The sequence below is a fragment of the Streptomyces platensis genome, assembly GCF_008704855.1.
In the GTDB taxonomy this organism is placed as follows: domain Bacteria; phylum Actinomycetota; class Actinomycetes; order Streptomycetales; family Streptomycetaceae; genus Streptomyces; species Streptomyces platensis.
This window is the reverse complement of record NZ_CP023691.1, coordinates 1-229908: the sequence shown is the minus strand read 5'-3', so window position 1 is coordinate 229908 and position 229908 is coordinate 1. Positions and strand designations below refer to the sequence as shown.

The 229908-nt window shown below is 70.5% G+C and carries 194 protein-coding genes and 9 pseudogenes; 126 read left to right on the top strand and 77 right to left on the bottom strand.

All coding sequences use genetic code 11. The annotated features are described in order from the left end of the window. Nucleotides 1-585: 585 nt before the first annotated feature. The 3 genes and pseudogenes from CP981_RS01015 to CP981_RS01005 form a co-directional block, all read left to right on the top strand. Nucleotides 586-1452, top strand: a complete 867-nt coding sequence (locus CP981_RS01015) for a hypothetical protein (RefSeq protein ID WP_143658998.1) — start codon at nt 586-588, stop codon at nt 1450-1452. Between the two features lie 124 nt (nt 1453-1576). Then, nucleotides 1577-2275: a class F sortase gene (locus CP981_RS01010; protein ID WP_085926857.1), complete on the top strand. Its 699-nt coding sequence runs from the start codon at nt 1577-1579 to the stop codon at nt 2273-2275. Between the two features lie 120 nt (nt 2276-2395). After that, a pseudogene (locus tag CP981_RS01005) lies at nt 2396-2740 on the top strand (MFS transporter); the annotation flags it as partial. 230 nt (nt 2741-2970) lie between these two features. On the opposite strand, the gene CP981_RS01000 reads toward CP981_RS01005, so the two are convergent. Continuing rightward, a complete protein-coding gene (locus tag CP981_RS01000) occupies nt 2971-3639 on the bottom strand; it encodes a hypothetical protein (RefSeq protein ID WP_085926858.1) in 669 nt (222 codons plus the stop codon). Nucleotides 3640-3728: 89 nt separating this feature from the next. On the opposite strand from CP981_RS01000, the gene hemC reads away from it, so the two are divergent. Further along, a complete protein-coding gene (gene hemC, locus CP981_RS00995; protein WP_085926859.1) occupies nt 3729-4664 on the top strand; it encodes a hydroxymethylbilane synthase in 936 nt (311 codons plus the stop codon). 125 nt (nt 4665-4789) lie between these two features. Here the strand turns inward: hemC and CP981_RS00990 are convergent. After that, nucleotides 4790-4963, bottom strand: a pseudogene (locus CP981_RS00990) (helix-turn-helix domain-containing protein); the annotation flags it as partial. Nucleotides 4964-5061: 98 nt separating this feature from the next. On the opposite strand from CP981_RS00990, the gene CP981_RS00985 reads away from it, so the two are divergent. Next, nucleotides 5062-6201, top strand: a complete 1140-nt coding sequence (locus CP981_RS00985) for a diaminopropionate ammonia-lyase (protein ID WP_167536037.1) — start codon at nt 5062-5064, stop codon at nt 6199-6201. Between the two features lie 256 nt (nt 6202-6457). Here the strand turns inward: CP981_RS00985 and CP981_RS00980 are convergent, their stop codons facing one another. Then, nucleotides 6458-6853: a nitroreductase/quinone reductase family protein gene (locus CP981_RS00980; protein ID WP_085926861.1), complete on the bottom strand. Its 396-nt coding sequence runs from the start codon at nt 6851-6853 to the stop codon at nt 6458-6460. 776 nt (nt 6854-7629) lie between these two features. Between CP981_RS00980 and CP981_RS37525 the strand changes: the two genes are divergently transcribed. After that, the gene (locus tag CP981_RS37525) at nt 7630-7785 is read left to right on the top strand and encodes a hypothetical protein (RefSeq protein WP_167536036.1); all 156 of its coding nucleotides are present in this window, start codon (nt 7630-7632) and stop codon (nt 7783-7785) included. 90 nt (nt 7786-7875) lie between these two features. Here CP981_RS37525 and CP981_RS00970 read toward each other — a convergent pair whose 3' ends face one another. The 4 genes from CP981_RS00970 to CP981_RS00955 all read right to left on the bottom strand — a co-directional run bounded on the left by CP981_RS00970 (nt 7876) and on the right by CP981_RS00955 (nt 11505). After that, the gene (locus CP981_RS00970; protein WP_085926862.1) at nt 7876-8220 is read right to left on the bottom strand and encodes an MmcQ/YjbR family DNA-binding protein; all 345 of its coding nucleotides are present in this window, start codon (nt 8218-8220) and stop codon (nt 7876-7878) included. A gap of 113 nt (nt 8221-8333) precedes the next feature. Continuing rightward, a complete protein-coding gene (locus CP981_RS00965) occupies nt 8334-8813 on the bottom strand; it encodes a potassium channel family protein (RefSeq protein ID WP_425282103.1) in 480 nt (159 codons plus the stop codon). Nucleotides 8814-8914: 101 nt separating this feature from the next. Continuing rightward, complete coding sequence (locus CP981_RS00960) at nt 8915-9895, bottom strand: trypsin-like serine peptidase (protein WP_085926864.1); 981 nt, start codon at nt 9893-9895, stop codon at nt 8915-8917. Between the two features lie 287 nt (nt 9896-10182). After that, nucleotides 10183-11505, bottom strand: a complete 1323-nt coding sequence (locus CP981_RS00955) for an alpha/beta hydrolase (RefSeq protein WP_244329470.1) — start codon at nt 11503-11505, stop codon at nt 10183-10185. 158 nt (nt 11506-11663) lie between these two features. Between CP981_RS00955 and CP981_RS00950 the strand changes: the two genes are divergently transcribed. From CP981_RS00950 to tpg, 3 genes are all read left to right on the top strand, one after another. Beyond that, nucleotides 11664-12719: an ArsR/SmtB family transcription factor gene (locus CP981_RS00950; protein WP_085926865.1), complete on the top strand. Its 1056-nt coding sequence runs from the start codon at nt 11664-11666 to the stop codon at nt 12717-12719. A gap of 87 nt (nt 12720-12806) precedes the next feature. Further along, entirely contained in the window at nt 12807-14999 is a 2193-nt protein-coding gene (gene tap / locus CP981_RS00945) for a telomere-associated protein Tap (RefSeq protein WP_085926866.1), read from the top strand. Between the two features lie 9 nt (nt 15000-15008). Continuing rightward, a complete protein-coding gene (tpg, locus tag CP981_RS00940) occupies nt 15009-15566 on the top strand; it encodes a telomere-protecting terminal protein Tpg (RefSeq protein WP_085926867.1) in 558 nt (185 codons plus the stop codon). Nucleotides 15567-15572: 6 nt separating this feature from the next. Here the strand turns inward: tpg and CP981_RS38325 are convergent, their stop codons facing one another. Then, entirely contained in the window at nt 15573-15902 is a 330-nt protein-coding gene (locus CP981_RS38325) for a deoxyxylulose-5-phosphate synthase (protein WP_085926868.1), read from the bottom strand. Between the two features lie 245 nt (nt 15903-16147). Here CP981_RS38325 and CP981_RS00930 point away from each other — a divergent pair, with 245 nt between their 5' ends. The 4 genes from CP981_RS00930 to CP981_RS00915 all read left to right on the top strand — a co-directional run bounded on the left by CP981_RS00930 (nt 16148) and on the right by CP981_RS00915 (nt 22799). Beyond that, complete coding sequence (locus CP981_RS00930) at nt 16148-17983, top strand: glycoside hydrolase family 15 protein (protein WP_085926869.1); 1836 nt, start codon at nt 16148-16150, stop codon at nt 17981-17983. Nucleotides 17984-18466: 483 nt separating this feature from the next. After that, a complete protein-coding gene (locus tag CP981_RS00925) occupies nt 18467-20275 on the top strand; it encodes a coagulation factor 5/8 type domain-containing protein (RefSeq protein ID WP_085926870.1) in 1809 nt (602 codons plus the stop codon). Between the two features lie 153 nt (nt 20276-20428). After that, the gene (locus CP981_RS00920) at nt 20429-21847 is read left to right on the top strand and encodes a purine-cytosine permease family protein (protein WP_085926871.1); all 1419 of its coding nucleotides are present in this window, start codon (nt 20429-20431) and stop codon (nt 21845-21847) included. Between the two features lie 508 nt (nt 21848-22355). Beyond that, complete coding sequence (locus tag CP981_RS00915; RefSeq protein WP_085926872.1) at nt 22356-22799, top strand: ATP-binding protein; 444 nt, start codon at nt 22356-22358, stop codon at nt 22797-22799. A 352-nt stretch (nt 22800-23151) separates the two neighbouring features. On the opposite strand, the gene fabV is transcribed toward CP981_RS00915, so the two are convergent. Together fabV and CP981_RS00905 are read right to left on the bottom strand one after the other, a co-directional pair. Next, complete coding sequence (fabV, locus tag CP981_RS00910) at nt 23152-24360, bottom strand: enoyl-[acyl-carrier-protein] reductase FabV (RefSeq protein WP_085926873.1); 1209 nt, start codon at nt 24358-24360, stop codon at nt 23152-23154. Between the two features lie 323 nt (nt 24361-24683). Next, nucleotides 24684-25685: pseudogene (locus tag CP981_RS00905) on the bottom strand (hypothetical protein); the annotation flags it as partial. Between the two features lie 46 nt (nt 25686-25731). On the opposite strand from CP981_RS00905, the gene CP981_RS00900 reads away from it, so the two are divergent. The 9 genes from CP981_RS00900 to CP981_RS00860 all read left to right on the top strand — a co-directional run bounded on the left by CP981_RS00900 (nt 25732) and on the right by CP981_RS00860 (nt 37711). Continuing rightward, a complete protein-coding gene (locus tag CP981_RS00900) occupies nt 25732-26358 on the top strand; it encodes a hypothetical protein (protein ID WP_143659000.1) in 627 nt (208 codons plus the stop codon). Nucleotides 26359-26428: 70 nt separating this feature from the next. After that, a complete protein-coding gene (locus tag CP981_RS00895; RefSeq protein WP_143659002.1) occupies nt 26429-28696 on the top strand; it encodes a DUF4132 domain-containing protein in 2268 nt (755 codons plus the stop codon). A gap of 201 nt (nt 28697-28897) precedes the next feature. Beyond that, nucleotides 28898-30259 (top strand): helix-turn-helix domain-containing protein, encoded by a 1362-nt coding sequence (locus CP981_RS00890; RefSeq protein WP_085926876.1) that lies wholly within the window; start codon nt 28898-28900, stop codon nt 30257-30259. Nucleotides 30260-30491: 232 nt separating this feature from the next. Then, the gene (locus tag CP981_RS00885) at nt 30492-31115 is read left to right on the top strand and encodes a toll/interleukin-1 receptor domain-containing protein (protein ID WP_158092679.1); all 624 of its coding nucleotides are present in this window, start codon (nt 30492-30494) and stop codon (nt 31113-31115) included. Then, entirely contained in the window at nt 31112-33415 is a 2304-nt protein-coding gene (locus tag CP981_RS00880; protein ID WP_085926878.1) for a hypothetical protein, read from the top strand. The genes CP981_RS00885 and CP981_RS00880 overlap by 4 nt, the downstream gene beginning before the upstream one ends. A gap of 29 nt (nt 33416-33444) precedes the next feature. Next, complete coding sequence (locus CP981_RS00875) at nt 33445-34347, top strand: hypothetical protein (RefSeq protein ID WP_085926879.1); 903 nt, start codon at nt 33445-33447, stop codon at nt 34345-34347. Then, complete coding sequence (locus CP981_RS00870) at nt 34344-35609, top strand: OmpA family protein (protein WP_085926880.1); 1266 nt, start codon at nt 34344-34346, stop codon at nt 35607-35609. The genes CP981_RS00875 and CP981_RS00870 overlap by 4 nt, the downstream gene beginning before the upstream one ends. 15 nt (nt 35610-35624) lie before the next feature. Beyond that, on the top strand, nt 35625-37295 hold the full coding sequence (locus tag CP981_RS00865) for a hypothetical protein (RefSeq protein ID WP_085926881.1): 1671 nt from the start codon (nt 35625-35627) through the stop codon (nt 37293-37295). Further along, a complete protein-coding gene (locus CP981_RS00860; RefSeq protein ID WP_143659004.1) occupies nt 37292-37711 on the top strand; it encodes a hypothetical protein in 420 nt (139 codons plus the stop codon). The genes CP981_RS00865 and CP981_RS00860 overlap by 4 nt, the downstream gene beginning before the upstream one ends. Before the next feature lie 34 nt (nt 37712-37745). On the opposite strand, the gene CP981_RS00855 is transcribed toward CP981_RS00860, so the two are convergent. Then, a complete protein-coding gene (locus CP981_RS00855) occupies nt 37746-38177 on the bottom strand; it encodes an HIT family protein (protein ID WP_085926883.1) in 432 nt (143 codons plus the stop codon). 163 nt (nt 38178-38340) lie between these two features. Then, nucleotides 38341-38907 carry a GNAT family N-acetyltransferase gene (locus tag CP981_RS00850; RefSeq protein ID WP_244329987.1) on the bottom strand — a complete coding sequence of 189 codons (567 nt, stop codon included), beginning with the start codon at nt 38905-38907 and terminating at the stop codon, nt 38341-38343. A 140-nt stretch (nt 38908-39047) separates the two neighbouring features. Between CP981_RS00850 and CP981_RS00845 the strand changes: the two genes are divergently transcribed. Beyond that, a complete protein-coding gene (locus CP981_RS00845) occupies nt 39048-39455 on the top strand; it encodes a DUF3662 domain-containing protein (protein ID WP_341873663.1) in 408 nt (135 codons plus the stop codon). Nucleotides 39456-39640: 185 nt separating this feature from the next. Here the strand turns inward: CP981_RS00845 and CP981_RS00840 are convergent, their stop codons facing one another. Beyond that, nucleotides 39641-39946, bottom strand: coding sequence for a hypothetical protein (locus tag CP981_RS00840; protein ID WP_085926885.1), 306 nt, complete (start codon nt 39944-39946; stop codon nt 39641-39643). 499 nt (nt 39947-40445) lie between these two features. On the opposite strand from CP981_RS00840, the gene CP981_RS00835 reads away from it, so the two are divergent. The 8 genes from CP981_RS00835 (at nt 40446) to CP981_RS00805 (ending at nt 48661) form a co-directional block, all read left to right on the top strand. Continuing rightward, a complete protein-coding gene (locus tag CP981_RS00835; RefSeq protein WP_085926886.1) occupies nt 40446-41057 on the top strand; it encodes a flavodoxin family protein in 612 nt (203 codons plus the stop codon). Nucleotides 41058-41943: 886 nt separating this feature from the next. Continuing rightward, nucleotides 41944-42948 (top strand): methyltransferase, encoded by a 1005-nt coding sequence (locus CP981_RS00830; protein ID WP_085926887.1) that lies wholly within the window; start codon nt 41944-41946, stop codon nt 42946-42948. Nucleotides 42949-42977: 29 nt separating this feature from the next. Further along, nucleotides 42978-43628 carry a thermostable hemolysin gene (locus CP981_RS00825; RefSeq protein WP_085926888.1) on the top strand — a complete coding sequence of 217 codons (651 nt, stop codon included), beginning with the start codon at nt 42978-42980 and terminating at the stop codon, nt 43626-43628. Further along, nucleotides 43615-45186, top strand: a complete 1572-nt coding sequence (locus CP981_RS37520) for an AMP-binding protein (RefSeq protein ID WP_167536035.1) — start codon at nt 43615-43617, stop codon at nt 45184-45186. Before CP981_RS00825 ends, CP981_RS37520 begins: the two co-directional genes overlap by 14 nt. Continuing rightward, nucleotides 45183-46124 (top strand): TauD/TfdA family dioxygenase, encoded by a 942-nt coding sequence (locus tag CP981_RS37515; RefSeq protein ID WP_167536034.1) that lies wholly within the window; start codon nt 45183-45185, stop codon nt 46122-46124. The genes CP981_RS37520 and CP981_RS37515 overlap by 4 nt, the downstream gene beginning before the upstream one ends. Next, the gene (locus tag CP981_RS00815; RefSeq protein ID WP_085926889.1) at nt 46121-46798 is read left to right on the top strand and encodes an O-methyltransferase; all 678 of its coding nucleotides are present in this window, start codon (nt 46121-46123) and stop codon (nt 46796-46798) included. The genes CP981_RS37515 and CP981_RS00815 overlap by 4 nt, the downstream gene beginning before the upstream one ends. 76 nt (nt 46799-46874) lie before the next feature. Beyond that, nucleotides 46875-47402 carry a nuclear transport factor 2 family protein gene (locus CP981_RS00810; RefSeq protein WP_085926890.1) on the top strand — a complete coding sequence of 176 codons (528 nt, stop codon included), beginning with the start codon at nt 46875-46877 and terminating at the stop codon, nt 47400-47402. Continuing rightward, nucleotides 47399-48661 carry an amidohydrolase family protein gene (locus CP981_RS00805; protein WP_143659006.1) on the top strand — a complete coding sequence of 421 codons (1263 nt, stop codon included), beginning with the start codon at nt 47399-47401 and terminating at the stop codon, nt 48659-48661. Before CP981_RS00810 ends, CP981_RS00805 begins: the two co-directional genes overlap by 4 nt. Nucleotides 48662-48668: 7 nt before the next feature. Here the strand turns inward: CP981_RS00805 and CP981_RS00800 are convergent, their stop codons facing one another. After that, nucleotides 48669-49178 carry a MarR family winged helix-turn-helix transcriptional regulator gene (locus CP981_RS00800; RefSeq protein WP_085926892.1) on the bottom strand — a complete coding sequence of 170 codons (510 nt, stop codon included), beginning with the start codon at nt 49176-49178 and terminating at the stop codon, nt 48669-48671. 204 nt (nt 49179-49382) lie between these two features. Between CP981_RS00800 and CP981_RS00795 the strand changes: the two genes are divergently transcribed. Then, nucleotides 49383-50174 carry an alpha/beta hydrolase gene (locus CP981_RS00795; protein WP_085926893.1) on the top strand — a complete coding sequence of 264 codons (792 nt, stop codon included), beginning with the start codon at nt 49383-49385 and terminating at the stop codon, nt 50172-50174. Between the two features lie 69 nt (nt 50175-50243). Here the strand turns inward: CP981_RS00795 and CP981_RS00790 are convergent, their stop codons facing one another. Beyond that, nucleotides 50244-51158, bottom strand: a complete 915-nt coding sequence (locus tag CP981_RS00790; protein WP_244329468.1) for a CAP domain-containing protein — start codon at nt 51156-51158, stop codon at nt 50244-50246. Nucleotides 51159-51476: 318 nt separating this feature from the next. On the opposite strand from CP981_RS00790, the gene CP981_RS00785 reads away from it, so the two are divergent. Continuing rightward, a complete protein-coding gene (locus tag CP981_RS00785) occupies nt 51477-52982 on the top strand; it encodes a sigma-70 family RNA polymerase sigma factor (protein WP_150522303.1) in 1506 nt (501 codons plus the stop codon). Between the two features lie 165 nt (nt 52983-53147). Next, a complete protein-coding gene (locus CP981_RS00780) occupies nt 53148-54155 on the top strand; it encodes an NADP-dependent oxidoreductase (RefSeq protein ID WP_085924080.1) in 1008 nt (335 codons plus the stop codon). Between the two features lie 145 nt (nt 54156-54300). On the opposite strand, the gene CP981_RS00775 is transcribed toward CP981_RS00780, so the two are convergent. Then, complete coding sequence (locus CP981_RS00775) at nt 54301-55602, bottom strand: M64 family metallopeptidase (RefSeq protein WP_244329467.1); 1302 nt, start codon at nt 55600-55602, stop codon at nt 54301-54303. Nucleotides 55603-56151: 549 nt separating this feature from the next. Between CP981_RS00775 and CP981_RS00770 the strand changes: the two genes are divergently transcribed. Then, on the top strand, nt 56152-56625 hold the full coding sequence (locus CP981_RS00770; protein WP_085924082.1) for a lamin tail domain-containing protein: 474 nt from the start codon (nt 56152-56154) through the stop codon (nt 56623-56625). A gap of 147 nt (nt 56626-56772) precedes the next feature. Here the strand turns inward: CP981_RS00770 and CP981_RS00765 are convergent, their stop codons facing one another. The 3 genes from CP981_RS00765 to CP981_RS00755 all read right to left on the bottom strand — a co-directional run bounded on the left by CP981_RS00765 (nt 56773) and on the right by CP981_RS00755 (nt 61535). Continuing rightward, nucleotides 56773-58134, bottom strand: a complete 1362-nt coding sequence (locus CP981_RS00765) for an amino acid permease (RefSeq protein WP_244329466.1) — start codon at nt 58132-58134, stop codon at nt 56773-56775. A gap of 181 nt (nt 58135-58315) precedes the next feature. After that, nucleotides 58316-59674, bottom strand: coding sequence for an alanine racemase (gene alr, locus CP981_RS00760; protein WP_244329465.1), 1359 nt, complete (start codon nt 59672-59674; stop codon nt 58316-58318). A gap of 244 nt (nt 59675-59918) precedes the next feature. Further along, nucleotides 59919-61535 carry a PucR family transcriptional regulator gene (locus tag CP981_RS00755; RefSeq protein WP_208852872.1) on the bottom strand — a complete coding sequence of 539 codons (1617 nt, stop codon included), beginning with the start codon at nt 61533-61535 and terminating at the stop codon, nt 59919-59921. Nucleotides 61536-61719: 184 nt separating this feature from the next. On the opposite strand from CP981_RS00755, the gene CP981_RS00750 reads away from it, so the two are divergent. Then, complete coding sequence (locus CP981_RS00750) at nt 61720-62058, top strand: hypothetical protein (RefSeq protein ID WP_085924085.1); 339 nt, start codon at nt 61720-61722, stop codon at nt 62056-62058. Between the two features lie 185 nt (nt 62059-62243). Here the strand turns inward: CP981_RS00750 and CP981_RS00745 are convergent, their stop codons facing one another. Then, on the bottom strand, nt 62244-63095 hold the full coding sequence (locus CP981_RS00745; protein WP_085924086.1) for an oxidoreductase: 852 nt from the start codon (nt 63093-63095) through the stop codon (nt 62244-62246). A 204-nt stretch (nt 63096-63299) separates the two neighbouring features. On the opposite strand from CP981_RS00745, the gene CP981_RS00740 reads away from it, so the two are divergent. Further along, the gene (locus CP981_RS00740) at nt 63300-64172 is read left to right on the top strand and encodes a helix-turn-helix transcriptional regulator (RefSeq protein ID WP_085924087.1); all 873 of its coding nucleotides are present in this window, start codon (nt 63300-63302) and stop codon (nt 64170-64172) included. Between the two features lie 120 nt (nt 64173-64292). On the opposite strand, the gene CP981_RS00735 is transcribed toward CP981_RS00740, so the two are convergent. Continuing rightward, nucleotides 64293-65120, bottom strand: coding sequence for an SCO6745 family protein (locus CP981_RS00735; RefSeq protein WP_085924088.1), 828 nt, complete (start codon nt 65118-65120; stop codon nt 64293-64295). 392 nt (nt 65121-65512) lie between these two features. Between CP981_RS00735 and CP981_RS00730 the strand changes: the two genes are divergently transcribed. After that, the gene (locus CP981_RS00730) at nt 65513-66997 is read left to right on the top strand and encodes a cytochrome ubiquinol oxidase subunit I (protein ID WP_085924089.1); all 1485 of its coding nucleotides are present in this window, start codon (nt 65513-65515) and stop codon (nt 66995-66997) included. Beyond that, nucleotides 66994-68049 (top strand): cytochrome d ubiquinol oxidase subunit II, encoded by a 1056-nt coding sequence (locus CP981_RS00725; protein WP_085924090.1) that lies wholly within the window; start codon nt 66994-66996, stop codon nt 68047-68049. Before CP981_RS00730 ends, CP981_RS00725 begins: the two co-directional genes overlap by 4 nt. Nucleotides 68050-68137: 88 nt before the next feature. Here CP981_RS00725 and CP981_RS00720 read toward each other — a convergent pair whose 3' ends face one another. From CP981_RS00720 to CP981_RS00710, 3 genes are all read right to left on the bottom strand, one after another. Next, complete coding sequence (locus CP981_RS00720) at nt 68138-68941, bottom strand: endo alpha-1,4 polygalactosaminidase (protein WP_085924188.1); 804 nt, start codon at nt 68939-68941, stop codon at nt 68138-68140. A gap of 219 nt (nt 68942-69160) precedes the next feature. Continuing rightward, nucleotides 69161-69835, bottom strand: a complete 675-nt coding sequence (locus CP981_RS00715) for a hypothetical protein (protein WP_167536033.1) — start codon at nt 69833-69835, stop codon at nt 69161-69163. A gap of 168 nt (nt 69836-70003) precedes the next feature. Continuing rightward, nucleotides 70004-70594, bottom strand: a complete 591-nt coding sequence (locus tag CP981_RS00710) for a TetR/AcrR family transcriptional regulator (protein ID WP_085924092.1) — start codon at nt 70592-70594, stop codon at nt 70004-70006. Between the two features lie 62 nt (nt 70595-70656). Between CP981_RS00710 and CP981_RS00705 the strand changes: the two genes are divergently transcribed. From CP981_RS00705 to CP981_RS00695, 3 genes are all read left to right on the top strand, one after another. Next, complete coding sequence (locus tag CP981_RS00705) at nt 70657-71412, top strand: alpha/beta fold hydrolase (RefSeq protein WP_085924093.1); 756 nt, start codon at nt 70657-70659, stop codon at nt 71410-71412. Then, nucleotides 71409-71879 (top strand): SRPBCC family protein, encoded by a 471-nt coding sequence (locus CP981_RS00700; RefSeq protein WP_085924094.1) that lies wholly within the window; start codon nt 71409-71411, stop codon nt 71877-71879. The genes CP981_RS00705 and CP981_RS00700 overlap by 4 nt, the downstream gene beginning before the upstream one ends. A gap of 262 nt (nt 71880-72141) precedes the next feature. After that, a complete protein-coding gene (locus CP981_RS00695) occupies nt 72142-73056 on the top strand; it encodes an MBL fold metallo-hydrolase (protein ID WP_085924095.1) in 915 nt (304 codons plus the stop codon). Nucleotides 73057-73144: 88 nt separating this feature from the next. On the opposite strand, the gene CP981_RS00690 is transcribed toward CP981_RS00695, so the two are convergent. Next, complete coding sequence (locus CP981_RS00690; RefSeq protein WP_085924189.1) at nt 73145-73876, bottom strand: class I SAM-dependent methyltransferase; 732 nt, start codon at nt 73874-73876, stop codon at nt 73145-73147. 299 nt (nt 73877-74175) lie between these two features. Between CP981_RS00690 and rho the strand changes: the two genes are divergently transcribed. After that, on the top strand, nt 74176-75423 hold the full coding sequence (gene rho / locus CP981_RS00685; RefSeq protein ID WP_085924096.1) for a transcription termination factor Rho: 1248 nt from the start codon (nt 74176-74178) through the stop codon (nt 75421-75423). Between the two features lie 130 nt (nt 75424-75553). On the opposite strand, the gene CP981_RS00680 is transcribed toward rho, so the two are convergent. Both CP981_RS00680 and CP981_RS00675 read right to left on the bottom strand, forming a co-directional pair. Beyond that, nucleotides 75554-75784 (bottom strand): chaplin, encoded by a 231-nt coding sequence (locus tag CP981_RS00680; protein WP_085924097.1) that lies wholly within the window; start codon nt 75782-75784, stop codon nt 75554-75556. Between the two features lie 205 nt (nt 75785-75989). Further along, nucleotides 75990-77711, bottom strand: coding sequence for a purine-cytosine permease family protein (locus tag CP981_RS00675; RefSeq protein ID WP_167536032.1), 1722 nt, complete (start codon nt 77709-77711; stop codon nt 75990-75992). A gap of 245 nt (nt 77712-77956) precedes the next feature. On the opposite strand from CP981_RS00675, the gene CP981_RS00670 reads away from it, so the two are divergent. After that, entirely contained in the window at nt 77957-79351 is a 1395-nt protein-coding gene (locus CP981_RS00670) for a tetratricopeptide repeat protein (RefSeq protein WP_085924098.1), read from the top strand. Between the two features lie 161 nt (nt 79352-79512). Continuing rightward, entirely contained in the window at nt 79513-80874 is a 1362-nt protein-coding gene (locus tag CP981_RS00665; protein WP_085924099.1) for a vanadium-dependent haloperoxidase, read from the top strand. Nucleotides 80875-80971: 97 nt separating this feature from the next. On the opposite strand, the gene CP981_RS00660 is transcribed toward CP981_RS00665, so the two are convergent. Beyond that, on the bottom strand, nt 80972-82333 hold the full coding sequence (locus CP981_RS00660) for an MFS transporter (RefSeq protein WP_085924100.1): 1362 nt from the start codon (nt 82331-82333) through the stop codon (nt 80972-80974). Nucleotides 82334-82571: 238 nt separating this feature from the next. Here CP981_RS00660 and CP981_RS00655 point away from each other — a divergent pair, with 238 nt between their 5' ends. The 4 genes from CP981_RS00655 (at nt 82572) to CP981_RS00640 (ending at nt 87735) form a co-directional block, all read left to right on the top strand. Beyond that, nucleotides 82572-83612 (top strand): NAD(P)-dependent alcohol dehydrogenase, encoded by a 1041-nt coding sequence (locus CP981_RS00655; RefSeq protein ID WP_208852871.1) that lies wholly within the window; start codon nt 82572-82574, stop codon nt 83610-83612. Between the two features lie 36 nt (nt 83613-83648). Continuing rightward, nucleotides 83649-84437 (top strand): DeoR/GlpR family DNA-binding transcription regulator, encoded by a 789-nt coding sequence (locus tag CP981_RS00650; protein ID WP_085924101.1) that lies wholly within the window; start codon nt 83649-83651, stop codon nt 84435-84437. A gap of 242 nt (nt 84438-84679) precedes the next feature. Then, nucleotides 84680-85255 carry an AMIN-like domain-containing (lipo)protein gene (locus tag CP981_RS00645; protein ID WP_085924102.1) on the top strand — a complete coding sequence of 192 codons (576 nt, stop codon included), beginning with the start codon at nt 84680-84682 and terminating at the stop codon, nt 85253-85255. A gap of 218 nt (nt 85256-85473) precedes the next feature. Further along, nucleotides 85474-87735 (top strand): HelD family protein, encoded by a 2262-nt coding sequence (locus CP981_RS00640; protein ID WP_085924103.1) that lies wholly within the window; start codon nt 85474-85476, stop codon nt 87733-87735. 191 nt (nt 87736-87926) lie between these two features. On the opposite strand, the gene CP981_RS00635 is transcribed toward CP981_RS00640, so the two are convergent. The 5 genes from CP981_RS00635 to CP981_RS00615 all read right to left on the bottom strand — a co-directional run bounded on the left by CP981_RS00635 (nt 87927) and on the right by CP981_RS00615 (nt 94844). After that, nucleotides 87927-88808 carry a carbohydrate ABC transporter permease gene (locus CP981_RS00635; protein ID WP_244329463.1) on the bottom strand — a complete coding sequence of 294 codons (882 nt, stop codon included), beginning with the start codon at nt 88806-88808 and terminating at the stop codon, nt 87927-87929. Continuing rightward, nucleotides 88805-90208: an ABC transporter permease gene (locus CP981_RS00630; protein WP_085924104.1), complete on the bottom strand. Its 1404-nt coding sequence runs from the start codon at nt 90206-90208 to the stop codon at nt 88805-88807. The genes CP981_RS00635 and CP981_RS00630 overlap by 4 nt, the downstream gene beginning before the upstream one ends. A 19-nt stretch (nt 90209-90227) precedes the next feature. Further along, a complete protein-coding gene (locus tag CP981_RS00625) occupies nt 90228-91562 on the bottom strand; it encodes an ABC transporter substrate-binding protein (protein ID WP_085924105.1) in 1335 nt (444 codons plus the stop codon). A 68-nt stretch (nt 91563-91630) separates the two neighbouring features. Next, nucleotides 91631-93370, bottom strand: a complete 1740-nt coding sequence (locus CP981_RS00620; protein ID WP_085924106.1) for a glycoside hydrolase family 13 protein — start codon at nt 93368-93370, stop codon at nt 91631-91633. A gap of 202 nt (nt 93371-93572) precedes the next feature. Beyond that, nucleotides 93573-94844, bottom strand: coding sequence for an ABC transporter substrate-binding protein (locus CP981_RS00615; RefSeq protein WP_085924107.1), 1272 nt, complete (start codon nt 94842-94844; stop codon nt 93573-93575). A gap of 195 nt (nt 94845-95039) precedes the next feature. Between CP981_RS00615 and CP981_RS00610 the strand changes: the two genes are divergently transcribed. The 3 genes from CP981_RS00610 to CP981_RS00600 are packed head-to-tail and all read left to right on the top strand — an operon-like array spanning nt 95040 to nt 98659. Continuing rightward, nucleotides 95040-95546, top strand: coding sequence for a PadR family transcriptional regulator (locus CP981_RS00610; protein WP_042153336.1), 507 nt, complete (start codon nt 95040-95042; stop codon nt 95544-95546). Further along, on the top strand, nt 95543-96304 hold the full coding sequence (locus CP981_RS00605) for an ABC transporter ATP-binding protein (RefSeq protein ID WP_085924108.1): 762 nt from the start codon (nt 95543-95545) through the stop codon (nt 96302-96304). The genes CP981_RS00610 and CP981_RS00605 overlap by 4 nt, the downstream gene beginning before the upstream one ends. Before the next feature lie 3 nt (nt 96305-96307). After that, entirely contained in the window at nt 96308-98659 is a 2352-nt protein-coding gene (locus CP981_RS00600; RefSeq protein WP_085924109.1) for an ABC transporter permease, read from the top strand. A 97-nt stretch (nt 98660-98756) separates the two neighbouring features. Here CP981_RS00600 and CP981_RS00595 read toward each other — a convergent pair whose 3' ends face one another. Continuing rightward, nucleotides 98757-99392, bottom strand: a complete 636-nt coding sequence (locus CP981_RS00595) for a CAP domain-containing protein (RefSeq protein ID WP_085924110.1) — start codon at nt 99390-99392, stop codon at nt 98757-98759. A gap of 846 nt (nt 99393-100238) precedes the next feature. On the opposite strand from CP981_RS00595, the gene CP981_RS00585 reads away from it, so the two are divergent. The 3 genes from CP981_RS00585 (at nt 100239) to CP981_RS00575 (ending at nt 101840) form a co-directional block, all read left to right on the top strand. Then, nucleotides 100239-100481 (top strand): hypothetical protein, encoded by a 243-nt coding sequence (locus CP981_RS00585; protein ID WP_085924193.1) that lies wholly within the window; start codon nt 100239-100241, stop codon nt 100479-100481. A gap of 262 nt (nt 100482-100743) precedes the next feature. Then, on the top strand, nt 100744-100947 hold the full coding sequence (locus CP981_RS00580; RefSeq protein WP_085924112.1) for a DUF2180 family protein: 204 nt from the start codon (nt 100744-100746) through the stop codon (nt 100945-100947). 164 nt (nt 100948-101111) lie between these two features. Next, a complete protein-coding gene (locus CP981_RS00575) occupies nt 101112-101840 on the top strand; it encodes an alpha/beta hydrolase (protein WP_085924194.1) in 729 nt (242 codons plus the stop codon). Nucleotides 101841-102070: 230 nt separating this feature from the next. Here the strand turns inward: CP981_RS00575 and CP981_RS00565 are convergent, their stop codons facing one another. Then, nucleotides 102071-102739, bottom strand: coding sequence for a hypothetical protein (locus CP981_RS00565; protein ID WP_244329462.1), 669 nt, complete (start codon nt 102737-102739; stop codon nt 102071-102073). Between the two features lie 235 nt (nt 102740-102974). Between CP981_RS00565 and CP981_RS00560 the strand changes: the two genes are divergently transcribed. Together CP981_RS00560 and CP981_RS00555 are read left to right on the top strand one after the other, a co-directional pair. Beyond that, nucleotides 102975-104240: an MFS transporter gene (locus CP981_RS00560; protein WP_244329461.1), complete on the top strand. Its 1266-nt coding sequence runs from the start codon at nt 102975-102977 to the stop codon at nt 104238-104240. Nucleotides 104241-104634: 394 nt separating this feature from the next. Then, a complete protein-coding gene (locus CP981_RS00555; protein ID WP_085924114.1) occupies nt 104635-105276 on the top strand; it encodes a DUF2238 domain-containing protein in 642 nt (213 codons plus the stop codon). A gap of 159 nt (nt 105277-105435) precedes the next feature. On the opposite strand, the gene gntA is transcribed toward CP981_RS00555, so the two are convergent. Next, a complete protein-coding gene (gene gntA / locus CP981_RS00550; RefSeq protein ID WP_085924115.1) occupies nt 105436-106095 on the bottom strand; it encodes a guanitoxin biosynthesis heme-dependent pre-guanitoxin N-hydroxylase GntA in 660 nt (219 codons plus the stop codon). Nucleotides 106096-106576: 481 nt separating this feature from the next. Further along, nucleotides 106577-107182, bottom strand: a complete 606-nt coding sequence (locus tag CP981_RS00545; RefSeq protein ID WP_143658855.1) for a hypothetical protein — start codon at nt 107180-107182, stop codon at nt 106577-106579. Between the two features lie 653 nt (nt 107183-107835). On the opposite strand from CP981_RS00545, the gene CP981_RS00540 reads away from it, so the two are divergent. The 3 genes from CP981_RS00540 to CP981_RS00530 are packed head-to-tail and all read left to right on the top strand — an operon-like array spanning nt 107836 to nt 110654. Next, complete coding sequence (locus CP981_RS00540) at nt 107836-108045, top strand: ferredoxin (protein ID WP_085924196.1); 210 nt, start codon at nt 107836-107838, stop codon at nt 108043-108045. Then, complete coding sequence (locus CP981_RS00535; RefSeq protein ID WP_085924117.1) at nt 108035-109399, top strand: NAD(P)/FAD-dependent oxidoreductase; 1365 nt, start codon at nt 108035-108037, stop codon at nt 109397-109399. Before CP981_RS00540 ends, CP981_RS00535 begins: the two co-directional genes overlap by 11 nt. 43 nt (nt 109400-109442) lie before the next feature. Further along, nucleotides 109443-110654, top strand: a complete 1212-nt coding sequence (locus CP981_RS00530; RefSeq protein WP_085924118.1) for a cytochrome P450 — start codon at nt 109443-109445, stop codon at nt 110652-110654. Nucleotides 110655-110756: 102 nt separating this feature from the next. Here the strand turns inward: CP981_RS00530 and CP981_RS00525 are convergent, their stop codons facing one another. Next, nucleotides 110757-111353, bottom strand: a complete 597-nt coding sequence (locus tag CP981_RS00525; protein ID WP_085924119.1) for a hypothetical protein — start codon at nt 111351-111353, stop codon at nt 110757-110759. Nucleotides 111354-111464: 111 nt separating this feature from the next. Next, nucleotides 111465-112511: an LPXTG cell wall anchor domain-containing protein gene (locus tag CP981_RS00520; protein WP_085924120.1), complete on the bottom strand. Its 1047-nt coding sequence runs from the start codon at nt 112509-112511 to the stop codon at nt 111465-111467. A gap of 388 nt (nt 112512-112899) precedes the next feature. Here CP981_RS00520 and CP981_RS00515 point away from each other — a divergent pair, with 388 nt between their 5' ends. Both CP981_RS00515 and CP981_RS00510 read left to right on the top strand, forming a co-directional pair. Next, complete coding sequence (locus CP981_RS00515; protein ID WP_085924121.1) at nt 112900-113817, top strand: aminoglycoside phosphotransferase family protein; 918 nt, start codon at nt 112900-112902, stop codon at nt 113815-113817. A 104-nt stretch (nt 113818-113921) separates the two neighbouring features. Next, nucleotides 113922-114542 (top strand): L-threonylcarbamoyladenylate synthase, encoded by a 621-nt coding sequence (locus CP981_RS00510; RefSeq protein WP_085924122.1) that lies wholly within the window; start codon nt 113922-113924, stop codon nt 114540-114542. 126 nt (nt 114543-114668) lie between these two features. On the opposite strand, the gene CP981_RS00505 is transcribed toward CP981_RS00510, so the two are convergent. Then, a complete protein-coding gene (locus CP981_RS00505) occupies nt 114669-115073 on the bottom strand; it encodes a DUF5997 family protein (RefSeq protein ID WP_085924197.1) in 405 nt (134 codons plus the stop codon). Between the two features lie 58 nt (nt 115074-115131). On the opposite strand from CP981_RS00505, the gene CP981_RS00500 reads away from it, so the two are divergent. Continuing rightward, entirely contained in the window at nt 115132-115956 is an 825-nt protein-coding gene (locus CP981_RS00500; protein WP_085924123.1) for a LysR family substrate-binding domain-containing protein, read from the top strand. Between the two features lie 171 nt (nt 115957-116127). After that, nucleotides 116128-116895 carry a GNAT family N-acetyltransferase gene (locus CP981_RS00495; protein WP_085924124.1) on the top strand — a complete coding sequence of 256 codons (768 nt, stop codon included), beginning with the start codon at nt 116128-116130 and terminating at the stop codon, nt 116893-116895. A gap of 431 nt (nt 116896-117326) precedes the next feature. Here CP981_RS00495 and CP981_RS00490 read toward each other — a convergent pair whose 3' ends face one another. Further along, complete coding sequence (locus CP981_RS00490; protein WP_244329459.1) at nt 117327-118814, bottom strand: alpha/beta hydrolase; 1488 nt, start codon at nt 118812-118814, stop codon at nt 117327-117329. A 167-nt stretch (nt 118815-118981) separates the two neighbouring features. Between CP981_RS00490 and CP981_RS00485 the strand changes: the two genes are divergently transcribed. From CP981_RS00485 to CP981_RS00440, 10 genes are read left to right on the top strand one after another with little or no spacing between them, the layout of a single operon-like run. Beyond that, complete coding sequence (locus CP981_RS00485; RefSeq protein WP_208852870.1) at nt 118982-120238, top strand: ATP-grasp domain-containing protein; 1257 nt, start codon at nt 118982-118984, stop codon at nt 120236-120238. After that, nucleotides 120235-121083, top strand: coding sequence for a Rossmann-like domain-containing protein (locus tag CP981_RS00480; RefSeq protein WP_085924125.1), 849 nt, complete (start codon nt 120235-120237; stop codon nt 121081-121083). Before CP981_RS00485 ends, CP981_RS00480 begins: the two co-directional genes overlap by 4 nt. Beyond that, nucleotides 121080-122234, top strand: a complete 1155-nt coding sequence (locus CP981_RS00475; protein WP_280116686.1) for a PLP-dependent cysteine synthase family protein — start codon at nt 121080-121082, stop codon at nt 122232-122234. The genes CP981_RS00480 and CP981_RS00475 overlap by 4 nt, the downstream gene beginning before the upstream one ends. Beyond that, nucleotides 122231-123361, top strand: a complete 1131-nt coding sequence (locus tag CP981_RS00470; protein WP_085924126.1) for a mandelate racemase/muconate lactonizing enzyme family protein — start codon at nt 122231-122233, stop codon at nt 123359-123361. The genes CP981_RS00475 and CP981_RS00470 overlap by 4 nt, the downstream gene beginning before the upstream one ends. Continuing rightward, nucleotides 123358-124644 carry an MFS transporter gene (locus CP981_RS00465; protein ID WP_085924127.1) on the top strand — a complete coding sequence of 429 codons (1287 nt, stop codon included), beginning with the start codon at nt 123358-123360 and terminating at the stop codon, nt 124642-124644. Before CP981_RS00470 ends, CP981_RS00465 begins: the two co-directional genes overlap by 4 nt. A 20-nt stretch (nt 124645-124664) precedes the next feature. After that, nucleotides 124665-125456 carry a class I SAM-dependent DNA methyltransferase gene (locus tag CP981_RS00460; protein ID WP_085924128.1) on the top strand — a complete coding sequence of 264 codons (792 nt, stop codon included), beginning with the start codon at nt 124665-124667 and terminating at the stop codon, nt 125454-125456. Nucleotides 125457-125505: 49 nt separating this feature from the next. Next, nucleotides 125506-127092, top strand: coding sequence for an ABC transporter substrate-binding protein (locus tag CP981_RS00455; RefSeq protein ID WP_085924129.1), 1587 nt, complete (start codon nt 125506-125508; stop codon nt 127090-127092). Beyond that, nucleotides 127089-128042 (top strand): ABC transporter permease, encoded by a 954-nt coding sequence (locus tag CP981_RS00450; RefSeq protein WP_085924130.1) that lies wholly within the window; start codon nt 127089-127091, stop codon nt 128040-128042. The genes CP981_RS00455 and CP981_RS00450 overlap by 4 nt, the downstream gene beginning before the upstream one ends. Then, the gene (locus tag CP981_RS00445) at nt 128039-129007 is read left to right on the top strand and encodes an ABC transporter permease subunit (RefSeq protein WP_085924131.1); all 969 of its coding nucleotides are present in this window, start codon (nt 128039-128041) and stop codon (nt 129005-129007) included. The genes CP981_RS00450 and CP981_RS00445 overlap by 4 nt, the downstream gene beginning before the upstream one ends. Beyond that, on the top strand, nt 129004-130593 hold the full coding sequence (locus tag CP981_RS00440; RefSeq protein ID WP_425282200.1) for an ABC transporter ATP-binding protein: 1590 nt from the start codon (nt 129004-129006) through the stop codon (nt 130591-130593). Before CP981_RS00445 ends, CP981_RS00440 begins: the two co-directional genes overlap by 4 nt. Nucleotides 130594-130667: 74 nt before the next feature. Here the strand turns inward: CP981_RS00440 and CP981_RS00435 are convergent, their stop codons facing one another. Further along, nucleotides 130668-131960 (bottom strand): cytochrome P450, encoded by a 1293-nt coding sequence (locus CP981_RS00435; RefSeq protein WP_085924133.1) that lies wholly within the window; start codon nt 131958-131960, stop codon nt 130668-130670. Continuing rightward, nucleotides 131957-132745, bottom strand: coding sequence for an alpha/beta fold hydrolase (locus CP981_RS00430; protein WP_085924134.1), 789 nt, complete (start codon nt 132743-132745; stop codon nt 131957-131959). The genes CP981_RS00435 and CP981_RS00430 overlap by 4 nt, the downstream gene beginning before the upstream one ends. Before the next feature lie 272 nt (nt 132746-133017). Here CP981_RS00430 and CP981_RS00425 point away from each other — a divergent pair, with 272 nt between their 5' ends. After that, complete coding sequence (locus CP981_RS00425; RefSeq protein ID WP_085924135.1) at nt 133018-133755, top strand: hypothetical protein; 738 nt, start codon at nt 133018-133020, stop codon at nt 133753-133755. Between the two features lie 41 nt (nt 133756-133796). Here the strand turns inward: CP981_RS00425 and CP981_RS00420 are convergent, their stop codons facing one another. Both CP981_RS00420 and CP981_RS00415 read right to left on the bottom strand, forming a co-directional pair. After that, nucleotides 133797-135035: an RNA polymerase sigma factor gene (locus CP981_RS00420; RefSeq protein ID WP_085924136.1), complete on the bottom strand. Its 1239-nt coding sequence runs from the start codon at nt 135033-135035 to the stop codon at nt 133797-133799. 8 nt (nt 135036-135043) lie between these two features. Continuing rightward, nucleotides 135044-135397, bottom strand: coding sequence for a YciI family protein (locus CP981_RS00415; protein ID WP_085924137.1), 354 nt, complete (start codon nt 135395-135397; stop codon nt 135044-135046). Nucleotides 135398-135886: 489 nt separating this feature from the next. On the opposite strand from CP981_RS00415, the gene CP981_RS00410 reads away from it, so the two are divergent. Further along, nucleotides 135887-136957 (top strand): AI-2E family transporter, encoded by a 1071-nt coding sequence (locus CP981_RS00410; RefSeq protein WP_244329458.1) that lies wholly within the window; start codon nt 135887-135889, stop codon nt 136955-136957. A 19-nt stretch (nt 136958-136976) separates the two neighbouring features. Here CP981_RS00410 and CP981_RS00405 read toward each other — a convergent pair whose 3' ends face one another. The 3 genes from CP981_RS00405 to CP981_RS00395 all read right to left on the bottom strand — a co-directional run bounded on the left by CP981_RS00405 (nt 136977) and on the right by CP981_RS00395 (nt 139320). Further along, nucleotides 136977-138215, bottom strand: coding sequence for an MAB_1171c family putative transporter (locus CP981_RS00405; RefSeq protein WP_085924139.1), 1239 nt, complete (start codon nt 138213-138215; stop codon nt 136977-136979). A 3-nt stretch (nt 138216-138218) separates the two neighbouring features. Then, nucleotides 138219-138791: an ImmA/IrrE family metallo-endopeptidase gene (locus CP981_RS00400; RefSeq protein ID WP_107429523.1), complete on the bottom strand. Its 573-nt coding sequence runs from the start codon at nt 138789-138791 to the stop codon at nt 138219-138221. Nucleotides 138792-138855: 64 nt separating this feature from the next. Next, nucleotides 138856-139320 carry a helix-turn-helix domain-containing protein gene (locus CP981_RS00395; RefSeq protein WP_085924140.1) on the bottom strand — a complete coding sequence of 155 codons (465 nt, stop codon included), beginning with the start codon at nt 139318-139320 and terminating at the stop codon, nt 138856-138858. Nucleotides 139321-139733: 413 nt separating this feature from the next. Here CP981_RS00395 and CP981_RS00390 point away from each other — a divergent pair, with 413 nt between their 5' ends. From CP981_RS00390 to CP981_RS00355, 8 genes are all read left to right on the top strand, one after another. Then, a complete protein-coding gene (locus tag CP981_RS00390; protein WP_244329457.1) occupies nt 139734-140750 on the top strand; it encodes a ParB/RepB/Spo0J family partition protein in 1017 nt (338 codons plus the stop codon). A 61-nt stretch (nt 140751-140811) separates the two neighbouring features. Further along, on the top strand, nt 140812-142833 hold the full coding sequence (locus CP981_RS00385) for a PhoX family protein (RefSeq protein WP_085924141.1): 2022 nt from the start codon (nt 140812-140814) through the stop codon (nt 142831-142833). A 152-nt stretch (nt 142834-142985) separates the two neighbouring features. Beyond that, complete coding sequence (locus tag CP981_RS00380; RefSeq protein ID WP_085924142.1) at nt 142986-143738, top strand: class I SAM-dependent methyltransferase; 753 nt, start codon at nt 142986-142988, stop codon at nt 143736-143738. 2 nt (nt 143739-143740) lie between these two features. Then, nucleotides 143741-144385, top strand: coding sequence for a bifunctional 4-hydroxy-2-oxoglutarate aldolase/2-dehydro-3-deoxy-phosphogluconate aldolase (locus CP981_RS00375; protein ID WP_085924143.1), 645 nt, complete (start codon nt 143741-143743; stop codon nt 144383-144385). 97 nt (nt 144386-144482) lie between these two features. After that, on the top strand, nt 144483-145733 hold the full coding sequence (locus CP981_RS00370; protein ID WP_169838815.1) for an aspartate aminotransferase family protein: 1251 nt from the start codon (nt 144483-144485) through the stop codon (nt 145731-145733). Beyond that, nucleotides 145730-147061, top strand: coding sequence for an aspartate aminotransferase family protein (locus CP981_RS00365; protein WP_085924144.1), 1332 nt, complete (start codon nt 145730-145732; stop codon nt 147059-147061). The genes CP981_RS00370 and CP981_RS00365 overlap by 4 nt, the downstream gene beginning before the upstream one ends. Continuing rightward, on the top strand, nt 147058-147879 hold the full coding sequence (locus CP981_RS00360) for an inositol monophosphatase family protein (RefSeq protein ID WP_085924145.1): 822 nt from the start codon (nt 147058-147060) through the stop codon (nt 147877-147879). The genes CP981_RS00365 and CP981_RS00360 overlap by 4 nt, the downstream gene beginning before the upstream one ends. Further along, nucleotides 147876-148919, top strand: coding sequence for a Gfo/Idh/MocA family protein (locus CP981_RS00355; protein WP_085924146.1), 1044 nt, complete (start codon nt 147876-147878; stop codon nt 148917-148919). Before CP981_RS00360 ends, CP981_RS00355 begins: the two co-directional genes overlap by 4 nt. A 71-nt stretch (nt 148920-148990) precedes the next feature. On the opposite strand, the gene CP981_RS37510 is transcribed toward CP981_RS00355, so the two are convergent. Beyond that, on the bottom strand, nt 148991-149929 hold the full coding sequence (locus CP981_RS37510; RefSeq protein WP_158092632.1) for a hypothetical protein: 939 nt from the start codon (nt 149927-149929) through the stop codon (nt 148991-148993). A 30-nt stretch (nt 149930-149959) separates the two neighbouring features. On the opposite strand from CP981_RS37510, the gene CP981_RS37505 reads away from it, so the two are divergent. The 15 genes from CP981_RS37505 to CP981_RS00280 all read left to right on the top strand — a co-directional run bounded on the left by CP981_RS37505 (nt 149960) and on the right by CP981_RS00280 (nt 165978). Further along, entirely contained in the window at nt 149960-150601 is a 642-nt protein-coding gene (locus CP981_RS37505; protein WP_158092633.1) for a gluconate 2-dehydrogenase subunit 3 family protein, read from the top strand. Further along, nucleotides 150594-152294, top strand: coding sequence for a GMC oxidoreductase (locus tag CP981_RS00345; protein ID WP_085924148.1), 1701 nt, complete (start codon nt 150594-150596; stop codon nt 152292-152294). The genes CP981_RS37505 and CP981_RS00345 overlap by 8 nt, the downstream gene beginning before the upstream one ends. After that, nucleotides 152294-153364 carry a hypothetical protein gene (locus CP981_RS00340; protein ID WP_085924149.1) on the top strand — a complete coding sequence of 357 codons (1071 nt, stop codon included), beginning with the start codon at nt 152294-152296 and terminating at the stop codon, nt 153362-153364. The genes CP981_RS00345 and CP981_RS00340 overlap by 1 nt, the downstream gene beginning before the upstream one ends. Nucleotides 153365-153547: 183 nt before the next feature. Beyond that, a complete protein-coding gene (locus tag CP981_RS00335; RefSeq protein ID WP_085924150.1) occupies nt 153548-153850 on the top strand; it encodes an acyl carrier protein in 303 nt (100 codons plus the stop codon). Continuing rightward, a complete protein-coding gene (locus tag CP981_RS00330; protein WP_085924151.1) occupies nt 153850-154890 on the top strand; it encodes a methyltransferase in 1041 nt (346 codons plus the stop codon). The genes CP981_RS00335 and CP981_RS00330 overlap by 1 nt, the downstream gene beginning before the upstream one ends. A gap of 45 nt (nt 154891-154935) precedes the next feature. Beyond that, on the top strand, nt 154936-155982 hold the full coding sequence (locus tag CP981_RS00325) for a glycosyltransferase family 2 protein (protein WP_085924152.1): 1047 nt from the start codon (nt 154936-154938) through the stop codon (nt 155980-155982). Next, nucleotides 155979-156542: an AAA family ATPase gene (locus CP981_RS00320; protein WP_167536031.1), complete on the top strand. Its 564-nt coding sequence runs from the start codon at nt 155979-155981 to the stop codon at nt 156540-156542. Before CP981_RS00325 ends, CP981_RS00320 begins: the two co-directional genes overlap by 4 nt. Nucleotides 156543-156678: 136 nt before the next feature. Next, on the top strand, nt 156679-156978 hold the full coding sequence (locus tag CP981_RS00315; RefSeq protein WP_158092634.1) for an acyl carrier protein: 300 nt from the start codon (nt 156679-156681) through the stop codon (nt 156976-156978). Next, the gene (locus CP981_RS00310; RefSeq protein WP_158092635.1) at nt 156975-158159 is read left to right on the top strand and encodes a beta-ketoacyl synthase N-terminal-like domain-containing protein; all 1185 of its coding nucleotides are present in this window, start codon (nt 156975-156977) and stop codon (nt 158157-158159) included. The genes CP981_RS00315 and CP981_RS00310 overlap by 4 nt, the downstream gene beginning before the upstream one ends. After that, entirely contained in the window at nt 158146-158913 is a 768-nt protein-coding gene (locus tag CP981_RS00305; protein WP_158092636.1) for a beta-ketoacyl synthase N-terminal-like domain-containing protein, read from the top strand. The genes CP981_RS00310 and CP981_RS00305 overlap by 14 nt, the downstream gene beginning before the upstream one ends. Next, nucleotides 158910-160322, top strand: coding sequence for a class I adenylate-forming enzyme family protein (locus CP981_RS00300; RefSeq protein WP_085924156.1), 1413 nt, complete (start codon nt 158910-158912; stop codon nt 160320-160322). Before CP981_RS00305 ends, CP981_RS00300 begins: the two co-directional genes overlap by 4 nt. Further along, the gene (locus CP981_RS00295; RefSeq protein WP_085924157.1) at nt 160319-161281 is read left to right on the top strand and encodes an ACP S-malonyltransferase; all 963 of its coding nucleotides are present in this window, start codon (nt 160319-160321) and stop codon (nt 161279-161281) included. The genes CP981_RS00300 and CP981_RS00295 overlap by 4 nt, the downstream gene beginning before the upstream one ends. Next, on the top strand, nt 161274-162026 hold the full coding sequence (gene fabG, locus CP981_RS00290) for a 3-oxoacyl-ACP reductase FabG (protein WP_085924158.1): 753 nt from the start codon (nt 161274-161276) through the stop codon (nt 162024-162026). Before CP981_RS00295 ends, fabG begins: the two co-directional genes overlap by 8 nt. An 80-nt stretch (nt 162027-162106) precedes the next feature. Continuing rightward, nucleotides 162107-164458, top strand: a complete 2352-nt coding sequence (gene pabB, locus CP981_RS00285) for an aminodeoxychorismate synthase component I (RefSeq protein WP_085924159.1) — start codon at nt 162107-162109, stop codon at nt 164456-164458. Nucleotides 164459-164481: 23 nt separating this feature from the next. Next, nucleotides 164482-165978: a peptide MFS transporter gene (locus CP981_RS00280; protein ID WP_167536030.1), complete on the top strand. Its 1497-nt coding sequence runs from the start codon at nt 164482-164484 to the stop codon at nt 165976-165978. A gap of 21 nt (nt 165979-165999) precedes the next feature. Here the strand turns inward: CP981_RS00280 and CP981_RS00275 are convergent, their stop codons facing one another. From CP981_RS00275 to CP981_RS00255, 5 genes are all read right to left on the bottom strand, one after another. After that, nucleotides 166000-167799: an ABC transporter ATP-binding protein gene (locus tag CP981_RS00275; protein WP_085924160.1), complete on the bottom strand. Its 1800-nt coding sequence runs from the start codon at nt 167797-167799 to the stop codon at nt 166000-166002. Beyond that, nucleotides 167796-169640 (bottom strand): ABC transporter ATP-binding protein, encoded by a 1845-nt coding sequence (locus CP981_RS00270; RefSeq protein WP_085924161.1) that lies wholly within the window; start codon nt 169638-169640, stop codon nt 167796-167798. The genes CP981_RS00275 and CP981_RS00270 overlap by 4 nt, the downstream gene beginning before the upstream one ends. A 72-nt stretch (nt 169641-169712) precedes the next feature. Beyond that, nucleotides 169713-170660, bottom strand: coding sequence for an aldo/keto reductase (locus tag CP981_RS00265; RefSeq protein ID WP_208853040.1), 948 nt, complete (start codon nt 170658-170660; stop codon nt 169713-169715). 141 nt (nt 170661-170801) lie between these two features. Further along, nucleotides 170802-171386 carry an AAA family ATPase gene (locus CP981_RS00260; protein ID WP_085924162.1) on the bottom strand — a complete coding sequence of 195 codons (585 nt, stop codon included), beginning with the start codon at nt 171384-171386 and terminating at the stop codon, nt 170802-170804. A gap of 52 nt (nt 171387-171438) precedes the next feature. After that, on the bottom strand, nt 171439-172320 hold the full coding sequence (locus CP981_RS00255; protein ID WP_158092638.1) for a class I SAM-dependent methyltransferase: 882 nt from the start codon (nt 172318-172320) through the stop codon (nt 171439-171441). 580 nt (nt 172321-172900) lie between these two features. Here CP981_RS00255 and CP981_RS00250 point away from each other — a divergent pair. Both CP981_RS00250 and CP981_RS00245 read left to right on the top strand, forming a co-directional pair. After that, on the top strand, nt 172901-173725 hold the full coding sequence (locus CP981_RS00250; protein ID WP_085924164.1) for an LLM class F420-dependent oxidoreductase: 825 nt from the start codon (nt 172901-172903) through the stop codon (nt 173723-173725). Between the two features lie 49 nt (nt 173726-173774). Beyond that, nucleotides 173775-174194: a TIGR03668 family PPOX class F420-dependent oxidoreductase gene (locus CP981_RS00245; protein ID WP_425282199.1), complete on the top strand. Its 420-nt coding sequence runs from the start codon at nt 173775-173777 to the stop codon at nt 174192-174194. 65 nt (nt 174195-174259) lie between these two features. Here CP981_RS00245 and CP981_RS00240 read toward each other — a convergent pair whose 3' ends face one another. Together CP981_RS00240 and yczE are read right to left on the bottom strand one after the other, a co-directional pair. Next, the gene (locus tag CP981_RS00240; protein ID WP_085924166.1) at nt 174260-174760 is read right to left on the bottom strand and encodes a peptidylprolyl isomerase; all 501 of its coding nucleotides are present in this window, start codon (nt 174758-174760) and stop codon (nt 174260-174262) included. A 90-nt stretch (nt 174761-174850) separates the two neighbouring features. Then, nucleotides 174851-175549 carry a membrane protein YczE gene (gene yczE / locus CP981_RS00235; RefSeq protein WP_085924206.1) on the bottom strand — a complete coding sequence of 233 codons (699 nt, stop codon included), beginning with the start codon at nt 175547-175549 and terminating at the stop codon, nt 174851-174853. 226 nt (nt 175550-175775) lie between these two features. Here yczE and yczR point away from each other — a divergent pair, with 226 nt between their 5' ends. The 4 genes from yczR to CP981_RS00215 all read left to right on the top strand — a co-directional run bounded on the left by yczR (nt 175776) and on the right by CP981_RS00215 (nt 181797). After that, nucleotides 175776-177266, top strand: a complete 1491-nt coding sequence (gene yczR, locus CP981_RS00230; protein ID WP_085924167.1) for a MocR-like transcription factor YczR — start codon at nt 175776-175778, stop codon at nt 177264-177266. A 55-nt stretch (nt 177267-177321) separates the two neighbouring features. Further along, a complete protein-coding gene (locus tag CP981_RS00225) occupies nt 177322-178212 on the top strand; it encodes a DUF2268 domain-containing putative Zn-dependent protease (protein WP_085924168.1) in 891 nt (296 codons plus the stop codon). A 221-nt stretch (nt 178213-178433) separates the two neighbouring features. Next, entirely contained in the window at nt 178434-180278 is a 1845-nt protein-coding gene (gene ggt, locus CP981_RS00220) for a gamma-glutamyltransferase (RefSeq protein ID WP_085924169.1), read from the top strand. 220 nt (nt 180279-180498) lie between these two features. Next, the gene (locus CP981_RS00215) at nt 180499-181797 is read left to right on the top strand and encodes an APC family permease (protein ID WP_085924170.1); all 1299 of its coding nucleotides are present in this window, start codon (nt 180499-180501) and stop codon (nt 181795-181797) included. Between the two features lie 107 nt (nt 181798-181904). Here CP981_RS00215 and CP981_RS00210 read toward each other — a convergent pair whose 3' ends face one another. Next, a complete protein-coding gene (locus CP981_RS00210) occupies nt 181905-182360 on the bottom strand; it encodes a GNAT family N-acetyltransferase (protein ID WP_085924207.1) in 456 nt (151 codons plus the stop codon). Between the two features lie 223 nt (nt 182361-182583). Here CP981_RS00210 and CP981_RS00205 point away from each other — a divergent pair, with 223 nt between their 5' ends. Both CP981_RS00205 and CP981_RS00200 read left to right on the top strand, forming a co-directional pair. Further along, on the top strand, nt 182584-183384 hold the full coding sequence (locus CP981_RS00205; protein ID WP_143658857.1) for a hypothetical protein: 801 nt from the start codon (nt 182584-182586) through the stop codon (nt 183382-183384). 233 nt (nt 183385-183617) lie between these two features. Then, complete coding sequence (locus tag CP981_RS00200; protein WP_167536029.1) at nt 183618-184616, top strand: DUF1259 domain-containing protein; 999 nt, start codon at nt 183618-183620, stop codon at nt 184614-184616. A gap of 132 nt (nt 184617-184748) precedes the next feature. On the opposite strand, the gene CP981_RS00195 is transcribed toward CP981_RS00200, so the two are convergent. From CP981_RS00195 to CP981_RS00180, 4 genes are all read right to left on the bottom strand, one after another. Continuing rightward, entirely contained in the window at nt 184749-185372 is a 624-nt protein-coding gene (locus tag CP981_RS00195; RefSeq protein ID WP_085924208.1) for an SUKH-4 family immunity protein, read from the bottom strand. A 239-nt stretch (nt 185373-185611) separates the two neighbouring features. Further along, nucleotides 185612-186166, bottom strand: a complete 555-nt coding sequence (locus tag CP981_RS00190) for a GNAT family N-acetyltransferase (RefSeq protein ID WP_085924173.1) — start codon at nt 186164-186166, stop codon at nt 185612-185614. Nucleotides 186167-186246: 80 nt separating this feature from the next. Then, nucleotides 186247-186798 carry a GNAT family N-acetyltransferase gene (locus CP981_RS00185; RefSeq protein WP_085924174.1) on the bottom strand — a complete coding sequence of 184 codons (552 nt, stop codon included), beginning with the start codon at nt 186796-186798 and terminating at the stop codon, nt 186247-186249. Nucleotides 186799-187045: 247 nt separating this feature from the next. Next, nucleotides 187046-187987: an alpha/beta fold hydrolase gene (locus tag CP981_RS00180; protein WP_085924175.1), complete on the bottom strand. Its 942-nt coding sequence runs from the start codon at nt 187985-187987 to the stop codon at nt 187046-187048. A gap of 98 nt (nt 187988-188085) precedes the next feature. Between CP981_RS00180 and CP981_RS00175 the strand changes: the two genes are divergently transcribed. The 4 genes from CP981_RS00175 to CP981_RS00155 all read left to right on the top strand — a co-directional run bounded on the left by CP981_RS00175 (nt 188086) and on the right by CP981_RS00155 (nt 192486). Beyond that, nucleotides 188086-188859, top strand: a complete 774-nt coding sequence (locus CP981_RS00175; RefSeq protein ID WP_085924176.1) for a TetR/AcrR family transcriptional regulator — start codon at nt 188086-188088, stop codon at nt 188857-188859. Nucleotides 188860-189255: 396 nt separating this feature from the next. Further along, entirely contained in the window at nt 189256-190368 is a 1113-nt protein-coding gene (locus CP981_RS00170; protein ID WP_341873705.1) for a PP2C family protein-serine/threonine phosphatase, read from the top strand. Between the two features lie 621 nt (nt 190369-190989). Next, nucleotides 190990-191976, top strand: coding sequence for an MsnO8 family LLM class oxidoreductase (locus CP981_RS00160; RefSeq protein ID WP_085924178.1), 987 nt, complete (start codon nt 190990-190992; stop codon nt 191974-191976). 216 nt (nt 191977-192192) lie between these two features. Further along, entirely contained in the window at nt 192193-192486 is a 294-nt protein-coding gene (locus CP981_RS00155; protein WP_085924179.1) for a hypothetical protein, read from the top strand. Between the two features lie 539 nt (nt 192487-193025). Here the strand turns inward: CP981_RS00155 and CP981_RS38315 are convergent. Further along, the gene (locus CP981_RS38315; RefSeq protein ID WP_244329455.1) at nt 193026-194003 is read right to left on the bottom strand and encodes a class I SAM-dependent methyltransferase; all 978 of its coding nucleotides are present in this window, start codon (nt 194001-194003) and stop codon (nt 193026-193028) included. A gap of 131 nt (nt 194004-194134) precedes the next feature. Between CP981_RS38315 and CP981_RS00145 the strand changes: the two genes are divergently transcribed. Both CP981_RS00145 and CP981_RS00140 read left to right on the top strand, forming a co-directional pair. Further along, entirely contained in the window at nt 194135-195271 is a 1137-nt protein-coding gene (locus tag CP981_RS00145; protein WP_244329454.1) for a sensor histidine kinase, read from the top strand. Further along, nucleotides 195268-195918, top strand: a complete 651-nt coding sequence (locus CP981_RS00140; protein WP_085924181.1) for a response regulator transcription factor — start codon at nt 195268-195270, stop codon at nt 195916-195918. The genes CP981_RS00145 and CP981_RS00140 overlap by 4 nt, the downstream gene beginning before the upstream one ends. A gap of 51 nt (nt 195919-195969) precedes the next feature. On the opposite strand, the gene CP981_RS00135 is transcribed toward CP981_RS00140, so the two are convergent. The 3 genes and pseudogenes from CP981_RS00135 to CP981_RS38310 all read right to left on the bottom strand — a co-directional run. Continuing rightward, nucleotides 195970-197010, bottom strand: coding sequence for a vWA domain-containing protein (locus CP981_RS00135; protein WP_085924182.1), 1041 nt, complete (start codon nt 197008-197010; stop codon nt 195970-195972). A gap of 1333 nt (nt 197011-198343) precedes the next feature. Next, entirely contained in the window at nt 198344-198562 is a 219-nt protein-coding gene (locus CP981_RS00130) for an EF-hand domain-containing protein (protein WP_085924210.1), read from the bottom strand. Nucleotides 198563-199297: 735 nt separating this feature from the next. After that, nucleotides 199298-199416, bottom strand: a pseudogene (locus tag CP981_RS38310) (DNA cytosine methyltransferase); the annotation flags it as partial. Nucleotides 199417-199418: 2 nt separating this feature from the next. On the opposite strand from CP981_RS38310, the pseudogene CP981_RS00120 reads away from it, so the two are divergent. The 5 genes and pseudogenes from CP981_RS00120 to CP981_RS00100 form a co-directional block, all read left to right on the top strand. Beyond that, nucleotides 199419-199553, top strand: a pseudogene (locus CP981_RS00120) (IS5/IS1182 family transposase); the annotation flags it as partial. A 328-nt stretch (nt 199554-199881) separates the two neighbouring features. Beyond that, nucleotides 199882-201240, top strand: coding sequence for a cytochrome P450 (locus tag CP981_RS00115; protein ID WP_158092639.1), 1359 nt, complete (start codon nt 199882-199884; stop codon nt 201238-201240). A 356-nt stretch (nt 201241-201596) separates the two neighbouring features. Beyond that, nucleotides 201597-202550, top strand: coding sequence for a terpene synthase family protein (locus tag CP981_RS00110; RefSeq protein WP_085924184.1), 954 nt, complete (start codon nt 201597-201599; stop codon nt 202548-202550). Between the two features lie 262 nt (nt 202551-202812). Then, on the top strand, nt 202813-203955 hold the full coding sequence (locus CP981_RS00105) for a cytochrome P450 (RefSeq protein ID WP_244329453.1): 1143 nt from the start codon (nt 202813-202815) through the stop codon (nt 203953-203955). Nucleotides 203956-203957: 2 nt separating this feature from the next. Next, nucleotides 203958-204392 carry a hypothetical protein gene (locus CP981_RS00100; RefSeq protein WP_085924186.1) on the top strand — a complete coding sequence of 145 codons (435 nt, stop codon included), beginning with the start codon at nt 203958-203960 and terminating at the stop codon, nt 204390-204392. A 490-nt stretch (nt 204393-204882) separates the two neighbouring features. Here the strand turns inward: CP981_RS00100 and CP981_RS00095 are convergent, their stop codons facing one another. The 4 genes and pseudogenes from CP981_RS00095 to CP981_RS37495 form a co-directional block, all read right to left on the bottom strand. After that, complete coding sequence (locus CP981_RS00095) at nt 204883-205710, bottom strand: phosphotransferase (protein ID WP_150522302.1); 828 nt, start codon at nt 205708-205710, stop codon at nt 204883-204885. Nucleotides 205711-205812: 102 nt separating this feature from the next. Beyond that, a pseudogene (locus CP981_RS39445) lies at nt 205813-206499 on the bottom strand (aldo/keto reductase); the annotation flags it as partial. Between the two features lie 89 nt (nt 206500-206588). Continuing rightward, nucleotides 206589-207783: pseudogene (locus CP981_RS39440) on the bottom strand (cupin domain-containing protein). Nucleotides 207784-207804: 21 nt separating this feature from the next. Next, entirely contained in the window at nt 207805-207942 is a 138-nt protein-coding gene (locus CP981_RS37495; RefSeq protein ID WP_158092710.1) for a hypothetical protein, read from the bottom strand. A gap of 212 nt (nt 207943-208154) precedes the next feature. Between CP981_RS37495 and CP981_RS00080 the strand changes: the two genes are divergently transcribed. After that, nucleotides 208155-209588: an NsdA family TPR-like regulatory protein gene (locus CP981_RS00080; protein ID WP_244329451.1), complete on the top strand. Its 1434-nt coding sequence runs from the start codon at nt 208155-208157 to the stop codon at nt 209586-209588. 210 nt (nt 209589-209798) lie between these two features. Here the strand turns inward: CP981_RS00080 and CP981_RS00075 are convergent, their stop codons facing one another. Next, nucleotides 209799-210527, bottom strand: a complete 729-nt coding sequence (locus tag CP981_RS00075; protein ID WP_244329450.1) for a CGNR zinc finger domain-containing protein — start codon at nt 210525-210527, stop codon at nt 209799-209801. A gap of 230 nt (nt 210528-210757) precedes the next feature. Between CP981_RS00075 and CP981_RS00070 the strand changes: the two genes are divergently transcribed. Beyond that, nucleotides 210758-211234 carry a hypothetical protein gene (locus CP981_RS00070; RefSeq protein WP_085928449.1) on the top strand — a complete coding sequence of 159 codons (477 nt, stop codon included), beginning with the start codon at nt 210758-210760 and terminating at the stop codon, nt 211232-211234. A gap of 8 nt (nt 211235-211242) precedes the next feature. On the opposite strand, the gene CP981_RS00065 is transcribed toward CP981_RS00070, so the two are convergent. The 4 genes from CP981_RS00065 to CP981_RS00050 form a co-directional block, all read right to left on the bottom strand. Next, on the bottom strand, nt 211243-211530 hold the full coding sequence (locus CP981_RS00065) for a hypothetical protein (protein WP_150522301.1): 288 nt from the start codon (nt 211528-211530) through the stop codon (nt 211243-211245). A 551-nt stretch (nt 211531-212081) separates the two neighbouring features. Next, nucleotides 212082-213761, bottom strand: coding sequence for a UvrD-helicase domain-containing protein (locus CP981_RS00060; RefSeq protein ID WP_158092711.1), 1680 nt, complete (start codon nt 213759-213761; stop codon nt 212082-212084). Between the two features lie 65 nt (nt 213762-213826). After that, nucleotides 213827-215704, bottom strand: coding sequence for an ATP-dependent nuclease (locus CP981_RS00055; protein ID WP_158092712.1), 1878 nt, complete (start codon nt 215702-215704; stop codon nt 213827-213829). Nucleotides 215705-215841: 137 nt separating this feature from the next. Beyond that, nucleotides 215842-216588 carry a hypothetical protein gene (locus tag CP981_RS00050; protein ID WP_085928453.1) on the bottom strand — a complete coding sequence of 249 codons (747 nt, stop codon included), beginning with the start codon at nt 216586-216588 and terminating at the stop codon, nt 215842-215844. 337 nt (nt 216589-216925) lie between these two features. On the opposite strand from CP981_RS00050, the gene CP981_RS00045 reads away from it, so the two are divergent. From CP981_RS00045 to CP981_RS00035, 3 genes are all read left to right on the top strand, one after another. Next, nucleotides 216926-218149, top strand: a complete 1224-nt coding sequence (locus CP981_RS00045; protein WP_085928461.1) for a VWA domain-containing protein — start codon at nt 216926-216928, stop codon at nt 218147-218149. A gap of 131 nt (nt 218150-218280) precedes the next feature. Then, complete coding sequence (locus tag CP981_RS00040) at nt 218281-220719, top strand: DEAD/DEAH box helicase (RefSeq protein ID WP_085928454.1); 2439 nt, start codon at nt 218281-218283, stop codon at nt 220717-220719. Between the two features lie 292 nt (nt 220720-221011). Then, nucleotides 221012-225109, top strand: a complete 4098-nt coding sequence (locus tag CP981_RS00035) for a hypothetical protein (RefSeq protein ID WP_143659083.1) — start codon at nt 221012-221014, stop codon at nt 225107-225109. 410 nt (nt 225110-225519) lie between these two features. Here the strand turns inward: CP981_RS00035 and CP981_RS00030 are convergent. The 3 genes and pseudogenes from CP981_RS00030 to CP981_RS00020 all read right to left on the bottom strand — a co-directional run. Continuing rightward, nucleotides 225520-225714, bottom strand: a pseudogene (locus CP981_RS00030) (transcriptional regulator); the annotation flags it as partial. 50 nt (nt 225715-225764) lie between these two features. Then, nucleotides 225765-227090: a HEPN/Toprim-associated domain-containing protein gene (locus CP981_RS00025; protein ID WP_085928456.1), complete on the bottom strand. Its 1326-nt coding sequence runs from the start codon at nt 227088-227090 to the stop codon at nt 225765-225767. A 62-nt stretch (nt 227091-227152) separates the two neighbouring features. Next, nucleotides 227153-227563 (bottom strand): LexA family transcriptional regulator, encoded by a 411-nt coding sequence (locus CP981_RS00020; RefSeq protein WP_143659085.1) that lies wholly within the window; start codon nt 227561-227563, stop codon nt 227153-227155. A 169-nt stretch (nt 227564-227732) separates the two neighbouring features. Here CP981_RS00020 and CP981_RS00015 point away from each other — a divergent pair. The 3 genes and pseudogenes from CP981_RS00015 to CP981_RS00005 all read left to right on the top strand — a co-directional run bounded on the left by CP981_RS00015 (nt 227733) and on the right by CP981_RS00005 (nt 229461). Next, nucleotides 227733-228054 (top strand): annotated as a pseudogene (locus CP981_RS00015) (glycine-rich domain-containing protein). Nucleotides 228055-228192: 138 nt separating this feature from the next. Next, nucleotides 228193-228894, top strand: coding sequence for a class I SAM-dependent methyltransferase (locus CP981_RS00010; RefSeq protein WP_085928458.1), 702 nt, complete (start codon nt 228193-228195; stop codon nt 228892-228894). A gap of 111 nt (nt 228895-229005) precedes the next feature. Beyond that, nucleotides 229006-229461, top strand: coding sequence for a hypothetical protein (locus CP981_RS00005; protein ID WP_143659086.1), 456 nt, complete (start codon nt 229006-229008; stop codon nt 229459-229461). Nucleotides 229462-229908: the final 447 nt, after the last annotated feature.

Sequence of the window (229908 nt, the reverse complement as noted above, 5' to 3'; positions counted from 1 at the left end):
CCGAGCTGATTCCGTGGCGGCGTTTCACCACCGCAGCCCTTCGCGGCAGCCCCGATGACGACCTGCTTGTCAGTTCCTCGAATGGGCGGCCACAAAAGGCGAGTTGACGAATTCACTGTCGGTCCCCCGGCGTCCCCTAGGCCGCCAACAGGTACTCCCGTGCGCCCACGCCGTCGTACCCCCGTCGAGCCGGCTGTCGGCTGCCCTCCGCCCGCCCCTCCAGGGGAGGTGGACTTCCCCGCTGCGTCGCCCCACGCGGCGAAGCTGTTCAGACCGTCAAGAGCCGTCGGCGTGTCGCCGGAAGGGGTTCCGTTCGCGGTGCTCGTTGCGCGAGGAATGAGGTGCCTCGGAGGGCCTGTCGGAGCCCTCTAGCCCACTCGTTACGCGACACGCCGACGACGCGCGCCGTCCAATGGGTGAATCCGCTGCCTTCCGCCACCCGAAGAGCCCACGGCGTACCTCGAATGCGACGTTCTCCGGTGGTGCGCGGCCGCAATCCGGCTGACGGTGATCACGTCGCCACTGCGATCCGATGAGCCGACAAAGAGTCAGCCTTCGCAGTTGCGCCGAAAGGAACATGTCCCCATGCGCACTGCTCGCACCCTGTTCGCTTCAGCCGCCATCACGGCGGTGCTTGCAATCTCTGCTCCGGCTGCGAACGCCATGATCACGGAGGACATTGCGTCGGACAGCGCTTCCTCCAGCAACCACAACCAGGCCACGAACGGCGACCGCGACCGTGACCGTGACCACGGTCGGGACCGGGACCGTGACCGTGACCGCCGGCGGGACAACTGCCGCGACGGCCGGGATGGCCGTGACGGCCGTGACGGCCGTGGTGGCCGCGACGGCCGGGGCGACGGTCGTGATGGCCGCGGTGGCCGCGATGGCCGCGGCGATGGCCGTGACGGCCGCGACGGCCGGGACAACGGCCGCGACAACGGCCGGGACAACGGCCGGGACCGTGACAACGGGCGTGACTACGGACGCGACGGCCGGGACCACGGACGTGGCAACGGACGTGACCACTGCCGTGACAACCGCAGGCCGAGCGGTGGCATGCACACCGGTGGCGGTGCCATGGCCAAGGCCGTGCTCGGTGACTGGGACCAGGGCGGCGGCTACGGCGACGACCACGACAAGGGCGGCCGTGGCGGACGTGGCGACCGTGACCACGGCCGCGGTGGCTACGGCGACCGCGACCACGGCCGTGACCACGGCCGTGACCACGGCCGTGGTGGCTACGGCGACCGTGACAACGGTGGCTACGGCGACCGTGACAACGGTGGCTACGGCGACCACCGCAGGCCGCACGGCGGCATCCACACCGGCGGTGGCGGCCTGGCGACCGGCGGCGGGATGGCCGCGGGTTCCGTGCTGATGCTCGGCGGTCTCGGCGCCGGTGCGTACATGCTGCGTCGTCGCAATGCCTCGGGTACCGCGGCTGCCTGATCAGGCACCGCACGGAGACCGAAGCGCTGTCGCGGCCACCGTTCCACGTGGACGGTGGCCGCGGCGATTGCGTACCGATGCCCCCCTCACGCCCCACCGCCTCGTTCACGAAAGGCACCCTGACATGACCGCCCCGCAGTCGCCTCAGCCGAATTCGCATCCCTCCCGGACCGCCTCCGCGTCGCGCCCCATCGGCCGCGGTCTGCTGTGGTCTGCGGGAGCGTTTCTGCTGGGCTCACTCCTCGTCTACAACTCCGTGGACACCTCGGCGGACCCCAAGCCGCAGTCCCACTCCGCCGTGGCCGAGTCCGCCAACCCGCACGGCTCCGCCTCCCCGGCGGTCCCCGACCTGGCCCTGCCCCGTTCCGCACCGAAGCGGGTGTCGATTCCGCAGATCGCCGTCGATGCGCCTTTCACCCAGCTGGCTATCGGCCCGACCGGGCAGCTCGACGCGCCGCCCGCGGGCGACAAGAATCTCGTCGGCTGGTACAAGGACGGTGCCGCGCCCGGCGAGCGCGGATCGGCGATCATCGCCGGTCACGTGGACACCAAGACCGGACCGGCGGTGTTCCTGCAACTCGAATCGCTCAAGCCCGGCGCCACGATCAACATCACCCGTGAAGACGGCATCATCGCCAGCTTCAAGGTCGATTCCGTCGAGACCTTCAACAAGGCGCGCTTCCCCAACGAGCGGGTCTACTCCGACGCCCCCACCGCGCAGCTTCGCGTGATCACCTGTGGTGGCGCATACGACCGGAAGGTCAAGGACTACGTCGACAATGTGGTGGTGTTCGCCCACCTCGCGTCGTTCAGAAACGCCTGAGTGGGCTCGCTGCGCATCGCAGAGGCCCGCACCGGCATCTCAGGACAAGCCCAGGCCGCCGCTCCACCGACCGGCCTGGGCTTTGTCATGGGCCGGGCCGGGGCCGGGGCCATGGGCCGGAGGGGGTTCTCCACCGGCGGGGAATACGCGGGAGCGACCACCTACATCGCCGAATACGCACCGGACACCCGGCGCGGATTTCTCGGCAGCTGGCTCGACTTCGGCACCTTCGTCGGCTACGCGCTCGGCTCCGGCCTGGTCACCCTGCTCACTGCCGCGCTCGGGGACGACGGCCTGGTGGACTGGGGCTGGCGGCTGCCGTTCCTCGTCGCCGGCTCGTTGGGGCTGATCGGTCTGTACACGCGACTACGGCTGGAAGAGACCCCGGCCTTCCAGCGCGAGGCCGAACAGGCGCACCGCGACGCGGAGGATGCCCGTGCCGCGGGCGGCGCGGACCCGGTGGAGTACCGAAGCGGGGCGCCGGGCCCGGGACATCTGGATCCGGCCGCGGCACCCTTGGGCGCGGCATTGAGGCCGGCCGAAGGGCGCTCCACGGAACGCCCGCGCGCCCGCTCCGGCTCGCCCGGGCCGTGGTGTCCGCGCCCGCCCCGGCTCACCGATGCCGGTGCCCGTTCCGACTCGCCCGGGCCGCCATGCCCACTCCCGCCCCGGCTCACCCGGGCGGCGCAAGCGCCCTAGCCCCGTACCCTCGCGTCCCAGCGCCACGTGGTGCGCCGAGGCTGACCCGGCAGCTCGGCGCGCCCGGTGGCCCACAGGAGGGCGCGCCAGGGATCGTCGGCCGCCGGGACGTCCGGAAACAGCCGGGCGAGCACCCGGGCACACACATCGGCGGGCGGGTTCCAGGCGAGCCCGAGGCCCTCCGCCAGGTCATGTGTGTGCACCAGGGTTTCCACGGCGCCCATCGCGGCGAAGCCCTCCGGGTCCGACACCCCGAACACATGGTGCGCCCGCACCTTGGGGGCCGTCGTACGCACCATGGCCACCAGCAGCGCGCCACTCGCCTCCAGCACCTGAAGCAGCCCCGCGGGCCCCGCCGCGCGGTCGGCATGCACGGCGTTCGCGGGACCGCCGACTCGCCGGCTCTCCCAAACGAAGGGCACATTGCCCTCCAACGGTGGCCTCCGGGGGCCCAGCTGCACGGCGTAGGCGAAGAGATCGTCGCTGAGGTGTTCGGCGGTCTCCCAGCAGTCCCACTCCAGTGAACCGGCCTTGGCGTCCCAGGCCGTCGGCGGCGCCTGGCGCAGTACGGACACGGCGAGCTGCACGGCACGGTCCAGGTCGTTCGCGGTGACGGCGGACGGCGGGAGCGTGGCTTCGGTGGTGCGGGACGTTGACCGGGACATGGGGGGACCGTACCGCGTACGAGCGAGCGTGGGTCGAGCCGGGACCTGCGCGTGGCAGGCAACGGGATCTGACGGTCTATCGTGGGCCCATGTCCGCCCCAGAACTGATCCGTATCGTCTCCCGCGACTCGCCCATGGCGCTGGCCCAGGTGGAGCGCGTCCGCGCCGAACTCGGCGCGCTGCATCCCGGCATCGCCACGGAGGTCATCCCGGTCAAGACCACCGGCGACCGCTGGATGGGCGCCCTGTCCCAGGTCGAGGGGAAGGGGGCGTTCACCAAGGAGGTCGACGCCGCCCTCCTGGCGGGCGATGCGGACCTCGCGGTGCACTGCGTCAAGGACATCCCCGGCGACCGTCCGCTGCCGGCCGGCACGACCTTCGCCGCCTTCCTGGAGCGCGATGACGTCCGTGACGCGCTGATCCACCCGGGCGGGCTCACCCTCGACGAACTCCCCGCAGGCACCCGGATCGGCACCTCGTCGGTCCGCCGCATCGCCCAGCTCGCCGGATCCCATCCGCAGCTCCAGTGTGTGCCGATGCGCGGCAACGCCAACCGCCGGATGGAGAAGCTGGCAGCCGGTGAGGCGGACGCCCTGCTGCTGGCCGTCTCCGGCCTCGAGCGCATCGGCCGCACGGACGTGATCACCCAGATCCTGTCGGTGGACGAGATGTGCCCACCCGTCGGCGCGGGCGTGCTGGCCCTCCAGTGCCGCGAGGACGACACCGAGACCATCGACGCCGTGAGCGGCCTCGGGCACCCCCAGACGTTCCAGGAGACGGCCGCCGAACGCATGCTGCTGCACGTCCTCCAGGGCCACTGCAACAGCCCGATCGCCGGCTACGCCAAGACGGACCGTCGCGGTGAACTGTCCCTGCGGGCCTGCGTCTTCACCCCGGACGGCAAGACGGTCCTCAACGCACACGAATGGGCCGGCCCGCTCACCCCGGAGACCCTCGGCACGTCCGTGGCCGTCGCCCTGCTGCGCCAGGGTGCGCGCGAACTGATCGACAGCATCGCGCACTGAGGGCCGCGTCCCCGGAGGGCCGGTCACTACGGCCGGCGGCGGTCACCCTGCTCACCGGGCCGGGAACAATCTGCGGGCCCGCCGGCATCCGTCGCGCCACCGGTTCCCGCCCGATGCGGGTGAGCCAGCCGCACCCGCCGTCCCACCGGTTCCAACAGTGGTACCCCGACCTCCGTTTCCAGCTGCGACGGCTGCTGTGAGACGGCGGACGGGCTGTACGAGAGAGCGGCCGCGACGGCGGCGAGCGTGCCGCGGTGCTTGAGTTCGCGCAGCAGCCGGAGACGGTGGAGGTCGAACATCGGCGGGCCTGACTTTCCGAATCAGTCAGCTTTCCTGAGGAATATAGAGGGGAAACATTCGCTGGACCGAGCAATGGGAGAGACGGCAGGCTGCGCAAGTGTCTGAAATTCTTTCCTCCCTCACCGCACCCTCCTGGTTCGCGCACCCCGGCGCTCGTACCTGGACCTGCCCGCCCGCCCCTGCCGACGTGCAGGGCTTCCACGCTGCGCTGCCCGGTTACACCCCCACGCCGCTCACCGAACTTCCTTCCCTCGCAGTCGAATTGAACGTCGGCCGGGTCTTCGTGAAGGACGAGTCGTGCCGGCTGGGCCTGCCCGCGTTCAAGGCGCTGGGGGCGTCCTGGGCCGTCCACCGGACCCTCGCCGAACGGGCGGGCACTCAGGAAGCCGGCAGTCAGGAAGCCGACGGCCAGGTCACGCTCGTCACCGCCACCGACGGCAACCACGGCCGAGCCGTGGCCCGTATGGCCCGCATGCTCGGGCAGCGCGCCCATGTCTTCGTCCCGCATGGGGTCCACCCGGCCGCCGCGGCAGCCATCGCCGCCGAGGAGGCGCGGGTCACCGAAGTCGCCGGCAGCTACGACGAGGCGGTGCGGCGAGCGGCCGCCGCGGTCGACGCCACCCCGGGCGCGGTCCTCATTCAGGACACCGCCTGGCCCGGCTATGAGCGGATTCCCGGCTGGATCGTGGAGGGCTACGCGACCCTGTTCGCCGAAATCGACGCCCAACTGGCCGCGGTGGAGGCCGGATCGCCCGATCTCGTCGCCATACCGGTGGGCGTGGGCTCACTCGCCCAGGCCGCCGTCACCCATTACCGGAGCGGCGGGGACGGCGCGGCCCCGGCCCTGCTGTCGGTCGAGCCCGACAGCGCAGCCGGCGTCCTGACGAGCCTCACCCGGCAGGCACCGGTCACCGTCACGACCGGCGAGACCACCATGGCCGGTTTGAACTGCGGCACCCCCTCCACCCTCGCCTGGCCCTACCTCCGCGACGGCCTCGACGCCGCCATCGCCGTCACCGATGCCGACAGCGCATGCGCCGCCGACGACCTCGCCGCCCTCGGCGTCCCCTCCGGCCCGTGCGGCGCCGCCTCGCTCGCCGGTGTCCGCGCCGCTCTCACCGGCGACGGCGCCCCCACCCGCCGCGCCGCCCTGTCCCTCAGCCCCGCCTCAACCCTCGTCCTGCTCAGCACCGAGGGCACCGCCGCCAACCCGCACCATCGCGAGAACCCGTCATGACCGCTCCGCTCTGATCACCGTCGATCAGTTGGGGCGGACCGTGGCAGACCTCACTGAGACCGGTGCGTACGAGGACCAGCGCACCGGTCTGTGCGGCGTGAACAGCCTGCACGTGCCGGCGACCGTCCGTTGCCGGCCCACGAGTTGACGGGGGCAGCCCCAACCCCCACGGGAGGGCGCTGGCCCGGCCCTGCCGCCCGTCCCGGCGTTGCTCCGGAGCCTTGGCCCGAGGTGCGGTGCCCGGCAGCCGGCTCGGTCAGTCGTTGAGATCGACCCGGAACGTCAGCAGGTTCGTCCCGACCGCCCGGACCGCCGTGCTGTTCAGCCGGGGCAGGGCTTTGAGCCGCGCGCGGGCGTCGTCCTCCGGGAGCGGATGGGCGGTGCCGGCATGCCACCGCCCCTTGATACGGACCCGGACCTGCGGATGTGCCTGAATGTTCCGTACGTACTGAGACTTCTCGCCGTACTCGGAGACGAACCAGAAGGCATGCCCGATACGGCGGCCACCGATGGGCGTCCGCCGGGGCAATCCGGACTTCCGCCCGGTCGTCTCCAGAAGGGTCTGCTGCGGAAGCCGGGAGAGAATCGGATTGCCGATTCTCCTCTGGAATGACGTAACAGCCCGGAACTTGATCTCGCGATAGCGCGACATCGACGGCCTTCCCGTTGGCGGTGCTTCGTTGCTGCTGATGAGCCGCAAGGATCTCCAGGCAGCTGTCCACCCGACATCTGCCCTCATCTGCCCTGCCACTGGCGCCGGCTACACCGTTCTCCCCGAGGGTGACGGTCCTGATGCCGTCGGGCACCTGCTCGGGCACCACACCGTTGCCGACCACCACGATTTCCAGCTCGACGTCCTGCTGGGCCAGCAGCGAGTCCAGGGCGCGGGGGAAGTCCTCCGGCCGGTCATTCATGGTCAGCAGAATCGCGCCGAAGCGAGGCAGCGGCAGGGGCATCAGGAGTACCTCGTCGATCTGCGTCGGTCAGGCGGTGGCTCCCGCGGTGCAGAGCGGCCCGCCGTAGTTGTCGGCCGGGGGGCCCGTGGCCAGCCGTAGGACGCCACTCATGATGGAGACCTTTGGCCGTCGCTCGGAGTTCACCCACTGGTCGGCTCACCCTAGCGGGCGACCGGATCATCGTCGGCGGACACGGCCACGGCGTCGGACTCGAACACGCTCAACCGAGAGGCAGTGCGCTTGGCGTGGTGGCATCGGGGGGCTCAGGCTGCGGTCTCAGGGGCTGGGATGATCTTTTGCGTGCTCGCCGCGCACATGACACGATGTCCAGCGCCGCACGGGGGAGCGGCGCATGTGTGGGGACAACCTCCCTTTGCGCACCACGTCTACCACCGTGGTGCTCCCTTCTTTCCAGGGCGGCGAGAACCTACCAAGCCGCAGTACAAGGAATCACCAGGGAAAGGGACGAGACATGACGACCTCCACACACACCTCCAGCCCCACGCCGATTTACGAAGAGCTCGTCGAGGAGCACGGAGATATCCTCGCCGAAGCCCGCGAGGCCGCCGAGCGTTCGCAGTTGACGGCGTCCCAAGCGCTGGACTGGAGTGATCTGCGCCGTCGCTGATTGCGGTCTGCGCGCATATCAACGGCAGCAGAGACAGTGGACGGCAGCAAGCGAGGAATCAGTTGCCGGACGGATCAGTTACTGGATGGTTCAGTCGCTGCCGGGGAAAGCGTCCACCAGCCGCGGTGGTGCCGCTTGTTTCCAGGAATCCACGAGGATGTCCCGCAGCTCGGTCAGGTCCTCGAGCGCGGCCAGACGCACTCTCACCCAGTGGGAGCTCGCCTCGTGCGGCGGTACCCAGAACTTTTCCGGCTCCGCTGCGATCAGCTCCTTGCGCTCATGAATGGGGCATCGCACGGCGAATGACGTCTCATCGTCGGGGATCGTGATGAACATCTTCCCGGCGACCCGGAAGGTGGGCATCTCCCAGGCTTCTTTCTCCACTGTCTCGGGCAGGGAGAGGGCGATACGGCGGACGTCAGCGGAATCGATCACGTGAGTACTTTAGACGTGCGGCGAAGTGCACGAACAGGGATGTGCCGGGCTCCCCGCATACGCGAAGCTACGCCGAGCTCCGCGCCCGCCCTTGCTCAGCGGGCGGAGTGCGCTCACTTGTCCCGGATCAGATTCTCGACGTGATCGAAGCGCTCGTGCAGCGTGTGCAGCTCCGAACGCAGCGCCTCCGCGTCCTCGCGCGCATGGTTCCCCACCGCTTTGCCCAGGCGGACCATGTCCTGCTCCGCGTGGCCGACGAACCAGGTGGCGAGGGCCGCGGTGATGACGCCGAATGCCGTAATGGCGCTGAGCATCAACAGGGATGCGATGACGCGGCCCCACAGTGTGACGGGATAGAAGTCCCCGTAACCCACGGTGGTCGCCGTCTCGATCGACCACCACAACGCCTTCGGATAAGACGTGATATTGGCGTGTGGCGCACTGGATTCGGCGACCACGACGAGAGCGGCACCCGCAAGGAGTACCGCGGTCATGACCACGGTGACCCAGATCGCCGCTTGTGCGTGCAGCCGGCGCCAGGCCTCATTACGGAAGAGGCGATTCAGTACGGACACGAGAAACGACGGCACCAAGGGGCGTCACCTTCCACTGCGGCCGGGCGGATAACCGGCCTTCCGCCGCTGCTGACATTAACAGGACCAAGGCGATGCCCGGGATATGCCCGCGTCCGCGATCAGTGCGAGGAGACGTTCTGGCGTGGTGTGGCCGGGGGATCGCCATGGACGGCGTGCAGGTAGAGCGCCAGGGTGTCGAGCGTGAAGTACGAGCTGTACGAGACGTCCGGGAAATCACCGCCCGTGTGGTAGCCGCCGATGACGCCGATCAGGGCGTAACCGGTGAAATCCCGCACCAGGAATGGACCGCCGGAGGTGCCGCCGATATAGCCGGCACAGGCGATTTCCAGGAAATGGCCGGGAGCGGCCGGGTCGGTGCTGGTGTATCGGTGTGTGGAGGAGGTGCAGTCGAGCGGTTTGGGGTGGGTGGTGTCCTTGTTGCCGGGGTAGCCGATGAGCCGTACGGTCCGGTGGTCATAGCCCGGGTACGGCAGGAGGTCGAAGCCGCCGGTCACCTCCTCCACCTCGGCGCCGTCCTCCCGCGCGCCGAGCCGCACGACCGCGTAGTCCCAGCGGGCGCCCGCGTTCGTGCCGAGGTCGTAGTAGCGCTGGTCGAGGTAGATGCGCTCGATGGGGTAGATCCCGTGCGGCTTCAGCCCGTCGTGGTACTGCGGGACGAACGACAGATGCCGTTTCGGGTCGGGGGAGCGCAGACAGTGGGCGGCAGTGACCACCAGGTCGCGGTGCGGACTGCGGACGACCGTGCCGCCGCAGAACCGGCCGGTGTTGCTGCCGTCCGTCCAGAAGAACGTCCCCACCTGGGGGAGGCCGTCGAAGGGGTGGCTCGGCGGGGTCGGATCCGTCGCCGGGCGCGGCGCACCTGTGGCCTTTCTCGCGGCGGCGGGGCGCGCTGCCCGCATCCGCTGCGGAGTCCAGTACGTGTCGGCCGACTCGGCGGCGAGGCGTGACCCGTGCCCGTGGCCGTCCGGAGCGTGCGCGGCGTGCGCCGGCGGGGCCGGGGCGAGGGTGAACGTCAGCCCGAGCAGCAGCGGGGTGAGCAGCAGGGCGAGGCGGCCGCGTACAGCAATCGGTCTACTCATGATCCGGGTCCTCCCGAGGGCCGGCGTACGGAACGAGAGACGTGCGCGAGGCGAGCGTGCCATGGTCCTACGGCCGGGGAGCGGATGGCGAGAGTCCGGGCCGGAATGCCTGGCATACCGTCAAAAGGACGTGCGGTGACGGCTGGGCGCGGAACTCATGGTTCCGCGTAGCTGAACCGGGGCCGGGGCTGTGGCCAGGGCCAGAGCCGGGGCCCGTCCGATAGGGCCGCCGGGCTCGGCAGCCCGACGAGCCCCCGAGCGTGCGGGCCGCCGCCACGCCCCGCCACTCAGCATGTCGGCAGGTGCCGGGTGAAGAACGAGACCACGTGGTGGCGGACCAGGGGGACCGACACCGCCGGGTCGATCGCGCCGACCAGCTCGATCCGGTGGGCGGCGGACATCAGCCCGGCGGCCTGCAACTGGGGCGCTATGACGGCGTAGTCGTTGAACACGGCGTGCGCGGCGTGGTCGAGCTGCCGACGGGTGGTGCAGCCGTGCCGATGGGCGAGCATCGCCGACCAGGAACGTTCCAGCTCCCTCTTGTAGGGGAAGCCATCGGATCCCAGGAGGAGCAGCGGCCGGTCCGTGCCGTATTGGGCGATCGGGAAGAGCTTTCCTTCCTGGCCGGGGGAGGCCGGGGGATGGTCCAGGAAGCCTTCCAGGTTGATCGCGGCCTGGATGCGCCGGTCCTCGTACATCGCCTCGGCCGCGGTGGTGCCACCGGCCGAATGCCCGTAGATGCCCACCCGCCGCAGGTCGAGCGCACGACCGAGGTGCTCCGGCAGCGGGCGGCCCGCCGCGTCCGGATTCCGTCCGGCGGCCAGCGCCTCCAGCTGGTCCAGCACGAACCGGGTGTCGGCGATCCGGGTGTCGATCGCCGTACGGAACGTCTTCGGGTCCGTCCGCGGGTTCCCCCTGAAAACCGTTTCGCGGACCTTCTTCCTCCCCGCCCGCGCGTGGGGAAATTCGACCTCACTGCCGTCGCCGGGGTGGTCGATGGTCACCACCACGTAGCCGCGGCCGGCCAGTTCTTCGGCGATACCGGTGCCGAGGGTGCGCGGGTCGCCGCCTCCCGGGCTGTACAGCAGCACCGGCCGTCGCGCGTCCTGCGTCGGCGCGCCCGTATGCGCATGGGTCTTGGTGCCCGCCCAGTTCACGCCCTTCGCCGGCAGCCCCTCATGGAAGAGCGGGTCGATGAACGGCAGGCGCTCCGCGGCGCCCCTGGACATCTGCGGTGCCACCGGATAGCCGCGGACGGTGCGGGCCGGATAGAACACCGTCGCCATCACTTCCCGGACGGGAAGCGGCTCCCATGGGTCGCGCCTGGTGCGATCGACCAGATACAGCGTGGTGACCCCGATCCGGTGCGGCCCGGTCGGCGCCGGCAACCGCAGGGTGAGGTCCTTCGCGCCGCGGGCCTTCCCGGGGCCCGCCTGCGCGGTCCCGCCGCCCGCGAGCAGCATCGTGGCGGTCAGCGCGGCTGATGTGGTGAGGGTCCGACGGCTCACTCCTGCCTTCTCCTCGCCACCGGGCACGGCACCCTCATGGCCGTGCTCCAGTACAGACCTGCCGCCCGCTCGCTCCCCATCGTTGACGTTCTTGCGGAACATGGCTCTCCCCTTGTACCTCTGTGATCTCGGTCCTTGTGCCTTTCGGCAGCCCCTGAGTGAATGAAGGGGCGTGGCCTGGATGTTGGCAGCGAGCGGGGAGGACGGACCATCGTTCAGGCCCTGCCCTAAACGATGGCGATCCGCCGCCAGGGAGAGTAGTGATCCGGATCCATTTCACGGCGGTCGACTTCGCCCAGGTCCGGTTCGCACCCCGGCCGGCCCCGCTGCAAGAGCTGAACGTGGCGCTCATGAAGATGTGCACGCCGGGCGACGAGTTGCTGTTCGGCCGCTGGCGACGGCGGTTGCTCCGGTCCCTGCCGCCCGCCGTCCAGCCGTTCGGTGACCTCGTCCCTGCCGCGGTGGCCCCCGCCTTCCTCGACGTCTTCAGCGACACCCTGAAGGACGGACTGGACACCGTCCGAGCGTCACCCCCGGAGCTGGTCCGCGCCGAAATCGAGCGGGTCCACGCCCGGCAGCCGTCCCCGGCTCCGTTGTGGCTCCGCGATCTGCACCGGGGCGACGGCTCCGCCTGGCACCTCCTCCGCCGGGCGCAGCATGCGGCGTTCGATACGGCTCTGCGCCCCGTATGGCCGGTGGTGCAGGACCTCCACCAGGCGGAGTTCACCCGCCATGCGCTGGCGGTCGCCGAGCACGGCATCGGCGCGGCACTCACCGAACTCGTCCCGGGCTCCCGGCTGCACGAGAACGTCTGGCACTGCGCGGCGCCCCACGAGCACGACATCACGCTGCGCGGTCGCGGCCTCCTCCTGCTGCCCACCTTCCACTGGACCGGCCAGCCGCTCATCTCCGACCTGCCCGGCCGCCCCGTGGCCGTGACCTATCCGGCCGGCCCGGGGCTGCCGCTCTCGCCGGCCGGGGCGGTCGGCACGGACGAGGCGCTCGCCGGCGTGCTGGGACGCACCCGCTTCGACATCCTGCTGCTCCTCGCGGACGAGCACACCACCAGCGAACTCGCCCGGCAGCTGAACGTCAGCAACGCCACCGTTTCCGCCCACACCGCCGCCCTGCGCGGCGCGGGCCTGATCACCACGGCCCGCGCGGGTCGGGCGGTCCTGCACCGGCGCACCGCGCTGGGGAGTCTGCTGGTGCAGCGCCGCGCCCGATCGGGGAGCGCGAGCGGCGGAGAATACCGCGCGATATTCCATCGTCGCGGAGATCGCGGCGAGGCAGAGACTCGGTGTAGGGAGACGTGAGGAAGATGCGCCCGCGTGCGATCCGCCGTGCGTTTGATCATCGTTCGGGGGTGCGTTTCAGATAGGGTGGGGGCGGAGGTGTTCTCTGTGCCCAACGATCAGGACGAGCTGTTCGCATCGGTCGATGCACTGCTCGAGCAGGCTGCCACGCAGGACGCATTGCCCGAGCCGGCCGAGCGCAAGCGGCTTCGGGAGGCCGGTGGCCTGAGCCAGGATCAGGTCGCCAAGGCCCTTTCGGTACGGCGCGAGACCATCACCAGCTGGGAGTTGGGCCGGACCGAACCGCGGCCACCGAAGCGCGCCGCCTACATCCGGCTCCTGGAGGGCCTGGCCGAACGCTTCCCGACCCAGGGAAGCCAGGGCAGCAAGCCCTCCTCTGCCGTGCCGGAAGCGGGCGACGGCCCCGCCGTCACACCGCCACCGGCCCCGGCCGTGGCCCCGCCCACGGCGCCCAGCCCTGCTGCCGATTCTGCGCGCGCGCCCGTCCCCGCCCCCACGCGGACGGCGCGCACCGCACCCTCCTCTGCCTCCTCATCCACGTCCCGTCGCCCGCCCACAAAGAAGGCCGCGCCGAGCAAGCGGGCCACCACTTCGGCCACGCCCCCGCCCGCCGCCGATCCCCGGTTCGTCCACGGCCCGCTCGCCGTGCTGGATGGCGACGGCTCGGCGTACTGCGTCGACGGTCTGGTCCTCGACTGCCCTGCCACGACCTTTCCGGCCCTGGTCGAATGGACGCTGAGCGAGGCAAAGCTCGGTGCGCCGCGTCTCCACCGCCACGGCAAGGACGCCGATCCGCTCGTCGTCGTCACCGCCGAAGCTGCCGAACGCCTGGGCCTGCCACGCGAGTTGGAGGACCGCCGCGGTCTGCGGCTGCCCGAGGACCACCCGGTTGTCAGGCACCTCCTCCGTGCGAAGTGGCGGCTCACGCGCCGTGGTTTCGGGCCCTGGCCGCGCATCTACCGCCCGGCGCAAGGTGGGGAGCGGCAGTGTGTGCAGTTCGCGATCCTGCCCTGGGGCGCGCTGGATGCCCGCTCCTGGGGGGATTCGGATCAGCTGCCGCCGGCGGAACTCGCGCGGGTACTCGGCTCGTACGCGACCCGGGTCATCACCCCGCGCGGCTCGACCGCCGTCTGCGGTCTGGAGCTGATGACGGCTCTGCGCCCACCGACCCGCGCGGTCAGGGACGAGGCCACCGGCTCATGGGTGTCCGGCCCGAACCCCGGCGCCCTGACCGAGCCGGTCGACCCCGCGCCCCCCGAGGCGCCCGGCGAGCATCCGGTCGTCGCCTCCCTTTACCCCCGCCACCACGAACGCACCCCGGACCAGGTCCTGGACGAGGAGGCGTACGACTGGTTCCGGCCGCTCACCGACGAGGAGTGCGCCCAGGGCTACTCCCACGGGGTCGGCATCGACGTCAATATGGCCTTCGCCGCCGCTGCGAACCGCCTCAATGTCGGGACCGGCCCTGCCACCCACGTCAGCTCCCCGGCATTCGACGCCAAGCTGCCCGGCTCCTGGCTGGTGGACCTCTCCCGCCTCGACCTCGATCCACGGCTCCCATCGCCCTTCACCCCCAAGGGCACCCGCCCCACCGGCCCGGCCTGGTACGCGACCTCGACCGTTGCCTACGCGGTGGAACTCGGTGCGCCGGTGCGGCCGATCGAGGCTTACGTCCGGTACGAGCACGGCGCCTACCTGGACGCCTGGTACACCCGGCTGCGCGACGCGTACATGGCCACCATGGAGGACCTCGGCGTCACCGCCGGTATGCCGGATGACGAGTTCCTCGCCGCCATGGCCCGCCACAAGGACCTCGATCCAGGACAGGCCGCCGTGTTGTCGGCCATCAAGTCGTCCGTCAAGGGCGGCATCGGCAAGCTCCGTGAGCGGCCGCAGGGCGTCGGCTACAAATACGGCGAGCGGTGGCCTGCTCTGGAGCGGCCGACCTGGAGCCCGCACATCCGGGCGGAGCTCATCGGCAAGGCCCGCACCAACATGCACCGCAAAATGCGCAAGCTCGCGTCGGCCGGCGTCTTCCCGGTCGCCGTACTGTCGGATTGCGCCGTCTACCTCTCACACGGCGCCGGCCCGCTCGACTTCCTCCCCCGTACGGAAGAGGGCAAGCCGCTGCCGGGCGGGTTCCGGCTCGGCGTCTCCCCGGGCATGGTCAAGCACGAAGGCACCCAGGACTTCCTGTGGGTGGCCTCGATGATCGAGGACGAGCAGATCAACCCGGCCCGGCACATCAAAGGCAGCGACGCCGCCGCAGGCGGAGAGTAGGCAGACGCGATGGGCATCCTCGGCGACAGCCTCGACAAGGCCGCGGCGAATACCGCCACACGCCCGATTCCGAAATCCGCCGGTGCGCAGATGAGGTTCCTGGTGAAGCGCGAGAAGGGCTCCACCAAGGTGGTGGCGCAACGACTGGGCATCTCCCAACGCACGGTGGAGCGTTACCTGAAGGACCAGATCAAGCGGCCCCGCCCGGAACTGGCTGCGCGACTTGTCGCCGAGGTCACCAAGGACTGGCAGCCCAGGGTCCGCGACCGGGCCAAAAAGCAGGCGGCCAGCACAGGCGGCATCGTCATCGAAACCCGGGCCCGCTTCGGATTCACCGCCGCACCGGGCACCACCGACGACGGCCGTATCCGTCTCATCACCCAGCATCTGCCACCGGCGTACGCGGCCCGCCTCTTCGACGCCCAAGCCGCCGGAGCATCGGAACAACAGCTCCAGAACATCGCCGCGGAAGGCCTGCAGGAGATCTATTTCAAGGACCGCGGCCGACGGGCGGATGGGCTCCAGGTGGAGTTCACCGATATCGACTATGTCGAGATGGATTTCTAGCAGGGGTCATGGCACGTCACGACGTACTAGCGCCCCGGCAACCGGCGTATCGCTGCGCTGAGCGAATGTCATCCGTTCCCGCACGTCGCGCAGCGTTCGGGGCCGATAGCCGGGTCCGCCGCAGCAGCTCTTGTGGAAGCCAACGCCAGCGTTCAACAACACGGTGAGAGTTCGCCATGCTGCGACGTCTCGCTGCCGAGGCGCCGCGAAGGCCGATCCCGCGTGGATCATCGGTCCCGCACAGCGCGGACAGATACGTTGCCTCGCCCTGTCGTAGGACTGCTTGTACGAGACCCGGCAGGGGAGGCAGACGTACGAGGTTTTCCCATTGGACACCTGCTCAGCCTAAAGATCCTTCGGGGAGCTGACGAGCAGGATTTCGTGCGCCGAGAGCTCGGTGGCTTCCTGCCAGTCGGGGCAGGTCCCAGCATCTCGATTTCGGTCACGATGAGTGACCAATCGCATCCGTGTGGAGATGAGGGTCGGTGGCGGTCGTGTCCCGGCCGCCACGACGGGGACGTAGTGGCTCCGGGAGGTAATCTGAAGGCACTGCACCTGCTCCCCAATGCCGGGGAGGGCATATGACAGCCGGTGTGAGTCTTCGTCCGAGCAAGGCGGATGAACTCCGTTATACGCCCATCGCCGAGCACGGCATGATCGGCGATATGCGTACCGCTGCGCTCGTCGGTACCAATGGCACCATCGACTGGTATTGCTGTGCACGATTCGACGCACCCAGTGTGTTCGGGGCGCTCCTGGATGCCGATCGCGGTGGGGCCTTTCAGCTGGCCGCGGATGTGCCCGCGCGGACGAAGCAGTTCTATTTTCCCGACACCAACATCCTGATCACGCGGTTCTTCGCGGACAACGGGGTCGGTGAGGTGCAGGACTTCATGCCGATCGTCGATGACTCCCGCGAGGCGGACCGGCACCGGCTGATTCGGCGGGTGCTCTGTGTGCGCGGGTCGCTGCCGTTCATCGCCCGGGTGGCTCCGCGCTTCGATTACGGGCGGAGTGTGCACACCGTGAGTTCCCAGCAGGGCCAGATCGTGTTTGATTCGCCGGGGCTCTCGCTGGCGCTGTCGTCCAGTGTTCCGGTCGAGATCGATGGTCCGGACGCCTGCTGCGCCTTCACGCTGGAGGAGGGGAAGGCCGCGGTGTTCGCCCTGGACCGGATCGGTGACGGGGTGGAGCCACGGGCCTGTCCGCTGACGGAGGCGGAGGATTTGTTCGGCGCCACGGTGCGGTATTGGCGCGGCTGGCTGTCGCACTCCCGCTATCGAGGGCGCTGGCGGGAAATGGTGCACCGCTCCGCGCTCACCCTCAAGCTCCTCACCTACGCGCCGACCGGCGCCATCGTGGCCGCTCCCACGACCAGCCTGCCCGAACAGATCGGTGGCGAGCGGAATTGGGACTATCGCTATGCGTGGGTGAGAGACGCCGCGTTCTGCATCTACGCGCTGCTCAGACTGGGCTTCACCGACGAGGCCAAGGCCTTTGTGCACTTCCTGTCCCAGAACGTCTGCCTCACGGAATGCGCCGAGGGCCCATTGCAGATCATGTATGGCATCGATGGGCGCAGCGAACTTCCCGAGGAAGAACTCCTCCACCTGGAGGGTCACTTGGGCTCAAGCCCCGTCCGGATCGGCAATGATGCCGTCAATCAGCTCCAACTGGACATCTATGGAGCACTTATCGACTCCCTCTACCTCTACGACAAGTGGGGGGAGCCGCTGTCCAGCGAGCACTGGGACACCGTCGGTAAATTGGTGGACTGGGTCTGTGACAACTGGGACCAGCCGGACGAAGGCATTTGGGAGACCCGCGGCAAGACCCAGAACTTTCTGTACTCGCAGTTGATGTGCTGGGTGGCGGTGGAGCGTGCGATGCGGATCGCCGCCCACCGGGGGCTTCCCGCGGACATGGTTCGCTGGGGAAAGGCCAGGGACACCATCTATCGGCGGATCATGGACCGTGGCTGGTCCAGCAAGCGGCAGGCGTTCGTTCAGCACGAGGGCGATGACGTTCTCGACGCCTCCGTTCTGATGATGCCGCTGGCCAAGTTCATCTCGCCCACGGACCCGAAATGGCTTTCCACTCTTGATGCATTGGGCGAGGAGCTGGTGTCCGACTCCCTGCTCTACCGCTATGACCCCCGCAGCAGTCCGGACGGGCTGCGCGGCGAGGAAGGCACCTTCTCGATCTGCTCGTTCTGGTATGTCGAGGCGCTGTCCCGCGCCGGCCGGGTGGACGAGGCCCGGCTCGCCTTCGAGAAGATGCTGACCTACGGAAATCACCTCGGCCTGTACGCGGAAGAAATCGGCCGCACCGGCGAACAGACGGGCAACTTCCCCCAAGCCTTCACCCATTTGGCGCTCATCAGCGCCGCATTCAACCTCGACCGGGCGTTGGGCTGAGGCCGGAGCGGGCGGGACCGTTCAGGAGCGGGCTGACTTTGGTTTCTCCCCGCGGGCTTCTCCCCGGCGCGCCCGTACGGCGTCCCCGCATGGCGCGGTGCTGCGGGCGGCCCTACCGTCGGCGGAGAACCCGTCCCGATGGCAGGAAAAGGCTGCGGCGCACTGCCTTTCGCACGTCGGTGCGCCCCCCGTGCTGACCCTCGGCGGACTGGCTCTCTTGAGGCCGCGCCCTTCCGCTCGGACGATCAGTGGCATCTCCCGAACACGGAGACTTCAACAGGTGAACCTCCGGCCCGGGGGCGGGGCAAGGCTCATCGCGGACTCAACTGCATTGCAGCAACGATGAGTTGAAGTTCAGTCAGTTCAAGGTTCGAACTTCCGACAGAACCCTTGACGGACCGTCCACACCTGGTGAACATGCATCGGGCAAGAGAGCGCTCCCATGAACTTCCCTCGTTCACTTCCTGAATCAGGAGAGCCGCTATGCCCACACCCCCCACCGGCGACTCGGCGCCCCGTATACCGAGGCCCTCCCGCCGTAGCGTCCTGGCCGCGATGGCGGCTGCCGTGCCCGCCGCCAGTCTGTCAGCCCTTCCCGCCCGGGCGTCCGCGGCGCCCGCTGCCGCTGCGCCCGCTGCCGCTGCGCTGCCGGGCGGCGGCGACCTGGGCCCGAATGTGCTGGTCTTCGATCCCGCCACGCCGGATATCCAGGGCACGCTCGACGAGATCTTCCAGCGGCAGGAGTCGGCGCAGTTCGGCGAGGGGCGGTTCGCTCTCCTCTTCAAGCCGGGCACGTACCGCGGGCTGAACGCGCAGATCGGCTTCTACACCTCGATCGCGGGGCTCGGGCTGTCGCCCGGTGACACGACGTTCCACGGCGATGTCACCGTGGACGCCGGCTGGTTCAACGGCAACGCGACACAGAACTTCTGGCGCTCGGCGGAGAACCTGACGCTCCATCCGGTCAGCGGCACCAACCGCTGGGCCGTGGCGCAGGCGGCTCCGTTCCGGCGGATGCACATCAAGGGCGGACTGAATCTGGCGCCGGACGGCTACGGCTGGGCCAGCGGCGGCTATATCGCCGACTGCCGCATCGACGGCACCGTGGGCCCCTACTCGCAGCAGCAGTGGTACACCCGTGACAGCTCGGTGGGCGGCTGGAACAACGCCGTGTGGAACATGGTGTTCTCCGGCGTCGAGGGAGCCCCGGCACAGAGCTTTCCCGACCCGCCGTACACCACTCTCGACACCACGCCGGTCTCCCGCGAGAAGCCCTTCCTCTACCTCGACGGGGCCGACTACAAGGTCTTTCTCCCGGAGAAGCGCGTCAACGCCCGCGGCACCACCTGGGGGAGTGGCACACCAAGGGGCGAGTCCCTTCCGCTCGACCGGTTCTTTGTGGCCAGGCCCGGAGTCGACGCGGCAACTCTCAACGCGGCGCTGGCCCAGGGCCTCAACCTGCTGCTCACGCCCGGGATTTACCATCTCGACCGGCCGGTCGAGGTGCGGCGCGCGAATACCGTGGTGCTGGGGCTGGGATACCCGACTCTCGTTCCGGACAACGGTGCGACGGCCATGAAGGTCGCTGACGTCGACGGTGTGCGGCTTGCCGGGTTCCTGGTCGATGCCGGTCCGGTCAACTCCGTGACGCTGCTGGAGGTCGGCCCCGAGGGCGCGTCCGCCGATCACGCCGCCAATCCGACCACGGTGCAGGACGTGTTCATACGGATCGGTGGGGCGGGCCCGGGCAAGGCCACCACCAGCATGGTGATCAACAGCAACCACACCCTCATCGACCACACCTGGGTCTGGCGGGCCGACCACGGGGACGGAGTGGGCTGGGAGACGAACCGGGCCGACTACGGGGTCCGCGTCAACGGGGACGACGTCCTAATAACCGGGCTCTTCGTCGAGCACTTCAACAAGTACGACGTGGAGTGGCGCGGCGAACGGGGACGGACGGTCTTCTTCCAGAACGAGAAGGCCTACGACGCGCCCAATCAGGCCGCGATACAGAACGGCGACATCAAGGGGTACGCCGCGTACAAGATCGCTGATGGTGTGACCACCCACGAAGGGTGGGGCCTGGGCAGCTACTGCTACTACAACGTGGACCCCACCATCCGTCAGGACCACGGCTTCCAGGCTCCCGGCAAACCAGGCGTGCAGCTCCACCACCTGCTGGTGGTCTCCCTGGGCGGCAAGGGGCAGTACGAGCACGTGATCAACAGCATCGGCGCTCCCACCTCGGGTACGTCGACGGTGCCGTCCACGGTGGTTTCCTATCCGTGACCCGCCTGCGCGGCCCCCTGCGATCCCGGTATGGCCGCCGTGTGGGCCCCCGTACGGTAGCGGCAACGGTGGCGGTGCCGTGCCAGGGGGCCCTGACGGGCGGGCCGGCGCTCCGGCCTACCGTAGGGCGCGTCTGTTGAAGCCTGGAGAGTCATGACCATCGAAGAATCCGCCTTCCGAGGGCGGATGCCTGCCCGGCCCGGCGACCTGGCGGTCGAGCGGCACGGAATCGGGCCGGTGCCCGAAAGTAACCGTTACGGGAAGGCTGCCCGGCTTTTCACCGTGTGGTTCGCCCCCAACCTCACCATGACCGGAGTGTTCTCCGGCACGGTGGGCGTCTCGCTGGGGCTGGACTTCTGGACGGCCCTCACCGCCATGGTGCTCGGCACGGTTGTCGGTGCGGTCCCGGCCGCATATCTGGGCACCTGGGGCAGCCGGACCGGAACCGGTCAGCTACCGCTCGCCCGGCTCGCCTTCGGGCGCGGGGTGGCCCTGCCCGGCATCATGCAGTGGCTTTCCTCTGTGGCCTGGGATGCGCTCATCGGCCTCTTCGGCGGTGAGGCGCTGGCCCAGCTGCTCGGCTGGCCGTTCTGGCTGGGGGCGCTGGTGGTCCTGCTGCTCCAAGGGGTCGTCGGTGTCTTCGGCTACGAGGCCCTCCACCAGCTCCAGACGGTGATGACGTTCGTGCTGGGCGGCGCGTTCGTGGTCCTCAGCGTGCAGCTGCTGTCCGGGGTGCCGCTCCCCGATTCCGGTTCCGCACACGGCGCCGACCGCTTCGGCGCCTTCGTCCTGACCAGCACCGTCGCGCTCAGTCTGGCCATCTCGTGGGCGCCCTACGCCTCGGACTTCAGCCGCTACCTGCCCCGGGCGACCTCCCGGCGCCGGATGTTCTGGTACTCCCTGCTCGGCATGGTGCTCTCCTTCGCCTGGGTCCAGGCGCTGGGGCTGTGGGGAGCCGGGCTGTTCACCGACCAGACCGCCGCCGGGGTACACGGGCTGCTGGGCGGCGGGGTCCTCGGCGTCTTCGGGCTGCTGGCCATCGCGGCCGCGGCGGTGTGCAGCAACGCCATGAACGACTACAGCGGCTCGCTGGCCCTTCAGGCGGCCGGTATACGGGTTCCCAGGCCGCTCGCCGCGGCGGCGGCCGCTGTGCTCGGCTTCCTGCTCGTCCTCTGGCTGCACGCCGCCGACACCACGCTCCGGTTCCAGAACCTGCTGCTGTTCGTCGGCTACTGGATCCCCGGGTTCGTGGGCATCGTGCTGGTCGACGCGCGGCTGCGGGCCAAGGCGCGGCGCGGTGCGCCGATCGACGTCGAGACCGAGTTCGGCCGCCCCCAGCCCTGGTGGCCCGCGTGTGTCGCTTTCGTCGTCGCCTTCGCCGCGGCCGTGCCCTTCATGGACACCACCCTGTTCGTCGGCCCGGTCGCGGCCGCACTGCATGGCGCCGATTTTGCGTACTACGTCGCGTTCCTGGCCTCTGTGGCGGTCTATGCGCCTTTGCGGCTTTTGGTGCGCGCCGGTAGGGCCGAGAGGGAGGAGCCGGTCGCGGCTGCGCCGGGAACGAGTGGGTGAGCCGGGCGCTCACCAGGGCAGGTGCCCGGGGGCCGCGCTCGTTGCACGGGCGGCGGGTCCGGTGCCGCTGGCCGTCATGAGTCCTGCCGCGCCGCGGGCCGTGCGGCGCAAGGAACGCAGTGCCTTTTACCCGCCGGATCGGGCAGCAAACCGGGGGCGATTTCCGATTGCCGGCAGCGGATACGGGCACGCGATTGTCTTGAGGTTGACAACTGTGGTGCCCCTTCTTCTGATGCTGCCGCACTGATCATTTCCGGTGCCGGAATCGTAGGGAAGACCTGATGGCCGTGACGGTCACCGAGCTCACCGTGCGACTTCCGGTCCGGTGAGGTGTTCCGCGGCGCTCCGCTTGCCCGGGTCGGTTCGGGCAGGACGGGGTTCGATCATTCTGAGGTTGCGAAGAGTAAACATTTTCGTCCGAACTCGGAAATGTGTGGTTGACACCTCGGGAAGGGGGCACGCTTTCCGGCCTGAAGGCAAGTCGATGCGATACGAGGTGAGCTTTATCATGAGCACCGCCGAGGCTCCGCGCACGGTCACGGCGTCGCCGGTGCTGGAGCTTGAACTGGACTGCTATTCCGAAGTTGTCGGTCCCGCCCGGCATATCGCGGCCACGTTCCTGGAGCGCCTGGAACCCTCCCTGGAGAAGGACACCAGGGACGCGGTGATCCTGGTCGTCTCCGAACTGGTCACCAACGCCGTACGTCATGCGGGCGGCAAGCTCTGCACCTTGCGACTGACGGCCGACCCGGAGTCGGTCGTGATCACCGTGGGCGACTCCAGCCCCGTTCTGCCGCGCCCCCGTACGCCGGATGTCACCGGAGAGGGCGGCGGCTTCGGGTGGTCGATGGTGTGCCGCCTCGCGGCATCCGTAGAGGTCCACAGCGAGGCGGCCGGTAAAACCGTGACGGCGGTCATCTCCCGTCAGGGTGCCCCGGACAGTGCCCGCTGAGGCCGTGACTCAAGAGCCACGGCGTGAAAGCGAACCGTCCGCCGCAATTCTCGTGAGCCCTGTCGGTGAGGGTGCCATGCTCGGCGCGATCGGAATGTGGTGGGGACGGTGTCGAGCCGTCGTTCGTATTCCTTGACGTGTAATTGACAGCTAAATGCGCTGGGTCGCAGTCAGCAGAATCCATCACACCGTCAACAGCCCCGCAGAATCGCCGAGTTACTCGGCAATCCGGCGAGACGGAAGCGTGCGATCACGCCCGGTGATGTGGACTCACTGCCCTTGCCCTTTCGCAGCTCCCGGCGTTCGAGCGGCCTTCTTTCCGGAGTCACGGGAGTGACCGGAGTCACCGGAGTCAGGAGACGGCATCCGGCCAGGGGACCTGGGTGGCGGTCGGGGCCGAGTAGTCGATTCCCGGTACCGCGAAGCCGTAGAGCCGCTGGACCTCGGCGTGGAACCAGTCGAGGTCGGCGAGCCGGGTGATGCTGTCGGTGGTGGCCGTGTCCCACCGCTCGGTGACGGCGGCCTGGACCGCGCTGTTGAGCTCCCAGGAGTCGAGACGGACCCGGCCGTCGTCGTCGACATCGAGCGGCCGGGCATCGGTGAGCTGGTCCCACAGGCTGGTCAGCTGCGCGATCGGCGGCACCATGGCATCGCCGAGGACACCGCGCAGCAGGCCCACATAGAGCGCGATCCCGGGGATGGCGGTAGAGGACTGGGTGACCGCGGCCCCGTTCACGGAGGTCACCGCGCGGCCGCCGACCAGCTTCTCCAGGCGCTCGTTGAGCGTACGGGCGGTCGCTTCGAGGTGGCACTTCGCGGCGCCGATGGTGCCCTGCCGGTAGATCCCGTCCGTCAGCGGCGAGCCGATGTACGACAGGGCCGCGGTGCTGAATCCGTCGGCGAGCAGCTCGCGTTCGGCGAGATGGTCGATCCAGCGCTCCCAGTCCACGCCGCCCATCACGGCGACGGTCTGCTCGATGTCGTCATCCGTGGCCGGCGCCGTCTCCACCTCCTTGACCTCCGGCGTCCCCTCGCCGTCGAAGACGAGGGTCTTGGTGCGGTACGCCTCGCCGATGGGCTTGAGGGCGGAGGCGTAGGTGGCACCGGTGTCCGGGTCGGTGCGGCGCGGTGCGGCGACCGAGTAGATCAGATGGTCCAGGCGGCCGAAACGCTCCCGGAGCAGCTGCGCGACCTGGTCCTTCATCGCGTCGGAGAAGGCGTCGCCGTTGAGGAAGACCATCTCGTGGCCGTGTTGGCGGGCGAGTTCGGCGGTGGCGGCGGTGCGGTACCAGCCGGCCGAGGCGGTACGCCGTTCGGTGGGGGCCTTCTCGAAGCAGACGCTGATGCCGCGGATGCCCACCCGGGCGAGGCCGGCGATCGTCGCGGCCAGCCCGTACCCCGCCGAGGAGCCGACGACGAGCGCCACCGGCGCGTCGCTCGGAACCTCGCCGGGCGCGGGGACGGCCTGCCACATCTCCTGCACCAGGCGGGCGCAGCCGGCCGGATGGGAGTCGAGGAAGAGGAAACCGCGGCTGCGCGGGGTGATGACTCGTTCGCTCATGAGGCACGTCCTTCGGGTCGTCGCGGAGGCGGCGGCCCGCACCGGAGCACGCACCGCACCCTGCAAGTCTGCGACCACGCACCATTTCATGATCAGTTGGGCGGTCACAGTAATGAGAGGGCGGTGTTGGAGGATTTCGCTCAGTTCGGGCAGTGAGTGCGGCCGGCCGATGTGCTTGAGGAGGCTCCGGGGTGCGCATGCCGGGGGCAACCGATGGCTGCGGCCCCGTACTCGCTGACTCCTGCGGGTACGCTCACCCCTCCCTACGAGTACCCGAACCCGGCCCCCTACGGGTACGCGTCCCGGCCCGGCAAGCCGACCCCTCAGCCCGTCGCCTGATCCCTCGTCGGCGGAAGCCGGCGCAGCCAGTGCTCCCCGGTGGTCCAACCGAGGAAACGGCGGGCCCGGCCGCCGAGCGCCGTCCCGTCTGCGGGGAAGCTTCCGCCGGCCGCCACCAGGTGCAGCCCCGCCAGGGCCGGGGCGAGCCGGGCAGCGACATGCGCCGGGTGACGGGCCGTCTCCTCGCCCAGCCGGCTGAGCAACCGGGACTGCTCGGCGGGTGTGCACAGTGCGAGGAAGAAGATCAGCTGGCGCCAGGCGTACGCCGCGTCCTTGATCGTCGCCAAGGGTCGTGGGTTGTGGTGCACCCGGGCCGTCAGCCGGCAGACCGTACGGAAGCAGCGACGGGCCAGATCCTCCCAGCCGGGCTCCGGGGCGATGCCCACCTGGCGCACCAGTGTTGCCAGATTGTGCGTGGTGAGGATCTGCGCCTGCTCGATCATCTTGCCGTTCGCCGCCACCGAGCCCTGCCCGGACGACCCGGCCCGCGCGGCGCACAGCCGCGCGAACTGCGGGGAGGTGCGCGGCCGGTAGGAGCGGGTCAGTGCCTCGGCCGTCTCGGCGATTGCCCGATGCGCAGCGTCGCGTAGTCGATCCCGTAGTAGCGCTCGTAAAGCGTGCCGCGCAGCAGGTCGCCCGCGATCCTCGCGGCCGTGAGGAACTTCGGGGCGAAGGTGCCCATGAAGATGTCCGCCGCCGGCTCCTCGACCATCGGAGCACCGAGGTCGGCCTGACGGGCCAGCACGCCGAGTTCGCGGACCAGAGGGTTGGGAAGAAGCGTGCCGGGAAACCCCTGCACGGCCAGCTCACCCAGCTGCCGCAGCGCGGGATGCGCACCCTCCTGCGCCGCCTCGTCGCCCGGCTGCCCGGACACCGCCCGTACCCAGGGCAGTTCCTCGATCCGTACCTGCCGCTCCAGATGGAGCAGCAGCAGCGAACGGCGGTTACGGAAGGGCCCGGTAGTTCGCGGCCATCAGGGTGCGCAGCGGGGCCGCTGTCCAGTGGGGCGCCGACGTTTCGTAGGCTGCCTGCATGTTTCCCGGACGTACCCCTGCCCCTGACGCCACCATGTTCCGCTTCGGCAAGCAGCGGATGCGCCGGACCATGCCCGGTGCCGTTGCCGGTCTCGCCCTCGGACTGTCGATGCCGGTCGCCTGCCTGGTCCACGGATACGGCGTCGGCACCTGGGTCTTCGCGGTGATCTGGTTCCTGGTGTGCGGCACGGTCGCGGTGTTCATGGCGTGGGCCGTGTGGGGCGACCGTGACGCCTACCTGGCATTCGACACGACCGGCGTGTGGTGGTGGCGCAACAAGGCCTCGCATGCGGTCATTCCGTGGGACTCGCTGGATGCCGTCGGCCTGTTCTGGTGCCCCCAAGGGACCGGCAACTCGGGGCACCGGCTGGTGAGCCTTGAGCTGTGCCCCACCGGCGGTGTGCAGGAACCGCAGGATCCGGCGCTGGCTCCGCTGTTCATCGAGGAACAGTCCGGCGTGGCGGGCGTACCCGACCGGCGCTACCGCATCGGCCTGCCGGTCTTCGTCATCCGCCACTACGGCGGCGCGCTGATCGAGGCGGCCCGCTCCCGCGCCGCCCACCGTTGGGTCGGCGAGCACGAGCGGCCCGCCGGGTACCTGCGCGCCCAGGACCTCATCAGCTAGGACGCGCACCGGCCCGCGCGGTCCGGCGGGCCGGTGGCGTTGTCAGACCCTGCGGCTACGGTCTGGAGGCATGGACGAACTGTCACCGCACGCCGCGCGGTTGAGGGCCGCGATGGCGGGACCGCAGCCCGACGCCGACTGGTCCGGCGGTCTCTGGTCCGCCTGCGCACAACTGACGTCGGAGGAACTGGGCGCGCTGCTCCCCGCGGCCTTCCGTACCCTCAGGGACGAGCAGGCCCCGGAGTACGCCCGCCGCGTCGCCCGCGAAGTGACCTGGGCCAAGGTGCAGCCGTCCTTCACCGCCGCCGCTCTCACGGAGCTCCATGCGGCGCTGGCCGCATCACCGCGGCCCACCGATGTGCGCTATGCGGCCGGGGCATTGCTGCGCTGCGCGGAGCCATGGGACCGGGAAGTGCTGGCGGAGCAGGCCGCCCTCCTCGTCCGCGTGACCGGGCCGGGGGCCGAGCAGGCCGACGACGCCGCGCTGGCCGTGGCCGCGGTGGCCGGCCCGGCGGTGGAGGAGGAACTCGCCGCGCGTCTGCGGGTGCTGTACGCCGACAGCCCGTTGCGGCTGGCCGAGTTGGAGGTGATGCTCACGACCGGCGTCCGGGACCGGGCGCTGCTGGCCGAGGCCCGGCGGTACGGGCCGATGACGGGGGAGTGGCCACTACTGCCGGACGCCGACGCGGGGCCGTCCGACGCACGGTATGCCGAACTCGCCCACCGCACCCTGCGCACCGCGGCCGACCATCTCGCCGCCCTCCACGCCGGGAGGATTCCCTACGCCGCCGACAAGGCCTTCACCCCGGCCGACACGGAGACCCTCCGCCGTGCCGCCCGGCTGGCGCTGCGGCGCGATGAACCCTGGGCCGAAGACGTCTTCGCCACCCTGTTGCCGCAGCTCGCGGTGGCGCCCACGAGCGCCAAGACCCTTCCCTCGCAGAGTGCCTGTATCGCCCTCGCGCAGGCCGTCGAGACCTACCCGACCCCTGAAGCGGTCGCCGCCCTGCGCGAAGCCCGCAGGGTCGTACGGCATGCCGGCGTCAGCAAGAAGCTCGACCGCCTCCTGCGCCGTGCCGAGCGTCATCTCGGACGGCGGACGGAGATCGCGCTCCGGCTCCCCGACCTCGGTTACGGCCCCGACGGCATCCGGCGCATCCCCTGCGGCACCTCCACCGCCGTGCTCACCGTCACCGACGAGGCCGCGCTGACCTGGGAAGGCGCCGACGGACGCGTCGCGAAGTCGCCACCGGCGCCGGTCCGGCGGGAGTATCCCGATGAAGTCGCCTACGCACGCGGCCTGTTGGGGAAGACGAGAGCCCAAGTGCGCATTCTGACCAAGGCGCTGGAGGGCGGTTACGCCGAGGGGACCGTCTATCGCTATGACCGCTGGCGCGCCGCGCTCGCCGGGCATCCCGTGGCCCGGGGAACGGCCCGCCGCCTGATCTGGGAGATCGAGTGCGCCCCCGGGGCATGGCGGGCGGTGCTGCCCGCGGCCGGGCCGCTGGACCTGCCCGAGCACGAGCCCGCGCCCTCCGCAGGCGTCCGGCTCTGGCACCCCGCCCGGGCCACGCACGACGAACGCCGCACCTGGCGCGACCGGATCGCGGCGCTCAAACTGCGCCAGCCCTTCCGGCAGGCCTACCGGGAGCACTACCTGCCCGCGGAGACCGGTCCGGTCACCGCGATGTTCCATGGTCACCTCGTCCGCGTCGAAGCCGTCCTCGGACTCGCCGTACGCCAGGGGTGGAACATCGAGCACGATGAACTCACCCTCACCGTGGGGGAGATGACGGCCCGGTTCGGGATCGCCGGGAGCCTCTACCCCGGTGCGACGGGCTGGGCGGAGGCGCAGGAGGTCTTCCTCCAGCGTGCCGACGGCAGCCCGCAGCCCCTGTCCGGGGTCGACGCCGTCCGGCTGTCGGAAGTCCTGCGCTCCGTCGACCTCCTCGTCAGCGCCGGCAGCTTCGCCTGGTGTGCCGGCCACGCCCATGACCACGACAGCCGGCAGGTGCTGAACCGCCTCTACGATCAGCCGCTCGGCCGGACCGGACGTCTTCGCCGGGCGGCACTGCGCCGTGTCCTCGCCACGCACATAGCCTCCGGTCGTGTCGAGCTGGGCGACCGGCACCTCCGTCTGGACGGCTACGACATCCACCTGGCCACCGGCCGGGTGACCCGGGAAGGCGACCCGGTCGACCTCGCTCTGCCCACCGGAAGGGGTGCTGTGCCGCTGCCGTTCCTGCCGTACGACGAAGCGCTGCTGGAGCGTGTCGTCCACACCGTCAGCCACCTTCTGGAGAACGGCCCCGTTCCCCACCGGGTGGGGAGTGGCTGAGCCGGACCGTCGACCGATCCGGGGCGCGGAGGGCCGCTCGCCGGGCGGAGATTCGGCGTTGCGGAACCGGCGGCAGCCTTGAAGTGACCGTTGCACAAGGGGTCCTTCCTGCGGGGAAGGCGATTTACCTCGCCAGAAGCGGAGCGTGATGAAACCGATAGCAAGCAATTCGTGAAGGGGATGTGAGAGTTGGTGTGAGGCGTGGCACACTCCCTTCACCGGTCGCGAACGACGAGGGGGGCGAGCGGGGTGCAGCGGATTCCTGTGCGGTTCGGGGCGGAGTTACGCCGGCGAAGGATTGAAGCGGGGCTGTCGCTGGGAGAACTGGCGAGCCTGATCTGTTTTTCCAAAGGGCACTTGAGCAAGATCGAGCGTGGCGTGAAGGCGCCCAGTCATGATCTTGCACAGTTATGCGACAGCGCTCTCCATGCCGACGGACAACTCAGCACCCTGATTTCCGCACCCGAGCACAGTTCGCCTGCCGCGCCGCCGACCGAGGCGGATGTCGGTACTCCCTGGACATTACGGATGCAGGCCGGCGGGGCGAGCGACTTCGTGGCATTCGACCCCGCGTCGTCCGGCGGCGGGGTCATGCCCACCACCATTGTGAGTTGGTCTCTCGCACCGCCTCTCCTTGAAAGCGGGGAGACGAATTCGGCATTGCCGTACTTCCGCAATGTCTTCGACGAGTTCCGCCGGCTGGGACAGCTCTTCGGGCCGTCGGTGGTCGCCCAGCTCTGTATCGCGGCCACCAGTGCGCTGCGGGGCATGGCGCACCAGGCGCAGCCCGCGCACCGCGATCTGGTGCTCCGGCTCGCCTCCCGCTTCGCCGAGTACACCGGCTGGATGGCGCAGGAGGCAGGCAGCGACGCGGCCTCGCTGTGGTGGACCGAACAGGCGGTCCAGCTGGCCGCGGACGGCGGTGACGACGAACTGGCCGCCTACGCCCTGATCCGGCGCGCGGAACTGGCCCTGTACACCGGCGATTCGGTGGCCACCGTCCAGCTGGCGCGGCGGGCGGCACAGCAGGCCCGCAGCGTACGCATCCGCGGACTCGCGGCGCAGCGCGAGGCGCAGGGGCACGCGCTGGTGGGGGACCGTGACGCCTGCCGGCGGGCGCTCGACCGCGGCGCGGAGCTGACGGCCGGTGCGGTGGCGCCGGACGGTACGGACCCGGTCCTCGGCAGTATCCATCTGCCGGATCTGACCGCCTTCGTCGCCGGCTGGTGTATGCACGATCTCGGTTCCCCGGCGGAAGCCGTTACTTTGCTCGGCGACGGTCTGGAGGCCATTCCGCCGGAATCCCGCCGTGCCAGAGCCCGATATGGCGCCCGGCTGGCGCTTGCACTGGCGAACGTCGGGGAAATCGAGCAGGCCTGTGCGATCGCGGAATTGGTCGCCTCTCATGTTGCCCTCATCGACTCGGCGACCATCCGTGCCGATCTTCTGCGGCTGAGCCGCGCACTGAATCGTTGGCCAAAGAATCCCACCGTCCGCCGGACCCTTCCGCACCTCGCGATCGGACTGCACACCCACCGGACCGGTCCGGGAACTCCGGTCTGACTTCTCACCCACCGGCCCGCACCGCGGAGAAGGCCGCCCGAAGAACCGCACTCACGCTGCATCCATGGTGTTCCGTTGCCCGGCCAAAAGGCCGAGGGCAACGCGTTGACCACGCCTGAAACCCCTGTGAATCTCGGCTTCATCCCCCTGTGCCCGCGACAGCCCGAGTAACCGACACAGCACCCGGCTGCCGCAATCCACCGCTGTCCGCATGAGGAAAGGCAGAACAATCATGGCCGGAGTATTCATCAACTACCGGACCGGCGACGGCGCCACTGCGGCTGTCCTGCTCGACGAGCAATTGAAGGAGGTATTCGGGCCGGAGAACGTCTTTCGCGACCGCCGCACCACGCAGCCGGGAGCGCACTTTCCGCCCGAGCTGTGGCGCCACCTCGAAAGCTGTGCGGTCCTCCTCGTGCTGATCGGCCCGAACTGGCTCTCGCTGTGCGACATCGACGGCCGGCGCCGGATCGACGTACCGGGCGACTACGTCCACGACGAGATCCAGCGCGCCCTCAGCTGGCGCAAGACCGTCATCCCCGTGCTGATCGACTCGGCCGAGCTCCCGAAGAAGGAGCAACTGCCCGCTGACATCGCCGAACTGACGGAACGACAGTTCATGCAGCTCCGGGTGCCGTACGCGCATCTCGACCTCCCCGTCATCACGGAAGCCCTGCGCAGCCACGTCCCGGTCCGCAGGACGGAGCCGCTGCCGGACCCGCGTCCGGCGCCGCCCGCGCCCGGCGCCCCGCAGCCCGGCGCGCACTCCACCTATCACGACTGCGCCGTGACCAACGGGTCCGGCAACGCCACCGTGAACCAGAACCGCGACGCGCAGAGCGGAGACCGACAGTGAGCGAGACCGAACACGCCGGGCCGGAGGACGCGGCGGCGGAGGTGCCGGATGAGGAGCCTGCTGCCGCCGCGGAGGAGCCGGCACCGCCCGAAGCGGTGGAGCCGAGCCCGGCCGCAGCGTCGGACGGTACCGAGGCCACCGGTGCGAGCGCCCCGAACGACCTCGCAGCACCCCGGCACGGCGACAGCCGGCCGTCGGCCCAGGACACCGTCCGGGCCGCTGCCCGCCGGGAAGCCGGCGACGGCGGCGACTTCACCCGCTACCAGCAGGCCCGCCAGCAGAACGCCCTGAACAAGCTCAAGCGCAGCGCGGTCGCCAACGGCAGCGGCTCCGCCTTCTACGCCGAGCAGCTGACCATCGGCGGCGACAACGGCGTCGAGATCCAGGTGCTGGGCGTCACCTCGCTGACCGTCGCCCAACAGCTGGACTCCCACCAGGACGTCGAGCAGCAGACCCAGATGGCCGCCCGGCTCGCCGCACAGCACGTGGTGGTGCTCGCCGGGCAGCCGGGCAGCGGCCGGCAGTCCACGGCACTGACCCTGCTCGCCGGCTGCTGCCCCGACGACCGGATCAAGATCCTGCACAGCGAGGCCCCGGGGATCCTCCAGGCGCTGTGCCAACGCGCCGATGACCTGCTCACGCCCGGTGGCTTCGTGGTGGACCTGGAGGACCAGCCGCTGAAGCTGTCGACACTGGAGACCCTCGGCCATCTCGCCCGCAAACACCGCGCCTTCCTCGTCATCCTCGGTGAGCTGGGCCGGGTGGACCCCGACCTGCTGCGGCCGCACGCCTTCGAGCACCGGCGCCCGGCCCTCGGCCAGGTCCTCGCCGTACATCTGCGCCGGCTGCTCGCGGGACACCCCGGAGCGTGCCCCGAGCAGGACTGCACCACCGAGCACAGCACGGCGTTCACCGAACGAATGCTGGAGTCCCAGGAGGTGCAGCGCACCCTCGACGGGGCCCCGTCCGTACGCAGTGTCGTGGAGTTCGCCGAGCTACTGGCACAGCACATCCACTCGGCGGACACCAGCCTCGGCGACGTCATCGGCCAGTGGCGCGACCGGCTGCGCCGGCTCGCCAAACAACTGCTCCGGGTCCCCGCCGAGACCTTGCACGGCCCGGTGCTCGACCCGCACCGCCAGGCGTTCCGGATCGCCTACGCGTTCTTCCACGGCCTGCCGCTCTCCGACGTCTTCGAGGCCGGCGCAGTCCTCAGCGCGACCGTGCTGCCGCGCTACGAGACCCGTGAACCGGCCCCCACCAACCATGTCTTCGAGCGGGAACTGGACCAGCTGATCCCGCAGGAGATGCGCGCCCCCGGGGACGCGTTGTCCGGCGGCCGCACCGACGACAACCCCCGGTGCGCCCGGCTGGTGAACGAAGATCTGATGCACGCCGTCATCGAGGTCGTCTGGCACGACTACGACAGTCTGCGCGACCCGTTGCGCGAGTGGCTGACGGCGCTGGTCGCCGGGCCGCTGGAGCGGATCCGGGTACGGGCCGCGCATATCGCCGGGATCCTGCTCAGCCACGACTTCGACAGCGTCTACCGGGACTTGATCCGGCACTGGGCCCGGAAGTCCACGGCCTACCGGCAGTCCGCCGCGCTCGCCCTGGAGATGGCCGCCCACGACCCCCGGGTGGTGGGCCGGGTGCGGGCCCAGATCCGCAGCTGGCTGAGCAGCCCCCGGTGGGAGTACCAGGACAGCGCGGCACGGGCGTACGGAACCCTGGTCGGCGCCCAGGACGTCCCGGACACCCTCTGGGCGCTGCGTGAACTGGGCACCCGGCCGGAGCTGGCGTTCAGCAGCTCGGTGGCCTTCTCGATGTCCTGGCTCTATCTCGCCCGCGCCCCGGGCCCGACCGCGGACGCCCTGGACCGCTGGATCGCCTCGGACAACGACCATCTGGCCAAGCACGCGATCCGCACCCTGCTGATCCTCAGCCGCTACGGCGTCGGCCCGGACCGGCGCGACCGGCCCGTCCTGGCCGATACCGCGATGACCGACCCGGACCGTGCCGAGGCCCTGGTCCGCCTGTGGCGCCACGCACTGATGGGGCAGGACAGCTCGACGCGCGCCTGGGACCTGCTGCGGCGCTGGCTGCTGGCCGGGGACGCCGACAAAGAGCTGGCCGCCTTCCTGGAGGTCCTCGTCCCGCGGATCTGGGCCCGGCCGCTCTCCCTCCGTGCCGGGTTCTACCTCGGCATGTGGGCCGGCCGGCACCCGGACTCGCGCACCATTCGCCAGCTCCGGGACCAGCCCCCCGAAGAGGGGCCCATTCCCGGCCCCGCGTCCTGACGACATCCCGTACGAAGAGGAGACAGACCATGACAGAGCGCAAAGGACTCCGCACCAGGCTGCGCAACTGGTGGCGCCGGGTGACGCGTAAGGACGAGACCGGGCCGGCCGGCGCCCCGGAGGCCGCCGACGACCCGGAGAGCCCGGACAGCCCGGCGCTCGGGCAGGCGGCCCAGGGCGAGGTGGCCGTGGAGCTGCCGCCGGTCGAGGAGACGCTGTCGGTGGCGGCCGACGGCGATGTGTTCGCCTTCGAACTCGTCCCGCACTTCCGCTGGAGCAGCCAGGAGATGACGCTGGACGTCCTGCGGGAGCGCGCGGCGCTGCACGAGGAGGCGGCCCGCGGCAAGCTGCTGCGACGCGCCTGGGCTGTCGCCCGCGCCTGCGATCCCAGTGATCCGGTGGCCGCGGAGAAGGCCGTCAACAAGGAACTGCGCGGCGGCTGGTGCTACCACGACGAGAAGGGCCTCATCCGCTGCCGCCCCTCGGTCCGCATGCGGATGGACCCGGCGCTGCGCGAACACGTGCTGCCCTTCCACCTCGCCGAAGTACGGATGGACAAGGAGCACCGCCTCGGCAAGCTCAAGGCGGACCAGGTGCAGGAGCTGACCGAGCGCTGGCTCCGGGTGATGAGCGAACTGGAGCTCCTCGGCACCCTCGGCGCGGCCGAACGGCGGCTCCTGGTGCCCTTCGCCGCGGCCCTCGCCGACGAGGACTTCTTCAAGGTCATGCAGGCGCTCAAGAACACCCGCCGCAACGGCGCCGAGGCGCTCGCCGAGGTCCTCACGGCGGCGACCAAGCACCACGAGCAGGTGGGCCTGTTCGAGTACGCCAACGCCTACGACAAGGCCTTGAGCGAATTCTGCCGCCAGATGGGGCTCAGCCCCTTCTCCTGGGTGGACACCGTGGGCGACGTCGGGGAGCTGGCGCCGTGAACACCACTGACAGCGTCGCGGTCCGGATACCCGGGCGCCGCCGGGGCACCTCCACGCTCGCCGGCGCCCTGGGAGCGGCACTGATGGCCGGCCTCCTGGGCGCCTGCGCCGAGGAGCCCCGCCTGGACCCCTGCGCCTGGATGAAGCAGCCCGCCGACACCACCGGCCGTACGGTCGTCCTCGTCGACAACTCCTCCTCCGTACGCGGTTCGGACGCCGGGCGCGACTACGCGCACAGCATCGCCGCTCTGCTCAGGTCGGTGGTCGACCGCAAGGACACCGTCTCGGTCGGCAGCTTCAGCGGCGACTCGGCGCAGATCAGCTGGATCGCCAAGGACCGCTCGGCCGACTGGGTCAGGGACAACAACAACGAGATCAACCGGAAGACGCGGAAACAGCAGGCGGTCAGCTGCCTGACCGGCCTGGTCGGCAAGGCCGAGCGCGCCGTTCCCCGCAGCGGCGGCAGCAACGTCCTCGCGGCCCTCGGGGCCGGAGCGTCCTCACTGGAGGGCGCATCCGGCAGCCGCAGCCTGCTCGTCCTGACCGACGGGCTGTCCACCACGGGCTGCGCCGATCTGCGCGGGGCCGCCTTCCGGGACCGGAGCGAGATCAAGGCCATCACCCGGGTCTGCGCCGCCCGGGACGAGACACCGTCCCTGACCGGAGTGCGACTCACACTCGCCGGGCTGGGCCAGCCGGCCACCGGACAGCCCGCACCCACGCCGGCCCAGCGGACCTGGCTGAGCAACCTGTGGCGCGCGCTGTGCGGCGCCGGCCGCAAGGCCGCGCACGGCACCTCCTGCACCCTCGCCCCGACCGCCATCGGCACGGCCGAGGGGCGCAAACCGGGGAAGAAGACACCCCAGGACCCGGCCGTCGAATACGCGCAGGACCGCCCGCAGACCTACGAACTCCCGGGCGCGGCGCTCTTCGACACCAACTCGTCCACCGTCCGTCCGCAGGCCCTGCCGCTGCTCAACGATGTCGCGGTCAGCGCCCGTACCACCCCCGGCAGCAGCGTCGTCGTCTCCGGCTATGTCGACCCGCGCGGCCGGCCGGACAACAACCACCGGCTGTCGCAGGCGCGCGCGGACGCGGTGAAGGGGGTGCTGACCGGACTCGGGGTCGAGCGGGTGACCGCCCACGGACGCGGCCTGCCCACGGGCTGCACGAAGCCGGACCACGCCGCGGGCGGCCGGATGACCGCCGAGGACAAGTTTCAGTGCGACCGGCGCGTCGACATCGAAATCACCAGGAAGTGAGGGCGGCGGGCAGCGATGAACACCACCAACGGAAAGAACCGGGCGGGGCCTGCCGCCCGCTATCAGTCGGCGGTCGACTGCCCCGGCAGGGACCCCGCCTTCATCGGACCGGACCTCAGGAAGCGGCCCGCCGCCCGGCCCGTGGACCAGACCGACAGCCGGGAACAGGCCGCCCTCATGCGGGCCTTCACCGACGCCAACACCGCGCTGACCGCGGCGCAGCCCGGCCTCGGCACCGCGGTCACCGCGGTCACCGACACCTTCCAGCAGGCCCGGACGACCATCGAAGCGGCCGAGCGGTTCGTCGTCGCCCGGTCGTCCCAGCAGGCCCAGGAGCGCGTCGGAGAACTGCGCGTCCGCCATGCCGAGGACGGACCGGAGAGCCTGCGCCGTCGGCCGGTGCTCTGGCGACGACTGCTGTGGCCCACCCTGGTCGGCTGCGTGGCCTTCGACACGATGTTCATCGGCACCCTGATGCAGCGGTTCTTCGGACTGGGCGAGACCGAACCCGGCTACTACCTCGCCTACTTGCCCGGCTTCGGCGTCGCCGTCTGTCTGCTGGCCGCGGGCAGTCTCCTGGCCGAGTCCGTCTTCCGGCGGCGGACCCGCACCGCCCGCACGCTGGAGCGGACCCGCCGCGGTCCGGTCGCGGCGCTGCGTGAGGCGCTCTGGCCCAGGAGCCCGCGTACGGAACGGCGCAAGGCCGGCGAACTGCCCTGGCCCAACGCGGCCGGGCCGGTCCTCTTCACTCTGGCCATCCTCACCATGGTCGGTATATGGGCGCGGATGCGCGCGGCCGGTGCGGTGCGTGAGCATGTGGATCTGGCGCCGGACCAGAGCGCCGTCGTCATCCTCACCCTGGTGCTCAGCACCGCCGCGATCGTGGTCAAGGTGCTCGCCCACAACCCCTGCGCCGACAGCGACCAGGAGGCCCGGCGGGACGTCACCGACGCGGAGCAGCAGGGCAGAAAGCTGCTGGGCGCGGCCCGGCGCAGCCTGGTGGCGCACACCGGGACCTGGTGGCGGCTGCGGTCCACGGTCGAGGCGGCGGCGAGCGACGCCCACCGTACGCTCGACGAGGCCTGCATCCGCATCGTCGAGGAACGCGCCCGCACCGGCGTGGCCGGCAGCTACGACCTTCCCCTCACCGCACCCGCCTGGCCCTACCCCGCCTCCGCACGCAACGGCACCCGCCTGCCCACCGGAGACCGGGCACCCGCCCACCCCACACCACCCCGGGCCCGCCTCGAACTCCTCGACCACGTCTACACGGTGCTCGTACGCTACGGCCCCGATCAGCTCGAAGACCGCCTCAACGGCATCGCCGGCGACCTGAACGCACAGTTCCGCGCCTCGCCGGGGCAGCCGGTGGGGCAAGCGGGGGAGCAAACAGGGCCGACGCGTGCCGACGAGGCGGACGAGGCAGACGAGGCAGACGAGGGTCAGGCGCCCGAGGGGGCCCCGGCGGCAGCGGAGGACGTCCGGGCACCCGAGGAGGACCGGTCTGAGGAGAACCGGGCACCGGAGGAGGGGCGCCGAACAGCTGAGGAGCCCGCCGCCCCCGGTCAGGCGGCCGATCCGCGTCAACCGTCCGGAGAGGGCCAGGCCACCGCCGCACCCACGGCGGAGCCCCGCGCCGCCGATACGGACACCCGGCCGTCCGAGGACGAAGGCTCGGCCTCATGACTGCCCAACCCAGCCTCGGCCCGGAGGAAGTGAAGCATCTGGAGCTCCTCCAGGCGGTGATCGCCCGGCACGCCAACACCTCGTTCCTGGTGAAGAGTTGGGCCATGACCGTCAGCGGCGCCTTCATCGCGGTCGCCACCCGCGGGCCGAGCTGGAAGACGGCCGCGGTCGCCGTGGCACTGGCGACGGGATTCTGGCTGCTCGACAGCTACTACCTCCGCCAGGAACGGAGATTCCGCAGCCTCTACGAGAAGGTCGCCGGGCGCGTGAGCCCGGTGGTGCCGCCGTTCAGCATGGACGCCGAGCAGCACGGCGGCCCCGTGCCCTGGCGGGCGGTCGCGCTGTCCCGGACGATGCTGCTCTCCTATGGCGTCCTGGTCGCCATCGACACCATGACGGTCCTCTTCCTCGCCTGACCGCCCCAGATGGTCCGCCCAGGGGAGGCGCGGTTCACGTCTCCGCGGGCCGGGCGGCGGTCCATGGCAGCAGCAGGCCGTCGCCCTCGGCGCGCGGGACGACGTGGAGATGGAGATGGCGGACGGTCTGGGTGGCCGCGGGACCGCGTGAGGTGATCACATTGCAGTCCCCGGCCTCCGCCGCGAGTTCGGCGGCCCGCAGCATGGTGGCCGCCGACACCACCGGGTCCTCGGCGACATCGGCGACATGCACCCGGGGGATGACCAGCACATGCCCGGCGGTGACACCGCCATGGCGGGGCCGGATGGCGAGGGCGTCCGGCCACTCGCGCAGCACCGTGGCCGGCGCCCGGCCGCACACGATGAGGCAGAAGGGGCAGCCGGGCCGCCGGGGAGTACGGGGAGGCTGCGGGCGGGCGTCCGGAGCCTCTTCGGTCACCTCGCGGAACTCCCCATAACTGACCATCGATCCTCCGCAGGGGCCCGTCGGATGGGTCGGATCGTCACCGGGCCGGGCCGACGCGCACATCCGCTGCCCCCATCATCGCCCCTTCGCTCCACTGATACGGCACTTGGCCTTGTTCCAGCCGTTTTGCACACTATCGGCCGCCCTGCCCGGGCAGCCGTCGTCACCAGAGTCTGTCGATCTCGCCCGGATACAACTCGATCCGGGAGTGCGGGAACGAGGAGCGATGGTCCCGGCCCAGGGGCGAGAAGAAGCCGGCCATGGTGACCTTGTCGAAGCCCGGCCGGTCGCTGGGGAGCGGAGCCCGGGGCGTACCGCCGATGAGCACCGCGCCGGGCAGCCACTGCCAGCCCGCGCCCTCGTAGAACGGCTGAAGCGGCCGGTCACAGGTGAACAGGCCGATATCCAGACCCATGGTGGCCATCGCCGCGCGGGCGGCCGTCACCAGCCGGTGGCCATGGCCCTTTCCGCGGGCGGTGCCACGGGTCACGACCGTGCTCAGCCCCGCGGCCCGGTACCGCTGTCCGGCGTGCACGATCTCCTTGGAGAGGATGTCCAGCGCGGCGAGCACCGTGGCACCGTCGACGAGCAGCATCGACACCGGTCGCAAGGCCGGGTCATGGGCGAATGTGCCGGGCGCCGACGCGGAGTCCGGCGGCCACGCCTCGTCCCGGAGCTCCGACACCTGCGTCCGAAGCGCGGGCGGGGTCTCGGGCTCCGGGAATGTCATGATCGGCACGCGCCCATTGTGACGGCCCCGTACGACGGAGGCCAGCGGATTCACCTCGCCCGGCCGGGCCCGCACGGCGCCGCGCCCGCGGCGCTCGCGGAGCCGCATCGTGTCTGCATGCGGCGGTGGCTCCGGGGCAGATGAACCTCATGGGAATATTGAGGCGTTGGGAGCGCGTGGTGGAGGACTGCGAGAGCGCACTGGTGGCCAAGATCTTCCGCACCGACCCGGTCCAGTTGCTCGATGCCCTCCGGCACGAATGCGACCGCCACGCGATCGTGTGCAGCCAGAGCCGCGTCCTGGTACCCAATGACTACACCGTCGAACTCGCGCAGCACGTACACGATGAACTGGCCGCCCGCGGCGGAGAGGTGGGCCGGCAACTGACCGATGTACTTGCCGGGCACGCCGTCGACCGCGGCTACGAATGGGCGGGCCCGCTCACCGTCCATGTCACCACAGCCGAGGTGCCGAACGGCCGGTACCGCATTTCGAGCGCGGCCCTCGCCCACATTCCCGCCGCTGCCGCCGGTCCCCGGGGAGCCTGATCGGGAAGCCCGCCGAGCCCACCGAGCCCGCCGGCCGGCGCCGGGCTCTCGGCCCGCCGCCGTTTTGCTCGTCATGACCGAGGGGACGGCCGTCCCCGCGTGACCGCGGATGTGCGCGGGGACGGGCCGCTTACTCGGGTTTGCTGCCGACGGCTACCGGTGAACTGCCGGAAGCCGTAAGGGGTTTACAGCGGCCGGGCCCACAGGTCGTACTGGAGGCCCGAGCCGTCGCAGAAGGGGTCGGCCCACTTGCCGCTGCTGACCAGGTCGGTGCCGGCCGCCTGGCAGCCGCTGAGGGTCCAGAACTTCTTGCCGGTCCACTCCGTTCCGGGCGGGCCGTCCATCGGCTTGACCTGGTGCTGTACGGAGGCGGCGGCCGGCGCTGCGGCCTCGGCCCCGGTGGCGGCGTGAGCTTGGGCGGCACCGCCCAGTCCGATGACCGTGAGGGCAGCGGCGGCGACCGCGGTGCTGAGGATTCGCCTGTTACGCATGTGTTGTCCTTCCCCGTAGTCAGGGCCCCTTGCGGGCCCGTCACCCTGCACACGGATGCCGCCCCCTCGACGTATGACACCCCCTCATGTGACGTGCGTCACATTGCCGTCGGGGCCTGGTGAAGGGCGCCCTCCCCATCTCGGATTCCGCGAAGTTCCATGGCCGAAAAGAGATTTGACGGCAAGTCGGCGCTCTGGGATCGGGTCCTGTGCGTCTGGTAGGGAAGTGTGCCGTGGCGCCCGATTCGCCCGTCGTCTCGAAGTTGGCGCCGTCGGGGCGTCATGGCGGGGTGTCCGGCGTGGTGTGCAGGTTTCGGGAGGTGCGGGTGTGATTGGGCGAGATGCCCCTACCTGCGGATTTACCTGTTCTTTTCAGGGTGTTGGCCGGAGACGCTTGCCTTGGAAGTGCGGGCATGGATAGCGTAACCAGCACCTAAAGCTTTCTGGACAGCTTTAGTGAAAGCTAAAACATCGTTCCGTTCCCGGGTGGGGGAGAAGTATGCAGATCAAGGTTGCGGTGGCGTATCACAGTGGATACGGCCACACCGCAAAGCAGGCGGCGGCCGTCGCGGCCGGCGCGGAGAAGGTCCCCGACACCCAGGTAAGCCTGGTCTCCCTCGCCGAGCTGAACGACGAGCTGTGGGAGGTGCTACAGGAGTCCGACGCCCTGATCTTCGGCACGCCGACCTACATGGGCGGCAGCAGCGCCGTGTTCCGCGCGTTCGTCGAGGCCACCAGCCAGGTCTGGGGCGACAACATGCGCTGGAAGAACAAGATCGCGGGCGGCTTCACCAACAGTGGCAACATGGCGGGCGACAAGCTCAACGCGCTGATCGACATCGCGCTGTTCGCCGCCCAGCACGGCATGGTCTGGGTCGGCCTCGCCGAGTACGGCGGCTGGAACACCTCCTCCGGCAGCCCCGAGGACCTCAACCGGCTCGGCAGCTGGCTGGGCGCCATGTCCCAGTCGAACAACGACGAGGGTGCGGACGTCACCCCGTGCGCCAGCGACCTGCGCACCGCCGAGGCACTCGGCCGCCGGATCGCCGAGACCGCCCACATCCACAAGGCGGGACGCGCGGCCGTCGGGTTCGACGAGGTGTCCGCCTGACCCGGTGAGCCGCACTGAGGCAGCTGCGACCGGGGGACCCGATGAAAGCCGTCAGGAGTCTGCGGTGTCTCCTGTGGACGCACAGTCCGGGGTGGTGCACCGCGGCATGACCAGCCGTCATGAACTCATCGGGACGATGGTGGCCGGGGCCGAACCGGCCCGCGTCGTGGGGGCGCGGGCACCATGGCCGGGCTCACTCCCGGCGCCCCCAGGGGCGACCCGGTCCGCCTCTTCCGTATCGCAGCCCTCCACCGCGGGGTCTTCGGGCTCCAGCCCGCCAGGGGCAGCTCGCCCTCCGGCGGCCCTGGAGCCCCACAGCCCGGCCCGGGGAGTGAACAGGCCGTCAGCAGCGTGCCGCCGGGGAGAGCGGCGGCCCTCGCTGCCCTCCCCGGGCCGCCCCAGGAGGCCCGCCCGGCGTCCTCCGCGTCCGGCAGCACGTCCCGAGACACCGTGACGTCGCCGCACGGGCTCCGCGAGTCCTTCCTCATCCGGCCATCGACCGTCCGCTTCCCGCTCCGCCGCACACCGGCCGGGGCCTGACAGAGCCCCACGGTGCCGTGAGGTCCGGGCGGCCGGTGCCGACCTGGCGCCGTGCGGCGCCGGCGGGCCTCGCTCGCGGCCCGAAGCAACGCCACTCCGGAGGCCCGTCCCCCGGAGTGAGGTACCACGGCCGCCATGGCGTGGCACACCTCCCGCTCGCCCTCGCGGCGCAGCCGGAGCCGGCGCGCCCCGGGCGTACCGGCTCCCACCGGTCCCGGCCGGCTGAAGCTCGTCCCCGTTCGGCAGTCCCACCACCTTCACCGTGCCCGCGGCCGTCGCGCGCACGGCGTGTCCTGGCCGCGCACCCGCTGTGCGGCCGTTCCCTGCCATCCCGAGGAGATCAGCCATGTTCAAGACCACCACTGACGCCGAACTGGCGGGCAACCCGATCGATGAGGTGATCGGCTCCACCATCCGCTACGCGGCGCTCACTTCCGCCGCCAAGCTCGGCATCTTCCGCACCCTGGAGGAGGACGGCCCCAAGACCCTCGACGAGCTGGCCGCCGCGATCGGCGCGAGCACGGACGGCACCCGCGCGGTCGCCGACGTCGCCGCCGTCCTCGGCTGGCTGACCCTGGAGGACGGGCGCTACCGCAACGGCCCGATCGCCGAACGCTGGCTGGGCAAGAACGCCGAGTACGACTTCACCCCGGCGCTGCTGTGGGCGTACGAACTCATCAACGTGATGTGGGAACTTCCGCAGGCCGTACGGGACGGCAAGCCCGCCCAGTCCCTCTGGGACCGCTGGGCCGACAACCCCGAGGCCGGGCGGGACTTCTCCGCGTACATGCGGGTCAAGTCGCGGCTGACCGTGCAGCCCATCGTCGACGCCGTCCCGCTGCCCGAAGGGGCGCGGCGCCTCCTCGACCTGGGCGGCTCGCACGGCCTGCACTCCATGGCCATGTGCGAGCGGCACCCCGAGCTCTCCGCCACCATCCTCGACCTGCCCGAGGCGCTCGCCGACACCGGCGCCGCGATCGAGAAGGCCGGGCTGTCCGACCGGATCACCCTCCAGCGCGGCAGCTTCCTCAGCGGCGACCTCGGCACCGGCTACGACGTGGTCTTCCTCTTCGAGATCGTGCACAACCACACCGACGAGGAGAACCGGGACCTGGTCGCCCGTGCCGCCAAGGCGCTGCGCCCCGGCGGCCGGATCGTGGTGCTCGAAGATGTCCGCGGCGAGCAGCTCGAGGAGCACAACGCGGCGTTCTCGCTGGCCATGTACGCCTGCTCGGGCGACCGCACCTACAGCGAGCCGGAGATCTCCGGCTGGCTGACCGACGCGGGTCTGTCGGGCGTCGAGCGGATCACGCTCCCGTCTTCCGTGTCTCTGGTCGTCGGCACCAAGTAAAGCCGGCAGCCGGGGAAGGGGGGAGCACCGTGCAGATCGATCTGGCACACCGGTCGACCAGCTCATGGCTGGACGCCGCAGACCTCGCTCGTGAGGTGTACGCCCAGGCATACGGCGCCGATGTGGCGCCCCGGCCCGACTCGTTCATCGTCGCCCGGCCGGCCTGCGGCGCGGCGGAGGAGCCCTGCGCGCCACTGGCCTGCGCGGGGCTCACCTTCGGGAGCGACCAGGAGCTGTTCTCCGAGCGGTACCTCGAAACCGGCGTCGAGGACGCCGCACTGGCCCGTCTCGGAGCCTCGGTCGACCGCAGGCGGGTGGTGGAGGTGGGGGCACTGGCCACCCGCCGCGCCTCGGTCGGCCGCGAACTGATCAGAGCCACCCCGATCATCGCCTGGTGCCTGGGCATGGAGTACATCCTGTGCACGGTCACCCGGAGCCTCATCACGACGCTGGACCGTACCGGCATCTCCTTCGTGCCGTTCGGCCCCGCCGACCCGCGCCGGCTGTCGCCCGACGAGGCGGCGCGCTGGGGCACGTACTACGACCAGGAGCCTCAGGTCGGCGTCATCCCGTTGAACGCCCTGGACCGGCTGTTCTCCGACGCCACCGGGCGCTACTCCGTCACCGATCTCCAACTGAGTATCAGCGCCATGGAGGTGGCCGGCCATGCTGGGCATTGAGCAGAGTCTGGTCCGCTTCGGAGAATCGGAGCATCCGCTGGTCGAGGTGCTGGGGGAGGACGGCACGCCGGCCCGGACCCTCAGCTACCAGGAGGTGACGCGCCGGGCCGCGGAGCTCGCCGAGCGGATCGGTCCGCACGACGGCCGGCCGCTGCGCATCGGCGTGGTCTGCGGCAACACCCCGGAATACGTGGTCGCGGATCTCGCACTGATCGCCGCGCGCGCCACCGAGGTGCCGGTCCCGCTGGCCTTCTCCGCCGAGCAGGCCGCCGGTCTGCTGGCGGAGACCGATCTGTGTGTGGTGGACGCCGCCGGGCAGGAGCGGCTGACCCAGTGGGGCAGGGACCGGGTCCTGCGCCCGGACTGCACGGTGCTGCCGCTGTCCACGGACGGGCCCGTGCCGTCCGCGCCCCTGGTGCTGCCGCCGGCCGCCGACGGGGGAGCGGACTGGGAATGCAAGATCATCCACACCTCCGGAACGACCTCGCGTCCCAAGGGGGTACGGATCCGGGCGGCGGCCCTGAACGAACTGCTGACCTCACTGCGGTCGGTGATGCCCGACGGGGCCTTCTCCCGCTATCTCTCCGTCGTCCCGTTCAGCCTGCTCATCGAGCAGGTCACCGGCCTCTACATGGTCCTGCTCGACGGCGGGACCGTGGTCCTGATGCCGCCCGGCAAGGCCCTGGTCGGCACCGCGGCGGCGGCCCCGGCCGACGTCCTGCCGTATGTGACGGCCGCCCGCCCGACCGCGATGGTCGCCACGCCCGCGCTCGTCGACGCCTTCGCCACCGCCGCGGACGAGGCCGTGGCGAGCGGAGCCGCGGTCGCCCCGGCCCTGTTCGGCACTCCCGGCGCACCGCTCATCTGCTGCGGCGGGGCGCCCGTGCACCCCGAACTGCTGCGGCGGCTGGAGGACCACGGGCTCCCCGTGCACGAGGGGTACGGACTGTCCGAGAACAGCTCCGTGGTCAGCTGGAACACCCCGGACGCGCGCCGGCCGGGCACCGTCGGCCGGCCGCTGCCACATGTCCGTGTCCGGACCGCGGACGACGGTGAACTCCTGGTCAGCAGCACCTCGTTGTTCGCCGGCTACACCCGCGACGACCCCTCCAGCCTGGTCCTCGACGCCGACGGCTGGCTTCGTACCGGCGATCTGGCCCGGATCGACGAGGACGGCTTCATCAGCATCACCGGACGCAAGAAGAACGTCATCATCACCGCGGCCGGCCGCAATGTGGCACCCGAGTGGGTCGAGGCGCAGTATGCCCAACTCCCGTTCGTCCGCGCCGTCGCCGTGATCGGTGACGGGCTCACCGTCCTCCACGGACTCTTCCTCGTCAAGGAGTCCACCGACCTCGCGGCGGCCGAAACGGCCGTCCGGGAGTTCGGCGAAGCGCACCTCTCCGAGGTGGAGCGGATCGCCGTGCCGCACCTCACCGTCGCCGACGAGCGCCTCTACCGCCGGTTCTTCACCGTCACCGGACGGCCCATGCGCGCAGCCATCCGTACCGCCCTGTCCAACGGAACGCTGTACGACCACCAAGGAGCAGACGCATGACCACCATCGCTGACGTCGAGCCCTACGGGGCCGCCACCGGCCGGCTCGTCCTGCCCACCGGGGACCGGTCGCTCGGTGCACTGGACCCCGCATGGGTCACCGGGCTGCTCGCCGACGCCGGCTTTCTGCTGTTCCGGGGCTTCCGCACGGACCTGGAGGAGTTCACCTCCTTCGTGAAGGCGCACTCCAGCCGGATCACCCTCGACCCGGCGCGCTCCTTCCACGGCGGCGAGGTCGCCCAGAAGGTGGACGCGGGCACCGTCGCCGTCGGCCTCCATCTGGAGAACGGCAACAGCCCGTTCGGCCCCGACCTGACGTGGTTCCTGTGCGAGAATGCCGCCGCCAGCGGCTCCCAGACCACCGTCTGTGACGGCTACCGGGTCTGGGACGCGGCGAGTGACACCGCCCGCGAGGTCTTCGGCGTCAAGGACATCATGTACAGCCGCCGGGTGGAGGAGCCCAAGTGGAAGGCCTTCGTCTGTCACCAGACGGAAGGCCGCAAAGCGCTCGACGACGTCACCTTCGCCGATATGAAGGACCTGGTGGGCGGCAGCGTCTCCACCACCCTCCAGCTCAACGACGACGGCTCCATCCACTATGCCTACCGCGTCGGCGCCGTCCACCCCACGCTCTTCGGCAGCCGGCTCTCCTGGGCCAACAGCGTCTTCGGCCCCTCGTACAACTACGAGGCCCCACGCATCACCTTCGCCGACGGCACGGAGATCCCCGAGGAGCTGCTCGCCGAATTCCGCCGCCTGACCGAGGAGCTGACCGAGGAGCTGGACTGGCAGGACGGCGACGTGGCGCTGATCGACAATACCCGGGTGATGCACGGCCGGCGCGAGATACTCGACACCGACCGGACCATCTACAACGCGCAGAGCTACCTCGACCCCGCGCTGCTGGCCGCCGTGCGGGACGGGAGGGCACAGGCATGACCACCGCCACCACCGGACTCGCCGACCCGCGCGTGGGGGCCGTCCTGGACGAGATCGCCCGGACCGCCGAGCGCAACGACCCGGACGTCATGAAGCGGGCCTACGCCACCGCCGCCGACTGGCCGCAGCCGCCCACCGCGCAGGAGGCGGCCGAGCTCTGCGCCCAGGCCGCGCTGCCCGTACACCCGCAGGTCGGCACCTTCCTCTACCAGCTCGTACGGAGCCTGCGCCCGGCCCTCGTCGTGGAGTTCGGCACCTCCTTCGGTGCCTCGACGATCTATGCGGCGGCCGCCCTGCGCGACAACGGCAGCGGCCGCATCATCGGCTCGGAGCTGCACCCGGGCAAGGCCGACCGGGCCCGCAGCCACCTGGAGCGCGCCGGGCTCGCCGACTTCGCCGAAATCAGGACCGGCGACGCCCGGGAGCAGCTCGGCACCCTCCCCGGGCCGGTCGATCTGCTGCTGCTGGACGGCTGGAAGGAGCTCTACCTCCCGGTCCTCAAGCTGCTCGAACCGCAACTGCGCGCCGGTGGCCTGGTCGTCTCCGACAACCTGCCGATGCTGCCGCCGGAGTTCACCGACCATGTCCGCACCGCCGGCAACGGCTATCTCTCCCAGCAGCTGCCGCTGGGCGACGGCATCGAATTCTCCGTCCGCCTCCAGGAAGCCGCCTGACACCGGCTCCGCCCGGCTGCGCGAAGCCGTCGCCGGCCGGGTCACCCCGTCCGTACGGAAAGGGCACCGAACACCCGTGAACCCCCTTACCCACCGCCGCACTCTGCTCCGCGCCGGCGCCGCCGCGCTGCCCCTGGCGGCCCTGGCACCGGCCGCACAGGCCGACGAACGATCCGACCGGCTCACCGCCGACCAGGTGTCGAGCTGGACCGACGCCTATCTGGAGACCTGGCGGACCAAGAACGACAAGGCCGCGGTCCGGCTGTTCACCCCGGACGCCGTGTACGAGGCGGTGCCCGGCGTGGCCGCGCAGACCTTCCGCGGACGCGACGCCATCGGCCGCTACTGGCGCGACATCACCGCCGGCCAGAGCGACATGACCGGCCGGCACGGCACCCCGGTCGTCACCGGCAACCGGGCGGCGGTCGAACTCTGGGTCACCCTGCGGGCCCCCGCCCTCAACCCCGACGGCGAGCACTGGGTCACCTTCCTGGAGACCAACTTCCTGACCTTCGCCCCCGACGGCCGCTGCCGGCGCAACACCGAATACTGGAACCTCCAGATGGGCCGCCTGGCACCGCCCCAGGGGTGGGGCACTGCATGACCCCCGCACGCCTGCTCGTCACCGGTGGCCGGGTCCTCAGCATGGACCCGGCCACCGGTGAACTGCCGTCCGCCGACATCCTGGTGGCGGACGGCCGGATCATCGAGGTACGCCCGGACATCGACCCCGCCGCGGCGGACGAGCGGATCGACGCCCGGGGGTGCCTCGTGCTCCCCGGCTTCGTCGACACCCACCGGCACATGTGGCAGGCGGCGCTCCGCGGCAGCGGCGCCGACCAAACCCTCGACCAGTACTTCGCGACCGTCCTGCACACCCTGGCGCCCCGGCTCAGCGCCGACGATCTCCACCTGGGCAATCTGCTGAGTGCACTGGGTGCCCTGGACGCGGGGGTGACCACCGTCCAGGACATCTCCAATGTCGACAAGCCGACCGAGGAGCACACCGACGCCCTGCTCGACGCGCTCACCGCATCCGGGCTGCGCAGCGTCTTCGCCTACGGCCAGGGCACCGCGCAGGACGCCCGCCGCATCCGCAGCGGCCGACTGCATGCCGGGGACGGCCTGGTGACCATGGCGCTGAACGCCGAGTTCGGCAGCGACGAGAGCACCCGGAACAGCTGGGCGCTGGCCCGTGAACTGGAGGTGCCGACCGCACTGCACGTCCGGGGCGGCAGGCCCGTCTCCCGACTGCGCCGCCTCGGTGTACTGCGCCCCGGAACGGTGTTCATCCACGGCACCGGTTTGGACGCCGGCGAGCTGGAGCTGATCCGCGACAGCGGTGGGGCACTGTCCGTCGCGCCCGCCATCGAGATGACCATGGGCCACGGGCTGCCGCCGTTCGCCGCGGCGGCCGCCGCCGGTCTGCGTCCCAGCCTCAGCGTCGATGTCGAAGTCGCCGCACCGAGCGATATGTTCACGCAGATGCGGACCGCCTTCCAGGTCGGCCGCTTCGCCGCGCTCCAGGGGCACGCGGGCTCCGACGCGCCGTTGCTCACCACCCGGGACGTGCTGGAGTTCGCGACGCTCGGCGGCGCCGAGGCGCTCGGGATGGCGGACCGGATCGGCTCCCTCACCCCGGGCAAGCAGGCGGATCTGCTCGTGCTGCGGACCGACCGCCCCGGAGTGGCGCCGGTGCACGACGCCACCGCGGCCGTCGTGTCGTCGATGGACCGCGCCGATGTCGACACCGTGGTGGTCGGCGGGCGGATCGTCAAGCGCGCCGGGCGGCTGGAGTACGCCGGGCTGCCGCGGCTGCTGGACCGGGCGGAGGAGGTGCGCGACCGGCTGACCGGCCGCTGACCTCGCGTCAGCGCCGGATCAGCACGCCCTCTTCGATGGCGGCCAGCGCGATGCGCAGCTGCTCGCTGAGGGCCTTCGCCGTGCGCTCCGGAATCCGGTCGACGAGCCGGGCGTGCACGGCGGTGGTGGCGCGCACCGCCGCCTCGGCGGTCTCCACCCCGCTCGGGGTGAGCTGCACCCAGCTGCTGCGCGCATCGTCCTCGGCTGCCGCGCGGGTGACATAGCCGGCGGCCACGAGACGCTTGATGACATTGCTGGTCCCGCCGGAGGACAGCAGGAGAGCGTGCGTGAGGTCGGTCGGCTTGAGGCGGTAGGGGGCGCCGATCCGGCGGAGGGTGGCGAGGACCCCGTACTCGGCCTGTGTGAGCCCGAGTTTCTCCAGCTCGGCGGCCGCGGCGATATCAAAGGCCGAAACCAACAGGGCGGTCCTTTTGGCCAGTTCCAGGGGAAGGCCGGCGATTTCGGGCAGCTCGTGTCCCCATGCCGAGATGATCTCGTCTACGTGGTCAGGCTCCACTGTGAACCGCCTTCCCTCTACCCGATGCTCAGTACAAAGATATCCCACCCTCCGTACAGGCACGTTCTGACCTGGGGAGACTGTGTGGTTGCCAGATGTGGACACTGTGAAAAGCTTTCCATCTACCTTTCAATATAGCTTTTCCCAATGCTTTCTCTCTATGCTTCTCTCATGTTCACATGTGCGCCGAGACGTGCCCTGGCCATGACAGCGGTCCTGTTTCTGACCCTGACCAGCGCCACCGCCTGCGCCGGCCGTGACGAGGAAACGGCCCCACAGGGGAGCGCGATGGCGGAAAACCGTCGCTCCGCCGAGGGAGGAACCACCGAGAAGGGAACCATCGCCGTGGGAGAGTTCAGCGCCACACCGGACCGGCTGCCGTCGTGCTTCCACGGCGTGAAAGGCGCCACCGCCTACCGCCCGCCCGGCTCCTCGCGGGACGGCCGACTGGTCACCCTGGGCACCGGCCCGCGCGGGGTGGTCTTCGCCCCCATCTCCTGGGGCGACGCCTGCGAATGGGCGGCCGAGGCCAAGCGGCTCGCCGCCGACGGCTATCACGTGGTCACCCTCGACTGGGGTGTGGACCGTCGCCGGACCATCTCCGACGCGACCCGCCTGCTGCGCTCGCGCGGCGCCAAGGAGGTGGCGTGGGTGGGCGGTTGTATGGGCGGCACGCTGATGCTCGGCATGCTCACGGACCGCACCGACCGCCCGGCCGGCGTCGCCGGTATCAGCCCCCTGGCCTCGCTGGGCGGCTACTCCGCCGGGAACGGCACCTCGTACGACGGGGAACTGCTGCTTCTGGGTACCGCCGACGACCCGCTCTCCGACGAGAAGCGGCTGCGCGAGGTCGCCGGCAGCTTCCCCGAGGCCGAGGTCACGGTCCTGCCCGGCAGGCGCCACGCCGCCGAGATCTTCGCCGGTCCGCACGGTACGGCGGCCCGCCGCAGCCTCGACGGCTTCCTCGGCCGGACCTTCGCCCCGGCGGACAGCTGAGCCGGCGGTGCCGCAGGGCACCGGCGGTGCGAGCCGGCTCCGGCCCGCACCGCCGGGAAAGCCGCCGGATCAGCGGTGGGTGGCGAAGTCCTGCGTCCACCAAGGGCCGTTGCTGCTGAGATTGACGCCCACACCGGTGGTCTTGTAGGAGCAGTTGAGGATGTTGTCCCGGTGGCCCGGGCTCTTCATCCAGCCCTCCATCGCCGTGGCCGGGTCCTTGGGGCTCTTGAAGATGTTCTCCGCCCAACTGCCCCACGGGTACCCGGCCTTGGTCATCCGGGTGCCGGGGTCGACGCCTTCCGGGGTGTTGTGGTCGTAGAAGTTGCGGGCGGCCATGTCGTCCGAGTGGGCCTGCGCCGCGCGCTGTATTCGGGCATCGACGGTGAGCGGACCACAACCGTGCTGCGCCCGCTGCGCGTTGACCAGCTCGACGATCTTCTGCGCGAACCGCGCGGCGGTGCCCGACGCGGCCTGCGCTCCGTTCGGCGTGGTGGCTCCCGCGCCGGAATCGACGTGCGGCGTACGGGGCGTCGTGCGCTGGGCGTTCCCGGAGCCGCTGCTGGGACGGCTGGCCTTCGGCCGGGGGGAAGTGTGCTTCTTGGCGTGCTTCTTGGCCTTGGACGGGGAGGCCGAGGGCTTGTGCGGCTTGGGCGAGGGCGAGGTGTCCGGTGTCGAGGAAGCGGAGACCTCCGCGGTGGGCGCCGACGGCTCGGACGCGTCCGCCGCGAGCGCCCGGTCGGCACCGGAGTCGGGACGCAACAGCACCGCGGACGCGCCGCCCACGGTGACCACGGCCGCCACCGCCAGCAGGGTGGCCTTGCGCCGGGGAGTGCTGCCGGCGCGGTGCGAACCACCGGTCCGCCCGTGCCGGCCGCCCGTCCCGGCTCCGCCGGAACGCCGGTGCATACCGGACTCGCTCGTCCCGCGGCCGCTCCCGGCCGGAGTCTCGTCGTGGCGCTCCGTCTGAAGGTGGTCGTAGTTCATGGTTCCGTTTCCTGTGGGGGACAGCGATCCGTCGGCCCGCGGAGCCCGGGGGGACCCGTTGGCTTCGCGGGCCGACACAAGGGAGACCACGCGGCGGGCGCCCGATAACGAAAAGCGCGAAAACTTTTTTCGCGGGCCGTCGGCAGGCCGGAATCCACGCGGCGTGAACGGGCCGGGGCACCGGAAGCGCGCCACGCGCGCGAGCCGGGGAAGGGGTCTCTTCCGGACCCACGTAGGTTTTCGTTATCGCGGCCGGCGCGCGGGATCTCCGGTGTATGGGGGCCACGGGTACGCACGAAGGAACAGGAACGAGTGGGCGTGAAGCAGGAAAACGGGACGGCGGCCGTCGAGGCGGCCAAGGCCGGGGATGAAGAGGCCCAGGAGCAGTTGGTCGCCGCCTACCTGCCACTGATCTACAACGTCGTGGGACGGGCGCTGGACGGCCATGCGGACGTCGACGACGTGGTGCAGGAGACCATGCTGCGCGTCCTGGAGTCGCTGGCCGATCTGCGGGAGCCGGCGTCCTTCCGCTCCTGGCTGGTGGCGATCGCCATGAACCAGGTACGCCGCCGGTGGGCCACCGCCCGGAAGACCCCCGTCGTCGGACTGGACCAGGCGCCGGAACGGGCCGACCGCTCGGCCGATTTCGTGGACCTGACCATTCTGAAGCTGGGACTGTCCGGCCAGCGCCGGGAGGTGGCCGCGGCCACCCGCTGGCTGGACGAGCGGGACCGGTCGCTGCTCTCTCTGTGGTGGCTGGAGGCCGCCGGCGAGATCACCAGGCCGGAGCTGGTCGCCGCCGTCGGGATCGACTCCCGCCAGACGGCGGTCCGGGTGCAGCGCATGAAGGAGCAGCTGGAGGCCGGCCGCGTCGTGGTCCGCGCGCTCTCCGCGACGCCGCTGTGCCCCGAACTGTCCCAGCTCACGGCAGCCTGGGACCAGGAGCCCTGCGCCCTGTGGCGCAAGCGAATAGCCCGCCATGCGCGGCAGTGCACGGACTGCTCCGGGCACTGGGACGGCCTGCTGCCCGCCGAAGGCCTGCTGGCCGGTCTCGCCCTGCTGCCGCTGCCCTCGCACCTCACTCCGCCGCACGTCCTGCCGGCCCCGGCCGCCGCGACCGTACAGGCGACCTCGGCACCCACGCACCATGCCTCCGGCACGTCGGGCGCACACCCCGTGCCGCCGCGGCCGCCCCGGGGGAAGACCGGCCCGGTCGTCGCGGGCACCGCCACCCTCGTGGTCGCCGTCAGCGCCGCCGTGTGGTGGGCTCCCGGCACACCCCCGGAGAAGCAGAAGGCCGAGCCGAAGGCGACCCACACCGTGGCCTCGCGCACCCCGTCGCCGACCCCCACCCCCACGCCCACCCCGTCCCCGTCGCGCTCCAAGACCGCACCCCCCACCCGGTCGGCCACACCGACCCCCACCCCCTCGGCCACCCCGCCCGACCTCGAAGAGCAGGCCACCGCACTCATCAACCAGCGGCGGGCGCAGGCCGGCTGCGGGCCGCTGCGTATCGACCGGCGACTGCACACCGCGGCACAGCGTCACTCCGCCGATATGGCGGCCCGCCAGTACTACGAGCACCAGGCCCCGGACGGCACCGGCCCCGACGACCGGATCACCGCCACCGGCTACCGGTGGAGCAGCTGGGGCGAGAACCTCGACCGCGGCCCGCGGACCGCCGCCGGGGCGGTGAACGACTGGATGGGCGACCGTATGCACCGCGACAACCTGCTCAACTGCGCCTACACGGACGTCGGCATCGGCGTCGTCCAGGGCGCGGGCGGTCCCTGGTGGACCCAGGACATGGCGGCACCGCGCTGAACTACGCGGCCGGGAGGGCAACGGCCGCCCGGAGTCCGTCAGATGGCGCCCGACGAACCGCGGGCACCTGGCGCCGGACGAACCGTCGGCACCGGAATGCCATGTGGGCCGGCAGCGCTGCACCTTCACGGAGAAGCATTCCGTCGCACACAAGGAGAGCAGCGCATGACCGACACCGTGCAGGAGTGGCAGCTGGCCGCACGTCCCGTGGGGCGTCCGGTGCCGGGGGACTTCCGGCTCGTGGAGCGGGAGTTGCCGGCACCGGCCGACGGGGAGGTGTGGGTCCGCAACACCTTTCTGTCGGTGGACCCGTATATGCGGGCCCTGATGAGCGCCGAGGACACGGGAAGCCTGGCCTACGCATTAGACCGGCCGATGACGGGCGGAGCGGTCGGCGAAGTGGTCGTCTCGCGGGCGGCCGGTCTGTCGCCGGGGGACCTGGTCCTCAGCGACCTCGGATGGCGCACCGCCGCGGTCGCGCCGGCGGGGCGGTTCACCAGGCTGCGGCGCGTCGAGGGGGTACCGGACTCCGCGTTCCTCGGCGTACTGGGGATGCCCGGACTGAGCGCCTACGTCGGGCTGACCGGGATCGCGGGAATGCGTCCGGGGGACACGGTGTTCGTTTCCGGCGCGGCCGGGGCGGTGGGAAGCCTGGCCGGGCAGATCGCACGGCTGCGCGGGGCGAAGGCGGTGATCGGCAGCGCCGGTTCCGCGGCGAAGGTGGAGTATCTGACCGGCGAACTCGGCTTCACCACCGCCTTCAACTACAAGACCGGCCCGGTGCGCGAACTCCTCGCCGAGGCCGCCCCGGACGGTATCGATGTGTACTTCGACAACGTCGGAGGTGACCACTTGGAGGCCGCCATCGACGTCCTGAAGCCGAACGGCCGGGCCGCGCTGTGCGGAGCGATTTCCGGGTACCACGACACCGAGCCCGCACCGGGGCCGCGCAACATGATCGAGCTGGTGAAGAAGCGGATCACGCTGCGCGGCTTCGAGGTCGGGGACCATGCGCACCTCCAGCCGCGCTTCGCCGAGGAGATGGGCGGCTGGCTGGCCGAACGCAAGATCGCCTTCCGTGAAACGGTCGAGGACGGTATCGGCCACGCGGTGGAGGCCTTCCTCGGGCTGATGAACGGCCGGAACACCGGGAAGATGGTGGTGCGCATCTGACGGCGAAGAGACCGTCGATACGGTCTTCCTCCCCCTGGTGCGCTGACCACGCCACCGCACAATGAGCCGGCCCCGGCCGCCGGGCGGGCGCGTGGACCGGCCCGCCCGGCGACCGGGGCGATGTGCGAGGAGCTGGAGGGGCGTACTAGGGCGCGATGTGCCAGCTCAGGGAGCGGGAGAGCAGCTTGCGCAGCGCCGGGTCACGGACGGCCTTCGTACGGTCGGTGGCCCGTGCCGTGACCGTGTGGGGGCGGCCGTCGGCGGGGATACCGAGGGTGCGCGGGATGACCGATGACTTGCCGCGCGCGGCCTTGCGTTCACGGCCGTCGACGGACCACGTCAGCTGCGCGGAGGCGGGTGCGGTGACCCGGATACGGGTCCCGCGGGACACCGCATGGTGGGTGGACAGGGGGCTGCTCAGCACGCTCGCATAGCGGTAGAAGCCCGCGATCATCCCCTCACGGCCGGGGAGGTTGAACTCCCGGCCCAGGGTGCGCATGATCGAGTTCTCGGTGGGGCGGTTGAGCCCGTACTGGTAGTAGCCGCCGCCCTCGAACGCGCCCACCGCGCCGCCGTCCGGCGACTGCTGGCCGATCCAGCGGTACCACTTCTGCTGCTGGGCGGTCATCTGATCGGCGGAGAGCTTGCTGAGGTTGGCCTGGGCGGGCTCGGGTCCGGAGTAGGTCCCGGACTGGCCGTAGTCGTACTCGTCGGCGAGCTTGCCCAGTGAATGGCCGGTTTCGTGCACCGCTATCTGGTCCGACTGGTCGTTGTCGGAGGAGGCGGTGGCGATCCCGTCGTAACCGACCTGCGAGGAGACGTCGTTGTAGCCCGCACCGCCGTACTTGGTGGAGTTGGAGAGGACCACGACGAGGTCGGCGGCCGGTGCCTTGGAGGCGTACGACTCGACCTTGCCGGTGTCGACGCACAGCAGCCGCTCGGTGCCGTCGCAGAAGAACGCGGAGTCCAGGGCGGTGTCGCGGACCACGTCCTTGGTCGGGTCCCCGGAGACGCCGGACTCGTTGGAGACGGCGTCGACGGCCCAGACGTTGAACAGGCCGCGGTATGCGGCGTACGGCTCCACGGCGGAGATCTTGGCCCACTTGGCGCGGACGTCGGCGTGGAAGTCCTCCTGCTGGGCGGCGGTGTAGCCGTCACCGATGAAGACGACATCGAGCTTGCTGCCGACCGGGCCGCTCTGCACGATCGAGGTGACGTCGCCGTCGCCGGCGGCGATCGCGGCTTTCTCGGACGGTGCGAGCGGCTTCGAGGCCGGGACGCTGGTCTGCCGTGGGTGGCCGTCCGCGCCGCTGAAGTACTCGACGTGTTGGGTGCGTGCGGTGGACGGGGGCGGGGTGGCGGTCTCCGCGGTGGCCGCGGCGGCCGTCGCGGCCACCGCCACCGCGGCGATGCCGACGGACACCGCGGTGCGTATGCGTGGCGACATGCGTCTGCGGTGATGTCCGGAAGTGCTTGTGCGCATGGGGGGTTCCTCCCGAAGCCCGCCGCAACGCGGCGGGTTGAGCCGAAATCAGGCGCGCTCAAACTAGAGGCTCCAGAGGCTCCAGGCAACGGATGGTGCGTAAGTGGCGCACCCGGACAGTTGAGTTCGGGTTGGGCGAGGGGGCGCGAGCAGGTGTCCGGCAGAGCAATGTCCGTTCCCGGCAGGCGACTTGTGTGACCGGCGCCGGCGCCCGCCAACCACCCCGCCCGACCCGTTCCCGGCACCCGCCCGCCGTCCCGTCCGCTCCCGATGACCCGCGCCCCGCAAGGGATGCACGGCGATACGTGTAAGGGGCGTCGCGGGGGGTGGGGCGAGCGCGGGGGCGTACGCGCCTGGCGTGGTGCGGTTGTGTATATGTCCGTGTTTTGTAACACCAACTTGGATTTCTTCCGCCAAGGCATGACGGGCCGTCACTCTGTGGGAGCCCGGTCAAACCGGCCGGGTGTCCGGTTTTTGGGCGCCCTGAACGTGGCGCCTTTCACAGGAGGTTCGATGTTCCGTAACGCTTCGCGTGTCGCCATGGTGGTGCTGGGCTCCGCCGCCCTGGCAGCCACCGCCGCCATCCCGGCCGGCGCGGATGGCCACCACCGCCACACTCCGCAGCGCTGGCGGTCCGCTGTGGTCCTGGGACCGATCCAGTACGACAGCCCGGGACGCGACGACCGCTCGAACCGCAGCCTCAACGCGGAGTGGGTGACGGTGCGGAACACCGGCCGCACACCCATCAACCTCAAGGGCTGGAGCCTGTCCGACAAGAGTGGACACGCTTACCGCTTCGGCAACCTGCGACTGGCCGGCCGCAGCCAGGTCCGTGTCCACACCGGCCACGGCCAGGACAACCGTTGGGATGTCTACCAGGACCGGCGCAACTACGTCTGGGACAACGACCACGACCACGCGACCCTGCGCAACGACCACCGCCGGGTCGTCGACGAGGTGCGCTGGGGGCACGGTCACCGTCGCTGACCCCGTGCGGCGCTGACCGGTGGGGGAGGGAGCGCCCGACTCTCCCGCACCGGCCGCCGCTCCGATACCGGTGCGCCACAGGCAGCCAGCCTGTGGCGCACCGCCATTTTCTGACCCGGGGCCCGGGCCCCGGGCCCCGGGCCCCGGCTACCTGCTCCGCGACGCCTCCGGAGTCTCCTCGTCGGGCGGAGTCCCCTGGGGGCCGGCGGTCCGGCTGCGACGGGCGAAGAAGTAGCCCGCCACCAGGATCGCCGCCCACACCGGAGCCACGTACAGCGCGATGCGGGTCTCGGCGTCAAAGGCCAGCAGGACGACCACCAGGCAGAGAAAGGCGAGGACGAAGTAGTTCGACACCGGCGCCAGCGGCATACGGAAGGCGACCGGCCGGAGCCGCCCGGCGCGGACCGCCGCCCGGAAGCGCAGATGTGCCGAGGAGATGATGCCCCAGGTGAACACCGCGGCGACGGTCGCCACGCTCGTGACATACGCGAAGGCCTTCTCCGGGACGAAGTAGTTCGCGGCCACCCCCAGCAGCATGACGGCCATGGACGCGAGGATGCCCGCGGCGGGCACGCCCTGCCGGCTGACCTTCCCGAACGCGGCCGGTGCGTGCCGGTCCCTGGCCAGGGTGTGCAGCATCCGGCCGGTGGAGAACACCCCGCTGTTGCAGGACGACAGGGCCGCGGTGAGCACGACCATGTTCACCACAGCGGCCGCCGCGGGGATCCCGACCTTCGCGAAGACCAGCACGAACGGGCTGACGTGCGGATCGAGTTGGTTCCACGGGACCAGTGCCATGACCGCGGTGAGGGCGCCCAGGTAGAACAGCCCGATCCGCCAGATCACCCGGCGTACGGCGGTGGGCAGGGTCTTCTCGGGGTCCTTGCTCTCACCGGCGGTCACCCCGAGCAGTTCGACTCCGACGAAGGCGAACACCACCACTTGGAGGGCGAACAGCGGCCCGGCCATACCGTGCGGGAAGACGCCACCGTGCGACCAGATATTGCTCAGTGACGCGGTCTCCCCCAGGGGACCGAAGCCGAAGATCAGGATCGCGGCGGCCATCACCAGCAGGACGACGATGGTCAGCACCTTGATGATGGCGAACCAGAACTCGAACTCGCCGAACAGCCGGACCGCCGCGAGATTGACCACACCGAGGATCGCCAGGGCGATGAGACCGGGCAGCCACTGGGGCACCGCGGGCCACCAGTAGCGGACGTAGATCCCGGCCGCGGTCAGCTCGGCGGTGCCGGTGACGACCCACATCAGCCAGTAGCTCCAGCCGGTGGCGAACCCGGCCCAGTGGCCGATGAACTCCTCCGCGTACGTGGCGAACGAACCGGACACCGGCCGGTACACCAGGAGTTCGCCCAGGGCACGCATCACGAAGAAGATGGCCACGCCGGCGACCGCATAGCTGAGCAACAGGCCCGGACCGGCGTTGTGCAGGGCCTCGGCGGAACCGAGGAACAGCCCCACACCGATGGTTCCGCCGATCGCGATCATCTGAATGTGGCGGGAGTGCAGGCCCCGGTGGAGATGCTCAGGACCGGGGTCGCCGGAGCGGGATTCCTGATTCCCGGCAGGACGCGGTGTGGACGGTGGAAGCCGGTGCGTCATGTGAAGGCTCTCTTCGTCAGGGGGCGGTCTTCGTCGGGGCTGATCCAAGGGGATGGGGGAGTGGGCGTCAGTGGTCGCCGGGGGCCGAGCCGCCCGTGTAGGTGCGCGGTACGCGGGTGCCGATGCGGGCGACGATCTCGTGGGAGATGGTGTGGGCGGCCCGCGCCCAGTCCGCCGCACCGGGCTCTCCGCGGTCGCCGGGCCCGAAGAGCACCACCTCGTCCCCGGGCGCGGCGGAGGCGTCGCCGAGATCGACGACGAACTGGTCCATGCACACGGTGCCCGCCACCGTGTGCTGCCGGCCGGCGACGAGGACGGGGCCGGCCTGCGACGCATGCCGGGGAACGCCGTCGGCATAGCCGAGGGGCACCAGTCCGAGAGTCGTCTCACGGGCGGTGCGATAGCGGTGGCCGTACGAGACGCCCTGTCCGGCGGGGACCCGCTTGACGGAGGCGAGGCGGGCGGTGAGGGTCATCGCCGGCCGCAGCCCCAGCTCCGAAGGCCCGGCCAGGTCCGGCACCGGGCTCAGTCCGTAGACGGCGAGCCCGGGACGGACGAGGTCGAAGTGCGCCTCCGGAAGCGTCAGGGTGGCGGCCGAGTTGGACAGATGCAGGACATCGGGAGCGAGGCCGGCCCGACGGGCGATCCCGGCCGCGTTGCGAAAAGTCTCCAACTGCCGTGCACAGGAGGGGTGTCCGGGCTCATCGGCCCGCGCCAGATGCGACCACACGCCGACCACCCGGAGATACCCGGCCGCTTCGGCGGACGCCGCGCTGTCCACCAACGTCTGCCAGTCGCCCGCGGCGGCGCCGCCGCGCCCGAGCCCGGTCTCCGCTTCCAGGTGGAGCAGCGCGGGACGGTCCACGGCCTGCGCCGCCCGGACCGCTGCCCGCACCGCCCACGGGGCACCGGCCGACAGCTCGACGCCCGCGGCCACCGCGGCACTCCAGTCGTCACCGGGGGTCAGCAGCCACGCCAGCAGCCGGCCGGGGACACCGGCCGCGCGCAGTGCCAGCGCCTCCCGCATCCCGGCGACGCCGAGCCAGGTGGCACCGCCCGCGAGCGCCGCACGGGCGACGGGGACCGCGCCGTGCCCGTAGGCGTCGGCCTTGACCACGGCCATCACCTCGGCGGACCCCGCCGTGTCACACAACCGGCTGACATTGGCGCGGATCGCCGCGAGGTCAATACGGGCCTGGGCGTGCGGTGTTCCGGCCTGCTGCCCGTCCTGGCCGTACTGCCCGTCCTGGCTGTGCGGTCCGGCCACAGCTCCGGCCGCCGGGACCGATACGGCGGAGGACGCCGGACCCGCGCCCGGGACCGGCCTCGCGGAGACCCCCGGAGGATGCCCGTCCACGACCGCGGTCACCGCCGCTCCGTATCCGGCTTCGACGTTCTCGGCCTCGCGGGCCATGCCGAACGACATGCCACCGTCCTTCCATGAAATCCATTGCTGCCCGGTGAGCTGCGGGTGGAGCCATGGTTTCGGCGGGAGGACGGCCCGTCATCGTTCGCTCGGCACTGTCCCGGGCCGCTCGGCAGTGGGGCCGGAACAACGGGAGGGGGCGGCGGGGCAGAAGGCTGCGTACGGGAGGACGGCATACGGAAATCCCGCCATACGGAGACGCCGGACCGTCACAGCGACATACCGGGCAGCGGCCCGGGTTCCCTCACCCGGAAGTACCCACGGCGTCGTCCGGTCCGCCTTCCGCGCCGCCGTATTGGCGGGCGGTGAGCTGGAGCAGCAGAGCGGTACGGACCTCCGGGTCGTCCAGCGGCAGCGCCACGACCTCCTGGAGGCGGCGTATCCGGTGTCGGAGCGTGTTGGGGTGGATGTGCAGCCGGGCGGCGGCGGCCCGTGGATCGCCCCGCTCCTGGAGCCAGGCGTACAACGTCGGCACACAGTTCGTACCGTGCGCCCGGTCGTGGTCCACCAGCTGCTGGAGCGGCCCGACGCCCGCAATCCGTGCCGCCGCGGCGGACCGCGCGACATGGCGCAGCACGACCGTCGCCCACACCTCGTCGTGCACCGCCTGCTCGCGCGCGATCAGGCCGGTCCGGAGCAGATCGAGCGTGTCGTCGGCCTGCTCGCGCGAGCGCGCCAGCCCGGGGACCGACGCCGCGAGCCCACCGATCGCGATCAGCGGAGCGGGCTTCCCGGTGGTGCCCCGAAGCGTCTCCACCCATCCGGGCCCGTCGTCGGCGTCGGGGCCGACCCTTTCCGCCGGGACGATCCCGTAGACCACCCCGCCGACGATCGCCGCGGGTGACCGCAGACGGCTGCCGCGGAAGCGGGACATACGCTCCCATACAGTCAGCCGCTGTCGCTCCGCCTCCTCGTCGTCCGGACAGCGCACCCCCACGGCGATCACCCGCCAGGGACCGGTGGTGAGCCCCAGCCGTCGCGCCGCGTCCGCCGCTCCCTCCTGGCCGTGCAGCACCGTGGCGACCAAGTCGGTCAGCACCAGGCGCTCCACATCCGCACCCGCGCGCCGGCGCAGCAGATGCAGCGCCGCCGTCGCGGCCGTGTCCGCGAACGCCGCGGCCCGCTCGGGGGGCACCGGCCCCGGGACGATGGCCCAGATCGAGCCGAGCACATCCCCGCCGGCATGCACCGGCACGACCAGCCGCGGCTTGGTGCCCTCGACCACCGCGGGGACGTAGATGGGTCCGGTGTCCTGGGCGATCCGGTGAAAGACGCCGTACTGCCGGAATTGGGCGTTGACCTCGTCGGGGACGTGCCGGCCCATGATCGTGGCGACCCGTGCCTCGTCACCGCGCTCCTGCCGCGCCGAGTAGGCAAGGACCCGGGAGCTGCGGTCCTCGATGGTGACCGGCGCATCGATCACGGCGGCGATCGCATCGGCCAGACCGAAGAGGTCCCCCGCCTCGGCACCGGCCGTCCCGCTGCCGGAGTCCGCGTATCCCTCGCTGTCGAGCACCGCCCGCAGCAGCGAGACGACCTGCGCCCAGCCCGCCTGCTGCTCGACCTGCACCAGCGGGATTCCGGCCGCGCTCGCGGCCGTGACCACCGTTTCGTCGACCGCGACCGGGGCCTTGAGCAGCAGAGCGCCCGCCGACCGCTCGGCGCACCACGACAGCAGCCGCAGGGCCGGTTCCCGGTCCGTGAGATTCACTCCGAGGACGACATCGCCCGGACGCAGATCGAAGCCACCGTCCGGCTCGGCGATCACCACATCTCCCACCGGGACCGCGGTGCCTCCGGGGGCGCACACGCCCGACAGCACGGCCGGCCCGACGGAGCTGAGAAGCCGCTGAAGGCTCATCACTGGCATCACCCGTTTCACCGTTCCACCCACCATCGTGCCGTACGGAAGGCGCACCTCCGCCGGCCGGGCCCACCCCGGTTCCCCTTTCCGGCCGGCGGGAGGTGAACGGTCGCGGGAGTCCGTGCGTATCTCTCCATATCCGTGTCCCCTGAGGCACCGGTCCACGATGTGAGGAGGCAGCATGACTGACCCGGGTATCCCGCAGCTTCAGGCATTGCCGGACGGAGACGCCGAACTCTCGCTGGTGGTGCGCTTGCAGTGGGAGGACGTCGCCGCCCTCGGCCAGGACGCCGCCCGGCTGGCTGCCCGGTTCAAACGCCCGGTGTCCCTGGACGAGGCCGCCGGCCATCGCCTGCGTATCCGGTCGCCCGCGGCCCACGCCAAGGCCATGCCACAGGAGCGGGCGCAGCCCGCCGTGGCCTCCACGACGGTGTCGCCGCTGCCCGCCCGCTCCCCCCAGGAACAGGCCCGGCAGGCGATCGAGAAGATCAACGGTTCCAACGGCCATGAGACGGCGTAGCGCGACGTCGGGCTGAGAGCACGAGGGGGACCGGCGGGTCCCCCTCGCGGAGGGGTTCGGCGGTTGTGGGGCCGCCGGGCCCCTCAAGCGCGCTCGGATCCGGAGGTCCGGCCGCCGGGCCGCTCCTGAGCTTGAATGACGGCCGCCGTCGAAGCCCCTCGCCGGGAGCCCGACAGCGAGTGACGTCAGGCGGACCGGCTGACGTCACCGAAGTCGGTGGAGGCCGACAGCTCGGCCCATGCCAGCATGTCGCGCTCGAAGGCGTCGCGTCCGGCCTGGACGAGCTGAAGCGCGTCGGTGCCGAGCAGCAGGCGCGTCGGCGGCTGGTCGGCCGCCACGATGCGCAGCACCGCGGCCGCGGCCTTGTCCGGGTCGCCCGGCTGGTGCCCGCTGCCGCGGATGCGCCGGGCGCGCAGCGGCTCGAACAGCTCGTCGTAGTCGGCGATCACACGGGGTGCGCGGATCATCGAGCGGCCGGCCCAGTCGGTCCGGAAACTGCCCGGCTCGACGGCGGTGACATGGATGCCGAAATCGGCGACTTCCTTGCCGAGCGTTTCGAGGATGCCCTCCACCGCGAACTTGCTGCCGTGGTAGAAGCTGAGGCCCGGCATGGTGATCAGCCCGCCCATCGAGGTGACGGCGATGAGGTGGCCCGCACGGCGCTCCCGCATGTGCGGCAGCACGGCCTTGATCACCGCCACGGTTCCATAGACGTTCACCTCGAACTGACGGCGGAGGTCCTCCATCGACGACTCCTCGAAGAGGCCGTCATGGCCGTACCCGGCGTTGGCGACGAGTACGTCGACCGGGCCCAGGTCGCGCTCGGTCTCGTCCACGACCGTGTCCACCGCGTCATGGTCGGTCACGTCCAGGATGCGGGCGTGCGCGTCGCCGGCGAGCGCCTCAAAGGCCCGTGCGTCGGCGGGCGTGCGCACCGTGCCCACCACCCGGTGGCCCGCGGCCAACGCCGCGCGGGCGAGTGCGCGGCCCAGGCCGGTGCTGACGCCGGTGATCAGGAATGTCTTGGTGTCCGACACAGGAGTTCCCTTCGTGGCATACGAACAGAGGCCGACCAGGGCGGTGAGGCCCGGTCGGTCTCGACACGTTCCACTTCAGCACCGGAATCGGCCGCTGATCGGCTTCCGGGGGGCCCGCTTCGCCCCGGGGACAGCCGGACCGGGGGACTGCCAGTCCCCCTTTCGCCGGCCGTCGGGGTGATCTTGGGCCCTATCGTGAACGGCATGGACCGCAACACAGCTCTCGGTGAGTTCCTCCGCTCTCGGCGGGCACGCATCACCCCGCGCCAGGCGGGCCTGTCCGACGACGGCGGCTCTCGGCGAGTGCCAGGACTGCGCCGCGAAGAGATCGCGCAACTGGCGGGCGTGAGCGTCGACTACTACGTACGCCTGGAACGCGGACGCCGGCTGAACGTCTCCGAAACCGTGCTGGACGCCATCTCCCGCGCGCTACGCCTCGATCCCGTCGAACGCACCCATCTGTTCCAGCTCGCCAAGCCCGCCGCAGGCAGGCCCCGCCGCACGGCGACGCGTCCGCAGCCGGTCCGCCCGGGGCTGCGCGACCTGCTCCGGATCCTCGACCACACCCCCGCCCTCGTGCTGGGGCGGCGACTGGACGTCCTTGCGTCCAACCAGATGGCACGTGCGCTGCTCACCGACTTCGACGCGCTGCCGCACCGCGAGCGGAACCTGGTGCGGTTCATGTTCTGCGACGAGAACGCCCGCTCGCTGTATACCCACTGGGACACCCACGCCCAGGACATTGTCTCCTCGCTCCGCCGAGACGCCGGACGCCATCCCCACGATCCACTGCTGGCCGAACTCGTCGGCGAACTCTCGATCACAGATGAGGACTTCCGCCGCTGGTGGGCCGACCAGAACGTGTATCGGCACACGCATGGCAGCAAACACTTCCACCACCCGATCGTCGGCCCGCTCACCCTCAATTACGAGTCCCTCACCCTGCCCGCCGACCCGGACCAGAGGCTGAGTGTCTACACCGCCGAGGCAGGCTCCAGCTCCGAAGAGGCGCTTCGGCTACTGGCCGCGTGGATACGGCAGCCCGAGACCTCGCACGGCCGGCCCGCAGATCATTAGACGTCCGCCGGTCCGCGAGGAGCGGCCGGCCACAGCGGCTGCGTCCCATGAGCCGGGATGGGCCTCATGGAACACCGGCGTACCGGACGGCGGACTCCTCGTCCCGTCAGTCGCTTCTCGTCACCGCGACCCCGCGGCCACCAGCGTCGCGGCGAGGGGTTCGAGCTCGGCGACCAGCTCGTCGAGCTCGGCGGAAGAGAGGGCGTCGTACGGCGGGGCGGCGAGCTCGTCGGTGAGGGCTTCGATGCGTTGCTTGGTCTCACGGCCGGCGTCGGTGAACCGGCCGTCGGTGTCGACGAGCCCGCGCTCGCGCAAGCCGTCCATGACCGCGGCCAGCCGCTCCTTCGGCAGGTGATGGATCCGCCCGAACGACTCCGGCGGGTGGATGCCCATCTCCAGCGCGGAGAGCACGTGGGCCTCCGTACCGCCGATGCGCGCGCCGACGAGAGCGGCGACATGCCCGTCAGCGCGATGCTCGCGCAGCATGGTCGCGGAATGCCACAGCCGGGCGACCGGGTCGCTCGGCACCGGAAGGGTGCGCATCCCGGCGTACATCACCCGGCCTTCTGTGGGCGCGTGCGTCGCGGCCTTGGTGGTCAGGTCGGCGGCGCGCACCAGGCCCGGGGAGCCGGCCAGGTCGGCGCCGAGGATGCGCCGTACGGAGGCCGCGCTGCCCCGCTCCCGCGCGGCGACGGACGCCTCGGGCGGGATCGTCTCCCACGCGCTCGGGATGTGCCGCGCGGCCTCCCCGTCGGCGAAGCTGTAGAAGGCCGCGTGCACGACCTGCGCCGGCACCCGCCCCAGCGGCGCGGCGCGGCTGGCGAAGTAGCCGTCCCAGTAGGTGCGGTGGCCGAGCGCGGCCAGCTCCTCGTTGCACTCGTCGGCGAAGTAGGTGACCAGGCAGATCGGCTCCAGGAGCTCGAACATGCGACGGGCGGTGAGGGTCATGGCCGCCATCATGCCAGCGGGCACGCCCCCGCCCGGAGCAGTACGGGCCGTCAGATCAGCTCCTGGGTACGGCAGTCGCACGTCCGGCCTCCGGCAGCTCGACCAGATCTTGATCGAACGGCGGGGCGGCGTAGCGATACGCCCAGCCGGAGTGAGGAGAGCAGGTCTCAGCGCGCCGGGCCATCAGCTGGGCCGACCGGGCGAAGTACGTCGGCCCAACGGCTCAACCCGGGCGCACAGTGCGTGCTGCCCCGCGCCCACCGGTGATTGTGTGGCGAGCCGGCGCGACCGTCGCTGGGCCCGCAGGGCCGGGCCGTGCACCGAGGAGGCAGGCAAGCGTGGACGCCGAGGCCGGCGCTCTGAACGTCCCGAGCAGCGAAGGCACGTAAGGCATGCACACCACGGTCACCCTGCTGGCGGGCGCCCCGGCCCAACTGCTCCCGGCCCGGGAGCTGATGGCCTTCACCCTGGCCTCGCACATCATTCTGGTACCGCTCGGGGTGGCGCTCCCGCTGATCACCCTGGTGATGCACTACCGCGGTCTGCGCCGGAACGATCCCGTCGCCCTGCTCCTCGCCCGCCGCTGGTCGGCGGTGATGGCGGTGCAGTTCGCGGTCGGTGTGGTCACCGGCACCGTGCTGTCCTTCGAGTTCGGACTGCTCTGGCCGGGCCTGATGGGCAAGTGGGGCGGCGTCTTCGGTATCGGTTTCGGGGTGGAGGCCTGGGCCTTCTTCCTCGAAGCGGTCCTGATCGCCATCTACCTCTACGGCTGGCGGAGGCTGAAGCCCCGCACCCACTTCCTGCTCGGCCTGCCGCTGCCGGCCGCCGCCCTGCTCGGCGCGTTCGGCATCCTGGCGGCCAACGCATGGATGAACACACCCCAAGGATTCACCCTCGACGCCGGCGGCAAGCCCGTGGACGTCCACATCTGGTCGGCGATCTTCACCCCCATGTTCGGCCCCCAGTACTGGCACTTCGTGGTGGCGATGCTGATCACCGCGGGCTACACCGTCGCCGGGGTCTACGCCGTCGGCTGGCTGCGGGGCCGCCGCGACCGCTACCACCGCCTCGGCTTCACCGTGCCGTTCACCCTCGCCGCGGTGTTCACCCCGGTGCAGTTCCTGCTGGGCGACTCGATCGCCCGGTCGGTCTTCCACAAGCAGGCGGTGAAGTTCGCCGCGACGGAACTCGTCTGGCGGACCGACACCCACGTACCCGAGTACGTCTTCGGCCGACTGCACCCCGACGGCAGCATCTCCGGCGGCATCAAGATCCCCCAATTCGACTCCATCCTGGCCGGGTTCACCCCCGGGACCAAGGTGACCGGACTGACCTCCGTGCCGGCGGACGACCGGCCGACGGCCACCCAGGCCACCATTGCCCACTGGGCCTTCGACACCATGGTGGTGATCGGCTCCCTGCTGATCCTTCTCGCCCTCTGGTACGGCTGGTGCCGGCTGCGGCAACACCGGCTGCCCACCTCACCATGGTTCTTCCGCGGCGCGGCCTGCGCGGGCGTCGCCTCCGTCGTCGCCGTCGAATGCGGGTGGATCACCGCCGAAGTGGGACGCCAGCCCTGGATCGTCTACCGGCACATGCGCATCGCCGAGGCGGTGACCGCGACCCGGTCCACCAGCCTCTGGATCATGCTGGGCCTGGTCGTCGTGGTGTATGTGTTCATCTTCGGCTCGCTGCTCGCCGTGCTGCTCAAGATGCGTACGAACTGGCGGCTCGACGACGCGCGCCGGGCGGTGGGGGAGCGGACCGGGGAACCGGAGGCCGACACCCCGTACGGGCCCCGCGCGCGGGTACCGGCCGGCGACCCGCCACCCGACGGCGGCACCGGGCCCGGACCGGCCAAGGACGGCCGGCCGTGATCGCCGATGTCATCGCCGTGGTGCTGCTGCTCGCCGTCGCCGCCTACGCCTGCGCCGGCGGCACCGACTACGGAGCGGGGTTCTGGGACCTGACGGCTGGTGGCGCCAGGCGCGGCGCGCGCCCGAGGTGGCTGATCGACCACGCCATGGCCCCCGTATGGGAGGTCAACAACGTCTGGCTCGTCTTCGTCTTCGTCATCATGTGGACCGGCTTTCCGGCCCTGTTCCAGACGGTGTTCTCCGCCATGTGGCTGCCGCTGGCCCTGGCCGCCATCGGCCTCGTGCTGCGCGGCGCCGGCTTCGCGCTGCGCAAACCCATCCGCCGGATCGCCGGGCGACGCCTCTACGGCGCCGTCTTCGCCCTCTCCTCGCTGCTCACCCCGTTCTTCCTCGGCGCAGCCGTCGGCGGGATCGCCTCGGGCCGGGCGGTACCGGGCACGGAGGCCTCGGCCCACGCCTGGGCCAATCCGACCTCCATCCTCTTCGGGCTGATCGCCATCGTGGCGACGGCCTTCCTCGGCGCCGTGTTCCTCGCCGGCGACGCCGCCCGTTACGGCGCGCCCGATCTGGTCGGCTACTTCAGGCGGCGGGCTCTGGGCAGTGTCGTCGCCCTCGCCGTCCTTGCGGCCGTCATGCTGACCGTCACCCGGAGCGATGCCCCGCATGTCTGGCACGGGCTCACTCATGGCGTCGGCCTCGGCCTCGTCATCCTGGCCGGAGTCTGTTCCCTCGCCACCGGATGGCTGCTGCTGCGCCGGTCCGGTGTCTGGTCCCGGGTCACCGCCGTCGGCGTGGTCGCGGCGGCGGTCATCGCCTGGGGGGCCGCCCAACGCCCCTACCTCATCCCCACGTCCCTGACCGTGGCCGAGGGGGCCGGCGACCCCGGCAGCCTGCGCTGGACCGGACTGGTCACCCTCGTCGCCGTAGTGCTCGTCTGCCCGGCCGTGGCCTTCCTGTACTGGCTGGACACCCACGGCGAACTCGAACCGCTCTCCGACACCGACCTGCGCCGCACCGAACCGGCTCGCGACGATCCGACCGAGCTGAACTGACCACGACGGGAAGGCTTCCGGCCGGTGGCACCCGGGCTCCCCGGAATGCTGCCACCGCCGCTCCGCTCCGGGCGGCTCTGGGCAGGCCTCAGCAGTACCGGCGGAGCGATCCCTTGGCACCGGCGGGGCGGACCTCGCGGTCGCGCAGGGTGAGGGAGAGCTTCTTGCCCCAGGCGCGGCAGGCGGCCGTGAAATCCTGCTTCCGGTATTCGATGACGAAGACCCGGTTGGCGTAGGCCGCCGCGAAGTCGGTGCACTCCTTGTAGCGGGTGCACTCCTCGACGACGGCGAAGTCGAAGCCGATACGGCCGTGTTGCGGCAGCAGGTCGGTGGTGTTCTTCTGCGCGATGGCGAGATGCCGCTGGTGGGCGCGGCGGGCCAGGAGCCGGGCGAAGGCCGCGGCGTGCCCGGCGGTGAGCGTGCCGTCGGAGCGTTCGTACGAGTCGAGGTTGTCCGGCTCCACGGCGTCGTAACCGGCCTTGGCGCAGCCGTCGATCCACGGGCCGACGATCTCCATGAGGGCTGCCCGCTTGGCGCTGGTGGAGATGTCGAGCAGCGGCTCGTCCCAGTCCTCGTCGATGACCGGTTCTCCGTGCTCGTCCCGCAGCAGCAGTTCGGGGTGGTCGTCCTCCCAGGAGCCGTCGCCGGGCTGTGCCTGGAAGGCATTCACGTAGCAGACGTTGTAGCGGCCGGGCGCCGGCTCGGCCGTACGGTCGCGGGAGACGGCCCGGACGCCGGCGGGCGGCGGATACGCACCGCCGAGCTGATAGTCGAAGACCGCGTTCGCCGTCGGTGGCCGCACCGCGGTGGGCGCGGCGGGGGAGGGCGCCGAGGTCCCGGATCCGGCGGCGTGCGGGGGACGTTCAGCGGAGCATGCCGTGCCGAGCGCCATGATCAGGACGAGGGCGCCGGCGGCGCGGGAGCGTGGAGAGTGCACGGGCGGAGCTTATGCGCGCACGCGCGTACAGCCGGCGGCGAGGCCGCCGGCAGGGCCCGAAGGTGCCTCCCGGTCCGTAGGAGCCGAGAGGCACTGTGGTCGGCGGCCGTTATGCGGTTCCGTGCCCGAAGGCGGGGACCGCGCCCCCGTTCAGCTGCGCGACATCGCCCGTGGTCAGCGCTTGACCACGAACGCCTGGCCCTTCTTCGCCTCGGACGAGCAGGAGCTCTTCTCCGCCGCGGTCATCTTGCGGGTCTTGACGGTCACCGCGTTGCTCTGGCCGTCCGTCCCGTTGGGCGCCGGCCCGGTGACGGTGTCGGGCACGAACCAGTAGTAGTGCCCCCACTTCGGGCTGTCGTAGTGGGTCTGCCAGGTGCCGGTGACGGTCTGCATCACCTGTGCGCGGGAGATCCAGCCCACCTCGCCGGGCTTCACCGTCATGTTCAGCGAGCTGTTCTCGGTGTGCGAGCTCGACCAGGTGTGGCTGTAGGTCGCGGTCACACTGAGGTCGATCAGATCGGCGATCTTGCCGCCGGCCGTGACGGAGACCCCCGCCGAGTCCGTGGAGCCCACGGTGTCGGCCCAGCCCATCGACTGGGTGGCGTCCGAGGTGCTGCAGTTGTACAGCGAGTTGGAGACCTGACGGAAGTCGCCGAGGTACGCCTTGCCGAGGGTCGGCTCGTTGAAGCTGCACTTCCCTTCACCGGAAGCGCAGTCGGCTATGAGCTGGTCCCGGGTGGGCTGGTCCTCCGCGGCGGCCGGCATGGTCATCGCGGCGACCAGACCAAGTGACACCGTGGACAGCGCCATCAGCCGGCTGCCGTGGCGGGTCATTCTGCTTTTACTCATCGTGCTGTTACCTCTCGCCCAGCTTTGTGAAAGCGACGTGTCTGTGTGTGACGTTCGTCGCGTTACGTTTGAGACTGGAGTGAAATCTGTTCCAACTACACCAAGAATTAGTAAAGTTGTAGTTGATGCCGAAACAGACTCTCTAAAGGGGTTTAAACGGAGGCAGCGTCAGGTCTGCACGCGTGCTCCGTTGAGGACGGTGGCGACGGTGCGCGACACAAAACCCTTCTCCAGCGGGAGTTGGCGCAGGACGACCCGGACCCAGGCGGCCCCGGCCAGCAGATCCATCAGCAATGTGGTGTCGGTGTCCACTGCGAGTTCACCGCGGGCGATGGCGCGGTCGAAGACGGGTTGCTCCAGCGCGATCCGGTCGGCGAAGAAATCCCTTACATGCACGGCCAGTTCGGGGCTCTGGGTGGCGGCGCCCAGCACGGAAACGGCGATGTCGGAGGCCGGCCGTGTGGTGAGGAGGGTCACCACCGTGTGCAGCAGGACCTCCAGGTCTCCGGCGAGACTCCCGGTGTCGGGCGGCGTGAAGTCGAGTTGGCGCGCGCCGATGAGTGCGGCACCCAGGAGTGCTCCCTTGGACGGCCACCAGCGGTAAATCGTGGTCTTGTTGACGCCGGACCGCTGGGCGACCCCCTCGATGGTCAGCCCCTCGTAGCCCTTCTCCGCCAGCAGGTCCAGCGTGGCATCGAAGATCTCCTGCGCCTTCCGTGGGCCGCTGCTGCGCCGTGTTCCGTGCCGCTCCTCGCTCATGAGGGGAGGTTAGCATCAAGAACAACGCAACGTTGCGTTGCATTTGAGGTACGGTGCCGGACATGAAGTCCAATGAAGCCGGGCTGCCCATCGTCTTCGTGCACGGCATGCGCGTGAGCGGCACGATGTGGCGACCCGTGATCCAAGCCCTCGGAGAGCGTCATCCCATAGCGGCGCCCGACCTGCCCGGCCACGGCGCCCGGCGCGGGGAACCGTTCACCATGCCCGGCGCGGTGGCGGCGGTCATCGACGCCGTGGACCAACTCGGCGGCCGCGCACTGGTGGTGGGGCTGTCCCTGGGCGGCTATGTCGCTGTTGCCACCGCCGCCGCCCACCCGGATCGTGTCCTCGGCCTGATGGCCATGGGGTGTACGGCGTTGCCACGCGGGGTGTTCGGCGCCGTCTACCGGGGAGCGGGACGGCTGGCGGCCGGCCACCCCGAGGAGTTCAACCGGCTCAGCGCGTTCGCGTTCCGCCGTGCACTGCCCCGGCCCCAGGCGGACGCCATGGTCGCGGGCGGGCTGAGCTCCGAGGCCGTGCCGAGCATCGTCGAGGAGGTGCGGGAGATGAACCCCCTGGCCTCGCTCGCCGCGTATCCGGGCCCGGTCTGGCTGGTGAACGGCGAACGCGACCACTTCCGCCGCCATGAACGCCGCTTCCTCGATGCCTGTCGCGACGGCCGCCTCACCATCCGCCCGAGGTGCGGACACATCACCAGCCTCACCGATACGGCGGACCTCACTCGGCAGGTGCGGGATGCCGCCGCGGTCGTCACGGCCCGGACGTACGGGGTGGCGCACCAGGGGAGGGCGCGATGACCGGCCGGGTGTGGAGTGTGGAGGAATCCCTGCAGATTCCGGCGCCGCCGCAGGCCGTCTACGCGGCGCTCGCCGACGTGCGGCGGATGGCGGAGTGGAGCCCGGAAGTCATCTGGGTGTGGCCCCGCGGACACCGCTTCGTGGGGGTCAACCGCAAGGCCTGCTGGGTCTGGTTCGCCACCTGCCGGATCGTCACCGCCGACCCCGGCCGCGAATTCGCCTTCGACAACACCACGTTCGGGCTGCCCGTGGCGCGCTGGGGCTACCGGCTGACCCCGACCGAGCGGGGCACCCTGGTCACCGAGTACTGGATCGACCGCCGCCGCCACGGTTGGCGTCGCCGGCTCGCCGAGCTGCTGGGCCTGGTCTTCACCGGCACCCCGGCCGCCCGGCGCGCCGCCCAGAACAGCGCCGGCATGCGCATGACGCTCCGTCGGCTGAGTGCCGCGTGTGAACGGGCCGATTGAATCGGCGGGCCTCCCCGGCGCGTTGGAGGGGCGGGGGCAGGTCCCCCGCCCCGTCCGGGTAGGGAGCCGCCGGCGGATAGGGTAAATGGGTACATATCACCCATCCTCCGACGTCTGTTTCCCCACCGGAAGAGACGTTCCAGCCGCAAAGCGCAAGGTCTGTCCCCTCTTCCGCTTTTGCTGCACGGCGGGGTACTTCTGGGGCAGTGCGCACTGACCGCTCATTCCGACACCTACCCTGACCAGGAAGGACGGACCTGTCATGAGTAACGACCCGGGACCCGCGGCGGCACCGGAGGAGGGGGTCGGCGGAGGCTGGTACGTCGATGCGCGCTGCACCAACTGTGACGTGGCCCGGCAACTGGCCCCCGACGTCATCCGGGAACAGGACGGACGGGCGGAAGTGATCCGGCAGCCCCGAAACGAGGCCGAGCAACAGCAGCTGTACGCGGCCGCCTTCGCCTGCCACACCCGGTCCATCCGCCACCCCGCGCACCGCCTCACCCCCGATCTCGACCCCTTCCCCCTCGCCCTCGACGACACCGTCCATCTCTGCGGCCACAACTCCCCTCACACGGCAGGAGCGAACGCCTACCTGCTGCGCCGGTCCAACGGCAGCACGATGATGATCGACACCCCGCGATGGAGCGACGAACTCGCGTCCCGCTACGAGGCGTTGGGGCCGGTCACCGATGTACTGCTCACCCACCGGGACCATGCCGCGCACGGCCGCCGCTACGCCGACCGGTTCGGGGCCCGGCTCTGGATCCACGAGGGCGATCTCGACGCCGCTCCGGACGCGGACCACGTCATCGGGGGCACCGACCCGGTCGAGATCGGCGCGGGCGTCACCGCCTATCCGCTCTCCGGCCACACCCGTGGCAGCGTGCTCTACCTCGCCGATGGGAGGTACTGCTTCAGCGGCGACAGTTTCTACTGGTCGCGCACCACATCCGACCTGGAGGTGGCCGCCAGCGTCACCTGGTACTCGATCACGGAGCTGGCCGCTTCCCTGGCCCGGACGGCGCCGCGGCTGCGCTTCGAGTGGGTGCTGCCCGGCCACGGCGACCGCAAGCGGCTCCCGACGGAGGAGATGACCCGCCGCCTGGAGCAGCTGACGGCCCGCACCCGCACGCTTCAGCCGCAGCCCATCGACTTCACCGCTGTGCGCTGGTGACGGGCCCCGGGGCCGGGGGAATCCGGTGTGGGCGGGCCGCCGAGGCGTACGCACCAGGCGAGGCGAGCCGCCCGTACGGCGCCCCCGTTCACCAGGCCCGGGTGGCCACCACCAACCGGCACCGGGGGCTGCCGTCGGGGCGGCTGCCGAGCTCCGGGAGAGCCTGAAGCTGCACATCGAAACCGGCCTGGGCCAGCTCCGCACGCACCTCGGCGAGCCGGAACGTCCGGTAGTACATGACGAATTCCGGGCGCCAGAGGGCGTTGCGCACCCGCATCACCGAGTCGAAGGCCAGCAGCGTCCAGTAGCCGGCCGACCCGGGCCGGGCAGGGGCCCCGATCGGGAAGACGAACTGGCCGCCGGGGCGCAGCACGGCGTGGACCTGCGCGAACAGCTCCGGCCGCTCCCGGGGCAGGAAGTGCCCGAACGCGCCGAAGCTCACCGCGAGGTCGAAGACCGGCTCGAAGGGGAGGGCCCGGGCGTCCGCACGCACCCACTCGACCCGGGGTGCGGTCGCGGTCACCCGTTCACGGGTCCGGGCCACGGAGAGCATCCCCGCGCTGATGTCGACCCCGGTGACCCGCTCCCGGCAGACCTGCCGCAGGACATCCATGCCCGCGCCCGTTCCGCAGCACAGATCGAGACCGCTGTCGAACGGTCCGAGCCGGTGCAGCGCCCGTGACACCGGCGTCAGCACCCGGTCCGGGGTCCGGAACGGGGTGTGGTCGAATTTCGGGGCGAGCAGGTCATAGCCGCGCTCGACGGAGGACAGCGCCTGGACGGCGAGTTCACGGAAAGTGGGTCCCTGGGGTGCGAACATCGTCCCCAGCATAGATCCGGTGCGCACTGCACCGCATCGGCCGCGCCCCGCGGTGGTACTGTGCCGGAGAGGCGCACTTGTGCTCGCCGTCTTTCCGGCGCCGGTGCCTCTTCCTTCTCCCTTGCGGAGTGCCTTTCCCTCGCCTTCGCGCCCGTCGTTTACGGGCCGGCGAATCCAGCAGCACTGTGCGGCACGCAGTCCAGCGATGCCGCAGCTTCTCTCTCCGGCCGCGGGCCGTCCGGCCCGCCCGTGAGGCGTGATCTCACCGCCCTCCCTTTGCCGGTTCCCTCCCTTCTGCCGTGTACCGACGTCCCGAGAGGACCACCGTGACCAGGAGCACCCAACTCCGCACCCCCACCACTGCCCCGTCTCCCGCCACTGCCTTGTCCCGCACCACGGCCCCGTCCCGCACCGCCGCACAGTCTGCTGCCGCGCCCACGCAACCCGTGGTCACGGCGACCGGAATCCTGGACGTGGGCAACGAACGCCAGGACGGCTTTCTCCGCGCGGAGGGCTACCGTGCCTCGTCCCACGATGTCCGGGTGCCCGCCGCGCTGATCCGTGCGGCGGGCCTGCGCACCGGCGACTTCGTCGTCGGGGTCTGTGACCGGCCACGCTTGCTCGCCCGGGTCGAAACGGTCAACGGGCACCGGCCGGGCGCCGTGCGCGGCCGGCCGCACTTCCGTGACCTCACACCGCTGCACCCCCGGCACCGCATCCGCCTGGAAAGCCCCACCGGCGGACCGGCCCCGCGCATCGTCGACCTGCTGACGCCGATCGGGAAGGGGCAGCGCGGGCTGATCGTGGCACCACCGAAGACCGGGAAAACCGTGCTGCTGCAACAGCTCGCGGCCGCCGTCGCCGAGAACCACCCGGAGTGCCGGCTGATGGTCGTGCTGATCGACGAACGGCCGGAAGAAGTCACCGAGATGCGTCGCTCCGTACGCGGCGAGGTGCTCGCCTCCACCTTCGACCGCCCGGCCAAGGAACATATCGCCCTCGCCGAACTGGCCGTGGAACGGGCCAAACGACTCGTCGAGCACGGCCAGGACGTGGTCATCCTGCTCGACTCCCTCACCCGGCTGTGCCGGGCCCACAACAACGCCGCCGCGTCCGGTGGCCGCACGCTGAGCGGAGGCGTCGACGCCGCCGCGCTGCACGGCCCCAAGCGGCTCTTCGGTGCGGCGCGGCTCGCCGAGGAGGGCGGTTCGCTGACCCTGCTCGCCACGGCCCTGGTGGAGACCGGATCCCGCGCCGACGACTACTTCTTCGAGGAGTTGAAGAGCACCGGAAACATGGAGCTGCGGCTGGACCGGGTGCTCGCGGGCAAGCGGGTCTATCCAGCGGTCAATGCCGTCGCCTCCGGCACCCGTCGGGAGGAACTGCTCCTCACCCCGGCCGAATTGGCGGCGACCCGCCGCCTGCGCCGCGCCCTGCGGACCGGCGACGGACCGGCACATCTGCAGTCCCTGCTGGAGAAGGTCCGGCGTACGCCCGACAACGCGACGCTCCTGCGGCAGCTACAGCACACCGCCCCCGGTGTCTGACCGCCTTCTCTCCGCTCCGTCCGTCCATGGGAAGTGGCCCCCGGAGATATCCGAGGGCCACTTCGGGGCCGGCGCCGGCCGAGCCGGTTGCGCGTCCGGAACGGCCGGGTGCCGACCCGGCGTCAGCCGGTCAGCAGGGGGTGCCGAAGGCGGGGTTGAACGCCCCGATGACGGTGATGGTGTTGCCGCAGACCTGGACCGGAATCTGTACGGGGATCTGGATGTTGTTGCCGGACACCACTCCTGGTGAGTCGAGAGCGGCACCCCCGGCGCCACTGTCGGCGCCGGCGACACCCGCCCCGCCGAGAACGACGGCGCAGGCGCCCGCGGTGACCAGAGCACTCTTGATCCGGTGAGCCATCGGTCGGTCTCCTAACTGGTGGAGGAACTGCGGCTCATGGCGGTGCGGTCCCGTTGACCGCACTGCGCCACGGCTGTGAGCCGCCCGTACACAAGGCTGTCGTTCCCCACCGGCTCCCGCTCCAGAGACACCGGGCCTGAAGAGCAGACTTTTAGGTGATATGGCTTCCCGTGTTGACGTGCCCGACGGCCGGCCCGTCGCTGTGTCAGACGCGGTCCGCGGGCAGCAGATGGACGCCGGTCCGGTCGGTGCTCAGGCATAGGGAGCAGACCATCGCCCCATGGCGGTCGCAGGCGGCGAGATCCGGGCGTTCGAAGTCCTGGCGGCACACATGGCACGGGAACGTCGCCGAGCTGGGGTTGCCGTCCTGGTCCAGCAGCGGCTCGTCGATCCCGTCGGAAGTGCGCCGCAGGTAGAACCTGCCCCGGGTCAGGACCGCCATCAGCGGAGTGACGACGAAGGCGATCACCGCGGCCGCGACAGGGGAGTACGGCTGAAGCGTGTCTCCCAGGGCATGGAAGTACAGGGCGATGGAGATCCCCGACGCGGCGATGAAGGCCACCACGCCCACGGGGTTGACCGCGTAGAGCATGCCGCGGCGGAACTCGGGGGCGTGCGGGGAGAGTTTCAGCAGGTACTTGTTGACGATGATGTCGGTGGCCACGGTCACGATCCAGGCGATGGCGCAGTTGGCATAGAACCCGAGAACGGTGTTGAGGAAGCTGAACATGTCCGCTTCCATCAGGATCAGTGCGAAGGCCAGATTGGCGAGCACGAACACCATCCGGCCGGGGTAGCGCTTGGTGACCCGGGTGAACGAGTTCGTCCAGGCCAGTGAACCGGAGTAGGCGTTGGTCACGTTGATTTTGATCTGGCTGATCACGACCAGCACCACGGCCAGCGGGATGACCAGCCAGGACGGCATCATTGCCGCGAAGGCGCCGGTGAACTGCTGAATGGGTTCGGTGGCCGAGGCCGCGCCCACCTCGGCGAGGATGTAGACGGCGAGGAAGACCCCGATCGCCTGCTTGAGGGCGCCGAGCACCACCCACCCGGGGCCGGCCATCACCACGGCCGTCCACCAGGCGCGCTTGTTCCGCTCGGTCTTGGGCGGCATGAAGCGCAGATAGTCGACCTGCTCACCGATCTGTGCGATCAGCGACAGACACACGCCCGCGCCCAGCAGCACCGAGGCCGCATTGACGCCACCGCCGCCGTGCGCGCCCGTATACGCGAGGAAGGTGTGCACGGTACCGGGGTCGGTGACGACCAGGTAGACCAGCGGGCCCACCATCAGCAGCAGCCAGATCGGGGTCGTCCAGACCTGAAGCTTGCTGAGTGCCTTCATCCCGTAGATGACCAGCGGGATCACCATGAACGTCGAGATCACATAGCCCAGCCACAGGGGCAGACCGAAGCCCAGCTTCAGGCCCTGGGCCATGATCGAGCCTTCGAGGGCGAAGAAGATGAAGGTGAAACTGGCGAAGATGACGCTCGTCAGCACCGACCCGTAGTAGCCGAAGCCGGAGCCCCTGGTGATCAGGTCCAGGTCGATGTTGTAGCGCGCCCCGTAGTAGGCGAGCGGGAAGCCGGTGACGAAGATGACCACCGCGGCAACGAGGATCGCCGCCAGCGCGTTCCCGGTGCCATGAGTGAGCCCGATGCCGGCACCGATCGAGAAGTCGGCCATATACGCGATACCGCCGAGCGCCGTCGTCGCCACCACCATCGGCGTCCAGCGGCGGTAACTGCGCGGGGCGAACCGGAGGGTGTAGTCCTCCAGGGTCTCGTTCGCCGCTCCGTCGGCGGGGGCAGCCACCTCGGCAGACGCGGCGGTCTCGGCGGACGCGGTGGCCTCGTCGGGCGCCTCCGCGTGCGGCGAGTGCCGACCGCGGTCAGGGACTGTCACACGTGGCTCGGCACTCATGCCGGACCTCCTGAAGGTGCGGGGGGATTGCGGTGCCCTGCCTGGGAGCGTGGTGCGGCGTGGGAACGCGCGCCGACGGGCTCAGGGCAGCCGTGCACGGCGCGTCCGGCCGGTGCCCATGGCAGGGAGATTAGGCAGCACGTGTTTCCCGCAGCGACTTCCCAGATGAACCGGAAGTTTCCGCCGTGGCTCCGGTCGCGAAGCGGGTAAGGATGAAGACCCGCACTCAGCCCGCAGGAGCCACCATGACAGCGGACCGCCACGGACATCTGATGAGTGACACCGGCCCCGAGGCCCTGGCGCCTTACGAACAGGCCCTGGACGACCTGCTGTTCTTCCGGCCGCGCGTCGCGGAGTCCGCGCAGTCGGTACTGGCCGCCGCGCCGCGGTCGGTGATGGGGCAGACGCTGGCCGCGTATCTGGGCGTGCTGGGCACCGAGGAGAAGGACGTGGCCGCGGCACGCGACAGCTTCACCCGCTTCCGCTCCGGTCTGGACACGGCGCGTGTGACGCCTCGGGAGCGGATGCATCTCGCGGCCGCGACGGCCTGGCTGGACGGCGATCTGCACGGCGCCGGCCGGATCCTCGGCGACCTCACCATCGCCTACCCGCGCGATGCGCTGGCCCTGTTCGCCGGCCATCAGCACGACTTCCTCACCGGGGACGCCGCGCGCCTGCGGGACCGTGTCGGCGGCGCCCTGGACGCCTGGGACGAGGACGACCCCCACCATGGGCCGCTGCTCGGCATGTACGCGTTCGGCCTGGAGGAGTCGGGCCATTACGAACGCGCCGAGGAGGTCGGCCTGGCGGCCCTGGAGCGGCATCCGGGCGATGTGTGGGGCATTCACGGTGTGGTGCACACCTACGAGATGCGCGGGCGCTTCACCGACGGCATCCGCTTTCTCGACGCCCGGACCGACGACTGGTCACAGGGCAGCCTGCTCACGGTCCACAACTGGTGGCACTACGCCCTCTTCACACTGGAGGCCGGCGACACCGCCCGGGTACTGGAGATCTATGACTCCGCGCTGCACCACGACGGGTCGGCGGGGGTGGCGATGGAACTGCTCGACGCCGCCGCCCTGTTGTGGCGGCTGTACCTGGCAGAGGCCGAACAGAGCGCGCGGTGGGCCCGGCTCGCCGACGCCTGGGAGAGCCGCCACGACGGCCCGCACTACGCCTTCAACGACGCACACGCGGTGATGGCCTATGTGGGAGCGGGACGCATCGCCCAGGCGCAGCGCCTCGTCCAGGACCGGGAACACTGGGTGGCGGCGGAGCCCGGCGGGTCGAACCGCGCCATGACGGCCGAGATCGGACTGCCCGTCTGCTGCGCCCTGATCGCCTACGGGCAGCACGACTACGGCCGGGCCACCGATCTGCTGCTGCCCGTCCGCCACCGGCTGCACCGGTTCGGCGGCAGCCACGCCCAGCGGGACGCGATCCAGCGGACCCTCGTCGAGGCGGCCCTCCGTGCCCGCCGTACCGATCTGGCCCGGACGCTGCTCAGCGAACGTATCCAACTGCGCCCGGTCTGCCCGTACAGCTGGTCGGCCAAGGCCCGGCTGGAGGAGCAGCTCGGCGACCCGGCACGCACCGCGGCCGCCCGCGAGCGCGCCGCCGCACAGGCGGCGACCTGAGCTGCGGCGGACGACCGCGGGCGCATCGCGCGCAGCGATGCGCCCTGGACGATCCGGGCCTGCGCCGCCTGTGCCCAGGAGCGGTGCGACCGTGCGCGGGCGTACGCGCGCCCGGCGCTGCCGGGGCGTGACCCGCCACCCGTTCGGCTGTTAAGTCGGGTATGGATACTTCTCGTTCGGTCAGACGAGCAGTCATCGGCGCGGTCACCGCACTGCTGGTCCTCGCCCTCACGGCCCTGACGGGCCCTACCGCCACCACCGACAACCACCGGACGCCCGCCGCGGACCCCGCTGCGATCCGCGACTGGAACGTCATCGCCGCCGACACCATCAGCGCCAACCTCGGCCCCACCCGCCCCTCCGGACAGGTCGTCATCTGGCACGGGTTCGTCTCGGCCGCCGTCTACAACGCCGTGGTCGGCATCCAGCGCACCTACGCCCCGTACAAGTGGCGGGCGCGCGGACCCGTCACGGCCTCGCCCGAGGCGGCGGCGGTGACCGCCGCACACCGCGTACTGGTCACCTACTTCCCGGCCTCCCGGGCCTCGCTCGATGCCGCGTATGCCGGCTCGCTCGCGAAGATCCCCGACGGCCGGGCGAAGCGGCAGGGCGTGGCCTTCGGGGAGCGTGCCGCCGACCACCTCATCGCGCTGCGGGAGGACGACGGCCGGTTCGCACCGGTGGAGTTCACCGCGGCGCCCGCGCCCGGTGTCTGGCGGCCCACCCCGCCGGCCCACCAGCCCTTCATCGACCCCTGGCTCGCCGTATTGCGCCCCCTGCTGCTCACTTCCCCGGCCCAGTTCCGTCCGGGCGGGCCGCCCGCGCTGTCCTCGGCCCGCTACGCCCAGGACGTGAACGAGGTGAAGACGATGGGGGCGAAGACCGGTTCGGCGCGCACCCCGCAGCAGACCGACACCGCCCTGTTCTTCGGGGGCAATCTGGCGGTGCAGTTCCAGGCGGCGTTCCGGGACCACACGGCCCGGCACCACCTGGACATCGCGGACACGGCACGGCTGTTCGCCGCGGCGAACGCGTCGGCAACCGACGCCGTCGTCACCGCATGGGACGCCAAACTCCACTACGGATTCTGGCGCCCGATCACCGCCATCCAGCTGGCCGACACCGACGGCAACCCCGCGACCGACGCCGACCCGCAGTGGCAGCCGCTGCTCGTCACCCCTCCGCACCCCGACTACCTCAGCGGCCACACCACGGTCGCCGGCGCCGTGACCCGGACCCTGACCGGAATCCTCGGCACCACCCACCTCGACCTCAACGTCCCCTCCGAGATCACCGGCACCACCCGCCACTACGACGAGGCCGCCCAGCTCAACCAGGACATGATCAACGCCCGTGTCTGGGCCGGGATCCACTTCCGCACCGCGGACGTCGTCGGATGCCGCGCCGGCAGCCGCATCGGCGTCTGGGCCCTCACCCACTACTTCCGCCCGCTGCGCGCGGCGGGTCCGCATGCCACGCCCCCGGCCATCCAGCCGAACTGCCCCGGCAGCAGCGCGAGTTGAACACGTAGTCATCGCTCGCCGATCTCCGGCCGTACGGGCCGGGGCCGACCCGCCCGTACGTGCCCGGCCGGTCGGCGAGCGATGCGAGGGAGGCCCGTCAGCTACGGCCCGCAGGAACCCCCGTGCCATCGACTGCCGCCACGGTGGACGATTCGGCGGCAGGCGCGGTGAACTCCGGGTCGGGTTCGAGGAAGCGGATCGCGACCGCGGTGGCGAGATGCAGCAGGGCGAAGATCCAGGCGATGCCCTGCACGCCGACCGGGCCCAGGGCGACGGCGACGACGGCCGGTCCGGCGAAGGTGCTCGCGCCGGCCCCCAGATTGAGCGCCGACATGGCCTGGCCCTTGTGGCGTGGCGCCAGCGCGGGGACCAGTGCCGAGATCGGGACGTAGCCGGCGAGGGCGATGCCGTAGAGGGCGGCGGCGACCGCGCAGGCGAGGAAGTGCGGGCCGGCCAGGACCGGGACGTAGTACAGCCCCAGGCAGGTCACCGCGCAGGCCACGGCGCCGAACCAGGTCATGGTGCGCTGCCAGCCGAGCCGGTCGCCGACGGCTCCGAAGAACAGGTTGGCGAAGATGTTCGCGGCGAACATCACGCTGAGCAGACGCAGCCAGGCCGAGGTGCTGAAGCCGACCGTTTCGGTGAAGAAGAACGGCAGACAGACCAGGAAGCCGAACTGTGAGCCGGTGCTGAAGACGCGCACCGCGGCGCCGACGGCCACCCGCGGGCGGCGCCGCATGATCGAGACGCTGCCCGCCAGCGTCCGCAGCGGATTCCCGCCGTCCGGGGCGAGACCGGACCGGCCGGTGGGCTCCCGCACCAGCAGCAGGGCGAGCAGACCGCCGAGCACCACCAGGCCGAGCGCGAGCCACAGCGTCCGGTAGGAGCCGGTCAGCGGGATCGTGGCGCTGGCGACCAGCGAGCCGAGGGTGGGCAGCCCGCCGGTGAAGGCGAACCAGTACCAGCCGACCGCCGTTCCCAGCCGCTGCGGTGGGGTCGCCGCGGTGACCCAGACCAGGAAGCCGTAGGCGAACAAGGGGTATCCGAAGCCGCGCAGCCCGTACAGGAGCAGCAGCAGCGGATAGTTCATCGTCGGCAGCGCCACCGTCAGCAGGAGCACCTGGAAGACGAGCCAGATGGCGAAGCCGGCGGTCATCACCCGCCGTGGTCCCCACAGGTCGGACAGTGCTCCCGAGAGCCAGGCGCCGATGGCGACCGTGATCCCGTAAACGGCGATGACCACCGCCGCATCGGCCTTGGCCAGACCCTGGTCGGCCAGGTACTTCGAGAAGAAGCCGGTCTCCACTCCGTCACCGGTCATGAACAGCAGGACTCCGACGAAACCCCAGGTCAGGGCGGGAGGTATGCCCAGGCGGGCGGAGAGCGAGCGACTGCGGCCGGCCGGCGGGGGGCCGGTGTGCGGTGTCCGTATCGGCTGGCGGCGGACGGAGCTGCTCATGGGCTCTCCAAGGGGGCGGATCTTTACCGGGGGACGGGGGAGGGCGCACCGATGCGCCGTGCAGACGGTGGGCCGGCGCCAGTCTTCTCGCATTTTGTGAGAAGTCAAGGCTGCTCTGATAGAAAAAGAAGCGGTACCGTGCTGAAGCCAAGGGGCGACGTGGCACCCGCCGGCCCGGCGCCGGATCGCACGACGTCCCCTCCACATCGCCACACCCCGAGGGAGCCGTGAGCCCGTCATGACCGCCACATCCGGGATTCCCGCCACCATGCGCGCCGCCGTCCTGCACGGACCCGGGCAGCTGAGTCTCGCCGAACGCCCCGTCCCCGAGCCCGGCCCGGGAGAGGTCCTGGTCCGTGTCGAGGCGGTCGGCACCTGCGGCTCGGATGTGCACTACTACCGGCACGGACGCATCGGCGGCTTCGTCGTACGGGAGCCGCTGGTACTCGGACACGAGGCGGCCGGCACGGTCGTCGCCTGCGGTCCGGGCGCCGACACCCGCCGGATGGGCCGACGCGTCTCCATCGAGCCCGGCACCCCCTGCGGCCGCTGCGGTGAATGCCGTCCGGGCCGCTACAACCTCTGCCCGGACATGCGCTTCCTCGCCACCCCGCCGGTCGACGGCGCCTTCTGCGAATACCTGGTCGTCCACCAGGACTTCGCGCACGAGGTCCCCGACTGCCTGACCATCGAGGACGCCGCACTGCTGGAGCCGCTGTCGGTGGCGGTATGGGCCTGCCGCAAGGCCCGCGTCGCCCCCGGCGACCGCGTGCTGATCACCGGTGCGGGACCCATCGGCCTGGTGACCGCCCAGACGGCACGGGCCTTCGGCGCGCGGGAGGTCATGGTCACCGACGTCCTCCCGCGCCGCCTCGCCCTCGCCTGCGCCGCCGGCGCCACCGCCCTGGACGTCTCGGTCACCCCGCTGCGCGAAGCCGGCTACACCCCCACCGTCCTCCTGGAGTGTTCCGGCGTCCCCGCGGTGAGCGGCGAGGCGATCCGTACGGTGGGCCGGGCCGGCCGGGTGGTCCTCGTCGGCATGGGCGGGGACGAGATCCCGCTCCCGCTGAGCCGGGTGCAGAGCCACGAACTCGAACTGACCGGCACCTTCCGCTACGCCCACACCTGGCCCACCGCAACGGCCCTGGTGGAGTCGGGTGCGGTCCGGCTCGACTCGCTGGTCTCGCACGGTTACGGTCTTGCCGAGGCCGAGAGCGCACTGACCGTCGCCACCCACGACGCGAGCGCCGTGAAGGCCGTCATCTACCCGCAGCGGTAGCCGCTGCCGCTGTCCGACCGGAAAGGGGCGGCCCCGATGGCTTCCACACGGTCGTCGCTGGCCGAGGTCGACCGGCGACGGCAGGACGTACTGGCCCATGTCGTCGAGCACGGCGAAGTCCGCATCGACGAACTGGCCAGGCACTTCGGGGTCAGTCTCGCGACCATGCACCGCGATCTGGACCAGCTCGCCGAACGCCGGCTGCTGCGCAAGGAACGCGGCCGGGCCGCGCCGTTTCCGAGCCTCACCATGGAGACCGCCACCCGCTTCCGCGTCGGCGTCAATCACCCGGTGAAGGAGGCGCTGTGCGCCGCCGTCGCCGACGAGATCCGGCCCGGCAGCACCGTCGTGCTGGACGACTCGACCACGGTCTTCCCGCTCGCGGCCCGGATCGCCCGGACCGAAGCGGTCACCGTGGTCACCAACTCCCTCGGTGTGGCCCGGCTGTTCGACGAGACGCCGGGCACCGATGTGACGCTCCTGGGCGGTCGCTACCGCGGCGAATTCGGCTCCTGTGTCGGCCCCGACGTCCTGCGCGGCCTCGACCGGATCCGCGCCGACCTCGCGGTGATGTCGGCGGTGTCCGTGCTCGGCGGCCGCCTCTTCCACCCGATCCGCGAGTACGCCGAGATCAAGGAGGCCATGCTGGAGTGCGCACAGCGGTCGCTGCTCCTGGTGGACCACAGCAAGTTCGGCAAGACCGCGACGCACGCGTATGGCGACATCGGCGCCTACGACCGGGTCGTCACCGATCGCGGCACCCCGGCCGAGGAGTTGACCGCACTGCACGGCGGCGGGGTGGCCGTGGACGTGGTCGACGTCTGACGCAGCTGCGGGGCGGGTCGGCATCTCAGCGGCGGCCGGCCCCCGTGGCCGACGGGCACCTCCGTAGCGGCCGGCGCCGCAGACCAGCCGACGGGCCCCGGTGCCCTTACCCTCCGCTACCTCAGCTTTCGCGACAACATGGCTCTTTCGTCGGCCAAAAGCGGACCGGCGCACAACGCTGTCGCCCTCACGCCCGTCCTACCGCACGCATCTGTACACAGGCTCTTCTCAGGAGGTAAGTGATGCGACGGTTGGGGACAGTGGCCGCGGCGTTCGTGCTGGCGGGCGTCGGGGTGGCGGGCACGGCCGGGGTGGCCGGGGCCGCGACCGGCCCGGTGGGTGAAGCCGCCCCGGCCACGGCCTGTTCGACCGTCTGGGGCAGTGGCAACAAGTCGGCCACGGACGCGAACGCGACGCCGCTGAAGAACGTCAAGACCAGCCGGAACGCGTGCTACGACCGCATGGTCTTCGACATCGGCGGAGCGGGCGGCAAGGTCGGCTACCACGTCGGGTATGTCGACGCGTTCCACCAGGACGGCTCGGGCGAGAAGATACCGGTCAACGGCGGCGCGATCCTTGAGATCTTTGTGTCCGCGCCCAGCCACGACCCGGCGACCGGCAAGCAGACCTACGCCGGGACGGCCGGCAAGCCGCTGCCGGGGGTGAACCTCGCCGGATACCGCACGTTCAAGGACACCAAGTTCGGGGCGAGCTTCGAGGGGCAGACCCAGGTCGGTCTGGGCGTGCGCGCCAAGCTGCCGTTCCGGGTGCAGCAGTCCGGTCACGACCTGATCGTGGATGTCGCACACACCTGGTGATCCGGCGCACCACGAAGGGCCGTCCGGTGTCGCTGCGCTGAAAAGCGTGAGCTGACACCGGCGGCTCCCGTGGGAAGCTTCCGCCGGACAAAAAGAAATACCCCGGACCGAGTTGACGGCCGGGGTATTTCTCTGGGTATATTGAGGGCTTCTGTGTTTTGAGAAATTCAAACCACAAACTCACCCTACATACCGAACTGTATCCGAGCGGAGTTGAATTGTCAAACGAGGAATGGCAGCACGAGCAGGAATTCATCGATCTGCTCTATGACCGCCTCACCGAACTACGGGACCTGGCCGAGACGGCGGTGCACACCGCCGTTCAGTCGCCGGCGGGCAACCACGCCCAGATGCGGCTGGAGCGCAATGTCCTGGTGGCCGAACAGTCCGGTCTGCTGGCCGCCTTCAACGCCGGGGAAAACGGCCTGTGTTTCGGTCGGCTGGCATTCCGCGACGGCCGCGATCACCACATCGGCCGGATCGGTATCCGGCGCGACGACCCGGACCGTACCCCGCTAGTCATCGACTGGCGGGCCGACGTCGCCCGCCCGTTCTACCTCGCCACCGGGCACACCCCGATGGGGTTGCGCCGCCGGCGGCACATCACGACCGACCGCCGGCGGGTCACCGGGCTGCACGACGAGATCCTGGACCTCGCCGACGCCGTACGGACCGGGCACGAGGGCACCGACGGGGACACGGTCCTGCTGGCCGCACTGGACGCGGCGCGCACCGGACGGATGCACGACATCGTGCAGACCATCCAGGCAGAGCAGGACGCCATCATCCGCGCCCCGCACCACGGCATCCTCGTCGTGGAGGGCGGCCCCGGCACCGGCAAGACCGTCGTCGCCCTGCACCGCGCCGCCTATCTGCTCTACGCGCACCGGGAACAGCTGGCCCGGCGTGCCGTGCTGATCGTCGGGCCGAATCCGGCGTTCCTCAGCTATATCGCGGAGGTGCTGCCCTCGCTCGGCGAGACCGGAGTGCTGCTCGCCACGCCCGGCGAACTCTTCCCGGGTGTCACCGCGACCGGAACCGACACCCCGGAAGCCGCCGAGGTCAAGGGCCGTGCGGTGATGGCCGACGCGCTCGCCGCGGCCGTCCGCGACCGGCAGGCCCTGCCCGACTCCGTGATCGTGATCGACCATGAGGACGGCGAACTGCGGCTGGACGCGGACCTGGCACAGGAGGCGCGGCGCCGGGCACGGGAGACCAGGCTGCCGCACAACCTCGCCCGCCCGCACTTCGCCTTCCGCGTCATCGACGCGCTCACCGGGCAACTGGTCGACCGGATCGGCGCGGACCCCTTCGGCGGGCCGAATTTCCTCGGTCCGGACGACATCGCCCAGCTGGGCAAGGCCATCGCCACCAGCGCCGAAGTGCACAGCGCCATCGACGAGTTGTGGCCGGAGCTCACCCCTGAAGAGCTGGTCACCGACTTCCTCGCCGAGCCCGTTCATCTCCCGGACGCCGATGCGGACGCCATCCGACGGGTGGACGGGGAGTGGACCCCGGCGGACGTGCCACTGCTGGACGAGGCGGCCGAACTTCTCGGCGAGGACTCCTCGGCGGCCCGCGCCGCCGCGGAGGCGGAGCGCCAGGAGCTGATCGACTACGCCCAGGGCGTGCTCGACCTCTCCTACGGCTCCCGCACCCAGGAGTTCGAGGACCGCGACGACGAGGAGTCGGAGGTGCTCGCCGCGCACGACCTGGTGGACGCGGAGTTGCTCGCCGACCGGCACGAAGAGGCCGACCACCGCAGCGCCGCCGAACGCGCCGCGGCCGACCGGACCTGGGCGTTCGGCCACATCATCGTGGACGAGGCCCAGGAGCTGTCGGTGATGATGTGGCGGCTGCTGATGCGCCGTTGCCCGACCCGTTCGATGACGCTGGTCGGCGATCCGGCGCAGACCGCCGAGCCCGGTGGCTGCGGCTCCTGGGAGGCGATCCTCGCGCCGTACGCGGGCGACCGCTGGGAGCACGTCCGGCTCGGCGTCAACTACCGCACGCCGACCGAGATCATGGAGGTCGCCGCGCAGGTGCCGCGGTCCGCCGATCCGTCCTTCGCGCCGCCCCGCTCGATCCGCTCCACCGGGGTACGCCCATGGGCGCACCATACGGACGACCTCGCGCGCATGGTTGCCGAGGCGGTCGCACGGGAGAGCCACCAGGGCGGCCGACTCGCGGTGATTGCCCCGCTCACCCACCACAAGGCGCTGGCCGCCGCCCTCCCCGACGCCTCCGCCGGACCCTCCCCGGACCTCACCCGACCGGTGGTGCTGCTCGGACCCCGGCAGGCCAAGGGCCTGGAATTCGACTCCGTGATCGTGGTCGAACCGGCGGAACTGGGTGCGAGCGATCTGTACGTCGCGCTCACCCGGGCGACCCAGCGACTGGGCGTGATCCACACCGGGGCACTGCCGGCCGGGCTGGACACACTGGCCGCACCCGGCTCCCCGACCCCGTCGCTTCCCTGACGGCGCGGGCCGGCCGGTCTCACCCCGCCACCCTCGGACGGCACAGCCAGGTCGGGCCCGCCACTGGCCGGTTCGCCGTGGGCCCCGCCACAAAATGGCCCGGCGCGCGACACGATGCTGATACGTGTCGCGCGCCGTCCCCTCCTGGACCGGTCCACCGACTCTCCGGACCGGCTGGGTAACCGGACCGGTTATTTGACCGAGCCGGCCATGATGCCCTGAACGAAATGCCGTTGGAACACGAAGAACACGATCAGCGGCACGATCAAGGACAGAAATGCACCGGGCGCCAGGACCCCGATGTTGCTGCCGAACTGCCTCATCTGCGACTGGAGGGCCACGGTCAGCGGCTGTGACTCGTTGTCGGCGAAGAGCAGGGCGACCAGCATGTCGTTCCAGACCCACAGGAACTGGAAGATGGCGAGGCTGGCGATGGCGGGCCGGCCCAGGGGCAGTACCAGCTGGGAGAAGATCCGCCATTCCCCGCCGCCGTCCATCCGGGCGGCCTCCAGCATCTCCTTGGGGATTTCCGCGAAGTAATTTCGCAGCAGGAAGATGGCGAACGGCAGACCGTAGGCGGTATGGAAGAGCACCACGCCGGGAATCGAGCCGAACAGCCCCAGCGCACCGAACAACTTGGCCACCGGCAGCAGTCCGATCTGGACCGGCACCACCAGCATGGCGACGACAACCAGGAAGATCCAGTCCCGGCCGGGGAAGTCCATCCAGGCGAAGGCGTATCCGGCCAGCGCGGCGATCGCCACGACGGCCAGGGTGGTGGGCACCGAGATCAGCACCGTGTTCCAGAAGGCCTGGACGATGCCGGAATCCTTCAGCAGCGACGTGTAGTTGTCGAGCGACAGCTGACCGGGTGTGGTGAGCGCCGTCCACCAGCCGCTGCTCGCGTTCGCCTCCTCCGTACGCAGCGAGGAGAGGAAGAGTCCGGCGGCGGGGGTGAGCCAGATCAGACCGACGAGGAGCAGGAACACCTGGATCACGCCGCGGCTGAGCCACTTCGCCGGCCGGGCGGCCGCCTTCCTGCGGGGGGCCGCGGTTCCTTGAGCGGTGGTCATGACTGGCTCCTGCGGAAACGTCGGATGTTGAGGGCCATGGCCGGGACCACCAGGAGGAGCAGCAGCACGCCGAGGGCGCTGCCGAGTCCCTGGTTGTTGCCGCCGCCGAAGGAGACCAGCCACATCTGTAGGGCCAGGACATTGGCGTCCTGCTGTACGGGACCGGGGGCGATGATGTAGACGAGGTCGAAGACCTTCATCACATTGATCACCATCGTCACGAACACCACACCCAGGACCGGCCCGAGCAACGGCACGGTGATCCGGCGGAAGACCTGCCATTCATTGGCGCCGTCCATCCGGGCGGCCTCCAGCACGTCGCGCGGCATCGAGGAGAGCCCGGCGCCGATGAGGACGAGCGCGAAGCCGGTCCAGATCCACATGTAGGCGCCGATGATGGCGGGGGTGATGAGGGCCGGACCGAGCCAGGAGATGCCCTCGTACGGCGGGGCGAAATCCTTCGCGGGGAGCTGAACGGCGTAGGAACCCGGGGCCAGATGGGCCAGGCGGTAGGAGCCGTCCGGTGCGGTGGTCGCCGTGGCCACCACCTTGCCGTGGGAGTCGACCGCCTCGACCGAGAGCGCGGGCAGTCCGCGTTCGCCGCGGTCCACCGTGCCGGGCTTGCCGCCACCGCCGGGGGTGAAGTCGAGGTAGACCACACCGCGCAGTTCGCCGTCGGCGGCATGTGACGTGGCGGCCGGTGCGGCGGGCCGCGCCCGGGACGGCATGTCCTTCGGCGCGACGCCGACCAGACCGAGGTTGACGGTGTTTCCGGGGCCGGTGCGGTGTGCCGTCCGGTAGGAGCCGTCATGGCCCTTGGTCAGCTGCTTGTCGCCGAGACGCACCTTGGCGGTCGGGAAGGAGGTGGACTTCCCCTGGGTGCTGTCGTGGATGCCGACGGTGACCGCGTTGAGCACACCGCGCTGCGGATCCTGCTCGTAGGCGAGCCGGAAGATGATGCCGGCGGCGAGGAAGGAGATCGCCATGGGCATGAACATCAGCAGCTTGAACGCCGTCTTCCAGCGGATCTTCTCGGTCAGGACGGCGAGGACCAGACCGAGGCCGGTCAGCAGGGCGGGGGCGAAGACCACCCAGATCGCACTGTTGCGGATGGCCCGGAGCGTGGCGGGGTCCTGGAACATCGCGGTGTAGTTGTCGGCGCCGACGAAGTTGTCGCCCGAGGCGTCGTACATGCTGCGGATGACCGAGAACACGATGGGGTACGCGACGAGGGCGCCCAGCAGCAACAGCGCGGGAAACAGGAACACCGCGGCGATCCGCCGGCGGCGCCGGACCGCACGCCGTGCGGGGGAGCTCGCCCCGCCCGGCGTGTCGCCCGTGGGGTGGGACGCGGTGGCGCGCGACGAAGCGGGCGCCACCGCGGGAGTCGTGACAGGCATGGGATCGGGCCCTCGGTCCTTACTTTCCGTACGCCTTGGCAGCTGCGGCCTCAAGCTTGTGCGCCGTGGCCTCGGGGTCCGAGGGGTCGCGCAGGAAGTCCTGGAGCAGCTTCCACTCGCCCGCGCCCTGGGTGCCGCCGAAGGCCGCGGGGGCCTGGTCGGACATGTCGAAGCGCACGGAGTTCCCGGCGTCGGTCAGCGACTGGGCGGCCTTGCGGGTGACCTCGTCGTGGTAAGCGCCCGCGGGCACCTTCTTGTTGGGCGAGATATAGCCGCCGGCCTTGGCCCACACACCGGACGCCTCCGGCGTGGCCAGGTACTTCACCAGTTCCATGGCGGCCTTCTTGTGCTTCCCGGCCTTGAGCACCACGGCGGCGTCACCGCCGCTGACCACCGGCGCCTTGCCCTTGTCGACCGCGGGGAAGGGGAAGAACTTGGCGTCCTTGCCGACCTGCTTGTGCAGCTCATCGGTGACCAGGGCGCTGACGAAGTCGCCCTCGTAGACCATGGCCGCCCCCGGCTCCGGGCCGAAGACCTGCTGGACGGACTCGGGGAAGTCGGTGCGCAGCGCGCCCGAACCGCCGCCGGCCACCAGGTTCTTGTCGCCGAAGAGCTTGCCCAGCGTGGTGAGCGCCTTGACCACGGTGGGGTCGGTCCACGGGATCTTGTGGGCGGCGAGCTTGTCGTAGTTCTCCTGCCCGGCCTGCGAGAGGTAGATGTTCTCGAACCAGTCGGTGAGCGGCCAGCCGGCCTCGCCCGCGACGGAGAAGCCCGGCACACCCGAGTCGGAGAGCGTACGGCCGGTCTTCAGCAGCTCCTGGTACGTCTTCGCGGGCTTCACCCCGGCCTGCGCGAACGCCTCCGGGCTGTACCAGACCGTCGACTTGTGCGAGGCCTTGAAGTACAGGCCGTAGTAGGTCTTGTCGACCGTGCCGTAGTCCTTCCACACCTGCGCGAAGTTCTTCTTGGCCTCGGCGGAGACTTCTGAGGAGAGCGGAGCCAGCCAGCCCTTCTTGGCGAACTGCTGGAGCACACCGACCTGAGGCACCATCACCACATCGGGGGCGTTGCCGCCCTCGACCTGGCTGCCGATCACCGTGGAGACATTGTCGCCGGTGGAGGAGAAGGTGACCTTCGCGCCGGTCTTCTCGGAGAACGCGTCCAGGACCTTCTTGAAGTTCTGCTGTTCCACACCGGTCCAGACACCGGCGACGGTGATGTTCTCACCGCTCAGTTCCTGCTTGCCGCCCCCGGCGGAGGCCCCGCCGCCGCAGGCGGTGGCGGAGAGCGCCAGGCCGAGCACGGCCGCGCCGGACAGGGCGGCTCGGGTGTGTCGTACTGCGGGTCGTCTCATCGTGGAATTCCCTTCGGGAGAACTGCGGAAGAGTGGGGAGGCGTGCGGAGGTCGGGCTGTCGGGGGGGCTATCGGGATTCGGGGGTGCCCATCCACCAGGCGGCGGTGGAGCCGGGGAGCGTTCCCGCGGGGCAGTCGCCGCTCGCCAGCAGGGGGAGGCCCGGTACGGGAGCCGGCACCGGCTCGGTGCCGAAGTTGACGGCGCAGACCAGGCCGTCGCCCCGGACGAACGCCAGGACCTGGGGCGGGGAGTCCAGCCAGCGCAGGGTGCCCTCGCCGAGCTGCGGAAGGCTGCGGCGCAGCGCCAGCCCCTCGCGGTACAGGTGCCAGAAGGAGCGGGTGTCGGCCAGTGCCCGGTCCGTCGCGTGCTCGGCGAACCACTCGGGCTGCGGCAGCCAGGGCCGGGCCGCGTCGGTACCGCTGGTGAAGCCGAACGGCGAGGCATGCCCGGACCAGGGCAGCGGCACCCGGCAGCCGTCGCGGATCTTCTCGCGGCTGCCCGTACGGTGGAAGATCGGGTCGGTGAGGACCTCGTCGGGCAGGTCGACGACCTCCGGCAGGCCCAGTTCCTCGCCCTGGTAGATGTACGCCGCGCCGGGCAGCGCCAGCATCAGCAGCGCGGCGGCACGGGCCCGCGCCGGTCCCAGCCCGCCCGCGGACTCGGCCGGGCCGGCGCCCCCGGGCTCGGCCGCGTACCGGGTGACGGTCCGGACCTGGTCGTGGTTGTTGAGCACCCAGGTGACCGTGGAGCCGGTGCCCGCGATATCGGTGAGCGCCTCGGAGATGACCTTGCGGAAGGTGTCGACGTCCCAGCGGGCGGTCAGCAGATGGAAGAAGAACGCCTGGTGCAGCTCGTCGGGCCTCACGTAGGCGGCCTGCTCGCTCGGCGTGCGCACGGAGACCTCGCCGACCAGCAGCCGGTCGCGGCCGTCGTGCGCCGTGTACTCCTCGCACAGTGCGCGCCACTCGCGCCACACCTGGTGCACCTCGGGCTGGTTCCAGGCCAACGGGTTGACCGAGTCGCGGGTCCGCTCGTCGGCCGCCGGGTCGGGGGAGTCGGGCAGTTCGGGGTGCTTGAACAGCCCGGCGGCCACGTCGATGCGGAAGCCGTCGACCCCGCGGTCCAGCCAGAAGCGCAGCACGCTGTCGAAGTCGGCGCGCACGGCGGGGTTGCGCCAGTTCAGATCGGGCTGCTCGGGCGTGAACATGTGCAGGTACCACTGGCCCGCACCGCCCTCCGTCTCCTCGACCCGGGACCAGGCGGGGCCACCGAACATCGCCCGCCAGTTGTTGGGCGGCAGCTCACCGTGCTCCCCGCGCCCATCGGCGAAGTGGAAGAGCGACCGTGCCGCGCTGTCCGGTCCGTCCGCCAGGGCGGCGCGGAACCACGGGTGCTCGCTGGAGCAGTGGTTGGGGACGATGTCCAGGAGCACCTTCAGGCCCAGCCGGTGGGCATCGGCCACCAGGCGGTCGAACTCGGCGAGATCGCCGTACACGGGGTCGACCTCGCGGTAGTCCGCGACGTCGTAGCCGTGGTCGTGCTGGGGGGAGGGGTAGAAGGGGCTGAGCCAGATGCCGTCCACCCCGAGCTTCTTGAGATACGGCAACCCCGTCCGCACACCGGCCAGATCGCCGATGCCGTCGCCGGTGCTGTCGAGGAAGCTGCGGACGTAGACCTGGTAGATCACCGCATCGCGCCACCAGCGCTGTGCCGGGTTCCGGGACGCGGCCCCGGTGGCCGGACCGGGGAGGGAGGGGGAGGGCGCGGGGTCGGTGGAGGAACCGTTCCCTGCCGTGGCTATGAGCATCTGCCGTGATCCCGTTCTTGCCTGGGCATGCCGTGCGGCTGCAATCGCTGTTATGCATGCATGTTAAGTAGGCATGTCTTTTCGGTGTCAACGAAATGGTCGAAAGTCGCTGTGAGATGCCCGAAATTGCGGGGAATTGTCTATCCAGCCTGTACTTAACAAGTAAGTAGAGCAGGGGGGGAGGTGCGGAGAGGCTCCGAGGTCAGCCGCGGCCGACGAGGGCCGTCAGCTCGCGCTTCAGCCGCGCGACGGTGGCATCCGTGCTCCGACGGTGGAGCAGCGCGTCATGCATGACCGCCTGCACCGCCAGGCTCACCTGGTCGTACTGCGGGCTCTTGATCCGCGGCTTGGCCGCCAGCACGGCCCGTTGGAGCGTCGGAAGGTACGGGAATCGCCGCACCAGCTCCGGGTCCCGGTACAGATCGGCCCAGACCGGTGGCAGCGCGCCCTTGGTCAGCACCCGGCGCTGGACCGACTCGGTCGTCAGATAGGAGATCAGCTCGGTGGCCGTCTTCTGGTGCCGCGACTGGGTGTTGACCGCCAGATTGGAGCCGCCCAGCGCGCTGGAGCCCGGCCCGTCGGGACCCGGCAGCGGCACCGCACCGACCTTCCCCGCCACCTCGGAAGGCCGGGCATTGGCCAGCGCGTACGCATACGGCCAGTTCCGCAGGAACAGCAGCCGGCCCTCCTGGAAGTCCTTGCGGGACTCCTCTTCCTTGTACGTCAGGGCCCGCCGCGGGATCCAGCCCTCGCGCACCCCGTCGAGCAGAAACGACAGCCCGCGCCGGGCCGCGGGGGAGTCCACGGTCACCCGTGAGCCCTCGCCCGCGAGCACCGTGCCGCCGGCCGACTGAACGGCCTCGACGACATTGGCGGTCAGCCCCTCGTACGGCAGGAACTGGCCCGCGTAACCATCGAGCCCGTACTTGGGCGCGACCGTCTTCGCCAGCCGCGCCAACTCGGCCCAGGTGCGCGGCGGCCGCGCACCCTCCCGCGCGAGCACGTCCTTGCGGTAGTAGAGCAGCCCGGCATTGGTCACATAGGGGACCGCGTAGAGCCGCCCCCGGAAGGTGGCGGTGTCCACCACGGGAGGAAGGAAGCGCTTCAGCGGGAACTGCGCACCGTCCACGGGCTTGATCCAGCCCGCGGCCGCGAACTCCGACGTCCACGCCACATCGATGTTCAGCACATCGAAGCGGTCGCTGTGCGCACGCAGCTCGGTGACCATCTGCGCCCGCACCTCGTCGGCCGCGTCCGGCAGCTCGACCAGGGTCACCTTCTCGCGCGGATGCCGGTCGTTCCACCCGTCGAGGACACCCCGCAGATAGCCCGTGAGGTCTCCGCCCGTCACCAGAGTGATCGGGCCCCGCCCGTCCGAACCGCCCGCCGGCTCCCCGGCCCGGGCGCCCGCATTGCCCGCGAACAGCAGCGCGCAGACCAGCAGAGCCCGGCTTGCGGCACGCTTCCACCGCATGGGCTCCTCCTTGAACCAGGCGTCGACGGGACACTGGACCGACAGCCCGCCCCATGTATACCTGTTAGCCATGCGGGATACTAGATCCCGCAGGAAGATGTGACAGCGACCCGGCTCACAGCCGTATGGGGTCAGATGACCGGCAACTAGGGCGGTCCGAAAGAGCGCCCCGGCGCGGGGAGGGAGAGGGAGAGCGTGCGGCTGCCACTCCTGGCGTTGTTGGTCAGCGGCCCCGCGCACGGTTACGAACTCAAACAGGGCCTTGAGAACCTCCTGGGCGCCGCATACCCTCAGCCGAACGTCGGCCAGATCTACGTCACCCTGGGCAGGCTGGAGAAGGCGGGCCTGATCGAGGGAGAGGACGTCGAGCAGTCGGACCGCCCGAACAAGCGCATCTACCGGATCACCGCGGCGGGCCGCGAGACGGTGGACGCCTGGTTCGAGGAACCGACTGCCGAACCACGGGTCCGGGACGAATTCTTCATGAAGCTCGCCCTGGCCCCCCACACCGGGACCGCAGACCAGATCGCCCTGATCAACAAGCAACGCCGCCACTACCTCAACACCATGCGTGACCTGTCGAAACTCGCGGCGGGTGAGGACCGGGAGAACCGGGTGGCACAGCTGCTGATAGAGGGCGCGATGCTGCATCTCCAGGCGGATCTGGACTGGCTGGAGCGCTGTCAAGAGGAGTTGGAATGAACCGGGACGAGCCGTCCGGCCCGATAGTCCGGGCAGCCGGCCTGGTGAAGACCCACCGGCCGGAAGGCGCTGCCCCGGTCCACGCGGTACGTGGCGTCGACCTCAGCATCGAACGCGGAGAGTTCGTCGCCCTCACCGGCCCCTCGGGAGCCGGCAAATCCACCCTGCTGCATCTCCTCGGCGGCCTCGACCGCCCCGACAGCGGCTCCCTCTGGCTCGACGGCCGCCAGGTCGACGCCTACAGCGAGGCACGCTGGGCGATGCTGCGCCGCAACCACATCGGCGTCGTCTTCCAGTTCTTCAACCTCGTCTCCAACCTCACCGTCGCCGACAACGTCGAGCTCCCCGCCCTGCTGGCCGGGCGCTCCCCGCGGCAGGCCCGCACCGATCGCGCAGAGCTGCTCGACGAGCTGGGTCTGACCGGCAAGGAGAACAGCACTCCGGGCGAGCTGTCCGGCGGCGAACAGCAGCGCGTCGCCCTGGCCCGCGCCCTGGTCAACACCCCCAGCCTGCTGCTCGCCGACGAACCCGCCGGCAGCCTCGACAGCAAGGGCACCAAGGAGGTGCTGCGGCTGCTCGCCCGCTTCCACCAGCGCGGCCAGACGATCCTGCTGGTCACCCATGACGCCAGGATGGCCAGCGCCGCGGACCGGGTGATCAGCTTCTTCGACGGCCAGGTCGTCGACGACGCACACCTCGGCGACGCCCCGAAGCGCCCCGCGGCCGGTGTGGCCGACGTACTCAAGCTCAAGGGCTGACCCGTGCGAGCAGCGGCGCGCTGGACACAGGCGCATCTGACGGCACACCGCCCCGCGGCGGTGCTCACCGCGCTGGCCACCGCCGGGATCACCATCTCGCTGCTGCTGGCCACCGCGCTGTTCGCCTATGCGGCCGACCCCTGGCAGCGGGCCTTCACCCAGTCCTCCGGCGCCCACGTCTGGATCCACACCCAGGGCGGCGCCCCCGCCGGATCGCTCGCCGGCCTGGACGAGGTACGGGCCACCTCCGGGCCCTTCCGTACGGTCCGCACCACCGCGAGCCTCCAGCCCGGCGACACCCGGGCGACCCTGGAACTGCGCGGCGCGGCGAAGCGCCCCGCCACCGCCGCACCCCAGATCGTCGCCGGCCGCTGGCTGGACGCGAACACCGACGCGGGCACTGACGCGGCCGCCACCAAGGGCATCGTCCTGGAGAGTTCGGTGGCCCGCGCCATGTGGGCCAAACCGGGCGACACCATCGTGCTGAGCGGCTTCGCCGCACATCTGCGCGTGGTGGGCGTCGCGGACACCGCCGAGGTCACCTTCCGCGCGGGCGAGACGCCGGGCGTGGCCTGGGTGCTCCCGTCCACCCTCGACGCCTCCGACGCCGGCCGCGACCAGCGCGGACGCACCATCGGCCTCCAGCTCGGCGACGCCGCGGACACCGACTATGTCGTCCAGCGGGCGGTCACCCGGCTCGGCGCCGACCAGATCACCGATGTCTCCACCTGGCGGCAGGCCAAGGCCGCGGCCGAAGGCGACAACCAGCTGCTCGGGCGGCTGCTCGGACTGTTCGGACTCGGCGCGCTGCTCGCCGCCGCCCTGGCGGTGGGCGGCGCCATCAGCACCAGGATCCGCGGACATCTGCGGGACATCTCCATCCTCAAGGCCATCGGCTTCACGCCCGGCCAGGTGGTCCGGATGTTCGTCGCCCTCCACCTCGGCCTGGCGCTGCTCGGCGTCGCGCTCGGGGCGCTGCTCACGCAGGTGGTCGGCACGCTGGTCCCCGGGCGGATCGGGGAGGCGATGGCCCTGTGGCGGCAGCTTCCGGGGCACGCCTGGCTGACGTTGGTGATCTCCGGCGGTGTGGTGGCCTTCATCGGCGCGGCGACCTGCCTGGCGGCGTGGCGGGCCGGGCGGGTACCGCCGGTGCCCGTCGCCCGCGCCGCCACGGCCGCCGGTGGCCGGGCCTCCGCGCTCACCCGCCGGGCCCTTGGCCTCAGGGTCCCGCCGGCGCTGGTCCTCGGCTGGCGGGGTGCCTTCCACCGTCCGCTGCGCTCCTCGGCGGCCGTCGCACGGCTTGCCGTCCCGCTGCTGCTGATCACCATCGCGCTCGGCGCCTGGACCACCCTGGACCGCTTCACCTCGCACCCCGAGAACGTCGGGCTGCCCGCGGCCCTCACCGCCCGCTCCGACACCCTGGGCGACCGGGAACTACGCCAACTCCTCGACTCCCAGCGGGAGATGACCGCCTACCCGGGCGCCGAGGTCCAGGCACTCGTACCGGGCCAGACCGGGACCATCACCCTGCGCGGGCTCGGCACCGACGCCCGGCCGTACCCCGGCGCCGTGGTGGAAGGACGCGCCGCCCACGGTCCCGACGAAGCGGTCGCCGGACAGGGCCTGCTCGATCTCCTGGACGCGCGGGTCGGCGACTGGGTCCGGATGACCGTCGCCGGCCGCCCGCACGTCCTCCATATCGTGGGCCGCAGCATCGAGACCACCGACGGCGGCCGGGTCGTCTCCACCACCCTGGACACACTGCGCGAAGGCGACAGCGACGACGCGGCGCCCCGGGCCGACGCCCCACCTCGCCCGGATTTCTACCAGTTGGTCCTGCGCCCCGGCGCCGACCCGGACTCCGCGCGGGAGGCCCTGTCCAAGGCGTCGGCCGGCCGTCTTGAGGTACGCGAGACCCCCAACCCCGCCGACCAATTGTCCGCGGTCCGCGCCGTCAGCGTCGGGCTGATCGCCGTACTGACCCTCATCGGGCTGGTGGAACTGGCGACGACGGTCGGCGCCGGTGTCCGTGACCGCAGCCGCGACCTGCTCGCCCTCCGGGCCGTCGGCCTCACGCCACGTCAGATCACCGCCGTCATCGTCTCGGCCACCGCCTTCATCACGCTGGCCGCCGCGCTGGCCGGCACGACCCTGGGCGTCCTCGCCTCCCAGTGGCTGATCAACCTCCAGGGCCGCGCCAGCGGCTGGGGGGCCGGTATCGCCCAGTGCCCCGCTCCGGGCATCCTGCTGCTGGTCATCGTCGTCGCCGAGCTCATCGCCGCGACGGCCGCGGTCCTCCCCGCCGCCCGCGCGGCACGACGCCGGCTCGCGGACTCGGCCACGGATCTGCTCTAGGCGCACGTTCGGGGGCCGCAGCGCCCCCGGCCGGACAGCGCGAGGTCCCCGACCGCAACCCGGTCGGGGACCCTCATACGCGCTGAGTCGATGCCGGCTAGCGCGCCGTACCGAAGTCCTGCGTCCAGTAGTCGTCGGGCTGGGCGTGGCCGACGCCGATCTCCTTGAAGGAGCAGTCGAGGATGTTGCGCTTGTGGCCGGGGCTGGACATCCAGCCCTTCATCACGCTCTCCGGCGAGGAGTAACCGTAGGCGACGTTCTCGCCGTAGGAGCTCCAGTTGTAGCCGGCCCGGGTGATCCGGTCCTCCGGGGACGAGCCATCGGAGCCCGTGTGCGACATATTCCGATGGTCCGCCATGTCCTTGCTGTGGTCCTGAGCGGCCTTTGTCAGCTTTGCGTTCACGGTCAGCGGCGAGCACCCGGCCTTGCGGCGCTCGCTGTTGACGAGGTCCACCACCTGGGCCGTGGCGCCGGATGCCGTGGTGGCGGCCTTCGAAGCGCTCGGGGACGCGGCGGGTGCCGGGGAGGTCTTCGCGGCCGGCTTCGATCCCTCATGGGATTTCGGCCACCGGTGTTCGAAGGAGGCGTTCTTCCACTGTTCGTGGTGCCGGCCGCCGGTATTCCCCGGTTCATTCAGACAAGCCATGGCGGCAGAGGGCACGCCCACGGCGCCTATGGCGAGAGCAGCAATGGTTATCTGCCGGTAGCGCCGCGTCCTGCGATGTTTCCTCATGCGTGACCTCACTCGGTAATAGCGGAGCGTCCACGGCGCGGCCGGCTCTGTGCAATACCCGCGCCTGAGCTGCGAAGACGCCTTGCGATTCGTCATTCTTGGGGCCGCTGTAGGACAAGGCAACGCACCTCACTACTACTGCGCTTCGTAGCAATGGAAAGCCCTTGCCATGGATGGCCGGGCGTGCTGGTCCGCATTTCGGCGCATGCCAAATCGCTGTTGCCCCGTCAGGTGGACTTATGTGCTCACGGCGTGAGTAAAAGCGCCGAGCGGGCCGTATGGCGACCGGACCGGTGCGAGAAATTCCCCGCTCAAGACGGACAAATCTCCTATGTCGCCAGGACGTTTTCTACTATTGGCAATAGTAGATGCCGGGGATTGCTATGACGGATGTCACGATGCCGTGAAATCCGATGGTGGTAGGCGCCGCGGGGGAACCGGGCGGCGCCGGCCGGCGTCCTTCCGGCCGTCCGAAGATCACGAATGCCGGCGGAGGATCTCGCACATGACCGGTACGGCTGCCCGCCACCTCTATCTCGCGCGGCACGGTGAGGCGTCACCGAACGAGACCGCACTGACTGAGAACGGCCGCCGCCATGCCACCGGACCTTCGCTGGACCGGATTCCCGCCCGAGCTGCACGCCTGAGGGCCGCCCATTCCGCGAATTCTCCGCCGCGACGCATGGCATTCCGAGTGGTAGTTGGGGGTGGTGCCGCCGGCTTGCCGTCACGTGCCTGATGGGGAGGCCGGGTGGGATGGCTCTCATTCGGCGTCGAGCATGGCGGAGCGGAACCCGGGTACCGGGCCAGGACGTCACCGTACCCATGGAGGAGGCACGTCAACTGATGACCCGTCATGATGCGACCGGCGAGGACCGCACTCCACTGCCCCATGACCTGCCGAGCCACCAGGCCGACGTTTCCAGCCCGGTCCCCGACCCGTGGGACCCGGAGCTGTCGGAGGACGAGAGCGACGGGCCCGACGAGACGGTTCCCGACACCGACCAGGCCGGCACCGGGCGGACCGGCGGGCAGAAGGCCGCGGGGTTCCGCACCGACCAGCCCGTTCCGCACGAGCCGGTCGACTGAGCCTGCCGGACTGCCCGGCGGGCCGGGCCGGTCGGTCGGCCAGGCCGGCCGGCCGGAGACGCAAGCAAGCGAGGGGCGGCACTCGTCCGTGGCGGTCGGACGGGTGCCGCCCCCTCCGTCGTCCGGTGGGGAGGCGTCTTCCTTGGGGCGGCCAGGTGAGCCCACCACGACCCGGCATGTGCTTCCGGCTTCCGTCACGCACCGCGACGTACATTGCCGTGGGGGCCCGCGCCGGACCGCCTCACGAGATCGGAATGTGCCAATGAACTGCTACGACTGCGCGCCGGACCACGCCACCACCGCCGCGGTGGCCATCTGCCGGAACTGCGGGGCCGCACTGTGCCACCAGCACGCCCAGTCCGCCCCGCAGACGGTGGTCCGCGTACAGGGCGTCGGCCAGAGCACGCTGCCGGAGATGGCCCGCCGCATCATGTGCACGATCTGCCGAGGCGCGCAGCCGGCCTGAGCCGTTGCCGCGCAGGACGTCATCCGATTCCGTACCCGGTGATGGCGAGTTCTGGAGCGAACCGGACCTGACTCCGGAGCGAAACTGACCTGACAGCAACGCGGGCCACAACAGGCATGGCCACCTGTACCCGGCCGGTGCCGGTGGCCGACGGGAGGCGGACCATGACGACGACCTTTGTGCTGATTCCCGGTGCCGCGTGCGACTCCTGGCACTGGCATCTGCTGGCAGCGGAGCTGCGGGCCCGGGGCCGTGCGGTGGTGAGCGTGGATCTGCCGTGCGAGGACGACGCGGCGGGTCTGGAGGAGTACGCGGACGCCGTTGCCGCCGCTGTTGCGGGGCGTGGCCGGCTGACGCTCGTGGCGCATTCGTTCGCCGGGTTCACGGCGCCGCTGGTCTGTGCGCGGGTGCCGGTGGATCTGCTGGTGCTGCTGGCGGCGATGGTGCCGTTGCCGGGGGAGGCGCCGAAGGAGTGGTGGGCGGCGACGAAGCACCCGGACGCTCAGGTCAGACGGGCCGGGCGGGCGGCTCAGCGGGCGGGCGCCGGCACGGGTGCGGAGGGGGTGCCGGAGGCCGCTGTGCCGGGGTCCGCCGCGGACCCGTTCTTCCAGGATCTGCCGCCGGACCTGGCCGCCGAGGCGGGGGTCCGGTGGCGGCGGCAGTCCGAGACCCCTGCCGCGCGGCCCTGGCCGATGGCGGCCTGGCCTCCGGTGGACACCCGGTTTCTGTTGTGCCGTCAGGACCGGCTCTTCCCCGCACCGTTTCTGCGCACGGTGGCGACGGAGCGCCTGGGACTGGTGCCCGACGAGATGGAGGGCGGGCATTTCCCGATGCTCTCCCGCCCGGCTGAGCTGGCGGACCGGCTGGAGGGCTACAGCACGACGACAGGGTGACCGCCGGACCGCCGACCTGGCCCGGCGATGCGTACCAGGCGAAGCCGACGGCCGTTAGCTGTGGCCGTTGCCGTTGCCGTTGCCGTTGCCGTTGCCGTTGCCGTTGCCGTAGCCGTAGCCGTAGCCGTAGCCGTGGTCAGGGAAGGCGACCGGGGCGCCGAGTCGGGGACGGAGAGCAGCGGGATGACGCGCCCGTCTCCGTCCCCGTCGCCCTCACCCAGGCTCCCCGCTCAACGCCCCTGAGAAAGAGCGGTGTTCGCCCCCGCACTTCCGTACGGCAGTTGAGAGAGGCCGGCAATCAGCCGCACCGGCAGATACGCGGGCCACCCTGGCCGGGCCACCTGGTAGGAGAAGTATCCGAGGGAGCGGCCCACCTGGACCTCGTCCGGCGTCTCCGCCTCGTAGACCACTCGGCAGGAACCCGCGGCCTTTTTGGCGCGTTTCCAGAGGGCGGTGGCGGGCTTCCGCTCCGCCTCGGTGCGCGGGGTGAAGATCCGGTCACCGAAGTCCGACCAGGCGAACGGGCGGCTGCCCACCCAGTCCTTGTCGATCACCTTCTTCAGCTCCGCCGCACGCTCCGCGTCGGTGGAGCCCCAGGAGGGCGGCACGTTGGTGATCAGGCCGACGGGAATGTGGCGGGCGCGCAGCGCGCGCAGATATGCGGCGGCTCCCGGCGAGTAACGCACGCTCTTGTCCTCGGCCGTGTGCACCAAGGTCTCACCGAGGTCGAAATACACCACGACACAGCGGCCCGCACGGCCGCCGTCCCCTGCGGTGTGCGGTGCGGCCTCGGCGAAGCCCGCGCCCGGCACGGCTAACGCCGCCATACCGCCCAGCGCGATCAGCATGCGCCAGGTGACTTTGCGGGCGGAGGCGTCTTTCGCGGATGGCTTTTTCATGGGGGGTGTCCTTCGCGTAGGGGGCAGTCGATCGTATACGCGCCATGTGCACGTCACTAGCGTGTTCGGCCCACCCGGGCTGGAAGCGGGGGGTGTTGGGCCGCCAGGAGGCCGAATTGGCCCACTCCGACGGCACGTAAGTGGACCTGCCCCCCGAACCCGCTGCTGTCTAACGTCATTGCGTCCACGCGTCATGGAAGAGGCCGGCCGTCCGGCCGTCGTACTCGGGAGACCTGTGTCCCTTCGGATCCTGCCGCCGGCCGGCGCACCACGCGTCCTCGCCGCGGCGCAGCTCAGCAACTCGGTCGGCGACGGCGCCTTTTACGTCTGCTCGGCGCTCTACTTCACCCGGGTCATCGGCCTCTCGCCCACCCAGATCGGCCTGGGGCTGACCCTGGCGTGGGCCGTCGGTTCGGTCGCGGGAGTGCCGCTGGGCGCGCTCGCCGACCGCCGGGGGCCGCGCGGCACCGCGGTACTGCTCGCCCTCGCCACCAGCATCGCCGTCGCCTCGTTCCTGTTCATCCGCTCCTTCGTGCCGTTCCTCCTCGTCATGTGTCTCTACGCCACCGCGCAGTGCGGACTGGCCGCGGCCCGACAGGCGCTGCTCGCGGGTCTCGTGGACCGCGCGGCCCGGACGGGCGTCCTGGCTCACCTCCAGTCGACGCTCAACGCCGGGCTGGCCCTCGGCGCGGCCCTCGGCGGACTGGCCCTCCAGTACGACACCCGCAAGGCCTACCTCGCGGTCTTCGCCCTGGACGCGGTGGGCTTCCTGATCTGCACGGCGGTGCTGCTCCTGCTGCCCGCGGTGACCCCGGTCCCGGGCCGCACGGGCGGTGAGCCGCGGCTCACGGTGCTACGGGACCGCCCGTACGCCGTGGTGACCTTCCTCAACGCGGTCCTGCTGCTGCGGATGCCGCTGCTCAGCCTCGCCCTCCCGCTCTGGATCGTGGCCCGTACGGACGCACCGAGCTGGCTGGTCTCGGCACTGTTCGTCCTCAACACCCTTGGCGTCATGGCCTTCCAGGTCCGCACGGCCCGGTCGGTGACGGGCCTGCGCACCGCCACCCGGGCCGTGCGGCACTCCGGCCTGATCATGCTGGCCTCGTGTCTGGCGTTCGCCCTGTCGGCCGCGGGCATGGCGCCGTGGGGAGCCGGTGTGGTGCTCGTCGTCGGCGCGGTGCTCCAGCTCATCGGTGAGATGCTTCAGTCGGCCGGATCCTGGCAGATCAGCTTCGACCTCGCGCCGGCTCATCACGTCGGCCAGTACCAGGGCTTCTTTGGCACAGGCGTCCCCTTGGCACGCACGCTGGGCCCCCTGCTGCTCACCTCGCTGCTGGTCACCTGGGGGGTGCCGGGCTGGCTCCTGCTGGGGGCGCTGTTCCTGGTGACCGCGCTGGGGATGGGCGCGGTGGTGCGCTGGGCGGAACGGGACCGGGCACGGCGGCCCGGCCCGTCGGTGAACGGGGCGGAGACGGCACCGCTGACCGCCCAGGCGTCCTGACCACCAGCCCGTCGTCTCCTGCTCCCGAGCCGCGTCCCGCCCGTCCTCAGGCCGGCCGGCTGACAACGGGGCCGAGCCGGGACAGCTGACAACGGTGTGGGCCGGGCAGAGCAGAAGCCCGGACCACACCGTGCTGTTCTTCGGAGGACGACCGGTGCGACGGCACCTGCCTCGCCGTCGCACCGGACCGGATCTGAGTAGAGCTACTCATGACAGCGCCCCGCGGCCGCCGCGACGCTGAAGCGGATGAATGAGCGCGGCGGAACACTCGTCCCGATACCCGGTCGTGCGCCGGCGTCCGCCGACGTCGGCCAGGCGCTGTACGCGGCGACCGTCCGACCGCCGCGTGACGGTGCCGCGCCGAACCCGTACCCGACGTCTCCGAGGCTGATCCATGAAGGCCACGACCGCTCCCCGCATCCTGCCGCCGGTGCTGCTCGCCGCGGTGCTTCTCGCCCTGGCTCTCTCGGGTCTCCAGCCGCACGATCGCGCCACCTGGCTCATGGAGACCTGCTGGGTGATCGTCGGCCTGCCCGTGCTGGTCGTGACGCGGAAGCGCTTTCCGCTCAGCCCGCTCCTGTGCTGTCTGCTCGCCGCGCACGCCCTGGTCCTGATCGTCGGCGGCCATTACACCTACGCCGAGGTCCCGGTGGGGCACTGGCTTCAGGACGCGCTGGACCTCTCCCGTAATCCCTACGACCGCTTCGGCCACCTCATGCAGGGCTTTGTGCCGGCCATCCTGGTCCGCGAACTCCTGGTCCGGACCTCCCCCTTGCGTGGCAGCGCCTGGCTGGCCCCGCTGACCGTGTGCGCCTGCCTGGCTTTCAGTGCCTTCTTCGAAATGATCGAGTGGTGGGCGGCGCTGGCCGGCGGCCACGCGGCCGATGCGTTCCTCGCCACCCAGGGGGACCAGTGGGACACGCAGTGGGACATGGCCTGCGCCCTCCTCGGAGCGGTCGTCTCGCTGCTGCTCCTGAGCCGGCTCCACGACCGCCAGCTTGCCCGGCTGGGCACCGGGGAGGCCCGGACCGCCTGACGGCCTCCGGGCCACTGGTGAGGGTGCTCAGCCCCCCGCCGAGGGGGGCGCGAGGGCGATGCGGCCCGTCTTCGCGGCACCGCCCGCCCGGTGCCAAGGACCGGGCGGGCGGCGGATACCCGCCTCAGCCGCGCCGCTCCCGGCTGAGGGCGACGGGGCTCAGCCCCGGGCGGAGAAGGGGCAGGCCCAGTCGGCCGGCTTGGGGCGGCCCGAGTAGCGCCGGGCCTCGGAGAGCTTCTCGTACTCCAGGAGATTGGGATTGATGGTGCCCTGAAGCTCGATGTCCTGCTTGCGGATCTTCTCGGCCAGCCGGTCCCAGAGCCCGGCGGCCTTTATCCGGTCGAACTGGTGGTGAGAGTTGAACGCGAGCATCGGGAACGGCGGGCGGCGGCCGACGCGGCTGTGCGTTTCGTGCAGCCCGATCACGAAGAACGGGTGCCCGGCGACGCTGTACGCGAAGGCGCCCGACGACGGGTCGGGGTCATAGCCCTCGGCCCAGGAGTGCTTACGGCTGTCGTGGTCGTGCACCGCCTGGAGCTGCCGCCACAGCAGCTGCTCGAACTCGATCTCCGACACGTTCAGCGGGCCCGAGAAGGTCGCCACGAAGCTCGTGAAGGGTTTCGCGGCCCAGTCCACCGACGCCACATAGGACTCCAGATCCGCCGCCATCTGCTCAGCCGCGGTGTCATCGCCGAACCAGGTGTAATGGCGATGGGTGATGCCACCCTGGCGCCATGCTGAACGGCCGGCCAGGCAAGCAAAGGAGTCGCCGAGCAGGAACTGCCCGACTTCAGTGGCGGCGGAGACATCAACCGTCATGTTGGTGACCTTCGGTGAGTGGGCCAATACCCCTGGTGGGGGCCCTGGCGGGTGGGACCCTGGCAGTCAAGATCGGGCGAGGCCGGTTCGTCAAGACTGAACCGATTCACCCGCTGCGACTGCCCTCACCGACAGCGTCCGTACTGCGGCTGCGATGACCCGCGGCCTCTCGGGACACGACCACGCACGGGCCCGCCGGACGGCTCGTTCCGGCTCGGCGAGTGCGGGTCGATCCGCCGCGTTTCCGCAGCTCGGGACCTTGATCGCCATGGTGGACCAGGGCGCCCCGACTCTACAGGCGGGGGGGCCGATCGCAAGACTGCGGTGTGGTTCCGCCTGCGGTGACCGCCCCCCGCGGCACGGCTGGCCCGCTCCCGCCGGGGACCTCGTCGGGGGGCGGGGTCCGGCCCGGCGTACCGTCGGCGAGGCCCACCACGGGGCAGGGGCCGACGGTGTCGCCGAGCACCGGACGACCTGCCCGTCAGGCAGGGGTGGACGCGGCCTCCTTCTTGGGGGCGGCCGCATCGGCTCCCTGAGCTTCGGCGCCGGCCGCGGGGCGCGAGTAGAAGACGGTCCTGCCCTGCTTGCTGCGGTGTGCGAGGCCCTTGGCGACGAGCGAGGTCTCCAGGGTGTTGCGTACGGCGGTCTCCGGTGCGGCGTGCTCCGGGTGCTCCTGCGCCAGCAGCTTCGTCATCTCCGCGACCGTGCGCGGCTGCTCGTCAAGGAGTCCGAGGACGCGGTCGGCGCGGGTGGAACTCCGCCGTCCCGTGGTGGACCGGGCCGCCTTGGCCTTCCGCGGCTTCTTCTTCGCGTTCGTGCTCTTTGCCGCCTTGGCCGGGGGCTTCGCCGCGGGCTTGGCCTTCGGTGCGGTGGCCTGCGCCCGCCGCGCCGGGGGGACCGTCGCCGGTTTCGTCACCGCGGGTTCGGGCTCTGCCGCCTGCGGTGCGACGGCCGCCTTCTTGGCACCGGTTCCGAGGTGCTTCTGGAGGTCCTCCAGCTTCGCCTTGAGCTTCTGGAGCTCGTCCATCTCCTTCGCGATGCTCTCCAGTTTGGCAGCTACCTGCGCAGCGAATTGCGAGTCTGACATGACACAGCCTGCTCTCTATCGCCTGGTCGATCTACGGTTGGCTGGATGTTACTCATGTCTCTTGGAAATTAACCCAGAGTTGGGCTTCCTTTATCGTCGGGAACATGGCACACAGGACGGGTTTCACCGTTCAACCCGCCCACTCTTATGGGGAGTTCGGGGCCCGGGCAAGGGTCCTGCGTCAGTCAAGAAATGAGCCGTGAATGAGCCATACGGGACTCGCCCGCGGCCCCGCGGACCGTGCACGGGTGCGCTGAACTCTGTCCGCATGTCACTCCTTTGAGGCTTTCCAGCGGTCAACTCATTGGGCTCCCGGGAGCCGTCCGCCGGGGGAGGGGACCGCGTATCGGATACCTGGTGACATACGGCTGTGACGACAGACAACTTGTGTGTATGAAGTGAACTCTTCATGGCGGGCCATTGCTTTTGCCGGCTCCGGAGGGACCCGGCTCGGCCGCACTTGATGTCGTGATCGTGCCTTGAAAACGGCAGTTCCAGGGGCTGCGTGGGCCGCCCAGTGCCCGGACCGGCCCCGCGCTTTCGCTCACCCCGCGTGAACCCTCGAACGGCCGAGCATGATCTGCGCCGCACCGCCACCGGTAGTAGGACGGAGACGACCGATGTGGCGCTGGGCGGTGGAGGAGTGGCTCGGGTTGAACGTCGTCGTGGATCTCAATCGCTGTCAGGGCTATGCGCAGTGCGCGTTCCTCGCTCCCGAGGTGTTCACGATGCATGGCGAGGAGTCCCTGCTGTACCACCCGGTCGTGCCGGACGGGCAACTGGAACAGGTGCGCCGGGCGGCCGTGGCGTGCCCGGTGCAGGCCATCGTCATGGGTGAGGAGGCGGGCGCCGGTGCACGGTGAACCGCGCGACGGCCGGATCGTCATCGTCGGTGCGTCGCTCACAGGGCTGAGGGCTGCCGAGAAGCTGCGCGAGGAGGGCTTCACCGGCTCGCTGACTCTGGTGGGGGAGGAACCGCAGCCCCCTTACGACCGGCCTCCGCTGTCCAAGCAGGTGCTGCTCGGGAAGGTTCCCGCGGGTCACACCGGGCTGCCGCAGCGCCGAGAGCTGGACGCGCAGTGGAAACTCGGGGTGCGTGCCACCGGACTCGACCCGATCGAGAAGCGGGTCCTGCTCGCCGATGGCGCGGAAGTGCCCTTCGACCGGCTGCTGATCGCCACCGGAACCCGCGCCCGGCGCTGGCCCCACCCGGCAGAGGGCGCCTTGGACGGGGTCTTCACTCTGCGCACCAGCGACGAGGCGCGCCGCCTCGCGGAACGCCTGGACGCCGGACCACGGCGGGTCCTGGTCATCGGTGCCGGCTTCACCGGTTCGGAAATCGCCTCCGCCTGCCGGGAACGCGGCCTGGCGGTGACGGTCGCGGAGCGCGGACCGGCACCACTCGTCGGCGCGCTCGGCGGCACACTGGGCGCGCTCGCCGCGAAATTGCAGCGCGCGCACGGTGTCGACCTGCGCTGCGGAGTGACGGTCACCGCCCTGGAGGGCGACGGCCGGCTCACCGGCGCGCAGTTCTCCGACGGCACCCGGATCGACGCCGATATCGCCGTGGTCGCCCTGGGCGCGGTCCGCAACACCGAATGGCTGGTCGAATCGGGACTCGCCGCGGGCCCGCGAGGAGTGACCTGCGACGCCGGGTGCCGCGCCTTCGACATGTACGGGATCGTGACCGACGACATCTTCGCCGCCGGTGACGTCGCCCGGTTCCCGCACCCGCTCTTCGAGTACCAGCTGCTCTCCCTGGAGCACTGGGGCAACGCGGTCGCGCAGGCGGAGGTGGCGGCCCACAACATGGTCAATCCGGGGCCGCGCAGACGCCCGCATCTGACCGTGCCGGCCTTCTGGTCCAGCCAGTTCGGCCTCAACATCAAGTCGGTGGGGGTGCCCACCTTCTCCGACCAGGTGGTCATCGCCCAGGGCTCGCTGAAGGACGCCCGGCTGGTCGCCGTCTACGGCTACCGGGGGCGGGTCACCGCGGCCGTGAGCGTGAATCAGGCCAGGTCACTGGAGTACTACCAGCGGCTGATCGAGACGGCCGCGCCGTTCCCGCCCGCACCGGGAGCCGCCGACCAGATCGAGTCCCCGGACCCCGTCCCCTCCGACGTACCGGACCCGAAGCTGCTCTCGCACGGTCCGACCGTCGCCCTCACCGGTCATCTGCCGGACCGACGCCTGACGGTGGTGCAGCCGGCCCGCTGAGACCACCGCCACTCCACAGCGACAGTGATGAGGAGCCCCGCGCATGGCTGCGGACACCTTGTTCCAACGGATCACCGACTACGCCCACCGCGCCGACCCCTATCCGCTCTTCGCCGAACTCCGTGAGCACCGGGTCGCGCGGCAGGAGGACGGCAGCTACCTGGTCGGGACCTACCACGAGATCGAAGCGCTGCTCCACGATCCACGGGTCAGTTCGGACCGCCGCAACCGCACCGCACCGGACGAGACCGAGGCCGGCGACGCAGGACTCCCGCCGGCCTTCATCGGGCTCGACGACCCCGAACACCACCGGCTGCGGAACCTGGCGATGCGGTCCTTCGGCCCGCCCCACACGCCCGGCCGGATCAATGCCATGCACGGCGAAATCAGCCGCATCGTCAAGGACCTCCTCGCCGGCCTGGAGGGCAAGAAACGGATCGACATCGTCGACGACTTCGCCTACCCGCTCCCCGTCACCGTGATCTGCCGTCTGCTGGGCGTACCGATCGAGGACGAGCCGCGGTTCCGCCAGTGGTCGGACGCGATCGTCACCGGCATCGACCCCAACCCCAAGGAGGACCCCGCCGAGCGCCAACGCGCCGCCGCGGAGGCCCGGAAGACGATGGCGCTGTATCTGGGAGACCTCGCCGAGAAGCGCCGCGAGCATCCGTCCGACGACATGCTCTCCGCGTTCGCCGCAGGAGACGACACCGATGGCCGGCTCACCCCGCTCGAAATCATGGCCACCTCCGTGCTGCTGCTGATCGCCGGCCATGAGACCACGGTCAACCTGATCACCAACGGGATGCTCACCCTGCTGCGCCACCCCGACCAGCTGGCACGTCTGCGCAGCGACCCCACACTGATGCCCCGGGCCGTGGAGGAACTGCTGCGCTACGAGCCGCCCGTCCAGATGCTCCCGCAGCGCACCCCGCTGGCCGACATCGAGGTCGCGGGAGTCACCATCCCCAAGGGCGCCCCGCTCATCCTGATGCTCGCCTCCGGCAATCGTGACCCCGAACGGTTCCACGACCCCGACCGCTTCGACCCGCTCCGCGAGGACATCCAGCACCTCGGCTTCGGCAGCGGCATTCACAGCTGCTTCGGCGCCCCGCTCGCCCGTCTGGAGGCCCAGATCGCCCTGAACGCACTCCTCCAGCACCTCGACACACCCCGCCTGCCCGAGGACCCGCCACCGTACCGGCGCAGCCCGGTACTGCGCGGCCCCCGGCACCTCCTCGTCGAGCGCGGCTGAGGGGCGCCGGGGGCGCTGGAAGCGGCATGGGGCGGAGGCCGGAGCCAGTCCGGGAAGGGCTGCCGCCGTCGGGCCGCGACGGCGGCAGCCCCCCCGCAGGTTTCAGCCCGCGGGCGGGTAGAAACTGCCGCTGGCGTCGCCGTCGGACGTGCACTCCGTGTCGTGGTAGCGGTCGATGAAGGTGCCGGTGAGGCCGGTGTACGCGTCGTACGTCTGGTCCAGGGGCAGGTCCTTGCTCACCCTGAACCGCAGCTGCATGTGGACGGACTCGCGGGGCTTCAGCGTCTTCGGGCCGGGGACGGTGCCGCCGGCGTTCCCATTGGCCTGGCGCAGCGTCTTCCAGGCGTGCTGCGAGGTGTCCCAGTACTGCAGATCGCCGTACGGGCTCAGGTCACGCTCGCCCTCGTTGTAGATGTAGCTGCCCAGCTTGGCGCTGAGTTCGAACGACTTCAGCTCCTTCGCCGAGGTGTTGGTGAGCGTGGCGGTGTAGGTCATCCAGTGAGTGCCGAGAGTGATCGCCTTGGGTATGCCGAACGTGCGGCCCACTAAGGCGTTGTTGTGGTGCTGCCCGTTGCTGACATCGGAGCACGACGGGATATCCGCGGCAGGCGCCGCCTGGGAGGCGGGCGCGGCGGCCACCACCACGGGAAGCAGGGCGGCCGTCGCGGCTGAGAGCGACAGGGCACGGCGCAGTTTCATGAAGATCTCTTTCCTGGTTCTTGGGACCTTGGAGCCTTTGTTTCCTGTGTCATTGAGTTCCAAGGCCGTGGGTTCTTGGGTTGTCAGGTTCTTGGAGAAATGGTTGCGGGCTTACGCGGTGACGTCCGTGGCGCCCGGACCGGCCACGCCCCGCCTGCGGCGCACGCCGATGACCGCACCCGCGCCGACCACCATCGCGGCTCCGCCGATGAGAGCGATCGCCGGGAGCGCGGACGAGGAGCCGGTCGCGGCGAGGTGGGCGCCGCCCTGCGGGCTGAGGCCGCCGGCGGAATCGGAGCCACCCGTATCGCCGCCGGACGCGGCGCTCTGGCCGGTCTCGGCCGTGCCACCCGGCTTGGCCGACTCGCCCGGCTTGGTGGTCGGGGACTGCGTCGGCTTCGTGCCCGCGGGGAGGATGGTGAAGTCGGACCAGGCTTCCCTGGCCGAACCGCAGGAACCGTCGCGGTTGCGGTAGTCGCCGGCGGCGAGCGCGTACCCGGCGCCGGGCTTGGCGTTTTTGACCACGCGGGTGCGCAGTTGGAGCGTGACGGTGCTGCGCGGACGGACGGCAAGGAAGCCGAACACGTCCTCGGGCTCCGCGTCATGGAAGGTCTTCCACCGCCCCGTCTTGGCGTCGCGGTACTCGGTCTCCAGCTCCCAGTACGGCCGGTCGACATCTTCGGCGGAGGACACGAGCAGGTACGGCTGGACCTCCGCCAGCGGCTTGTCGGTGGTGTTGGCGAGCGTCACGGAGAAGGAGCTCCAGGCGCCTCCCGCAGCCAGCCGGCGCGGCAGCCCGTGGACGGCCACCTGCAACTGCTCGGACTCGAACGCACATGACTGACCCGCACCATCGGCATCACCGGCGTTCTTGCCTCCACCGGTGGCGCCACCCGCGCGGGTGGTTCCCTCAGTGGTCCGTTCGGCGGTCCCGGCAGCTTTCGGCGGCTTCCCTGAGGTGGGACGGGCGGCCCCGTCACGGACCTGGGATGCCGAGCCATTGGCGGCGGGTTCGGATAAGTCGGGAGAGGCGGGCGTGCGGGGACCGGCCTCGGACACCGGCTCCGTTGCGAACGCGGCGGCAGGCGCGGCCATTACGGCGGCGGGTGCTATCACGGCAGCCGCTGCGGCGGCCGTCAGGGCGCGGCGAATCTTCATCCAGCAGACCTTTCGTATCCCAAGTGCCGCCTGAGCGGCACAGGTTGACGTGCGTCATGTTCAGGCCGTGCGTGACTCATGGTGTGCGTGAGCGCGCTTGCAGAGATGCGTACATGCGCACACCTACGCCTCATATAGGAGGATTCGCGCCGCGAGAAGGTTCCACATGCACGTCACTGAAGTGGCGCATGGGTGGGAAATATCCTGGGATTTCCCTTGAGGTCCGTCCTCAAATGAAGATCACGGGTGGTGGCTCACAGTGGGGGTGGCACGTCGCCATGAACTCACCGACCGTGAGGGGGAGTTGCTCGCCCCGCTGAGGGGCGTCCTGCACGGCCCGCCGACGCTCTCGCCCTCGGGTCGGCAAGCAGCGGCAGCGATATTCGATATGAGCCGACGCGGGTACGCCCCTAGGCTTGATGGCGTGATGGACATCCCGGAAGAGCTCGTTGCCACGCAGACCAGGTTCAACGGTGCGGCGGGGCGTGACTTCATTGCTGCGTTGCCGGGGCGGGCCGCGGAGTTTCTGGATCGTTGGGGGCTGAAGCTGACCGGGCCCTCGCTGTATGGGATGGCGGCACTCGTGCTGCCGGTGGAGCGGAGTGACGGGACGCCTGCGGCGCTGAAGATGCAGTTGCTTGACGAGGAGAGTGCGGGGGAGCCGGTCGCCCTGCGTGTCTGGGACGGTGACGGCGTCGTACGGCTGCTTGAACACGATCCGGCCACCAATACGCTGCTGCTCGAACGCCTCGATGAGAAGCGCCACTTGTCGACACTCGATGACTCCCGCGAGGCCATCCGGATCCTCGCCGAACTGCTTGCCAGGCTCTGTGCCGTGCCCGCGCCCGCCGGTCTGCGTCAGCTGGGCGACGTCGCGCAGCAGATGCTCGACACGGTGCCGGAGGCCGTGCGTGCGGTCGCGGACCCGGCCGAACGGGAGCTGCTGAAGAGCTGTGCGGCGGCCGTGCGCGAGGTCGTGGGCGAAGCCGGTGACCGGCTGCTCCACTGGGATCTGCACTACGACAACATCCTCGCCGCGGACCGGGAGCCCTGGCTCGCCATCGACCCCAAGCCGCTGGCCGGCGACCCGGGCTTCGAGCTGATGCCCGCGCTCGCCGATGACTTCGCTCCGTCCGAGGTGCGCTACCGCTTCGACCTGATGACCGAGGTGCTGGGCCTCGACCGGCAGCGGGCGGTCGCATGGACGCTGGGGCGGGCCTTGCAGAACCTGCTGTGGAACATCGAGGACGGGGACGAGCTGGAACACGAGCAGCTCGCGATCGCGCAGCTGCTGCTCGGGCGGTAGGTGGGCTGACGTCGAGCCGCGGGGACGCTCTCCGAGCACCCTCCGTCCGGCGTCGTCGTCCTGGCCGTCCGGGTGCGGGAGTCCTGATCACGTAGGCTCGATGGATGGCGAAGTATTTCGACGTACACCCCGAGAATCCTCAGCGGCGCACCATCGGCAATGTGGCCGACAGCATCCGCTCCGGCGCGCTCATCGCATACCCGACGGACTCCTGCTTCGCGCTGGGCTGCCAGCTGGGCAGTCGCAGCGGTATCGAGCGGATCAAGTCGATCCGGAACCTCGACGACCGGCACCACTTCACCCTCGTGTGCGAGAACTTCTCGCAGCTGGGGCGGTTCGTGCACATCGACAATGATGTGTTCCGCGCGATCAAGGCAGCCACCCCCGGCAGTTACACCTTTATCCTTCCCGCCACGAAGGAGGTGCCGCGCCAGCTGCTGCATCCCAAGAAGAAGACGGTCGGCGTCCGCATCCCGGACCATGTCGTCACTCAGGCACTGCTCGCCGACCTCGGTGAGCCGCTGCTCTCCAGCACCCTGCTCCTGCCCGACGAGGAGGAGCCGATGACGCAGGGGTGGGAGATCAAGGAACGGCTCGACCACGTCGTGGACGCCGTGATCGACTCGGGCGACTGCGGCACCGAGCCGACCACGGTCATCGACTTCTCCGGCGGCGGGGCCGAGATCGTCCGCCGAGGCGCGGGCGACGTCTCGCGGTTCGAGTAGCCGGTCTCTCTCAGGGTGTCGCGCTCGTGACGGCCGGCTACCGGTGGAGTTCGCCGCCCACCGGGCCGGGCCGGGCGCACGGATACGTACCCGTCCGCCCGCGGCCGGCCTCGTTGCGGGCAGCGCTCAGGAGCGCGGGGGGCGGGGCTGCTCGTCCCGCTCCGCGTTCTTCTCCTTGATCCGGACCGCTTCCTTACGGACCTCCGCCTGGGTGGCGCGCTCCCGCTCCAGCCACTCGGGGCCTTCCTTCTTCAGCGCCTCGATCTGCTCGGTGGTGAGAGCTTCGGTGACACCGCCACGGGCGAGACCGGAGATGGAGACGCCGAGCTTGGCCGCGACGACCGGCCGGGGGTGCGGGCCGTTGCGGCGCAGTTCCACCAGCCACTCGGGCGGATCGGTCTGGAGTGCGTTCAGCTCGGTGCGCGAGACGACACCCTCCTGGAATTCGGCGGGGGTGGCCTCGAGGTACACCCCCAGCTTCTTCGCCGCGGTCGCGGGCTTCATCGTCTGGGGGGTCTGGTGCGACTTCATGCTGTCAAGGGTATCGAGCATGTGCGCTACCTCCGACCACGACCGGTAACCTGGCGGCGTGACAAGCTCGGAAGCATCCCCGTCGTTCCGGCTCGCGTATGTCCCGGGAGTGACGCCCACGAAATGGGTGCGGATCTGGAACGAGCGGCTGCCCGACGTCCCCCTGACCCTGATCCCGGTGTCCGCCGCCGAAGCCTGCGCGGTGCTGCGGGACGGTGGCGCCGACGCCGGTTTCCTGCGGCTGCCGGTCGACCGGACGGATCTCGCCGCGATTCCCCTCTACACCGAAACGACCGTCGTCGTGGTCCCGAAGGATCACCTCATCACGGCGTTCGACGAGGTGACCGCCGAGGACCTGGCCGACGAGATCGTGCTGCACCCGCTCGACGAGACCCTGGAGTGGGAGCACCGGCCGGGACTGCCCGCGCTTGAGCGTCCTGCCACGACGGCGGACGCCATCGAGCTGGTGGCGGCAGGTGTGGGACTCCTCGTGGTCCCGCAGTCACTGGCCCGGCTGCACCACCGCAAGGACCTCACCTACCGGCCCGTCTCGGACGCCCCCGCGTCGCGCGTCGCGCTGTCGTGGCCGCAGGAGGAGACCACCGACCTGGTCGAGGACTTCATCGGCATCGTCCGCGGCCGGACCGTGAACAGCACCCGGGGACGCTCGCAGGCCCCCGCCCCGGCACAGCCGAAGGTCAAGCGCCCCGAGGCACCCGCCACCCGGCGGAAGCCCGCGGGAGGCAAGCCAGGGGGCAAGACAGCAGGCAAGCCGGTGGGCAAGTCGGGTGGCAAGAGTCCTCGGAGCGGTTCCGGTGGTTCGGGCGGTTCCGGCGGCTCCAAGGGCAGCGGCAGGCGGGGCAAACCTCGCCGACGGTCGTAGGCCCGGCGCCGCGCGGCGGATGCGGGCTCGGGCGAGTGCGGGTCGTAGGGCTCTCGGCGGGCGGGGGAAAAGTCATCGCAGGGTGATCAACGGCATTCTCTTCCGGCAGCGGACCGGTGTCCCGTTCATATTTTCGTTGCCTCTTGCGCTTGGTGATGCTGGAGTGAGCGGATGGATCAGGACACAGTGCTGGCGGTCTTCGATCGCGAGATGCGGCAGGGCATCCGGGCCGATGGGCCCGGAGCCCGGGTGGAGCGGGTGGGCGGCGTCGTACGCCATGTCGGCGCAGACGCTGACGGCTGGAACGGAATCGTCTGGTCGGACCTGGACGAAGCCACTGCAGACGCCGCGGTCGCGGAACAGGTGGAGTACTTCACCTCACTCGGGCGCGGGTTCGAGTGGAAGCTGTACGGGCACGACCGGCCGGCCGACCTCCCCGGACGGCTGCGGGCAGCGGGTTTCGTACCCGAGCCCGAGGAGACGCTGATGGTCGCCGACATCAAAGACCTGCCCACGAGCATCGAGCTACCCGAGGGTGTTCGCCTGCTCCCGGTGACCGATGCTGCCGGGGTCGAGCTCGCGGTGGCCGCGCAGGAGCGGGCGTTCGGCGAAGCGCGGCCGTACCACCGGCAGCTGCTGCTCGGCCAGTTGGCCGCCGGCTTGCCTCCCGCGGTCGTCGCCATGGCCGGTGACGTGCCGGTGAGCGCCGCACGGATGGAGCTGCATCCGGGTACGTCCTTCGCGAGCCTGTGGGGCGGGGGCACAGTGCCGGAGTGGCGCGGCCGGGGCGTCTACCGGGCCTTGGTCGCCTTCCGCACCCGCATCGCAGCCGAACACGGCTACCGCTACCTCCAGGTCGACGCGTCCGACCAGAGCCGTCCGATCCTGCGACGCCTCGGGTTCGTACCGCTGGCCACCACCACCCCGTACGTACGCTGACCTCACCCGGAACGCGGCATCGACCGACCGGGCTCAGCGCCGCGAGGACGACGAGGCCGCCGGTGACCGCGAGACCGGTCAGCACCGCCGGGAAAGCAGCCCATGGCCTGCCTGGCGCGGCCTGATAGGACCCGTCGGACACGCCGTAGCCTGTGCTGCTGTGACTGACTCTGAGCGGCTTCCGCTGCTGTTCCTTGGAGTGGTAGCGCCACGGGCTCGGGCCGCGCGGGAACCTTGCGGTATGACGGCCGGGTGCGGGGGCCAACTCTCCGCGGAGGGGCGGAACTTGTTCCGCCGACGGGCGCGCGGGTAGCGTCCCGACGGCGAAATGACGGGGACGGTGTGCCGGCCCGGACCCCGTCGTACGGGCCGGGCCGGCCGGCCTCATATGGCAGGGCTCAGGGCGAGGGCATCCCGGCGTGCAACTCCGTTCAGGGTGTCGGCAGTCCGGGCCCCGTGCAGTGCACGTCGGCGCGGGGCACGGTGCCGTCGGTCAGGTAGGCCGCGGCCGTGTCGTCCACACAGGCGTTGGCCCGGCTGGCGAACACCCCGTGGGAGTAGTCGTCGTGGAGGGAGACCAGACGGGAGCCGGGCAGTCGCCGTTGTAGGGCCCGGGCGCCTTCGATGGGGGTGACGGGGTCGTGGTCGGAAGCGATCAGCAGGACCGGTGGCGCGTCGGGGCTGCCGAGCGGCGTAGTGTGCGCGGGCCGGTGGTGCCAGTACGCGCACACCGAGGCCTCCATTCCGGTCAGCACCGGCTGGGGGTCGAGGCGTCGCATCCGCCGGATGTCGGTGAGGACGCGGGCAGGTGAGGGCGCCGGTCCGTCCGCGCACTTGACCGTGCGGTTGGCGGCTTCGTACGTGCGTGACGCGGGGCCGTCGAAGGGTTCTGCCGGGCGCAGCGGGCCGGTGGTGCCGTCGCGCAGGTAGGTGCGCAGGCCGTCGGCGAGGCCCGCCCAGCGTTCGGTGCGGCCCAGTGCCCGGTAGACGGTGCGGTCGAACTCCGCCGCCCCGAAGCCGTCCACGGGGCGCTCGGCGAGACCGTCTCGCACCCGCTGGTACGCGGTCCGTACCGCCGTTGCGTCGGCGCCGAGCCTGAAGCGTTCCTGGTGCCGGGCCGCCCAGGCGAAGAACACCGCCCGCTGGCGCACCATGGCCCTGCTCTGGAGAAGGTCGAAGTCGTACCACTCCTCCGGGCCGACGACACTGTCCAGCACCATCCGGCCCACCCGCTGCGGGAATTGAGCGGCATAGGCGGCCCCGAGGTAGCTGCCGTAGGAGACGCCGAGGTAGCCGATCCGGGGCTCGCCGAGTGCCGCGCGCAGGGCGTCCATGTCCCGGGCGGTCTCGGTGGTCGACAGATGCGGCAGGGCGTCCCTGAGGTGCCGGGCGCAGTCGTCGGCGGTCCGTCGCAGTCCGTCGAGGTAGGCCTGCTCGGCGGTTCGTCCCGTCGGCACCGGGTCCTGCCCCGGGCTGTCGAAGAGGCCGCCCATCGGACCGCAGTCCGCGGGTGCGCTCGCGCCGGTGCCGCGCGGGTCGAAGCCGATCACGTCGTAGGAACGCCGCACCTGTTCCGGCAGTTTGGCGCGCTTGGTCACGGCGTAGGGGAGGCCCGATCCGCCGGGGCCGCCCGGGTTGACCAGCAGGACGCCCCGCCGCTCGGCGGCCGGGCCGGAGGCGTGGACACGGGATATGGCGATGTCGAGCTGCTTGCCGTGCGGGTGGCGGTGGTCCAGGGGGACGCGCAGCCGGCCGCACTCGACGCGCTCGGGTGCGGGCGGCGTCGGTACGGAGTCCGGGCAGGCGCCGAAGTGGAGGGCCGGTGGTGGGGGAGCGGCGGGGGCGGGGGCGGCCGGGAGCAGGGCGGCGGTGGCTGTGAGGGCGCAGAGCAGGCCGGTGCGGCGTACGGCAGGAATCACTGGTCTCGCATTCGGGAGTGCGGCGGAGGGTGCCGCAGGACTTGGTGATGAAAATGATTATCGTTTACAGTGTGGCCCGGTCAAGCGAACTGCCCTCACCAGGGGGCCGCCGCTTCGCCAAGTACCGCCGCACCAACGCCCGAACAACGCTGCGAAGAAGGGACACCGTGGCTCATCTGCTGATGGTCGAGAGCTGGGTCGGAGCGATGAGCAGGCTGCTCCCACGTGCGATCCGGGAGGGCGGACACGAGTTCAGCTTTCTCACCCGCGACCTGCACCACTACCTGCGCTCCGCGCCCGAGGGCGCCGCTCACCCGCTGCTCGGTGCCCGCAATGTGCTGACCGCCGACACCAACGACCCCGAAACGCTGCTGCCGTACGCCGAGCGGCTGCACACCGCGCTCGGCTTCGACGGTGTGATCACCTCCTGCGACTACTACCTCCCGGCCGTCGCGCGCATCGCCGGCCGGCTCGGGCTGCCCGGCCCGGCGCCCGAAGCGGTCGAGAACGCCTGCCGCAAGGACGCGACCCGGATGACCCTCGCCGCCGCCGGGCTCCCCGGGCCGCGCTTCGCGGTCTGCGCGGACCGGTCCGAGGCTGCCGCCGCCGCGGCGGAGATCGGCTATCCGCTGGTGCTCAAGCCCGTCGACCTGTGCGCGGGGATGTTCGTACGGCGCGTCGACGACGAGGCGGAACTGGCCCGCGCCTACCGCGCCGTCGAGGGCTTTCCCGTCAACGCCCGCGGCCAGCGCCGGGCGCCCGTGGTCCTGCTCGAAGAGCTGCTCCACGGTCCCGAAGTCAGCGTCGAGACCGTGACGTTCGACGGAAGCACCCAGGTGGTCGGGGTAACCGACAAGAGCGTCGGTGGGGCACCGGCCTTCATCGAGACCGGCCATATGTTCCCCGCCGCGCTCCCGGAGGCCGATACGGCCGCGGCCGGGGAGACGGCCCGGCAGGCCATCGCGGCACTCGGACTCGACGGCGTCGTGGCGCACACGGAGATCAAACTGACGCCCGACGGACCGCGTCTGATCGAGGTCAACCCCCGGCCCGCGGGCAACCGCATCACCGAACTGATCCGCCATGTCACCGGCGTCGACATCGCCGCCGCCGCGGTGGACCTCGCAATAGGGAAGCGGCCCGACCTGCGCATACGCGACACCGGGCTGCGCAGTGCCGCCATCGGCTTCCTCGTTCCGGAGGCCACGGGGGTACTGGAGGAGATCGACGGCGCGGACCTCGCGCGGAAGGCGCCCGGAGTGCTCGAACTCCGGCTCGCCGAGCCCGGTACGGCGGTCAGGGCCGCCGGCAGCAACAACGAGTACCTGGGGCATGTCATGGCGGGCGACGCCGAGGGCCCGGACGCGCGCCGGTGCGTCGAAGCGTTGCTGTCCGAGCTGCGCCCGCGGGTGGTGAACCGATGACCACGCCCACCACTCATCTCCCTGCCGCCGCTTCGTACGACGACCTCGTGGACCGTGTCCTCGGCGGTGACTTCGGGCCCGACCCGCGCACCCAGCGGGTCGCCGTCGCCTTCAGCACCCGGCAGGCCGTACGCCATGAGAGCCGCAGCGCCGGCTACCGCAACGAAGTGCTGAGTCTGCGGCTGGCCGCCGCGGTCGGCTCGTGCGCGGTGGAGCCCGGTGAGCTGCCGGACGCCGCGATCGAGGACTGCGTCGGCGCGGATCTGGCCCGGCTGATGGCGCATGAACTGCGCCCGGTGCGGGTGGCCGCCCTCGACACCTATCTGATGCACGTACTCCCGCACACCCCGGCGAACGGGGCCCGGTCCTGGTCGCTGCCGGCCGGATCGTCCCTGCGGAAGTCCCGGGCCAGGGCACGGGCCGTCGCCGGACTGGTCGATGCCGCGCCGGGCGCCCGGGTGCTCGTCGTCGGCGTGGTCAACTCGCTGCTGGAAGCGCTCCGTGCGCGCGGCCTGTCGTATGTGCCCTGCGACCTCAAGGGGGGCACGACGGAATGGGGTGAACCGGTCCGCACCGACGCGCTCGCCGAGTTGGCGCACTGCGACGCGGTGCTCGCCTCCGGGATGACGCTCGGCAACGGCAGCTTCGAACCACTGCGGGAACACGCCCTGCGCCACGGCAAGCCGCTGGTGATGTTCGCCCAGACGGGCAGTGCGGTGCTGCCGCGGTTCCTCGGCTCCGGGGTGAGCGCGGTGTGCGCCGAGCCGTACCCGTTCTTCTGGCTCGACGGCGGTCCTGGCACCGTCCACCGCTACCGCGCCGACGCACCCGGAGCCGCCCGGTGACCACGGCCGTCCGGCACCCCACCGGTAACCGCGAGCTCCTCGGCCTGCTCGGCCGCACACCGCTCGCCCGGGTCACCACCGACCTCCCCTGCCCGCACCCCGGCTTCTGGGCCAAGCTCGAAGGGCTCGGCGCGGGCGGTATGAAGGCACGCGCCGCGGTGTCCATGCTGCTCGGCGCCCGCGAGCGTGGCCAACTACGGCCCGGCGCCCCCGTCGTGGAGTCCACCTCCGGCACCCTCGGCATCGGTCTGGCCTTCGCGGGCCAGGCGCTGGGCCATCCGGTCGTGCTGGTCGGCGACACCGAGCTGGAGCCGGCCATGCGGCGGTTGCTGCGGACCCACGGGGCCCGGCTCGAACTCGTCGACCGGCCGGCCGCCGAGGGCGGCTGGCAGGCGGCCCGGCTCGCCCGGCTGCGGCAGCTGCTCGCCGAGCTGCCCGGCGCGTACTGGCCCGACCAGTACAACAACCCCGACAATGTCGCCGGTTACGCCTCCCTCGCCGCCGAAATGGCGGCCGCACTCGACCATCTCGACGTCCTGGTGTGCAGCGTCGGCACCGGAGGCCACAGCGCGGGCGTCGTCGGCCCGCTGCGCCGGCACTGGCCGCGGCTGCGCCTGATCGGGGTGGACGCCACCGGCTCGACGATCTTCGGCCAGCCCGCCCGGCCCCGGCTGATGCGCGGCCTCGGCAGCAGCATCCATCCCCGCAATGTCGCCTACGACGCCTTCGACGAGGTGCACTGGGTCGGCCCGGCCGAGTCCGCCGACGCCTGCCGCAGGCTCGCCACCGGCAACTTCGTCAGCGGCGGCTGGAGCACCGGAGCGGTCGCCCTGGTGTCCGCATGGGCCGCGCGGGTCCACCCCGGAGCCGTCGTCGCCACCGTCTTCCCCGACGGTCCCCAGCGCTACCTCAACAGCGTCTACGACGACGACTTCGCCACCGCCCACGGCCTGGACCTGACCACCGCCGCCACCCGCCCGGTCGAGATCCCGCATCCGACGGCCGCGGAGGCGACCGGATGGACCCGGTGCGGGACGGTCACCGACCCGCTCGTACCCCCGGGCACGACCGGCGACCACCCGACCGCCCCGCTCCCCGGCACGACCCCGCACCACCCCGCCCGCCCCACCACCTGGGAAGAAGCCCCGTGAAGGTCAGCCAGCGCACCGTGCGACTCGAACTCACCGAGCCGCTGCGGATCTCCCGCTCCACGATGGCGGCCCGCGACGCCGTATGGCTCGCTGTCGAGCACCAAGGCACCCGCGGCTACGGAGAAGCCGTCACCAGCACGTACTACGGCCTGGACGCCGCCCGCCTCGGCCGGCTGCTGCACGAGGCCGGGCGGGAACTCGCCCGCTGCGCCACCCCCGAAGGCGCCCTCGACGCCCTGCGCGCGGGCGAACTGCCCGCGCCCGGCACGCCCCCGGCGGTGACCGCGGCCGTGGAGTCCGCACTGCTCGATCTCGCCGGGAAGCGGGCCGGCGTCCCCGTGCACCGGCTGCTCGGCGCCGCGGAAGCGCCGCACGCCGCCACCGCCCGCACCATCGGCATCACCTCGTACCGGGCGGCCGCGGAACAGGCACGCCTCCTGACCCGCCGCGGCTTCTCCGTCCTCAAGATCAAGGCCGGTGCCCCGGACCCCGAGGACGACCTCGACCGCGTCCTGGCGGTACGCAACGCCGCACCGCACGCCCGGCTGCTGCTCGACCCCAACGGCGCCTGGAGCCCCGCCCTGGCCGACACCCTGCTGCCCCGCTACGCCGCCCTCGGCGTCGAGGCGGTCGAGCAGCCGCTCGCCCCCGGCGACCCCGAGGCGCTCGCCGCACTCGCCGCCCGCTCACCGCTGCCCGTCATCGCCGACGAGGACGCGGTCGGCTTCGAGGACGCCCGGCGGCTGGCCGGGCGGGTGCACGGCATCAACGTCAAGCTCGCAAAGTGCGGAGGCGTCACCGCGGCGCTGCGCATCGCCGGCCTGCTCGCCGGCAGCGGCACCGCGCTGATGCTGGGCTGCCTCACCGCCAGCACCCTCGGTCTCGCCCCGGCCGTCCACCTCGCCGACCGCGCCCGGTGGACGGACCTGGACGGCCACTTGCTGCTCGCCCACGACCCCTGGACCGGCATCGGCGGCACGGACGGCACCGTACGCGCCGGACGGGAACCGGGCCTCGGCGTACGGCCGGTCCACGGCGCACCACCACCGGACGAGGAGCCGGCCGGCGGGGAGACGGCGGGCCGGCAGACGCCGGAGCCGGCCCGCGACGGGGAGGCGGCACAGTGAAGACCTGGCACGAGATGCGCCGCTTCCCGCTCGCCATCCGCCTGCTGCTGATCAACCAGCTCGGCGTCAACACCGGCTTCTACCTGCTCATTCCGTATCTCGCCGTGCACCTCGGCGAGGACCTGGGAATGTCCGCCGCGGTCGTCGGGATCATCCTCGGCGTCCGCAACCTGAGCCAGCAGGGCCTGTTCCTCATCGGCGGCTCGGCCTCCGACCGGCTGGGCGCACGCCGCGTCATCATCGCCGGCTGTGCGCTGCGGACCGTCGGCTTCGGCCTCTTCGCGCTCGGCGACGGTCTGACCGTGCTCATCGCGGCATCCGTGCTCAGCGGACTGGCCGGGGCCCTGTTCAACCCCGCCGTACGGGCCTATCTCGCACAGGAGGCGGGCACCCGCAAGGCCGAGGCGTTCGCCCTCTTCAATGTCTTCGCGACCACCGGCGCCCTGATCGGGCCGCTGCTCGGCAGCGTCCTGCTGCTGGTCGACTTCCGGGTCTCCGCGCTCACCGCCGCCGCGATCTTCGCCCTGCTCACCGTCGCCCAGGCCGTCGTCCTGCCCGCCTCCGAGGTCGCCCCCGCCACCAACAGCGTCCTCGGCGACTGGCGCGAAGTCCTCGGCAACCGCGTCTTCCTGGCCTTCGCACTGGCCATGGTCGGCATGTTCACCATGCAGAACCAGCTGTATCTGCTGCTGCCCGACGGCGCCCGGCGGGCCACCGGCTGGGACGGCGCGGCCGGTCTGGTCTTCCTCATCGGCACCGTCGCCAACCTCTCGCTCCAGATGCGGATCACCCGCACCCTCAAGGAGCGCGGGAACCGGGCACGGTGGATCAGTGCCGGACTCGGCCTGATGGGGCTCGCCTTCGTCCCGCCGATGGCCGTCGCAGGGCTGGGTGAGCCATCCGGCGGCCTCGGCGACGCCGCGCTGCGCGCACTGCCTGTACTGGCCGGGGCACTGCTGCTCTACCTCGGCGTCATGGTTGCCCAGCCGTTCGTGCTGGAGCTGATCCCCGCCTTCGGCCGCGCCGAACTCACCGGCACCTACTTCGGACTGTTCTACGTGGTCTCCGGTATCGCCGCGGCGGCGGGCAACACCGTCGTCGGCTGGGCCATGGACACCGGCGAGCACACCCGCACCCAGTGGCTGCCGTGGGCGTGCTGCCTGGGCTTCGGCCTCGTCTCCGCGGCCGGCGTCGTCTGGCTGCACCGGCTGCGCGGTCTGCCGGGGGACACCACCGACCCGGCACCGGCCACCGCGGCGCCCACGACGACAGCGAAGGCCTGACCACACCCATGGAAACGGACATGCACCGCGAAAACCTGCTGACCGACAACCCTGAGCTCTACGAGGCCCGCTTCCCCGACACCGAACGGCTCGCCGGCCGCTGGGCCGAGGACTGCCTGCGCCGGCACCGCTCGGGCAGCCGCGTGCTGGACCTCGGCTGCGGCACCGGACGCGACGCCGCGTATCTGCACCGGGCGGGCCGCACCGTGGTCGGGGCGGACCTCTCCGCCGCGATGCTGGCGCACGCCCGCACCCATCACCCCGGACCGGACTACGTCCACGCCGACCTGCGCGACTTCGACCTCCCCCAAGGCCCCTTCGACGCCGTCGTCTGCCTGGACAGCGCCCTGCTCTACTGCCACACCAACGCCGAACTCGACGGCTTTCTCGCCTCCTGCCGGCGCGGCCTCACCCCCGGCGGGCTGCTCGTGGCCGAGATGCGCAACGGCGCCTTCTTCCTCGGCCGTACGGAACTGCTCGACGCCCCGGCCGTCCACGACTTCACCTGGCACGGCACCACCTACACCTCCACCACCACGCTGTTCGTCGACCGCGCCGCCCAACTCCTGCGCCGCACCCGCATCTGGACCGCCGACGACGGCTCCCCGCCGCACGCGCAGCGTTCCGCATGGCGGCTGCTCTTCCCCCAGGAGCTGCGGCACGCCCTGGCCGCGTACGGCTTCGAGGTCCTCGACCTGCACGACGGGCCGGGGCCGCGCACCGACCCGGCCTGGCACGAGGGCGCAGCGCCCAGCGCCTCCGCCGACGGGGACCGGCTGCACCTCGTCGCCCGGCTGACCCGGCACGACTGACGCCCGCCCGACCTCCCGCCACCCACCCGCGCACAGCAAGGAATCCGCCATGTACGAAGGTCCCGTCCCCGACCCACGCTTCCCCGGCCTGCGCCGCCGCGGCTTCCTCGCCGCGGCCGGCGGGGTGGCCGGCCTCGGCGCGCTCGCCCTCGCCGGCTGTACGGGCCCCGCGGGGGACGCCGCTGAGGGTGGCGGCAAGCCCCGGCGCGGCGGGAAGCTGCGCGCCGCCTTCGCGGGCGGCGGCGCGAGCGAGACCCTCGACCCGCATCTGGCCAACCTCTTCGCCGACGCCGCCCGCGCCAAGGCCCTCTTCGACAAGCTCGCCGACTTCGGCGCCGACCTCGCCGCCGAGCCGCGGCTGGCCGCGTCCTGGGAGCCGAACGCCGCCCTGGACCGCTGGACGGTGCGACTGCGCAAGGCGACCTTCCACAACGGCAAACCGGTCACCGCCCGCGATGTCCTCTACAGCTTCCGCCGCATCGCCGACCCCAAGAAGGCGTTCCGGGCCAAGGCCTCACTGGAGCCCCTCGACCTCAAGGCGAGCCGGGCCGCCGACGAGCACACCGTCGAGTTCGCGCTGAAGCGCCCGACCGCCGAATTCCCCAACATCCTGGCCGCGTTCGGCGCCTATATCGTCCCCGACGGCGCCACGGACTTCGACACGAAGCCGGTCGGCAGCGGCCCGTTCCGCTTCGTCTCCTTCACGCCCGGACGCTCCGCCGTCTTCCGGCGCAACGACGACTACTGGGACGGCGCGCCCTACCTGGAGCAGCTGGAATTCCTGGTCGCCAACGAGGAGTCCGCGCGCCTCAACTCCCTGCTGGGCGGCCAGGTCGAATACGCCCACGAGCTGACACCGACGACCGCCCGCGCCCACGAGGGCAGGGGACAGATCGAGATCGTCCGGCTGCGCAACAGCGCGATGCAGGCCTTTGCCATGAAGACCGACCGGCCGCCGTTCGACGACAAGCGGGTGCGTGAGGCGTTCTTCCTCCTCACCGACCGCAAGGAACTGGTCGACGGCGCGCTTTCCGGCGCCGGAGAGATCGGCAACGACCTGTTCGGCAAGGGATACGAGTACTACGCCGACGGTCTGCCGCAGCGCGAGCAGGACCTCGACCGGGCCCGCCACCTGCTGAAGAAGGCCGGCGCCGACGGGCTGCGGGTCACCCTCGACACCTCGGCCGTGGCCGCCGGGTTCACCGAGTCCGCCGCCATCTTCCGCGACCAGGCCGCCAAGGCCGGAGTGCGGGTGAAGGTGGCGATGGGCAGCAAGGACAGCTACTGGCAGGACACCCTCGACTCCGGAACGCTGTGCTGTTACCGCTCCGGCGCGATGCCCATCGAATCGCACTTCTCCCAGCGCCTGCTGTCCGGCTCCACCACCAACGCCACCAAGTGGCACCACAAGGACTTCGACGCGCTCTACCAGCAGGCCCAGTCCACCAGGAACAAGGAGGACCGGGCCGCCGTCTACGCCCGTATGCAGCGCCGCCTGTACACCGAGGGCGGCTTCCTGGTCTGGGGCTTCGCCGACTGGATCCTGGGCACCGCCCGCACGGTCCGCGGCGTCGCGCACCGGGCCCCCGCCAACACGCTGGACTGGGCCCGCTTCGACAAGGTGTGGCTCGCGTGACCGGACTGCGATCGTGGCTGGTCCGGCGGGTGCTGCTCGGCGCCGGACAGACCGTCGCCGTCGTGCTGCTCGTCTTCGCCCTCACCGAGGCGCTGCCCGGCGACGCCGCGGTGGCGCTCGCCGGTGACCAGCCCGACCCCGGGCGGATCGCGGCCATCCGGGAGACCCTGCACCTCGACCGGCCCGCCCACGAACGCCTCGCGGCCTGGGCGGCCGGTCTGCTGCACGGCGACCTCGGCACCTCGCTGACCTCGGGCCGGCCGGTCAGCTCCTACCTCGCCGACGGCTTCGGACCGACCCTGCTGCTCGCCGCGCTCACCCTGCTCCTGCTGGTGCCGCCGGCCGTCGGCCTCGGCGTCCTGGCCGCCCGCCACGAAGGACGGCTCCTGGACCGCCTCATCAGCTCGGTGACCCTGGCGGTGTACGCGGTACCGGAGTTCGCCTTCGGAGTGCTGCTGCTGACGGTCTTCGCGCTGCGCCTGGGCTGGCTGCCGCCGACCGCCGTCGGCTACGGCGACGATCTGCTCGCCCATCCCGCGGCGCTGGTGCTGCCCGTAGTGGTGCTGCTGTCCCGGCCGGTGTGCTCGCTGGCGCGGCTGGTCCGCGCCGGCATGATCGAGGCACTGGCCTCACCGTACGTCGCACAGGCCCGCCGCTACGGCATCCCCGGCGCGCGCCTGCGCTATGCGCACGCCCTCCCCAACGCCCTTGCGCCCGCCGCCCAGCAGCTCGCCCGCACGGTCGACTGGCTGCTGTGCGGAGTCATCGTCGTGGAGGCCCTGTTCGTGATCCCCGGACTCGGCACGGTCCTGATGAATGCCGTCGCGGAACGCGATGTCCCCGTCATCCAGGGCCTGGCGGTCGTCTTCGGCTGCACCGCCGTCGTCCTCAACCTCGGCGCGGACCTGGGCACATACCGTCTGGTGCCCCGAACGGCGGTGGCGGCATGAGCCCCCGTACTGCCCCCGGCCCGCGTCGCTTCACCCTCTCCCTGCTGATCCTCACCGTCCCGCTGCTGCTCGCCCTGCTCGGGCCGCTGTTCGCCGGGGATCCCGGACCACGGGCCGCCTCCTTCACCCTCGGCGGTGGGCACTGGGCCGGCACCGACTTCGTCGGCCGGGACGTCTGGCGGCAGGTGCTGCTCGGCGGCCGCCCGGTGGTCCTGACCGCCCTCGCGGCGACGGCACTGGCCTACGCGGTGGCGCTGCCGCTGGGCCTCATCGCCGCGCTGACCCACCGCCGTTGGCTGGAAGAGCTGGTGATGCGGCCGTTGGACGTACTGCTCGCCGTGCCGTCGCTGCTGTTCCTGCTGCTGGTGGCGGCGGTCCTGACGCCCGATGCCGGCGGCCTGGCGCTGCTGGTGGCACTGGTCAACATCCCGGACGCGGTGCGAGCGGTCCGGGCCGCCACCGCCGAAGCGGCCGCCCGGCCCGCGGTCGAGGCACTGCGGATGCAGGGCGAGACCTGGTGGCGGACGGCCATCGGCTACGTCGGCCGGTCGGCCCTGCGCACCCTCGCCGCCGACGCCGGGGTCCGGCTGACCGGCGTGCTGTACCTGGTCGCCACGGCCGCCTTCCTCGGCGTCGGCGCCGAACCGGACGCCGCCGACTGGGCGGTGATGGTCGACCGCAACCGGACGGGCATGTTCCTCCAGCCCTGGGCCGTCGTGCTCCCCGCTGTGCTGATCATGGCGTTGACCATGGGCACCAACCTGCTCTTCGACGCCGCCCTCACCCGGCCCGACCGCGGGCCGGGACGGGACCGTCGTGGCCGGAGGCCCGCACCGGACCGTGGCGACCAAGGGCCCGCACAGGACCGAGTACCGCAACCCGGCCGCACCCCCGCACCACCTTCGCCCACCGACGGCCCGCCCCGCGCGCCCGGACGAGACGAGAAGAGCAACCCGTGCATCTGAACGAGTCCGAGGCCGCCGGGGTCCAGGACCTACGCGTCGAAATCGACGGCCGGGCCCTCGTCGACGGAGTGAGTCTGCGGGTGCCACCCGGCCGGATCACCGCCCTGATCGGTGCCTCCGGCAGCGGTAAGACCACCACCGGACTCGCCCTGCTCCACGAGCATCCGCCCGGCGCCAGGGTGACCGGCGAGGTCCGCGTCCCCGACGGCCTCGTCGGCTACGTACCGCAGCACCCCGCCGCCGTCCTCAACCCCGCCCGCCCGATAGCCGCCCTCCTCCAGGACATCGCCCGCACCCAGGTACGCCACCTGCCCCGCCGCGACCGCCGGACCGCGATCCGGGACCGCATCCTGCGCGCGCTCGCACAGGCCCGGCTCCACGACGGCGAAACCCTGCTGCACCGCTACCCCCACCAGCTCTCCGGCGGCCAACAACAGCGCGTCGTCCTGGCCCAGGCCCTGCTGACCGGCGCCGGCATCCTCGTCGCGGACGAACCGACCACCGGCCAGGACGCGGTGACGAAGCAGCAGATCGCCGACCAGCTGGCCGCCGTCGCCCGGGAGGGCATCGCCGTACTGCTCCTGAGCCACGACCTGGAGGTCGTCCGGGCCCTGGCCGACCATGTCCATGTCCTGCGCGCCGGCCGCATCGTCGAATCCGGCACCCCGGAACAGCTCTGGAACCGCCCTCAGCACTCCTGGACCCGGACACTCCTCACCTCCGTTGCCCCCACCGAGCCGCCGGAGGGCCCGCCCGTACAGAGCACGGACACCGAGACGCAGGTCGGCGACACCGCCTCCGGCCCGGCCGCCGCCACGGCGGTGCTCCGGGTGCGCAGCCTCATCGCCCGCCACGGCAGAGCCACCGTCCTGCGCACCCCCGAACTGCTGCTCCCGCCCGGCTGTTCGGCGATCATGGGCCGCTCCGGCAGCGGCAAGACCACCCTCGCCCGCTGTCTCGCCGGTCTGCACCGGAGCTACGACGGCGAGATACTCCTGGACGGTGTCGCGCTGCCCCGCAGCCTCCGCGACCGCACCCGCGAGCAGCTGGCCGCGGTCCAGTACGTCTTCCAGGACTCCCGCGCCGCCTTCGACGAACACCGCCCGGTCCTCGACCAGGTGGCACGCAGCGCCGTCCGGCTGCGCGCGGCCCCGCGCACCGAAGCCCTGGCCGAGGCCGAGCGCACCTTGCACACCCTCGGGCTGCCCGGTGACCTCGTACGCCGCCGGCCCACGGAGCTCTCCGGCGGTGAACTCCAGCGCGCCGCCCTGGCCCGCGCCCTGCTCGCCCGCCCCCGGGTCCTGATCTGCGATGAGATCACCTCCGGACAGGACGCCGTCACCCGCCGCAGCCTCCGCACACTCCTCGCCGGCCTCGTACGCACCCACCCGGACCTGTCCCTGGTCCTCATCACCCATGACCGCGACACCGCGACCCTGGCCACCCGTATCGCCGTGCTCGACGACGGCCACGTCGTCGAACAGGGCCCGGCCGGCCAACTGCTCACCGCCCCCCAGCACCCCCTCACCGCCGCCCTGCTGCAACCGGCACCCGACGTCGGGGTCATGTCCGGGATGAGGGACTGACGGAGCGCGCCATCAAAGCCCGGGGAGCCGCCGAGGGGAGCCGCACCACCGGCTCCCCTCCCGGCCCGCGCGGCCTACCCCCCGCCGGGAACGTCCACCAGCCGCAGCGGCAGCGACTTCAGTCCGTGAATGAAGTTCGATACCAGCCGCTGCGGCGGACCGGCGACCGCCAGGGCGGGCAGCAGACGGCAGGTCTCCTCGTACAGCACCCGCAGTTGCAGCCGGGCGAGATGGGCGCCCAGGCAGACATGCGGCCCGTCGCCGAAGGAGACATGGGGATTGGCGGAGCGGGCCAGGTCCAGGCGGTGCGGGTCGGCGAAGACCCGTTCGTCGTAATTCGCCGAACCGTGGAAGACCACCACCTTGTCGCCGGCGTGAAGGGTGCGGCCGGCCAGTTCGGTGTCGTATGCCGCGGTACGGCGGAAGCTGAGCACCGGCGGATGCCAGCGCAGCAGTTCCTCGACGGCCGTCGCCGTCCCCACGGCGCCCGCGCGCAGCCGGCGGTACGCGTCCGGGTGCCGGGCCAGCGCCAGCAGTCCGCCGGGGGCCGCACTGCGCACGGTGTCATTGCCCGCGATGGTCAGCAGAAAGAAGAACATCTCCAGCTCGGGCGTGGCCAGTTCCGGGTCCGAGGCGAGCACCGTCATCACATCGTCGCCCGGACACCGGCGCTTGTGGGCGGCCAGTTCCCGTGCGAAGCCGAACATGTCCTGGAGCAGCGCCGGGGAGCGCGGGTTGGCGGGCCGCCCGTCCGGGCCGGAGGCGGGCGGGCCGGCCTCGTCCGGGTCCTGGTAGCCGATGACGCGCCGGGTCCAGTCCAGGAGCAGCCCGCGCTCAGCGGCCGGCACCCCGAGCAGATCCGCGAGGTTGAGCAGCGCGAAGTCGTCGGTGACCGCGGGGACGAGGTCACCCACCCCGTCCCCGGCGCGCGCCGTGCCGACCGCCGCCGTCAGCAGCGCACGGGCCCGCTCGCGTATGACGGTGCCGAAGCGGTCGATCCGGCGAGGGGTGAACGCGCGGCTGACCGCACGGCGCAGCCGCCCGTGGTCGGGGGGATCCTGATTGAGCATCATGCGGCGGATGAACGGCAGATCGGCGGGGTCGGGATCGCGGATCTGGGTGGCGCCCAGGTGCGAGGAGAAGGTCCGGGCGTCCTTCAGGACCCGTACGACGTCCTGGTGGCGGGTGACCGCCCAGAAGCCCGGCCCGGCCGGCCAGCCGAGCACCTCGGGCTCCTCCTGCCAGGCCACCGGATACCGGTCGCGCAAGAGCCGGTACGCCGCGTGCGGCAGCCCGTCGGCGTAGCCGCGCGGGTCGAAGACGTCCGGCACCTCCCGGTCCGCGGCGTCGGCTGCGGATACGGTCATCCCGCCGCCGCTCCGTCATCGTCGGCGCGCAGGAAGTCCTCCACCGCCCGGATCAGTTCGAGCGGGGTCTCGTCCATGGCGTAGTGCCCTGCCGAGGGCAGCTCGACCAGCTCACTGCGGGTGTACCACCGCAGCCAGGTCTGCCGGGTCAGCTCCGCGTTGAGCGCGGGATCCAGCGTGCCGGTCACCGCCAGCGCGGGCACCGCCGACCCCTCGACCTCCGCGGCGAATCCCTCCCCGGACCAGGAATCCAGCCAGGAACGGAACGCCTTCGGGTCGCTGCACTCCAGCGACCGCCGCACCATCCGGTCCAGCCAGGCGGCGGGCCGCTGCCCGCCCGTGGTGAGGTCGAGGATGGCGCGCCGGTTCCCGGGGGTGTGGGCAGCGGAGGAGAACAGCTCCCACTGCTCCGGCGGCAGCGGCAGACCCGAGGCGGGGACCGGAGAGATGCCGACCATCCGGCGCACCCGGCGCGGCGCCGCGGCCAGCACCCGCTGGACGACGCTTGCACCCATCGAATGGCCGATCACCGAGAACCGCTCCCAGCCCAGCCGGTTGGCGAGCGCCAGCACATCCGCCGCCCCCTCACCGGTGGTGTACGCGCCGTCCGCGTCCTTCGCCTCGCCGTAGCCACGGAGATCGACCAGCGCGTACTGGAACGCGTCCTGGTCCAGATCGGGCCGGACCGGATCGAAGGCGGACCGGTCGGCGAACCACCCGTGCACGGCGATGACCTTGTGCGAACCCGTGCCGTGCAAGGCATGGGGCAGTACGAAGGAAGCCACGCTCACTCCAACCGTGTGACGGAACCTGCCGTGAAATACGGCCAAGGGGCCTTGGTGCGACCACAGTGGCCGTAACCTCCCCGCCCTGCAAGGGCGCCACGGCGCCGCTGATCCGGGGGAGCGCGCGCCGCGCGTATGTATCGGATGATCGACCGGGTATGCCACCGGCGCATTCAGGCCGCAGCGGCGCGCGCCCGGCCGGAGGGAGGAATCTGCGCCGTAAACCTCCGGTTCGCCTGTCGCGTTTTCCGTCACGGCTCGTTGTCGCTCACGTGATTCCCTGCAACAGCCCGACCTCGGGCATCAACAGCACCAAGAGGCCGCAGAGCGTCAGCTGGGCCGGACGTATCGCCCTGATCGAACCCGCCCCCAGGTCGGCCCGCTACGCCCGCTATCTCGCCCCCCATTGGAAGGGCATGGCGCGCCTCGACAGCGCCAACGGCATCGGCGCCCTCCCGGCCGCGCTCCTGCTGCTGCTCACCGCGGCCCTGCTGTTCGGCGCCGGGGGAGCGGGCGCGGCCCTGGCGGTGCGAGCCGTCTGCGGCGAGCCCCATCTGCTCGGATTCTGGCTGGCCTTCGACGCCGCCACCGCTTTCGTCCTGGCCACCTCCTATTGGCTGGTGAGCCGCTACGGCCTGCGGTTCTACGACACCGACCCCGTCGACAACGAGATCTGGCGCCTGGTCACCGTCGCCAACACGGCCTGGCGCGCCCTTCCCCGCCCCCATCGCCGTATCCACCAGCCCCGACTGCGTGCCGCCAACACGGCCGCCCGTCTGCTGCTCACCGACCACACCGACACCCGCACCCGCCAGGCCCTGGCCGCCCACACCGAACTGCTGCGACAGCTGTCCGTCGCCGTGCTGCCGGACACTCCGCCGCACGACCAGGCGGAGGAAGCCCTCACCGCCGCCCTCGCGCATCTGACGGACGAATGCCAGAGCCTCCGGGACAGCGCCACCCCCACCTCACCCACGCCCCTCCCGTCGCTCACCGCCGCCCCGGCCTGACGGGCCCGCACCACCGGCCTCGCCCGGTGTCCCCGGTCTCGTCACTCCCGGCCTCGTTCCTCCCGGGAAAGCGCCTCAAGACCGCGCTGGAGAAAGTGGCGTTCCGCTGTGTTGTCCGTGCGGGCGAGGGCCTTCTCGTACGCCTGGGCCGCCTCGGCGTCGCGGCCGAGGCGGCGGAGCAGATCGGCGCGGATGGCGTGGAAGACGTGATAGCGGTCGAGCGGGAGGCTGTCGACGAGGGTGAGCGCCGCCGCCGGTCCCTCGACCTCGGCCACCGCGACGGCGCGGTTCAGCGCCACGACCGGACTCGGGTCGAGGGTGAGCAACTGGTCGTACAGCGCACGGATCTGCCACCAGTCGGTGGCGGCCGCGGTCGGTGCGTCGCTGTGGACCGCGTTGATGGCCGCCTGAATTTGATAGGGGCCGGGCTGATTGCGGCGCAGACACTGCCGGACCAGGGCCTGGCCTTCGGCGACCAGGGCGTGGTCCCAGCGGCTGCGGTCCTGGTCGGCCAGCAGTACCAGATCGCCGTCCGGGCCGGTACGGGCGGTCCGCCGCGATTCGGTCAGCAGCATGAGGGCGAGCAGCCCCACCGCCTCCGGCTCGTCGGGCAGCAGCTCGGTGAGGAGCCTTCCGAGCCGGATCGCCTCCCGGCAGAGGTCCTCGCGGACCAGCGACGCACCCGAGCTGGCCGTGTAGCCCTCGTTGAAGATGAGGTACACCACGGCCAAGACGGCCCGCAGGCGGTCCGGGAGGTCGGCGTCGGTCGGGATGCGGAAGGGAATCCGTGCGGCGCGGATCTTGCCCTTGGCCCGGACGAGCCGTTGCGCCATGGTCGGCTCGGTGACCAGGAAGGCGCGGGCGATCTCCGCGGTGGTGAGCCCGCCGAGAAGCCGGAGCGTCAGCGCGACCCGGGCGGCGGGGGCGAGCGCCGGATGGCAGCAGGTGAAGATCAGACGTAGCCGGTCGTCGCGCACGGGTCCCTCCTCGGCCGGCTCGTCACCGGCGTGCAGCAGCGCGGCCTGTGCGTGCCGGTCGTCGCGGGACGCCTCCCGGCGCAGCCGGTCGACCGCACGGTTACGGGCGGTGGTGATGATCCATCCCGCCGGGCTCGGGGGCAGCCCCGCGGCCGGCCACCGCTCGACCGCCGTGGTGAAGGCGTCCTGGACCGCCTCCTCGGCGACGTCGATGTCACCGAAGACGCGGACCAGGACGGCGACCGCGCGCCCGTACTCCTCGCGGAACACCCGCCCGACCTCGGCCACGGTCGCCTCCGGCATGCCGGACGTCACCCGCAGGAGCCGTGTTGAAGCGGCCTGACCTCGATGGGGAGGGTGGTGGCACGGGCGAGCTTGCGCCCCCATTCGAGCGCGGCGTCGAGGTCGGGCGCCTGGATGACGGTGAACCCGCCGATGTGCTCCTTGCCCTCGACGTAGGGGCCGTCGGTCGTGAGCACCTCGTTGTCCTTCTGCCGCACCACGGTCGCCGTGCTCGGCGGGTGCAGCCCCCCGGCGAACACCCAGGCGCCGGCCGCTCTGAGCTCGGCGTTCAGGGCCTCGACCTCCCGCATGATCGGCTCCAGGACCTCCGGCCCCGGCGGCGGCCCGTCCGGCTGGTAGATGCTGAGCAGGTAGTGCGTCATGGTGGGCCTCCTCGGCCGTCGTTCCGCCGGCGCTGCGCCGGCCTCTCACCCTCTATACGAACGGCCCCGTCCCGAATCGACACCGTGACACGACCGTCGCAGATTTCCTGGCCCGGACGGGCGGACTGGCCTGGCCCGGACGGTTTCGCGGCGGGGCAGGGCGACGGAGGCCGCCCGGCACACATGCGCCGGCAGCCTGCTCCATTGGGGGAATGCACGCCCGCACACGTTCGAAGACCGCTCCGCGGTGATACCACCTCTGGGTATGCGCCGAGCGTGCGCACCAGCTCGCGCGCGGCAGTCGTCCCCCTTCCGGCGCTGGTCACGGGAGGGGCGGGAGGCGGTGACGGCCCAGTGCGGAACCGATCCGGCGGGGAGCGCGAGCGTTCCCCCGACGTCCACGGGAACGGGCCCCGGCGGCCCCGGGGCACCACGCGGCGCACCGCCCGCGGGGTCCGGGCCCCGAGCGTGCGCCGGGCAAGGGGCCGGGTGCCGGACCGCAGCCCGGGGAAGGGCGCCGAGGTCTCTCCGATACTGCGGGTCGTGGCCGGATACGCCTGGCGCCTGATCATCGTGGGCGCGGCCGCCTACGCGATCTTCGCGGCGCTGGGCCGCTTCCATCTGGTGACGCTGGCTGTCTTCCTGGCCCTGGTGCTGACCGCCCTCCTGGAGCCGGCGGTCAGTCTGCTGAGCCGCTGGATGCCACGGTCGGCGGCGGTCGCGATCGGCCTCGTGGTCGGCATCCTGCTCCTCTTCAGCATCCTCAGCCTGATCGGCGCGACCGTCGCCGGTGAGTGGGACGGACTGCGCCGGGAGTTCGTCGGCGGCGTGCAGCGCATCGAGCGCTGGTTCGAAGGGCCGCCGGTCCATCTGCGTCCGGGGACGCTCTCCGATCTCCAGTCCCGGCTCTCGCGCTTCGTGACCAGCCATCGCGCCACCCTGATCAGCACCGCACTCAGCGGCGTGGGCCAGGCAGTGGCCGTCCTGACCGTGGGGGTACTGGCACTCTTCTGCTCCATTTTCTTTCTGCATTCGGGCGACCGGATGTGGGAGTGGTTCGGCGGCCAGCTACCGGTGGGCGGGCGCCAACCCGTGCATGCCGCCGGGTGTGCCGCATGGTTCACCTTCACGGGCTACACCCGCGGCATCGTGGTGGTGGCCGCCATCAACGCCGTTCTCGTAGGAGCCGGACTCTTCGCGCTGGGGATCCCCCTGGCCCTTCCCCTGGCGGTGCTGGAATTCTTCGCCGCATTCATCCCGCTGGTGGGCTCGCCCGTGGCGCTGGCCATCGCCGCCGTGGTGGCGCTGGCCGCGAAGGGACCGGTGGTGGCCGCCGTCGTCGTGCTGCTGATCGTGGTCATCGGGCAGATCGAAGGCCATGTACTGCACCCCCTCGTGATGAGCAGGGCGGTCCGGCTGCACCCGGTGGTGGTGGCCCTCACCGTCATCTGCGGCAGCGTCACAGCGGGCGTACTCGGCGCGGTCGTCGCCGTACCGATGGTGTCGGTGGCCTGGTCCGTGTATGGCGTACTGCGGGTGCCGGCCGAGCCGGCTTCATAGGAGGCTGAAGGGGCCCTTCTCACCGGGCGAGACGGGCGCCGCGACCTGAGGCGGTCCCCTGGCGGGTGGGGCCGTACCGCCGCGCGCGGGCCTCCACATGGACGAAGGCGCGGGCGACCGCGGAGAGCCGGGCCACTTCCTTCGCGAAGTCGTCGTGCGGCGTGTGGGGGAACGATGCCGATGACGTGGGCGGTGCCGGCGGGCCGGTCCGCCGTGCCTGTAAGGCGGTGTGCAGCAACAGCGCCTCGCCCGTCGGCGAGCCGGGCTCGACGGTCAGGTGCAGGGCCTCGGCCCGGCGGCGCACGGCGCCGGTGTCGGCATACGGAAGCAGGGCGAGTTGTCCGTCGCGGATCTCGATGACGGCGCGGTAGAGGCAGTAGCCGATGTCACGCGGTGGCAGGGGGCCGCGGCGGCGGAACGGCGGCGGGTCCAGTGTGATGGCGGGTACTGCTTCCGACACGGCGTGCCACAGCGGACGCAGGCGCCGGTGGTCGCGGTACTGCGCCGGCCACTGGTGCGCGGCGGACAGATGGACGCCCCAGGCCGGCAAGGTCCAGCCGACGATCTGGAGGAGCGAGCCGAGATCGCCGGAGACCCAGCCGATGGGGTCGAATGCGTCCATGTCCAGGCCGATGCCGCGGCCGGCAAGGGTGGCGAGGCGACAGCCACAGTAGAGGAGGACCAGCGAGGCGCCGATGCTCATCACGATCATCCCGCGGCGCAGCCAGGAACGCTGGGCCAGTCCCACGAAGCGCAGGGAGAGCCGTAGGGCCTCGATCTGACCGGCAGCGCAGAGGGAGACGTACAGGCCCATGTGGACGGCGTAATGCGGTTCCGTCTGGTACATGACGGAGACGGTCCGGGCGCTCTCGTAGTGCTTGAGGGGGGCGAGCAGGAAGAAGAGTGTGACCACCACGATCAGTGCGGCACTGCACACGTGGATCCGGCGCCGGGACTCGGCGTGCGCCTTGTCCGGCGGTCCTGCCCAGTGGACCAGGGCCACCTGCTGGGCCGCGGTCAGCACGATCACCGCGGCCTGGGACAGGACGGTGGTGATGTTCGGGTAGTGCAGAAGGCCCGAGAGAACGGTGCGGAAGGGCTCGAGGTCGACGAGGAAGCTCAGGCCGGACGCGAGGAAGTAGATGCAGAGAGCCACCAGTGCGGGGTCGTTGCCGCTGCGCCGTGCGGCCGGAAGCTTGTAGCAGAACGCCATCAGCGCACTGACACCGGTGATCCAGGCGATAACGGTGAAGAGCATGCGTCAGCCCGGCCCCCGGCCGGTCCGGCCGAGGGAGTGTTCCAGGCGCGCGAGGAGCCCGGCGGCCTCCGGGGCCGTACGCTCCGGCTGCGCCGGTGGTCTGCGCGAGGCGGCCATCAACAGGAGCGAGGCCATGGTTTCCGCCTCCCGCTCCTGATGGTCGGCATAGGTGGAGCGCGCGAGCGCGCCACGGACCAGCGCCGGGTCGAGGTCCGGGAAGAGCCGGTACAGATCGGAGCTGTCGCCGTCCAGATGTGAGCCGTGGTGGCCGTGGATGATATGGGCGAGTTCGTGAGCGATGATGTGGTGCTGATGAAGGCGGGTGGTGCGGCTCTCGTAGGCGATGACGTCCGCCGTGGCGGTGGCGAGCCAGAGCCCGTAGAGACTGCCTGCGCCGAGCTCCAGCGGGGCGAGCACGATCGGGCGGCCACGGCGCTCGCCCAGTCGTTCCGCCACCAGGGGAACGGTGAATTCCGGCGGCAGGCCCAAGTCGTCGATGAGGTCCTGGCAGGCGTGGCGCAGGTGTTTGACGTGCCGTGTTGAAAGGGCGCCGACGCGCTTGGCTGAAAGGCGCATGCTCACCATTCCTCGCGCTGTCCGGGGTCGCTCTGGCGGCTTGTGCAAAGTTGAGCACGGAGGTCTAAGGAGCGCTGCTGCCCGACCGGCGGTCGCGCGCCTCGTCCGGGTCCCGGGGCAGGCCCTCCAGTTCACGTACCCGCTCGATCACCTCACGGATGGACTCCAGGCTCTCCGCGGAGAGGCCGGCCGCGCGCAGCGCCACGGAGTGCACCCCGCTGTCGTGCAGTGCGGTCAACAGCCCGAGTTGCGCGTCGACTTCCGCGGTGACCCGGTCGTCGAAGAAATAGGCCGGTGGCACACCGAAGAGCTTTGCGAGCGCTTCGAGGTGCCGGAGTGTGGGATTGTCCCGCTGCCCTCTGCGCAGCAGCCAGATATAGCTGCCGGAGATCGGTACGCCTGATGCGGTCAGGAGCCGCGCCGCTTCCTCGCTGTTGTAGGGGCCGCGCCCGGCCGGCGAGACCGTCTCGAAGAGGTGGTTGAGCTTGTCGGCGAGCGAGCGGTCGCCCGGCGTACTCGACTTGTCCACGTGTGGCCTCCCGTTCCGGCCGTCAATCTAACCTCATCGCGGACTCCGGTCGAACACCGCCTTGGCTGAACACGCAGGCACAGAAGGCGCGTTGACACGTCGTACACCTCTGCCTAGCGTGGCATCCTTGTGTGATCTCGACTCATGTTGGATCGACTTCCCCTGGCAATCCCTCACCAGTCGGCCGCCGGGGCCGCCCACGGGCCCGGCGTCCGAGCTCTGTTCTCCGTCGCCGTGGTCCCGGTCGGACCGCGCTGCCGACCTGGCGTGGAACGGCGCGGCAGGAAGCGGGATCAGCCCGGGTGGCAGGACAAACCGGAAGGGTGTGACGGCAGTTGGAGCGGTTACCAGTCGCGGCGGACGGTGCCGGGCACGAAGCGGGCGGCAGTGGCCGCGACGGGGGAGCGGTCGGCTTGCCGGGCCCACGGCCATGGGAAGGGCAGAAGCCCACTCTGGTCGCCCTCGCGCTGCTGCGGCCGTCCGACTCGCCCAGGACGGCAGGCGAGGACTCCCGGCATGTGCAGGTGCTGGCCGAGTCCGAGACGCCCCTGCCGCCGATCCTCGTCCACCGCCATACGATGCGAGTGATCGACGGGATGCACCGGCTACGGGCCGCCGAGCTGCGCGGCGAGACGCACGCCAAGGTCGTGTTCTTCGACGGAAGTGAGCCGGACGCCTTCGTCCTCGCCGTACGGCTCAACGCCACCCACGGCCTCCCGCTCTCGCGCGCCGACCGGGCGCAGGCTGCCGACCGGGTGATCCGCAGCCACCCCCAGTGGTCGGACCGGCTCATCGCCGCGGCCACCGGACTGGCCGCGCGCACGGTCAGCGCGATCAGGAAGCGTTCAACTGAGAACGGGCGGCAGTTGAACACCCGTATCGGACGCGATGGGCGTTCCCGGCCGCTGAGCGCGGCCGAGGGGCGGCGGCGGGCGGGCGAACTGATGGCACGTCGTCCGGAGGCATCGCTGCGCGAGATCTCCGAGGCGGCCGGTATCGCCCTGGCCACCACCCGCGACGTCCGCGAACGACTCCGTCTCGGCCAGGATCCCGTCCCGCCCAAGCTGCGGGCGGCGGAACTGAAACAGACGGGTCCGAACGGCCCCGGAGCGGGCGGGGGCAGGAAGGCCGGAGCGGTCACCGTGCGCACCATGGGGCCGGCGGCGGAGCCGGCGACAGTGCCCCGGTTCGAGACGCAGCCCGCCCTCGAGATTCTGCGCCGCGACCCCTCACTGCGGTTCACGGAGGTGGGCCGGCGGCTGATGTTCCTGCTGAGCCTCCACTCCATCAACGCCCCGGAGTGGCAGCGGTTGGTGGAGGCCGTCCCTGCCCACTGCTCGCGTTCAGTGGCGCAGGTGGCCCGCCAGTGCGCGGAAGAGTGGCTGTGGTTCGCGGACCGGATCGAGAGCAACGGGCGGATGGCGGGCTGACCCGGGCGGCGGGCCGGCCGGCCCGTGAGCGGCGCGGAAACAGGGACGAGGAGGAGCTTCGGTGGACAGCAGGGTGGGGAAGTCGGCGGCGACCTGCCGCTTCAAGTGCGGGCAGGCGTGTGCGGGCCAGGCACCGAACACGTCGGGCAATGTCTACTTCGGGGAGGTGCTGCGGCAGGTGGTGTCCCGCCGGTGGTCGCTGAAGGCGGGCGCCGTGACGGCCGGGGCGCTGGCCGCCGCGCCGCTGACCGGGTCACCGCGCGCGGCCGCCGCCGGCCCGACGGCCCCGGGCACGGCCTTCACCCCGGTGCCGACCGGCACCGGGGACCGTGTGGTCGTCCCCGAGGAGTACCGGCACGAGGTCCTCATCCGCTGGGGCGACCCCGTCCTGCCGGACGCCCCGCCCTTCGACTTCGACCGGCAGACCGCGGTCGCCCAGGCCCGCCAGTTCGGTGTCAACAACGACTATTGCGCATTGCTGCCGCTGCGCGGACGCGACCGGTGGCTGATGGTCAGCAACCACGAGTACGCCACCGAGCCACTGATGTTCGGCCACTGGGACCCGGACCGGCCCACCGAGGAGCAGGTCCGCACAGCCTGGGAGGCACACGGGCTCTCGGTGGTCCTGCTGGAGCGGGCGCCCGGTGAGGGGTTGCCACGGGTGCGGACCGACGCGCGCTGGAACCGCCGGATCACTCTCACCACCCCGTGTGAGGTGCGCGGTCCCGCTGCGGGCTCCCGCTATCTGCGCACCTCCGCCGATCCGGGGGGCGTCCGGGTCCTGGGCACGATGGCCAACTGCTCGGGGGGAAAGACCCCATGGGGCACGGTGCTGTCGGGCGAGGAGAACGTCCATGTGCCGTTCGCCCACGCCGATGCCGCCCCCACCGCGCAGCAGCGGGCGGCGCTGCGACGCTACGGCTTCGCGCCGGGGCCGTCGCTGCGTAAATGGGAGCGCTACGACCGGCGGTTCGACCTCGGGCGGGAGCCCAACGAGGCCAATCGCTTCGGCTGGATCGTGGAGATCGACCCCTACGACCCGCACTCCACACCCGTCAAACGCACCGCGCTGGGACGCTTCAAGCATGAGGCGGCCAATGTCGTCGTGGCGCCCGACGGCCGGGTCACGGCCTACATGGGGGACGACGAGCGCTTCGAGTACCTGTACAAGTTCGTCTCCGACCGCCGGATGCGGACGGGCGGTTCGGCGACGGACCGGGAGTACAACCAGACCCTGCTGGACTCCGGCACGCTCTACGCGGCACGGTTCACCGGCGACGGCCCGGCGGAAGAGATCGACGGCTCCGGACGGCTGCCCGCGGACGGCGAGTTCGACGGATCGGGGCGCTGGCTGCCGCTCGCGCACAACGGCCACAGCTTCGTCGACGGAATGACCGCCGAAGAGGTGTATGTCTTCACCCGGCAGGCCGCGGACCGGGCCGGTGCCACCGCCATGGACCGCCCGGAGGACGTCGAGCCGCACCCGTATACCGGCCGGGTCTACGCCGCACTCACCAACAACGACTACCGGGGCGCGGCCGGTGCGCCCGCCGCGGACGAGGCCAACCCGCGCGCCGCCAATCGCGACGGGCACGTCCTGGAGCTGGAGGAACACGGTGGTGACGCCACCGCCGAGCGATTCCGCTGGCGGCTGATGCTGGTGTGCGGCGACCCGGCCGCTCCCGGCACCTACTACGCCGGGTACGACAAGAGCCGGGTCAGCGCCCTCTCCTGCCCGGACAACATCGCCTTCGACCGGCACGGCAACCTCTGGCTGACGACGGACAACTCCGGACGCCTGGGCAACGACGGGCTCTACGTGGTGCCCACCGAGGGGCCGGAACGCGGCAGGGTGAAGCGCTTCATGACGATCCCGGTCGGGGCCGAGGCCTGTGGACCGGTGGTCGAGGACGACTTCGTGCTGCTGTCCGTGCAGCACCCCGGCGAGGTGGCGGGTGCCGATGCGCAGCACCCCGCCTCGCACTGGCCGGACGGCGGAGCCAGCCGGCCGCGGGCAGCGGTCGTGGCCGTATGGCGCCCGGACGGCGGCGGCATAGGAATGGCCGGTCCTTCCGGGGCGTAACACATACGGTTCAGGAATCCTGGCCTGCGGTTTTCGGGGTGCATTCTTTCTTCCTTCCCCTGGGTGAAGTGCGGCGCATATAGTCGCCCTCGTGCAATATCCGGTCCCCTTGGGGCGGTACGGAGTATTCGCCCCGGACGTAGGCAGGTGGCGTGCAGCAATCCGTCAATTTCTCTCCGGCAGCGGATTTCTACGACAAGACGCGAGGAGGTGAACAGCGTGGGCGCCGTATCGCTCCGGCAATTGCGGAGCGCACCGATCCGGACAAGCTCCTCCTCGATGCGGGGATGGGCACCGGCGTGGTGGCCCTCGCACTGAAGGAAAGTGGCCGCTCCGTGGTGGGGATCGATCTCTCCCATGCGATGCTCACCAAAGCGGTCGCCCGGATCGGGCCCGCGGTGGCCAATGCCTCGCTCACCCAACTTCCCTTCGGTGACGCGACCTTCGACCAGGCATACAGCGTCTGGGTGCTGCATGTCGTCGGGGACCAGCGCCGGGGTCTCGCCGAGGTCGCCCGGGTACTCCGGCCGGGCGGGCGTTATGTCGTCGTCCCCGGCATGATCCTCTTCGACGACCAGCCGGTCAGCCGCATCATGGAGGAGATCCAGCGGCGCACCTCCGAGGCCGACGACCGGGCCGGGAAGATCGTCCCGATCGCCGAACAGGTCGGCCTGAAGGCGGTGGAGGTCGGCGAGCTGGAGGCGGCGGTGCACGAGCACACCCCTGCCCAGATCGCCGACGGTCTCGAACAGCGCATGCTCTTCCACCTCTGGGCGGTCGACGACGCCGTCTTCGACGAGAAGGTGGCCCCCCTGGTGCAGGAGCTGCGGGCGCTGCCCGAGCCGGATGCCCCGGTCGTCCGCCGCACCCGCCGGCAGGTCGTCGTCTTCGAGAAGCAGGGGTGACCATGGTGGACGAACCCCTCGACCTCGCAGCCGAGTTGGCCGGCACCCGCCTGATCGCGATGATCACTGAACCGGACGCGCCCGGTGTTCCGGACGTGGTACGGGAGTTGGGCGCGGCCGGACTGCGCGCGGTGGAGCTCACCCTCACCACCCCCACGGCGTTGGATGCCGTGGCCCGCGTCGTCGCCACCGGTGCCACCCTCGTGGGGGCCGGCACCGTGCGGGACCGCGCCACCGCCCGCGCGGCGGTGGAGGCCGGCGCCCACTACCTGCTGACCCCGGGGGTCCTCCCCGAAGTCCTCGACGAGGCCGGGCGGCTGGGCGTGCCCGTGGTCTGCGGAGCCTTCACCACCACCGAGGTCATGGACGCGTGGCGGCTGGGCGCCGCGCTGGTCAAGCTCTTTCCGGCCCGGCTGGGCGGCCCCGAGTACACCGCCTCGCTGTGCATGGCCTTCCCTGACATTCCGATCGTGCCCACGGGCGGGATCACCGCGGCGGACCTGCCCGAGCACTTCCGGGCGGGCGCCCACGCGGCTGCGCTGGGCCGGCCGCTGATCGGCGACGCCCTGCACAGCGGGGACCTGGCCGAGGTGCGGACCCGCACCGCCGAACTGCTGGACGCCGTCAGGGCGGTACGCGCCCGCTGAGGCCGTCGGACGCGCCCGAGGCCGTGCGACGGGCTTGCCCGAGGGTGCCCGCCCGTCGTCACCGCCGGCTCTCAATTTCTCCGAGAGAGGAATTCTCGTGTTACTGGACCGCTCGTTCGAGCTTGCCCGGAAAGCTGAAGAAATCGATGCGCTGGCCGCCAAGCGAAAGAATGTCATCGCCTCCGACCAGATGATCGAGGGGGAGTACCCCATATTCGTCGACCGGACCAGCGGCGCATACTTCTGGGACGTTGACGGAAACCGCTATCTCGATTTTTTCCTGTCGTATGGGACCGTCGTACTGGGTCATGCCGACCGGGATGTCGACGACCAGGTCATCGCCGAGATCCGGAAAGGATTCGCCACCGGGCTGAGCAAGCCCGTGCAGACCGAACTCGTCAGCGAACTCCTCGAGGTGATCCCGGGCGCCGAAATGGCGATGCTGATGAAGACCGGATCCGACGCCACCGGCGCCGCGGTGCGCCTGTCGCGCTCCTTCACCGGCCGTGACCGCGTCGCCCGCTTCGGCTACAACGGCTGGCACGACTGGTGCGCCCAGTGGGACCACGGCATCCCCCGTGCCACCCGCGACCTCGTGCACACCTTCGCCTACAACGACCTCGACTCCTTGCGCGCGCTGTTCGAGCGGCACCCGGGCGAGATCGCCTGCGTCGTCATGATGCCCTTCGAGGTGGAGCCGCCGGCCCCCGGCTTCCTCGAAGGCGTACGGGAGCTGACGCGGGCGCACGGGGCCCTGCTGGTCCTGGACGAGATGCGTTCGGGCTTCCGGATGGCCCTCGGCGGCGCCCAGGAGTATTTCGGTGTCACCGCGGACCTGGCGACCTTCAGCAAGGCGTTCGCCAACGGCTATGCGATCTCCGCACTGACCGGCCGCGCGGAGGTGCTGCGCCGCCTGGACCGCGTACACATCTCCTCGACCTTCTACGCCAACTCCGACGCCATGGCCGCCGCACTGGCGACCCTGCGCAAGTTGCGCTCGGGGCCGCACCTGGAGCGCATCCATACCCTGGGCAGCCGGCTCCAGGACGGGCTGCGCGAGCTCACCGACAAGTACGCCGCGCCGGTCGAGGTGGTCGGCCATCCGCCCATGCCCTTCCTCGACTTCCGGCTCGGCAGCGAGGAGGAGAATCAGGCGGCCAAGCGGTCCTTCTACACCGAGACCATCCGGGCCGGGGTCTTCTTCCACCCCAACCACCACTGGTTCGTGTGCGCCGCCACCACAGAGGAGGACATCGACACCGCGATCGAGGCGGCGCGCGGCGGGTTCGAGGCGCTGGTACGGGACGGCTATACCGGTGCCGTCCGCTCCGGGGAGGCCGCGCGATGACCGCTGCCGGGGAGTGGGGGCTGCGGCACCCGCGGACGGTGACCGAGGAGCACTGGGCGGCCGAACAGGAAGTGATCGGCCCCGGGCTTCAGGCCGTGATGCTCTGGTCCAAACTGTGTGTGGAGCGTGCGGACGGTGCGACGCTGACCGACGTCGACGGCAATCGCGTCATCGACTTCCAGGGCGCCGGCGGGGTCAATTCGATCGGGCACGCCGAGCCGCGGTTCGTCGCCGCGATGGGGGCACAGCTCGCGGTGTCCACAGCAGGCGCCTTCGGCTCGCCCGCCCGCCTGGAGATGACCCGCGTCCTCAAAGACTTCCTGCCGCCCGAACTGGACACCGTCCAGCTCTACAGCGGCGGCACCGAGGCCGTCGAGGCGGCACTGCGGCTCGCCAAGTCCGTCACCGGCAAACACGAATTCCTCTCCTTCTGGGGCGGCTTCCACGGCAAGACCATGGGCAGCCTGGCCCTGACCGCCGGTGCCCGGGCGGGCCTCGGCCCGCTGCCGCCCGGCTACTTCTCCGCGCCGTACGCCAACTGCTACCGCTGCCCGTTCAAGCTGAAGGCGCCCGAATGCGGCTTCGCCTGCGTCGAGCACGCGCGGGACGTCATCAAGGAGAACAGCACGGGGGCGATGGCCGCGATCGTCGTGGAGCCCGTCCAGGGCCGGTCGGGAAACGTCGTGCCGCCGCCGGGCTATCTCGGCGCACTGGCCTCCGTGGCCGAGGAGTTCGACGCGCTGCTGATCGCCGACGAGATGATGACGGGCTTCGGCCGGACCGGAGCCGCCTTCGCGTACCAGCACGAGGACGTCACCCCGGACGTGCTCACCGTCGGCAAGGGCATGGGCGGCGGTTACCCCGTCACCGGTGTCATCGCTGCGGCATCGACCATGGCGGCGGCACCGTTCTCCGACCCGAGTGCCAGTTCCTCCAGCTTCGGTGCCTTCCCGATGGCCTGCCGGGCGGTGGCCGCCACCACGGACATCCTCACCTCCGACAAGCTCGTCGAGCACACCGCCGACCTCGGCGAACGACTGCTGGCCGAGCTGCGCGGCCTGGTGACCGACGCCCCGCTCGTCGGGGATGTCCGCGGTCTGGGGCTGGCCATCGGCATCGAGCTGGTCACGGACAAGGAGACCAAGGCGCCCGCCCCGAAACCCCTGGTACGGGACGTCTATCTGGCCCTGCTGCGGGCCGGGGTGCTGGTGATGCTCGGCGGCAACAGCCTGCGTCTCTACCCGCCGCTGAACGCCGACCCGGAGCAGACCATGACAGCCGTGGAAATCATCCGCCAGACCCTCACCCGCTTCCCGGACGTGCCGTGAGCCGGGCTCTCCGCCGGGCCGGTGTGGACCGGCACCACACGGCGGCGACGGAGGCCGCCGCCCGCGCGGCCGCGGAGCTGCTGCGCCGCCGCACCGCTCCCGGGGACGTCCGCGTCAAGGCCGGGGACGGGCTGGTGAGCGAGGCCGACACGGCGGCCGAGCGGGCGGTGCTGGAGGTGCTGCGGGAGCGCACACCGGAGTGCGGGGTACTCGCGGAGGAGGCCGGCGCCCTGCCCGGCCCCGGCCCCCGGTGGATCGTCGACCCGCTCGACGGCACCACCAACTACCTGCGCGGTCTGCCCGACTACGCGGTCGCCCTCGCGCTGGCCGAAGGCGACCGCCTGCTGCTGTGCGTCATCCACTTCCCGGAGACCGGCACCGTCTTCACGGCCGTCGCCGGGGACGGCGCCTACCGCGACGGGGTGCGAATGCGCCCGGCCGGGCCGTCCCCGGGCCGTCCGCTGGTCGGCACCGGATTCGGGACCGAGGGAGTGGTCCGCGAGGAGCAGTGCTCGGTCGCCGACCGCCTGCTGCGCGCCGGGTTCGAGATCCGCGAGCCCGGCAGTGCCTCCACAGGGCTGTGCCGGGTCGCCTGCGGGGCCTACGACGGCTATCTCGAATTCGGCATCGGCCCCTGGGACGCCGCACCCGGCGCGCTGCTGGTGACGGAGGCCGGTGGAACGGTCAGCGGCTGGGGCGGCGGGCCGTTCGGCGTGGACGAGGGGCATCTGGTCGCAGCGGCACCGGCATTCCACAACAGCTTGGTGACGGCCGGCGGGCCCTGCCCGCCCGCCGTCCGACGGAAGGAGACGGCATGAAAGTAGCGATTGTCGGATTCGGTACCGCGGGCGGGGGCCGGCTCAGCGGATACCGCTCGGTGCCCGGCGTCGAGGTGGCAGCGATAGTGGAGCCCGCCGCCGAACGGCGGCGGGCGGCAGCCGAACAGCTGCCCCACGGGCGGGTGATGGCCTCCCTCGACGAACTCCTCGCTGAGGGAGGCGTCGATGTGGTGGACGTCTGCACCCCGCCCGCCTACCACGTGCCCGTGGCCCACCGGGCACTGACGGCCGGCTGCCATGTGATCTGCGAAAAGCCGGTCGCGGTCAGCCTCGCGGATGCCCAGGAGCTGATCGCGACGGCGCGCAGCCACGAACGGCTGCTGTACCCGTCGCACAATTACGGCACCTCGCCGATGATGCGCCTGCTGCGGCAGGCAGTGGACGCCGGCATCGGCCGCCTGGAGTCGGCCCGCTTCCAGATCTTGCGCGACCGGCACGCGCGGGGAGTGCACGGCTTCCGGCCCGACTGGCGGCGCTCCAGGGAACTGGCGGGCGGCGGCATCCTCCTCGACCACGGCACGCACTGCGTCTACATGGCGCTGCGCCTGTTCGGTGAACTGCCCGCCAAGATCTCCTGCACGGTGGGCCGGCCCGTGGGGTCGCCGGACGCGGTCGACGAAGAGGCCGCCGTGCGCATGGACTTCGGTTCCGCCGTGTGCGACATCGAACTGAGCTGGCGGGCCGGACTGCGGGCCAACCACTACTCGGTCACCGGTACGGAAGGCTTCCTGCGGATCGACGACGACCGGGTGACCGCCGAGGGGCCCGACGGGCCCCAGGTCCTGGACCTGGCCTCCCCCAGCCGCGACCAGACCCATCTCGACTGGTTCCCGCCGATGTTCGCCGACTTCCGCCAGACGCTGGCGGACCCCGGGCGGTGGCATGTGCCCGCTGACGAGATCGCCGGCACCGCACGTGTCATCGAGACGGCGTACCGCTCGGCCGCGGTCGGTGGCGCACCCCTGGCACTGGTCGGCGACGACACCAGGCCAGGTGTGCACACCGTGTCTCCCGTGTGAGACGGCCGGGCGCCGGAGCGCCCTTCCGGTCCGGGGCGGCGGCCGGTTCGCCGCCCCGGACCACGGGAGCGCTATCCCGCGTCGGCCGTCGTATCCCCGCCCAGTGCCCGGGAGAGCAGATCCCGTTCCTCGACCAGGTTGTCGTAGGTCGTCGCGCGTTCATGGGAGGCGAAGTAGTGGCAGATCACCCGGTCGTCGATGCGCGGCAGCCACTCCAGCCGGCCGGAGCGGTAGGGCTCGCCCAGTCCCGCCACCCGCGCCTCGCCCGCCTTTCCGCCGAGCAGCGAGTACGACATCTGCGTCACATAGCGCGGCGCGAACCGGATCTCCGGCGGCAGCCGGGTGAGCATCTCTTCCAAGTACGCCGGGTCGAAGAACCCGGCCACGTCGGCGCAGGCGAAGCCGCAGCACATGTACGGCACATACGGCACGCCGGGGAGCCGGTCGGCTATCCAGTGCACGCCCTGCGGTTCCCAGCCCTCCTCGGGCGAGTAGAGGAATGTGGCCCGCTCCGCCGACGGCGCCGCGGCCCAGTGCACCAGCCGGTCGGGACGGGCGAGGAACACCACATCGCTGTCCATGCTCACAACCGAGCGGCTCCGGCTGAGCAGGAAGTAGTCGACGAGCTGGAGGATGCGCACATTGCCCCGGCGGACGGCTGCGAGCTGCGGATAGCCGGCGAGCAGCGGCTCGATCCGCTCGTCCGCCTCCCGGCGTCCTATGACACGCAGCCCCGGCACATGCCGCAGCAGCCGGGACCGGTCGCGTGCGGTGAGCGTGCCGTCGTCGTGTACCACCGGGCTGACCTCGGGCCAGTGCCGGGCGAGGGACTTGGCCGCGAAGAGATAGAGCGGCACATGGTCGGAGGAGACCAGGGTGTGCACCTCCGTGTCGCTGCCACCGGTGAACGAGGCCGCGGGGGCGGTCAGCAGCTGACGGGTGAGCGCGGCTGCGGCCCGGTTGCCGGAAGCCGTGCCGCCGGTGGGCGTGAGGTCGTGGTGCTGGCTCATGTGGCTCTCCCTAGCAGAAGGAGGGAAGCAGTGGATATCGCGACAGAGTATGACGAATCACCGTTGCAGCAAGGGGAGTTGCGGCCGCTCTTCTTCACCCCGCACGAAATCGCGGTGGTGCGGGAAGCGACCGCCCGGCTGATCCCCGGCCCCCGTGACGACCCGGCCGAGCCGTACCCGGGCGCCCGCGAAGCGGACGTGGTGAGGTACATCGACCGACTGCTCGGCGCGTTCACGGCCGATCCGCCGCTGATCTACCCGGCCCCGGCCGGACTGGGGGGCTTCCTCCCGCTGACCCCGGCTCAGCGGGTGGGCTGGCGCCGCCGGATCGGTACGCTCCAGCAGGCCTACCGCGCGGGGACCGCGCTGCTGGACCGGCTGGCCGGCGGCGACTTCACCACTGTCCCGGCCGCCGAGCGCGACGCGGCGCTCGACGCTCCGCAGGTGCGGAAGTTCCGCGGGGTGCTCTTCGACCACGCGATCCAGGGCCTGTACGCGGCGCCCGTCTACAGCGGCGCCACGGCCCGGCACCCTGGCGGGACCACCCCGCACACCGCCCTGGGTCTCCCCGGCGGCAGCCGGTCCGTCGCCGCGGACGGGCCGACGGCCGCGCTCGCCGGCCGGTTCGAGGAGGCCGTACGGCAACTGGTGGCGGGGGTGCTGGATGAGTGAGCGGGCCGTCGTGGTCGGCAGCGGGCCCGGTGGATCGGTGGCGGCCATGGTGCTGGCCGAAGCGGGCTGGGACGTTCTGGTCCTGGAGCGCGGTCCCAACCACTTCGCCGACCTCTCCGCCGCGGTCCCGGACCACCACTTCTCCCCGGACGAGATCCTGGGCCCGCTGCGCCGCTTCGAGTTCCCGGATGCCCTGGCCGAGCCCCGCAGCTACTGTGACCGGGCGCTGCCGGGCGCCGATCACATCGGCTTCGTCAATGCGCTGCCCGCGGCGGTCGGCGGCGGCACCGTGCACTGGGACGCCAAGACACCCCGCTACTGGGACATCGACTTCGCCAAACGCTCCCTGCTCGGCCCCGTCGAGGGCGCCGACATCGCCGACTGGCCCTTCGGTTACGCGGAGCTGGCCCCCTACTACGACGAAGTGGAGGCGCTGCTCGGCGTCCAGGGCGACGCCGCCCGGCTGCCCGCCGATCTCACGCTGCGGCATGCCCCGCGCACCACCGGCTTCCCCATGCCTCCCGGCCCTGCGCAGAGCTCGTCGCTGCGGATCGCCGAGGCCGCCGGACACCTCGGGCTGCGGCCCTACCCGATGCCGATGGCCGCCAACTCCCGTCCCTACGACGGCAGACCGGTGTGCACCGACTGCGGCGCCTGCTGCGGATACGGCTGCGTCACCCTCGCGCGGGGGAGCGCGCTCGCCCCGCTGCGGCGCGCGGTCCGGGCCGGCGCCGAGGTCCGGCCGCTGAGCACCGCGGTCCGGGTCACCCATCGCGGCCGGCGGGCCCGCACCGTCGAATACCTCGACTGCACCGGACCGGAACCGGTCCGGCGGAGCGCCCCCGCGGACCTGGTCGTGCTCGCCGGCTCCGCCGTGGAGACCTGCCGACTGGCGCTGCTTTCCCAACTCCCCGATCCCCACGGGCTGATCGGCCGCCATCTGATGTTCCACTGGTACTCCGTCGGCTACGGTCTCTTCCTCCACGAGCGGGTGCACAGCCCCCGGAACCGCAACATCACCCACGCCCTTGACGACTTCGCCGACCCCGACCACCCCGGCGCACGGGATGCCGCGCGGGACGCCGGACTGGCCCACCTGAGGGGTGGCGTCGTCGAGCTGGGATCGGCTCCGCCCGGACGCATCGAGGAGGCGATGCTCTACCGGCGGCTGCTGCCGCGGCTCACCGGCGCCGGATTCGGGCGTGACTTCAAACGCCTGCTGAGGGAGAGCCCGCTGCGCGAGCGGCTGCTGGGCGTCCAGATGCACGGTGAGGACCTGCCGCAGCGGTCCAACACCGTGGCCCTCGACCCGCAGCTGCGGGACTGGCTGGGCGTGCCTGCCCCACGGATCTCCTACGCCCCGCACCGGCACGAACTGGCCGCCCAGTCCTTCTACCTGCCCCGGATGGCCGAGCTGTTGCGCGCCGCCGGCGCCGACGAGGTCGCCGCCCTGCCGGAGACCCGCTCCCTGGCCTTTCCGGACGGCCCCGGTGCCGTACCGGGCAACTTCCACACCCTGGGCGGCATGCGGATGGGCACCGATGCCCGGACGAGCGTCACCGACGGCACCGGACGGCTGCACCGCATGGACAACGTCCTCGTCGCCGACGGGAGCCTGTTCCCCACAGCGGGCGCCCACAACCCCACCCTCACGATCATGGCCACCGTCCTGCGCAACACAAGGAGTGTGTGATGAGCGAGCTCACCAAGGACGTCCCACGAGATCCGGGACCAACCGGCACCTACGCCTTCGACCCGCGGGCCGCACTGGGCTGGAAGGACATCGGACTGGACGGGCTGGGCTGCTTCCTGCGGTCCGTCGAATCCGTGCTGCTGCACGAGGGATACCACGCCGCCCAGGTGGCCAGGGGGCTCTCCCGCCCGCTGGACCTGGTACGCCGCGGCGAGTGGTACGGACCTGAGAGCGACTACCCGGCGTGCCGACTGCGCTGGGCCGACGAGGAACAGGGCGCCGACGCCTGGCCGGCCATCGAGCGGGCGCTCACCGACGGCCGTCCCGTGGTCCTGATGTACGACGGCTTCCACTGGCCCGGCGACCCCTACGAGGGCGAGCACCACTACCACCACCACATGGTCCTCGCTCACCGCCTCGACTCGACCGGGCTGCACCTGCTCGACACCGACGCCCCGGCCGACGAGGGCTACGCCCGCCGGCTGCCGGTCACCGACGGCCTCATCGCCGCGTGCAGCCGCTACGCCCTCTTCGACCACATCGCCCCGCCTTCCCGAGGACGCGACGCCCGGGAACTGGCCGAGGACGTCATCGCCGGATCCGTGCGCCCCCTCGCCGAGGACATCGCGGAACTCCGTGCTTTCCACCAGGACGTGTGGTCCGGCGCGCGGCTGCCGCTGCTGGCGGCCAAGGGTCTGGACGTGATGGTGCTCGGGGACATCCAGCCGCAGTTGTTCCTCCTCGGGCACGCGCTGGACGGCGCCACGGACGCCCGGGTGCAGGCGGTGGCCGATGCCCTGCTCGCCGCCGCCCGGCGCGCGCAGAAGCTCGGACTGCTGGTGATGGGCCTGCACCGCTACCAGGCCGAGGGCGTCTACAGCCTGGCGCACGAGGAGGTGCGAGTGCTCACCGACCGGCTGGAGGAGCTGCTCGCCGCGCTGTGCGCCTGCGCGGACACGGCCGTGCCGCAGGCCGAGGGTGACGGCAGCCGGCTCGTACGACGGCTGCGCGGCGAGACGGCCTGGTGCTTCGGGGAAGGGCGTCCACTGCCCGAAACCCCCTTCGCCTAACCCCTGCCGAAAAAGAGCGGAGAAACCCTGTGGGAGCCTGGGCCACAAGGGGGTTCAGGCATTCCCGAAAACCTGTCACGGTGAATACCCGTTGCCGAACGGCTCCGTTGACATCACTTTCGGGCGGCTATAGCGTCGCGGCTCGAATCGATATTCCCATTGCTTGGGCAAGGAGGGATTCGCATGGCTGGCGCGGACCGGACGGCTGTCGGGCAGGAAAACGCGGACGCCGTTCTCGAAGAAGTGCGGCACGTACTGGAAGAGCAGTGTGAAATCTCTGCGGAGCAGGCGGGCGCGGTGACCGCGTCTGCTCCCTTCGCCGACCTCGGACTCGACTCCATCACGCTCGCTTATGTTTTCACCTATTTCGAGCGCAAGCACGACCTGACATTCGAGAACGGTGACATCGACCCGACGCGGTACGCCACCGTCGGGGAACTCGTCGAGGCCATCGCCCGGCGCGTGCACGATCCGGCGGGCCACTGATGAACCCGGCCGCGCCGGACGCCGCCGGCCGTGCGGAAGATGCCGCCGCGGCGCCGGACGACCGCTTGGTGATGGCCACCTTCATGGGTCAGTACGACCTGCCGGCGCTGGCCGTGGCCGACGCCCTCGGGCTGTTCCCGCTGCTGGTGCGGAGTCCGGTCGGTGCCGCCGAGGCGGCCCGCCGCCTGCGGCTCCACCCGTACAACACCGAGGTATTGCTCGCCCTGGTCGCGGCCCTCGGCTACCTCACGGTCTACGAGGGTGCCTACCACCTCACCCCCGCCGCCCGGGCGTTCCTCCTTCCCGGCACGAGCCGCTACTGGGGGCCGATGCTCCAGCTCGGCTGGGACGAGAAATGCACCGCCGTGCAACTCGCCGTACGGGAGGGCAAGGCCCACGGCTACCGTGGCCACGCCCTGTGGGAGACGCACAGCCGGGTCCCGCGCCGCGCCGACCTGTTCACCGCCGCCATGCATGCCCACTCCACCGGGCCGGCCGCCGCGCTGGCCGCCCGGCTGGACCTGGCGGGGGCCGGCACCCTGCTCGACGTCGCCGGCGGCGCGGGCACCTTCGCGGTGGCCCTGGTCAAGCGGCATCCGCAGCTCACGGCGCAGGTGCTGGACCTGCCCGCGGTGGCGGACGTGGCACGCCGCACCCTCGAGGAGGCAAAAGTCGCCGACCGGGTACGGCTGTGTCTGCGGGACATGTTCGACGGCCCCTGGCCCGACGGACAGGACCTGGTCCTCTTCGCCGACACCCTCTGCGACTGGGGCGACGACGCCTGCCGCGAGATGCTCGCACGGGCCCGTGCCGCGCTGTCCCCCGGCGGCCGGATCCTCGTGCACCAGGTGATGCTGGACGACTCCCGGACGCGGTCCGCCACCGCGGCCGGCTATGCGCTCGCGCTGGCCACGATGTCGGGCGGACGGCTGCGTACCGCCTCCGAGCTGGCCGGTCTGCTCACTGAGGCCGGTTTCACCGGCCGCCAACTCATTCCCCTGTACGGCCACTACTCACTCATGACCGCCCGGCGTGGCTGACGCCGGCCTTCGCGCTCCAGGTACTCGACGGGAGACAGACGAAACATGGACACCGTGCCCCGGGTGACCGCGATCATCACAAGCCGCGAGCGGTTCTCCTATGCGGAGGAGTCGCTGGCGAGTTTCTTCCGGTACACCAGCATCCCGTGTCAGCTGGTGTACGTCGATGTGAACTCTCCGCGCGACCGCTGGAACCGCATCAAGCGCATCGCCGACGAACACGACATCATCGCCGTCCGCGTCAACAAATACATATCCCCGAACTGTGCACGCAACATCGGCCTGCGCTATGCGGAAGGCGAGTACGTCGTCTTCCTCGATAATGACGTGGAATACACCGAGAACTGGCTGGAGCCGCTTGTCGCCTGTGCCGACGAGGAGAAAGCAGCCATGGTCGGGCCGCTCTATCTGCACGGTCCGCTGCATGAGCAGACCGTGCATATGGCGGGTGGCGACATGGAATTCTCCGGGGCCTGGGGCGAGCGGGAGTTCGTCCAGACGCAACGCCACTTCATGAAACCCCTCGCAGAGGTGCCCCAGCAGGAACTCCACCGGCAGAAGTGCGACATCATCGAATTCCACTGCGCCCTGGTGCGGCGGGAGATCTTCGACGCGGTCGGCGGCATGGACGAGGGGCTGCTCACCACCCGCGAACACCTCGACTTCAGCCAGCGCGTCCTGGACGCCGGCGGCACCGTGTGGTTCGAACCGCGGTCGGTGATCACCTACCGGATGCCGCCGCCCTTCGCCCTCACCGACCTGCCGTACTTCATGCTGCGCTGGAGCGACGAGTGGACCAAGGACACGCTGCGCCACTTCGCGAACAAGTACGGCATCAAGCCGTCCTACGTGGAGCGGGTGACCAAGAACCGCAAGGGCCGCCAATACCTGCTGTTCGAGCAGGTCAAACCCTTCCTGACGAGTGTCCTCGGCGACTCCGGCGCCCGCGTCGCCAAGAAGGTGTTCCAGGCCGTGGAACCCGTCGGGAACCGCGCGCTGGTCGAACTGGCCGCCCTGCGTGAGCCGGAGCTGCGCTGGGAGACCTACCGGTCCGCGGCACCGTCCGCCCGCAAGACCACCACCGGCTCGTGAGCGGCACACCACCAGTCGACGAGCTGCCGCCCCGCCTCTTCGTCGTCACCGGCATCTGCGGCAGCGGGAAGTCCACCGTCGCCCGCCTGCTGGGCGAGCGCTTCTCGCGGTCCGTCGTCATCGAGGGAGACGCGCTGCGCCGGATGGTGGTCGGCGGCCGGGCCGAGATGGAGCCGGACGCGGGCTGGGAGGCCGTTGCCCAGTTCGAACTCCGCCTGCGGCACCTGGCGTTCCTCGCGGAGTCCTATCTCCACGCCGGCTTCACCGTCATCGCCGAGGACAACCTCCTCGGGAGCTATCTCGAACGCTTCCTGGCCCAGCTCAGCACCCGGCCGGTGCACGTGGTGGTGCTCGCGCCGAGCGCGGCCGCGGCAGCCCGCCGCGACGCAGGCCGGGACAAGCAGGCGTACGGCGCAGAGGGCTGGACGGCGCAATCGCTCAACGAGGCCTTCCGCCGCGAGACCGCTGAACTCGGCCTGTGGCTCGACACCTCCGAGCAGCGGGCCGACGAGACGGTGGACGAAATCCTGCGCCGCACGGACGAGAGCGCGCTGCGGTGAACGGCAGGGCGCCGCGGAGCCGCACAGCCCGCTGCTCGCGCCCCGCGGCGTCCGGGACGCCCCCGCACCGCGGCATGCTGCGCGCGACCCGGCATGCGCCGGCACCTGAGTGCTTACCCAACGGAAGGGAGACGTGGTGAGCCACGCGTACAAGGGGCAACCTCGCACCGCCACCCCGGGGATCGAACAACTGGTGCGCCGCACGCTCGCGGAGCGCGTCGGCGCGGAACTCGCGGGCGCCATCCCCGCCACGGAGAAGTTCTCCGATCTGGGCATCGACTCCCTGGACCTCGTGGTCACCCTCGCGACACTGGAACGGGAATGCGGCGTGGAGCGCATCGCCGACGGCGAACTGTGGGACATCGCGGATTCGATCGGCTCCCTCACCGCCTATCTCACCGAGCACGCGACCGTTCTCCCGGGGGATGCCCGGTGACGGCCGGGACCGCCACCCCGCGGGCGGTGGCCGTGACCGGACTCGGCGTGCTCAGCGTCGGTGGTGCCGGAACCGAGGCCCTGTGGCGGCTGTGCGCGAACGGCGGTGGCAACTTCCGCCCGGTCGAGCACTTCGATGTTTCCGGCACCGGCGCCCGTATCGCCGGGTTCGTTCCCGATACGCACGGCGCGCCCGCCCCGGGCTCCGACGGGCGGCTCCCGTACCTGCTGCACCGCGCGCTGGCCCAGGCCCTCGCCGACGCCGCTCGGCGCGGCGCCCACGACCGGGCCCGCACCGCACTCGTCCTCGCCACCACCGACAGCGCGGGCTGTGCGACGGCCGAGGCGTGGCGGGCCTGGGCGGACGGCAGCCGGGAGAGCTGCCGCCCCGCCTGGGCCCCGCCTGCGGAGGCCGTCCGCTTCGACGGCCCCGTACTCCCGGTGGGCAACGCCAGTGCCGCCGGGGCCGCCGCCCTCGGCGTCGGCGCCGATCTGATCCGCAGCGGCGTCACCGAACGGGCCGTGGTCTGCGGGGTGGACACCATCACGGAGACCGCTTTCCAGGGCCTGGCGTCGCTGCGGACCCTCAGTCCGGGGGGCTGCCGCCCGTTCAGCAGAAGCCGGTCCGGCATCCGGATCTCCGAATGCGCGGCGGCCCTCGTCCTGGACGCCGACCCCGGCGACGACTCCGCTCCACCACATGCGTATCTGCGGGGCTGGGGGAGCAGCAACGAGGCCGACCAGGCGGCCCGTCCGGCGTCGAAAGGCGTCGCCAAGGCCGTGTCCCGGGCGCTGTCGGATGCCGCGGTGCCCCCTGGCGACGTCGGCTACGTCAACGCGCACGCGGCCGGCACCCGCCACGGCGATGTCGCCGAACTCGACGCACTGGAAAGGGTCTTCGGCGACCGGCTCGCCGGGATCCCGGTGTCCGGATCGAAAGCCGCGCTCGGCCACTGCCAGGGCGCGGCGGGAACCGTGGAGGCGATCGTGACCGTTTTGACCCTCGCCCGGGGCGAGGTGCTGCCCACCCTCGGCCTGGAGGACGTCCCCGAGCAGTGGTCACATCTCGACTTCGCGCTCGGTGCGCCGCGCCGGAGCACCCCGCCGCGCGCGGGCCTCACCGTGTCCTGCGGGCTGGGCGGTTCCAACGTTGCGGTGGTGTTCGGCCGTGCGGCCGCATAACGGGGCGGGTATCGCCGCCACCGCCGTGCGCAGCGCCCCGCACGAGGTGCCCCGCATACCCGACGACCCGGCCGGCTTCCCCCGCATCCCGCTGGCCGTGCAGGACACCCTGGGCCCGGAGCTCACCAGGGCGGCCGAAGCGGCCCTCGCCGACGCGGGCGTCACCAGGGCCGAGGCCGCGCCGATGGGCTGTGTCACCGCCTCACACCACGCCACGGCCGTGACCGCCCAGTACATCGCGGCGGTCCTGGACGGCGCCGGACCCCGGTGGCTCGCCCCGCAGTGCTTTCTGCACTACTCACCGCACGCCCTGACCGGCCGGCTCTGCATCGACCTCGGCCTGGACGGCACGGCCCTGACCCTCACCGGCCCTGCCAGCGGCGTCGACGCCCTCGGCTACGCGGCGATGATGGTGGAGTCGGGCCGGTGCTCCAGTGTTCTGGTCGCCGCGGCGCACTGGCCCACGCCGCCCCCCGCGGGGCCCGACCGGGCCACCCGTCTGACCGTCGCCGTCGCCGTCGTCACCCCGGACGGCGACCGGGCCCGGCTGACCGGCTGGCAGCCCGGCGGCGGACACCCCGCCGTGCGGCCAGCCACCGACCCGGATACCGCTGCCCTGCGGACCGCCGAACTGCCGGACGTCACCGCACCGTTGCGTTCCCTGATGTCCTGGCACGACGGACCCGACCGGGCCGGCATGCAGCTGACCGCGGCCGGTTCGCGCCTGACGGTGCTGCCGGGGAGCCGCGGATGACCACGTCCACGCCGTACGGGGCCCTTGCCCGGTGGGCCGCCGAACACCCCCACCGGACCGCCCTCGTCCACGAGCACGGCAGCCTGAGCTACCGCGCACTCGCGCGCCTGGTGGCCGGCGCGCGGCAGCATCACCTCGGTCGGGGCCACACTGCCGGACAGCGGGTAGGCCTGGTCGTGCGCAACGATCCGGCGAGCATCGTCGCGCTGCTCGGCCTCGCCGCCGCCGGAGCCGAGCTGGTGCTGCACGACGCACGGAGCACCCGGCACGAGCGCGACCGCGCCGACCAACTGGCCGGCACCCGTGACCGGATCGACCCACCCTCCCTCGACGCGGCGCCCGCGGCCGGCGCCGAGAGCGAACCCCCCGACGCCTCCCACGCCACCGCGCTGAACCTGGTGACCTCCGGCACCGGCGGGCTGCCCAAGGTGGTACGCAAGGGCTGGGCCGCGACCTGCGCAAACTCCGCCGCCTTCGCGCACACCGCGGACATCACGGGCCGCGACCGCATCCTCTGCACGACGCCGCTCCACCACGCCTTCGCCTTCGGGGTGGCACTGCTGCCCGCACTGCACACCGGCGCCGCCCTCGTCCTCGCCGCCCACCCGCCCGCGCCCTCGGCACTGGCGGACGCTCTGCGCACTACCGGAGCCACCGTTGTTCAGTCCGTGCCGTTCCTGTACAGATCGCTGCTCTCCCGCGGGGAGAGGCTGTCCGCGCCCGCGCTCCGGGTATGTGTCTCGGCGGGCGAACCGCTGGACCGGGAAACGGCGCACGCCTGGCGGGACGCCACCGGCCGCAACCTGCGCGACCAGTACGGCGCCACCGAACTCGGCCAGCTCGCTTTCGCCGACGACCGCCCCGGTGGACCGCTCCGGCTCGTACCGGGCATACGGGCGGCCGTCCGCGACGACGACGGCGTGCTACGGGAGGACACCGACGCCGAGGGTGAGCTCTGCTTCCGGCACCAGGGACCACCCGTCGTCTACCGGGGCCTTCCGGAGCTGACCGCCCAGGCCACCACGGACGGCTGGTTCCGCACCGGCGACATCGGCGTCCTGCCCGGGGGCGGCACCGTGCAGGTACACGGCCGGGCCGGCCGCCGTATCACCGTGGCCGGGCGGAAGGTCGACCCGGCGGAGGTGGAACTCGCCCTCAGCTGCGTACCGGGCGTGCGCGAGTGCCTGGTGAGCGCGCCCCCGGCCGGCACCCCCGGCCCGCCCGACCGGTTCGTGGCCTTCATCGCGGCCGGCCCGGAGGTCACAGAACTGGCGGTGCGCCGTCATCTGGCCGGACTGCTCTCCCCGTACAAGATCCCGACCCGTATCCATCTGACCGGCCGGCTGCCGCGCACCGGATCGGGCAAGGTGCACGCGGCCCGGCTGTGGCAGGAGGCGGGACACCGGTGACCGTGCAGACCATCGGCGAGAGCCGCTACGCCCTGGCGTTTCCCGGCGCCGGCTCCCAACTCCCCGGTATGGCATACCGGCTGGTCCGCGACCACCCGGTTGCCCGGGAGGTGCTGGCCCGCGCCGACGAGGCCACCGGCCTGTCACTGACCCGGCTGTGCACCGATGGCACGCCCGCCGAACTCCGGCCGCCCGAACTGTCCCACCCCGCCGTCGTCGCCACCGGACTCGCCTGCGCGGCGGCGCTGCGCGCGCACCTGGGCGCACGCTGGGCCCCGCCCGCGCTCGTGGGCGGACACAGTCTCGGACACTTCGCCGCCCTGGTGGAGGCGGGCGTCCTCGGCTTCGCCGACGCACTGCGCCTCGTCTCCGAACGGGCCCGGCTGATGGGGGAGCAGGCCCGGGTGCGCCCGGCCCTGATGACCTCGGTCTCCGGGCTGCCGCCCGACATCGTCACCGGCTGGTGCGCCGACTGCCCGCCGGACCTGGGGCAGGCGGTGATCGCCTGCTACAACGGCCCGCGCCACCTCGTCGTCTCCGGAGACGCCAACGCCGTGCGGTGGGTCGCCGACCGGGCCGCCGACACCCCGGATGTCCGCGTCACCGAGGTCGCCACCGGCGTGGCGTCCCACTCCCCGCTGATGGCGCCCGTGCAGAAGCAACTGCGCCCGATGCTGGCCACCGTGCGACTCGCCCCGCCCTCCGGGCCCGTGCTGCTCAACAGCGACGGCCGGCCGACCGCCGACGTCGACGCACTCCGCGCCGACCTGCTGTGCCAACTCGAGGTACCGGTGCGGTGGCACACGGCGCTGCGCGCAGTAGTGCGGTCCGGCATCCGGCTGCTGCTGGACACCGGACCGGGCCAGGTCATGGCCAAGACGGCCCGCAGGCACCCGGAGCTGACCCCGCTGGCGCTGAACGCCATGGAGCCCCTGAAGGCGGTGCTTCCCCTTGGCTGAGCCGCCCCCCGGCCCTCACCCCGCCCCGTCCCCGGCCACGACAGCACGAGTCGCGCTGGTCAGCGGCGGAAGCCGGGGCATCGGACTGGCCACGGCCACCGCCCTGGCCCGCCGCGGTCACCGCGTCCTGGTCGGCTCCCGCTCCGGTCGGGCCGCCGCCGGGCTCACCGGCCTGACCTGCGATGTCACCGACTCACAGCAGGTCGAGGAGGCCTTCGCTCGGGCCGAGCGGGACCACGGCCCGGTGCAGATCGTGGTGTCCAATGTCGGGGCCCGCGACGACGGACTGCTGATGCGGATGGAGGAGCGCACCTTCCGCCGGACCATCGACACCAATCTCACCGGTGCCTGGCGGCTGCTGCGCCGCGCGGCCGCGGGCATGGCGGACACCGGCTGGGGGCGGGTGGTGCTGGTCTCCTCCGTCGCAGCGGTGCTGGGCACTCCCGGACAGGCCAACTACGCGGCCGCCAAAGCCGGGCTGGCCGGGCTGGCGCGTTCGGCGGCCCGCGAACTCGGCCCGTCCGGCATCACGGTCAATGTCGTACTGCCCGGCTTCGTCGACACCGACCTCACCCGTGATCTGCCGCCCCGCAGACGGGAGTCGATCCTCTCCGGCGTCCCGCTGGGACGGTCCGGCACGGCCCGGGAGATCGCCGAAACCGTCGCCTTCCTCACGGACGAGCAGGCCGGCTATGTCACCGGTGCCGTCCTTCCCGTCGACGGGGGGCTGGCGATGGGGCACTGACGCAGCGGGCGCGCCGATGCGCCCGCGGCACCGGATTCCGATGGCCCGGCGGCGGGCGGCCGCCGCAGCAGGGAGCACTCATGCACACACTCCTCGTCGACAACTACGACTCCTACACCTACAACCTCCACCAGCTGATCGCCCAAGTGACCGGAGCCGAGCCGACGGTGCTGCGCCACGACGACCCGGCGCTGCGCGGCCCGGCCCCGGACCTCTCCGGCTTCGACAATGTCGTCGTCTCGCCCGGACCGGGCCGGCCGGACCACCCCGGGGACCTGGCCCACGCCGCCGGGCTGCTCGCCGCACCCCGGCTGCCCACCCTCGGTGTGTGCCTCGGGCACCAGGGCATCGCGCTCACCGCGGGAGCGTCGGTCTCCCCTGCACCGCGGCCGCGCCACGGGCATCTGACCCGGATCGAGCACACCGGCAAGGACCTCTTTCACGGCCTGCCCCGGCACTTCACCGGGGTCCGCTACCACTCACTGTGTGTCGCGGACCCGCTGCCCTTGCAACTGGAAGCCACCGCATGGGCCGAGGACGGCGTGATCATGGGGCTGCGCCATCGCGAACTTCCCTTGTGGGGCGTGCAGTTCCACCCCGAATCCATCTGTACCGAGTACGGTCCGGAACTGCTCGCCAACTTCGCCCGGCTCACTGCGGAACACCACGCCACCCGGCCCGCCCGTCGCCCGGTGGCGCCGTCGCCCGCCCGACGCCGCACCCCCGCCGCTCCCGCGACCCGCACCGACCGGACACCGGGCCCGTACCGGCTGCGCACCCGGCGGCTGGGCACCGCCGTCGACACCGAGGCGGCGTTCACCACCCTGTACGCCGACCGGAAGCACGCGTTCTGGCTCGACAGCTCCCGCACCGCACCGGGTCTGTCCCGGTTCTCCTTCCTCGGCGACGCCCACGGGCCACTGGCCGAGGTGGTCCGCTACCGCGTCGGCACCGGCACCGTCGAGGTGACCGCCTCCGACGGCACCGTCACCCACACCGACGGCGACATCTTCAGCTACCTGGACAACGAGCTGGCCCGGCGTCACCTGCCCGACCCGGGCACGGCGTTCGACTTCACCTGCGGCTACGTCGGCTACTTCGGGTACGAACTCCGCGCGGATCTCGGCTCGCCGACCCGGCACACCCCCGCCGAGGACGACGCAGCCTGGATCTTCGCCGACCGCCTGCTCGCGGTCGACCACACAGCGGACGAGACGCACCTGCTGTGCCTGTACCGCCCGGAGGACCCCGGGGGCCTGGCCGGTGCTGAGCGATGGCTGGACCGTACGGAGGCCGCGCTGCGCGCCCTGCCCGCACCCCCGCGGCTGCCGGAGCGGCCCGCGCCCAGCGCCCCGGCACCCGGCCACCGCACCGAGGATGTCTCCGCACGCGGCGAGGAGCAGTACACGAAGGACATCGCCGTCTGCCGGGACAAGCTCCACGAGGGTGAGAGCTACGAGATCTGCCTCACCGACACCCTGCACGTCGCCTCCACGGCGGACGCGCTGACGGCCCACCTGGCGCTGCGCCGCGCCAACCCCGCCCCCTACGCGGCGTTTCTGCGGCTGGGCGGCACCGAAGTGGTCTGCTCGTCACCGGAACGCTTCCTGCGCGTCCGGCCCGACGGCACCGCGGAGACCAAACCGGTCAAGGGCACCGCACCGCGCGGCCGCACCCCCGACGAGGACGCCCGCCTGTGCCGGGACCTTGCCGCGGACCCCAAGACCCGGGCCGAGAACCTCATGATCGTCGACTTGCTCCGCAACGACCTCGGGAGGGTCTGCGAGATCGGGAGCGTCACCGTGCCGCGCCTGATGCACGTCGAGACCTATGCCACCGTCCATCAGCTGGTCTCCACCATCCATGGCACGCTCAACCCGGGCACGACCGCGGTCGGCGCGTTGGCGGCCTGCTTTCCGGGCGGTTCGATGACCGGCGCCCCCAAGCTGCGCACGATGGAGATCCTCGACGGGCTGGAGACCGAGGCCCGCGGAGTCTATTCAGGATCCCTCGGCTACTTCGGCCTCGCTGGTGGCGCAGACCTCAACATCGTCATCCGCACCGCGATCCGCACCGCCGGACGCTGGCGGGTGGGAGCCGGAGGAGCGATCGTGCTCGGCTCCGACCCGGAAGAGGAGTACGCGGAGATGCTCCTCAAGGCCGCCGCCCCGCTCCGGGCGCTGCTCCGCCCCGGCCCGGCCGGCGCACCGGCCGCGCACGACCCGTCCACACCCGATCCGAAATGGAGCTCCACCATGCTCGACGCACGACTGCTCGACCTGCTCGCCTGCCCCCTGTGCAAGGCCGCGCTCGCCCCTGCCCCTTCGGGGGACTCCCTGGTGTGCACCGCCACCGCCTGCGCTCGCAGTTACCCGGTGGTGGACGACATCCCGGTGCTGACGCTGCCGCCGGCGGACGCCACGACGGCCTGATACCGCGGCACGGGGGGACGACGATGAGCGTCGAGGAGTCAACGGCCCGCACCACGCCCCGCAAACGGCACCCACGAGGGCTTCCGGCCCTGTGGGGAACCGAGATGTGGGAGCGGTTCAGCTACTACGGCATGCGCGCGATCCTCGTGCTCTACCTCGTTGCGCCGTCCTCCCGGGGAGGCCTCGGCCTGCCGCCGACCACCGCGGCCGGAATCTTCGGCGTCTACGGAGGACTGGTCAACCTGCTCGCTGTCCCCGGCGGCTGGCTGGCCGACCGGCTGTGGGGCGCACACCGTACGGTCCTCGGCGGCGGTCTGGTGATCGCTGCCGGGCACTGTGCTCTCGCGCTGCCGCTCGCGGCGGCCGGCACCTACCTGGGCCTGCTGCTCATCGCGGTCGGTACCGGTCTGCTCAAACCCAACATCTCCACGATGCTCGGCGGGCTCTACGACGTGCCCGGTGCCCCGGCCGCCCACGGCACCGCACGTCGGGACGCCGGCTTCTCCCTCTTCTACCTGGGCATCAACATCGGGGCCTTCGCCGCCCCGCTGGTCACCGGCTGGCTGGGCGAACGCGTCGACTGGCACGCCGGGTTCGGCGCCGCGGCCGTGGGCATGCTCCTCGGCCTCACCGTCTACCTGCGCGGCTCACGGCAGCTCCGCCCGGCCGGCCCACCGCCGCGTACCCGCGCCACCACGCACCAGCTACAGCGGGCCGCCGCCTGGGCCGGATGCGCAGTCGGGGCGGTGGCGGCCGTGGTCGCCGTCGTCGTTGCGGCGGGCCTGGGGGCGCTGGCCGGCGTGCTCTACGCGCTGTCCGCGCTGACCCTCGTGGTGCCCGCCCTGTACTTCGTGGCGATGTTCCGCGCCCCCGGGCTGGACGCGGTGGACCGCAGCCGCCTGCGTGCGTACATATGGATCTTCCTGGCCGCCACGGTCTTCTGGATGATCGCCGAACAGGGCGGCTCCCTTATCAGCCTGTTCGCCCAACGCCACATCGACCGGGCCCTCTTCGGATGGCAGATCCCCACCGGCTGGTTCCAGTCGGCCGGCCCGCTCTACGGCATGCTGTTGGCGGGCGTGTTCGCCGCGCTGTGGCTGCGTCTGGGCCACCGGCAGCCCAGCACCGCGGCGAAGTTCGCCCTGGGACTGGCCGGTCTCGGCGTCGCGACGCTCCTCATGGCGGGCGCCGGCCTGGCCGCGTCCGATGGCCGGCGCGCCTCCCCCCTGTGGCTGCTCGCCGCCTTTCTCGTCCAGGTGCTCGCCGAACTCTGCCTCAGCCCGACCGGCCTGAGTGTGACCACACGGTTGGCGCCGCACCGCTTCGCCGGGCAGATCATGAGCCTGTGGTTCCTCTCGGTGGCCGCGGGCAGCGCGCTGAGCGCCCAGGTCGTGCGGCTCAGCGACATCCTCCCGTACGACGTGTACTTTGCCGTGCTGGGCGCCGCCGCCCTGCTGTGCGCCGCGGCGGTCGCGCTGGCCCGGAGCTCGCTGCGCCGCCTGATGCGCGGGGTGTCCTGAACCGCCCCTGCTGCCCCGCCGTCAGCGCCGCGCGCTGTGCGCCGGCCCTGTGCCGCCCGTCGCGGACACCCACGCCGCGTACAGGTCCGCGTACACCCCCGGCCGCCCCGCCAGCTCATCGTGCGTGCCCTGCTGCACGATGCGGCCCCGGTCGAAAACGAGGACCAGGTCGGCGTGTTGGGCCGTGGAGAGACGGTGCGCCACCGAGACCGAGGTCCGGCCGCGTGTCGCACTCTCCAGCGCTTGCTGCAGGCGCACCTCCGTCGCCGGGTCCACCGCCGAGGTCGCCTCGTCGAGGATCAGTAGATCGGGGTCGGCCAGATAGGCGCGGGCGAGCGCGACCAACTGCCGTTCACCGGCCGACAGGGCATCGCCGCGCTGCCCGACGCGGGTGTGCAGACCCTCCGGCAGGGACGCGAGCCAGTCGTCCAGCCCCAGATCGGCCAGTGCCCGGCCGATCTCCTCGTCCGAGGCGTCCCGGCGCGCGAAGCGGATGTTGTCGGCAACCGTGGCGTCGAAGAGGAATCCGTCCTGCGGCACCATTACCACCCGGCGGCGCAGCGACGCGAACCGCACCGTCGTCAAGGGCGTACCGGAGAGCCGCACCTGCCCCGAGGACGGGTCCGACAGCCGCGCCAGCAACTTCACGAACGTCGACTTCCCCGACCCGGTCTCGCCCACGACCGCGACCCGGCTGCGCGGGGCCACCTCGGCCGACACCTCGTGCAGCACCTGGGGCCCGTCCGGATACGCGTAGCCCACCTTGTCGAACCGCACGGACACCGGCCCCTGGGGCAGATCGGTGCCGCGCTCACCCGGATCACGGACCTCCACCGGCGCATCCACCACCGACAGCACCCGGCGCCAGCCCGCCAGCGCGTTCTGCAACTCGTTGAGCACCTCATTGGTCATCTGCATCGGACCGATGAACAGCGTCACCAGGAACAGAAACGCCACCAGCTCACCGGCCGTCAGATGGCCGCCGACGCCCAGCAGCACACCCAGCACGACCACCCCGCCGATGGCTGCCGCTGCCGCCACCTCCCCGCCGGAGAGCGTCACCGCCACCAGCCGCTGGGCCCGGCTCTGCGCCCGCCGGTGGCGCTCCACCGCCGTGTCGATCCGCTCTCCGATCAGCTCCTGCGCGTGGTAGGCGTGGATCACCGTCGCGCCCACGACGGCCTCACCGGTCACCGCCAGCATGTCCCCGGCCCGATCCCGCACCCGCCCATAGGCGTGCGACAGACGGCGCTGAAGCCGCGGCAGTACCAGCAGCAACGGCAGGAACACCGCCCAGACCGTCAGCGCCAGCACCCACGAGAACGCGAACATCACCACGCTGCCGACCAGCAGCTGACCGAAGCTGATCACGAGCATCCCCGCGAACTGCAGAAAGGTGCTGAACTGGTCGACATCTCCGGTGACCCGCGCCACCAGGCCGCCACGGCGCTCCCCGTCCAGAGAAGCCGGGGACAGATCGTGCACCCGCCGGAACGCCTTGGTGCGCAGCGTGGCCAGCCCTCGCTCGACGGTGCGGTACAGGCGGTGGTTCATCGCATAGGTGATCCCTGCGGTGGCCAGCACCGCCACCGCGCACACCGCCGCGGTGACCAGCACCTGCCCCAGCCGCGCCCCGCCCTGTGCCCGGAAACCCTGGTCGATGGTCTGCTGCACGGCGATCGGCACCACCACCCGGCCGGCCGCCGCGAGCAGCGCCAAGACCGCCACCGTGCCCAGTCCTTGGCGGAGTTCGGGGGAAACCTGTACGGCCCTCCGCAGCACGGCGGCGCCGGACAACGGCGGGGTGACGGTGGCCTTCATGCGCTCTGTCCTTCCGTGGTGTCCGCGACGGTGACGGTCCCCGTCCGCGGGCCGTCGTCACCGTCGTCGCGACTGTCGTACGCGTTGACCAGCTCCCGGTAGCCGCGGCAGCGCACCAGCATCTCCTCGGGTCGGCCCCGGTCCAGCACCCGGCCGCGTTCGACGTAGACGACCTCGTCGGCCAGCGCGATCGTGGCCCGGCGGTACGCGACGACGAAGACGGTCGAGGGCCGCCGGGCCTCCCGGAGACCCCGCAGGATGCGGGCCTCCACCTGCGGATCCACGCTGGAGGTCGCATCGTCCAGGATCAGCAGTCGCGGCCGGCGTACCAGCGCCCGGGCAAGCGCGATGCGCTGCCGCTGCCCTCCCGACAGGGTCGCTCCCCGCTCCCCGACCCGCGCGTCCAGCTGCTGCGGCAGCCCCCGGACAACATCGTCGGCCTGAGCCAGTTCCAGGGCCTCCCACACCTCCTCGTCGCGGAAGTCGAGGCCCAGGCAGATGTTGCCCCGCACCGTGTCGTCGAACAGCAGGGTCTGCTGCGGGACGAAGGCCAGGGCAGAAGCAAGTTCACCGGGGCGCATATGACGGGCGTCGATCCCGTCCATCTGCACGACGCCGGCGTACGGGTCGGCGAGCCGAACCAGCAGGGTGGCCAGTGTCGACTTCCCCGAACCGGTGGGGCCGACCACGGCCACGGTGTGCCCCGGCGACGCCTCCAGGCTCACCCCGTGCAGCACATCGGTGCCGGAGTAGGCGTAGCTGACCTCCTGCACCCCCAGCCCGATCGGCCCGCCGTCGGCCAACCGCAGCTCACCGTGCGGGAGTTCCTCCCGGGCGTCCAGCACGTCGTGCACCCGCTGCCACCCGACGGCGCTGCGCGGCAGCTCGGCCAGCAGCCACCCGAAGGCCCGCACCGGAAAGGCGATCATGGTGAACAGATAGGCCACCTGCACGATGTCGCCCACGGTCAGAGCGCCGGCCGCCAGCCGCGCGCTGCCCACGGCCAGCACGGTGAGGATGCCCAGATTGGGCAGCGCGTCCAGCACCGGATCGAACGCGCCGCGGGTCCTCCCCACCGCGATGTTCGCGTCCCGCAACCGCTGCGCGGCCTCCGCGAACCGCCGGGTCTCGGCATCCTCCTTCCCGAGCGTCTTGACGACCGTCGCCCCGTCGAAACTCTCGTGCGCGATCTCGCTCACCTCGGCGCGCAACGCCTGCGCACGGGACGCCAACGGCGACAGCCGCCGCTGATAGACGACGTTCAGCAGGCCCACTGCGGGAAAGACACCCACACTGACCAGGGCGATATACGGATCGACCGTCAGCATCGCGGTCATCGCGGCGAGCAGCATCGCCACCACACCCACCGCGGTCGGCAGCGGAATGACCGGCGCCCAGACCGCCTCCACATCCGCGTTGATGTTGGACAGCAACTGCCCGGCCGGGTGGCGCTGATGCCACGCCAGCGGCAGCCGCAGGTAGCGGTGCGCGACCTTCCGCCGATAGGTGGCCTGAAGCCGGAACTGCATGATGCCGGCCCCGACGCGCCGCCCGATGACCCCGATGACGCGCAGCATCGCCACACCGAAGATCGCCAGACCGGCCGTGGCCAGCGCCGCGAACCCCGTACGGCCCGTCCGGAACGCCGGCATCACGACGTCCTCGGTCACCCACCCGAGAGTCCACGACGTCGCGACCGGGGCCACGCCGTACAGCAGGCTCGCCGTCAGGGCCCCGCAGAACACCCAGGGTTCCTCCCTGATGGCGACCCGCAGGATGCGCAGCCCTCTTCTCCGCAGGGACGCCCTGCTGCCGGTTGCGGACGTCACATCGGTTGCCACGTCGATCCTTTCGTACGAACAGCGGGCGCGGCTGCCGGCGGCGGCACCCTCACCCGCGGACTCCCAGACGGGTCACTGACGGGCTCCGACCGGCTCGGGCAGTCCGTCCAGCACCTGTAGGTCCTCCGGTGCCAGCCGCACCTCGGACGCCCGCACGTTCTCCTTGAGGAAGGCGGGGTTCTTCGTGCCGGGAATCGGCACCACATACCGCCCGCGCGTCATCACCCACGCCAGTGCGATCTGCGCGGCGGACGCGCCATGTCGCTCCGCCACCCCCCGAATACGGTCGACCATGGGCAGATTCGCCGCGAACGCCGCATCCTCGAACCGCGGGTTGCCGCGCCGCCAGTCGCCCTCCGGCACATCCTGGGCGCTACGGAACCGGCCGGTGAGGAATCCGCGCCCCAGCGGTGCATACGCGATGCAGGCGATGCCCGACCGTTCCGTGAACGGCACCAGCTGCGCCAGCGCGTCCCGCGTCCACAGGGACAACTCGGTCTGTACCGCCGCCACCGGATGGACCTCGTGCGCGGTGCGCACCTGTTCCGCGGTCACGTCGGACAGCCCCAGCATCCGCACCTTCCCGGCCCGGACCGTCTCCGCCATCGCGCCCCAGGTCTCCGTCAGCGGGACCTCGGGGTCCACGCGGTGCAGCTGGTACAGGTCGATGTGGTCGGTACCCAGGCGTCGCAGGCTGGCGTCGACCGCGGCGCGGATGTGTTCGGGCCGGCCGTCGCGCCGCAGCCGCTGCTCCCCGGCCACAAATCCGACCTTGGTGGCCAGCACGGCTTGTGCACGCCGCCCGGCCAGCGCCCTGCCGACCAGTTCCTCGTTGGTGAACGGGCCGTAGACATCGGCCGTGTCGATGAGGTTCACCCCCAGATCGAGGGCCTGTCTGAGGACCCCGGCCGAGGTGTCCTCATCGCGTCCCGACGGATCGTAGGCCCAGGACATACCCATACAGCCCAGACCGACGGCGCCGACCGCGGGGCCATAGGAACCGAGAGTGACGGTGTGCAGCAAGACGAACCCTTTCGTCGGCGGACGCACCTGGCGTCGGTAGGAGCGGGGAAACGGGGGCCGGCCAGGGCCCCGGGCCGAGCCGGTCCCCGCGCCGCAGCGGCGTACGCGGGAACCGGCCCGGGAGCCGCGGGACACCCGTCAGGCGACAGCGCCCTCGGTCCAGGCCCGGCCGATGATCTCGTCGACCGTCTCGTCCACGGTCTGCTTCGAGGTGTCCAGCCACAGTCCGATGTCCCGGGGCGTGTCCGCCCGCATCAGCTTGTCCAGGTCCCGCACGGTCCAGTCCGGCCCGTACGCCGTCTTGGGGCGGGACGCCTCGCGCGCCTCGACCGCTGCCGGATCGGGGAGCAGCACGACGACCGCGAGCGGCCTGGTCTTGATGAACCCGGTCATCTCGGCGAGGTACTCACCGATGAGGATGTCCTGCGCGATCACGGTGAAGCCGGCCTGCGCATACTCGTCGGCGCAGTGCGCCGTCAGCCGGTAGCGCAGTTTGAGCTGGGCGACGGCGTGCTTCTCCGCGTCGGGCGTCATATTGATCTGGCCCCGGACGATGTTGCGGCGGAAAGTGTCACCGCGCAGGTGGACGGAGCGGGGCAGGCGCTCGGCGAGCGCCTGGGCCACCGTGGACTTACCGGCTGCCTGGATGCCGGTGATCACCACGACGCCGCCGTCGTTCCACGGTCCCTGCGGTGTCACTCGTCCGGGAGCGTTTGCGGTCATAGTGCGGACTCTGCCTTTCTGCTGTGGGCCGGTCGGAACCGCCCGTGCCACCTCAGGCGCGCTCCAGGACCAGCAGGTCCATGGACGCCGGGCGGGCCGTCGAACTGCTCCAGGTGCCGAGATGCGGCTCGCGTTCCAGTCGCAGCCCGTGCCGCGCGGCGACCTCCTGGATGTGATCGAGGCGGTAGGCGATGGCGTAGGTCGGTTCCTGTTCCGAGTGAATGAAGTGCGTCCCCCGGGAATGCGTGAAGGTGAAAGCGGTACGCCCTTCCCGCACTCGCTCAGCGACCATATCGTCCACCAGGTACGCCGTCGCAAAGCATTTGCCGCCGGGCCGTAGAACACGAGCAGATTCGGCCACATAGTTGTCCACTTCATCGGGCAGCAGATGGCTGATCAGCCCCACGAGAGCGACCATGTCGAACGCCTGGCCGTCGGCCGGAAAGTGGAAGTCCGCAGAGGTGAGGGTCCCTTCCGGGTTATAGATTTCCTGTTTGATGTCGACGTGTGAGAAGCGGAAGTTCGGGTGGCGCGACGTGATGGCCGAATGACACCAGTCGATGGCGTGCGGCACGATGTCGAAGCCCAGATAGCTGCCCTCGGTCAGGTATGAGGTGAGCGGAACGGCGATCCGGCCCACCCCGCAGCCGGCGTCGAGCACGTCATGCGAGGGCAGCAGCCCCAACTCCGCACGCATGTACTGGGTGATGGACGTGCCGACCTTGGCGAAGTCACCGTTGCCGATGAAACGGCGGTAGCGACGTGGGGGCACCATCTTCCGGTCCCGGCCCAGCACCCGGTCTGCCAGGTCGAGCGCCCGCAGCCCACTGCGGTAGCCCAGCGCGCGTAACCGTTCGATCCCTCCTTCCGTGCGTGCCGAGGAGGTGTATTTCGTCGACCTGAGAGACTTCAGCTCGGACCTGCTTGCTCCCATGGACAATCCTGTTCTGGAGGTTTCGTCGCGGACACATCGGGCCCGGCCGGCCGGTACCCGAATGCAAACGGAAAACGATCCACAAAGAAATCCCAGCATGACAACCACGGCGGCAGCCGGTCAACGCACCGGACCCCGAACACGTACCCATGCGTTCGGGGTCCGGAATTCCCTTCCTGAACATCGTTGCAAAAGCCCGGAATCCCGTGCGTGATTTCTCCGGCCACCATCCGGGCCCCTCCCGGCCCCTCCCGGAACGCATCCGGGCCCGACCGGACAACGCGAGAAAGGCCGCATCCTGGTACCACCCGGAGCCCGGCTCGGTGGGCGTCATGCCGGATCTCGCCTCGGAGAACGCCCGGGGTGCGTGGTACGGCCTGCCGGTGATCGCCCGGTCGGCCGCACGGATTGTTGGGCCGGGGCCGATCCGGGTACCTGGCCCTGGGGCCGGCCTTCCGGGTCCGCCCGAGCCCGCGATCGCGGGGGTGCACGACCCGGCGAACCGAAGAACCGAAACCCGCAACCCCCGCTCCACCCGCTCCACCTCGCAAACTCCCCACCCCGAATCCCAGGAGCCGCTGTGAAGTTCGGTGTGTCGACCTTCCTCACCGATCAGGGCATCGCGCCCGCCGCGCTGGGGCGCGCCGTCGAGGAGCGGGGGCTCGACTCCCTGCTGATCGCCGAGCACACCCACATCCCGGTGGACCGCCGCTCGCCCTACCCGGGCGGCGGCGAGCTGCCGAAGATCTACTACCGCACCCTCGACCCGTTCGTCGCGCTCAGCGCGGCCGCCGCCGTGACCGAGCGGATTCTGCTGGGCACCGGCATCGCCCTGGTGGCCCAGCGGGATCCGCTCATCACGGCCAAGGAGGTGGCCTCGCTGGACCTCGTCTCCAACGGGCGGGTGGTCTTCGGGATCGGTGTCGGCTGGAACCGGGAGGAGATGGCGAACCACGGCACCGACCCACGTACCCGCGGCCGTCTCGTGGACGAGCGGCTGCGGGCCATGCGGGAGCTGTGGACGCAGGAGAAGGCCGAATTCCACGGGGAGTTCGTCGACTTCGACCCGGTCTACTCCTGGCCGAAGCCGGTCCAGCGGCCGCACCCGCCGGTCTACGTGGGCGGTGGCGAGGCCGCCTTCGACCGGGTGGCCGCCCTGGGTGATGCCTGGCTCGCCAACAGCCTGCCGCCCCAGGAGCTCGGGCCGAAGATCGACCGGCTGCGCAGCATCGCGGGCCGCGACGTACCGGTGACCGTCTACGCGGTGGCGAACGAGCCGGAGATCATCGAGCAGTACACCCGGCTCGATGTGGAGCGCCTGCTGTTCTACCTTCCGACGTTGCCGGAGCCCGAGACCTTGTCGCATCTGGACCGGTTCTCCGACACCGCGGCCCGCTTCCGGTGAACGGCCGGGTGCCGCGGCATCTGAACGGGCGGGTGCCGCAGTGCCGAGGATGACCGGTGAGCGGGCCCGGGAGTGCTTCACCCGGGCCCGGATCGCCCGCCTCGCCACGCTCGACGACACCGGCCGTCCGCATCTCGTTCCCGCGGTCTTCGTGCTGACCGGGGACACCCTGGTCTTCGCCGTGGACCACAAACCGAAGCGCTCGGCCGACCTCAAGCGGCTGGCCAACATCCGTGCCCACCCCGAGGTCTGTCTCCTCGTCGACGGCTATGACGAGGACTGGGACCGCCTGTGGTGGGCGCGCGCCGACGGCACGGCCACCGTCCTGCCACCGGCCGAGCGGGCGGCGGCGTCCGCGCACTACGTGGACCTGCTGACACGCAAGTACCGGCAATACGCCGACCGTTCCCCGCACGGCCCTGTGGTGGAGATCCAGGTGGCCCGCTGGTCCGGCTGGCACGCCACCTGACCAGTCAGGCCGGTCCGGTGGGTCGGGGGGGAGGGCCCGCACCCGCCCACCGGACGCAGACGGTGTCAGGCGCCGACCACGCCGGACTTCGCGATGACGATCTTGGCCTTGGTGGCGCCGCTGTGCGAACCGAGGGACTCGATCTTCCGGACGAGGTCCATGCCTTCGGTGACCTCGCCGAACACGACGTGCTTGTTGTCGAGCCAGTCGGTGACGATGGTGGTGATGAAGAACTGCGAGCCGTTGGTGTTCGGACCGGCGTTGGCCATCGAGAGCTGACCGGGCTTGGTGTGCTTGAGCTGGAAGTTCTCGTCCGCGAACTTCTCACCGTAGATGCTCTTGCCACCGGTCCCGTTGCCGGCGGTGAAGTCGCCACCCTGGAGCATGAAGTCGGGGATCACGCGGTGGAAGCCGGATCCTTCGTAACCGAAGCCGTTCTGGCCGGTAGCGAGCTCGCGGAAGTTCCTCGCGGTCTTGGGGACCACGTCGTCGAAGAGGGTGAAGACGATCCGGCCCGCCGGGTCGCCGTTGATGGTGATGTCGAAGTACACGTCGTTGTTACTCATGACGGCAATCCTCACATCCGCCGATCCCGGGTCGGCACCCAGCCCCGGTTTTCCGGTCACGCAGGGGAGCATCCCCCCTGCTCAAGCCCCTCACGCCTTGATCATTCCAGCCGGATTCCGCTCCTCGCAGAGCACCGTCCCGCCGCCGCGCTCGGCAGCGCTCCGGTAGGCGAACCAGGGCAGGAAGAACTGGGTGACCGGGCCGACCGCGAGCGCGTACAGCACGGTGCCCACCCCCACGCTCCCACCGAGCAGCCGGCCCGCCACCAGCACGGCGATCTCGATCAGGGTGCGGACCAGCCGGATCGAACGCCCGGTCACGGCGGACGCACCGGTCATCAGCCCGTCCCGTGGCCCGGGGCCGAAGCGCGCGCCGACGTAGACGGCGACGGACAGTCCGTTGAGGACGACGCCGCCGACGAGCAGACCGGCCCGGGCGGGGAGCCCGAGGTGCTGGGGGAGGAGCCGGAGACCGAGGTCGGACGAGCACGCGAGAACGACGATGTTGGCGACGGTGCCGAGCGTCGGCCGCTGCTTGAGGGGGATCCACAGCAGCAGCACGAGTACGCCGATGACGGCGCTGATCATGCCGAAGCTCAGCGAGGTGTGATGCTCCAGTCCCTCGTACAGAACGCTCCATGGGTTGACGCCCAACGACGCCCTGACCAGGACCGAGAGACTGAAGCCGTACAGCGCGAGGCCGACGAGCAGTTGCGGGAGACGGCGCAGCGGACGTTCACCGACCGGGACGTAGGTGAGCGGGGGCGGCGACGGGCGCGTACGGGACATGAGCCGGGCCGACCCGGTGCTCCCGCCCGGCACAGCACCCACGACGCGCTCCTCGCCGCGGCGCCGACGGTGACGCTCATGCCGTTCCGTACGGTCCTGTTCCATACCGGTCCCCTCCACGGGTGCGCTCCACGCACGTTCGCTGTGCTGCATGTGCCTCAAGGCCAATGCGGCGATTCTGTACAGTGATTGGTCTGGGAAACACGGCCAATCTGGGGAGGGTGGTATGGCGGACGCGCATCCGTACCGGCCGGTGGACAGGGTGGATCGCACCCAACGGACCCTGGGGAGCCGGCAGCTCGCCGCGATGCTGCCCGACCCGTCGGGGACCCGGCCCGCCTACCGCCACCTGGCCCGGGCGATCAGCGCGCTCATCCTGGACGGCCGTATCGCGCTGCACGTCAAACTCCCCGCCGAACGGGAACTGGCCACGGCCCTCCACACCAGCAGGGCCACCGTCACCGCCGTGTACGACCTGCTCCGCGAGAGCGGCTACGCGCACAGCCGCCAGGGCTCCGGCACCTGGACGGCCCTGCCCGACGGCCGCGCTCCCAGCGGCATCACCCGTCTCCTCGGCCCCCAGGACACCGCGATCGACCTTGCCAGGGCCGCCCCCGGCCTCCCCGAGCAGACGCTCACCGAAGCGCTCGCCCGGATCGCCCCGCAACTGGCGGAGCATGTGCACACACCCGGCTACCACCCCTACGGCCTGCCGGAACTGCGCGCCGCCGTCGCCGAACGCTTCACCCGGCGGGGGCTGGCCACCGTGCCCGAACAGATCCTGGTGACCTCCGGCGCCCAGCACGCACTCACCCTCGTCCTGGGGCTGCTGTGCCGGCCCGGCGACCGGGTCATGGCCGAGAACCCGTCCTATCCGAACGCTCTGGACGCGATGCGCCGCGGCCGGCTGCGCACGGTGTCGGTGCCGGTGACCGACACCGGCTGGGACATCGAGATCACCGAATCGACCCTGCGTCAGGTGGTGCCTCAACTCGCCTATCTGATACCGGACTTCCACAACCCGACCGGCTGCCTCATGCCTGAGGGCGAACGCGTCCGCGTCCTGCACGCCGCGCAACGCTCCGGCACCTGGCTGGTCATCGATGAGACCCTGGCCGACCTCGCCCTCGACGTCCCCGCCCCACCGCCCTTCGCCACCCACGCCACGCCCGACCGAACCGGCCAGGTCATCACCATCGGCTCGATGAGCAAGACCCACTGGGGCGGCCTGCGCATCGGCTGGCTGCGCGCCCCCGCGCGGCTCGTCACCGAACTCGCCGGCCAGCGGGTCGCCACCGACATGGGCGGCTCGGTCCTGGACCAGCTGCTGGCCCTCACCCTGCTGACACAGGCCGCCGACCTGCTGCCGCCCCGCCTGGAACAGCTGCGCCGCCGGCGCACCGCCCTGGCCGCGGCGCTCACCGAACACCTCCCGCAGTGGACCTGGCGGCTGCCGCCCGGCGGCCTGTCCCTCTGGGTCGACCTCGGCGAACCGATCGCCTCGGCGCTGGCCGAGCGGGCGCTGGACTACGGCGTACGCATCGAGGGCGGCACCCACTTCGCCACCGACCCGGGCCTCTTCGAACAGCGCCTCCGCATCCCGTACACCGTGCCGCCGGACACCCTGCACGAGGCCGTACAGCGCATGGCCACCGCCCTCGCCGACGGCCTCCCGCACCCGCCGACCACCCGACAACAACCGCACTGGGTCGCCTGAGACGGCTCGATTGCGGCTTGCACCTCCCGTAACGGGAGGTCCTACGGTCGAAGACGTGAAGATTGTTGTGCATGACACGGCGTCCGCCATGCTCGATCTCCTCCGGCGTCCGCCGGCGGAGCGGCCCGACGCCTTACGGGAAATACTCAGTCCGCTCCAGAGCGCGATGTCCGTGATGGGAGACGTGGATCTGGTCCAGATGCACGAACAGGGCGGCAGTGGCCTCCGCCTCGACCGTGACGACCCGCGCTATGTCCCCGCCCTGCGTCAGATGCAGGACGCGGGGGTGTGGCACCGCGTCGAGGAAGCCCTCACCTCCGGGTGGGAGCGGATCAGCGGCGCGGTGCCCGGCATCAAGCACGCCGAGACCGTGCATGTCGTCCTGGTGCTCGGCAACCCCGACGACGATCACCTGACGGTCCGCAGCGCCGGCTACTTCGGTGCCGGCGGCTTCCCGGGGGCGATCCACCTGGTGATGTGGCCCACCGAGACCTCCCTGGCGAAGATCGCCCACGCCGCCGCGCACGAGCTCCACCACAATGTGCGCTACGCGAATGTGGTCTGGAACCCGGCGACCGTCACGGTGGGGGAGCACGTCGTCGCCGAGGGCCTGGCCGAGGCGTTCGTACGGGAGCTGGCCGGCGAGCAGGCCATGGGCCCGTGGTCGAGGGCGCTGACCGGCGCCGAACTGGACCGCGCCTACGAAAAGATCACCGCCGACATCGACGTCGCCGGGATGCAGAACCTGACCGCGTATGTCCTGGGCGATGCCACCGCACAGCGCTTTGGCCAACCGCCCGTTGGTCTGCCGGACTTCGCCGGTTACTCTGTCGGACTGCGCATCGTGGACGCCCACTTGGCGGCCTCCGGCCTGACCGCCGCCGAGAGCACCGCTCTGCCGGTGCGCGAGATCCTCACCAACGCGGGCGTGGCGACCAGCGCGTAACGGACTCGGCGACATCACAGGGGCCGGGGCGCCCCGCTTGTCCAGGGCGCCCCGGCATGCCCTTTTACATGGGCATTCGGCGGTCCCGACCCCCGAATGGGTTACCGGACGGAAACCTCAGATCTCGCGCAAACCTTGCAGTGCAGCGTTGATCCGCCGGTCGAGCGGTGCCAGGGTTTCGGAAATCACACGTCACCACACAGTGAAGACCTGGAGGCCGTATGGCTGTCCGTCGTGCCGCTGTCGCCGCTGCCTCGGCGGCTGCGCTCAGTCTTTCCCTGCTGGCCACCTCCTGCGGTGTCAACGGCACCGCGTCCGCCGCCGAAGCCAAGGCCCGGCCGCCGGCGAAGAAGGCCGTGGCCACCGGTAGCGGCGGGGCGGTGTCCAGCGTCAATCCGTACGCCTCCCGGGCCGGGATCGAGGTGCTGCGCAAGGGAGGCAACGCCGTGGACGCGGCAGTGGCAACTGCCGCCGCGCTCGGCGTGGTTGAGCCGTACTCCGCAGGTGTGGGAGGCGGCGGCTACATGGTCTATTACGACGCCAAGGCCAAGAAGGTGCGCACCATCGACGGCCGGGAGACCGCCCCGCGCCGTATGCGCTCGGACTCCTTCCTCGACCGTTCGACCGGCAAGCCCCTCCCCACCGATGAAGTGATCAACTCTGGTCTGTCGGTCGGCATCCCTGGGACGCCGGCGACGTGGGAGAACGCGCTCAAGAACTGGGGCACGGTCCCGCTGGCGAAGGCCCTGCGCCCGGCCACCCGGATCGCCCGCGACGGCTTCGTGGTCAATGACGAGTTCCGGGCGCAAACGGAGATGAACGAGAAGCGCTTCCGCGACTTCACGTCCACCACCGACCTCTTCCTGCCCAAGGGCAAGCTTCCGGTGGTCGGTTCGCGCTTCCGCAACCCCGATCTCGCCCGGACCTACCAGCAGCTCGCCCGTGAAGGCGTCGGCGCGCTCTACCACGGAGACATCGGGCGCGATGTGGCGCGGACCGTCCAGAAGCCGCCGATGGCTGCCGGCGCCTCGCACAAGGCCCGCCCCGGTCTCATGAAGACGCAGGACCTCGCCGACTACAAGCCCCTGCGCAGGGAGCCGACCCGGACGACGTATCACGGGCTGGATGTCTACTCCATGGCACCGTCCTCGTCCGGCGGCACCACCGTGGGCGAGGCGCTGAACATCCTGGAGAACTTCCACCTCTCCAAGGCCGACAAGGCCCAGGCCCTGCACCACTACCTGGAGGCCAGCCGGATCTCCTTCGCCGATCGCAACCGCTGGGTGGGCGACCCGGCGTTCTCGGATGTGCCCACCAAGCAGCTGCTCGGCAAGGACTTCGCCAAGAACCGGTCCTGCCTGATCCGCTCCGACAAGGCCCTGACCAGCCCGCTCGCCCCCGCCGACCCACGGCACCCCGGCTCGGGCTGCGCTCGCAGGACCGGCAGCAAGCAGCCGCACGAAGGGCCCTCGACCACCCATCTGGTGACCGCGGACCGCTGGGGCAATGTCGTCTCCTACACCCTGACCATCGAGCAGACCGGCGGCTCGGCCATCACCGTGCCAGGCCGCGGCTTCCTGCTCAACAACGAGCTGACCGACTTCGACTTCGCCCCCCTCACCAAGGGGACGCCGGACCCGAACCTCCCGGGCCCCGGCAAGCGCCCGCGCAGCAGCATGTCGCCGACGATCGTCCTGCGGGACGGCAAGCCGATGATCGCGGTGGGTTCACCGGGCGGTGCCACGATCATCACCACGGTGCTCCAGACCCTGGTCAACCGTCTGGATCTCGGTATGTCACTCCCGGAGGCGGTCGCCGCCCCGCGCCTCTCACAGCGCAACCAGACCGCGACCGAAGCCGAACCGGCCTTCCTCTCCTCGCCCGAACGGAAGAAGCTGGACGGCATGGGCCACCACTTCGTCCTCGCCCCGAAGGCCTTCACTCCGTCACCGGAGATCGGGGCAGCGGCGGCCCTGGAATTCCTGCCGGACGGCAAGCTCACGGCGGTGGCCGAGCCCAAGCGCCGTGGCGGGGGATCGGCCATGGTGCTGAAGGAATCCCGCTGAGGCCGGGCCAGTGAAGGGCCAGTCGTTGAAGGGCCAGTCGTTGGGCCACGCATGAGGCCCGTCCAGTAGGGCCGTCCCCCTCCGGGTCACGATCCGGAGGGGGACTGGTCGTTACGGGCGGGTTGTCACGAGGCCGCCGACCGCGCCGTGCTGCCACGTAACGGCACTGCTATACGGTGCGCCGGGTTCGGTGTCTGTAGTGCGGCCGGTGGAGGACGCGATGGGTGGCTCGACGGGATCAGCGGGATCAGCGGACTCTGCGGGCGCGGGGGAGCTGCAACGGCGGCTGGGGGTGCCCGACGCCGTGGTGATCGGCTTGGGGTCGATGATCGGCGCGGGCGTCTTCGCCGCCCTCGCTCCCGCCGCCGCGGCGGCAGGCTCCGCACTGCTCCTGGGGCTGGCGCTCGCGGCGGTGGTCGCCTTCTGCAACGCCACCTCCTCGGCCCGGCTCGCTGCCCGCTACCCGGCCTCCGGCGGCACCTATGTCTACGGCCGGGAGCGGCTCGGCGACTTCTGGGGCTACCTCGCGGGCTGGGCCTTCATCGTCGGCAAGACCGCCTCCTGCGCGGCGATGGCCCTGACCGTCGGCTCGTACGTCTGGCCCGGCCAGGCCCATGCGGTCGCCGTCGCGGCGGTGGTGGCACTGACCGCCGTGAACTACGGCGGCGTGCAGAAGTCCGCCTGGCTCACCCGGACGATCGTGGCCGTGGTCCTCGCCGTACTCGCCGCCGTGGTGTTCGCCGCCCTCACCTCCGGCAAGGCCGACCCCGTACGGCTGGACATCGGCGACGACGCCTCCTTCACCGGCGTACTCCAGGCCGCGGGCCTGCTGTTCTTCGCCTTCGCCGGCTACGCGCGCATCGCCACCCTCGGCGAGGAGGTCCGCGACCCCGGCCGGACCATTCCCCGCGCCGTCCCGCTCGCGCTGGGGATCACGCTGGTCGTCTACGCGGCGGTCGCCGTCGCCACCCTGCTGGTGCTGGGCCCACAGCAGTTGGCGCAGGCACCGGCCCCGCTGTCGGACGCCGTACGGGCCGCCGGCGCCGGTTGGCTGGCGCCCGCCGTACGCGCCGGCGCCGCCATCGCTGCCCTCGGTTCCCTCCTCGCACTGATCCTCGGCGTCTCCCGCACCACCCTGGCCATGGCCCGCGACCGGCATCTGCCGCACGCGCTGGCGGCGGTCCACCCGAAGTTCAAGGTGCCCCACCGCGCCGAGCTCGTCGTCGGCGCCGTCGTGGCGGCACTCGCGGCGACGGCGGACGTCCGCGGGGCCATCGGCTTCTCCTCCTTCGGAGTGCTGGCCTACTACGCCCTCGCCAACGCCTCCGCCTGGACGCTGTCCCCCACCGAAGGCGCCCCACCGCGGCTCATCCCGGCGGTCGGACTGGCCGGTTGCCTCGTCCTGGCCCTCGCCCTCCCGCTGACGTCGGTGATCTCGGGCGCCGCGGTCCTGGCCTGCGGCGCCGCCGCGTACGGCGTCCGGCGCACGCTCCCCGCCCGCAGGCAACGAGGCTCATGAGAAGGAGCGGGTCTGGCCCCACTTCCCCGGTCGGCTCTCCGCAGGCGGCCCGCCGGTGGGATCTCGATGAGGCCAGGCCATACGCCCCGGCCGCTGGGCCGGCACTCTCACAGCGCCCTCGTCATGAACGCACTGTTCGGGTCGGGCCGGTAGTCCGCGAAGGGCCCGCAGTACTGGAACCCGAACTTCTCGTACAGCCTTCGGGCGGGCAGGAAGAAGGCAGCCGCACCGGTCTCCAGGCTCAGCCGCGTGAAGCCCATGCCTTGCGCCTCGGCGATGATGTGCTCCAGCAGCTGGGAGGCGACTCCACTCCGCTGCCGCGTCGGCCTGGTACGCATCGACTTCAGCTCCGCATGACCCGCGTCCAGTCTCTTGACCGCGCCGCAGCCCACCAGGCCGGCACCGTCCGAGGCCGACCAGAAGGTGATCTCGGGCTTCCGGAGGCTGTCGAGGTCCAGGGCGTGCTTGCTCTCCAACGGCGTGCGGGACCGCATCTGCTGGACATGTGCGTCGAGGAAACCGGCGATCTCCGGGCCGGAGAGATCGTCCACCACGATCTTCAACGGGCTCACCATTCTTCCGCTCCTGCCTGTCATGGGACGCCACGCCACCTCGGCTGCTGTCGCGATGTCCCTGTTGGCGTGCCGGCGTGCGTACTGCCTGGCCACACTATGTGGATCTTGATGGCCGGACCAGGTAATTGACCTCTCGTAGTGGGCAGCACCGACGTTGACGAACTACCTGAACTTGACCCACTTTCAGGCCTGCGCACCTACGATGTCGCGGATGAACTCTCTGTCCATAGACACCACGTCCGTGAGCTTTGCCCTGGGCGAGGTTTCCGGCGTCCTGCTGGTTGTAGGTGGCGTCCTGACGCTGGTCTGGCGCCTGTCCGGCCCTTGGAGACGCGTCTCTGCGCCCCCGCGCCCGCTGCCCGCCGTGCAGCTCGCCCAACTGCGTGCCAGGCGGCGCAACATCGTCGTGGGCGTGCTGGCCCTGATCGCCGTCGGGGGAGTGGTGGCGGCAGTCTCCTCGTACCACCCGGAGCCGCGAGCCGCCGATACGGACGCCGCACGATCCGGCAAGGAGCCGGCGGACCCTGCCGTGGGAACGGATCAGGCCCTGCCGAAGCGCACCATCGTCGCGCCCAAGAGGGTGGCGGGCTACCACCTGATGACGGATCAGGAGGCGGCGCCCTACGCGCCACCGGCCGCGAACCCGCCAACTCGATACAAGCGCTGGTACTACGACTCTTCGCCGGACGGTGAGCCCGACGGTGTCCTGACCATCGACGCCGTCGAGTGGGATCCCGAGCTCGCTGCGGAAAAGCGCCGGGACTCGCTCACCCAGGAGTTGCGCAATTTCTTCGCCGGGGCAAAGGCCAGGGAGGTGACCTCGTTCCCAGCAGGCCCGATGGGCGGTCGACTGAGCTGCGGCCATACGAACACCGATCACGGCGAGGCGACCGTCTGCGCATGGAGCGACGCCGCCACCTTCGGCTTCCTGACCCTGGCAGACGCGGCACGCCTCGACGATGCCGCCCTGATCGCCGTCACGTTCCGGACAGCTGCCGAACGACGGTCCTGAGGGGCCGCCACAGGGGAGCGCCAAATCCCACCGTGGTCGACGCCGCGCGTCCGAGTCGGGTTTCCCGGCCGACCTGACACACGCTCAGTGCTCACCGCACCTGCGCAGCGGCACCCTCCGTATCAGGGTGAGATGTGGGCTGATTGCTTAGCCCATCTGGCCCCATGGGGTGGCGGAGACGCCGTTGACGCCACTTCGTCGTGCTTCCATCTCGCCATGGAGGTGCTCACGTGATGACCGCAGACTCATCGCAAGAAAGCTATCCGCAGAGGGGTGCGCCGCGGCGGCGCGTACTGGCCGCAGCTGCCCTGACTCCGATGCTGGCCGGTGCCGCAGCCCCCGCTCGTGCCCTGTCCGGCAGGACGGGCGACACGAGGAGCCGCGGGCTGGTCCAGCCCGTTCCCACCACCTTGTCGGACTGGGAGGAGGTGGCCCATGTGCTCGGGCGAAAAGGCGACATGAAGCGAAAGCTGATGTATCACACAGCGCTGCCACGTCACGACCTCCGGGTGCGCTCGCACGGCATCCACGTCAAACCGGCGCTCGCTCTCGGCTCGCATGTGTCCTTCGTCCGGTACGCCGACAAGAGCACGCTGGTGATGGGTGACGTGGTGGTCACCGAGCGGGAAATGCAGACGTTCTCCGATGCCCTGCACAAGCACAAGATCGGGCAGACCGCCATCCACAAGCATCTGCTGGCCCAAACGCCCGACATCTGGTGGATCCACGTCCACGCCCACAGCCACCACCCGCTGTCCCTGGCCCGCGGCCTGCGCGCGGCGTTCGACCGTACGGACACCCCGCCCCCGCTCCCCTCGTCCCGGCGGAAGCCCGGCGACCTGGACACCGCCGGCATCGACGCCGCGCTGGGAGTCAAGGGCTCCGTCGACGACGGCATCTACAAGTGCGTCTTCGTCCGCCGCGAGACCATCACCGACGGCCATCTGGTACTGCCACCGGGCCTGGGCTCGACCAGCGCGTTGAACTTCCAGCCGTTGGGTGACGGGCGGGCCGCGATCAGCGGCGACTGCGCCATGATCGCAAGCGAGGTCCAGGACGTCCTGGCGGCGCTGCGGTGCGCCGGGGCCCGTCTCGTCGAACTGCACAACCACGGCTTGACGGACGAGCCCCGCCTGTTCTTCGTCCATTTCTGGGCCGTAGGCGACGGCGTCAGACTCGCCCGAGCCCTGCGCCCGGCGGTGGCCGCCACCAACGTCGTACCGGCCGGCTGACTTCGCACGGGCAGTGGGCCCCGCAGGCAGTGCCTGAGCCGCACGCAGACCCGCCTACCTCAGCGGTGGGTCCACCCACGGCCTCATCTGTCTTCCGGAGGGGCCCGGTGCCACCTGGTGCCACAGCGCGGCTCAGGAGTCCTGCCCTCTCTCCTCGGCCAGCTCGTACTCCTCCTCCAGCGCTTCGGTGACCTTCTCCCACAAGTCGGATTCCACGAGCGGATCCAGGTCTTCGATCGCTGTGCGGAACTCCGCCAGCGCCTTCAGCGGCTCCGGCCCCTCAAAGCGCTGAGCGAACTGCGCAGCCAGTCCCAGGGCGCCCGCCAACGATTTCAGAGAGGAGTGCGCCTCACCCGCGTAACCCGCCGCGTGGTCCCAGCCGTTGGGGTCGTACAGATCGACGCATCCCACCACGCCGTGCACCATCAGCGAGAACTCCTGGCATATACCGAACTCGAACGCATACGAGCTGGGCGGCGAATCGTCGTCCGGGGTTCGCCGCCCGAACAGCTCGTCCGGGTCTTCCGCCCACGGCCCCTCGGTCTTCAGCCTGCTCGAGTCGAAGTCGATGAAGTCGAGGAACCCGTCGATCCGCACGGCGGGGAAGCCGACCGTGGTGAGAAACTTCCTCGTCCCCTCATGTTCCAGCCGCTCAGGCAGCTCCGCCTCCGCAGGCCGCCACAGCGACCCCACCCCGAAACAGGACTCCAGCCACTCCGCCGTGGGGTTCCTGGCTGCCGCCATCCACTCATTCATGCGCACATGGCTCTCCCGGGCCGTTCTGCTGATGTGACACCAACAGTGAACCCCATGGCACTGACAATCGGGCCTGGAGAGGGCGGGCGGCCCCTCCGCGCCGTCCGTCCGTGCGCCACCGCTCGGCGACTCGACTGCCTTACGGATGGGGGAGGTTGGGCATGTTCCCTACAGCACAGCCAGGGAGGCTACGGATGGCTACCGGAGGGCTCGGCGGCCGGACTGCCGATCAGCGGGCGTCAGGCACTCTGCGCGGGGCGGGTCTCCAGACGCCAGATCACATCAATGCCCGTCTCACTCGGGGCCGCAGGCCCTTCCGGTGTCTGCACGCGCTCCACTTCGGTGAAACCCAAGCGCCGGGCGACGGCCCCGCTGGCGAGGTTCGCCGCGTCATGATGGATCTCGATGCGATCGATGCCATCCATCCGGTGCCCCGCCTGCACCAGGCCGGCAGCAGCCATCGTGATCAGCCCCTTCCCCGTCCACGCATGGTGGAGCCAATAGCCGATCTCCAGTCCGCCCGGACCGATCCGACGCATCAGACTGATGCTCCCGACCGCCACACCGTCCGTGGTGATCGCGTAGTGGTACGCCTGCCCCGAGGCCCACTCCTCCTCGCACCGGGCCAGAAACGCTGCGCCCTGCTCCCGGTCATGACGGGCCGCAAAGCGCATCCAGGGAAGTAGGTGATCACGTGACTCGGTAATCAACTGGTGCAGGATCTCCAGGTCTTGGCCACGCCAACGGCGCAGCTCGACTTGATCCGAGCGGAGGACTTCAGCGGGATGCTCCATGGCCGAGATCCTGGTGGAGCCACGCCGGATCGACAACGCAATTACCGGGGCTCAAGAGAGGGGGGAGCCCGCAGCGTGATTCAGCCGGTGGATGCTTCGGTGTCGCGTAGCCCTACACAGTCCAGCGCCCAGAAGGCGTCGGAGTAGACGAGGGTGCCGGTCATCCAGGGTTCGTGTGCTGCCAGCCGGACGACTTGGAAGGCGGCAGGCGGGATGCGCAGGGAGGGGGAGCGGAAGCCGAGGGTGTCGGAGCGTTCGAAGCCGCGCTGTGCGTAGTAGTGCGGCGAGCCTTCGAGGAAGACCAGGGGCACGTGCTGGGCGTCGGCCGCTGCGAGTGCGTGCTCGATGAGCCGGGTACCGATCCCTTGGTCCTGGAACTGCGGGAGCACTCCCAGCGGTGACAGCACCAGGACGTCCACGATCCGCAGCGGCGCGTCGAGCCGGCCGGCACTCAGCAGCACGTGCCCCACCACCTGCCCGTCAACCGTGGCGACGAACGACATCGGGGCCAGGGGCGCTTCCGCGCTCCGCAGGGCGTCTGCGAGGGCCGGCACCCGCTCCCGGCCCTCGAACGCGGCCAAGTGGAGTGCGTGCACCGCCGGATGGTCGTCACTCCGCTCCTGACGGATCATCAATCCTGCGTTCCGCGCCTCTGCACCAGCGTTGTCTGTGGTCACGGCCGCGAGCGTAGAGGCACCGCGCCATCCGTGCCATCGCATTCCGGCCCGCAGCCTGCCTACCCAGGAGGGAGGCAGAGGTCAGGACCCGGCCGTCGAGGAACGGGAACTCCCGGGAACGGTGGTCTCCTTGACGGCGACGGCGACGACGGCGAGCCGGCGGGCCGGCACTTCGAAAGCCCGCACCCGGGACGGTACGCCGTCAGTCGCCTGCCGATGACGGCAGTTGGCGAGAGGCGTAGGCGGTGGCCAGTCCGCGGACTTCGGTGGTGACGCGGTCCCACGCGCAGGCGGGGAATTCGTGGCCGACGCGCGGCAGGAGGACCAGGCGCGAGTCGGGGATCCGTGCGGCGATCGCCCTGCCGGCGCTGGGCTTGATGAGAGGGTCGTCCTCCCCGTGGAGGATGAGCGTGGGCCGGGTGATGGCGCTGATCCGCGGTCCGTGCCACTGGGCGCCGATCTGGCGGCTCTGTGCCTGCTGGTCGTGCATGCCGCGGTCGGCATTGCGCTCGGCGGCCTCCCGGGCGGCTCGCTCGTCGAAGGTGCGGTGGGGCGAGGCGAGGAGGCGGGAGACGGCGATGCCGGCCTCGACGGCCCCGTCGGGGGTGTCGGGAAACCTCAGGCGGGCGAACTTCGCCAGCGTCCGCATGCGGATGTACCGCATGGTCCGCAGTCCCGAGATGTCTCCGGGGACGGCTGCCATGGAGGTGAGGGTGCGCACGCGCCCCGCGTGCCGCAGCGCCACGCGTTGTGCGACGGCTCCACCGAGGGAGACGCCCAGCAGATGCGCCGACCGCCACCCCAGAGCATTCATGACGGCGACGGCATCATCTGCCATGTCCTCGGCCGTGTACGCCGTCTCGCGCTTGGCGAAGAGCGCGGAGATCGGGGTGCGGGAGGGGGCGGGCGGGAGGTGGGTCGACTCCCCGCTGTCGCGCTGGTCGTATCGGGCCACCGCGAAGCCCCGCGCGGCCAGCATCCGGCACAGCTCGTCCGGAATCCACAAACGGTTCACGCCCAGCCCTGTGGCCAGCAGAAGCGGCTCGCCGTCCGCCCCTTCGGTCAGCGCATCGAAGGCCAGCCGCACCCCGCCGTTCTCCGCCCAGCGGACGGGGCTCCACAGGTGTTCCGAGGCCAAGGCCATACGTACCTCCCATAACTGCGACCGACCATTAACTGCGACCGTTGTTCGCAGTTTAGAGTAGGGGAGGCATCAGGGGAACGGAGAGGGCAGGTGGGCGAGTGGCTCAGGAACCGGTGACGGTCTGGACGAGGGCCGAACGCGGTGCTCGCGGCCCCCTGCCCGCACACAGCCGCGCGGACCTGACCGCGGTCGCCGTCGAGCTGGCGGACCGGGGCGGCCTGTCGGCGGTGTCCATGCGGCAGGTGGCCAAGGAGCTGGGCACCGGCCAGGCCTCCCTCTACCGCTATGTCTCCGGCCGTGAGGACCTGCTCGACCTGATGACGGACGCGGTGGCGGGGGAGATCGACCTCGACGTCCCGCTCCACGGTGATCCCGTTGCGGACCTGGTCGCCCTGGCGGCCCGGGCCAAGGCCGCCCATCTGCGGCATCCGTGGCTGCCCGACATCCCGCCGGAACCTCTTCGGCTGGGGCCGCGGAGCGTGGACTACCTCGAATACGCGCTGCGGGCGATGGCGTCCGTACGGCTGCCGGGCCGGACCAAGATGGAAATCGTCGCCCTCATGAGTGCCCTGGTCGCGCAGTTCGCCCGGGCGGAAATCCAGGGCGGCCGCGCGACCACCGACCGCCAGGCGGCGCAGGCCGCGTACCTGAGCCAGACGGCCTCCCAGGGAGATCATCCCCATGTCGCGGCCGCCATGGCCGATCAGCATGGAGAGGCCCCCACAGAGGACTCCCAGCAGCTGTTCGAGCGGACGATGCACCGGGTGCTCACCGGCCTCGTCGTCGACGACATGGCCGCGGCCGACGTCGGGGACGTAGAGCCAGGAGAGGACGTAGAGACGGAGCGCGAAGGCGGTGGCCACACTCGGTGAGCCGGCCTCTTTGATCGAGGCCCCGCGACCCCCGGCGACCGCCACGGCCACGCCGCCCACGACGCGTACGCCACCTAGAACACCGCGACACGCACGACGCCCACGACGCCCACGACCGCCGCGATCTCCGCCGCCGGCACGAGCAGCGCCCTGAGCAGGCGGAGGAGCGGTCTGAGCCGGTGGGGGAGTCTCCAGGCCACAACCATCTGGGCTCGGCGCCGCAGCCATTTCCCGAAACCGCTCCGCCCCGCACCACCCCGTGTGATGTCGGCTGTTTGGCTGCGGCGGCGGTGTCATCGCGGACACGTCCGTCGAGACAGGCACACCGAGAGGCATGATGGTCTGATGAGGGTGTTGCCGGTGTGGTCACGGGTGCGCCGTTGGGTTCCGGCCTTGGTGATCGCTCTTGCGGCGTTGGTGGACCTGCTGACGCCTACCTCGGTGTCGTCCGCTCCACTGCTGGCCGTGGCGCCGGTGACGGCGGTTTCACTGTTCGGCCCGGCGGGGGTCGTCGGCGTCGGCGTTTCGGCGATGCTGGTGCAGGCGGGTCTGGGCTTCCTCGACGGCTCGTACGACTGGCAGGGCGACGCGGCCGTGCAGATCACGCTGGCGTCCGTCACCGCACTGGCGGTCGGTCTGAACCGGTCCCTGCGCATGCAGCATGCGAGCGCCAGCCGGGCACGCTACGCCGCGGAGATGGCCCAGCGGGCCGTGCTGCCCAGCCCTCCCAGCCGGCTGGGGGACCTGCGGATCGCCGCCCGCTATGTGCCGGCCGAGGACATGGCGCTGATCGGCGGCGATCTCTACGTGATGCAGGAGACCCCGTTCGGGGTGCGCGCCATGGTCGGCGACGTACGGGGCAAGGGACTGTCCGCCGTCACGGCCGTCAGCGTCGACATCGGGGTCTTCCGGTACGCCGCCGATCATGAACCTGACCTGCCTGCCCTGGTGGCGTGCATGGAAGAGGCCCTGTTGCGCGAAAGCCAGCGGCGGGAGGGCCTGGACGCGACGGAGGGGTTCACCACTGCCCTGATCGTGCAGTTCGCCGACGATCTGAGCCAGATCCATATCGTCAACCGGGGCCATCCCGCCCCGGTGCTGCTGCATGCCGACGGCCGGGCGCGCGTCCTGGAGCCGGCGGAAGAGGCGCCACCCCTGGGCATCTCCGGCCTGGACGCCTGGGCCTCCCCGGTGGAGACGCACCCCTTCCCGCCCGGGGCGATGCTGCTCTGCTTCACCGACGGCGTCACCGAGGCGCGCGATCCTGCCGGCGTCTTCTACGACCCCGCGGTCCGGGTCCCGCACATGGTGCAGTCCTACCTGCGCCAGACCAGCCATTTCCCGGAGCCGTCGACGGTCCTCGACCTCCTGGCCCGCGACGTCAGCCGTCACAGCGGCGGTTCCCCCCAGGACGATCAGGCCCTCCTCGCGCTGCACCGGCCGCTACGGCAACAGGACCTCCTCGCCCGGCCGCGCCAGGGGCAGCCACCGGGGCCGGGCGCTCTGTGAAGGGGCGGTGCTAGCGGCCACTCCGCCCGCTCGGCTGTGCGGCCGTGCCTCACCCGATGGGCCTGGCGTCACGAGGGGACCGAATGGCAAAGGGTCCCTGCCTCATCCGAGACAGGGACCCTTGTGCGTGGAGCGCCCGGCAGGCCTTGCACCTGCATTTCCCGCCGGCTGGCGGACGTCTTTCCTTGGACCACAGACGCGTGACTCCGAAGTGGTGCGCCGGAGTTGCATCATGATCATACAGGGATCGCGGGACCGCAGTGCAACCCGCTGGGATCAGCTGAACGACCGCCGCTCCTACGACTTCGACCCTCCGGGCCCGTACGAGGACTGACAGGCGCACCTCGACGAGGTGGAGTCACGTTCGGTGCCACTGCCGACGGAAGTGGCCGATCTGCTGGACCGCTTGGAGGACCAGCTGACGGCGCTGGCCGACCAGGCGCCGCTGGCCGCACTGAAGGCCGTGGCGGCACTGGAGCGCACCACCGGCCTCGCCGGCCACGAGGCCGCCTGCGCTGCTGAGGTGGATGAAGACTCGTGGGAAGCGATCGGCCAGGCGCTCGGCGCCCCGAAAGCAAGATCAGCACCCCGCGCCGCCTGCATGATCTCTATGCTGACGACATGTTCGACATACCTCTTTCGGCGCTTGAAGTCGCGATGGTCCAAACGGGCGCCCGAGCCGTGGATACCCTGCACGACACCGCGGCGTTCGCACAGGGACTGGAACGGCTCGGCTACCACCGGATCTGGTACGCCGAGCATCACCATTCGCCCGCGATCGGCGCATTCCCGCCGGTGGTGCTGACCGCGCACGCTGCGGCTTCGACCTCGGAGATCCATCTCGGTTCGGGCGGAGTGCTGGCCCCCAACCACGCACCCCTCACGCTGGCCGAACAGTTCGGAACCCTGGCCGCCTTGCACCCGGACCGTATCGACCTGGGCATCGGCCGCGGCCCCGGCACCTTCGACGCGTCCATCGCACGGGCCCTGCGCCGCGGAGCCGGACCGACGACGGATGCGGAGTACGCGGGCGACGTGTCCGCGACGCTGTCCTTTCTGGTCGACGAGGTCGCCCTCGGCCCGCTGCCGGAGCCGTGGCTGCTGGCCTCCAGCCCCGCAGGCGCCGCACTCGCCGCGCGCCTGGGCCTGCCGGTCGCAGTCGCACACCACATCCGGCCGGACAACACCCAAGCGGTGCTGGAGCGTTACCGGGCGGAGTTCACCCCGTCGCGCTGGTGTGAGCGGCCCCGGGTGCTGTTGTGCGTGGAGGCGGTATGCGCCGAGACAGCACAAGAGGCGGCGTGGCGCGCCGGCCCGATGGACGTCATCAAGGCCGGGCTCCTGAAGGGCCGGAGTGAAATCCCCTTCCCCACACCCGCGGAGGCAGCCGCCCACCCCTTCACGGAGGAGGAACGCCAGGCACTGGCCGCCTTTCGCGCACAACAGGCCGTCGGGACGCCGGAGTCGGTCATACACCGGCTCACGGAACTGGCCAGCGAGACCGCGGCAGACGAACTGATGCTGACCACACCCGTCTACGACCTCGGTGACCGCATTCATTCTTACGAGCTCATCAAGAAGTACTCCGGGGCCACGGCAGCATCCTAGGAATCGGGGGAACGTGGGGCAGTGCCGGAGCCGTGCGGCTCGCGGGGTGTTCCGCGGGGCCCCCGATGGCCGGCTTCTCTGGGGCGGAGGGCGCGCCGACGGGTTCAGCAGGCAGCGAGCAGGGCGACGGCGCCACCCTCGGCTGCTTAGCTGACCTGATCTGCCCTGCCCTTACCGGGAGCCGCCAGCAGCCTGGTCCCCTACAGTGCCGACGGTATGACAACACTTGCATCCTTCACCTTTGTGCGCCACATCGACGGACTCCGCTACCACTTCGAACGCTACGGCGAGCACAACGACCGCCCCGCCTACCGCCGAACGGACGGGAACGTGTGGTGTGTCTGGTCGCCGTCCGACGGCTGGCATTGTGAGATCGCTGACGGCCTCGTCACCGCCCTTCCCCTCAACAGCCATGGTGACGAACCCGAACCCCCGGCCACCGTCTGGCGCAGCTTCAAAGACGACCGTTCCTACCTCTATGACCTCCGGACCCTCGCCCCTGAAGCATGATCCGCCGGGCAGTGCCTAAGTCGTCTCCCTCGAGATGACGATTCACGTCAACTGGTCATATTGGTGGCACCCCGGGGAGGGCCGAGCCATGCTCGATCGAGCCCTTGCCCGTCTTCTTCAGCAAGGATGGCGCAACACCTACCCGTAATCCGGGCCCCGCTCCCAGCGATCAACGTCTGCCCCTGAACGGCCATTGCGTCAACGCCGCCTTGTGCACCATCGCAAGCGGGCACGAAGTCGGCCCGAGAATCGGAGAAGGGGTGGCGGTCGTCTCCAACGCGGCGTCGGCGGCCTCCCCGTGGACGGGAATCGAGACGGACAGCGGAGCGCGTGTCACCCCTGGGCGGGAGACGACCACCAGCAGACAGGCCTGCGCGGCGGGCAGGCCAGGCCACAGCGGCGCCGCGAGGTCCACCGTGGCGGCCTGTTCCAGTTGCCCGCCACGCAACGGCGCGGAGGTGAAAGCGACCCAGCTTCGCCCAGCTGCCGCAGCACGCCACCCGCGGCCCTCGAAGGCGGTCTGCTCCAGTAGCTCGGCCTCAACCAGACTGACCCCCAGCTGCACAGTCTGCAATTGGTGCGCACGACTGCCGGCTGCCTCGGCGTCGGCCGGCCCCAGCGACGCATTGAGGTGTACGCCCGGTCCCAGACCGGTCCCCGGTAGCCGCCGGCCCCAGCGGCCGGCGCGCATGCCGTGGCCGGGCCGCCGTCCGTACGCGGCCGGTGGCGGCACCGTCGCCAGCAAGCCTCCGGGCGTCATCGTCACGCTGACCGAACGAATCCGAGTCCGCGACCCCTGCACACCGCTCGGGTGCTCTCAGGTGTGAAACCCGGGCGGGCGGCAGGTTGCGCCATACGACGCCACCGCCCTCCCCGTCGCCGTACCGGGCGGAGAACTCCGCCAGTACGGCCGCCACCGCGCGGTGCCGGGCGGCCTCGGCGCGGTCGACGAACAGGCGCCGTAGGGACAGCGTGCCGAGGTAGCCGAAGAACGTCAGATGTCCGCCGGGGACCAGGGCGGCCACATACCGCTCCAGCAGGGAACGCACCATGTCGGGGGCGAAATTCATGAAAGGAAGGCAGGAGACGATCATGTCGTAGCTGTTCTCGGGCAGCGGCGTGCGGCAGATCGACTCCGGCACGATCCGGATCCGCTCGGACGCGGCGGCCAGCGCCCGGTCCGTCCGCAGGGCCTCGGACAGCAGTCGTACGAACCGGGGGTTGATCTCGACGGCGTCCAGCCGGTCGCCCGGCCCGATGCGCTCGGCCAGTGCGCGGGTGACCGTACCGGTCCCCGTGCCGACCTCCAGGACGCGCAGCGGGCTGCGGCCGCCGGGGGCGGGCAGCGGCGCGGCCAACCGCCGGTCCAGCCAGGAGCCACTCGGCGCGACCGCGCCGGTGGTGCGCATCGAGCGGGCGGCCTCCCGTAGGAACGCGCTGGCGTCGCTTCGCTGTCGAGGGAGGGCCGGGGCGGTGATCGCGGGCACGGGGGCGACGGTATCCGGTGTCTGGTTCACGTGCACCACGCTAGGCAGCGGCCGAAGGTGACCCATCGGCCATTCCGCCGCGGCCACCCCGTACGAAAGTAGGGGGCGACGAACGCCAACTGGACGAGGTGACAAGGACGTTGCGTACCTATGCTGACCCGGTGAACAAGGCAGCGGGCCGCGCCTGGCCGTGGTGGGCCGAGACGCTGATGATCTGCGTCGTCGGTGCGGGAACGGTCCCACAGGCATACTTAGGGGCGGGCGGCACGCTGCTCAGCCCCGGCGTCGCGCTGGCCGTGGCGCTGACCCTCTCGGTCCTGCTGCGGCACCGCCGGCCCGTCTTCGCCGTGGCGAGCACCATGGCCGGCGCGGTGCTACTGGGATCGTTCTTCCCCCTGCTGGTCGTCTTCTTCCAACGCGCCTTCCGAGGCAGGTTCGTCTTCGAGGGCCTGTGCGTGGTGGCCGCGATGATCGGCAGCTCGCTGGCACACCCGGGAAGCAGCCTGTGGCTGACCCGCAAATACGGACCACTGATGGTACTGCTGCTCGCGGTGGTCATCGGACTGTGGACCGGCAACCGCCGCCGGCACGTCGCCTCACTCGCCGAACAGGTCAACCGTCTGCACGTGGAGCGCGAACTCCGCGCCGAACAGGCCCGGTTGGAAGAACGCACCCGGATCGCCGCCGAAATGCACGATGTGCTCGCCCACCGGCTCACGGTCATCGCCCTGCACACCGGCGCCCTCAAGCAACGGGCCGCCGACCTCCCCGAGTCGGTGGCCCACCGGATCGGCCTGCTGCGCACCGCGTCCACCGACGCGCTCGGAGACCTGCGGGACGTACTGGGTGTCCTGCGCGACCATGACACTGGCCAGACGCCGGCCTCACGGACCCCCGGCCTGCCGGAACTCTCCACGGTGATCGACGAGGCGCGGGCGGCCGGACAGCAGATCGAAGCGGTCATCGAGGGCGACCCCGACTCCGTACCGGCCAGCCATCGGCTCGCCATCCACCGACTTGCGCAAGAAGCCCTGACCAACGCCCGCAAGCACGCCGTCGGAGCGACCGCACAACTTGAGGCACACTACGGTCCGCCACAGTCCATGGTGGTGATCAGCAACCCGGCCGGCGACTCGTCCGAGGCCGCGACCGAGGGCTCTGGCTACGGCCTGATCGGACTGGCTGAGCGGGTCGCCGCACTCAACGGCCATCTGGAGTACGGTCCTACAGGATCGGGAGGCTGGCGGGTGGCCGCCACCATCCCGCTCGATGACCAGCGCATCAAGGGGGCGTCGTGATCCGGACAATGATCGTCGACGACGACGGCCTGGTCCGCCTGGCACTCGCCGACATCCTTCAAGACGCCCCCAACATCACTGTTGCGGCACACGCCTCCGACGGCCGCGAAGCCATCCAACGGGCCACCGCACAGCGCTTGGACGTCGTACTGATGGACGTGCGGATGCCCCACATGGACGGCATAGAAGCCACCAGACAGCTGCTCGCGCTGCCCCACCCGCCCAAGGTCGTGATGCTCACGACCTTCGACCTCGACCAGTACGTCTACGACGGTCTGGCCGCCGGCGCGGTCGGCTTCCTGCTGAAGGACACCGACCCCGCACAGATCATCCAGGCCGTCGAGGTCGTCGCCGACGGACACGCGATGCTGCACCCTGTCGCTGCCCGACGGCTCATCGAGCACCATCACCACACGGCAGGCGGCGCCTCGGCCGCCGCCCGGGGCCGGGTCGAGCGCCTGACGCCGCGCGAGACCGATGTGCTCGGCCTGCTGGCCGGCGGTGCGTCCAACGCCGAGATCGCCACCGGTCTGGGCATGTGGGAGAGCACGGTCAAAGCGCACGTCAGCCGTATCCTGGCCGCCCTCGAGGTGGACAACCGGGTGCAGGCGGCACTGTGCGCCAAGGACGCCGGACTGACACGCTGAATGTGAAGAATGCCCCGCCAGTTGGTCCGGTCCGGCGGGGCTTTCAGGGCGTCAGATCATGAGCAGTAGCCGTGTGTGCGGTACCAGTTTGCGGTTCACGCTGGTGCTCTGCACAAAGATCGTGAAGTCGTCGTTGTGGTCGGGCTTGATACGGACTTCCGTGTCGGGCAGGCCCAGCAGCGCTCGGGCCTGCGGCCCCGTGTACACCCGGTCCGTTTTCTTCTCCAGCACGGCAATCTGCTTCCGCGCCTGGATTTTCTCCGACTTGCTCAGCTGATAGAACGCACAACCGGTCCGGTAAGTGTGCCCGCATTCGATGACCCAGTCCCGGATCACCGCGTCGCGAGCCACCGGAATCAGCTGGTACTTCGACGGATCCACCGGGGTAAGGCCGGCTGCCTTTATGGTGTCCTTGTTGACGGCCTCGGCACCCGTGGAGAACACCGCCCGCGATCCCCGGATTCCCTGGGCGCGGCCCATCATAAAGTTCTCAGTTGCCTGCTGGATGACCTGCCCGGCCTCCTCCAGACCTTGTGTGCTCGTGGCGTCCCAGATGGCGATGTTGTCCTTCGGGAACCCGCACTGCATGGCCTCGCGCTTGCCCATCTGGTCCGGTACGAGGACGGCCAGCGTCCAGTTGTCCTCCTGCGTCGCGATCATCTTGGCTACGGCCTGCACCAGTTCACGCGGATCCCTGGCAGGGGCATCCAGGCAGCGATGGCTTGCATTCTCCTGCCCATCAGTCAGAACAAACGTCAGGAAGCTGTGGTCACCGTAAAGTTGAGCAGTCTGCGCCAGCTCCCGCTGCGACTTCAGTGTGGCCGCCAGCAGAGCCGTCATTCCACCGACCCGGTACAGCTGCTTCAGGGACGGCATCCGCAGCACGTCCTTGTCGTAGATGACGCATTCCACCTTGTCCGCGAAGACGTACACCGTCACGCGGGTTTCCTGGTCCAGTTCCTTCGACCGGCGGGCCAGATAGGAGATCTGCTGGTCGGCGACTTCAACGACCTTGCGGCTCAGATGGGACATGGACGAACTGGCATCCAACACAAGAGCAACGTGATTGATGTAGTTCTGGTTTCCGGACATGACGCTCCCCGTCTTTCGATCTTTCCGACTCGATGCTCCTACCTTCTCACCCACCACTGACAATGGATCTTGAAGACGAGGTGGGATGCATGCAGGAAGGCCTGCCGGTGCGTCAGCTGACCCAGATGCTCTCGTGGGAGTGCTGGCGTGCCAGGGTGCCGGCCCGCGTCTCAGGCTGGCCTTGGCCAGGACGTCACGGCGACCTGGCACCCGAAGTCGCGGGCACGTACGCCCGCACGTTGAACGGGTCGCTTCAGGCTCACCGCGGTGGACCACGAGCGGAAGTCGTAGGTTCTCCTTGCGGCATCCACGCCTGGTCGGCCAGCTTCCGCCACGCGATGGGCGACGGTGCGGCGCGACGGCCAGGCTGCCTCTTCTCCAGGTTCCTGGGCGCCTCGGCGCCTGACATCCACGCCCACGGAGGGCAGTGCGCTGCCTGTCGCCGTCCCAGAGTTCTTGCGAGCGCATGCCACAGGGCTGTCGTCGCCCTCAACGTCCTCACCGCACGGAACTTGAAGAGCCCAGCCATCAATGCGGAACGTGTCGGTCAGCGAGCGCGTGGGGCCTGCTGGAGTCGTGATTGAGCTCGGCTACGCGTGGCACTTCGACCGTGGCCCCGATGTGCGGGAACTGAACCTACAGGGTGGCCGCAGCGCGGGTCGTTGCCCACGAGAAGTCGCCCGGGCAGCCGTCGCACCAGACTCGGTCGAACAGCCGCGTCGCGCGTCCTGTCGGCACTTCCATGCAGAAAGAGAGCAGCTCGGGGTCGTGTCCCAGCGAGGTGGCGGCGTCGACGTGCCGTCGCGATCGACTTCGCCGGTGGCGTATCAGAGGAGGCCTGGACGCGGAGCTTCCGTGAGCGGCGACAGCGGCCGAGCCGCGCTGGTGAAGAGCGAGAGCGGGCCTGCTCACGGCCGACAGTCCACTCACCCTGCGATCCGTGCCTGTCCAGCTGCTGCCAAGTCCCGCTATTGGTTGAGGCACCAGAGTCCCGCCGGACGGAGGTATCGCTGTGCTCGTCCGACTGGTGGGCGGCCCGCTCGGTCGCCGTAAGCTGTCTACTGATCGGTCCTGTGGGCCGGGCCTGGCTCACCGCCGGTGATGCTGACTGGGGTGTATGTCCCCGCGCACGCGAGCTCGTGACCGGCATCTCCTGGCAAAGGCTTGGCCCACCGCGCCGCTGGTAGACGCTGACGGCTACGCGTTCCGCACGGCCCCGCCCATTGTCCGGCAGATGTCCGGCAGACACACCAGACCCCGGGCTTACGACGGCCCGGGGCCCGCGTGCACTGGCGTGTCCGGCCGGCTCCACCACGGGCCGGACCGGGCAGCGTCAGCCCTTCATGGCCGCCCAGAACTCCTCGAAGGACATCTGGCGATCGCCGTTGGTGTCGAGCGCGTCGATCAGCTCCTGGGCTTGCGATTCGCTGATCTCCGAGCCCTCCAACTCCGCCACGACCTTCCGGTATTCGGCCGCGGTGACCAGGCCGTCCCCGTCGATGTCGTAGCGCTCAAAGACCTTGCGCGCCGCCGTCTCCATGATGTCTGCCATGTGCTCCACCCTTGTGCGATCTTCGTTGACGGGCCCAGATTATCGTTCGCTCCAAGCAACACGGGCGCTGCCCAACCTTCCTACAGTCGAGCGCCAAGCCCGTACCAAGGCGCATGACCCCACCCGACCGCGGACACTTCAGTGACACCCTGGGGCGAAGCCTCCGTCCGATCAAGCACAGGCCGAAGGGAACGGCGATCCGCCGGAGACCGGCAGCCCTGCCCCGCCGGCTTCGTGCGCCGAACACCGTAGGTTCGAACGCGCGTCAATGAAGAAGTGAACGCATCCGCTGGGCGATCTGCGCAGAGACGGCTTGAAGCTGTACAACCCCCCAGCATGCTGATGGGCACCAGCGGCCAGGCCGCCGCCGCCCTGATTACGCCAGGGTGTGGCGGCGGGTGGTGAGGGTGATCATCGCGACGTAGGGAGGCTACCTGCACGTGCGCCACTGACTGGGGGCAGCCAATGTCCGGTGAAGCTGACCGCCGACCGCGGCGAACCAGAGCTCGGTGCACGCTCGCGAACGACCGCAAAGGCTCGACGGTGAACTTCGCACCGGTGCCGTAGCGAGTGCCTGAAAACCAGGTCTTCTTCTTCGGCGACCCGCGCGAGGGCGCGGTGGCCGGCGCCTTCGACATCCTCTGGCTGGACTGGAAGGAGGCACTCGCCAGCCCGACATCCGCTGCTGAGCCTGGAGCATCCTGCGCGCCGCCGTTATGTCCAAGACACCGCACCTAGGATCGCCCGTCTTCTTGTCTGGGGAGCGCCGTAGTGGGCGGCGTTGAGGATGCCGGTCCACACCGAGAACCCCCGGCCCGCAGGACGGCGGCGTAGTGGCGCCACAGCGGCAGCATCACTTGCTCTCCAGCAGCGCCAGCGGTTCCGCAAGAACACCGTGCTGATCGTTGACAGCACCCTGGTCCCCGCTCGCGACCACACCATCGCCGAGCAGTCGAAGAACTATCGGTACTCCACCAACCACCAGGTCGTTTCTTCATGGCCGCCGCCGGGGTCACCCGTCCAACCACCCGTCAGGCTGGAAACGGCTCACCGGCTGCCGGAGATACCTGCCTGGCCGACACCACACGGCACACATCTGCTTCTTCAGCGCCATACACGTACTTCTTGATGGCGGAAACACCATGTGACGACGACTTCCGGGTGTCCTTGCGATCGGCGTGCCGCTGATGACGGCAGCGGTGTAATCTGCCGACCGCGTCCGCACGGCCGCACCGCTGCCCCGCCTCCGACTTCCGCGGTGTGTCCCCGACCCGCCACTGAACGAACCCCCGGCAGTAGACAAAGGGAAGTATAGGGCTGTGCATTCCATCAGTGTTCCAGCAGCGGCGCCCATTGCTCCGGGCCGCTTTCCATTACTCGGACACCTGCCTCAGCTTGCTGTCAAGCGAGCAGGATTCCTGCAGTCGATCAAGACTCGGGGTGACATCATCAAGATATTTCTCGGGACTCGGCCGATGTTTGTTCTGAACTCGCCGGAGGCGGTCCACGACGTTCTCGTGACGCAGAGCAGAAAGTTCAGCAAAGGGTTGCTGTTCGACATCGCGAGGCCATTTATCGGGAATGGCATAATCACGTCCGAACGAGAGTTTCACAGGCGCCAGCGTCGTGCGCTCCAGCCTGCTTTCCATCGTGACAGTATCGCCGGATATGTCGGTACGATGATTGATGTCGCTGAGGAGCAGGTGTCGACGTGGCGCCCGGGCGAGGTGATCGTCATGGATCAGGCGATGCGTCGGCTGATGACGGTCATGCTCGTAGCGACCTTGTTCAGCACCGAACGCCCGGACGGCGCCGAGGCTATGGCCGAGCTGGGGGATCGGGTCGCTGAGCACCTGACCACGGTGATGCGTGGGGTCTTCGTGGGCACTGTCCTGCCCGCGCCGATCGCTTCTTTGCCTGCGCTCGGTCACCGCCGGTATCTGTCCGCGGCCGCGGCCTTGCGCGACCTCGCGGACACAGCTGTCCGGCAGGCCCGGCAGGATCCCACCGGCCGCGGTGATCTGCTGTCGATCATGTTCACCGGCACAGCGGGGAATCCTCAGGGGATGAGTGACGTGGAAGCCCGCGATGAGTTGCTGTCCCTCCTCATGGCCGGCGCTGAAACCACGTCAACCACCTTGTCCTGGGCTCTTTATGAGCTCGGTCGACGACCGGAGATCACAGATCGAATCAAAGCCGAGTGCCGATCCCGACCTGTCGAGGTCATTCCCAGTGCAACGACCTTTCCCTTCACCGACCGGTTCCTCCGGGAGGTTCTTCGATTACATCAGCCCAACTGGCTTCTTATGCGGCGCGCTTTGGAACCGGTGCGTGTCTCCGGAATCGAGCTTCCACCCGGGGCCGAAATAATCTACAGCGCAGCGACGATGCATCGAGACCCGGCGTACTTCCCGGACCCCTTGCGATTCGACCCGGACCGATGGCTTGACCGTTCCCAAAAGGAACTTCCGCCGGGTGCCTACATCCCATTTGCAGTGGGCAACAGGAAGTGTATCGGGGACTTCTTCTCAATGACCGAAATGCTGGTCGTCCTCCGCTCGATCGTATCGCGGTGGCGACTGCACCCGCTTGAGAAGCATCGGGTCCGGCCAGTGGTCCAAGCGCAGATCCGGCCGAATTCGCTGCCCATGCTCGTCTCACCGTGGCCAACCCGGTGACCGGCCCCGCCCCGCGCCGAGCGTAAACGCTCACCGGAACTGATGCACTCCCGCGCCGCACCACCGGCACGCCCCTTCACCAAACCCCGGCTTTGCACAGGAGCGGGAGGGTTTCCCTCCCGCTCCTGTGCCGCCGCCCGGCGCCGTCGCTGCCCATAGAGAACCCGCCGCCCGGCCGCCGCCCACTGGCGAATACCGGCAACACCCCAGGGCGGCGTGGGTGAGCGACGCCGGCGAGGGCGAGACCTCTCGAAGGCGGAGGACGCACCCCGCGACACCGCGACAACCACGGCCGCGAATTCCCCTATCCACCCACCCTGGAGGCGAGCCACATCATGAAAAGAACAGTAGAGCTCTTGACCGACGACTACTACGAGGGCCTGACGCCTATGTCCTTTCCCAGCCGCATCAGTCCAGACTTCCAAGCCGCTCATGATCGTCACCTTGCCTGGCCGAAATCATTCGGCTTTCTGTCATCGGAACCGGAGGAGGCCCATCATCTCAAGGGTCAGTTCCCCTTGATCGCGGCCATGTTCTATCCGAACGCGACCGGAAGCGAATTGGACCTCGGAGTCGATCAGCAAAGCTGGTACTTCCTGTTCGACGACGCGCTCGACGAACAGTGGGGCCAGTCAGCCGAACGGGTCCGCAACCTCGTCGGACTCGTCAAAGAGGGCACTACCGGTGTGGCGTGCCCGCTGCCCCTGGCCAGTGCTTTTGCCGACATGCGGCGACGCAGCTGCCAGGAGATGCCTCAGGACTGGATACGACGATCCAGCGCTCACTGGTCCTCCTACCTCGACCACCACGTCGAGGAGGCGCGCAGCAAGCAGGCCGACAGCCCTATGTCGTTGAGCACGTACTTACGCGTCAGGCGACACACCATCGGGGTGGCACCGGTCATCGACCTCGCCGAACGCCTTTCCTCGTGCGTTCTCCCGGATCACTTGTACGAGCTGCCCCACCTGTCGGTCATGCGTGAGATGATAAAGATGTTCATCATCTGCGACAACGACATTGTCTCTCTGGGCAAAGACGCCGCACTGGGCGAGAAAAACAATCTCGTGCTGTGCCTGGAACGAGAACACGGGCTCTCCCGGCTGGAAGCGATCGAAAAGGCCCTCCATCAACAAAAGGGGGCCCTGCAACTGTTCACGACCACCCGCCACGCCCTCCTTAGCGCAACGGGTGTAAGCCAGCTCGATCCGACCGAACGTGACCTGCTGGAGCGCTACTGCACAGAAGCGTTACAGCCGACCATCCGCGGTGCCTACGACTGGCATCACACCTCCACGCGATATCGCATGTAGACCAGTGCGCCTCTCGCGCAGCAGCGGTCCGTCCAGGTGCAGAGAGCAGCCCGAAAGCCTGTCGGGAGGACCGTAACAGAAAGCGCGCCTCCACAGAAAAACCAACTGCGGTAGCAGTGCTTCTACTTGAGGCCTGGCCAGCAATGCTCGGGATCGAAAGAGCTGAGGAGAATACGCCATGCCCGTTCGCCGCCCAGCGTCCTTCGTGACGTCCGAACGAGATCAAGACTGTCCATTCGACCCGTCACGGACTCTCGTTCGCATGCGCGAAGAGGATGGTCTGCCGCGTCTGCGTGTATTTCACCCTGTGCGCGGTGAAATCGAAGCCATCGTTGTCACGAGATACGGTGATGTCCGGGCTGCCTTCGCGGAAGATCTCCTAGTGACCGGAAACGGCATCGATACAACGATGCCGCGGACCTTGTTCAACCAACCAGGTTTTCTACCCGCCTACAGCGGTGCAGAACATCAACGCCTCCGCCGCATGCTTACCGGCTGCTTCACCGTGCGCCAGGTTGAGCAGCTGCGACCGGCGATCGAAGAAATGGTCTCGGCTCACCTCGACGCCATGGTGGCGCACGGGCCCGTGGTCGACCTGGTCGAGGCCTTCGCCCTCCCCATCCCCTCACTGGCGATCTGCGAACTGCTTGAAGTGCCGTATGAGACACGATCCATGTTTCAGCGCTGCTCTCAGGTGATCATGGACGGGACGGCCTGCGCCGACCAGTTGGTGGCCGCATCGGCCGAGTTGAATGCAGCCATGCAAGAACTTGTCACCCGAAATCGTGCCGCGCCCGGGGACGGAGTGTTGGGAAGACTGGTGCGGCAACACGGTGAGGACCTCACGGATGCTGAACTCCTCGGATTCGGGACCACTCTTCTCGTGGGGGGACACGAGACCACAGCGACCATGCTCGCCCTGAGCGTATTGGCGTTGTTGCGGAACCCAAACCAATTGGCTGCTCTCCGAGACGACACCTCGGTCACGAACACAGCGGTCGAAGAACTTCTTCGGTATCTCGCCATTCCAGCGCCGCTTCTGAGGATGGCTGTGGAAGACGTCGAGATCTGCGGGAGCCGGATCGCGGCAGGTGAATACGTGCTGCTCAGCCCATTGACAGCGAACCGTGATCCCGACCTCGTGCCCGAATGGCCTGACACGCTGGATGTCCATCGCCGTCCGGTAGCACAGATGTCGTTCGGTTTCGGTGTCCACCAGTGCCTCGGACAACAGTTGGCAAGACTGGAGTTGAAGATCGCTCTGCCGGCGTTGCTCCGACGTTTTCCCACGCTCGAACTCGCCGTCCCCGATACGGATCTCCGGTTCAGGGAAGGCTCGACGGTATATGGCGTCGAAGCGCTTCCAGTGTCCTGGCGACCGGGCAACGCTGGAGGCCGAAAGTGAATATGGCAGAACTGTTCTCCCATTCGGAGACCCTCCACGCACACCGACGCGATGCAGGGAATCCTTATCCCGCTCCCCGCTCCCCGCTCGCGTCCTACGTGCTCGACCAGTTGCCCGCCGACCTGACCGCCGTCACACGCAGCCAGAGCACCTATGAGGAACTGGCGGCGAAGCAGTGCCGCATGCTGCGCACGCTCGGCGACGACACACCCCCCGCCGATGATGCCTCGGCTCGCCTGGTCCAGCTCGACCTGCTCTTCATGAGGGGGAACCTTCCGGAGGCCGGTCACCAGCCGGGCACCTACCGGTTGCGAATGCGCGCCCGAGGCCGGGACGCAGGCCACGACGTTCCGCTCGATACGGACGGCGAGCCACTCTACTTCCAGGCCGTACTCGTCGGCCCGGCCGACTACTACGACTACAAACTAGAAAAATAGAACTGAACACCCCATCACAAAGCCTGCTTCGCTTCACCCCCGTGTGTTGCCTGAAATTCGGCGCGCACTGGATAGCGCGGATTGGGCGGGCGGAACCCGCCCGCCCAACAAGCGACGCGACACGGACCACACGGCGCTTACAGGCTCTCGTAGTTGATGGGGTGTCGAGGCAGGGCATTGCAGTCCGGTGCGGTCGCCGGTGAGGTTCCAGCGGAGCTTGGTGCTTATCCCGTCTGAGAGGTAGGCGCAGCGGGCTTCAGGGGGCGGCGGGGTCCTGGCTGTCCTTGGACTGCCGCGCCTCCTGTCAGGGACAAGCGCTTTTCTCCGGCCGGTTGCAGCCGGGAAGTAGCTGGGGAGCCCTCCAGCGCTCACGTGACGAGCCTGGCGCAGGGGTACGGCATGAACGTCATAAGCGTCAACACAGCCCGCTGATCGAGGCAGGCCCGGCCCCCTGGGGCCGACACCCCCCGGCCATGGTGAGAACGCAGACTCAAGGCACTACGGACTTCACCAGGGTGCGCAGGGGTTCGGTGAGTTCGGGGTGGTCGCCGCGGGATGCGGACTGGAGGAGGTCTGCTGCGACGACGAGGAGTGCGGTGTGGCCGGCAGGGCTGTCCAGGATCGGAAATTCGGTACGGATGCGGGCGGCGGTGTGGGGCGCGAGGAGGGAGTAGGCATACAGCAGCGCGGGGTCGTAGCCGACCGGTGCCAGCCCGAACCCTTCGAAATCCAGCAGGGTGGGCCCGCTCGTGGTGAGGTTGGCGAAGTGGCAGTCGCCGTGCGCTGTAGCCCAGTCGATCTCGGCCGGGGCGGGGACGCCGGCGTGCTGGGGGAGTGCGCGGTCGATCCACTGCCGGCGTACCGCGATCCGTTCGGTGGGTGTGGCGGCGATGGTCTCCAGGTCGGTGTGCAGGGATTTCCACCACGTCTCCGGCAGCTCCAGCTCACTGGTCAGTACGGGTTCCGGCGCGCATGTGGGGGAGTCGATGAACGCGGTGAGCTCGGCGCGGTAGGCGATGCCGTCGCGCTCTGTGCCGTCGTGGATGCCGTACAGGGCCGGCTTGCACACCCCGGCGAAGGCGGCCGCCGCGTCCTTGGTGCCCTCCCACAGCTTCCCCTTTGCCTGCTCGGCCGGCGCGGAGATCAACCGCAACCAGCAGGCTCCATGGTCGGGATGGTGCGCCTTCTGGCCGAGGGTGCGGCCCTGGTAGCCCCACAGCCGCCGCCCCTCAACGTTGACGCCGAGTGCGGCGCTCGCCTCCTGCTGCGCGGCGAGTGCGCGGTGTTCGTCAGCCGGGGTGGTGGGGGGCGAGTACATCGCACACCTTCCGCAGGGTCCAGGGCGGGATAGCCGCCTGGTCGAGGGCGGCGCGAGCGGCCTCCCAGTGTGCCGGAGCCGACGCCGACAGCAGAACCTTCGTCACCCCCGGGCATGAGGCGACCGCCAGCAAACATGCCTGCGCGACGGACAGCCTCCGCCGCAACAGCGCCGCAAGATCGTCGGTCGCTGCCCGCACGAGTTCACCGCCGTGCAGGGGCGCAGAAGCGAACACCTGCCAGTCACGTTCTGCTGCCTCACCGATCGGCCCCCGGCCGTCGAGGGCCAGCTCGAGCGCGCCGGCCTCAACCAGGCTGACCGGCAGCTGCACAGCCCGCAGCTGGTGGTCAGGCGAGCCGGCGGCCTCGGCGGCCAATCGGTCCAGTTCTCGACGGTAATCAGCCCCTCGGTGAAGCCGGACCAGGTGGCGATCCCGTACGTGCTCAGGTGCCCGGCTGCTGCCGCTTCCTCCAGGACGGCAAAAGCCTCGCGCAGCACGATCGGCAGCACAACGGGATCGCCGGTGCGCTCAGGGTTGTGCAGGAAGACGGTGTCCAGACAGCCGCGGCCGAGAGCGGCACGATTGCGCTCCACCTGCCAGCGCACATACCCGGCCGCCAGACTGTGCCCACGCTCGGCATCCTCCGGAGGCAGAGCGCCGGCGGCAACAGCGGCGGCCGCACCAGGAGCGGGGAAGCCGACCTTCGTCGACACCCGCAGCCCTGGAAGGTCGGCGAGGACGGGAGCGAGCAGGCGGTGGGCACGGCCGGCCAGGTAGTTGGGGGCAGTATCCACCCACCCGGAACCGGGGGTGGCCGCCCGTCGGGCCGCGGCGGCCACCTCCCGCAGCCGGTACGTGCCCAGCGCCAACCACGCCATCACCACAGGTCTCCCCTTACGGTGGCAGCCTGAGCGTCCACCAGCGCCTGGACGACCGCAGCGGCGTCGGCGACCGTCAGCTCCGCAGCTGCCGCAAGGTCGGCCAGCGATACCCAGCCCCCGCTCAGCAGGCGTCGCAGCAGTGGTTCGACGGCTGGGTCGAAGTCCCACTCCTGGCCCGCCGCGGCGAAACGGACCACCACACCCTCGCCCTCGGCCGCAGACGTCAGGCGCGCCCGCCCCCGTCGTCAGCCGCACACGCACCTCCGGGTCGGCGGGCACGCCGTCGAGGTGGGGGAGAGAGGGGCGGAGCCGGCCGAGATCCTCAGCATCCCGGGTCGCGGCGAACCGCTTCAGGAGCCCGGGCTCCTCCAAGGCGGCCATCAGATGCTCGCGCAGCGACTCCACGTAGGCAGCCTGGGCGTCGGGACCTGCGTGGAGGGGCAGGTCGGCACGCACCTGCTCCGTGGTCCGGAGCATCTCGGAGAGCCAGCCGATCAGGTCGGCGCCTGTGTGCGGGGTCAACCCGCACGTCAGGTGAAGGGAGCGGACACCTTGGTCGGCGGCGACCGCGTGCCACCAGCCACGCGGCAGATACAACACATCTCCCGGCTCCAGAACCAGGTCGGCTACCGGTTGCTCGGGTGGGGGTTCGGGCTGGGCGGTGTCGCGGTGCATCGGCGCGATCCGGGTCGGCCCAAAGATCCGCCAGTGCTTGGACCCTTCGACCTGCACCACGATCACGTCGTGGTCGTCCCAATGAGTGCCGAAGCCCTCGCGGGCGCTCCAGGAGGCGTAGGCGTTGACCTGGACATGCGTGCGCAGCCAGCTCTCCAGGTGCTGGGCGAGGTCGGCGACCGGCTCGTGCAGTTCGTCGATCGCATCGATCACCAACGAGGCCCCCTCCGCCAGGCGCTGCTGCAGCTCGGCGGGGTGGGTGCGCTGCCAGATGGTGTGCCGGCGGGTGGTGACGGGCACGGCATAGCGGTCCTGGGGCAGCATCTCGCCGCCGGCGGACAGCCTCAGCCGCGGCACCTCCAGGCGATGGGTGGCGATCAGGTCGTTGAGTGTGTCGAAAGAGACGAGAGCGCCAGGGTCGGTCACGGCGCCGCGGACGTAGCGGTAGTCGCGGTGCAGCGACCGGGCCAGGAACTCCTCCTGGCCCAGCCGCTCCGCGATGAGCTGGAAAGTCATCGCTTCGGTCACCGTCGCCTGTCAGTCGTTGCCGTCCGAGCGGCCGGTTCCGCCGCCGTCGGAGGGCTTCGCGCCACGGGCGCGGGTGGCCTGGATCTGCCGACGGGCGCGGACCAGACCGCCACCCTCAGCGGTGGACATTTCGGTGTGCTGCGGCATCGTTGCCTCCACGAAGAGATCGTCCCGGCACTCCGGCCGGCGTGGAAACAGCGTCGCGCAACAACTGGCCCCAAATCATTGCCCGTTGGAAACGCAGGCATTGCGGGGTCACCCGCAATGTTCCCTCCCACAGGCCTACTGCCTCACGGGATCCAGCTCAGCTACCGTGAGGCAGGCTGACCGCTCCACAACGGGGGTGCGCCATAGCCACGATGACCCGCTCACGCCGCGCCACCATCGTCAAAGAGGCGGCGCAGATCCGCATGCACTGCCAACGCCAAGGCCGCAGCACCGAACGCACCGTCACCGCCATCCGCAACGCCTTGCCCGAAGTCACGGCCCTTGAGGCCTGGCGTCTGGCCTTGGGCTGGTCGAGAGCCGACACCGTCGCCCAGATCAGCGATCTCTACCGAGCCGACGGCCTCATTCCCCCGGGACCATCGCAGTCGATGCTCTGCCGTTGGGAACACGACCCCCATGAGTGGCCCGGCCAGGAGTACGCCGCCATGCTCTGCCGCGCCTACGGAGCGCGCCCGGTGCAGCTCGGCCTCAGCCGAGCCGGCGGCGACCCCTTCGATGGCCTCGGGTTAGGGGCCAAGATCCGATACGGTCATGCTGATGTCGAGGCGTGTGAGGCACCCGCACGGGAAAGGGTGGTGGCGATGACCACATCCGCCGGTCTACCGGCCGTCCGCGAATCCCTCCACCTCGCCCTGCTCGCCGACCCCGCAGGTAGCAGCGCCGTCGTCGAACTGGCCGAAGCCGCCGTCGAGCACTACGCCCTCAACTACAGCAAGCACCCACCCCACACCCTCTTCGCCGAAGTACGCACCGCACGCAACCTGCTGACCGGCACACTGATTACCCACAGCGTCGAAGAAGCTGTCGCCGCGGAAATGCGGCGCAGTATCGGCTGGCTCTGCGCACTGCTCGGGAACCTCGCCTTCCACCTCGACGACGCCTCCGGTGCCAGAGCACACCTGGCGACCGCCGGAACCTACGGCACCCGCACCGGAGACGTCCGGCTCACCGCGTGGGCCTGTGGCGCCCAGAGCATGGTGGCCCGCGCAGCCGGCCAATACGCTCGCGCCCTCACCCACGCCGAACAGGGCCTCGCCCACGCACCCGCTGGGCTCGCCCGCGCCCAGCTGCACGCCTGGGCACAACTGCCGGCGCTGGCCGGGCAAGGCCGCGCCGATGAAGCAGACGCTGCGCTCGCGGCCGCGACCAGGGAACTGGAAGCCGACGCGGTTGGCGCAGCACCAGGCCGGTTCGGCTTCGACGCCGCGGAATACGCACTGCACGTAGCCGAAGCCCACCTCGGCCTGGGCCGCCACGAGCAGGCCACTACTCGAGCCGAAGCCTCGGTGAACCATGCGGCTGTGGGGACACCGGGCTGGGCCGCCGGCACTTTGGTCCTCGCGCAGGCCGAGGCTGGCCTCCGGCCCGCCGACGCCGCGCAACGGGCACTTGACGTACTCGAACGGGTGCCGGCCGCCAAACTCCGCTCGACCTCCCGCACCCGGCTGGTCCGTCTGGATGCAGCTCTCGCACACACCCCGGCAGCCGGGGCCGAAGATCTGCACGAGCGTGTCCGGTCGTTGCCACCGATCATCGACGAGCATGAAGACGCAGCCAGCGCGTAGCTGCACCGAGCGGATTCAACTGCTGTTGACGCTCGCGTCGTGGTGAATGTCTGAGCGCCGGTTCAATGGCGGTTCATGCGGAGTGCGTCGCTTGCGCGGGGTGTGGTGACTGTTGCGCGAGGGCGGCCGCTGTCTGGGGCTTCGCGCGGCCGCGCTCGACCATGGCCCAGGCGCAGGTCGGGCTTGCGCCGCATGCGCTGCGCAGCCAGTTTAGGGGGTGGTCCGGTCGGGGGTGGCTTGTTTGCGGCGTCTGCGGTGTTCGCGTTGTGCTTGGGCGCGGGCGCATTCGCGTGTGCAGTACTTGATGCCGCTGGTGCGGTTCTGGCCGTATGTGGCGCGGCCGCGCTGGCGGACGAAGGGGCGGCGGCAGGTTTCGTTGGCGCAGGTGCGGATGGTGGCGTCTTCGGCGAGGTGGTTGTACAGCTGGAGGAAGGCGACTGACAGGATGCTGGGGTAGCGGTCGGCCAAGTCGCCGATCCCGATGCTGAACCGCTGAAGCGCCGCATTCAGCGTGCTGCGCAGGTCGCCGATCCGAAGGTCCAGCGTGAGCTCGCGCAGGTGTTCCAAGTCCCGGGGAAAAACCTCTGGTTGGTCGTCGTTAGCCGCCTGCCACAGTGCCAGTTCGTCCTCGGTCACCGCCGCGTCCACGAGCGCGTCGAGTCCGCCCTCACGGCGTAGGGCAAGCCAGGTGGTGACAGCCTCCTGCGCCTGGGACACAAAAAGGGTGGCGAGTTCACCGTGCAGGGCGAACGGTCCGTGCATGGGATGGAGTTGTGCATCGAGCTCGGTGTAATGGTCGTGGTCCTCGACGTCCCAGCTGCCCGAGGCGATGTCCCCGCCCAGCGGCCCGTAAGTGCGCATGACGTGGGCGATCGCGTCGTGGTCTGCGGGATCGAGGTCCATGAGTTCGTGGAGGTAGAAGTCCTCCGGCAGCGCCACCGTGTCTCCCCGTAGTGGACGTGGGGATCCCAGACGATCCACTCGCCGTCGGCCCGTGCTCCGGGCATTGGCATCAACTCCGGTGCGGGTACCGGAGCTCCGGGCCAGAGCGTAGGACGAAAGCGTGGGTCTACGTATGACGTCATGCGGGGCATCATAGCCATGAGGCAGTAGCACGAAAAGAGGTTGATTCGTATTACGCAGCGTGAATCCCGGAGAGAGGAACCGTGGTGACGCACTGGCAGAACCGCAAGGCGATCGGCGACGCACACGAGCAGCGTGTCACCAAGACGCTGCGAGCCTGTGGGTGGACGGTGCAGCCTTGCGGCCAGGGCACCTACCCGCCCGCGATCCAGCACGCCCTGGCCCGCACCCACTCAGCGCTGCGCTACTTCCCCGATCTGATCGCCGCCCGCGACGGTGAGGTGATCACCATCGATGCCAAAGACCGCATGCCCAGCACTGACAGCGACCGGTACGCCATCAGCACCGCCACACTCAACGCCGGCCTGCTCTTCACCGCCGCCCACGCCCCGACCCCGCTGTACTACGTCTTCGGTGATCTCAAGGTCCTCACGCCCTCCGAAGTCCACCACTACACCACCCATGCTCGGCCTCACCGCAGCGGAGCCTGGGTCCTGGTCGCCACGAAACGAGCCCACCCCTTCGAAGAGGTCTTCGGTGCACCCCCTGCGCTCGCGGCATGAGTCCCCTATCAGCCGCCGATGTCCTCCAGCAGGTCCTTTACGACCTCTTCGATGCCTTTATCGACGGCGGCCATGTCCGCCTGGCAGATGAGTTGGGAGAGCAGCTTCATGTAGCCACCACGGCCCGGGAGCTGAGACCTGGGCCGCCAGGACCGGGCACTGGGCCTCGGGTCGGCCGAGGGCGAGAAGCGGCCTTCCTCGCCCAAGGATGTGAAGTGACCGGCGTAGACCTCTCCGTGGTCCAGGTTGCCCAGCCCCCATGTTGGAGCAGCGAACCGGGCTTGCGGTTCGTTCACGCCGACGTGTGCGACTACCTGGGCGCCGGCAAAGAGCCTTGCGGCGCGGCCAAATTCCGTGAGGGGCGCGGTCTGGTTCACCGACACCGAGCAAGTTGCTCCCACTGTGCCGCCAAGAGCCTGGCGCCTGGCGGCACAGCGTCTTCAGCCAAGCCGATGCCCGCCGCACACCCTCCGCAGCCCATGCGCGGCAAGTGGCTCGAAGGCCGCGCACGCGACTGACCGTCCTGCGGTGGCAGTACAGCCCGCCGGCGTGAACCGACCTACTCAAGCGCTGCGGCTTTACCAGCATCGCCGCCTGTGTATTGCCCGCCCACGAATCCGGGAAGCTCGGCACACTCATGGTGCAGGCCTGCACCCCGTGCGTTATCTAGCTTGCCAGACACAGGCCGCCAGTTCTCCAACCCTGGCCCTGGCCGCGGCTCGCCCTGCCGGGCGAAGTGCCGGGCGCCGGCGGAAAGCGGATGGAGAAGCGCTCGGCAGCGAAGTGGACCGTATGGCTGAGTGCTGCAGTGCACGACGCCTCCTCTTCTATCCACGAGGACGACCGATCAGACGACACGGATGGGGACGTGACGTCCAATCAACAGACTCTGGAGAGAATCGGCTTCGTCCTCCGGTACGGCGAGAGCCGCCAGCCGACGCGCACGGGTGACGGCTACGTACCACACACGCAGCGTTTCGTCGGTGGTGGGATCGCCAGTGGCCCAGCGGCGCACGCTCCCGGGCTCGGGCAGCAGAAGGAGCACGCCGTCGGCTTCGTCGCCTTTGAGCTGGTGGATGGTGTTGGTGCGTATCCCGCTGGCGGGGGTGGGCCGGGCGATGGTGGGGCGTCCGGCGAGTCGGCCGCGGGTGCCGTTCGGGGCCGCGCCGGGAAGCGGGGGCCAAACCTTCATCGCCTGCCATACCTGGCTGCCCCAGTCCTTGTTCGGGGTGGGCAGGCTGTGCAGGAAGGCGAAGGCCGTCCGGTTGACCTGGCTCAACGGCAGTCGGTGCGTGGCGCAGATGCGGTCCGGTCCGCCGGTCTCGTCGGGGAACCAGTAGCCGAACAGGGCGCGTACCGCAACCGCGCAGGCCCGGGTGAGGTCGGAGGGAGGGGCGCCTGGCGTGTGGGTCACAGTATGGGCCCAGGCCAGGCTGGTGATTGCATTGGCGTTGGGCCGCTCACGAGTGATTCCGGGCAGGGTGGCGTAGCGGTAGGCGGTCACCAGGCAGTCGTCGGGTGGGATGCCGTAGTCCTGGGCGAGGCCGCGGAAGGCCTCGACGATGCCCGTGCCCGTCAAGGCGTGCTGGTGGCGGCTACCGGTGGCAGCGAAGCGGGTGGGCAGCAGCAGCACGGGGATCGCTTCGTGCTGCTGCACAGAGACATCAGGGGCCCGGTTCCCGGCGCGCAGGGTGGCCGCCAGGCGGCAGATGACGGGGGAGCTGCGCCAGTTGCCGGTCAACCGTAGGGGAGCTGGCCCTAGCCGGGCCGTGAAGGCATGCAGAGCCTGCGGGTCGGCGCCACGCCAGGCGTAGATGGACTGGTCCGGGTCGCCGACCAGGACCAGCGGCAGCCCGGCCTCGTGCAGCCGCTTCAGGATCGCCAGGTCGGCAGCGGAGCAGTCCTGTGCTTCGTCGACAACCACCTCCGCGAACCGGGACAGCAACGGTGGCAGCACCTGGCCAGACGCCAAAGGATCGCGTAGGGCCCACAGGGCGAGCAGCCGCGTCTCGTGTCCGGTGTAGTAGCCCTGCTTGCACCAGGAGTTACGGGTCTCGAGGATTTTCCGCTGCCACGTGCTGCGACTGCACTCGCTGCCGTCGAGCGCTATGCGGGTGTCGCGGTCGAGGTCGTCCCAGGCGACTCTTTCACGAGCCGGTTTGACCGAAGGGTCCACGGTCAGGGGAAACCGGTGCAGGCCCAGCTCCCGGTCCAGCCCCTGCACTGGTGCCTTGACGCCCGCCCAGGACTCCAGCAGACGCGGCGCCGGCTGCGCCGGGCGCAGTGGCCGGACCAAAAACTCCCACAGGAACGAGTCCAACGTGCCGATGAAATGTGGAGCCTGCACCAGGTCAGCGCGACCCGCCAGGCGGCAGCGACGGGCCATCTGGTCCCGTGCCACGCGGGTGAACGAGATCAACGCGCGTCCCTGGCGCAGTGGTTGGACAGGTGCGGACAGGTGCCGTTCTGTGATCACCTGGGTCTTGCCGGCCCCCGGGCATGCCGGCACCCACGCGGGTGCCGGCACTGCGACCGCGGCTCGCTGCTGGGCCTCGGCACCGGCCCGCGCCCCCTCGGGCGAAGCGTGCCCGCTCACGGTGTGTCTGCTGCATCGTCGGCCGGGTCGGTGATGAAGTGGATCGCGCGCTCCAGGTAGGCCGGCACCTTGAACGGCACTGTCGGGTCGCTCAGGACATCGGCGAGTTCCTGGGCAAACCGGCCTTTGGAAATCTTGGTTCCCTTCGCCAGTTCGTCGGCGCCCGCGACCAGGGTGCGGCTGTCCTTGCCGACGAAGAGTTCACCGAAGGTGACAGCCGGATTCGGGGCTGCGAGCACCTGCTGCCAGCGCTTGTCTGAGCGGGGCGCGCACTGGAGGAACGCCGCACGCAATGCTTCGGTGTTCTCTGCGGACCACAGAGCCGGCTCCAGGGTGCGCGGCGCCGCGCACAGCTCCAATCGGCCCGGAGAGCCCCACCGTTGTGGCAGCGACCGTAGCGTGCCCAGTCGGCGTGGTTCTTCGGCCCCGGGCGGCACATCGGTGTCCGTGATCAGCGCCACGCGCCGGGCCAGGCACACCCCGTCAACCGGTGCCATCAGCACGCGCAGGTACACCTCGAATCCGACCCCGTCCACGATGACACGGGTGGCGCCGAAGAACCGCTCCAGCGCCTCGAATGCGCGCTGCCGCTTGTCTGGGTCCTCCTGCTGCTCCGGGGCCAGCACCCGCTGGGCCAGCGCGGGTAGCAGTAACAGCTCGGATATCCCTTCCACCAGGACAGCGCGCGAGGAGAACAGCAGCGCGCTCTTGGTGGCGTCCAGGTAGCGGTCCAGATGCCGCATCCGGTGCTTTTTCAACTCCAGCCGGGGTACCGGCAGTGGCCGGGCCTGCCAGCCGGTGGACAGCTGCGCTGGGCACCGGGCCATGACGATCAGATCCTCGACGCTGGCCGCGGCCGACAGGATGGGGGAGTGCGTCGTCACCAGCACCTGCAGATGCCCCGCCGGCTGCGACGGATCGGTCACCGGTCGATGGCGCGACTCGCGCGCCCGACGCTGCAGATAGCGCAGCAGCAGGGTCTGCAGCTGCGGATGCAGATGTGCCTCGGGCTCCTCCACCAGCAGGACCGTCAGATCGGCCTCGGCCGCCGCGTCCAGCTCCGCCATCACGGTGGCGATAAACAGGGTATTGGCGTAGCCCAGGCCGGAGGCGGCCAGGGGGGACGGCACACCACCCGCATCCCCCAGCAGCATCCGTAGCGACCGCGCGATCGAGGCGAATGTAGGCTCGGCCAGCGCCAGTTCACTGGCCTGTAGGTGCGCACCGGCCGTCAGCTTGCGTAACGGTGTATTGATCCGCTTGCTGACCGCGGTCACATCCTCGTCCTCGGTGACCGCCTTCAGCCCTTTACCGATCCGTGCAACGAAGGCATCCACCTGCTCCTCCGACCCCAGCAGACCTCGCAGGATCAGCCGGATCCGATCGCCGGCAGCCGACGCCAGCTCCCGCTCCGCATCCCTCAGCGCGGGCAGATACACGTGCCGGACCCCGCCGCGTGCCGGCGGCTCGCCGGTCACCGGATGCCCCGGACCCTGGGACCAAGCTGTGCTCCCGCGACGACCGCCGGGCTGCGGTGGTGCATACGACACCTGCCACCGTGCCGTCCCCGCATCAGCGGCGGTGCCGTGCACCATCGCCTCGAGATAGGCGCCACTGTGCGCCGGTGTGACATCTGCCAGATCCAACTGCAAGCATGGACCGCCTAGATGGACCGCCGCCTGCAGCACGTCGGCCTCCTCGAAATACCGCGACCGGCGGCCGTCCAGCGGATCGGTGAGCAGCCGCAGGGCATCCACGACCGTCGTCTTGCCTGCATTGTTCTCCCCGACCAGGACTGTCACCTCCGGCCGCAGCGGGATCAGAGCCCGCTCACACGACCGAAACCGCTCGACCAGCACCTGGGCCACATGCATACCCAACCCCTCCCCTCGCCCGCTGATCGTAAGCGGTGTGCCCGCCTTCAGGGGCCCCATAGGTTCCGGCACATGTTCATCGATTGGGATACCAGGGGGTCCTTCCGCCCCGAGGCAGGCAAGGAACCCGACCGGGATTACAAGGGGCGTCGACCCGTCAGTTCCTGCCATACGTCGCATGCGTCGTCGAGAGCCGCCCGAGCCTTCGGGAGCTGCGGATCGCTGCCGTGCCGGGCGCGCATCTCTTCCAGCAGTTCCCGCGCCGTCTCTACTGGTTCGGTCGCCTCCTGAGCCTCACGCAGCTCAGCCTCGAGCTTGTGGATATCGGCACACCGCAGCGCCTGGAGCTGGTTCGCTGCGACGGCCGCGTTCTGGAGCCGCACGCTGAACTGGCGCACTGTGTCTTCGGGGAATTCATCCCCCGCGAAGCGCTCCAGGCGCTCCCGCCCGTCCGGCTGGGTCAGGTACACGTACGACACGTGGGTGGAGCGGGCCAGATCGAACCGGACTTGTAAGCCGGCCAGCGGTACTTCGTCGTCTGCGACGAGGAGCGCGTGCTCGTGCAGAACGATCTGGCCCAGCTGATCGACGTGATCCCCACGGTTCGGCGTGCGCAGCTGCTGCAACTCGGCCTCCACTCGAGAGATCCGGCTCCGGTACGCCTTCTCCGCCCGCGTCACGGCCGTCTGGGCCTGCCGCAGCTCTCGGCGAGCCGTGCCCTTCAGCTGCCGCACAGCACCACGGGCACCGTCCAGGGCTTCCCGGTCTGCCCTGTACTGCTCATGGAAGGCGTACGCCCAGCCGCCCGGGAACTGCGCGAGTCGCCAGCCCACCCAGCCCACGCCGAGAGCCACTACGACGACGAGCCACCAGATCGCAGACACGTGCCCTCCCCGTTACGCCTCACGGCCGCACGGCCGCAGTCAACGACACCAATAGCGGCGGGAGTTGCTGCCGGTCAATACGACCTTGCCTCGAACACGCGACGCCCCCGGCAGGCTGGCCGTGGCCGCCTTCCGCAGCTTCAACTGCTGCAGGGCCCCGGGCTGCGGCTGAAGACATTCGCCGCCGGCACCCAGGGAGCTGCTTCGCCATGACGTCTCGGACGCCTGATGACGTTGTGCGGTGACGTGACCGTTGTGAGCGGATTCTCGAATTGGCTGCGGCGTGGCCCTGGGCGGGGGAAGAATCGCTTCCGTATCTGTGATCAAGGGGGCCGATATGACGACGTCGTTGCTCAAAGGCCAAAACGCTGCCCTCATGGCGGGGCAGGTGACCTTCACCGTTGCCGCAGCGAAGCCTGCGGTGGACGTCTCGGCACTGCTGCTGGGCAGCAACGGTAAGGTCCGCAGCGACAACGATCTCGTCTTCTACAACCACCCGGCTCAGGACGGTGTGCAGGCTTCGGGCCACACGGTGACGGCCGACCTGGACCGGATTCCCTCCGGCGTGGCCACGGTGGTGCTCGTCGCGAGCGTCGACCCGCTTCAGCCCGGGGCCGTGTTCACGACCGCGCCGCGGGTGAGCATCACTCAGGCCGGCACGGTCGGTATGGCTTTCACCGCCCCTGACTTCGGCGCCCGCGAGACGGTCGTGGTGCTCGCTGAGCTCTACCGCCGCGGTGACGGCTGGAAGGTCCGCGCCGTGGGCCAGGGCTACGCTTCCGGACTCGCGGGCCTCGCCACCGACTACGGCGTCGATATCGACGCCGATGCCGCCACCAGCACACCGCCCGCCATCGCGGTCCCTGCACAAGCGGGGCCCGCTGCAGGAGAGACGGTCAACCTGTCCAAGATCCAGCGCCAGGCCCCCGCTCTACTGGAGCCGGCCCGGCAGGCCGGACAAGCCCTCATGAACAGAGGGATCGCCAACCGTCGTGCCGCGGTCTACCTGATCCTCGATCACGACTACCACATGGAGGAGATGTACGAGTCCTTCGCCGTCCAGGCCTTCGCCGAGCGAGTGCTGGCACTCTCAGCCAACCTGGACGACGACGGCACTGTCCCCGTGGTCTTCTCCAGCGGGCGAGAACCGTTCCTCGAGGAGATCCGACTGGACAACTACCGCGGCCGCATCGGACAGCTACACACCCAGGTCGACTGGGGCTGGGGCAACGTGGCAGACGCCATGCGCCGCACGGTCGACCACTACCAGGAATCCGGAGCCGCCGACCCCGCCTTCGTGATCGTTCAGGTCGGCGACGAGCCCTGGGACAAGTCCGAAGTGCGCTCACTGCTGCAGAACACCGCCACCCTGGGGGTCTTCTGGCTCTTCGTAGGCTTCGGCCGCGGCAAGCTCGCCTTCTACAAGAACCTCAACGCCTCCGCCTCGGCATCCTTCAACAATGTCGCTTTCTACGACGCCAGCAAGAACCCCGGGGCCGTCCCAGGCAACCGCTTCTACACCGGCCTGATCGAAGCCTTCGGCAAATGGATGAAGCCGTAAGCAACGAACGGCACGAAACTGTGAGTCCGGAGCCGCGAGGACCCCGGGTTTGGTGCCGGTCTGGGAGGATGCCCCGGGTGGCTCAAACAACGGGCCCGCCGGTAAGTCCCCTCTTGTTGAGGTAGCCCTGCATGACGGTGGTCGAAGTTCCCCGATCCAATGGCCAGGACAAGCGGCCGTTGTTTCCGGATCAGGTTCAGGCGGTGCAGCGGGCGGCCAAGCATCTGCGCCGTCCCGGATCGCGGGGGCTGCTGGTCGCTGCGACGGGGACGGGCAAGACACTGGTGTCGGTCCGGGTCGCGGACGAACTCGACGCGCGGCTGGTGCTGTTCGTGGTACCGACGCTGGATCTGGCTGCGCAGACGGCTTTGGCATGGCGTCGCGACGGACACGGCGAGCACATGGTGATCGTGTCCTCGATGGACGCGGCCGGCCGGGAGGATCTGGTCGCGGCGCGGGTCGGCTCGACCAGCAACGCCCCCGCCCTCGCGGCGCTGCTGTCGGTGGTGGGGAAGGGGGCTGACCAGGTTCCTGCGGTGACGGTGATCTGCACCTACGACTCCCTCGACAAGATCGAACAGACGCAGAAGACGCAGTACACGGTGCCGCCGTTCGACCTCGCGATCATGGACGAGGCGCACAGGATCGCCGGCCGGGCGGACAAGAAGTGGGCGGCCGTCCACGACGCCACGCGCATCCACGCAGACCGTCGTCTCTACATGACCGCCACGCCGCGGATCTTCGGCTCGCCTGAGTTGGCGGAGTCCGCCAACACCACCCGCCCGCGTCGCCGCCGCTGGACCGGCACCGAGGCGGACCTCGACGCCTCCGCCAACTCCATGGACAACGAGGCCGTCTACGGCAAGAAGATCTTCGAATACCCACTCGCGTCCGCGGTGGCCGACGGCCGGGCAGCGGACTACCGCATCGTGGTACCCACCCTGGCCGACGCCGACCTGCGCACGCGCCTGAACCTGCCGACCCCCGGAACCACCGGCGACGACGGCATCAAAGGCGAGGCACAGGAGGCGCTGCGCACCACCGCGCTGCACCTCGCCGTCCTCAAAGCCATGACCGAACACCGGCTGCGCAGGGTGCTGGTGTACTTCACCCTCGTCTCCGACGCCCGCCGCTTCGCCCGCGAACTACCCCACACCCTGCGCATGCTGCGCCGCACTGCACCCGAGCTGTGCCCGGACATCACCCCGCAGCTGTTCTTCGCCCACGGCGAGCACACCCCCGCCCAGCGCCAGGACATCTTCGACGACTTCGCCGCCGCCTCCTGCGCGATCATGACCAACGCACGCCTCATCTCCGAAGGCGTCGACATCCCCAGCGTCGATGCGGTGGTCTTCGCCGACCCCACCCGCAGCGTCATCCGCTGCGTCCAGGCCCTCGGCCGCGCCCTGCGCCTGGATGTCTCCGGCAAGGTCGCCAGCCTCATCGTCCCGGTCTACGTCCCGCCCGGCGCTGACCCCGACGACATCCTCGGCACCGCCTACGAGCCGGTGTGGGCGATCGCCACCGCGCTGGCAAGCCACGACCACCGCATCCTCGAGCGCCTGCCCGACAAAGCCAACCGCCTACCGAAGGAGACCAGCGAGGTTATCGAGCGCCGCTGGCACTTCGACTTCACCGTCCACCCCGAGCGCATCGCCCGCGCCATGGACCTGGCCTCCTTCGACCCCCGCGACGCGGCCGCCTCCCGCTCCCGCCGCCTCGGCCTGGCCGCCGCCCAGGCATACCGCGACGAACACGGCCACCTCGACGTCCCCGCCGGCTACACCGACCCCGCCGGCTACACCCTGGGCACCTTCATCACCACCATGCGCGATGCCCGCACCGCCGGCCGTCTGGATGCGGACTGGATCGCCGAACTCGACGCCCTGAACATGATCTGGGACAAGCACGACGCCGCCTGGCGCGCCCGCCTGACCATGGCCGCCGACTACCACGCCGCCCACGCCCACCTCGCTTCCCCCGCCACCACCAAAGTCGGCGCCTGGCTCGCCGAACAACGTCACCTCGCCACCAAAGGCCAGCTGGACCCGGCACGCGCCGCCGACCTGGCGGCGCTCGATCCTCACTGGCGCCTGCCCCACGGCGCGGACTGGCACCGCAAGTACCACCTGCTCCATGGCCATCTCGCCGCCGGCCACGACCCGTCCGCCCTCACCCGCCACACCCTGCTCGGCACGGCCAAGATCGGCTCCTGGCTGCACAGACAGCTCACCACCTGGCACACCCTCCACCCCGGCCAGCAACGCCTCCTCTCCGGCCTCGGCCTGACCCCGGACACCAACCCTCTGGCCCCCACCCGCCGCACCCGCCGCACATTCGCACAGACCGTCCAGCTCCTGGAACTCTTCCTCCACCGCGAAGGCCGCGCCCCCACCGCCCGCGAGACGATCCGCGTCGACGGCGAAACCGTCAGCATCGGCGCCTGGCTCGCCAAGGCCCGCACCAAGCACCGCGCAGGTCAACTCCCCGACGAACACGTCCGCCTCGCCGCTGCCCTGTTCGACGGCGACTGGACCGAAGACACCGCCGCTCCCGCCATCCCGGCCTGACGCGCCGTGCGCGAAGGCACAGGCCTACGTTGCCGCGCTGCCTCATCGACGAGAGCGCGATGGGATGGTGTCACCAGCCGATCAGCGTGAGCAGAGCCCAACCATTGAGTAGGGATGGCTCATTTCCACTGAGAGCTACCGAATAGCGGCGGTGCGCAAGAGAACTGGTTCGCCTACTAGTTGGTCGTCGGTGCGCGTCGCGTATCAGTAATAGTTGAGAGCCTCCTCGCTCAGGTTACGGAGCGGGTGTAATGGCCTGATGCGATACTCATGGCGACGGTCCTTGAGGGTCTTGCCTGCCAGCAGTGGTGGCAAGCTTGATCCGTTTGACGACGGGCCTGATGCCGACGCATCGGTGCGGCTAGACGAGCTACGGGATGTGCCGGTCGTCGTAGTGCTGGGGGAGCGCGGCGCGGGCAAGTCTGTGGCCCTGGAACAGGAGCATGCCCTCCTCAGCGAGGAGGGCATTGAAGTCGCGCCCTTGCTGCATCTGGGCCGGGACATTTTCGATGTGGCCTCCGCGAGTAGCACCCTGGGCCAGCACCTGTGCCTGCACGCGAGAGTAGACCAGACTCGATATGTGCTGCTGGACGGGCTGGACGAAGGCCTGAGCGACATCCCTAGCCTCGACAAGGTTCTCCTGCACCAGTTGCGAGGGATGGATACGCCCCAGCGGGAGGGGCTGCGGCTACGGATCACCTGCCGTACCACCCGCTGGCCCGACGCCCTGGAAGGCAGACTGCGCGAGTTGTGGCCGGACCCTGGCCAGGTGGCGTTGATGACGCTCGCTGCGCTGACACGACACGACGTGCAGAGTGCAGCTGAGCAGCGTGGACTGGATGGCACCGCTTTTGCCGAGCAAGTTACTGGCCGGAGCGTTGAGGCCCTGGCTCAGCAGCCCGTCACGTTGACCCCGCTGCTGGAGGCTCAGGCCCAAGGCAAAGAACTCCCCCAAACGGTGGCCGATGCCTACGAGCAGGCATGCCGCACGCTGTGCACGGAGACCTGGTCGCAAGGGTTTACCCAGCGTCAGGAACGGCCTGCGGTGGATCACCTGCTGGAGGTGGCCCGCTGGGCTGCGGCTGCCCTCCAGTTCAGCTGCAGCCCGGCCCTCACAGACGGCGAGCCAGCGCTGGTGGGGGAACTGCACCTCGATAGCTTGTCCGGCCCCGGTATTCCCGGAATTGTCCCGGAACTGACATGCCGCCGCCACGAATTGCTGCACCTGACCGAGTCCGGCCTGCTGACGGCGGTGGGCCAACGCCGATGGGTGTTCGCACACCGCAGCTACCAGGAGCACCTGGCGTCGCAATACCTTCATGCCCGCATCGCCCCGGCGGTGCGGGGAGAGCTGCTGTGGGCGGGCAGCGGCCCGGCGCGCCACGTACTGCCTGAGCACGAGGAGATCGCGGCCCGTCTGGCCGTCGACGATCCGGGTCTGTTCGAGGACCTACTCACCCACGACCCCTTGATCCTCCTGCTGGCCGATCTTCCCGCCCTGCCAGCCGGGCACCGGCAGCGGACCGCCCAGGCTCTCCTGGAAGCGGCCCCTGACGAGGGCTCCAAGCGCCTCGACTTCGCTCTGCTGGAGAGGCTGGACCACCCCGGTCTCGCCGAACAACTTAAGCCCTTCCTGGCCCGCAAGACGGACCTGAACCAGATGTACCTGGCCCTGTGGATCGCTGCGAAGTGCCACCCGGCCCATCTGATGACGACTCTGCTTTCAACGGCGGAAGACACCACCCTGCCGACACGCTTTCGCTCCTTCGCGTTGCACGCACTGGGCGAGGAGCACGTGATGGGCGGCGAGGTGATCGCACGCCTGCGCCACTTGGCCGCTGATGCGCGCCCCGGCGTCGCCGAGGCGGCGCTAAGGCACTTGTGGCCGCAGCACCTCAAGCTGGCCGAGTATTTCGACCTGCTTCCCGCCCAGCAGTCATGGACCTACCGGCCGACGCTAGAAACGCGCATGGACCTGGTCACCGCAGAGCTTCTCGACGATGCGCTGGACTGGTCGATCAAAACCCTCCAGGCTCAAGACCCCAAGTCACTGATGGCCACAGCCCTGCTGGCCCGATGCATCCGCCTCATCGGCAAGCAAGAAGCTATGAGCGCGAAGCCTCATGAGGAGCGGGCGGGCCAGGCGCTCGTCGCGCTGGCGGCCTACCCCGAGCTGTCCCACACCGTCGAGTCCCGCACCGTGCTCGAGTACCTGTACGACTCTCTGAACATCGCGCCGTCCCTGCGCCGCCGGCTTGCCGACTACGTCCTGCACCACAGCAACCAGGAGCACATCCTGGAAATCACCTTCGCCACACCGGACGTGGGCCTGTTCTCGGGCGAGGACCTGCTCTATTGGGCCGAGCGGTGGCCGCACCTTCCTCAGAAGGCGCGGCGCAATGCACAACCGCTGTTCAGCCGTTCGCCTCGCCCGGATGATGAGCTGCTGCGGGAGGCCGTCGAGGGGGCCCGGCAGGCGGACGAGGAGCTCCGCGACGCCACCGCTTGGTGGGATGCTCCACTCCCGGAGTGGCAGCGCCGCAGGCGGGAGCGGGAAGAGGAACAGCGGCGCCGCCACACCTTCGACGAGGGGCAGTTCACCGCCGCGCTGGAGATGGTGCACACGGCCGAGCCGGAAGGAGTGCGCGCGGCCTGGGGCGCTGTCCTCGGCCACCTCTACCGCAGCAGCGACGGCCGGTGCGCTGAACAGTCTTCACGCCTCGGCGCGGTCGCCGCGGCACCTTCATGTCCGCCGCCGGACAGTGCTCTGGGCGAGAAGCTGGCTGAGGCCGCCGTGCGGGTTGTGGCCACAGCTCCGGCGTGGAGCGCGCACAACGTCGCGACGTGGGGCACCGAGTGGGCAGATGTACCGGAACTATCCGCAGCCGGATTCGTTCCGGCGAGTGTTTGGGAGTCCGCAGTACCGGGCACAGACGTCGACCGGTGGGCTGGTTGGGCACTGGCTCTAGCTACGATGACACTCTCGGCGCAGGACCAGGCGTTGCATCACAGCCTGTTCGCGCAGTGCGCTCGCCATGCAGGAGTCGCGTTCGAGACGGCGCTCGTTACCTGTCTGGACCGCCTCGACTCCTACCGGCTCGCGGAACTGGTCCGTTTCCTGCACGAGCGGGGCGCGGACGACGAGGTCGGCCTCGTTCGAGACTGGGCTGCTCTTCCCGGCCGCTGTGACGCATCCTGGGCCGCAGTGGTGAGAACGCTTTCCGACCTCGGTGACAGCGTCGCCCGCGCGCTGTTAAAGCACACTGTGGCGGCCGAGCCGCCCCACAATACACCGAAAGCCGCGGAACGCTGGATCACCGCGGTGCAAACCCTCATGGCCTACGACGACCTGCCCGAGAGCTGGCCGCACATCCGCCAGGCTTTCGACGACACCCAGCTGTGCCACGCGGTGATCGACAGCGTCGTTACCGTCGGCCCCGGCCGCTGGCCCGCAGGTGTCGCAGGACTTGACGAAGCCGATCTCGCAGACCTCTACGTGCGCCTGTGCGAGAGGGAAGAGCTTAACCGGCCCCGGCCCGAGCATGAGTCGGGTGTCGCCTACTGGATCACCACAGAGGAGACGCTCCACGAACTTGCGGACGCTCTGCCCCAGCTGATCGCCAACAAAGGAACACTCTGCGCGGCTGACCAGCTCAGCCGCCTGGCCACATCAACTGCCCATGGCCCCGCACGGCTACGGAGACTGGCCCGCCGCACCGCCCGCCAGGCAGCCCAGCGTCAGTGCCGGCCGCTGCCCGTGCAGCAGTTGCGGAAACTGGCGGCCGATCACAGTCTCCGCGTGATCACCGATGAGGCCCAGCTCCTCGACGTCGTCATGGAGGCGTTGGACCGCGTCCAGGAGGCGCTGTCGGGCCCCAACGGGATAGCCATTCTGTTGTGGAACCGCGCTGCCGCGGCCGGCGACGCTGAGATGTGGCCGATGTGGGAGGAGGACTTCAGCGACCTCGTCATGGGCCTGCTGAAGATTCACCTCGACGGGCGGCGCATCATCCTCAACCGCGAGGTCCAAGTCGACCGCCCAGGCGCCGGAGGAGGCCGCACAGACATCCACGTGCAGGCGGCCGACCCTTCCCAGGGCACTGAGCCCTTCACCGTGGTCATCGAATCCAAGGGCTGTTGGAACCGTGGTTTGCCCACCGCGCTGACGGATCAGCTAGTGACCCGCTACCTGGGCCGGCCTCACACCGCAGGCATCTTCCTGGTCGGCTTCTTCGACTGTGACCTGTGGCGACCGGAGAGGCGGCGCTGCTCGCCGCACCACACCATGCAGCAGATCGAACGTCAGCAGGAGAAACTGGCCACCGAACACGAGGTCGCGGTCCGTGCCAGAGTCCTCGACTGCAGGCCCCCTGGCGCCCAGACGGACTGACAGCGAGCCCACGTCTACGCCAGCTGGCCCGTGAGGGCACAGGAAGGAGATAGCGGTCCCGCACAACGTGCGAGGGAGTGCGGGACCGCCTGCTGTCCTGTCACAGCGGGGCTGTGCGCTGACCGTACGGCGAGGCGAGCCACTGGGCACGGCAACGGCACCCAGGAACCGCCAGCCGAGCGACGACGGGCCGCCGCAGACGCTGCCACCGGGTAAGGGGAGGGGCACAAAAGACAAACGTGCTCGCGTTGCCTTGCCCGGCACGCACCTGCTGCTCTTCGTGCGCCGGCCCCGCTTCGGATGGGCGACAGCTGTCCGCGGCAGGCTCCTCGCTTTCACTGTCGCCCAGTGGCGCTCATCCGCCGCCCGTGTAGCAAAACTCCAGGAGTAGTTGCCCCACTGGCCGGATGTCAGACGGCCCGTGCCACGGCGTCGTGCAGTTCGCGTACGCCGTTGGTGCGGGGGTGACGCTCGGCCAGTTCGTCGACGATGCCGCGGATCGCGGGCCGGTCGCGGACCTCGGCGGGGCTGGCTCGGTAGGCGCCTAGGAGGGCGCGGGCGGTTTGCTCGGGGCGGTTCCATGCCCACCAGGCTCGTGCCATGTTGTGGCTATGGTTTGGAGCTGACCGTTGACCGCTGGCAGTGCCGGATGCGACTACCGGCTCTGGGCAGCATCGATGAGGATCTGCGCGATCTCTCGAAGGGGATCCCAGCGCTCGTCCAGTGGCACCTGTCCAGCTTCCGCAGCGTCAAGCAGAGCATCGATCCTCTCTTCGACGTAGCGCTTGTTCTGCAGTTCTCCCTGCCATGTGTTCACCGATCTGTTCAGCGATGTCCACTGGATGGGGACGGGATTTCCATCAGGTCCGATGAGGCAGTCCAGCCCGAAGTAGAACTCGACGGAGCAAGCCCGGCCGTTGACGTCGTCCTGGCTTGGGCCCGAAGGTCCGTGGGTTGGATAAGCGCGCGCGTAGTCCAGATCGGGCAGATTGCGAGCGATGTAGTTCTTGGGAAGAGCCGGGTTGGCCAAGGACTTCAGTGCAGCCAGTCCAGCGGCATCGTTGTCGACGAGGGCGATGACACGGTTCATCACACCTGCGGCTGCGAAGCTCCTGAGGTTGGCGACCACCCGATCCGTCCCGCCCGCAGCCTTGGTTTCCTCAAGGTTCCAGAAGGCGAAGTAGCCGGCGATGTCGGGCCTGACGATACGTAGCGCCCGGCCTAGGACACGGGAGTCGTACTTCCCCTCGGTGATGACGATGACAGGTCCACTACTCGCCATCTCATCTCGCAGCTGCTGGAGGGCCTCGGTCGAGACTGCCTCACTGCTCTCGAAGTAGCCAGCGATAAGCAGGTCACTCAGGTCAAGTTGTAGGACCTCTTCCGGAGCTTGGGAACTAAGGATCAGGGCAAGGAAGAGCCTCGGATCGACTGCGAGGTCGTCAAAGAAGAAGTCCAGCTGCGAAACACAAATTTCTTCCAGCTCGGCCAGCTCTGGGTGATCGTCCCCCACTTTCCAGTTCCCGAAGGCCTCCGCTCGCTTGAGATAGGCCGCGATCCCCGTGGCAAGGACCTCGGCGGCAGAGATCCGATGGCAGATCTCCTGCTTCCCGTCGCGTGTGGGACGGCTGCTGAGAACCAGTAGACCGTCCTCCATGTCATCCTCGTTGACGCCTTCGAGATCCTTGATCATCTCTTGGCTGCATCGATCGGGATCGAAGCCCATCAGCTTGAGGCGAGTCATGATCGTCTCGACTGTGGTCCGGTAACCGAAGAGCTCACGATGGTCGAAGCCCTCGAAATCATCGAGCTCGTCCCACGCTGCCTCACCACGCGCGTTGGCCTCGTCGATGCGCCGAGCCCATTCGAGGTGCTGGTACTTGTCTTCCTCACGGAAGACCGTCATGAGCTTGGCGGGCGTCTCGTTCTTCCCGCCCCTGATGTCCCTGCCGCCCAGCAGGAGGGTCCATATGTCCCCCATGCGCCTCTCCGATCGGTGTGCTGCGAGATCATTTGGTGCTCATAGTTTCAAACGTTGACCTTTCAGGGTCGTCGTTGCCGAGCTGGATCGATGCGGGTGACCTTGGCGGATGCTTCCAGTGCTCGTCGAAGCTGTGCGTTCTCAGAAGCGAGGCGTTGGATCTGGGCCGCAGCAAGCTTCAGATGTCCTCTGAGGGTTCGATTGGCGATCTTGAGCTTGGCGTTCCTCCCGACGACCGTGTCGAGCCGGGTTCGACGCTCCTCGCCGGAGGAACCGCCTGACGAAGAGCGGCTCTCGGTGATCTCGCGAGCGATGTGAGGAAGGTGGCGGCGGAACGTCGTGTTGCTCAAGCCGAGCTTCCTGGCCAGGGCGAGAACGCTGGGCGCCTTGCCTTCGTCGGCTGCCTGTCGTCGGAGCTCCTCAAGGACAGCGCGGACCCTGAGCTCTGAGGGGACTGCGAGTTGGCGGGTCATGCGGTCGCCTCCAGATGCGGGGTGTTGCGGGCGAGGAAGGCAACAATCTCTTCCCGTCGCTCGATGAGCCGCTGCATCCACCCTGGCCACAGAACCGGAGGCCGGCCCGGTCCGCTCGGTGCGGGATGTCGTGCCGGCCGACCTGTGGGACAAGCAGGTCGCACTCCTGATGCGCGACTACCCCTACGACTCGATCATGGCCGCTCGCGTCTTGGGCCAGGGGTACGCCTACCTCCTGACCGCGATGGCCCACCGGGGCGAGTCGCTGGGGCTCGCGCCCCAGCACGCTCGTCGACATCGGCGTCCACACGATCATCCTCGACACCGTGAACTACGCCGAGCTGTGCAACACGTACAACAACGGGCACTTCCTGCATCACGTGCCCCTCGTCGAGTTCAAGAACGACGGCTCCGTGATCAAGACGACCCACCGGATCGCCGCCGACGGCTGGGAGGTCGACCTGTCGCTGTGGACCGACGCAGCGACCTGAGGCCCGTGCCACCCCGGCAACGACTCGCACTGATCACTTCATCTCGGTGCCCCAGTCCGGCCGACCGGGCTGGGGCACCGAACATGCGCGGGTGACGTTCCGCCGAACCGGCCCAACGCCGGGCCACACCCCGTCAGGATGGGGCGGGTGACGACCAACACCACAGACCTCTGGCACCACTACGGCCGCACCCGCGCCGCCACCGACCGGACCGTCCCCGAGGCATTCCACTGGACGTGGAGCCAGGACGGCGGGCCTGGCCCGGAAGCCCTCGGTGACCTGACCGGGCGAGTCGTCGGCGACCTCGGCTCCGGCGCCGCCCGGCACGCTGCCCATCTGGTCGTCCACCACGAGCCCGCCCAGGTCATCGCGGTTGACGTCTCGCCCGCACAGTACGAGATGGCCACCGACCTCTTCGGTCACCTCGCGCCGCGTCTGCGCATCATGCCGTCCGACGTGGTGGACCACCTGCACGCCATGCCCGACACCTATGACGTGCTCTACAGCGTCTTCGGCGCAGTGGACTTCGCAGACCCCCGCGAACTGCTGCCGGCAGCGTCCGCTGCGCTGCGGCCCGGTGGACGGTTGGGGTTCTCCACCCTCGCCCACTACCTAAGCGGCGCGCCCGCGCAGCCCGATGTCGTGGCCGCTGATATCCCGGCGAAGACACCCGATGGCGAGGCGACCACGATGCGCCGCTGGGTGCTCCAGGAGCACGTCTGGACGAAGGTCCTCGACGAGGCCGGGTTCACCGACATCAGCACTGACGTGCTGCCGGCCGCCAAGGGCGGGCAGCGCACCGCTGACACGCTACTCGTGACGGCCTTCCGCCCGGCCTAACCGCGGCCGGCCGGAGAGCACCGAGCAGCCAGGGCGCGGTTCGGGATCTCGAAGGAGGCCCGAGATGCGACTCGCCAACCCACGCCGCAGAAGCCCCCTGAGAGTATTGCGATGAGCGCAATATTTTGCGACCATCGCAATATGACCTCGATTGGTGACATCGCGGCAATCCGATTCCCACTGCCGCCGCCGGGCTCGGTCACCCCGCCCGACCTCTACTTTGACGCCTGCGAACAGGCCGAACGCCTCCGCACAGAGGAGGCGGAGCACCTGGAGGCCGCGAGCGAGGGCCTCGAAGCCGACCCGTTGCTCTTGGCCCTCGAAGACGCCCGAGCCCGCAAAGCGGCAGCGGATGCCGAGATCCGCCGACTCCTCGCCTACGGAAGGGAGTTCCACGGCCCCCGCCCGTACCGCCTGGACTCCCTGGCTCAGGCCAGCGGCATGACGATCTCAGGCATCCGCACCGCTTACGGAATACGCGAAATCCAAGAGGTCGAGCATGCAATCCACCGGGAACCGAATCGGCGAACCACCAAATCCCCCACGAAGGAGGCTCCTGACCACTGACCAGGACACCTGCCTCTGTCCCACCTGATCACACCGTCACATTCGCCCCGACTCACAGCCTCGCCTGCGAGCTCAACATGCCGTCCCTTTCGAGAGGACGCCCAGGAAGGGCACGAGCACGAGATCTGGATCCACCAAAAATCTTAACCCAAGGAAGCACCCCCTCTCAGGGGCTACTCTGGCGTACCGTCACCCCTACCTCGTAGCCCGCCATTTGACCCGCGAAGCGGGCCAAAGTATCGGAGGCGGAGCCGGAGAGCTTGAGGCAGGGGGGCGCAGCGGACCTGTCTTCAGGTCTTGTTGCAGCGAAGCGGAGACAAGACCTCGGCCTGAGCGAAGCGAGGGCCGCCCCCGATGCGAAGCATCGGGGGCGCGGGTGCGAAGCACCCGCAACTGCCCCGCAACGCGGGGCAGTTCACTCAGAGCACGCGCAGCGTGCTCTTACCC

What these genes read in the sequence shown, in the direction of transcription:
- CP981_RS01015 (WP_143658998.1), top strand. Translation starts at nt 586, where the DNA reads ATGCGCACTGCTCGCACCCTGTTCGCTTCAGCCGCCATCACGGCGGTG.
- CP981_RS01010 (WP_085926857.1), top strand. Translation starts at nt 1,577, where the DNA reads ATGACCGCCCCGCAGTCGCCTCAGCCGAATTCGCATCCCTCCCGGACC.
- CP981_RS01000 (WP_085926858.1), bottom strand. Translation starts at nt 3,639, where the DNA reads ATGTCCCGGTCAACGTCCCGCACCACCGAAGCCACGCTCCCGCCGTCC.
- hemC (WP_085926859.1), top strand. Translation starts at nt 3,729, where the DNA reads ATGTCCGCCCCAGAACTGATCCGTATCGTCTCCCGCGACTCGCCCATG.
- CP981_RS00980 (WP_085926861.1), bottom strand. Translation starts at nt 6,853, where the DNA reads ATGTCGCGCTATCGCGAGATCAAGTTCCGGGCTGTTACGTCATTCCAG.
- CP981_RS37525 (WP_167536036.1), top strand. Translation starts at nt 7,630, where the DNA reads ATGACGACCTCCACACACACCTCCAGCCCCACGCCGATTTACGAAGAG.
- CP981_RS00960 (WP_085926864.1), bottom strand. Translation starts at nt 9,895, where the DNA reads ATGAGTAGACCGATTGCTGTACGCGGCCGCCTCGCCCTGCTGCTCACC.
- CP981_RS00955 (WP_244329470.1), bottom strand. Translation starts at nt 11,505, where the DNA reads ATGTTCCGCAAGAACGTCAACGATGGGGAGCGAGCGGGCGGCAGGTCT.
- tpg (WP_085926867.1), top strand. Translation starts at nt 15,009, where the DNA reads ATGGGCATCCTCGGCGACAGCCTCGACAAGGCCGCGGCGAATACCGCC.
- CP981_RS00930 (WP_085926869.1), top strand. Translation starts at nt 16,148, where the DNA reads ATGACAGCCGGTGTGAGTCTTCGTCCGAGCAAGGCGGATGAACTCCGT.
- CP981_RS00925 (WP_085926870.1), top strand. Translation starts at nt 18,467, where the DNA reads ATGCCCACACCCCCCACCGGCGACTCGGCGCCCCGTATACCGAGGCCC.
- CP981_RS00920 (WP_085926871.1), top strand. Translation starts at nt 20,429, where the DNA reads ATGACCATCGAAGAATCCGCCTTCCGAGGGCGGATGCCTGCCCGGCCC.
- CP981_RS00915 (WP_085926872.1), top strand. Translation starts at nt 22,356, where the DNA reads ATGAGCACCGCCGAGGCTCCGCGCACGGTCACGGCGTCGCCGGTGCTG.
- fabV (WP_085926873.1), bottom strand. Translation starts at nt 24,360, where the DNA reads ATGAGCGAACGAGTCATCACCCCGCGCAGCCGCGGTTTCCTCTTCCTC.
- CP981_RS00900 (WP_143659000.1), top strand. Translation starts at nt 25,732, where the DNA reads ATGTTTCCCGGACGTACCCCTGCCCCTGACGCCACCATGTTCCGCTTC.
- CP981_RS00895 (WP_143659002.1), top strand. Translation starts at nt 26,429, where the DNA reads ATGGACGAACTGTCACCGCACGCCGCGCGGTTGAGGGCCGCGATGGCG.
- CP981_RS00885 (WP_158092679.1), top strand. Translation starts at nt 30,492, where the DNA reads ATGGCCGGAGTATTCATCAACTACCGGACCGGCGACGGCGCCACTGCG.
- CP981_RS00875 (WP_085926879.1), top strand. Translation starts at nt 33,445, where the DNA reads ATGACAGAGCGCAAAGGACTCCGCACCAGGCTGCGCAACTGGTGGCGC.
- CP981_RS00865 (WP_085926881.1), top strand. Translation starts at nt 35,625, where the DNA reads ATGAACACCACCAACGGAAAGAACCGGGCGGGGCCTGCCGCCCGCTAT.
- CP981_RS00860 (WP_143659004.1), top strand. Translation starts at nt 37,292, where the DNA reads ATGACTGCCCAACCCAGCCTCGGCCCGGAGGAAGTGAAGCATCTGGAG.
- CP981_RS00855 (WP_085926883.1), bottom strand. Translation starts at nt 38,177, where the DNA reads ATGGTCAGTTATGGGGAGTTCCGCGAGGTGACCGAAGAGGCTCCGGAC.
- CP981_RS00850 (WP_244329987.1), bottom strand. Translation starts at nt 38,907, where the DNA reads ATGACATTCCCGGAGCCCGAGACCCCGCCCGCGCTTCGGACGCAGGTG.
- CP981_RS00845 (WP_341873663.1), top strand. Translation starts at nt 39,048, where the DNA reads ATGAACCTCATGGGAATATTGAGGCGTTGGGAGCGCGTGGTGGAGGAC.
- CP981_RS00840 (WP_085926885.1), bottom strand. Translation starts at nt 39,946, where the DNA reads ATGCGTAACAGGCGAATCCTCAGCACCGCGGTCGCCGCCGCTGCCCTC.
- CP981_RS00835 (WP_085926886.1), top strand. Translation starts at nt 40,446, where the DNA reads ATGCAGATCAAGGTTGCGGTGGCGTATCACAGTGGATACGGCCACACC.
- CP981_RS00830 (WP_085926887.1), top strand. Translation starts at nt 41,944, where the DNA reads ATGTTCAAGACCACCACTGACGCCGAACTGGCGGGCAACCCGATCGAT.
- CP981_RS37520 (WP_167536035.1), top strand. Translation starts at nt 43,615, where the DNA reads ATGCTGGGCATTGAGCAGAGTCTGGTCCGCTTCGGAGAATCGGAGCAT.
- CP981_RS37515 (WP_167536034.1), top strand. Translation starts at nt 45,183, where the DNA reads ATGACCACCATCGCTGACGTCGAGCCCTACGGGGCCGCCACCGGCCGG.
- CP981_RS00815 (WP_085926889.1), top strand. Translation starts at nt 46,121, where the DNA reads ATGACCACCGCCACCACCGGACTCGCCGACCCGCGCGTGGGGGCCGTC.
- CP981_RS00805 (WP_143659006.1), top strand. Translation starts at nt 47,399, where the DNA reads ATGACCCCCGCACGCCTGCTCGTCACCGGTGGCCGGGTCCTCAGCATG.
- CP981_RS00795 (WP_085926893.1), top strand. Translation starts at nt 49,383, where the DNA reads ATGACAGCGGTCCTGTTTCTGACCCTGACCAGCGCCACCGCCTGCGCC.
- CP981_RS00790 (WP_244329468.1), bottom strand. Translation starts at nt 51,158, where the DNA reads ATGAACTACGACCACCTTCAGACGGAGCGCCACGACGAGACTCCGGCC.
- CP981_RS00780 (WP_085924080.1), top strand. Translation starts at nt 53,148, where the DNA reads ATGACCGACACCGTGCAGGAGTGGCAGCTGGCCGCACGTCCCGTGGGG.
- CP981_RS00775 (WP_244329467.1), bottom strand. Translation starts at nt 55,602, where the DNA reads ATGTCGCCACGCATACGCACCGCGGTGTCCGTCGGCATCGCCGCGGTG.
- CP981_RS00770 (WP_085924082.1), top strand. Translation starts at nt 56,152, where the DNA reads ATGTTCCGTAACGCTTCGCGTGTCGCCATGGTGGTGCTGGGCTCCGCC.
- CP981_RS00765 (WP_244329466.1), bottom strand. Translation starts at nt 58,134, where the DNA reads ATGATCGCGATCGGCGGAACCATCGGTGTGGGGCTGTTCCTCGGTTCC.
- alr (WP_244329465.1), bottom strand. Translation starts at nt 59,674, where the DNA reads ATGTCGTTCGGCATGGCCCGCGAGGCCGAGAACGTCGAAGCCGGATAC.
- CP981_RS00755 (WP_208852872.1), bottom strand. Translation starts at nt 61,535, where the DNA reads ATGAGCCTTCAGCGGCTTCTCAGCTCCGTCGGGCCGGCCGTGCTGTCG.
- CP981_RS00750 (WP_085924085.1), top strand. Translation starts at nt 61,720, where the DNA reads ATGACTGACCCGGGTATCCCGCAGCTTCAGGCATTGCCGGACGGAGAC.
- CP981_RS00740 (WP_085924087.1), top strand. Translation starts at nt 63,300, where the DNA reads ATGGACCGCAACACAGCTCTCGGTGAGTTCCTCCGCTCTCGGCGGGCA.
- CP981_RS00735 (WP_085924088.1), bottom strand. Translation starts at nt 65,120, where the DNA reads ATGACCCTCACCGCCCGTCGCATGTTCGAGCTCCTGGAGCCGATCTGC.
- CP981_RS00730 (WP_085924089.1), top strand. Translation starts at nt 65,513, where the DNA reads ATGCACACCACGGTCACCCTGCTGGCGGGCGCCCCGGCCCAACTGCTC.
- CP981_RS00720 (WP_085924188.1), bottom strand. Translation starts at nt 68,941, where the DNA reads ATGGCGCTCGGCACGGCATGCTCCGCTGAACGTCCCCCGCACGCCGCC.
- CP981_RS00715 (WP_167536033.1), bottom strand. Translation starts at nt 69,835, where the DNA reads ATGAGTAAAAGCAGAATGACCCGCCACGGCAGCCGGCTGATGGCGCTG.
- CP981_RS00710 (WP_085924092.1), bottom strand. Translation starts at nt 70,594, where the DNA reads ATGAGCGAGGAGCGGCACGGAACACGGCGCAGCAGCGGCCCACGGAAG.
- CP981_RS00705 (WP_085924093.1), top strand. Translation starts at nt 70,657, where the DNA reads ATGAAGTCCAATGAAGCCGGGCTGCCCATCGTCTTCGTGCACGGCATG.
- CP981_RS00700 (WP_085924094.1), top strand. Translation starts at nt 71,409, where the DNA reads ATGACCGGCCGGGTGTGGAGTGTGGAGGAATCCCTGCAGATTCCGGCG.
- CP981_RS00695 (WP_085924095.1), top strand. Translation starts at nt 72,142, where the DNA reads ATGAGTAACGACCCGGGACCCGCGGCGGCACCGGAGGAGGGGGTCGGC.
- CP981_RS00690 (WP_085924189.1), bottom strand. Translation starts at nt 73,876, where the DNA reads ATGTTCGCACCCCAGGGACCCACTTTCCGTGAACTCGCCGTCCAGGCG.
- CP981_RS00680 (WP_085924097.1), bottom strand. Translation starts at nt 75,784, where the DNA reads ATGGCTCACCGGATCAAGAGTGCTCTGGTCACCGCGGGCGCCTGCGCC.
- CP981_RS00675 (WP_167536032.1), bottom strand. Translation starts at nt 77,711, where the DNA reads ATGAGTGCCGAGCCACGTGTGACAGTCCCTGACCGCGGTCGGCACTCG.
- CP981_RS00670 (WP_085924098.1), top strand. Translation starts at nt 77,957, where the DNA reads ATGACAGCGGACCGCCACGGACATCTGATGAGTGACACCGGCCCCGAG.
- CP981_RS00665 (WP_085924099.1), top strand. Translation starts at nt 79,513, where the DNA reads ATGGATACTTCTCGTTCGGTCAGACGAGCAGTCATCGGCGCGGTCACC.
- CP981_RS00660 (WP_085924100.1), bottom strand. Translation starts at nt 82,333, where the DNA reads ATGAGCAGCTCCGTCCGCCGCCAGCCGATACGGACACCGCACACCGGC.
- CP981_RS00655 (WP_208852871.1), top strand. Translation starts at nt 82,572, where the DNA reads ATGACCGCCACATCCGGGATTCCCGCCACCATGCGCGCCGCCGTCCTG.
- CP981_RS00650 (WP_085924101.1), top strand. Translation starts at nt 83,649, where the DNA reads ATGGCTTCCACACGGTCGTCGCTGGCCGAGGTCGACCGGCGACGGCAG.
- CP981_RS00645 (WP_085924102.1), top strand. Translation starts at nt 84,680, where the DNA reads ATGCGACGGTTGGGGACAGTGGCCGCGGCGTTCGTGCTGGCGGGCGTC.
- CP981_RS00635 (WP_244329463.1), bottom strand. Translation starts at nt 88,808, where the DNA reads ATGACCACCGCTCAAGGAACCGCGGCCCCCCGCAGGAAGGCGGCCGCC.
- CP981_RS00630 (WP_085924104.1), bottom strand. Translation starts at nt 90,208, where the DNA reads ATGCCTGTCACGACTCCCGCGGTGGCGCCCGCTTCGTCGCGCGCCACC.
- CP981_RS00625 (WP_085924105.1), bottom strand. Translation starts at nt 91,562, where the DNA reads ATGAGACGACCCGCAGTACGACACACCCGAGCCGCCCTGTCCGGCGCG.
- CP981_RS00620 (WP_085924106.1), bottom strand. Translation starts at nt 93,370, where the DNA reads ATGCTCATAGCCACGGCAGGGAACGGTTCCTCCACCGACCCCGCGCCC.
- CP981_RS00615 (WP_085924107.1), bottom strand. Translation starts at nt 94,844, where the DNA reads ATGCGGTGGAAGCGTGCCGCAAGCCGGGCTCTGCTGGTCTGCGCGCTG.
- CP981_RS00605 (WP_085924108.1), top strand. Translation starts at nt 95,543, where the DNA reads ATGAACCGGGACGAGCCGTCCGGCCCGATAGTCCGGGCAGCCGGCCTG.
- CP981_RS00595 (WP_085924110.1), bottom strand. Translation starts at nt 99,392, where the DNA reads ATGAGGAAACATCGCAGGACGCGGCGCTACCGGCAGATAACCATTGCT.
- CP981_RS00585 (WP_085924193.1), top strand. Translation starts at nt 100,239, where the DNA reads ATGACCCGTCATGATGCGACCGGCGAGGACCGCACTCCACTGCCCCAT.
- CP981_RS00580 (WP_085924112.1), top strand. Translation starts at nt 100,744, where the DNA reads ATGAACTGCTACGACTGCGCGCCGGACCACGCCACCACCGCCGCGGTG.
- CP981_RS00575 (WP_085924194.1), top strand. Translation starts at nt 101,112, where the DNA reads ATGACGACGACCTTTGTGCTGATTCCCGGTGCCGCGTGCGACTCCTGG.
- CP981_RS00565 (WP_244329462.1), bottom strand. Translation starts at nt 102,739, where the DNA reads ATGAAAAAGCCATCCGCGAAAGACGCCTCCGCCCGCAAAGTCACCTGG.
- CP981_RS00555 (WP_085924114.1), top strand. Translation starts at nt 104,635, where the DNA reads ATGAAGGCCACGACCGCTCCCCGCATCCTGCCGCCGGTGCTGCTCGCC.
- gntA (WP_085924115.1), bottom strand. Translation starts at nt 106,095, where the DNA reads ATGACGGTTGATGTCTCCGCCGCCACTGAAGTCGGGCAGTTCCTGCTC.
- CP981_RS00545 (WP_143658855.1), bottom strand. Translation starts at nt 107,182, where the DNA reads ATGTCAGACTCGCAATTCGCTGCGCAGGTAGCTGCCAAACTGGAGAGC.
- CP981_RS00530 (WP_085924118.1), top strand. Translation starts at nt 109,443, where the DNA reads ATGGCTGCGGACACCTTGTTCCAACGGATCACCGACTACGCCCACCGC.
- CP981_RS00525 (WP_085924119.1), bottom strand. Translation starts at nt 111,353, where the DNA reads ATGAAACTGCGCCGTGCCCTGTCGCTCTCAGCCGCGACGGCCGCCCTG.
- CP981_RS00520 (WP_085924120.1), bottom strand. Translation starts at nt 112,511, where the DNA reads ATGAAGATTCGCCGCGCCCTGACGGCCGCCGCAGCGGCTGCCGTGATA.
- CP981_RS00515 (WP_085924121.1), top strand. Translation starts at nt 112,900, where the DNA reads ATGAGCCGACGCGGGTACGCCCCTAGGCTTGATGGCGTGATGGACATC.
- CP981_RS00510 (WP_085924122.1), top strand. Translation starts at nt 113,922, where the DNA reads ATGGCGAAGTATTTCGACGTACACCCCGAGAATCCTCAGCGGCGCACC.
- CP981_RS00505 (WP_085924197.1), bottom strand. Translation starts at nt 115,073, where the DNA reads ATGAAGTCGCACCAGACCCCCCAGACGATGAAGCCCGCGACCGCGGCG.
- CP981_RS00495 (WP_085924124.1), top strand. Translation starts at nt 116,128, where the DNA reads ATGGATCAGGACACAGTGCTGGCGGTCTTCGATCGCGAGATGCGGCAG.
- CP981_RS00480 (WP_085924125.1), top strand. Translation starts at nt 120,235, where the DNA reads ATGACCACGCCCACCACTCATCTCCCTGCCGCCGCTTCGTACGACGAC.
- CP981_RS00460 (WP_085924128.1), top strand. Translation starts at nt 124,665, where the DNA reads ATGCACCGCGAAAACCTGCTGACCGACAACCCTGAGCTCTACGAGGCC.
- CP981_RS00455 (WP_085924129.1), top strand. Translation starts at nt 125,506, where the DNA reads ATGTACGAAGGTCCCGTCCCCGACCCACGCTTCCCCGGCCTGCGCCGC.
- CP981_RS00445 (WP_085924131.1), top strand. Translation starts at nt 128,039, where the DNA reads ATGAGCCCCCGTACTGCCCCCGGCCCGCGTCGCTTCACCCTCTCCCTG.
- CP981_RS00435 (WP_085924133.1), bottom strand. Translation starts at nt 131,960, where the DNA reads ATGACCGTATCCGCAGCCGACGCCGCGGACCGGGAGGTGCCGGACGTC.
- CP981_RS00420 (WP_085924136.1), bottom strand. Translation starts at nt 135,035, where the DNA reads ATGCCGGAGGCGACCGTGGCCGAGGTCGGGCGGGTGTTCCGCGAGGAG.
- CP981_RS00415 (WP_085924137.1), bottom strand. Translation starts at nt 135,397, where the DNA reads ATGACGCACTACCTGCTCAGCATCTACCAGCCGGACGGGCCGCCGCCG.
- CP981_RS00405 (WP_085924139.1), bottom strand. Translation starts at nt 138,215, where the DNA reads ATGCTCTTCACCGTTATCGCCTGGATCACCGGTGTCAGTGCGCTGATG.
- CP981_RS00400 (WP_107429523.1), bottom strand. Translation starts at nt 138,791, where the DNA reads ATGCGCCTTTCAGCCAAGCGCGTCGGCGCCCTTTCAACACGGCACGTC.
- CP981_RS00375 (WP_085924143.1), top strand. Translation starts at nt 143,741, where the DNA reads ATGGTGGACGAACCCCTCGACCTCGCAGCCGAGTTGGCCGGCACCCGC.
- CP981_RS00365 (WP_085924144.1), top strand. Translation starts at nt 145,730, where the DNA reads ATGACCGCTGCCGGGGAGTGGGGGCTGCGGCACCCGCGGACGGTGACC.
- CP981_RS00355 (WP_085924146.1), top strand. Translation starts at nt 147,876, where the DNA reads ATGAAAGTAGCGATTGTCGGATTCGGTACCGCGGGCGGGGGCCGGCTC.
- CP981_RS37510 (WP_158092632.1), bottom strand. Translation starts at nt 149,929, where the DNA reads ATGAGCCAGCACCACGACCTCACGCCCACCGGCGGCACGGCTTCCGGC.
- CP981_RS00345 (WP_085924148.1), top strand. Translation starts at nt 150,594, where the DNA reads ATGAGTGAGCGGGCCGTCGTGGTCGGCAGCGGGCCCGGTGGATCGGTG.
- CP981_RS00340 (WP_085924149.1), top strand. Translation starts at nt 152,294, where the DNA reads ATGAGCGAGCTCACCAAGGACGTCCCACGAGATCCGGGACCAACCGGC.
- CP981_RS00335 (WP_085924150.1), top strand. Translation starts at nt 153,548, where the DNA reads ATGGCTGGCGCGGACCGGACGGCTGTCGGGCAGGAAAACGCGGACGCC.
- CP981_RS00330 (WP_085924151.1), top strand. Translation starts at nt 153,850, where the DNA reads ATGAACCCGGCCGCGCCGGACGCCGCCGGCCGTGCGGAAGATGCCGCC.
- CP981_RS00325 (WP_085924152.1), top strand. Translation starts at nt 154,936, where the DNA reads ATGGACACCGTGCCCCGGGTGACCGCGATCATCACAAGCCGCGAGCGG.
- CP981_RS00300 (WP_085924156.1), top strand. Translation starts at nt 158,910, where the DNA reads ATGACCACGTCCACGCCGTACGGGGCCCTTGCCCGGTGGGCCGCCGAA.
- pabB (WP_085924159.1), top strand. Translation starts at nt 162,107, where the DNA reads ATGCACACACTCCTCGTCGACAACTACGACTCCTACACCTACAACCTC.
- CP981_RS00280 (WP_167536030.1), top strand. Translation starts at nt 164,482, where the DNA reads ATGAGCGTCGAGGAGTCAACGGCCCGCACCACGCCCCGCAAACGGCAC.
- CP981_RS00275 (WP_085924160.1), bottom strand. Translation starts at nt 167,799, where the DNA reads ATGAAGGCCACCGTCACCCCGCCGTTGTCCGGCGCCGCCGTGCTGCGG.
- CP981_RS00260 (WP_085924162.1), bottom strand. Translation starts at nt 171,386, where the DNA reads ATGACCGCAAACGCTCCCGGACGAGTGACACCGCAGGGACCGTGGAAC.
- CP981_RS00255 (WP_158092638.1), bottom strand. Translation starts at nt 172,320, where the DNA reads ATGGGAGCAAGCAGGTCCGAGCTGAAGTCTCTCAGGTCGACGAAATAC.
- CP981_RS00245 (WP_425282199.1), top strand. Translation starts at nt 173,775, where the DNA reads ATGACCGGTGAGCGGGCCCGGGAGTGCTTCACCCGGGCCCGGATCGCC.
- CP981_RS00240 (WP_085924166.1), bottom strand. Translation starts at nt 174,760, where the DNA reads ATGAGTAACAACGACGTGTACTTCGACATCACCATCAACGGCGACCCG.
- yczE (WP_085924206.1), bottom strand. Translation starts at nt 175,549, where the DNA reads ATGTCCCGTACGCGCCCGTCGCCGCCCCCGCTCACCTACGTCCCGGTC.
- yczR (WP_085924167.1), top strand. Translation starts at nt 175,776, where the DNA reads ATGGCGGACGCGCATCCGTACCGGCCGGTGGACAGGGTGGATCGCACC.
- ggt (WP_085924169.1), top strand. Translation starts at nt 178,434, where the DNA reads ATGGCTGTCCGTCGTGCCGCTGTCGCCGCTGCCTCGGCGGCTGCGCTC.
- CP981_RS00215 (WP_085924170.1), top strand. Translation starts at nt 180,499, where the DNA reads ATGGGTGGCTCGACGGGATCAGCGGGATCAGCGGACTCTGCGGGCGCG.
- CP981_RS00205 (WP_143658857.1), top strand. Translation starts at nt 182,584, where the DNA reads ATGAACTCTCTGTCCATAGACACCACGTCCGTGAGCTTTGCCCTGGGC.
- CP981_RS00200 (WP_167536029.1), top strand. Translation starts at nt 183,618, where the DNA reads ATGACCGCAGACTCATCGCAAGAAAGCTATCCGCAGAGGGGTGCGCCG.
- CP981_RS00195 (WP_085924208.1), bottom strand. Translation starts at nt 185,372, where the DNA reads ATGAATGAGTGGATGGCGGCAGCCAGGAACCCCACGGCGGAGTGGCTG.
- CP981_RS00190 (WP_085924173.1), bottom strand. Translation starts at nt 186,166, where the DNA reads ATGGAGCATCCCGCTGAAGTCCTCCGCTCGGATCAAGTCGAGCTGCGC.
- CP981_RS00185 (WP_085924174.1), bottom strand. Translation starts at nt 186,798, where the DNA reads ATGATCCGTCAGGAGCGGAGTGACGACCATCCGGCGGTGCACGCACTC.
- CP981_RS00180 (WP_085924175.1), bottom strand. Translation starts at nt 187,987, where the DNA reads ATGGCCTTGGCCTCGGAACACCTGTGGAGCCCCGTCCGCTGGGCGGAG.
- CP981_RS00160 (WP_085924178.1), top strand. Translation starts at nt 190,990, where the DNA reads ATGTTCGACATACCTCTTTCGGCGCTTGAAGTCGCGATGGTCCAAACG.
- CP981_RS00155 (WP_085924179.1), top strand. Translation starts at nt 192,193, where the DNA reads ATGACAACACTTGCATCCTTCACCTTTGTGCGCCACATCGACGGACTC.
- CP981_RS00135 (WP_085924182.1), bottom strand. Translation starts at nt 197,010, where the DNA reads ATGTCCGGAAACCAGAACTACATCAATCACGTTGCTCTTGTGTTGGAT.
- CP981_RS00130 (WP_085924210.1), bottom strand. Translation starts at nt 198,562, where the DNA reads ATGGCAGACATCATGGAGACGGCGGCGCGCAAGGTCTTTGAGCGCTAC.
- CP981_RS00105 (WP_244329453.1), top strand. Translation starts at nt 202,813, where the DNA reads ATGCGCGAAGAGGATGGTCTGCCGCGTCTGCGTGTATTTCACCCTGTG.
- CP981_RS00100 (WP_085924186.1), top strand. Translation starts at nt 203,958, where the DNA reads ATGGCAGAACTGTTCTCCCATTCGGAGACCCTCCACGCACACCGACGC.
- CP981_RS00095 (WP_150522302.1), bottom strand. Translation starts at nt 205,710, where the DNA reads ATGTACTCGCCCCCCACCACCCCGGCTGACGAACACCGCGCACTCGCC.
- CP981_RS37495 (WP_158092710.1), bottom strand. Translation starts at nt 207,942, where the DNA reads ATGCCGCAGCACACCGAAATGTCCACCGCTGAGGGTGGCGGTCTGGTC.
- CP981_RS00080 (WP_244329451.1), top strand. Translation starts at nt 208,155, where the DNA reads ATGACCCGCTCACGCCGCGCCACCATCGTCAAAGAGGCGGCGCAGATC.
- CP981_RS00055 (WP_158092712.1), bottom strand. Translation starts at nt 215,704, where the DNA reads ATGCATGTGGCCCAGGTGCTGGTCGAGCGGTTTCGGTCGTGTGAGCGG.
- CP981_RS00045 (WP_085928461.1), top strand. Translation starts at nt 216,926, where the DNA reads ATGACGACGTCGTTGCTCAAAGGCCAAAACGCTGCCCTCATGGCGGGG.
- CP981_RS00040 (WP_085928454.1), top strand. Translation starts at nt 218,281, where the DNA reads ATGACGGTGGTCGAAGTTCCCCGATCCAATGGCCAGGACAAGCGGCCG.
- CP981_RS00025 (WP_085928456.1), bottom strand. Translation starts at nt 227,090, where the DNA reads ATGGGGGACATATGGACCCTCCTGCTGGGCGGCAGGGACATCAGGGGC.
- CP981_RS00020 (WP_143659085.1), bottom strand. Translation starts at nt 227,563, where the DNA reads ATGACCCGCCAACTCGCAGTCCCCTCAGAGCTCAGGGTCCGCGCTGTC.
- CP981_RS00010 (WP_085928458.1), top strand. Translation starts at nt 228,193, where the DNA reads ATGGGGCGGGTGACGACCAACACCACAGACCTCTGGCACCACTACGGC.
- CP981_RS00005 (WP_143659086.1), top strand. Translation starts at nt 229,006, where the DNA reads ATGAGCGCAATATTTTGCGACCATCGCAATATGACCTCGATTGGTGAC.